The organism is Pseudomonas sp. IT-P12, from assembly GCF_949767465.1.
Lineage (GTDB): Bacteria > Pseudomonadota > Gammaproteobacteria > Pseudomonadales > Pseudomonadaceae > Aquipseudomonas.
In genome coordinates this window covers 513,629-744,314 of sequence record NZ_CATKPY010000011.1, presented here as the reverse complement: position 1 = coordinate 744,314, position 230,686 = coordinate 513,629, and the positions used below count along the sequence as shown (strand labels likewise).

The window sequence follows — 230,686 nt, the reverse complement described above, 5'->3', positions numbered from 1 at the left end:
CACGCGGTCCGGGCCCGAGGTGTCACTGACCTTGATGAAGGTCGCCAGCGGGATCATCTCGCCCTTGTTGTTGCGCACTTTCAGTTGGCCGATCTGGTCGGACTCAAGGCGGAACTGTTGCTCGGCCTGAACGTTGACCTGATAGGTGCGACCGAAGCGGTTGAAGTCGTTGGCATACAGCGAACCCAGGTAGATCTGCAGGGTGTCGAAGATGTCGCTGACGGCCACGCCGTGGGTCTTGGCTTTTTCCCGGTCGATGGCGGCATCGACCTGCGGCACGTTCACGGTGTAGCTGGTGAACAGGTTGGCCAGTTCCGGAACCGTGTGACTCTTGGCAATGATGTTCATGGTCTGCTTGTACAGCTCGTCGTAGCCCAGGTTGCCCCGGTCTTCGATTTGCAGGCGGAAACCACCGATGGTGCCCAGGCCTTGTACCGGCGGCGGCGGGAAGATCGCCATGTAGGCTTCCTGGATCCCGGCGTACTGGCCGTTCAGGGCACCGGCGATGGCGCCGGCCGACATGCTCGGGTCTTTACGCTCGTCGAACGGTTTGAGGGTCACGAATACGATGCCGGCGTTCGGGCTGTTGGTGAACCCGTTGATCGACAGGCCCGGGAACGCCACGGCGCTTTCCACGCCTGGCTGTTTGAGTGCCAGGTCGGACATGCGCTTGATCACGTCTTCGGTGCGGTCCAGGCTCGCGGCGTCCGGCAGTTGCGCGAAGGCCACCAGGTATTGCTTGTCCTGGCCGGGTACAAAACCGGTCGGTGTGCTGGAGAAACCGAAGAAGGTCAGCACCATCAGGCCTGCGTACAACAGCAGCGCGATGCCACTGCTGCGAATCACGCGGGCCACTGTGCCAACGTAACCATGGCTGGCTTTTTCGAAGAAGCGGTTGAAGGGGCGGAACAACCAGCCACCGAACAACTTGTCCAGAATCCGGGAGAAGCGGTCCTTGGGTGCGTCATGCCCCTTGAGCAGCACGGCGGCCAGCGCTGGCGACAGGGTCAGCGAGTTGAAGGCCGAAATCACGGTGGAGATCGCGATGGTCAAGGCGAACTGCTTGTAGAACTGCCCGGTGAGGCCGGAGATGAACGCGGCAGGGACGAACACGGCGCACAGCACCAGTGCCGTGGCAATGATCGGACCGGTCACTTCGCTCATGGCTTTTTTGGTGGCCTCGAACGGTTCCAGGCCCAGCTCGATATTACGTTCGACGTTCTCCACCACCACGATGGCGTCGTCCACCACGATACCGATGGCCAGTACCAAACCGAAGAGCGACAGGGCATTGAGCGAGAAGCCGAACAGGTGCATCACCGCAAACGTACCGATCAACGAGACCGGCACCGCCACCAGCGGAATGATCGAGGCGCGCCAGGTTTGCAGGAACAGGATCACCACCAGTACCACGAGGATCAGCGCTTCGAAGAGGGTGTGAACCACTGCTTCGATGGAGCCGCGCACGAAGATCGTCGGGTCATAGACGATGCTGTAGTCCATGCCTTGCGGGAAGTTCTTCTTCAACTCGTCCATTTTTCCGCGGACCTGGTTCGAAATATCGATCGCGTTCGAACCTGGGCGCTGGAAGATCGGGATGGCCACGGCCGGCTGGTTGTTCAGCAACGAACGCAGGGCGTATTGGCTGGAGCCGAGCTCGACCCGGGCGATGTCCCGCAGGCGTGTGATTTCACCGTCGTCGCCAGCGCGGATGATGATGTTCTCGAACTCTTCCTCAGTGACCAGTCGGCCCTGGGTGTTGATCGACAGCTGAAAGCTCTGGGCATTCGGGGCAGGGGGCGAACCCAGTTGGCCGGCGGCCACCTGACGGTTCTGCTCGCGGATCGCGGCCACCACGTCAGTGGCGGTCAGGTTGCGCGAAGCGGTCTTGTTAGGATCGAGCCAGACCCGCAGCGAGTAATCACCCATGCCGAACAGCTGCACGTCACCGACACCACCCAGGCGCGCCAACTCGTCCTTGATGTTGAGGAGCGCGTAGTTGGACAGGTAAAGCATGTCGTAGCGTTTGTCCGGCGAGGTCAAGTGCACCACCATGGTCAGGTCGGGCGACGCCTTGTCCACGGTGATACCGATGCGCGTCACTTCCTCTGGCAGCTTCGGCTCGGTCCGGGTCACGCGGTTCTGCACCTGCACCTGCGCGTTGTCCAGGTCGGTGCCCAGGGCGAAGGTGATGGTCAGGGTGATCTTGCCGTCAGCGGTGGATTGCGAGGACATGTACAGCATGTTCTCGACGCCGGTGATGGCTTGCTCCAGGGGAGCGGCCACGGTTTCACCGATGACTTTCGGGTTGGCGCCCGGGAAGTTGGCACGCACCACCACAGTCGGTGGCACCACTTCCGGGTATTCGCTGATGGGTAACTGGAACAGCGAGATGGAACCGGCGATCAGGATCAGCAGCGACAGCACCGCAGCGAAGATCGGCCGGGAAATGAAGAACTGGGAAAAATTCATCGGAGTCGTTATCCCTTAACCGCGTGGAGACGCAGCAGCCAGTTTCACAGCCGGACCCGGTGCAGCCTTGGAGGGCGCGACGCGGGGCAGGTTGCTGGCTTCCAGCGCTTGTCGTTGTTGAGCCAGGGCCGCGAGGGTTTGCTCGCTGGCCATCGGGATCACTTCAGGGGTGACCGGCGAGCCCGGACGGACGCGCTGCAAGCCCTTGACGATGATGGTGTCATCCTTGTTCAGGCCGCTGCGCACGATGCGCAAGCCTTCGATTTTCGGACCCAGCTCAACCGAGCGATAAACCGTCTTGTTCTCGGCGTCCATCACCAGCACGAACTTCTTGCCCAGGTCGGTGCCGACGGCTTCGTCGTTGATCAGCATGGCGTTGTAGGTGCCGCTGCCCACCAGTTTCAGGCGTGCATAGAGGCCCGGGGTGTAGTTGCCATCGCTGTTGTCGAACACCGCGCGACCACGGATGGTGCCGGTTTTCGGGTTGACCTGGTTATCGACGAAGTTCATCTGGCCCAGGTGCGGGTTGCCTTCTTCGTTGGACAAGCCGAGGTAAACCGGAGTGGTCGCCCCGCGTTTGCCCTGGCGAGCGAGCTGGGTGTACTTGAGGAACACACGCTCGTCGGCGTCGAAGTAGGCGTAGACCTTGTCGGTGGAGACCACGCTGGTCAGGGCAGTGGTATCGGCGGTCACCAGGTTGCCCGCGGTGATTTCGGCACGGCTGACGCGGCCGCTGATCGGGGCGGTGACGCGGGTGAAGCTCAGGTTCAGTTTTGCCAGGTCCAGTTGTGCCTGAAGCGCGCCGACGGCGGCACGGGCTTCCTGGGCTGCGCTGGTGCGCGAGTCGGCCAGCTCGGCGGAGATCGCGTTGCTGGTGCGCAGGCGCTCACCGCGCTGGGCTTCATTCTCGCTGCGGGTGGCGCTGGCGCGGGCTTGGGCAACCAGGGATTCGAGGCGGCGGACCTCAGCCTGGAACGGGCGAGGGTCGATCTGGAACAGCAGGTCGCCTTTCTTGACCAGTGCGCCTTCGGTGAACGCGACGTCGTCGATCTGGCCGGAAACCCGTGGACGGATTTCTACGGTTTCCGGCGCTTCGAGGCGCCCGGTGAATTCATCCCACTCGTTGACCGGTTGTTCCAGCACCTTGGCGACGCTGACTTTCGCTGCGGGCATGCTCGCCGCAGTTTCGGGGGCCTTGCCGCAGGCGCTCATCACCAGCACGGCCAACACGGCCAGGGGGAAGCGCAAATGTTTGAGTGATTGTTCCATGGATGCATCCGCCAATGTATTGAGAATGGGCGGATGATGAGTGGCGGGGGGCTATCGCACGAATCGAACGAAGCGAAGGTAACTATCATTCGGAATGATATAAGAATGCACCTAGCCCTCTAGCATGCACCTCGCATCGGTAGGCATCAATGCGCTCGATGTAAATTCTGTATTGCGTGAAGTGCAAAGGTCGGCCCTGACCGCGCCGTGCAGTCTAGCGAAGTGGACCAGTGCGATATCGGCGTAATGGATCAATACTTTGGTCCAGTCAGCGGGGATCATCCGGATTCTTCCAACGTTCAAGGATTATTCGATGTCTCAGTCCCCGAGAGACCTGCCAGCACACACACTGGAGCGATCCTCAGTGACCGCCCGCACCGATTGGTATGTGGGGCCCATGATCGCGCTTGTGTACCCTTACCTGTTGATGGGCTACGACGCCATGCGTGTCTCGATTTCCCAGGGGGGCGGCTTTTGGAGCTGGCTGGGTGCCGGACTGATGTTGCTGATCGCCATTGGATTACCCCTGTGGGGGCTGCTGACGGCGACGCGATTGGGCAAGCTGCACCAGCCAAGCGCAGCCGATGTACTGGCTCGCCGGGTCGCCTTTGTTTCCGTGGCCGTTGCGCCCATGTTCACCCTGACGGGGGTGCTGTTTCTTTTGTTGGGCAAACCCGCCTGGGATGTCGGCTTCCTGACGTTCATGTGGGCCGCGTTGATGGTCATGATCTCGTTCGCCGATCGCACGCCCTTGCCGCGTCAGCCCGAACCGCAATCGTCCCATGCCAACATGCGACGCTGGCATGGCGTGGCGGCCGCCCTGGCGGTGGTCTACCTGTGCTTCCACTTCAGCAACCATCTGGTGGGGCTGATTGGCGCCGATGCTCATCTGGCCGTCATGAAGGTGCTGCGGGTCGTTTACCGCTCTCCCTTGATCGAGCCACTGCTGATTGCCACTTTTCTGTTCCTGGTGGGTAGCGGGGCTTACATGGCCTGGCGCATGACCCGGCGGCCGGCGGACGCTATCCGGTCCTTTCAGATTGCCGGCGGCGTGTTCCTGATCTTTGCGGTGATCAGCCATGTCAATGCCGTGCTTTACCTGGCGCGCAGCTACTTCAACATCGAAACCGATTGGGGCTTCGCGGTGGGTGCGCCGGCCGGCTTGTTGCACGACGCCTGGAACATTCGCCTGCTGCCGTACTACCTGCTGGCGGTGTTCTTTGTCATCGCCCATGCATTCTGCGGGTTGCGCGGGGTCATGATTGCTCACCGGGTGAATGAAACAACCGCCACTCGCGTATTGGTCGCGGGTATCGTGTTCTCGGCATTGGTGGCGGTGACGATCATCCTTGCCATGGCGGGGCTGCGCATCCATTTCGAGTGACCCACAGGACAGCGATGGCGGCAGCAAATCCGCCGTCGCCAGCAGGCTGGCTCCCTCCAATGGATTGTCGCGACCGCAAATTCTTTGGTCGCCGAAGCCCACAGAGGGGTTGGGTTTCAGCGATCAATGATTCAGCCGCTGGGCAATCGCGCTCATTTGTTGGGTGATCTGGTCTTCGGTGTAGGCCGCGAACCCCATCACCAGCCCTGGCGGTACGTGTGGGCCTCGGCCGTAGCGGCTCAGTGCGAACGCGCTGACGTTGGCGGCATCGAGTACTGCGAGTGCCTGCGCTTCGGGCATGGATTTCAACCGGGCAGTGACATCCAGCCCGGCGAGAATCGGCGGGACCTCGATGAAGTCATGCAGGTGTTGCCTGGCCGCGTCCTCGAACACCCGGGCGCGGGTGGCGTAGACCTTGCGCATCCGGCGGATATGCCGACCGAAGTGCCCCTGCGCCATGAAGTCCGCCAGCACCGCCTGCGCCAGGCCGTTCGCACTGCGTGAGGTCAACGACAATGCCCGCGTAAAGGGCTCTACCAGTTGCGGCGGCAGGACCACGTACGCCAGGCCCATGGCGGGGAACAGCAACTTGCTGAAGGTGCCGGTCATGATGACGTGACTGTCTGCCTGGGGCATGCCCCTGAGCGCGGGGATTGGCTTGGCGATAAACCGATACTCGCTGTCGTAGTCATCTTCAAACAGGTAAGCGCCGTGTTCCCTGGCCCAGCTCAATAACATGAGACGCCGTTCCGCCGACAGGGCAACGCCCGTGGGCGCCTGGCGGCAGGGTGTCACGTAGGCCAGCCGCGCATCTGGCGCCAGGCGCATTCCTGCGCTCACATCCATTCCCGCCGCATCGACCGCCACGTCGATGATGTCCGCACCGACGCCTTGCATGATCTGTCGGGCTCCGGGGTAACCGGGGTTTTCCATCCACACGGACTGCCCAGGGTTGATGATCAGGCGCAGGCAAATATCCAGCGCCTGCTGGACGCTGCTGACGATGACCACCGTGTCCGCCGAAGTGGCGACGCCCCGGGCAATCGCCAGGTGCTCGACGATGGCCTGGCGCAGCGCGGGCAACCCTTGTGCCGGTCGAGCCGACAGGACCGGTGGCAGCACGGATCCCAGGTGCCTCATGTGCAGGCGCCGCCAGGTGTCGACAGGAAATTGCGCAACATCACAGGTGTGGGGCGCGAAGGGCAGTTTTTTCGGTGATGAAAGGGGAAACGCCGGGTCCTGTTCGATGAGTTGCGCAGCCCACCGGGTCAGCGGTATCGGGGATGCGGCAGGGGGCGGGGGAGTGTCTGGCGCAACGGGCCCGGCCTTGACCAACTGATCGTCGGGCAGGCTCAGGCTGACCTTGGTGCCGCTGCCCTGAGCGGTGACCAGATAACCCTCGCTGAGCAACTGGGCGTAGGCGGCCTGCACCGTGCCCCGGGCCAGGCCATATTGCGCGGCGAGAAAACGCGTGCTGGGAAGGACAAAGTTGCGTGCCAGGCGGCCGTCGAGAATGTCCTGCCTCAGGGTTCTGTAAAGCCAGTCCTGCAGTGTTTCGTCAGGTTTTCGGGCGGCGAGCGTCAGTGACCAGGTGACCTGAGCGGAGGACGTTTTATTCACGGTTGGCACTCGAAGGTGGATCAGTCAGATAGTGCAAGAATGGATCAATACTTTGGTCCAGTTCAAGGCAAGAATACAGCCTCTTCCACGTATCGAGGCTTGAAAGATGACACGGACCATGACGGGTTTTGCTGGAATCGAGGGTGTCAGGGAGTTTTCCAACGACGCCGCAATACGGGCGGCGTTCGACTTGATCCGGCAACTGCGGCCGCGCCTGACCAGCGCCGAGCAATGGCTGAGCGCGTACAAGCGCCAGGCCGCGAGTGGATACCGCGTGCTGCTGGTCGTCAATGACGACATCCCCCGGGCCCTGGCCGGGTTTCGCCTTCAGGAAAACCTGATCCACGGCAAGTTTCTCTACGTGGACGACCTGGTGACGGATGCAACGCTGCGCGGTGCCGGGTTGGGCAAACAATTGCTGGAGGCATTGATGGGCGTGGCGCGGGATTCGCAGTGCGACCACCTGGTGCTCGACACCGCCCTGGTCAATCACGATGCACAACGGTTCTACACGCGCTGTGGAATGACCAACCTGGCCACACGCTTTGTCAAACCGGTAGGGGATCACTCATGAAGGCGTCCGCCTACCTGTTGCACGTCACGGCGAGCCCGCGGGCCGAGTTGTCCACCAGCACTGCCATGGGTCGTGCCCTGACCGAACAGATCACCCACAAATTCAGCCATCTCTCGGTGGTCGAGCGGGACATCGCAAGCCATGCGCCACCGATGCCCAGTCCTCAGTTTGCAGCGGACAATCTGCTGCCCCTCGACTCGCGCTCGGCCAGTGCCGAGTCGGACGCCTACATCGAGGAGCTGGAGGCGGCAAAAGCGCTCGTCATCTCGACACCGATGCACAACTTCGGCGTGCCGGCCGTACTCAAGGCCTGGATCGACCAGATCCTGCGACCGCAGCGCACCTTTGCGCGATCCAGCACTGGCAAGCAGGGGCTGTTGGCGGACCGGCCGGTGTTCATCATCGTCACGAGCGGAGGACCGGTGACCGGACCCTACGCCCAGCAGGATTTCCTGACGCCTTACCTGGAATATGTCTTGCCCACCATCGGCCTGACCAATATCCAGGTCATCCGGCTGGACAGCATGTTGCGCAACCCGGAACACACCGCCTTGCAGATTGAACAATGCAAGGCGTGGATCGCCACTCAAGTGGCCAACTTGAGCGAACTGCCCTAAACGTGGCTGACAACTTTCGAGACACTCGGCAATGATCTGTCAATAAAGCGAAAGTGCCCTGTTTAATGGCTCTGGTAAGGTAAGTTTTTTATCCCTCCAGAGAAACCCTATGAGTTGTTTGATACTGCCGAAAGCCCTTGAGCGTGGAAGTAAGATAGCCATCGTATCGCCAGCGGGTTATTTGACCAATCCAGCGTTTCTGGATCACGTTATTCCAATGATCAAAGGGCAGGGCTACGTACCCGTCTTATCCAGAAATTGTCTGGAGAAGTATGACAATCATTATGCCTATGCAGGGACGCCAGCCCAAAGACTGGAAGACTTGCAATGGGCGTGCGATGAACCGGATATCGACGCGATCTGGGTGACCCGTGGCGGTTATGGAAGTGTGCAGTTGTTGGGTGGTTTGAATATGAATGCCATTTGCAATAACCCCAAGTGGCTGATCGGTTATTCCGATATCACTTATCTGCACAGCTTTTTCAATGGTCACGCTATCGCCACGATCCATGGGCCCAATGTCGTGCGGACCCTGAGCATGGGCGTTGCGCCGCCACCATCGAGCTACGACAAAGTGTTTGATATTTTGAAGGGCGCGATGCCGCAATATTCGGTCACTTCGCATGCCTTGAATAAAAGGGGCAAGGCCAAGGGGCGATTGGTCGGCGGTAATCAAACCATTGTCGGGGCCGTTTCAGGAACGCGCTACGACTACGATTATGAAGGCGCCATATTGTTTATCGAGGACATTGGCGAAAATGCTTACTACAGAATCGATCGACAGATGCAAACGTTGGAAACGGCAGGGGCCCTGGCAAAAATAAAGGGCGTCATCGTGGGTTCAATGCGTGATATAGGCGGGGTCAAGTCAAATTTTGACGAGACGGCTTATCGTGTGATCAGTCAGGTGTTATCAAAATATCAAATCCCCCGAATATTCGCTTTTCCTGCTGGGCATATTCCCGATCATTACCCATTGATTATGGGCGCTGAAGTTGAAATCGACGTTCAGGCGGATCAAAGTCATGTGAGGTATTCCTAAGTCAGCAAGTGCGCGTCATCAGTGGCATACCAACGATTGCGTCCGCTTTGTTTCGCTGCGTACAGGCAGGCGTCTGCCGATTTGAGCAGGCTGGCCGGCGTGACATCCTCGATGCCCGGCAGCTGGGTGGCGATGCCGGCGCTGGCCGTGACCTTGCCCAACGGATGCTCGGAATGTTCGATGTTCAGGGATCGAATTGCACGCAGTATGTCTTCCGCGACCTGGGCGGCACCGGCGCTGTCGGTGTTGGGGAGCAGCACCGTGAATTCTTCCCCGCCGTACCTGACCGCGAGGTCACCGGGTCGTTTGACCGCCTGCTGGATGGCGCCGCCGACCGCGCTCAGGCAGTCGTCGCCGCCCGCATGTCCGTACCGGTCGTTGTAGCGCTTGAAGTAATCGACATCGATCATGATCAGCGAGAGCGGCGAACCTTGCCGTTGCGCCAGGCGTATTTCATGCGGCAGCGCATTGTCCAGGCGTCGCCGGTTGCCCAATCCCGTGAGGCTGTCGGTCAATGCCATCTCGCGCATGGACTGGTGGGCGCGACGCAGCTCCCTGGACATGACCATCCGTTGCCGCAGCTGACTCAGGACGATCAGGCCAAAAACGGTGAACACCGCCATCAGGAAAAACAGCACCAACCCGGTTTTGATCAGGTCCCGGCGCCAGGGGGCGATGATGGACTCCCTGGACAGCCCGGCCTCCACCACCAGCGGGTAGGTGGTCAATGCCCGGTAGCCGTAAAGGCGTTCGGTGTCGTCCACGACGGCCTTCACTTCGGCGATGCCTTCATCGGAATTTGGCAAATAGCGTTTGTAGATCTCGCTGTTCGCCAGGCTCTGACCCACCACCGAGGCAATGAAAGGGCGGCGTACCAGGATGGTGCCGTCGCGCGTCGCCAGAACCAGCGCGCCCTTGTCGTCGATCTTGAAGTCGCCGTAGTAGTCGACGAAGTAGCTGACCTTGATCGTGCCCAGCAGGACGCCGGCAAAAGAGCCGTCGGGGTTATTCAGCCGCCGGGATATGGGAATGATCAAGTCCTGGGTGGACCGGCTTCTGACCACATCGCCGATGCGCACGTTACGATCGGTGTGCGTGCGGTGATACTGGAAATAATCGCGGTCGGCGTTGTTCGCCGGGTCTGGCGTGACCTCCTTGTCCGTGACGATCCATTGGCCATCCGGGCCGTAAATGAACAGGCCGTGCAACTGCGGCATGATCTTCGATTGCTGGACCAGCAACTTGTGGATGCGCGCCGCATCGAGACTCTGCAGACCGTCGCCTTCCACTCGTTCAGCCAGCGCTGTGGTCAGCACGTCGACCTGGCGTATGGCGTCCTCGGCATGCTGCGCCGTTGCTCGCGCCAGGTTGGTCACAGAGTCGCGGGCGGAGGCAAACGCCGAGCGATAGTCACGCCATGTCCGCCAGCCCTCAACGGTCAAAAACGCCAGGATGACCGCGAGCATGAAACTGACGATGAGGCGGAAAGTCGCTCCGGCGCTCACGGATTTCATCGAAGAGCCTTCAGTGAACACATCCGCCTTGGGCTCTGGTTTGCTGCGTCCGAGCATTTGGGTTTCCCTTTGCACTGACCGCACACGCCTGTGAACGGGCCATTGTTGGCAGTACTGAAGCATCGTGCGGGTGAAAAACTGATTCTAGATCACCGACCGATGCGCCTGGGCAAAACACCGTAAAGGTAAGACACGAGGGTCCGGGGATAGTGCTCCGGGGTTTTGCCCTGTACTCGATGCTTCGAATGCCATCCCTGCGTTCCCTCACACCGCTAGAAACGGTAATCCTGCGGCACCTCCCGGGCGATGAAGTCCTGCATGTGCTCCAGAAAAGCCACCTGTAGCTTCGACGCCGGCCCCTGGACGGGCAGCAGCATGCTGAAATCCATTTCAATCGCCGGCTCGAACGCCCTGAACACCACGCCACTGCCCCGGTACTCGACAGCGCTGATGGCGTCGACCAGCGCCACTCCCAGGCCTTGTTCGACAAAGGCGCACATCGGTAAGGAGAGCTGGGTTTCCAGGCGCAGTTCGCGCTCCACGCCGTAAGCGGCGAAGATCGAGTCGATGTGCTGGCGCGAGCCGATGGATTGCGGGTAGGAAATGAACGCTTCGCCCTCAAGGTCTTCCGGGCGGATCGTGGTCTTTTCCCGCAGGCGATGGTTGGCCGGCAGGGCGCAGAGCATGCGTGTGGCCAGGAGTTTCTCCGCTCGCGGGCTGGGGTAGGTGTTGGGCAGGACGATGATGCCCAGGTCGCAGCGCTGGCCGACCACCAGGTCCACCACTTCGCGGGATGCCAGCACCAGCAGCGATATCTGCACCTGTTCATGTTCGGCCATGAAGGCCGCGATGGCCCGGGGCAGGAACGAAAGACCCATGGCCGGCGCGCAGGCGATGAGCAATGAGCCGCGCTTGAGGCTGCGGATTTCCTGGGCCGTTCGCGCGATGCGTTCGACGCCGAGCAGTGAGCGCTGCACTTCCTGATACAGCGTCATGGCCTCGGCGGTGGGTTGCAGCCGGCCCTTGGCGCGGACGAACAGGTTGAAGCCGATGTCCTCCTCGAGGCTGGCGATCAAGCGCGTCGCCGCCGGTTGGGAAATGTGCAGCATTTCGGCGGCGCGGGTGACGGTCTGGCCAAGAATGACGGCGCGGAAGGCCTCCAGCTGGCGAAGATTCATGGTGATGTCCTTCGGGAAAAGCCATAACAAAAAGACATGGCCTTGCCAAAATAAAGCATTTTTCAAGCACCTGTCAGCTCTTTAGCATCGACTGCATCAAGATCATCCAGGCGAAATGCCTGCGCCGTGGCGGAATGCTTGGCGTTGAAAGGGCGACAGTGGAGTTCATGCAAAAAACTGATGTCATGATCGTTGGCGGTGGCCTGGTGGGCTTGTCCATCGCGTATGGGCTGGCCTTGCAGGGTCGCCAAGTCAGCGTCCTGGACGAAGGCGACGATGCCTTGCGCGCGGCCCGTGGCAACTTCGGTCTGCTGTGGGTTCAGGGCAAGGGCTACGGCATGAGTCCCTATGCGCAATGGACACGTGAAGCGGTGGCGCTGTGGCCACGCTTTGCCGCTTCGTTGCAGGCCGACACCGGCATCGACCTTCATCTGCGTCAGCCAGGTGGTTTCCAACTGTGCCTGAGTGACGAGGAAATGGCCGAGGAAAGCCGTCGGCTGCTCTGGTTGCGCGACGCGTTGCACGGTGACTATCCCTTCGAGTTGCTGGATGGCGAACAACTGCGGGCTCGTCTGCCGGGTGTCGGGCCGACCGTCGTGGGCGGTTGCTATTCGCCCATGGACGGGCACGTCAATCCGCTCAAGCTGCTGCGTTCGCTGTACGCCGCCTGCCGGGCCCGCGGGGTCAGGATCATCAATGGTCATCGGGTCAGCGCCATCGGCCAGCATGCATCGGGCTTCGAGCTGCAGGCTGGCGACCAACGCTGGTACGCCGCACGGTTAGTCCTGGCCGCCGGCCTTGGCAATCGCGAGCTGGGCGCGCAGTTGGGGATCGAGGTGCCCGTGAGCCCCAATCGCGGGCAGATACTGGTCACCGAGCGGCTCAAGCCTTTTCTGCATTACCCCACTACCTATGTACGCCAGACCGACGAGGGCACGGTGCAACTGGGGGATTCCCATGAGTCCACCGGGTTGGATGACGGCACCGGCAGTGAAGTCATGGCAACCATCGCCGCGCGCGCGGTGCGCTGTTTTCCCCGGTTGGGGCAGGTGCGGCTGGTGCGCGCCTGGGGCGCACTGCGGGTGATGAGCGCTGACGGCTATCCCATTTATGAAGCCTCGCCAACCTGCCCCGGGGCCGTGGTGGTCAGTTGCCACAGCGGCGTGACCCTGGCGGCGATCCACGCCTTGCGCCTGGCGCCGTGGATTGACGGTGAGTTCGACGACCCGGCGGTGGCGGCTTTCAGCCTTGCGCGTTTCAACGGCAAAAACGAGGTGCGCCATGTCGGCTGACCGTTTGTTCCGGGCCTTGGGCCCTGCACAGAACACCGTGCAAATCGAATTCGAAGGCGCGTCGTTGTCAGTGCCGGCCGGTGTGTCACTGGCGGCGGCATTGCTGGGCAGCGGCGTCACCCATACCCGCGAAAGCGCGGTCAACGGCCGGCCCGGCGCCCCTTTTTGCATGATGGGCGTGTGCTTCGAGTGCCTGGTCGAGGTCGATGGGCAAGCCAACTGCCAGGCCTGCCTGCTGCCGGTGCGAGCGGGCATGCGGGTGCAGCGCCAGCGCGGGGCTCGCGATGTGCTGGGCACAGATGAGGAAGTGGCTGATGAATGAGCAAGCGGTCGATCTCATCGTGATCGGCGCCGGACCGGCGGGACTGAGTGCGGCCATCGAGGCTGCGGAGCGCGGTCTGTCGGTGGTGGTGCTGGATGAACAGGGCAGCCCGGGTGGGCAGATCTATCGCAACATCCAGGAAGCCGACGCACGCAGCCGCCAGGTATTGGGTGGCGACTATGAAGCGGGCGCCCCTCTGGTCGCGAAGTTCCTGCAATGCGCGGCCCGATACCTGCCCGGCGCGGCGATCTGGCAAGTGACACCGCAGCGTCAGGTGCATTTCCTGCTCGAGGGCCGTGCTCACATCCTCCAGGGCCGGCAGGTATTGATCGCTACCGGGGCGTTCGAGCGCCCGATGCCGATTCCAGGCTGGACCTTGCCGGGCGTGATGACGGCTGGCGCCGGACAGATCCTGCTGAAAAATGCTGCACTGGTGCCGCAAGGTCCGGTGGTGCTGGCCGGTTGCGGACCGCTGCTGTACCTGCTGGCGGTGCAATACCTGCGCGCCGGCGTCGCGATCGAAGCGCTGGTGGACACCAGTGGCCGCGGCGATCTGCTGCGGGCCTGGCGCACGATTCCGGGCGCCTTGCGCGGCTGGCGCGACTTGCTCAAGGGCCTGCAGCTGTTGGCCGAACTGAAGCGTGCCGGCGTCAGGCATTTTCGTGCCGCGCGGGATTTGCGTATCGAGGGGCAGGCGCGAGCCAGCGCTTTGAGTTTCGTCACGGGCGGGCGGGACTGGACCGTGCCTGCATCGCTGATCCTGCTGCATCAAGGCGTGGTGCCCAACACGCAGATCAGTTGGTCGCTGCGCCTGGAGCATGACTGGAGCGAACAGCAATTGTGCTGGATCGCCCGCCGTGACCACCTGGGGGAAACCCGCCTGCCGGGCATTTACATCGCCGGTGACGGTGGCGCTATCGGCGGGGCGCAGGTGGCGCGGCTGGAAGGCCGACTGGTCGGGCTGGCAATTGCCGAGCGCTCGGGAAAACTCGACGCGCAACAGGCGCAGCGACTCGCCGCACCTTATCGCCAGGCGTTGCGTCGCCAACGCGCCGCGCGGCCACTGATCGATGCCTTGTACCGCCCGCAGCGGCAAAACCGCATTCCCGCCGACGAGGTGATTGTCTGTCGCTGCGAAGAAGTCAGCGCCGGTTCGATTCGCCAATACGTCGAGCTGGGGTGCCTGGGCCCCAATCAGGCCAAAGCCTTCGGGCGCTGCGGCATGGGGCCTTGCCAGGGCCGCCAGTGTGGTTTGAGCGTCACCGAAATCATTGCCGCGCAGCGCCAGGTGCCGGCCGCAGACGTCGGCTACTACCGCATTCGATCCCCCCTCAAACCCATCACCCTTGCCGAACTGTCAACCGAGACACCTTTGAACCAGGAGCCTGTATGAGCCTTATCCAACGCATCGAAAGCAACCCACGCCTGAGCCGTAGCGTCGTGCACAACGGGGTCGCCTGGCTGAGCGGCATCGTCGCCGCCGATTGCAGCCAGGACATCCGTGGCCAGACGCGCCAAGTGCTGCAGCGGGTGGACGAACTGCTGGCGCTGTCCGGCAGTGACAAGAGCCGATTGCTCAGTGTGCAGATCTGGATGAAAGACATGAGCGCCGATTTTGCCGGTATGAATGAAACCTGGAGTGCCTGGGTCGATGCCGCGCAGACGCCGGCCCGCGCCACCGCCCAGGTGATGTTCGATGACCCGCAGATCCTCTTGGAGTTGATCGTCACCGCCGCCGTCTGATTGTGCTCGACCCCGTTGCACCGGGCCCTGCCTGGCGCAACGACGGAGCAGGGGGCCATCAGAGTCGCCATCTCCGCCTGTTCACATTGCCGCTGCCATAACGGGTGTCTTCCTTTGCGGAGCGCCCGACAGAAACAACATCGCATCTGGAGCCATGAATGAACGTGAAAAATGCTGTATTGAAGGCTGGTCTCATCTCGCTGCTGGCCCTGGCCGGCAACCTGCACGCGGCAGAACAGCCGCTGCGCCTGGGCATCGAAGCGGCTTATCCGCCGTTCGCTTCGAAAACCCCCGATAACCAGATCGTCGGTTTCGACTACGACATCGGCCAGGCCTTGTGCGCGCAAATGAAAGTCCAGTGCGAGTGGAAGGAGCAAGAGTTCGACGGCCTGATTCCCGCGCTCAAGGTGAAGAAAGTCGACGCGGTGATCTCTTCGATGTCCATGACCCCGGAACGCCTGAAATCGGTGGACTTCAGCAATCGCTACTACCGCATTCCGGCACGTCTGGTGTTCAAGAAGGGCAGCGGCATCAGCGACATTCCGGCGCAGCTCAAGGGCAAGCGCATTGGCGTTCAGCGCGCCACCAACTTCGATCGCTACGTCACCGATAAATTCGCCCCGGCGGGTGCCGAAGTGGTGCGCTACGGCTCGCAGAATGAAATCTTCCTCGACCTGCTGGGCGGGCGCCTCGACGCGACCATGGCCAGTTCGGTGGTGATCGATGAAAGCCTGCTGAAGCGGCCGGAAGGCAAGGATTACGAGTTCGTCGGTCCGAACTTCACCGAAGAGCAATTCTTTGGTACCGGCATTGGCATTGCCGTGCGCAAGAACGATCCGCTGGCGGGCCGTTTCAATCAGGCCCTGGCAGCGATTCGGGCCGATGGCACCTACGACAGGATTCGCCAGAAGTACTTTGACTTCGACATCTACGGCGATTAAGCCGCGACGTTCTCTCGGCACGCCGGCTTGAGCGGGCGTGCCGTTCTTTTTTGATCAGGAGGCTGGATGCACACCAAGGCTTTTCTCAGTGAACACGAGGTTTCACACCTGTTGGCGACGGCCAGGGAGCTGGCACAGGCGAACCACTGGGCTGTAGCGATTGCGGTCGTCGACGACGGCGGCCATCCGCTGGGGCTGTTGCGCCTGGACGGGGCCGCGCCGATCGCCGGCTACATCGCCAGCGAAAAGGCCCGCACCGCAGCGCTGGGGCGTCGCGACAGCAAGGCCTATGAAGACATGATCAACGCGGGGCGCCAGGCGTTTCTCAGCGCGCCGAACCTGCAGGGCATGCTTGAGGGCGGCGTGGCCATCTGGCACGAAGGCCACTGCATCGGCGCTGTCGGTGTGTCGGGTGTGAAGGCGGAGCAGGATGCGCAAGTGGCGCGACTGGCGATCGAGGCCTTGCTGCGCGCGGGCAACAACGAAGGTTCGGCGCCTTAGGCCTGCGCGTCTGCTGTGTTGGTCAAACCGGCGATTGCTCTTCAACACTCTGGCCACCTTGTTCGCCAGTTCGGGACCCAGATCGCTTTCGACGATCCCCGGCGCCAGGTCCATGGCCGCCGTGAGGCCCGCGGAGGTCCAGGCGCCTCGGTCATCAATGAAGATCCTGTCCATGTCCACCCGAGCCGGGGGAAAGCGCTCGCGTGTCATGCGCGATTCCGCACGTGCCAGCCGCCGCTGCTGGCGTGGACTCACGCGCGGGCGAACAACAGCTTTATCCCCGCAGCCCCGAAGACGAACGCCAAGGTGCCTTCGATCCAGCGGCGTGCCCGACGATACCCCCTTACCATCGGTGCGGTAGAGAAGACGATGGCGTAGCCGCAGAAGATCGTCACGCTCAGGACGGCGCAGCCCGCCAGGATGATCACCACTGTTTCAGACGTTGCTTGCGGCCCCAGCCCAAGGGTCATCGTCGCGACCCAGCCCAACAGTGCCTTCGGATTGGTGAGGTGCATCAGCAAGCCACGCCGGTAGAGGTCGAAGCCCGAGACGACCGACGCTGCAGCCAGTTCCTTTTTCAGGCGTTCATCAGAAACGAGGGCCGAACGGCCCGCCTTGACGGCGAGAAAAATCAGGTAGAGGCCGCCGATGATCTTGAGGGCGACGAGTGCCTGAGCGAATTCGGCCAGCACCGCGGATACCCCCGTGGCAGCCATCGATCCCCAGAAGAAAGAACCGCTGATGACACCGGCTGCCAGCATCAACGCCGGCTTTCTGCCCTGGTGCATGGCCACGCCCATGATGCGCATGTTACTGGGACCCGGACTGGCCGCACCCACGATGTAGGCGGTGAATACAAGCAGGAGGTGGTGAAGATCAAATGCCATTTGTCGTTCCTTGACGATACGTCCGGCTAACTCGGTTTGAAGGCAATGCTGCAGTCCTTTACAAAGACTGTCAGGATCCCCGAACAACATTCTGACTGGGCGCGAGCCAGGCTCTTCAGGTCGATGGAGCACGTTTCAGCCCAGATTTTTACCCCCATTCGCACCGTGCGAGTGATCGCGAATGGCGATCTCGGACGGACTCGGTGACGGGTATTCAGTGCGCCTCCGTATATTGGATGAGCAGCTCCCTATCAGGCAATCCCGGCTCTTTCGGAAGAAGACATGGGGCGGTGAGTCGATGAAATTGACTGCTGTCGTGATCGCTGTGACGTCGCTCGGCCTGTTGAAGAGTGTTTTTAACTGAAGTCGCCTTTCTGCGTTATTTGAGAGTCTTGTTAGTTCTAGATAGCTGAATCGTCCTCGGTTTCTGACACTCTCCAGGCTTGCTGTGGAACGCTTTTCAAACGCTACCGGTGACAGCTGATTATTGTTCTTGGGTTGTCGCACAGACAACTATCGGATTTCAACGGGCATTGAACATCTCGCGGATCAGGTTGGGCGTGCTGCCGGTCCAGCGCTTGAACGAGCGCCGAAAGTTCGCCGCGTCGTTGAATCTCAAGTAGTCCGCCACGGCTTCGTTACTGAATCCCTTGATCTGATACAGGTAAAGCGCCACGTGCTTGCGCACCAAATCCACCTGTTGTTGGAATCCGGTGTCGTGTTTTTGCAATTTGCGCTTGAACGTGGCGGGGCTCATGGCGAAGGCCTGGGCCGCCTGTTCGAGGTTGGGGGCTTGGCGCACATGGGTTTGCAGGTAGCGGTAAACACAGTCGATGAAGCTTGAGGCAAAACCCAGTTGTTCGATTTGTCGATGGGCTTCCTGGCGGGCGACCTGGCCAGCGGTGGCCGAGGCGTCGGGCCAGGATTGGGCGAGAAATTCCCGGGGGAGGCGCATGAGGTCCAGCGGCCGTTCGAACTGCGTGTGCTCGCCCAGATGCACCCAGTATTGCTCGATATAACGCGGTTCGGCATGGCTGAAACTGCATTCCCACGGCAGGCGCTGGCCACTCTGCGATCGGCTCATGGCCACGATCGAGGTCATGCTGGCCTCCAGCAAAAAACGCCAATGCTCGCCGGCGCCACAGCTGTCCAGCCAATAGATGTAGGCGTGTTTTTCATCCAGCACCAGACGCGGCGCGGCCAGCGGGCTGAGCAACGCCTGTTGTTGCACCAGCGTGTCGAGGGCCTGATGCAGGTTCTGCGCGTGGCGCAGGGCATGGCTGGCGGGACCGTAATGCCCGGGGAGCAGGCGCTGGCCGAACAGAAAACTGCTGTCGTCGGTATCCAGCAAGCGCCGGCTGTTGCCAATCAATCCGAGGAACTGCTGTGGGCTGAGACGAGTCTCGCCGGCCAGGATGTCGTCATGAAACAGCCCAGTTCCGCGCAGCAGACGGTGGCTGTCAATGTCTCGGGAAAGCGCCAGGTCAATCAGGGTCGCGGGTTGGTAATGCCCGGGAATGAAACGGCTGTCGGTTTCGAACCAGGTGTTTTTCAGGGTCATGGACAGGCCTCAAGCAGTTTTGGCCAAGGGCTGTTTGGCCCGGGCCAGTGCCAGGTTGAGGCGTTTGAGCAGGGCATCCGGCGCCTCTTCCATGGCCATGACCACCGCAGTGCTGGCCGACAGGTGGATGCGTTCGCCGTGTTGCCGGCTTTTGTGGGCTAGGCCCTGAACGGCCTGTTGCAGTTCCAGCGCCAACAGGCGTGCCTGGCTTTCACCGGTGTTGGGCAGCAACACCACGAAGCGGTCGCCGGCCAGTCGGCAGAGCAGGTCTTGCCGGCGCAGGTTGAGCAGCAGCAAATGACTGAGCGCCTGCAACACGGCATCGCCCTCGGCATGCCCGAAGGCCTGATTGATCGCCGCGAAGTTATCGACGTCCAGCGCCAGCAATGACAAGGGTTGCGCTTGAGCTCGACTGTCCTCAAGGCTGCCGATCAACTGGCGCTTGAGGTAATCGGCGCCCCCCAAAGGCGTGAGTTTGTCGAACAACCGATGTTCGCGAAAAAGCTTTTCGCGTTTCTCCATTTGCACGCTGATCGCCAGTTGTTCGCGGTGCCAGTGATAGATGCCGAGGGTCAGCAGAATCATGCCCACCGGCATCGGCCCGGACTCCAGCCAGTGGTCCCAGGTGATGCTGTCGGGCAGGCGGATGAACTCGTCGAGGCTGTCGATCCACCACGAGAAAAAGATGCAGCTCAAGCCCAGCACCAGGTAATGGGTGACGCGCCCGGCCGGGCGACTCTTGAGTACTAGCCCCAGCCAGACCAACGCGAGCAACGCGGAACCGCCTTCACCGGCGATGTCCAGCCAGACCCATTCGCTGACACTTTTCAGCTCACCGCACGCCAGGTGCAGCAGCAATCCCATGTTCGCCGCCAACAGCAGCAAAGCGAGTTTCCAACGATGGGGTTTGAGCACTGAAAACATGGCCGTGGTCCTTTGGCAAAGAGGTCATGCGCGTCAGCACAGCAGATGTTTGTGACAGTGGGGTGACGGGGCTGTGAGGTCGAATCAGCTCACCCGGTTATGCGGATTTTCTGGCGCAACTGCGTATGAGCGGGCTTGCTGGCGATCAGTCTTCAGCGTTGCGCGGGTGCCGGGACGCCTTCGCTGGCAAGCCAGCGCCTGCAGGGCGCGTTGACGACAGGTCAAATCAGCTCAGTTTGCGTCGCAATCGCGGCAAAACCCCGGTTTGAAGCGCGTTCCGCCAATCGATGTCACAGGACTGTCATCCCCCGACCCTAGCGTGCCCTCCCAGTTGCCGGGCCACTTGCCTGGCGTTATCGGACTCTTGGGGAGGACCACCATGTACCAGCGCAGCCGCACTGCCGGGCTCGTCAGCTTCACGCTCACCGCTTTGGCCATGGCGATGGCCAGCGAGCGCTTGAGCGCCGCCCAAACCACCCCCGACACTGAACACGTCGAAGTGGTCGGGCAGGCAGCGAGTATCGACCAGGCGCTGAAGGAACAGCGCAACGCCGACAGCATCAAGAGCGTGGTGCATGCCGACGGCGTGGCGCAACTGCCGGACGAAAACGTCGCCGAGGCGGTGCAGCGATTGCCGGGGATCAGCGTCGAGCGTGATCAGGGCGAAGGGCGGTTTGTCAGCGTGCGTGGCCTGGGGCCGGACCTCAACAGCGTGACCATCAACGGCACGCTGGTGCCATCGCCGGAAAGCGAACGCCGCGCCGTGGCCCTCGACGTGTTGCCTTCGGAACTGGTGCAGTCGTTGTCGGTGATCAAGACCCTGACCCCGGACATGGACGCCAACTCGCTGGGCGGCACCGTGGATGTGAAAAGCCTCTCGGCCTTCGATCACGCCGGCCTGTTCTACACCGGCAGCAGCGAGGCCAGCTATGACAAGAACACCCACCAGACCAGCCCGAAGTTTTCCGGCGCGGTCAGTGACCGTTTCAGCCTCGGCGATGGCATCGACAACTTTGGTGTCGCCGCCGCGCTGAGCTGGCAGAAGCGCGACTTCGGTTCGGACAACGTCGAAACCGGTGGTGCGTGGGATTTTGAGCAAGGCGCCAGACTCGAGGAGTTCGAGCAACGCGACTACGACATCAGCCGCGAACGCGCCGGCGGGGGGCTGAACTTCGATTACAAGCCCGATGACTTCAGCAGCTATTACCTGCGCACCCTTTACAGCCGCTACAAGGACAGCGAAACACGCAACTCGACCAGCCTCGAATTCGCCGACCCGCTGGCCGCAGGCGAACTGGGTAACGCCGAAGGTTCGCGTAAACTCAAGCAGCGCGAAGAGACCCAGGAAATCCAGTCTTACGTTTTCGGCGGCGAGCGCATGTTTGGCCTCTGGACCCTCAGCGGCCAGGCCGGTTACAGCCGTTCCAGCGAGGACAGTCCGGGCCACATCGCCAATGCCGAATTCGCCGGCATCGATGACTTTGCCGACAGCGGTTTCTACGACAACGACAAGCCAAGACCGATCATTGGCCAGGCGTTCTACGACCCGAGCAACTTCAGCCTCGACAAAGTCGACTGGGAACAACAGAAAACCACCGACACCGAGAAAAACCTGCGCCTGGACCTCGCTCGCGACTACGACTTCAACGGCTATGCGTCCCAGGTCAAGTTCGGCGGCAAGGTCAGCCGGCGCAACAAGGACAACGACCTCGACGCCTGGGTCTATGAAGACTTCGACGACCTGGGTTTCAGTGATGAGCAACTCAATCTGACGCAATTCAAGAAGGGCACGGTCGACTACCGTCTCGGCCAGTTCGGGCCGGGTATCAGTGGCAGTGCGGTCAAGCAGTTGATCGGCGGCCTGAACAAGGCGGACTTCTATGACGAGACCGAATCGCGGGTCAACGACTTCAAGATCAGCGAGGACATCAACGCCGGTTACCTGATGAACACCCTCGACATCGACGACTGGCGGTTCATCGCCGGCCTGCGCTACGAGGGCACCGAATTCGAAGCCAAGGGCACCGGCGTGACCGATGGCGAATTCCAGTCCACCGAGACCAAGCGCCGTTATCACCATTGGTTGCCGGGGCTGCATGCGCGCTATCAACTGGACAGGAACACTCAGGTTCGCGCGGCCTGGACCAAGTCCGTGGTGCGCCCGACCTTCGGTCAACTGGCGCCGGGTTTTGTCATCGACGATGACGAGGCGACCTTCGGCAACCCGGAGCTCAAGCCGCTGGAATCGAGCAACCTCGACCTCGGTATCGAACACTACATGGGCCGCGCCGGCACCGTCTCGGCGTTCGTGTTCTACAAGGACATCAAGAACTTCGTCTACAACACCGACCTCGCCGGCACCGGTGCCTGGGTCGATTTCACCGAGGCCCACTCGTTCGCCAACGGCGACAGCGCCAAGCTGTATGGCCTGGAACTGGCCTACTCGCAGAAATTCGACTGGCTGCCCGCGCCCTGGAACGGCCTGCTGATCGGCGCCAACACGACGTTCAGCCGCTCGGATGCCGAGATCGAGGGCTTCGACGCTGCCAGTGGCACCCACCGCAAACGCGGCATCGATTTGCCCAATCAGTCCGACACGGTCGGCAACCTGATGCTCGGTTGGGAAGACGACAAGCTGAGCCTGCGCCTGTCGGCCAACTACAAATCGGATTATCTCTACGAGTTGGCCTCGATCAACGACAAGGCCCACGACCTGCACGTCGACGCCCAGACCTTTGTCGACTTCAGCGCGCGCTACTCGCTGACCAAGAACCTGCAGGTCAGTTTCGAGGCGCAGAACCTCACCGATGAGCCGTATTTCGTCTACACCGGCCACCGCGCCTACAACGGTCAGTACGAAGAATACGGCCCGACCTACAAAGTCGGCCTGACCTTCACCCACTTCTAAGCCCCGATGCCGCTGCCCTACGACAAGGACTTTGCCTGTTCATGAGTATTTCGTTTCTACCCACGCGCCCTATGCTGGCTGCACTGATTTGCCTGGCCGCCGGCCAGGTGTTGGCGGCCGCACCGGCCCTGACTCTCAAGCCCTGGGCCCCGAACCTGTCGGTCGATGCCGTGACGTTTCTGCCCGCCAGCCCTGAAGGCGAGCGCCTCGCCGCGAGCGAGCGTGATGGTTTACTTTTGCTGGATGCGCAAGGCAAGGAGCTGGCGCGCTTAAAGGGATCGTTCAACGCCGTGGACAGCCGCGCCGCCGGCCAACGGGTATGGGTCGCGAGCCTCGACAGCAGTCGCCAGCAAGCGCTGCTCGTCAGCCTCGATCCGCGCAAGCGCACGTGGGGTCAACCGGTGTATCTGCCGACGCGGGATTACCCGGTCAACGGCCTGTGCCTGTACCGCGACGAAGCGAGCAACCTGTTCCTGTTTCTGGTGGGCGAGGAGGGCAAGGGCGAGCAATGGCTGGTGGGCGATGGCGCGACGCTCAGCGTGCAGCCGCAACGTGTGCGCGGTTTGCCGCTGCCGCCTTCGGCCAAGGATTGTCAGGTCGACGATGGCGCCAACCAGTTGGTGGTCAACGAGGAGAACGTCGGTTGGTGGGCCTACCCGGCGCACCCGGAAGCCGATGTCACGCGCAGTCCAGTGGCCATGCGTGAACCGTTCGGCGAGATCGAAAAAACCGCCGGTGCCATGGCGTTGGTGTCGGGTGGCATCGTCGCGCTCGACCCGAAAGCCGCGCACTTGCACCTCTATCAGCAGCAGGGCGAACGCTGGTCCGCACAGGCAACCCTGACACTGCCAGGCTTGAAGGAACCGGAAAACCTCGCACTGCGCCCAACCGATAAAGGCCTGCAGATACTCCTGCGTGACGATGACGACGGCCGACTGTATCAAGGCGAACTCGACTGGCAGCCCATGCCGGTGCCGGTGCCCTCCGTGCTGCCGAACGTAAAGGCGCTGAGCCAAAGTGATCCGGTCGGGCGTCAGGGCGATGCGGCGGACGATCCGGCGATCTGGATTCACCCGCAGCAACCGTCGCTGAGCCGCGTGTTGGGCACCAATAAAAAGCAGGGGCTGCTGGCGTACGACCTGCAAGGCAAGTTGCTGCAGGACTTGCCGGTCGGCCGTCTGAACAACGTCGACGTGCGACCGAATTTCAAACTCGGCCAGCAGACAGTGGACCTCGCCGTGGCGAGCAATCGCGATCACAACAGCCTCAGCCTGTTCAGCATCGACCGCCGTAGCGGCGAGCTGCGCGAAGCCGGCGAGATCGCCACGCCACTCAAGGACATTTACGGCATCTGCCTGTTTCAGCCAGCCAGTGGCGAGCTCTACGCCATTGCCAACGATAAGGACGGCACCTTCCTGCAATACCGACTGAGCGCGCCGAACGGCACGGTGCACGGTGAGTTGGTGCGCCAGTTCAACGTCGATAGCCAACCCGAAGGGTGCGTGGCCGATGACCAGCGCCAACGACTGTTTCTCGGCGAAGAGGATGTCGGCGTCTGGGCGGTGGATGCCCGCGCCGATCAACCGGCGACATTGAGCAGCGTGATCAAGGTCGGGCCGCAACTGCATGCGGATGTGGAAGGGTTGGCGCTCTATCAAAGTGCGGGGCACGACTACCTGGTGATCTCCAGCCAAGGCAACGACAGCTACCTGGTGCTGGACGCCGAGCCACCGTTTGCTTCGCGCGGCGCCTTTCGAGTCGGTCTGAACGCCGGGCTCGGCATCGACGGCGCGTCGGAAACCGACGGCCTGGAAGTCACCTCGGTGAACCTCGGCGGCCCCTGGAGCCAAGGTCTGCTGGTGGTGCAGGACGGCCGCAAGCGCATGCCCGAACAGACACAGAACTTCAAATTTGTGCCGTGGGCCGAAGTCAGCCAGGCCCTGAAGTTGCCTTGACCGGGCCTGTCATCAACGCGTCATCGGATTTTCATCGAATAGCTCAACGGCCGTCGCTCATCGGCGGTCCGCGAGCATCAGACAAGGAGTTTCACCATGCAGGCCACGCTCGAACACATGACGATCTGGGGACTGATCAGCGACGCCAGTCTGTTGGTCAAGGCGGTCATGCTGACCCTGTTGCTGGCTTCGTTGCTCAGCTGGTTCCTGATCATCCAGCGCAGTTGCGTGCTGCGACAGCGCGAACGGCAGATGAACTCGTTTGTGCAGCGCTTTCGCGGCGCCTCGGACCTGCTGCCCCTGTACCGGGAAACGACTGACAGCGAGAAGGGCATCGAGCCGATTTTTCACGCCGGGCTCCACGCGTTCAATCATCTGCACCCGCACACCGGCAGTGCCGCCGACGTGGTGCTCGAAGGTGTGGAGCGGGCGTTGTACGTCGCCATCAGCGAGCAGGAAGTGCAGCTGGAGAAAGGCTTGCAGTTCCTCGCGACCGTCGGTTCGGTGAGCCCTTACATCGGCCTGTTCGGCACCGTCTGGGGGATCATGAATTCGTTTATCGGCCTGTCTCAGGTGCAGCAGGCCACGTTGTCGACCGTGGCGCCAGGCATCGCCGAAGCGCTGATCGCCACGGCCATTGGTCTGTTCGCGGCGATTCCGGCAGTGATTGCCTACAACCGCTTTTCCTCGCGCAGCCAGACCTTGCTGACCCGTTACTACGCCTTCGGCAATGAGCTTCAAATGCGTCTGCATCGCACCTTGCACGGCAAGCCGTTGAACCTGGCCGCTGCAGCCTGAGAGGAGAATCGAGATGCTGGTCAGACTGCAACGCAAGCACGGGCCCAAGGCCGAAATGAACGTGGTGCCGTACATCGACGTGATGCTGGTGCTGCTGGTGATTTTCATGGTCACCGCGCCGATGCTGACTCAGGGTGTAAAGATCGAGCTGCCCAAGGTGGCCAGTGAAGCCCTGGCCACGGACACGCGCCAGCAGATACTGACCCTGTCGGTGAAGGCCGAGGGCGGTTACTACTGGAACCTCGGCGGTGAACTCGATACCCGGCACCAGACTGACAGCGCGGTGACGCTCGACGACATGCGAGCGAAAGTCACGCAGATCGTGACCGAGCGGCATGACACACAGGTCTTCATCCGCGCCGACAAGGACGCCGGTTATGGGCGTGTGGTCGCGGCGATGGCGGCGTTGCAGCAGGGCGGGGTCAGCAACCTCGGGCTGGTGACCGAGGCCCCGCAATGACGGCGATGATCACGCACACTCCGACCCTGACGTTGCAGCGCAGTGTTCGCAGCGGGTTCTGGCAGAACAGTCTGGCGGCGGGCCTGGCCGTGGCGCTGCATGTCATCGTCCTGGCCTTGTTGGTACACGGCTGGTCGCCGCAAACAACGCCCGCCACGCAACCGACGGTGTTGCGAACCCAGTTGGTGATGCTGCCACCCGCCGCTCAGCCGCAGGCTCCTGAGCCGGTACCGGCATCAACGCCACCAGCACCTCCCGAGCCCGTTGCTGCCGCCCCCGTCGAGCCGGTCAAACCGACTGTCGACCCTCAGCTCCAGGTCCAAAAGAAGCTCGAACAGGCAGTCCTGGCGCGCAAACGGGTCGAAGAAAAAAAACGCGAGCAGCAAGCCGAGCAACAACGCGAGCGACTGGAGACGCAACGGCTCAACCGTGAGGCCGAGCAGCAGCAACTCGCCCAGCAACAAGCACAGCAAGCACAACGCGCCGAACAGGCCCGGTTGGCCGGCGAACGCGCACGCCAACTGGCCGCCCAGATGGCTGCCGACAGCCGTCAGTACTTGCCCCTGAGCAAGCAGGCACCGGACTATCCGCAGCGGGCGCTGGACAAAAACATCGAGGGTGATTGCACGGTGGAATACACCGTCAACCCACAAGGCAAAGTCGAAAACCCAAGCGTGCTCGAGGGTTGCCATCCGCTGTTCATTCGGCCATCGCTGGCCGCCGCCAACACCTTCCGTTACCAACCGCGAATCGTCGACGGCCAAGCCGTTGCGGTGCCGGCCGTGCGCAATACGTTCCATTATCGGATCAAGTGAGGAGGGCACCACGTGAGCGCCAAGTCGCGTACGTCTTTATTCGGGGGTTGCTGGCCCGGATTAGCCAGCGCAGGGCCAAGGTTGAAGATACCTGGACCCAGGATTTGAGCCGATTCCAGGCGGAGCTGGAAGAGTGGAAGCCGCTGACGCTGATGTGAGGGCTCCCTGAGTGACGTTTTCAGTGAGTTTAGCTCTATCATGAGCTAGCGTTCATGCATGCACTTTTCCGATAACTCGCTGGATACCGTCCCTATGAGAGACCTGCCGCCCACCGCGACCTTGCGCGCTTTTGAAGTTGCGACCCGCCATCCGACGTTTACAGCCGCGGCACAGGAGCTACATGTTACTCAAAGCGCGGTCAGTCACCAGCTCAAGCATCTTGAGGCGCTTTGGGGCGTGCAGTTGTTCGAGCGTGGCAAGGCGTTACGCCTCACGGCAGCGGGGGCAACGCTGGCGCCTATCGTGCGGGAGTTTTTCATCAGCCTGGAGGCGACTTTGGGTGACCTGCGCGAGCAAAAGGGCAGGGTTCGACTCAGCGTCAGCACCACCTACTCCTTCGCGCTCAAATGGCTGCTGCCACGCTTGCCGCGTCTTTCTCGCCAGCACCCCGAGCTGCTGGTCTCGCTGGACACTACGGATAAAATCATTCACTTCTCTCACGGCCAGGCTGATGTCGCGATCAGGCTCGGCAAGGGCAATTACCCAGGTCTGCATTCGGAGTTCTTGTTTGGAGAGCAGGTATTTCCGGTGGCCAGCCCCGAACTGCTGCGGCGCGTAGGGACGCCGCAGAGCCCCGCAGAATTGTTGCATTTCCCGCTGTTGACGCGCGATGGTGCCGAAATGGTGCCAAAGTGGGAAGTGTGGTTTCAGGCCGTTGGGCTGGCCTATTTGCCGCTCAAGGAAAGCGTCAGATTTGGCGATACCAACATGACGGTGGAGGCAGCCTTGCTCGGCCAGGGCGTTGCATTGGTGCGCAGCGGGCATGTCGAGAACGAAATCAGCGATGGCCGTTTGGTGCGGCTGTTTGATGTGCCGCTTCCATCGCCGCTGGCTTACTACTTCGTCTGCCCCAAGGGCATCGAATCGCAACCGCACATCGCCAGCTTTCGCCAATGGTTAGCCGGTGAGGCGCTGAAAGTGCAAGGCATAGAACAGTGAGTTATGAGTATCCGTTCATGCTGCGATGAGGAGACTTCGCTTTAGTCCCGGCGCCGGCTTGCCTAAAGTGGCGCATGCCTATTCATCTTATCTTCCTCGTGCTTTTCGCCGCGCTCCTGCATGCCAGCTGGAACGCGCTGCTGCGTAGCGGCGCCGACCGGCTGTGGTCCATGACGGTGATGTGCATTGCCATCGCCATCACCAGTGTCGTTGCCGCAGCCTTCATGGTGCCCCCCGCGATTGAAAGCTGGGGCTACGCGGTGCTTTCGGCGTTGCTGCATGTGGGCTACAACCTGTTTCTGGTGCGCAGTTACCGGGTCGGCGACCTGGGGCAGGTCTATCCGATTTCACGTGGATCGTCGCCGGTGCTGATCACCTTGGGAGCCGCCGTGTTTGCCGGAGAACGCATCACGCCGGGCGAGTTGCTGGGTATCGCGCTGGTGTCAGGTGGGATTATTTCGCTGGCCTTCAGAGGGCGCAGTCTGTCGATTCCCAGCCTGCCCTATGCGCTGGGAACAGGCGGCTTTATCGCCGCCTACAGCGTGGTCGACGGCATCGGTGCGAGGCTCTCCGGCGCGCCGCTGGCCTACACGGTCTGGATGTGCGCCCTGTGGGGCGTGCTGATGCCGCTGGTCTACATCCGCCTGCGTGACGCCCGCAGCTTGTTCTGCGTCCGGCCCGGAACAGTGACTGCGTTGGCCGGCGGGCTGGTCTCTTTGCTCGCCTATGGAATGGTCATCTACGCCATGAACGAAGCGCCTTTGGGCGCGGTATCCGCATTGCGCGAAACCAGCGTGCTGTTTGCGGTGTTGATCGGCTATGTGTTCCTCGGCGAGACGCTCACCGCACGCCGAATACTGGCGTGCGTGGTGATCGCCAGCGGCACCCTCATCATCGGCTGATACAGCCAACGGCTAAGGAGTTTTGTTCAATGGTCAACGTCTCGCAGGCACCGCTGATTCTGATCACGGGTGGAAGTCGTGGAGTGGGGGCCGCAACCGCCCGGCTGGCCGCCGAAAGAGGTTATGACGTCGCTATCAGCTACGTTGCCAACGAGTCCGCAGCGCTGGCCGTGGTTGCGGACGTGCAAGCATTGGGGCGCAGGGCGTTAGCGATGCGGGCCGACAGTGCGGACCCGCAACAGGTGGCCGATCTGTTCGCTGCGATCGACCGGTCGTTCGGACGCATCGACGTACTGGTCAATAACGCCGCAATGCTGGCGCCTCAGTCTCGCCTGGAAGACCTCGGCTTCGAGCGGATGCAGCGCATCTTTGCGGTCAATGCCATTGGGCCAATGCTCTGCGCCCAACAGGCGGTGAAGCGCATGGCTTACCGTCACAACGGCCCGGGCGGAGTGGTGATCAACGTCTCATCAGCCTCAGCGCGCCTCGGCAGCCCCAATGAGTATGTCGACTATGCGGCGTCGAAGGGCGCGTTGGAGACTTTCACCATTGGGTTTGCCAAGGAGGTGGCTCGGGAAGGGATACGCGTCAACTGTATTCGCCCCGGACATATCTATACCGACATGCATGCCAGTGGCGGAGAGCCAGGGCGGGTCGATCGCGTCAAGGATTCGATCCCCATGGGGCGCGGCGGCCAGCCCGAGGAAGTGGCACGGGCGATTCTATGGCTGGCGAGCGCGGAGGCATCCTTCGTTACCGGTACATTCCTCGACGTCACGGGCGGTAAATGAGCCAGAGGCACGAATCATCGAAAGCTTGCGCTCGGTTTCAAGTAACAGCGGGCTGCCTCACCTTGCGACTCAATCCCGGTGTCTGGCCGGTAATGCGCTTGAATGCACGACTGAAAGCGGCCTGGGATGTATAGCCCAAGCGCTGCGCCACCTCTTCAATCGGCAGCCTTTCGAGGGTCAGCCACTGGCTTGCAAGCCGCATTCGCAGTTCGGTGACGTAGCGCAGCGGGGTCATGCCAATCGTCACCTGGAAGCGCTCCGCGAACACCGAGCGCGAGGTATTGCAGTGCTCTGCCAGCTGCGCAACAGTCCAGTCGCGGCCCGGTTGTTGATGGAGCGCAAGCAGTGCACCGGCCAAGCGTGGATCGCGCAAGGCAGCGACCAGCCCGGAAGCGTTGCCGCAGGCGCACTCCACCCAGCCGCGAACGACCATGGCGGCCACCACGTCGGCCAACCGCGCGAGGATACCGGCGAAACCCACTCGGGCGGCGCTGACTTCGCGCTCCATGGTGGTCAGGATCGGCACCAGCCCGGGGTAACGCTGGCCGCCGGCATCAATCAGCATCAGGCCCGGCATCAGCCGGCCAAGGCCATGGATACTGCCCAGTTCGAACTCCATGCAACCACTGAACAAAATAGTGCTCGGCGTGGCGCTGGCATCGGTTCCGGTATGCACCGCGCTGACGGTGTCACCTAAAGGCGCGCCGTCCAGTCGGTCGATGTCTTGAACGGGCGCCTCCGGATCAGAAAACAGTTGATGGGCCGCGCCATGGGAGATGAACACGGCGTTGCCGGCGGACAGCGCGTAGGTGCTGCCGTCCTGCATTTTCAGCACCGCATGACCGACCGCCATGAAGTGGAACCAGGCATGCCCGGGTTTTTCCGCGAAGCCCAAGCCGAAGGTTGGACCCGCCTGAATACGCCGGTATTCGACGCCACGCAGGCGCATGCCGCGCAACAGCTCGTTGATGAGGTCCGAGGAGAGGGCAAACTGATCATCAGGCATCGTTCAGGTGTTTTGATCAAAAAGTAGAGATTTTCGATCATAGATCATCCAGCTTCCGGCGCCTAGACTTCGGCTCGCCATGAAGATTGGGAGATCCGTGCAATGACTGATTGTGTATGTAACGCCGTGTCCGACCGCCATCCCGGCGTCGGCGCGGACGTAGAACCTGCGACGCCCGCGTGGATGGCCGTCTTCTCGTTGGCAATGGGGGTGTTCGGATTACTGACCGCTGAATACCTTCCGGCCAGCTTGTTGACGCTGATGTCTGCCGACCTGGGCGTGTCCGAAGCGCTGGCTGGCCAGGCGGTAACGGTGACCGCAGTGGTCGCGCTGTTCGCTGGCTTGTTGGTGCCAGGCCTGACCCGCGGGATCGACCGACGTTGGGTGTTGTTGGGTTTTTCCACGTTGATGGTCGCCTCCAATCTGTTGGTCGCCGTTTCCTCCAGCTTCGCGGTGCTGTTGTTGATGCGCATCTTGCTGGGCATTGCACTTGGCGGGTTCTGGAGCATGGCGGCGGCGGTGGCGATGCGCTTGGTACCGAGTGCTCTGTTGCCCCGGGCGCTGTCGATCATTTTCAGCGGCATTGCCATCGGCACGGTGGTGGCAGTGCCGCTGGGCAGTTATCTGGGCGGGCTGTATGGCTGGCGCAGCGCGTTCTTTGCAGCGGCGGCGGTCGGTATGGTGACCCTGGCTTTCCAGTCGTTCACTCTGCCGCGCCTGGCGCCGCGTCGGCCGGCACGTCTGCGCACCGTTCTCGAGGTGTTGCAGCGTCCGGGCATCGCCATGGGAATGTTCGGTTGTGTGCTGGTGCACAGCGGCCACTTCGCGATGTTCACCTATGTTCGACCGTTCCTCGAAGGAACGACCGGCATCGGCCCGCAAGGGCTGTCACTGATGCTGCTGGGTTTTGGTGTGGCGAACTTCGTCGGCACGCTGTTGGCCGGCAGGCTGCTGGAGCGTCACCCGCTGGCCACGCTGGTGCTGATGCCCGCGCTGGTCGGCGTTGCAGCACTGGCGTTGGTGCTGTTGCCGGCCTCGGTGCCGGGGCAGGCGGTACTGCTGGCGGTCTGGGGCTTGGCCTTTGGTGGTGTGCCGGTGGCGTGGTCGAACTGGGTCGCCAGCGCGGTACCTGATCAGGCGGAAAGCGCCGGAGGCATGGTAGTGGCGTCTGTGCAGTCAGCCATTGCCACCGGCGCCGCCGCTGGCGGTGCGATGTTCAGCCTCAGTGGCAGCGCAGGCGTATTCATAGCCGCGGCGGTGCTGATGCTGCTCGCCGCGTTGCTGATTGCGTTGCGTGTCCGCGTCCCTTCTGCCCATGGCGTTCGCCAGCCCGCGTTGCACCTTTGATCCGGTTTGCCACAGCGCCTCGATCCGTCCGTAATCAGGAGATACCCCATGAACAATACGACGTCTCACCAAGGACGCCTCAAATCGTTGCGCGCAGCAAGTATCGGCAATGCGCTTGAATGGTTTGACTGGACCCTGTACGCAACCTTTTCGGTGTACCTGGCAAGCAACCTGTTCGACAAGACCGATGCGCGCTCGGCGATGCTCGCGACGCTTGCTGTGTTTGCGGTTGGCTTTGTCGCACGCCCTGTGGGCGGCTGGTTGTTTGGCCGACTGAGCGACCGACTGGGGCGCCGGACCATCATGGTGCTCACCATGCTGCTGCTTGCGCTCAGCAGTCTGGGCATTGCGCTGATCCCTGATTACCAGAGCATCGGCCTGTATGCCTCGGTCGCGCTGCTGTTTTTCCGCCTGATGCAGGGGCTCGCCCATGGTGGCGAGACAGGGGTTTCCTACACCTATGTCGCCGAGATAGCCCCAAGCGAGCACCGTGGCTTATGGTCCAGTTCCGTGTATGTGGGGGTGACGCTGGGGGTGATGGCGGCAACGGCCGTGGCGGCACTGCTGACCTGGCTGCTGGGCGCGCAGGCCATGGCCGACTACGGCTGGAGGATCGGCTTCGCCATGGGTGGAGTGCTCGGCATTTACGCGCTGGTTTTGCGCCGCGGTGCGCAGGAATCTCATGTGTTCGTGGAACAGCAGGGGCAAGCGCGACCGCCGCGCAAGCTGTCGACGGGGGAGATCCTGCGAGTGGCGCGTAACATCGTCATGCTTGCAGCGGCCGCCAATGTCACTTACTACGCCTGGGTCACGTTCGGCGCTTCGACGGCGATTGCCCAGGGCATGGACGCCAATGGTGCCTATGTGGCGAGTCTTTTGGCGCAGATCCTCTGCGTGTGCTGGTTGCCGGTCTGCGGAATGTTGTCCGATCGGGTAGGGCGCCGGCCCATGGTCATCGCCTGGGGCCTGGGTGTGATCCTGCTGACCTATCCCATTTCGATCATGGTGACCACTGAGCCCTACACGCTGTTTCTGGCCCAGGTGCTGGGGCTCGGCGCCTGGTCGTTGATCGCGGCGATTTTCCCCGCTGTGCTCTCCGAGCAGGTGCCGACTCAGGCACGGGCACAGGGCGTCGGATTGGTCTCGTCGGTTTCAGTGGCGATCTTTGGCGGCACCGCCCCTTATCTGCACAACTATCTCAGCGGCGCCGACCTTGGCTATCTGTACGTCAGCTATGTCATCGGGTTGGGCGTAGTCACTGTCCTGGCAGGGTTTCTTATCGACGAAACGGCGGGCATCGACCTTGCGCACATCGAGGCGCCGGGCGCTCGAGTCAGCGGAAATGCATTGGCGGGTCGAGCCACAGAATCAGCCGATCAAAGGAGTACGAGTCAATGAATTCCCCAGACCTGAAAACCCCTGCTGCGCGAGGCGAACGACCGGGCGCCAACGTGACCGTGAGCCAGACTTCGGGCCCGCGTCAGGCCGCACGCGAGACTTGGGTCGAAGTCCCTTCCGAGTCTGGCCCGGCGGCCGCCTGGTGCTACTCGGACCGTCGTGCCTATAACCCGGGTGATTCGGTTTGCCTGTATCTGTCGTCAAACCGTCCGCAAGTGAGACTCAGGATCTATCGTGATGGCGCCATCGCCCGCACGTTGCATACCACCGACAGCCTTGACGCGCGGTTCCACCCCATACCCGAACGTGCCTATGAGCAGGGCTGCCAATGGCCCGTTTTCATGCAATGGTCAATCCCGGCGGATGCCGAGCCGGGTGGCTACATAGTGGAAGTGCGCGATGGTGCCGACTGCGTCCTCGGGCATCATCTGTTCATCGTCAAGGCGCTGCGCAAGCGTGCCGATGCCTTGGTGCTCGTCGCGGCCACATCGACATGGGCCGCTTATAACGACTGGGGGGGTGCCAATCATTACTTTGGTATCCACCCCGGCACGCCGCGTGGCCGCTCACCGTTGCTGTCAGCGCAGCGCCCCTGGGCGCGAGGGCAGGTGTGGCTGCCGGAAGGTGCACCACGTTGCATCAACGCGACCCGGCCCCGCACGCCAGGCCCGGCGCGCTATGAGTTCATCGAATGGGCCAGCCTTAACGGCTACTCCAAGTACTACGCGCTGGCGGGGTGGGCCTCTTACGAGAGACCTTTTGTGGTTTGGGCCGAGCAGCAAGGTTATACGGTGCATATCCTGACTCAGGACGATTTGCATCACGACCCGCACGCACTCGAGGGCTACGCCTGCGCCGTCTTCATCGGCCACGACGAGTACTGGACGCGGGAAATGCGTGACCATGTCGACGCCTTTGTCGAGGAGGGCGGCAAGGTCGCGCGCTTCGCCGGCAACTTCATGTGGCAGATTCGCCTGGAGGATGAGGGCCGGCGGCAGGTGGCCTACAAGTACGATGCCGGTGCGCTCGATCCTGTGGCGGCTACCGAGCCTCACCGGCTAACGGGAGCCTGGGAAGACCCGAGGGTGAATCACCCAGGGGCAAGGACGTTCGGGGTGAATGCTCTGCGCGGGATCTATGCCAGCTTTGGGGGAATGGCTCCGCGTGGCCCTCGCGGGTATACCGTCTTCAGGCCTGAGCACTGGGCGTTCATGGGGACCGGCCTGGGTTACGCGGACATGTTCGCAGACGAAGCCAACATCTTCGGCTATGAGGTGGACGGCCTGGAATACACGTTCGTCGACGGCCTCCCGGAACCGCTCGGCACCGACGGTGCGCCCTACGGATTGCAAATCCTCGCAATGGGCTTTGCAACCAATGCCGAGCACGGCCGCGCCGAGGATGCCTATTCATTCATGCTCGGCGATGGCGATGCGCGGTTTCGTGCTTCCATCCTGGCGCCCGAGCTTAGCGACGCCAACATAGAGTTGCATAGCCGCGGGGCCGGCATGGTGGTGCACTTCCACAAAGGTCAAGGTGAGGTCTTTACCGCCGCCACGTGCGAATGGGTACATGGGCTGATGCAGGCAGACATTTACACCGTGATGATCACAAAAAATGTGCTTGAGCGTTTCTTGCGCAATACGCAGGAGGATCGCTGATTTTATGGAGCGCTATTACAGGCTATCTGGATCTCCGAAAAACATTTTGACTGGGCCCTAGAACGGCAGTTTCAGGCAGAGAAAATTGAAATTTGCCCCCATTATTGCCCCCAACCGCACTGGATATGCGAGCGACCGCGAATGGCGATTCCTGACAATTTCCAGTATGGCTCCGGGTGGCTTTCGGTGTACGCCCAAAATGGGGAAGGGCAGGAACTGGAACGCCCAGACGTTCTCCCTCGGTGACCTAGAACCAAAGCAGGTTATACGTAGCCCAGTTCTTGTTCGGCCCCGCTAACGCAAAGTGGCCGGTGCGGTTTGGACATGTGTCGGATAGCTAGGCGCAGCACGCGGGCGGTCGAATGTGAGTGCCCGCGTGCTGTAGAGTCGATTCATCCAAGTCTGCAAATTAATCAAACCTTGCTCATCCAGCTAAGGTGTAAGCGTTTGAGTATCCGATCGAACGTTCTGTGGGTTCGCCAGCCCCAGAACCGTTGATACACTGTTGACCATGGGCCGAAGCGGTCTGGCATATCTCGCCAAGCAGCGCCGGTGCATAGCACCCAGAGCAAGCCATCGAGCACAGGGCATCTTGGCTTGAAAAATACCCTACTCGACGACGGCGCCGGCCTTGACAGTGATAGTGGCAAAATGCAATTTTTCGGGCCGTGTTGGATCCAGCCAGCTTCTACGGCGGATACAAAGGGATTGTCCGTTTTAGAGGTATCCGGGTGTGTTGCTAGATGCTTTTCTGACCGAGTACGACGAAAGCCTCGGTAATGAACTGAATATCGACCCCTTGGGGTTGCAGGTGATCTGGTCTGGGTTTGGCCAGCAGATTTTCCAGAACCGGATCAGTTCCATTTCCAACGATATCCGCAATTTCACCCTGAACCTGTTCAATCACTTCTTGATCAAGAGCCTGGTCGAGGACGACTCGATTGCGCTAGGCATCGGGTTGAGGAAGATCTACAACGGCAAACACGACCTCAAGTTCAAGCATGCCTGTTTGGTGTACTTGGAAAACCTCAACGTCTACAGCGTCATCTCCCATGAAAATACCGCGGGTCTCGAAACCACTGGCGTGCTGGGGATCAGCAAGGCGCGAAGAGGCTGGTTCGACAGTACAGGGAACCCTTCGCTCACCTTCAGCCATGTCCCTGAAGCGCAGGTGCTGGTTCGGCAAACCCTGCTGGGCGTGAGCGGCCGCTACAAGACGCCGTTGGTGGAAATGGGCTTCTTCGACCGTCACTATCGCTACAACCTGCCCACGGCCACGCTGCTGTGGAAAGACGTAGATGCGTTGATCAGCAACACTCCAACGCTTTTTCGTCTCTACAACCTCCTGCATCCTCACTTGAAAGACCTGCTGGCAAGCAGTCGCAGCCAGCCTAAGACTGACTTCCAGGACATACCAGCAACGCTTCCCAAGGCTATGGTCGAGGCCTTTACGTCATCGGCGGCGGTAGGTGCCAGAACATGCGATTTCTGGTTGTCCATCACAGGCCTAGATCGGGGGGCCCCGGGAGCCTTGTATAACGTGTTGAGTTCGCCCAAGCAGGGCGACGGGTCTGCTGCGAATGTCTTCGAGGAGGCGATGAAGCAGCCGCTGGCGAAAGACGCACAGCGAAAGCTCGCGCATGTACGCTTGCTGGAACCGCTGCTCAGCGAGGTGGACCTGTTGTTCCACCTGATGCTGGCCGAGAAGTCTCAGCCCGTCAGAAGGGTCTGGCAGCGCTGGAAAGCCTTGGGGCGTAATACCTCGACCCTCGCCACCTGTGCGGCTGCCATCAATGCAGACACGTCCATGACGACGGTGCTTTCCACTACCGGGCAAGCACGTCTGCAAAGTTTGTTGAACGTGGCAGGGCAGGGCGGTGCCGACGCACAGATGGATGCATTGTTGAGCTATCACGCGTTCATTATGGAAAGTCGTGGCCAGTCGCCGTGGGTGACCCGGGCAGATGGTAACCAGCTAAAGATTCATGTGCGGCCCCGCAGTGAGCCGACCCCTGCCGAGCGACCGTTGGGTGGCTGGGTGCACCAGTACTACATTCCCCAGTTTCGGCACTTGCTTGCGGGCTTGCACGGGGTGGCCGCATGAAACTGATCGAGGCCTTCAAGCAGCAACTGAAGGAAATGGGCGAGCTCAAACGAGTCTGGCTGACCACCTTCAACCTCAATCTGGGTTTTGTCGAATCCCATCTGCTGCCGGCAGTGCTGAATATGGACCCGCCGCGCAACCGCCTGGACTTCGAAGGCTTCCAGGCACACCTGGTTGAGAAAGACATTGACTTCCGGGTGTTCTGCGACAAGCGAATGATGGGGGCCGACCAGTACAAGCGCACGGCCATCAACGTTCACTGTGTATCTGCTCGCGCCCTGAACACTCACCCTGTTTTTACCGAGCACACGTTGTTTCATCCCAAGCTCATCTTTCTGGAGAGTAAGAAAGGGGACATGGTGTTGGGTGCGGGCAGCGCGAACCTGAGCGTCGGAGGCTGGGGGCGCAATCAGGAGGTGTTCACCTTCCAGCGCGTCTGCAATAACGAGCAATACAGGCAGATTCAGAAGTTCTTCGATGCCTTGGCCGAGCCTCTGGAACTTGAGCTCCGCTGGCGCACCCAGCCTCGTCTGGCCGAGGGGCCTGATTGGCAATTCGTGCACAGTTTCGACAAACGCACCTTCCTTGAGCATCTCATGGAGCAGGACCGCATCACCTCGCTGCAGGTCTGGTCCCCCTATCTGGCGGCCGACATGCCCGACTTGCTGGAGCGACTCCGGGCGCAATCAGGTAATCCTGATCTGAAGGTGGCTCTGGTCGCAGACCGCTTGGAGGGCCGGTACTTCCGGACGCCCTGGAGCGAGGCGTTGGCGGCCTGCATCGAGACGGACGCGCTCGCGTTCCACAAAAGCCCGTCTGCGCCTGATCCGCTCACCGAAATCACCCATGCCAAGGCCTGGCTCTCTCACTCCCCTCAGGGGGGGCGCCTGGCGATCGGCTCGTGGAACTTCACCCATGCCGGGACCAGCAGTTTTGATCAGCGCAATATCGAAGCCGGTATCGTGCTGAACGTCAAACGCAACGCAGACATGCTGGGGGCGCGCATTGACGTCACCGAGGCCGATTTTGCCAGCGACCAGTTGTTGGCGGAGGATCGCCTGGATGTGCCGCAAGAGCTGCCCTTCGACCTGCAAGTGCACTACGACTGGAAGCGTGCCTGTTTTTCGGTATCAGGCAACTGGTGGGTAGACAAACCCGGCAATGTTTATTGGCTGAAGTTGCCGGGTGTAAGCGAACCGATATCCCTGCAGTGGCGCACATGGCGCCAGCAGGGCAAGTGGTTGCTGATACCGATCGAGCAGGTGACGCCGGATAACGAGGCCATGCTCGCCGACCATAGCTACGCCATTCTTCTGCGCAAGAAGGGCCCAGCGGTGTTTAGAGGCATCATTGTCGAGCGCGACCAGTCGTTCCGGCGCGTACAAGGTTTCGAATCGCTGAAGGACCTGCTCGACAGCCTGGTGGCTGGGGTCGATCCGAACAGCGATACCAACACCGTGTTGCGTGCCTGCCTGCGCAATGGTGCCGGGCCGGATGAGGACCCAACCGCGCCTTCACCTGTCATCGAACAGGATGCGTTGTCTTACTTCCGGTTGTTCCAGGCGATCGAGCAGTATCGCGAGCGTTTGCGCGCAGCTTCCGATATCGAACAATGGGCATTCGTTCATCCGGGCTGCCTTCAGGAACTGGCGGCCAAGGCACGCCAGCAGATTAGCGGCAGCCAGCCCAGCGTGTTCAACTGGTTCCTAGCCCAGGAGGTCAATTCGCTTCACCAACTGGCCGCCGGGCTGTACCGCAAGGCCGGGCACCGTAAGCCTGGGGACGAACTGTGGTCGACACTGAGGGTGCAGACGCCGCGCTTGCCAAAGGAGCTGCAAAGAAAGCTGGCCTATGTTCGCCACGTGCAGAAGGAGTGTGGCTATGCGTGAAATCGACTGGGGTGGTTTGAAGCCGGAACAGGTCGCGAACTGGATCAACTTCGACGCAGGCAATGACGCGTGGCAGTACTCGGGCGAGGACATCTCCATGCCCGCCCGGCAAATCGAAGGTGTTGCCGGTTTGTGGAACAAGTTGTCCATGCACAATGTGGCATTGCTGGCCGATGAGGTCGGCATGGGCAAGACGTTCCAGGCATTGGGCATCATCGCGTTGCTGTGGAAGCTGAAGCCCAATGCCAAGGTGCTGGTCATGGCTCCCAGGGAAGACATCTGCCACCAGTGGGCGCGTGAGTATGCCGCGTTCCTGCGCGATCACTATAAAGGCGGTTCGCACCTGACCTGCAATGGGCCTGAGAAAAAGCCGTTGCACGAGGCGCAGATTTACAAGCGGCTTCGTGAACTGAGTGATGCGGTGAAGGAGGGCAGCGGGCAGTTTTACTTCACCACTATCCATTCCCTCAGCAACCTGGTTGAGTGGCAGGACAAGCAGTCGGGTGATGTGGCCGGCAAAGCCCAGGTTGAGGCTGCCAGGATTCACCGTGAGCTCAAGTCATCGCTGGGAAACAAGGGTTTCGACCTAGTCGTGGTGGATGAGGCTCATTATTTCCGTAATGCCGATGGCGGTTCTCAACGTGCCAAGGCCGCACGCAAGTTCTTCGGGGAAGTGGGGGGGCGGCTCGGGCAGAAAGCTTTGTTGCTTACCGCGACGCCCAGCCATTCCTCGCTTCGGGACATAGCCTCCATTCTCGGCTACTTCATCGACCCACCGGCTGACGGGTCGCAACCCGCTCCGGATAAGCTGCTGACCCAGTATGCATTGCGTCGTTTGCGCCTGATGCAGGGGGCTGAGGGTTACCGTAACAAATATAACTACCGTCATGAAAAAACGCTGCCAGCCAGTTTCCATAACAACCCCGAGGCCGAGATGTTTTTCGCGTTGTACCAGAAGAAGCTGGTGCAGCAACAAGGCCATAAGAGTGGCGGCCGCAGGTTCCTGTACGGCTATCTCGAAGGCTTCGAGTCCGTTGGTACCCAGCCAGGTAGCGCGGCCAGCGCGACCGCACCGCTGGAACAGGAACACTCCGCTCAGGCATTTTCCGGTGCCCCGGATACCGGGATCCTGACTCAGCTTACCCAGCTGCACCGTGAGTACTTCCAGAGCCACCCTGATCATCCCAAGTACGACACGTTGATGCTTGAATGCCAGCCCGAGGATGTCTTCGACACTCGAATACCGTTGCATGAGCACAAGCACCTGGTATTTGTGCGGCGGATCGCTTCGGTGCGGGAGATTACCCAGCGCATGAACGCGGACAGTGACCTGAAGCTGGCGCGGCGTATCGTCCAGGCCTGGCGTCCGGAAGACTCGGAAAGGCTGTTGAAGGGGTGGCAGAAGAAGAACTGGTCGCGGGCGTTTTTCAGCCGGTATGTCTGCCAGCAGACGGCCGAAGAATCGGACGACCAGGATTTTCTTCACGATGACGACCAGGCGCAAGCCATTGATGGCTTGGAGGGTGATGAAAAACTGGCCTCGCACATTGCTGACCTGTTCGTGGTCAAGAAACAGGGAAAGGATCGCAGTACGGATTGCTCGAACTTCAGCTTGCGCTTGCGCAAGCCGGACAGTCTGTTTTCGTTGTTGCTGGAGCCGGCAAGTGACTACCGCAAGGGCGGATACACCGGGTATGACCGCAAGCGTGTGGGCGAGCGTAATCGGGACGACTATGGCGGTGCGGCGCTGCGAGCGCGTCTTGTGCTGCACGGGGAACACGCGTCGCCAGCGGGTGAACAATACGAAGAAATGATTCCGACCTTGTGGGGCCTGATGTATGGAGGGTTGCCTGATGCCACACGCCGGCGGCTGGAGGCGTGGTTGGCGCTTGGGCCACACGGCCGAGCGATTGCAGAAAATTTCGCCAATTATGTAAAAGCGGGCTTTCTGTTTGCCAGCCCGGTCATCATTGAGCTCTACAGTTGGTTCACGGAGTTTCGTCGCCAGCATGCGGGGGGCGATGCTCAACGTCGTTATCTGGATTTCATCGATTGGCTGAGCCCGCGCCTTCACGACTCGTTGATTCGGCAGTACTTCATTGCGGCCTTGGATTGCTTCGAGCAGATCTGTGGAAAGATCACGGCCCACGGGCTGGCCGACTGGAAAAAAGACTGGCGTATCCTTACCAGCCTGCAAAGCCCTGCCTGGTACGCCAGTAGTCATTCTGGCGATCGCCGGCGCTTGATTCTCGGTTTTAACAGCCCGTTCTACCCCAACGTGCTGGTTGCGACTTCGGTCTTTCAGGAGGGTGTGAACCTGCATCTTCAATGCAGCAAGGTGCACCACTACGGAATTGCCTGGACACCCGGTGACAACGAGCAGCGTGTCGGGCGTGTGGACAGGTTGTTCGGCCGGGTGAACCGGCAATTGCAGGAGAAGGGCGAGGCTGAGCTGGCGATCCACTATCCCTATCTCGCGCAGTCGTTCGACCAGGAACAACTGGCTTCATTCGTGCTTCTCAAATACGCGGTCGAGGCGCGCATGGATGCCTGCCGACATACGTCGTTCGATGATGAAATCGACTTGCGCCATGTTGCCGATGACTGGAAGCGATACCTGCGAACGCCAGTGAAGGGGATGAATTCGGCAGACCCGTTCCCTGCGTGTTTTGGCACGGGGTCAGTTCCATTGGAGGCCTATAATCCAAGTGAGTGAGGTTGGGAAGGTAGTTGCTGAGCTGGGCATACGGACACAGCATGCCCAGCAAGCGCGGCCTTCCCGTTACTCCCGCGTACGAAGCCTTACAACGCCCATCGTCGACCACAACCTCACCAAACCCAGGCACCTTCGCCTGGGTTTGCGCTGATCATGCGTCCTGACTGTCGGAAATTCTGGTTATGTGGATCGCGTTCGCGCCATCGTCGCCGGTCAGATAAAGGCGCAGGGCAAAAAGCAGGTCCGGGGTATGATCACCTTCGGTTTTTTCGATATTGATCTGTACCCGGCAAGACAAAGCGACAGTCGATTGTGCAACGAGTTCGCTCACCCGCTCGACGCTGCGGGTCAAGGCCTTGGTGATCTGCTGATGAGGCTGGAGCAACATCCTCAGTTGCATATCCGCTGCATCTCGCGTTCGAAGCACACCCAGCAGGAGTTCAAGTAACTCGGTGGTTGTGCGCATCCAGTTGACAGCAGCTCTGTTGTCATCGGCACCTTTTATCCCCGGGCATGGATTGATCTGCCCCAACGCCAGGTTGAGAGACTTCAGCACCATTGTCATTTGGGTCGCTTCGAATTGTTCAACGAAGTGCCGGTCTCGCCAGATCGCACAAGCGAAGGTGCGCAGAACGCTTTCCGTGATGTTGCGCATGAGGCCCGAGAAAAGCGCCCGCTGCCAGGGTTGATCCAGGCGTCCCAGGGCGAAGCCAATGGCTTGTGGGTTGCGAATGCTGCCGTTCTCGAGCTGCCCGGACAGATGCTGGATGAAGCCACTTGGGACGTCCTTGTGCATGCAACACATCAGCACGAGAATTACGCTTTTCACCGACGTTGGAAAATCGTTTTCCTGCAGCAGAGAAACGAGGTAGTCGATATTGCTGCGGGCTGCTTTGGCAAAAACACCGGGGCAGTCGATATCGTCGATGGAGCGACCATCGCGCCATATCTGGATGATGGGGTAATAGACAGATTTGCGGATCTGCATAACGAGATTCTTGCTGGTTGTTTCGTCGAACCGCTTGAGTCGTTCCACCTCCTCGTGATACTCGCCGGCAACCCGACGGCCAGAGCATTTGCCGCCCTGCTCATGGCGTTCGTATGAAATGGTGTCGCCAACGCCGAAGTCCGTGTACACATGTCCGTCCAAGATATTTTTCTGATGGATGAACACTCGTTCCTGAGTGGCGCTGGTGGTAGCGAACGTGAAATAGCCTCCGTTCTTGTCAGGGCGCCACTCCTTGTTGATCACGGCCTTGGCCCTGGCCTTGGGACGGATGTAGATATCCTGGTCCAGTCGTGCGATCGCGCGGGTTATCCAGTTGAGCAAGTCAGTGGTTTCACTGCTGCCGGGTTTTGGCAAATGACGCAGATCGGCCCAGGCCATCGGAGCGGGGTACTCCGGAGCGGGGGCATCGCTGACGACCAGGTCCCTGGTACGCCGCCAGGTAGCCTGCACCTGTGCAAACGCGCCATTGCGCGGCATGAAGGTCAGCTGATAGGGGGCGTCCGCACCGTATTCGAACGTCAGGTGGAGCGCACAGTCGACATTTTCCTTGAGTGGAAACGCGCAGGAGTCCAGGCGGGCCGAGTAGCCCAAGTCTTCGCGGCTGTCGCCCAGGAAGAGGGGGAACTGGTAGAACGGCCTGTCCGCCGGGAGGGTGAAATCTTCCTTTACCTCTATGCTGACTGGCCTGCCACGGATCGGCGTGACCGTCGTGCCACGGGACACCAGTTGGAAGCGCTGAGGACGTCCGTCCTTGAACACCTTGATCGTCAGTTCAGGTATCTCGTCGCGCCACAGGGGGATATCTCCCGCACGTTGTTGCAGCGTATGAAAATGAAGGCCTCCGGATACCGGGCTTTGCGTCACGGTGATGGCGAAGGCGAAGCCGCCGATGCGCGGGTCCTGTTTCAGCACCGAGTTGTCGAGGACGGGAGGCCTGGCGGCGATAGCTGGCGGTTGCCATTGGTTCTGGCCATCGATGGACGTAATGGCGCAGCCGGGTTCCGACTCATCCGCTGGGGTGTCCGAAATGATCACCGAAGGATGCCGCTCCCAGTAGAAACCTCTCGTTTCCGGGAGTTTGTCCTTGAGGGCCGGTTCGAGCCTGGCGACCAGTTTCGTGACGCAGGTTTTGCCGCCGACATTGTCGATCACGACTATCGGATAGCCAGCGCTCACTTTCGAGTAGTCCACGTGTTGAATCGTAGCGGCAATACTGCGCGGCAGGGGCACTGCGCCCTGGAAGCGAGCATTGAGATTGCGTCGGGTGACGTCGAGTTCGAAATCATTGAGGACATCGGGCACGAGCCAGATCAGCGTGTCGTGCCTGAACATTTCCTGCAGCCTGCCGGTGAAAGCGCGTGCGGCGCGCTCCAAGTGCTCGTGCGCGGCTTGGGAGAAGAACAGGTCCGTCGGGAATAGGGTCGTCACCTGCGGGTGCCGATAGATCGCGTCGGAGGTAAACAGGCCGAGTGCTACCTCGGAATCCTCGCCTTGCCATAGTTGCCATGCAAAAGAACCAGGTAGGTGCCTGGCCATTTTGCCCGCAGCATAGCGTGGGAGTGAGGTCGCCAGATCGACGCACACCGGTGTATGGATTTCGATCCTGGCGCCGCGCTTGATCTTTTCCTGTACCGACTGCATCGCGACGCTGTTGAACCAGGGACGGATCTCGAAGGTATCGAAGTCGAAGAAAACCGGCATGTCCGCCAGGCAGTGGCGGCCCTCGCTCCATATACGGCTGTAGGTGATCCAGCGATGCCGGGTCTGGCGACGTGCGTGGACCTCGGACAGGTCGCGAGCAGTGTCATCCTCCAGGGACTGCAGCCAACGCCAGGCGTCCCATACCTGTCGGTAATCGCGATGTGACAAAAGCGTGTTGTTGGGCGGCAGGTTCTCCCAGCGGCCAATGTCCCGCGCTTCGCCGGAGCGCAGCCAGGACAGAATCGTCAACAACAGGTCGTTCTGGTGTTCATGGCGCTCTACGCACAGCTCCAGGTATTGCGCCAGACTCACCATGCATGCCTTGAACAGGCGGTTCTCCGGCAGGTCGACGGACTGGGAGCGCCGAACGCCTTGCAGATAGGGGTTGCCTGCCAGCTTTTCCCTCAGTGTGCGTCCCGGGCGATTGCTCAGCTTGATGAAGCTGTTGGCATCGAGTTCGCGTACCGCATGGGCGGGCAGTAAAGCGTGTTCCCGGCGAGGAGCCTCGTTGAGGCAGTGGACAAGCCTATCCACCGCCGCGCTGCAATGTTCGGTGATGCGCCACAGGCGGTCGCGGTACGGGGACCCGGTCTCGGGCGGTGAATAACCTTCGATCCTGGCCAGAAACACCGACAGCGATTGCGGCAGTGCCTGCCCGCTCCTGGGGTCGAAGTCGACGGCATGGCAGAACCAGTCCGACTGCTCGAGCACCTCGCTGATGGCGGTGCTGTCGTGGGCCTTGTTGCGGGGCACGGAGTCAAGGCTCGACAGGTGCTCACTGGTCATGGCCGTTTATTCCCCCTTTTCCTGGGTGTTCGAGGCTGTGGGGGCAGGGTGGTCGACCTGTGTCGGCGCTGTTGACGAACCAGGCGCGTTGAGATAGTTCGCCGATTGCCAGATGAACTGGCCGTAGCCCAGTTCGCAGGCAATATCGAAGTCCTCGGTGAGGTGGAAAGGACGGCCAGCGATGCCCCTGTCCAACTGGTGGCGGATCTTGTCGAGGCAGTCGGTCTTGCTCTTGCCGCGGGTGTCGATGCCGCGGAGCTTGGGCATGACCTTCTGTACCAGCTGGTCTTCGAACGCAGTATGCATCGCCTCGGCAAGTCGGGATGGGGAGTTGTCATTCTTCGCCGCCCGGACCTCCGGGTAGTTGGCCATGTAGTACTCGATGGATTGCCATACCCGATGGCCAAGTGCCCGGCCAGCCACGCAGAGTGCTCCATTCAACGCCTCTATGAAGGCCATGTACGGCTTGACTTCGTCTTCCGAGAAGCTACTGCCCTCTGCCAACCAGCTTTGCCAGACGGATTTGTGCAGCGCCGGGCCGCGATTGCGCTCATCGAGCGGCAGCAATCTCAGGCGGCGTTTCAATTCAGTCGGCCGCGGGAAATTGACGATGATGGAGCGGTCCAGCACCTTGTCGGAAAGAGACTTGGTGGTTTCATCCTGGTTCATCGTTCCAGTCCACAACACATTCCGGCCCAGCGGTAGTTTGTAGGCTGGCATGCCTGCGCCGACCTTCACCGGCAGCCAGGGCACGTCGCTGCCTTTCCTGCCACGGCGCAGTTCGAGCTTGCTCAGGAATTCGGCAAAGTACAGCTCCGGATGGGCAAGGTTCATCTCGTCGAGCAGGACCAGGCACATGGCCTCGGACAGGCCGGGGTAGTCCTCGCTCCAGGGCTTCTGGCTCTGTGCGAGGAAGTTCAGCACCGGTTGGGCGTCGAATTTGTTGTCGATTGAGTTAAAGAAGCCGAGCATGGACTCCTGCGAGTCCCAGTTTGGCTGCACCGACAGCGGCTCGAAGAAAATGCCGCCGAAGTGGGCGTACAGGCGCGGCAGTTCGGACTTGCCGGTACCGGAGACGCCCGAGAGCACGGTCAGGGGCGACCACTCTGCGGTCTTCAGGGCCGTGTGGAAGGCGTTGAGGATCCGTGGGTTGAAACTCAGGCCGTAGTGGCTGCACGCATTGCCGATACCTCTGAGCCAGGTCAGCTCGTCGATCTGCGCCTTCACCGGTAGCCTGGCTCGGTCCACGGCGAAATGTGGCCGTTCGATTTCCTTGTGCCGCGCCTCGACCTCGGCAGGGCGTTCATAAGCGGACCGCAGCCGGTCGAGCTCGACTTGCGCTTCGTTTGCCGCGCCTTCGAAGATCGAAGCCTTTTGCATCAATGACTGGTTTTCCGCAGTGAGCTCGGAGTTCTTCCGGCGTAGCTGACCGACCTGTTCATACTCCGCTTCCCTGATCGCGATCTGTCGCTCAAGCTCATCCGCCCGGGCCTTGTGGGCCTTGGTATCGCTTTCAAGCGCGCGGGCTCTGTCGCGCATCTCCTCGGTGGGCCGGTTGGCGAGCTCTTCGCGCAGGCGCTTCAGTTCATCGGTCTGGCTGTTCAGGTTTCGCAGGATCTCGGACGGGTCCGTGTCCCCGAGCTGGCGTTTCAGGAGCTCGAATAGGCCCAGCAGGTCGGCCTGTTTGGCAACGGTTTCACGTAGGCGCCGGTTGTCCTCGATGCAGGACTGCTTCTGCATTTCCAGCGACCGGCGCTCTTCCTCCAGGTTGCTCTCGAGTTCGTCCGCGAATTTTTCACTACGCCGCCTGGCGTGCTCCTCGAGCCGCTGCTCCTTGCGTTCCAGGTTGCGCTCGGCGGCTTCCAGTTCCATCGCTCGCCCGTGCACTTCGCCTTGCAGGGCGGTCAATGCACCCTTCTGCCTTGCCAGTTCGGACACTTCTGCATCCAGTCGCGCGCGGGCCTCGTCCTGTTGCCTGGTCCAGGCCTCACGCTGCCTGCTGAGCTCTTCGCGGATGCGCTCGCGCTCGGCGTCGGCGGCGGCCGACACTTCCGACAGGCGTTTGCCCCGGAGATTGGCAAGTTCCTCTTCCAGCGCCGATAGCTGCTGCTCGCGGATTTCCGACATCTGGCGCTCGCCCTCGGCGCGCTTCTGGCGCAATTCCGTATTCAAGGCTACGCGCTCTTCGTCATGGCTCGCTGCGCGTTGCTGTTCGACGACCTTGAGCTGTTCTACCCGCTTGCTGAGTTCGGCGGCTTTTCTGGCGAGGGCCTCTTGCTGGGAAGTCAGCCGCTGCTCTTTTTCCTCCAGGGTTTGCTGGCCCTTGGCAATAGCTGCTTCGCGGAGCGCGATTTCGGCGTCACGCAGCAGGTGCGCGGCAGCATCCTGCTTCGCGACGTCTTCCCTCTTGTCGGAGTGCTCCATTTCCTATACCTCGATCAGTGTTTTGATGATTTTGTACGATGCCTCGCGCAGCTTCGCGACATCCGTACTTGCCAGTGGCAGTGGTTCATTACCGTGCCCGCGTCTGGAGATGAGCGCGGCTACATCGTCGACAAAGGTCGGTTGGGTCGCCGCGATCGACTTTAGGGTCTGCTCGTCGGCCATCAGCAGGAAGGCGATCATGCAGGCCCCGAGCGACTGGCCGCTGCCTTGCAGCGTCTGGCGTACAACCGAAGCCCTCACGGTGTGCAGACTTGACGGCAGTCGATGGCACAGGCCGGCCGCGATGGCCTTGTCTTGCGCTACCTCGATCAGCAGCGCATCTGCCATGTCCGGTGGCAGCCAATGGTTCAACGACAGCTCGAGGACGGACTGCACAGCCGCATAGAGGTCGCGGGCGAACGCCAGGGCGTCTTCTCCCTCCTGCCAAGAGAGAAAGCCCCGTTCCGCATGGACGAGCCGCTCTTTCACGTTCGTCCCGAGGCGATTGAATACGCCGAAGCCAAACTCGTCCTGGATGCCAGCACGGGCATCCAGCAACACGTCCGCATAGGCGTCAGGGTTGCTGCTGGCGGTCGGCTCGCGGGAAAAGGCCACCTCCGGCACCATGGTCTCGATGATCTCGCGCACCAGCGGTTCTGCCAGCAACTCCGATTCCGGGGCGTCGGCACTGCCTTTCCCATGCCCCTTCTCGTCACGTGCCTTCTTGATTTCGAACAGGTGGCTGATCAGTGCGGGATCGCGCGCGGCCAGATGTCGCAAAGGATGAGAGTCATCGTCCTGCGCGCGAAGGATGCTCAGGGCGAGCAGCGTTTCCAGCTCTGCCTTTCCCTCCTGGAAGTCCCGTAGCTTGCCCTCCCGGACAGGCCTGAAACCGGCTCCCGGTGGTAGCAGCCCAACCTTGCTGGCCGCGAGGCCAAGCAGTTGTGCGTGCTCCGCCTGCGGGGTGAATTTCAAGCGCTGAATATCACCTTCGAAGGGGCGCCTGGCACACGCATGGAACAACGACCACTCCACGGCGGCATAGAGCTGGGCGATCGAGCGGAACGCGGCGTTCGGCAGCAGCCGCAAGTTGCTGAGGAGCTTGGGGTAGCGCAACTGGTTGGAAGGTGTGTCGAAGGGTTCTTTTGCACGCTGTTCGGGGGATGGCGAGCGTGGCTGACGCAGCGCTGCCTTCCACTTGCCCAGCCAGTCCGCCGTACGCTCGTCCTGCTCTAGCAACTGTTCGAATGCCCGTTCAAGTATCAGTGAAAAACCGTTGCCGAAGGGGTCTGCGATGCGGAACTCGCCGTCGCGTCTCTGAATGGCGATAGGGCAGTCCAGGTAGTACTGTTCCGGCTTGTCCATGATCACGATCTTGTGCAGTGCGGGCAATTGCTGCCCCTTCCCGAAAACTGCGGATCTGCGCTGCATCGCTCGCGCCACCTTGATCACATCGCGCTGGGTGAGCGGTGCGGATCCTGTACTGATGGATCGGATCCTGTAGGCGGCCTGCTTCTGTTCCTGCTTGCACAACGGCTGGTTCTCCAGCAGTTGCATGAAGGGCAGGACCTGCCCGCTGACCCGTTCGCGAAACAGCAGCGCGGTCACGAATGCCGGGTTGTTGGCCTCGCTTGCCGTGTTGCTGTCGGACGCTTCGAGGACGCTGTTGAGATCGTCTATCAACCCTCTGTCCCGAAGGCGCAACAGAATGCTTTGGACCAGGTCGCGCGGAATGCACGTGTCCTCGGCCAGTGCCTGTGAGGTCATCCTCCCAAGGGAGAGCAGACTGAGGATGACCTGCTCGAACGGGTTGAGGCTCAGGCCGTCTTCGTCAGGCCTGGGCAGGGTGATCCGGTAGGCATCGACGGGCCAGGACAGATTGCGGCGTCGGCCGACAATTGCCCCGAAGGGATCAGGGGTGCCGTAATCCAGAAGTTTCAACATTCCAGCACGACTCCTTGTTCGCGGCAGAGCTTATGGAAATCAACGAGCCCGGGAATGAACTCGGTTGCAAGATCGCCATCCAGCAGGCTCGGGTCGCCGACCACCACCAGCAGTTTCTTCTGGCGGCTCATCGAGACATTCAGGCGGTTGTAGAGGCAAAGGTGACCGAACAGTGATTGCGCCTGTTTTTCGCGGTCATCGGTAGCGGGTTTCCACGACTGCGACACGGTCCTCACCGTCGATAGGAACACCACGTCGAACTCCATGCCCTGGAACGAGTCAACCGTGCCGATACGCAGTCGCTTGTCATTGTCGCCGAGCGTGCCGAGCTGCTGCCTGATGTACTCGGCCTGCGCCTTGTAGAAGGAAATCACCCCGAAAGTCAGGTCTTTGCCTGCCTCGCAATTCATCCATGCGAGCAGTTGGTGCACGATCACCGTGGCCTCGATCGGGCGAATCCAGCTGGTCCCGCTGCGTCGGTGCTTGCCTTTTTCCACGGGTACCTCCAACCACGCGGCGGGTTTTCCGCCGGTATCGGGGAGGGCGTGGGCAAAATTGACTGCTGGCCTTCCTGAGCCGAACTTCTCGGAGGGGTCGAAGCGCTCGTAGAAGTTGCGGCTGATGAAGTCGCCCAGCAGCTCATGCATGCGGTACTGCCTGTCCAGCGTGACCCGGCGAGTGATGTTGTCGCCTTCCTCCAGGGTTTTCAGGCGTTCCGAGAACAGGTAGTGGAACATCGATTTCTTCAGCCAGTCGGTTTCCGACGGGCCGTTTTCGCCGTCTTCCATCCGGCGTGCGACCTCGTCATCGATAATATGCGGCAGCTGGCGGTGGTCGCCGACCAGGATGATGCGCCTGCCCTGTGCCATCGGCACCATCAGGTCACGTGGCGAGACGCGAGCGGCTTCGTCGACGATCACGTACTCGTATTCCAGGCGCTGCTGGTTCAGGTTGGTGTCGCCCCCCTTGATGCCTTTCTGGAATTGCATCCTGCGGTTGACACTTTGCTGACACGTCGCGGCGAAGGCGAAGCTGTAGTCGGATACAGCCTCCAGCATGGCGCGCGGATTGTTGTCGAGCTGGGCGAGAAACTCCGCCAGCGCGGCGGACTTCCTGTCCCGGCCCGAGTGTCCCTTGAGTTTGATCTGCTCGATTGCTACGTCTGCCAGGACGACGATCTCGTCGTTGGCTTTCTCGATGCGGAAAACCGGGGGGGCGCTGAAGCGGGTGAGCAGCGTCCTCTTCAGTGCCGCCAACCGCTGCAGGAACGGCGGAAGGCCATTTTCGTTACGCCACAGGCTGGCATCGTCGAGCAACGCAAGATCCTCGCTGTCCAGCACCTCGCCGAGATCGACCAGCGCATCGGCGGCGCGCTCGGGACCGTCGTCGGCAAAGCTTTCCGGCCGGCAGCGAAGGCGACGCACAACGTCGAGCCATTGGTGGCTGGTGTCATTGAGCTTTTCTTCCAGGCCCATTTTCTTCTGCAGGTTCTCGGCCTGACGTACCCGCTCCTCGCCCAGGACCGCAATGCCGAGCGCTGCGATCCGGGAGGCAAGGCGGGCACCGAGTACCCGTGTCGGCGTCTGGAGGTATTGCAGGTACAGGTGCCTGATCTCCGTTTCCTGTTCGATTTCGGCGATCTGCGGGTTGCGGTCACGCAATTCGGCGGCGAGCTTCCCACACCACTCATCGAGCCGCTCCTCGAATAGGCTGGCGTCATCCGTGGCTGCATTGGAGCGCTTGCCGAATTTCGGAACGGGAAGGCTATTGAGCGACAGCCGCTCGATCATGTTCTCGACCGCGTCGTGCTGAAACCCCGTCAGCAGCACCTGGCCCTTGATGGCGATGCCACGCTTGTCCGCCATTTCGTTCAAACGCTCGAGAATGGCCGCGATGACCGTAGTCTTGCCGGTTCCGGGAGGTCCCTGGATAAGGGCGATGTCTGGGGTTTCCAAGGCACAGCTGATGGCATCCAGCTGTTTTGGCGTGGGCGTGTTCTTGAAGACCTTGTCCAGGACGAACGCCGTCAGCGGCTTGACAGGTGACGGCCTGCGGGTCTGCGTAATGACGCCTTTTTCCTCGATCAGCAGGCCGAGCTGGGGATTGGCGGCCCGGCCTTCGAGAATCATCCGGCGCGCCACCAGGCGGCGCTTGATCTGGGCAACCTCGCCTGCCAGGGAGAGGATGAGCATGCCCGAATTTTCCGGTAGCCTTTCAGTCTTGAACTTGAGAGTGTTCGATGCCTTGTCGAACTCGCTCACCCCGTAATGCCTATTTCTGACCTGTGTCTCTTCCTGGGGGGGCGTGGGTTCCCGTTCCTCCGTGTGCTCGATGCTGCTGGCGAAATCCTTGAAGCGCAGGGCGGGATCCAGCAGATAGTCCGGGAGTTCCTCTACCCACCGGAGTTCGCCGACCTGGCCCTTTTCCAGGGCCTTGAGTGCGGCCTCGGAGGCTTGGGTCACGCGTACGGCCACGGTTCCGTCCCTGTTCTCGACGCTGTCGGCGACGTGCAATACCCCCACCAGGCGCGCCTTGTCCAGCAGCAGTTCACCTTCGAGATCGCCGAACTCATCCCATTTCCTCAAGTAACTGACGTGGTCCTGAGTCAAGGCTGTCATCTGCGCTTTGGCGAGGAGACGGATATGTCCGGTCCGGCTCCAGTCTGCGAAGTGAAGCTTGCCCTTGACCAGGCGTAGTGCACGGTCCGGATGCTTGCGGGCCTTGGTCAAGCGTGTGGTGAGGAAAATCGATTTGCCCTGGGGTAACGGCGTCTCTGTCGCTACGAAGCGCAATCCATTCCCGCTGATGCAGAACGAGTTGCTGCGGTTTGGTTGCTGGCTTCGAGCGGGCTGTACGGCACTGGGCGCAGCGTCCTGGCTAGCTTGCGATTCCGGATCCGGCACCAGGTCGTTAGCGTCTACTGCTTCCTCTTCCTGGACGGGGTCGGGCTTGAGCATCTCGTCGATGGCCGGACCTGCGGTCAGGAAAAAGAAGTCGATGTCGCCTTGCCGAAAGCAAAAATGGCGCTCCAGCAGCTTGTAGAGTTGTTCACCCTTAGGACCGTTTCTGCGGCGCTCGAGGTCTGCAATTGCTCGTTCGACATAGTCGTCCACGCCGATTTCCAGTTCACCCATCTCCAGGCACGGGCCGGAAAAAAAGGCGATCTGCAGTTCCATGCTGCCGTCGGCAGCACGATTGGCCAGTTGCGCGAGCAGTGCGCGGCCAATGGCGAGTTCGGCGTTCAGCCGCCGGTTATCGATAGATGTGACGGTCTGCACCGCGATCATTGCGTCCTTGAGACGCAGGTCGAACTCATTGGGGCGCGAGAGATCGTTCTCGATCGAATAGACGGCCTGGTCGCGCCACTCTACCGAGCCGTGACCAACCGGTAGGATGCGGATGGTAAGGATATCGGCTGGTATGTCCTGGAACTTCATTGCACGCCCGCCTCGAAGGTGAAGGTCAAGCTATCGGGGAAAGCAGGGGTGCCTCGGACAGGACGTGCCGTCCTGGCGGCGAAGTCAAGGTCGACTTCGTACGCCTGCGTCTCGTTATGCTCGAATGAAAAAGGATGGAAAAGTCGGTGCGGCAGGGCGAAATGCCGGGTGGTGGAGGGAATCACGATCTCGCCCCGCGATGTCTGGGCGCAGGCAAACGGCGCACGGGGTGCATCGCAATAAGGGCAGTTTGTGTGCTCGTCGAACAAGTAGCTCATCGTGCAGGCATTGCAGTGCAGCGAGCGGTCGAACGCCTTTTTCAGCTCCATCGCCCAGAGCGCCATGGTGGGGCGGCGATGCGGCTGTAGTCGCCCGGCCCCGAATGTTTCCTGGAAGAGCCGGCGAAGCTCATGCGTAGCCACCAGCGCACGCGGCAGCCCGCCAACCCCAGAGTTGGAATCATCCTTCGCGTCATCGATGAAGGGCAGACTCCCCGCGTACGCCTGTTCATCCAGGTCGGCGGTCTGGCCGTCTTCATCTGGCTCGGAGTCCCAGCCACCGTCATCTTCCTCGGGCTCGAGCACTGCCTTGCCGATGAACGGATGGCAGAGTGCAAGGGTCTTGAAGGCCATGACGGCAAATGCCCAGCAATCCGAGCGTGGGCGCGCGGTATCGATGCCCCGCACCATTTCCGGTGCACCGTAAGCCGGCGTGTAGACCGAGATACCTCCGCTGGCCAATTCAAATCGCAGGTTGTCGGCATCGATGAGCCAGACATCGTTCGATTGCGCACCGATGAAGGCGTTGTTGCTGGAGATGTCGCCATAGACGATGCCCGCACAATGCAGGCGGGCGAGGATGGCGGCGCATTCCGACAGCGCGAACAAGCGGCGGCGGGTCGAGCCCGTGCGAGCGTAATGGACGAGATGCAATGCCAAGTCCCTGTCAGGGACCTTCGCCAGCCATTCAGGAAGAATGAGCTGCTGTTCTTCGAGGACCTTTTTCGTCTTGCCGTCGAGATCGAAGACGCTGAAGGGCGTCATGTCGTTTAGCAGGCGCATCACGTACCCTGGCTGATCCCGCAGGATGGCCAGGGGTAACGACAGTGGAATGCGCGGTGGCAGGGGCAGCAGGCGGATATTCTTGAAGCGTTGAAGCAGGTCGCTGCTGGTGTCCGGCTCACCTTGGGGATTGAGCGGTTGCTTGATGGCCAGGTCCGCGTCCTTGGTGCGGAACACGACGCCTTGACCACCCCTGGCGAGCTCATCGGCAAGCGTATGGTGATTACCGTATTCGTCGCACAGCGGCGGTGTTCCTTCAGTCTTGTCCATGGTGAATCTCCTCGCGACAGAGACAGGCGATGGTCTTGTCGTCGCTGTGCTTTGGGGTGGGCCATTTCTCGAGCATCGCTTGAAGACGCCGGCTGGCGGTGACCGCAGCCAGCGAACGGTGCGCATCGATCAAGCCGGTCACGAAGCCGGGGATGTCCTCCAGGTCGTCCGCCACGCCGTCGGAGCAGAGCAGGATGGCCAGGCAATCCCGCTCCGGCAGCGAGGCGACATGCCAATCCCGCTCGGATACACGCTGGGAAAGTGCTGCCGTGATGTTGGAAAAGCCTTGCGACTTGTCGTCCGCCAGGGACATCACCGAACCATCCGACCTGATTGCGGCGACCAGGCCATCGCCCAGCATTCCCAGGTGGATCACGCCGTTTCCCGCCCGGAAGGCGAACAGGCACGTGGCGGCGCAATCACGGGGTTCGAGTGGTGCGACGAGAGACAGCCAGTTCGACGTAATGCGTTGTAGCAGGGGCGCCGGGTCGGCTTCGGTGCGGGAGCGGAAAGCCTGTGCTACAGCCTGGCAGGCTGCATTGCTGCCGAAACTGGAAAGCGGCTTCGAACCGAGGCCGTCGGAAACCACGATGCCGTCTCCTCCGTCGCGGTGGAAGGCTGCCCATGCGTCCTGGTTGGGGAGGCCGGCAGCCAGGTGCGCGGGGCCTGGAACGCTGGCACCGAAGCTCTTCCACAGCGTCATGCCGAGGGCGCTTCCAGCCATTCGTCCAGCGCAGCGAACAGGTCCTCGGCAAGGAAAACGTCCGGACCCTTGAGCTGCGGATTGGCGTCCGCACCGATCTTGATGACGCGTACCGAGTCGTCGGGAAGCCGCGACCGCCACTGTTTCAGGTGTCGGGCATCGGTGCTGGACCAGAAACCGTCGGTCAGCAGCAGTATTTTTCTGTTCGGTGAATCACCCAGCAGACGGGTCAGGGCGGTCGCGCTGGAGTTGCCGCGGCACACCAGCATGTGTCCCGGGTAGTCGTCGGTCATGGTCCAGTCGTCGAAGACCGCTTCGGTACCCCAGGCACACAACCTGATCTGTTCCTTTCTACCCGCCAGAAGCATCCACTGGGCGATAGTCGTGACCACCGTCCTCGTGATGAATGGCTTGCCTCCTTCGCTCATACTGCCGGAGGTGTCGCACACCAGAAAGAGCGTCATGCCGGCTCCCTGGCCAGCCTGGCGCGTGCGGCAATCCCGCTCATCAAGCTATCGAGCTGTTCCAGGAAGGAGCCGCCGCAACAAAGTGCCAGCTTCGCGTCGCTGATTTTCTTGCGCACTGAGTCCGACCTTGGAGGGAAGCAGCAGGCGACGATGCCGCGACCTTCGACACCACCATAAAAGCGGACGAGGTTCTGCAGTTTCATCACTTGCTCCTGCGTGACCTTGCCCGCCTTGCACTCGACGATGTAGAGCGAATGCCCGTCGGTAAAGGTAACGTCGAGCTCGTTGTGTTGCACGTCGCGATGGAATGAACCGTCCTGGTTGAGTTGCAGGGTGAGGTTGATTCGCAGGTCCCGGATGACGCCGCGCTCCTCGTAGGTTTTACACTGCAGATAGACGAACTCTTCGAACCAGCCACCGGACATGTATTTGGCGAAGCCCGCCCAATGCTTGAAGTGCAGGTTCAGGCCGTTGCCGACAACCGATGCCTCGGCTCCCCGAGTGAAGGCGAATACGAACCCGTGGCATTCGATGCGAAACGGTATCAGTGTCTCACCTCTTTGCAGGCTTCTTTCGTGTTCGTTGTTGTACCTGCACAATTCGGGGTAGGCGTCAGCGACTTTGCTCCGGTATTTCCACAGTGTCTTGGTCAGGCGGCGTCGGTCCGGCGATAACTCGTCCCGGGGCTCGACGGTCGACACTTTCAACCCATCGCCATTGAGCAGCAGGAAGGTTTCGATCGAGTCGATGGGCCGGATGGTCTCCCGACGCAGGCTATCGACATAGGTCACGCGCTGGTTGCGGCTGTCGAAGTAGAAGGGCACTGCACCCAGTGCGCGGGCTGCGGAGAGCGCGCCGGCGAACATCAGCTTGGTGCCGCCGGTAAGGTTCATGCCGATATGCGAGCCAGGCGGCAAGGTCCTGGCGTGGGCGATGATCCTTTCCTGCACGTCCATGGCGTCCCACGGGTTGACCGGGAGTTCGTCGAAGTCCGCTTCCTGGACGAACGCGCTCATGCAGGCCGCCGGGAAGTCCAGGGAGTTCACGAACACATGCCGGTCGGAGGCGAACTGGCGGATACCCAGCAGCGCTGGCATGCGTTGCTCGCCGAAGAGGTGATAGGTCACGGCGAACCCTTTGTGGGCATTGCCGATCGCGACCTGGCTGGCACCGTGGCGCTCCAGCCATTCGGCGGGCAGGGCAATGGCTTCCGGCGGTTTGCCGACAACGGGCGAGACGATGAGGCGTTTCTTCAGGTGAGGATGAGCCAGGGCCGCCAGTGCCCACATGAACGCCATGACCGGCGTGCCAGGGCTCAGGTACAGCGTTACGAGTTTCTCGCCAGCGGCCTTGGCGACAAAATCCAGGGCGCGCATGGCACAGGCGTAGATGCCTTCGGAGTCGTTCAGCTCGCGGAGTGTTTCGCTCTTCAGCGAAATGCGTGCCTGCCTGGCAAACCGTGGCAGTTGCGTCTCCAGCCAGCGGGCGAAGTGCGCGTGGGCGGCAGGCGTATTGGCGAAATTGGAGACGAAATCGTTGGTAACGCCGCGGTCCTGTTGCTGGTTGGCAGCATGGATCGCCGCCAGCCGTGTCGCCAGGTCCGCGCAGGAGGGTGTCGACACGTGATCCTGGAGGTCGTTTCGCGTGTAGCCAAGAATGACGATTTCGCTATAGTCCTCTGCCGCCAGCGCTGCGGCGATCGGACCTTCCGTGCTTTCGAATCCCAGCGACGCGCGAAAGTCCGTGATGCCATACCAGGTGAGCAAAAACTTCTTCATAGGGAACTCTTGGCGACGTAGGGGCGGAACCAGGTCGTTTCGCTGGTCATTCGGTTTACCAGAACGGCCCGGTTGGGCTTTTCGAGACCTTTGAACTTGCCGATGCCGGTGGAGACCAGCGAGCCGGCGTCATCTTCACTCATGCAATACCCCAGGCGCAGTTCGAAGTACGAAAGAAGCTCCTTGCAGGTCGATGCGCAGCGCTGCCAGCGCTCGACGAAGGCGAATACGAACACCCCCTGACGCGGGCCATCCTCGGCAATGCGCTTGAGCAGATCGCCAGGGCCGAGTGGTTCACCCGGCTTGGGGGGCCTGAACGCGGTCGGTGGGTGCAGCAGTCTTTCCGAATCGAGACCGTCGATGATCAAGGCGACGCGGCGACTACCGATGGCATCGGCTATCGCTTGCAACGGGAGTGCCGCGATGTCGTCGAACACTTGCACGGGACCGCCGGGCGCGCGCGTCCCTGAGGTGAATTCGCCTTTCGCGGCGACGCCGCGGGCGTTGAAGAAGATGATCTCGTCGAAACGGCTGGATGCCACCAGGCTGGACAGCGTTGCGTTGAGCAAACCGTCGTGGATGGCATCGTTATAGCCGCTGAACAGGACATTGAAGGCCGTGCGCTGGATGAGCGGGACCGTGAGCATGTCGGCGTCAAACGTCAGCTGTTGCCCGAGGAGCAGGGCACCGTCCCCTGAACAGACGTTCTGGTAGGTAGTGGCGCAAGGCGGCTCAGGCAGGTGGGCGCCATTGAAGATCCGGGTCTTGTCCGCCATGCCCTGACGCGAGGCATGCTGCGCCAGCGTGCTGATGTTTTCGCGGCAAGTGTCGCCGTCTGCTAGGGGTATCAGGAACTTGACGTTGCCGGACCTTGCCCCGTTGTCATTGTTGATGATGCCCTCGGGCGGGCTCTGCAGCTCCGCCGCGGCCCAGTTGTTCGCGCCCAGGATCATCGCCGAATCTTCCTGGCCGCAGGCCAGGGCGATGCGGCAGCCCAACTGGGTGATGATGCTCCCCAGGGACATGGCATTGATGCCCTTGAGAGTCTGCGTCGCGAGCAGGACATGAATGCCGAATGAGCGCCCCTGCTTCAACAGTTGCGACAGGAATTGTTCTGCCGCCTCTGCCACTGAGCGTGTGCCGGCGAAGAGCACCTGGAACTCGTCGATGACCAGGAGGACTCTGGGTAGCTGCTCACCTGTGCTGGCGCGAAAACTAGCGAAGTCAGAGACCTTGTTCTCCTTGAACATGCGCCCGCGCCTCTGCAATTCACCCACCAGGTGGTGAAGGACTGTGATGCCATATTCGGGATCGCTTTCCGTGGCGACCAACCGGGCATGGGGAAGGGGCGGGTCGGCATAGACACTGAATTCCGTCGATTCCTTGTAATCCAGCAGATAAAGGTCGACTTCCGCCGGTGAGTAGCGCTGACACAGGGAGTGGATCAGGACGTGCAGCAGGTTCGACTTGCCTGACCCTGTCTTGCCAGCGAGCAGTGCATGGTGTTCGGACGTTGTGGCACCGAGGACGAAGGAAGCGGGCGTGCCCGCGGTTGACCAGCCGATCGGGATGTCGAAGCCTATGCAGGTCGTGGCGCCCTTGGAGAAACCGGACCAGAGATCCTTCATCGACCGGCTGAAGCGCGCCTGCCGGGTACACTCTTCGGCGAGCGCCGAAAGGTAGGGGCCTAGCTGTTCTTGCCTGGGCCATTGTTCGGTCTTGCAGCTCGATGAAAGGCCGTTGCGCGCGACGGACGAGGTCGCGAACAGGGCGTCGAACGCTGCGACAGCCTGTGCTGCGGTTGCGCGGAATTTCTCGTAGCGCTGGTCCTGCAGGCGGTGCTCGTTGATCGCGATGATCGGCAGGACGCCGCAGCGCGGGCCGTTCTCGCACAATCGCTGGAGGAACCACAGACTTTTTTCGGACAGTTGCTCTGGCGCATCGAACAGCACCAGCACTTTGTACGCAAGACGGCAGTCGGGGTTCTTCGCGTTGTATGCCGACCAGTTCGCGGACTCGTCATTGAAGCGATGCTGGAGCAGTTCCTCGATGTCATCCGTCAGCCGGCCGAGCGCAGTCTCGATCTCGTCCGCGCGCGTCAGCACCCGTTGTGCCGGTACCAGTTGCTCGACCTTGAGCAGGGGCAGGAACGGCTCGACTGATTGTCCCAGTCGCAGCGGATCGATGAACGTCAACTCCAGCTGCGCCGGGGGCAGGGCAGAAAGCAAGCGCAGCAGCAGGCCGGATATCCACTGAGCATGGCCCGTGTGGCCTTGGGAAAACGCCAAGGCGCTGGAGAACGGGAAGGGGATGGCGTTTGGCGTCGAACAGCAGAGGTCCTCGAAGCCCAGTTGCAGGGAACCGAGGTACAGACGCGCAGGCATTTTTGTGACCGCCCATGATGCCGTAGGGACCAGCTCCGTCAACGCTGGCTGTTCGCGGCGAAGCCGCTCACCCGAACGCATCGCGTCCGTGGCGATACCTTCCCATTGCCGCACGAACGCCGATCGCCAGGCCGTTGTCCGCTGCGCGCGGCTGGCGTTCGTCTGTCGTTCTTCATCTGCCAGCCGCCGCAAGGCCTCTTCCGTCGAGGCAGCCAGGGGCGTTTGCAAGTCTTTGCGCAGCCCCTGAAGGGTTTGCTCTCTTCTGCTCGCGGCGGCATTGAACTCACGGTCGATGCGGGCCAGGCCTTCCTGATAGTCGGCGATGGCTTGCATGACCCTGGAGACGATTTGGTCCGGATGCTCGGGCGATCCCTTCATACATCACGCTCCCCTCGGGAAGTTCCGACGTCTTGCGCTTCCTCGAGGATGCCGTCGATGGCCGTGACCTGACGCTGGTAGTCTTCGTTGAAATTCCGCAGGCAGGCGATGTTCTCCTGGATCGGGGAGAGCACTTCGTTGGCGATGGAGATGCCGAATCCATCCCGCACCCCAGTGTTGAACCTGTTTGCGCAGGCTGCCATCAGACCCATGACATCGTCAAACATCGACATCTCCCGACTCATCGTCCATGGGGATTTCCAGGACATGCGCATCGGTGGAGATGCCTGGAAACAACGACGTACAACGCTTGCCCGGCAGCAGGTAACGGGATTCAAAGTCCGGATCCTCGCGCCTGATCTCGCTCAGGAACCTCTGCCACCGCTCCTCGGACAGTTCGATCGAGCGGCAGCCTGCGGTCAAGTTCAGCAAGTGCGCCGTGGCCTCGTCCACGTCATCCATGTCGCCGGTATCGACCGCGCGTTGCAACTGTTCCACTCCTGCCCGGACCTGTTCAAGGATGGCAGGCTCCACTATGGCGAATCGCACTTTCATGGCTGTTCCTCCTGGCTCTGGCGGATGAAATCAAGGCAGGACCGGTCTATCTCGTTCTTGCTCGGCAGCATGCCTATCAGAGGCGAGCCCGCCTCGCGCAAGGCATCGCGCAATTCTTTTTCTTTCTCGGGCGAAAGGTCCTTGATGTCCCGCGAGCAGAGCGTGCATTGCGCATCCGCTCGCTTGTGTCCTTCGGCCTGGAACACCATGTGGTCCTTCTGCGCGAAGAGGTACTGGGCCTTGCCGCATTTCACCTCCAACGCCAGCGAGCCGCCCACCGGTGCCCCCATGCCCGGCCCACGCCCCAGTACGACTGGGACACGCAGGTCGGTTATCAGCAGGTCGGTCTTGGTGTAGCGGCCGTTGTCGCCAACGAACGTCCGCCCTTGTGTCTCGATGCGACCACCCAGTGGCGCCAGGGCGTGGCGAGCCAGTTGCTCACCGAATTCGCCGCACAGCTCGATGCGGACCTTGCGCACGACCCCGTTGCGCTCGACATCGCCTTTCGCGGCAACCCATTGCTCGCGGAACCTGTCGACCTTCGCCCGATACTCGGGATTTCGTTCGTACAGGTACTCCTGGAGCATCTGCCGATGCTCCGCCGACAGGTTCATTCGATCCCGCAGTACATCTGGTGTGACGACGCCACCCTGTTTTACCGGGTCCCACTTCAGCCAGGAATGGAAGTCCGCAGCGACGGGATGGGTCGCCAGGTAGGCCTCCAGCGCTTGTTGGGCAGCAGAAAGGCGTGCAACACCTAGAGCGATGGCCTGGCCGACGCCGAGAAGCCGTGCATTGCACTCTTGCTGCGCTTGCGCCAGTGCCTGCGCGGCCATCGAGGCCGCTTGCCTGGTCATTTCCAGGCGACGTTCCATGGCCATGCGGTTCTCCATGGCCCGTTCGTGATCGACCCGTGCCTGCTCCAGTGCGTTGCAGGCCTGGTCCACTTCGGCTCTGGCCTGCTCAGCGCAGTCGTGCTCCCAGGAGCAATCAGGATTCGACCCGTCTTCGGCGAGCGGTTGGGCGATGCAACTGGACAGCGAGCTCTCGGCAGCGTCGAGACTGGCGTATGCAGTGTCCACGGCCTGTCGGGCATCCACGGAGGCCTGGCTGGCGTCCAGCTCCAGCTGCATGGCGATGTCCAGCAAGCCCTCGCTTTGCTGTGAGGCGTTTCGAGCGTCTTCGTACTTGTGCTCTGCCAAGGCAACCTGTGCTCGGCAGGATAACTCCAGGGCCTCATGGATGGCCTGCAGATCGCGTACGAGGTCTTCGAGATTTTCCACTTGCCCTATGGATACGAGTGCCATTGCCCTTGCGACGTCCTCAGCTCTGAAGGTAATCGCGCAGGCGTGACGCCAGGGCGATCAAGTAGGGCACCTGCTCAGTCGCATTCGCGTTGAACTGATGGAGTTGCTGGACGAGCATGTTGAACTCGTCTTCGAACTGCGAGCGCTTCTCGTCCTGCCAGGTGTCACCGAGCGACAGGAATGCGCCATCCAGGGTGCCAACACTGTCGTTCAGCGCGTCGGTGAATCTTTGCAGTGCATACGCAAAGCGCTCTAGTTCTTCCGGATCGCCAATTGCCTGTGCCATTACCAGTAGCCTCCATCATCTGCATCGGGTGCCGTCGGCACCGCTGACTCCTGTCGGGCGCCAATGGTCGTTGGCTGGACATCGATCGAGCTCGCTGGCGGTATGGCGTTAGGTGTCTGCGATTTGGTGCGGAGGGTCACCGACATGGTCACAAACTTGAAGAAGTCTTTCATTTGCCTGGCATTTTCTGCGTAGAAAAGCGGGTTTTGCGTGCCCTCGATGAATGCTCCAAGAACCGCCTCGTCGGCATCGGCACCGATGGCCATGGCCATACGATCGCATTTCGCGGAGCGTCCTTCGTTTACGAAGTCACGCAACGCGCCTTTCCAGCCATCGTTCGGTTGTCCGTCCGAGACCAGCACCACGGTCGGGCGATAAGCGCGCGATGGCACAACGTCCTTGTCTTCAATCATCGCCTTGGCCATTTCAAGCGCGACACCCAGCGGGGTCATGCCGCTGGCTGCAAGTGGCTGCCACTGAATGTTGTTGGCACTGGCCAGGGGTTGATGCAGCGTGACCTCTGAGCCGAACGTGATGATCGAGACCCAGATTTCGGTCTCGCTGGTCTCGTTGCCACGGAACACGTCGAGCATGTCGCGCACCGCTTCATTCATGTTGTCGATCTTTTCTCCGCCCATGCTGCCGCTGACATCAAGCAAAAGGATAACGGGCAGTGGCTTGGCTTTTGGAGCCGTAAATTTCGATGGGTCAAAGGGAGTGTTCATGCGCGATACTCCTTGGAAATGATGATGAATAGGCCGGTGTGCAGGCCGAGCTGGTCGCACGAGTTCATTGAAAAACGGAAAGTGCTAACGAAGAGTGGAAAGGACGCATAGGGGCTGATGGCCGCCAGTGATGTCGGGAAGGCTTAGAGAAAGGAGTAAGGGGGCTAAAGGAGGAGAAACAGCCCGGGCAGCGTGTGACCATCTGGCGCATAAGACTTCCTTGTTCTTAACCGTCGTCTATCGACATCAGGTTGCGAGAGATTAGGCCATGCTACCCATATAGATAGCAAAGCGCCACTTCTCTGCGGGACACAAGCACGTGGTAGATAACGAGTCCTAGGCACTGTACGAAAAGAGGTGTCGCAAGCACCGCCGGCAGCAGGCCAATGTGACCATTGCTGCATAACTTGTTGCGAGTTCGCAGTAGCGATTTGCCAGGCGGCGGTGCTCCTTCGTAAGGTGTGTTCGCCGGCTCCTTACGGTTGAACATGGTGGCATGGTCCATTGAAGGAGTGACGCCATGGTCAGTGGAGTTGATTTGACCCGAGCCTGTCTCAGTTTATTGTAAATGGCCGGCGTAAGCCGGCCCTACACTACGGGGCTATCAGGTAACGGAAAGGAAAACCTGGGTGTTCTCATCGCTGGCAGCTACAACTCTGCACCGGATATGTTCCAGAATTTCCTCTCCAAGTTGACTCGTTGCGAAGTCGAACTTGAGCATATAGGACTTCTCGCTACGGTCGGCCTCCCAATACGAAAGTCCCTGATCAAGCTGGACCGTCAGTTTTTTGCCGGAGCGGAGTTGCAGGTGCAACTGGCGGAAGTGCGGCAAGGACGGAAGGCTGAGCACCTCGCCACTAAGGCCGCAGTATTCCAATGCTTGGCAGATGGCATCGTCGCGCTCGCGAGATGAGTGCCAGTCATGCCGGCATTGCCATCGCGCCCGGTTGTCATCCTTTTGGTACTGGCGACCCTGGATGCGGATGGCGAAGTTGGTAGCACTGACTCGTCCAAGCTCATGAATCACGTTGACCAACTGATTCACGACCAGCGGGCTGCATACATATCGATCACTGTAGACCAGCTCTGTAATAGGGTCATCGCCTGATAGTGCCTCATCTAGGATGCTACCTGCCTCATTTCTGAGATGTTCCCAGAAGCGCTTGGCAAAGCCGCTGAGCGAACCATCCAACTGACCTCCGATCTCAACCTTGATCAGGCCGGGGGTTGTGGTCGGCATCAGGTCAGATGCATTCAGTATTCGATCTGATGGCAGCGCGGGTGGTGCTCCCCGAACAATCCGCGCACCAGCCGCAGCCAGATCCCAAGTATGGCCCGGGATAGTCAGGTGCACATTGTCGCAGGCCCAAGCGGTGTTGCATCGCGGCCCCTGCAGGGTGATGTTCAGCGCTAGAGCACCAAGATCCGGCATGACCTCATGGAGGCAGATCTGGATGCCGCTGAAAGTGAGTCTTACAAGCCATTCCTTCTGGTCAGCTGGCAGGGCTGCATAGGTGCTATCCAGTATGTGCAATTGCACCTGATGCCCGGCTGCTTCCCAGCTTTGCAGTTGATGTCGCAGGCGGCGTGCGACGGCCAGATCCCAGTCTTCGGCTGGAGCCGAGAGATAAACAGCAAGGGTCTTCGCAGTGTCGTCCTGGGTGAGAGCCTGCTCGACGGCTTCCTGTAGGGTGGAAATTTCCGCCCGGCTTTGCGGGCCGAAGACCGCGAGCTCGGTTGGTAGTGCCAGCCCGGCAAGCCAGGCCTGATTGATCCATGCCAGTGCGGCATGGCGATCGAGGCGATCAGCCTCAAAGCGAGTGTCGAAGCTGAGTAAGCAACGCTGGCAGGCATGCGTGCAGTTGCAGCTGTCGAGACGGCTGATAACCCGCTGCCACAGGCTGGACTCATTCAGTCGCTCTGCTGCCTGTGTGGTGTACCCACCGCTACGCAGGTCGAAGACTCGGATGGCACTGGTAGGATAGCCATCAACCCTGATCGGGCGGCAGTCACAACCCAACTCCTCAGTTTGCACGCCCAGTTCCGCTGCGATCGCTTCCCGAAGTGCTACCGCAATCGAATAGCCAGAGACATCATCGTACAAGAGCTCACCGCTGGAGGGATTGCGTAGTACCAACTCAAGCGCATCGGTGAGACTGTCATGGCCTAGGTGGATACCTTGCTTGATTTTCCAGTTGTTGTGGCTGCCGGGGCAGATATTCTCCCCATCGTCACTCTTCCCGCCGCGCAGGCGTTTGTGTTCCGCCTTCTGCCGGAAGATGGCTGGCAGATGTTGTTCGTTGGCTGGAGCAGCCGTATCGGGATGGCTTAGCATGGGCTCTGCTTTCCCGCATTCAAGACAGATGGCGAAACCCTTCTGGCTGGCTCCTGAGGTGTAGTGGAACAGGTGGGCCTGCTGACTGAAGCGGAACTGACCGAATGCCGGGTTGGCCAGGCAGATCCAGTTAGCAGGTACATTCAGCCACGGAGCCTGGACAGGCACATATTGCAGCTGGCTAATGTCATTGTGCGGTTCGTCGAAGAAGTCCACGGCAAAGCCTGCAGGCACCAGATACTCCCGGATATCCTCCCGTCCGATAGGGGCACCGCATTCCTGGCAGTTGATTTCCAGTCCTGGGTTGATTGCGGTGTCGCTGGCCCCACAATGACGGCAGAACCAAGCTTTTTTGAAGAGCTGCAGCTCCTTAACGTTTTCGGCAGATGCCGGGGCGTGCCAGTTCAGTGTGATGCCGGATGATTTGTAGACCAGACCGTCCATGACCAGTTCGGCTCCTGGTGCATATTCGCGTAGCCCGGTAATACGGTCTCGAGATGCCAGCGAGCGATAGCGGGCGCGGTTGTCCTCGCGTTTGTCAGTTTCTTCCTGCTTCAGGGTCTGCATACAGCGATTGTCGAAGCTGACGATGTCCGTCGGGAAGCCATACCCGGGCAGGAAGCGCCGGTTAGCCAGCTCGCTGAGTAAGTATTCCTTCTCGATGCGACTGAGCTGGGCTTCCATGGCGCGGGAGGCTGCGGCTTTCTTGTCGTCAATCTGCTGCAGTTGCGCGTAGCTGGACGAGTGCTCCTGTTGCCATGCCTGCGTGATTCCGCTCAGGTTGGTGCTGGTGCGCTTAAGCAATGCAGGCTGCGGAGTTGAATCAAGTATGCTGCGACAAGTGATGTCTTTGAGGGCCTGAGCCACCAGTGGCTCCACTTTGCTTGCCTGATTGTTGCACCACAGACAGAAACGAGTCGCCAGCGACATGGGCATTTCGCCTTCGAGGAAGAACGTACCAGCAGTCATCGACTTGATTTCCTGGGCTGTGACAACGTGCTTCAGCCAGTGCGAGAGCAACCAGGCATTGACGTGACGCTGGACCAGATCGGGGCTTTGCAGAGACACCTTGGGCATGCGCATGGGGGTGTTGAAGGGCCAGAGTGGGCTATTGAAAACGCTCTGGTCATGCGGGGTATTCTTGCAGACGGCCAAGGCCAGAGAGCGTCCTTCGCGGCGGCGGCCTGCACGGCCAGCCCGCTGCAGGTAGTTGGCTGGGTGCGGTGGGACGTTATTCATGGCCACCACGCTAATGCCGCCGATGTCTACCCCCATCTCCATTGTGGTCGAACAGCTAAGCAGGTTCAGCTTGCCTGTCTTGAACAGGGCTTCGTAAACATCCAGTTTGCTTTTGGATTGTTGGGCCGAGTGCTCGGCTGCACGGAAATAGTTTCCGCCCTCAATGACCAGATCCATAACGTCCGACCAGAGAGCAGCTTTACGAAGCTGCTGAATATCAGGATGCTGATTTAGCCATTCGCGGATCGCCAGCAGTCCATCATCGCCGGAAATATGCAGAAGGGCTTCCGGCGGGCGGGGCAAGGTGTAGGGCAACACATTTACGACCATGTTACGGTCGGTACGGGGGGTGTAAGGGCTGAGCTGCTCAAACGGCGTGTCGATGAAGCGCCGAGATACAGGGCAGAGATAGACCTCGTTGGGCAGACGAAAGCTCACGTCCTTGAGATCAAGCTGATAGCCGTCGCCGGACGAAATCAGCAGCTTCGTCTGCTGGGTAAGTGCATGCCATGCCTCCCTCAGGATCGAGTCAATTTGATCCCTGTGTGTAGACGTGGAGTAGTTGAAAGCCTTGCAGAGCATCAGGATTGCGCGTGATTGAATGCCATTGACGGTATTGACTGCCGGCCAGCGCGTGTAACGCCGGGAAAGCTTGTCCGCCTTACCATCGTAAATAGGCTCTACCACCCACTTGGGACTGATTTTGGCGCCGATCAGCGATTGCCACCGCTTGTCGATATTCAGAGCGGTGTTTTCACGAACGAAGAAGTCCAACAGCACCTTCAGATAAGAGCGCCAGGACTCGACCGTCTGGTGCGCAGGCCAGGCCATGGGCTTGCTGCCGATGCTTGCCAGCTTGGGATAGCAAACCTGCACCAGTCCCAGTGTTTCCAGGCTATTGGCACGTTTTGGTCGGCGATAGAACTCGCGTGCGAGAAGCATACTGGCTAGGGCGATGCTGTCTTGCTTGCCAAAAGTCTTCGGGGCGAGGCTGTGATAATAGTCCAGCATGGCCATCTGCAGCTCCGGCGTGCCGGCCAGATGGTTGACCATATCGGTCCAGCTGATTTCTGCACCTTTGGCGTACTCAGCCTGCTTTTCCAGCAACTGTTGTAAGTACTTTTGCTCGAAGCGCCCCAATTTCTCCGCTGCCTCAAGTTCCAGCAACTCAAGGAGTTCGTGCTGTTCCTCCCCTGATAGAGTGCAGGCGGGCTGCGCTTGCAAAAGGTGGTGATAAACCAGTCCTCGAACTCTGTTGCGCTCGGAGTCCTGCTGCAGCTTGACCGCAATACGAGCGGTACCTTGGCGGCTATCAGTGAAGGAGATTAGCTTGCGGCCCTGGAACGGCTTGCCTGTCGGTATCGAGTCTGGCGTGCAGAACTCCAGCAGGGTTCCAATCACTGTGCTCAGGGTGAAGGGGGTGCCAATACGTGCGGGGCGCAATAGGCTGCGCCCTTGAATGGTTGCACCACAGCATGGGCATTCATTTTTGTTGCTGCTGAACAGCTGCAGCCCAATGTATCCGTCCTTGGGGCCGTCGAACATCAGCTTCTGGCTGGTAGGATCCAGAAACTCCGGGTAGCTGTAGTTGACTGGTCGGTTGGTTATCAGGGTTTGGGTTAGTGAGATGCGGTCTTCAGTCGGATCATTTGTATCGGCAGTTTCCTCGTCCAAGGAGAATTCATCGACCTGCTGTTGTGATGGATCGATCAGTTTCCCATGGCTGGTAGCAACAGCCTGCAAGAAACTCTCGTTGCACTCTTCACAGGAAACTAGCGGCATGAGCGGCGCGCCGCAGTTGCAATGGGTTCGCTCCTCCGTATACACCACGCCAAATGGCCAGTCGGCATGGTTGAGTGCGGTGCTGGCCTTGTGTGTACAGTTACGGTCCACGCATGCTCGGATCGCTGGGATCACGTTATGGAAGAGATGGGCACGTAATGGCAGGAAGGAAATGCCAGCGGCATTCTTGGTGCCTGACATCAAATCCAGCCAGGCCAGCAGTTGGACAGGACTTAGATCGGACTCCCGGGTCATCCCTTTTAGGCTTTGTGGTTTCACTTGTCCCGCAGGAATGAACAAGGAACGTAGACGCCTGGCTGTCGGGCTGGACTCGAGGCGCTGGTAGCGCGGAGCGGATTGTTCCTGCTCGGCATCGATGGCTGCAATGGCGGCAGGCTGGTCGTGCTTGGCATCGGGCGTCACATCCAACAGGCCGGGGATATCCCTATGGCCCTGCACTACCTCTACCTGTTCCGGAGCAACTCCGCCTATGTCAGCGAGGAATTTGCGCAGGCTTTCGATGGTCTTTTCATCCGAGCCAAAGGTGGCCGAAGTCGCAACAAAACGCACATCCTTCGCTTCAACCTTGAAGGCAAGCATCACACGCCGTAGCAATAGTGCCATCTCGGCAGCTTGGGACCCGATATGGGTGTGCGCCTCGTCAAGAATGATCCACCGCAGTTTGCCCGCAGATTTCTTCAGGATGGGCTCATCGTCTTTGCGTATGAGCATATATTCCAGCATGGTGGCATTGGTTACGAGCATCTGTGGCGGACGTTCGCGCAGGCTCTTACGGTCGATTACCTGACCTTTGTACTGCTGGTCCGAAGCCTTACGTTCATTTTCCAAGGCGCCGGTGTACAGACAGTGTCGAATCTGGCCGCCAAAACCATCGGTCCAGGCATCCAAGCGGTTTTGCTGCGAGTTGATCAGCGCGTTCAGCGGGTAGATAAACAGGGCGCGAACACCTTCTATGTCTTCACCAGCCTCGATCTCTTTTGCCAAATGGTTGAGGACGGGCACCAGAAAGCATTCGGTCTTTCCCGAACCGGTGCCGCTGGTCACCACCAGAGATTTCCGCTCCGGACTGTTGAGGATTTTCCAGGCCGCCAATTGATGGGTGAATAGATGGCGGTCTCCGGGGAAGGAGTACTCCTGGGCAAGATCCTTGGGCGGGGAAGCCATGGCCTCGGCAAGTCGTCGGTGCAGCAAGCTGCCTCCTGCCAGAGAACTCATGGTTTCATCGCTTTCATCCCAGCCAAAGGTCGGCTCGAAAACCGGATCCGCAAGCCAGGCACCCGGAGTTCCGGGAGATGCGGTCAGCTGATCATGTAGGAACTGACGCAGATGGGGATTGCCAAGGCTGAGCAGGCCCTGAGCCGCACGTTCACTGCGGGTGCTGAGGTTGGTGGTCAGGGCGGAAAAATAATTCTTTTGATAGAGCATGGGATTCATCACTTCTGGATCGAGTCGACTTGTGCCATGACTAGGCCTAGCTGATAGGCCAAATCAAACCAGACCGTATCGAACTGGCGAGCGTTTCTGAGACTAAACAGGCGCGTCGGGTCGGCTTGCCATTGTTGGCCATGACCGGCATGGGTATCGAAGGCAGCCATGAAAGGCAGCATCACTACGGCCAACTTGAAGTCGTTGGCAGGAAGCTTGCTGCGGCGGAGTAGTATTTGGCCGTGAGTAGTTTTCAAGAATGCCCCGATATCTGTATTCCCTGCGCCAGGATATTGATGGGTTTCAGCAGGATTACGGTGGAACATCTGCTGCATGGCAGATTTCTCTCCATCGTCAAAAAGTCGATCTAACCAAATTCCCGTGAGCATTAAGGGATTTCTCAGGAAGAACCCAACATCCGGACTTTCGAGATCGAAGTAGCGGTGAAAGCCCTGCTCGAAAATGAATCGCAGTGCGGGTTGCCAGCGGGACAGGTACTGGCTCTTGCTCTGGATGTCGTTGTGAATGACCGACAAGAGGCGGGCATCGCTGGCGGCAAACTGCTTGCGAATTTTCGCGAAGGTGTCGAACCAGTGGTTTGGTGCGATAAGCAACCACTCGAAGGGCAACTCGGAGGGTAGGCGTTCAGCCAGGCGGGTGGAGAAACCGTCCAGCAGCAGTGTTGCCATGGCAAGAGCCTGCGGCTCACGTATCAGCGCCTGGCAAATATCCAAGCTGGCCAGCGGCAGGTGGTGCAGTCGGTCCAACAGCAGCTCCAACCTTTGCCAATCCGCGGCCTGCGGATCAGCGGTCATCGAGTGTAGGGCCGATCTGAGCAGGAGCATGCGCTCTTTATCATCCGCCTCGCAGAGCGCCTGGGTCAGCGGGGTAAATGCCTTCGAAAGGTCGCTTGTGGTCGGAGGGACAACGGTCGGGCGACTGTGCAACAGTGAGTCGTCGGGGGTGTACAGCAGCCAGGGGCCTACTACATCTGTCGGCAGTCTAACTAGCCAGCTGCCGGTGAACACTTGCTCGGAGAAATGTAGTGGCAGTTTGACCGGCTCATGGTCTGGCTTCGCCAGTGGCAAACCCAGCATCAGGCCTTCGGCCTGGGTCTGTTCAAGCAGAAGATCGCGACCACCATCGCTCAGGGACGCCATCTCTCTTTGGCTGTGTAGGCGGATACGTGTCGAATAGCGTCCTACTTGCAGGCGAGCACGTGTCTGGTGAGCATGCATAAGCTCCAACTGGACAGCATGATCGAGTCCTGGGCGACAGGAAAGCATCTGCTGGATCGCCGGGATCAGCTCGAACAGGCGAATTTCGCGAATCCCGGTGTAGCGAATTTCCTGGGACAGAGTGGAGCGGGCGTCGATTCCACTGGACGTTAGGCGAACCTGCCAGTGTTCAGCGCCCTGTGACGAAATCAGTACAGCGCGACAACCAATCAACTCCTCAATGGTCAAGGCCTGATTCGGCTTGAGAGGGGTACTGTTGCGCAGCAGAGTGATCCCATTGCCAGGGAATGGCAGCGTGATCCTTTGCTCGCCATCGGGCCATTGCAGGCATAGCGGCACCGAGGTTTTGGGCCGGGCGCTCGAACTTTTTAGTATGAGAATCAGGTCTTTGCCATCATGGCGGCTTTTCAGCTCAATCTCTACGTTCTCGCAGCGTACGGGCAAGTCAGGCCAGTTGGTGAGACGAATACTTCCTTCAAGGGCGCAGGCACCTGGCACGTAGGTGATGGACGCGCCCTCTGGGAGGAGCACGGCACGGGTGTTTAGCAGGCGCTGGCCATTCCTGCGCCAAATTAGCCGACATAGCCCCGGTGACTGGGCCTGGGCGAGCGGTAATTCCTTGCCTTGCGTGCGAACAAACAGCTCATGGGCAGGTGCGAAGTTGGATAAGCCTGCACCTTGTTCTACTCGAAGGCGCGGTGTGCCGTGGTACAGCAGGCCCGGTATGGAGAGTGCCTCCAAGCTGTTGCCTTGCCAGTAGGCTTCAGGGTGGTGGGGAGCGTTGGCGCTTATGGTGACAATGAAAGGTTGTTTGCGGTAAGTGAGCCGGGTTGTGCCGGCCGGAAGTTCCATCAGCATTTGCCCATCGGAAAGGCAATCGTGAAGCTCGCGAACCTCGCCATCCTCTGTAAACACTATGGTTTTTGCCGGCATGACTGCCAGCGCCGATTCTCCCTTGACCAGCGCATCGCCTTGAGCGAGCAATCGAGCAAAGGGATAGGCATTCTCGAATATCAACGGCTCGTCTGGGCTCAGCGCTTCGCCTCCAGGCAGGTCGGCGATGTGCAGTGTCGCGCCCCAGCGGCTGACGATCAATTGCGCGGCCTCATGTAGGTTGTGAATGGCCGGCAGTTGCCTGGCTATCAGCTGATACTCGTCATCCCTGAGCAGGGCTTCGCCGACCAGGTATTCCCGCTCGCCGATGCGTAGCAGCATCTGGAAGTGTGGTGGCAGTCGATCAGAAGCCAGCCCCAGTGATGCGGCAACCTGATCTCGTTTGGCTTGTGCCTGCATTGCAAAGGTAAGCTCGTAGACGGGTTTGGAGCCGTCGGAGCTGAAGCGTAGGCCACGCTGAATCTGGAAAGGGGGACGTCTGGAATTGGGCGTGATGGTGACAATGCCCCGGACCAGACCCTTGATGAGGCTGGCTGCGGCCTGACTGTCGAGCGCGATGGGAAAGAGCTCTTCCCACTGAGGGCATTCCTCCTGCAGCTTTGCAATCGGATCATCGGCACCTTGCAGGGCATAGGTCCTGCGGATATGAAGCACCGCCTTAACCAGATTGTCCAGCAACTCATAAACCGGCGCCTGCTGGTAGCAGGCGGGCAAAAGCGCTGCCTGAGCCTCGATCGCCTGACGTAGTTGCTCATCGTGCAGGCCGTAGCCCAGCGCCTGCTCGGTGACCATGCGCAGCAGGCCGGATAGCGCGCCCTGCGCCGATTCGACCAGGCGCATGGGCAAACCGCCATTCACCGCGACCAGGCCAATGAAACGCTTACCTTCATCCTTTATGTCGGTCTGCAGGCGCCACAAGCAGCGCCCATCAATGACCAGCTTGCGAGTCTTATCGTGGGTCATTACCCGCTGGCCGGCGGCCTCGCACAGCGGCCCCCAGCGCCATGCGCCACCGGGATATTCTCGTTTCCACCACTCAGCGGCGAACAGCAGCCAAGCTTGAGGGTAGCAAGGATTGATGTTTTGCCCTGCGGGAAGCTTCTGCAGGAGTTGGCGTAGTACCTCAAACTCTTCAAAAGAAGTTTTGTAAGCGAAAAGGGGGCGTCCATCTGGCTCTTTCAGCCCACGACCGGACAGAAAGTCCGAGATCCATTGATCAAGTGGCACGTAGAATTCCCTTTTTCGTGAGCAATGCACCACGGGTGCTTGCGCTGACAGGATTTTGATCAAGATTGATGATTGTGACTGTCCCATGAATCAGCGCCCACGCGCGTTCCTTAGATAGCACTTCACTATCCTCTTCCATGTCTGCAACTGATCCTTAGATCATGAACCATTCTGATGGCTAAGGGCTGCCATCAAGCATAATCCGGGATCCAATCTGAAGGGAAGGTCGAGAGCCAGAAACGGTCGTGGACGCTGCACGAACTGGCTGTTCGCTGGCACGCTACGCAGGGCAAACGAGCAACAGCAATCGTGAGTCTGATCTAGCGTGCGTAGAAAAGGGCCATGATCCATATGACTGCCTGAAGGATATGCTGCAGTGGCTGCCGACGTAGCCGGCGAGTGAGATCGGCCAACTGCTGCGGCATCAGGGGGCTTGGCACCAGCAGCGCCCCAGGTGCTCCAGGCTACTATGGGGCTGATCGCCGATCGAGTGTGCGGTGACCATGCAGAAGGGATACTGGACGCATTGAATATTAGAGACCTGCTTTATGGTGCTTCGCGCGATGAGCTGATCCGCGATGATGTTATCGGCAACGCACGAATCGCCCCTAGTTTCCTAGGAACTCTCACATTTATAGTCTCGACGTGCGGATCATAAGCTCTCAGGCAAGCCGAAGAACATTTTGACTTGGCTCAAGGACGGTAGTTTCAGGATGGATTCTTAAAACTGTGCCCCCAATTTTGCCCCCAGTCCCAACCGGTACGCGGGCGATCGTGATTGGCGATTTCTGACACGGATCAGGATAGTCGTCGGCGGCTTTTAGTGTACGTCACTCCCGGCTTGCTCAGAGGTTGCCGGGATAATTGGTTGTCAGGACCGGCTTTTTTCAGATTTCCCAATCAAGAGGGATCATCGAAAATCAGCGCGGTTTTGACAAAGCCTGGGTCCGAAGCTGGCGGTCGTGGAGGGCAGCAAACGCACTGGTTTCTCCAACGCCGAAACTGTTGATACACCGTTGACCCAGGGCCGAATCACTCCAGCATATCTCCCCATGCAGCGCCCGAGCAGAGCACCCTCAGCACGCCGTCGAGCATCAGGCGATATCGTTCATGCGGTCGCCCCTCTGCATGGATTTCGGTGATGAGGTAGGTAACCACAGTCCAGGCTTCGCCAGTAGTCTGCTACTGACGAGGCGTGCGGCAATCGCTCAAGTACGTGGCGCAGCCACGTATAGGGATCTTGGCCGTTGATCTTGTGATTGACAAATGACCAGCTCCACGTCCAATTTCGACAGGTTGCACCATGCGACTCAATGAACGCTTTCGGCTAACTCCACGACCCATGATGCACCTTGTTCAATAAGAAGTTAAAAAATCAGAACCTATAGGTTGTCCGGGGCTGGTAGAGGCTCGGGTATGCCGAAAATTTTCACTTCACCCGCTTGCAACCATTGTGTCTGCAAAATGCTTTTTCTTGCTGCCTCAGGATCGGCTGAATAGTAAACGATGGCCAGGCTTTTTTGTGCACGGCTGCATGTCACATACAACAACCTGCGCGTACGCGTCAGCGGATTATCATCTCCGTCAGCTTGCTTTTGCAGGTCACTTGCCGATGGAGGCGTTACGCCCAAGGCCTTGTCATAGCTCCACATAAAACCGGCTGCTTCCTTGTCACTGAGAATTACCATCACACGTGGGAACTCAAGCCCTTTGACGCCTTGATGGGTTCCATATGGAGAGAGCTCGCTACAGTAGTCCGCATAGGCCCTTAATTCAGAAAATCGGTTTCCCAGCATCTGACGGTACGCATGAGTTTCTAGAACGCCTCGTTCACCAGATTCGGGAGCAGGTTCAGAGGTAGCGCCCAGACGGAAAGCGGCCTCAAGACGCTCGGGAACAGGCAGAAGGTGGGTAGCCAGCAATACATCAACTACGTCGCAAATCAGCGGATCTGCATCATTGAAAATCGCGAGCAATGCCTGAGTAGCACTGCCGACACGCTCGACAGCTGCGTACTGGTCTGTAAGCGTTTGGAGGTACGCCCGATCAAGCAGCGGAGAGCGAAGCCTTACGGCCTCCATAAGCCTGAATGAGTCGATAGCGGCAGCATCAAGAATAGGGATTACTCCTTCAACAAAGAGTTTCAGTACCGACAATGTGCCGTCCAACAGACCTGTTCTGATGTGCTCCACGGCGTAGAGAGGGGAGAAAACGCCTTCGAACCCCATTCTCCTGCCGGCCATCTTGTGCTCCAGGATCAAGGTTTTTCGATTTGAAGGGCCCTTGGCCCATTCATCGTCACCCGTTAAGTCCGCCATGAGGGTGGCGATCTCATTCTCGACTTGAAAGTCTTTTGCCTGATCATGAGAAACGCAGTACATGCGTACTGCTCCCTCAGGCGCGCCTTCTATAGGATCCTGACGATGAGTGTCTACTTGAGCGCGAATGTCGTTGATCAACGTCACGACGCGTTTTGGGCACCTCCGATTGAAGATCTTTGCTGGCTTGGCCCAGCGTTCGGGAATGGCACTCTCCAATCGCTGTTTGCCATGCCCGTAGATGCTCTGCATAGTGTCACCGATTAGCCCCAGGCAGAATCGATCTGAGGCCTGCGCTTCTGCCACGAGGAATGCATCGAGGAGTACCTCCATCGTGTCCTGACTTTCATCAATCAGCAGGACGGGATACTTGTCGACCAAGACATCCAGCAGAGGAGGGCGCTGTAGAAATGCAGCTGCCATGCCGATGACCTCGGAATGGTTCAGGGCTTGGTGGCCGCGATTGTCTCCAGTCGGGCTATAGGTGAAAGCCGGAACGAGCTCGATGTTTTCAAGCCGGCGGGTCTTGCTCTGCAGTTCTGCGCGGTTGCGCCTTAACGTCTTGTTCTCTCCGCGAGCTTTAGCAATATCGGCTTCCAGCCTGCGGATGTCCTGGGCCAGCTTTATCCGTAGCCAGGCTCGGATTTCGTCGTTAAATCCTTTGATCATCAACCAGGAAAACGCATGAATCGTAGACACCTCAACCAAAGGGTCATATTCAAGACGTCGGATAACCTCCTCGGCTGCAGCATTGGTGTAGGTGATGATGGCAATTTTCCTGCCCTCGACGAACAGTTTCTCGTTGAATCTGCTCTTGCAACTTCTGACGGCTTCAACCAACGAGTAGGTTTTTCCTGACCCTGCACCGGCATACAAGAAAAAGCTTTTGGGGTTGTTCAGGTCGAGACACTCCTGTATCACCTCATCAGCATCACGATTGAGGGGGGCGGTCGTTGTCATGATGCCACCTCCTCATCAGCAGCCGTCACAAGCAGCAGTTCAGATCGCTTCTTCATGAGGTTCAACTCAAGCCAAACCAGCCCCTCACTGATGTATTCAGGAAGCTTCAAACTTTTGAACGCTGGATCCCCAAGCACCTGCAAGGCAAATTGGGCTTTGTCACCGGTGCGCAGGGCTTCAAATAGGTCATTGCTCAGGGCATCAGTCGTTTTGGCTGAACGAAGTGCTTTATGGAAGGTACCTAGCAGGCCTCGGCCAGCGCGATTGGTGAAGTACTCGGTATTGCTCAACACCAAACTGTCTTCAAATGTGTTCGCAAGCACTTCCACATCACCGATCTCGGGCAGACTGACGGCTATCGGCGTCTGGTAAGCAATGCGTATGGCAAAGAGATCATCAATCACCTGCCACTTAGCCTCAGGCGGCATGAGCATCAGGTCATCAACCTGGGCAGACTCCCCCTTCATTCTGATCCAATGGCGCAAGGTTGGGTTGTTTGTGGTGAGACCGGCACCTAGCTTGGCAGGCTGGGCGCTCCGCTTTTTTCCGGCATCCAGATCCGTGATGACGAGTGTCAGGATCCCCAGCGCATCAATCAAAGGCCTTAAGCGGTGCGCATGACTACCACCAATATCAAGAATGGTGATGTAACACTGATCAAGGAACTCATATTTTGATCGCAAGAAATGCGGCAGTAGCATCCTTTCTGCCGCACCCTCCACCAAGATCACGGCGTCTGCAAAAAAGAGGTCTGCGTGTTGCGCTCGCAGGTAACGCGTGACGAATTCCTGAGTGTAGGTTTTATCGCCGAAGACATTGGACAGGTTGGACACGGTGGAGACGGGCACCGGGATGTTATCCATGCCGGCTGGCAGGCGCCTGAAGTAGCGCAAGTGCTGGTATTCGACCTCATGAGCAACGTGACTCGAATGAGTACTGACAACCAGCTGTGTATTGAGGTTGGGGTACTGCTTGGTCAACTCATCCCGGCACAACACTTCGTAAGCATGCTTTACGAAGACCTGCTGCACCTGGACGTGCAAGTGCGCTTCTGGCTCCTCGACCAAGACGAGATGGATGGGCTCGATCCCTGTAGCCGTTTGGACGTCGGGGTTCCGAGACCGTTTCAACCAGTCATCCCTGAAACTCATCAGGCGGAAAATCATCCAGATCAAGTTCTGATAACCCAAACCGTTCGAGGTTTCGGGCAGCTTCAGCACAGGGGTGCCTACCTGGCGTGCAAATGAGTCAACTTCGAAAAGCACCGCTGCTTCGTGATTCAATCCATCTGTAGCGGCTAGCTTCGCCTGAAGTGTGATCATTGGATCGCTGCGTCCCGGGTAACCGAGCGTCTGCACTTGCTTCAGCGCAGGCCCAAAGCTGTCACTTAAACGGGTGTTGAACGCAGATTGAGCTACCTCAATTGCTCGCAAGGCCTTGAGGTCAGCTACCAGAGGTGTATCGCCCGGGTCGAGATGCTTCTGATAGTAAGCCCTGAGTTGGTCGGAGAGCTTTTTTCCACCTTTTACGGTTTCTTCATAGCCTTCATCGCCGTGGTCACCGAACCCCCTCTGAGCATTGATTTCGTGAATTTTGATTAGACCCTCTAGCGGGTTTTTCTCCAGGGGCAAAGCTGTCGGGTTGAGTCGCTGGGGCAGGGCTCGGCGAGTATTTGTACAAGTGGTTTGCAGCTTGGCGGGGTCTAGGCGGTACGCGCGAATTTTGAAGAGGCGTCCCATCCTGCGGCTCAAGTAGTCGGTCAGCCCCTGAGGCCAAAGTGACAATTTCGCCGGCACTTCTTCGACATCGTCTTCCTGGTCGGCGGATTCATCAGCAGCGTCGAGCATTGCCTTGGCCACCTTCGGATCGGCAGCCAATGCGGCTTCGAGCAACCCAACGCGTTCACGCTGCTTTCTGTAGTCGGCATAGAGTTCTGCCATGTCATCTGGTTCCAATCGGAACCGCATGCCCACCAATCCCCCGCGCCATTCGAAGTTGGGTATCAAGTCTCGAATGAAGTGAAGCTCACCTGATTCAGCTGAGATCCAAATATCCAGATGCGGTAGCCAGTCGTCCCAATCGTTGACGTTCGGCAGAGCGTCATCGCTCCCGTCGACTTCCCATTCCTGACCAATTTCTTCGATCTTGGTGAAGTGAGCCAAGGTCAAATCTTGGAGCTTGAAGCCGGAAGCCTTACCACTGAAAAACTTGCGAAGAGCGAGCATTGCTGATGACTTACCGCTGTTGTTCGCACCTACGAGCAGTGTGGTTTCGGCGGAAAGGTCGATTCGAACGGAGAGAAGCTTACGGAAATTCGCAACTTCCAGATGTTGGATTTGCATGCGTCATCCTTGAGCTGGCGATGTCAGAGTGACATCGAATGTACAACGGATACCTTTGGAATCCAATCCATGCTCAGGTCGACTCGACCTTGAGTATGGCCATTCATGGCTTTGACCATCTCCTCTGGAGCAACGCCCCTGAGGATGCAGTCGTCGACGACCGAGGCACCAATGCAGGAAGCTAACTGTGAAGAGCCAGACGAGCTGATGCTCTCGAAAAACTCGTCTGTCTGATGACCCTAAAGTCCGTGTATACCCCACACGTATGGTGAGATATTGACTAGATATTTCCAGTTGCTTCTTGTCCCTGCCTAGTAGATCTGGGGCTCGAAGCTTATCCATCCACGCTCTCAACCTCTATCGATCCACCTGAAGCCGCTTGATCAGGGTAGCTTCCCGCTGAGAGCGTTTTCTCCGCGGCCTGCATCATCCAACCCGGGTAAACACCGGTCTTCCCACGAGCGCTGTCAGTGCCGGCAGCCTCTTGCTGCGGATGTACTCGATGCTTTCCACCAGGTACGCTTTTAAAAATGGAGGAGTTGTCATGGCCGAGTCATTTTCTCGCGGTGAAATCGAAGGCAGACTCGCTGAACTGCAGGCTCGCGTCGGCACGACGCTGGCCTCCTTTGACGAGAGATCGGCCACGCGCTGTCTGCTGGACACGCTGCGGGCTGTGGAGGAACTGATTAACCTGCACATGGTTGATTGGGGTGACGATGAATTCGAGCGGCAACTTTTTGGGTTTCCGGTCATGCGCAGCGCTGAGGACTTGCTCCTACTCACGCGGATCCGCAAGCGTCTGGGTACGCGATTGGAGCAAGCCCTCGTCGAGAGACTTACTTTGTTGATCGTCCAGGGATCGGACATCGGTGTGGCTTTTAAGCGTCATGGCGTTACTGAGGCGGCAAGTGGCTTTCGGACTTTGGCGGCAATGATTGGCTACCTACAGTCCCGGCGGCGACATCTGGTTGGATTGCTGCACTTCATTCCTAAGGCGTGCCGAGGAACGAAGCCCATCAGGCATGAGGATGCGCTCAACGTTTTCCTGCCTATTGTGGAGTTCAGCGGAGCTCCGATGATGGGGGCTCAATATGCTCTGATGGTGAAGCTTGCACAGGGGCGACTGGGCATCCCGGATGATGCCAACGCCGAGACGGCTATGTTGAATGGACTATTCCTAGAGCCAGAGCGTGCTCCAATTTTCGAGATGCCCAACTCGCCAGAGGGTAGGCAGATACTGGAGGCCATGGAGCAGGTCCGGGCCGATCGACTATTTTCGGCCGCGGAGCTGAGAAACGACATTCTCCTATGTGAAGCGGTCTACACCGAGTTTGACCTAACAAGTACCGAGTTCGCCGTCGCCGCGTCATTAATACGTCGCCTATCCAAGGAATTTATAGAGGACGACTACTGGATTCGCATCTCCCCCGAGGATCTGACCTTGATCACCCTGCAGGAAGGAGCTTCGCCGCTGCTCGCGGCGGCGTTAACCTGCGGTGCCGACACTTATATGAAATGCTTGTCGACCTACGCGCCGCTGGTGCTGTCTGGCGACCACTATTTATCTACCGTTACGCTGCTCAGCCGCTTTGCCTACAACTGGCGGGCACAAGTACTTGATCGCCAGAAACGGTATCAGATTAGGGCAGGCTTCATCTTTGAGGATGCGGTCAAGGCAGTGCTGGAGGCCCAAGGCTTCATCGTCCAGGATATTGTGCGCGTCAGTCGGCAGGAGTTTGACGTCGTGTCGCTACGCGATGGCATTATCTGGAATGTCCAGTGCAAGAACAACTTCGTCGATCTCAAGCGCGTCGACTCGGATGCGGTTGCCTTTGCCCGTTACAACCGCGGACTAGTGCGAGCATATGAGAGGGCCTTGATGAAGGAGCGAAATCGCGAGCACCTTTTGAAGATGAAACTGGACGTCGAGCTCGTGGAGCACATGCTGGTTTCGCGCTTTCCTGTAGTGACGGACAACCCGCGTATCGTGGTATTCAGCCGCATCGCCGAGTTCGCATTGCGGGCCGATGGGGTCTTGGCAGCCTCAAAGGTGAGTCAGCCCATGTCTGAGGACTGTTGGCGTTGATGCAGAATTGTCCTCCCTGCTGGGGCAAGACTGCCCCAACATGGATCGGTAGATGTCCAGCGCATGCGGCCGTAGCCTTGAAGGTTGCTTGGGTCAGCGTTTTTTCGGCAGATGGGTCAATTCCTCATCAGCGCCTACGGTTCTAGGCCTATCAGCTTTTCCTGCGGTAGTGCCTTGCCCGCCTTGCGGACGAGCTGATAAACCCTGACAAGCTCAGGGTCAGTCAAGCTATCGAGAAAGGCCAGCTTACCTGCGACCTGCTTCTGGTAACGATGCTCGGTGCTGATCTCGCCCATGAGTGCCTCAAGGCACTCGTCTGAAGGTGCAAGATACCGAGAGAAGCCGGGGAGGGTGGCAGCAATACAGATACCCTCAGGATCATAATCAGTGAAGGCTACTACTGGCAGCTTCAGCTCTGCCAACAACGCCTGGCTGCTATCCGTTTTGTAGCTTCCTGGCGCACCTCGAAATACCACTAGCGGATTGCCAGGCACCTGCTGGAGAAAGGGTGTTTCATGGGTAAGTTCAAAGTTTTCCCAGTTCTCGATAAGCAACACGCTGTCGTGCTCGCAGTGCTCAACCACCCAATGGCGATCGAGATCCAAGCTTGCACCTGGAGGGAGATTGATTGGGGTAGGGCCTAGCAGTAATGGCCGACCGGGTAGGGCCTTCACTGCTACACGCTTACCACGCAGGCGTTTGGTGGTTAGCTTCTCATCACCGCCTTTTTTTAGCGCGCCGTGTCGTGACTCCCCCTCCCACGCATTTAGCGATTGGTTTGGGTCGACCTTGGCCTCGTTCTGAAGGTAGATCGCGATCTTCGCCTTGTGGCTTGGGCTGAATCGCCAAACAGATCCGACGCGGTGGCCGACGCTGTAATCCTCACAGAACTCGTTCAGCATTTTGCTTGGGCGAAAGTCTTGCTCCTCTGACTGGAAGATAGACAGGAGCTTCTTGGTGAGGGTTAGCGTTGGCATAGCAGCACATCCTCAATGATCACGTTCCCGCTGAGCGTATCGTCCTCATTCTTGGCAACGTTTTGTATGGACAGCCGCCTGATGATCTTGGCGTTGGCATTGATCTGTTTCTCGACAAGCGTGAGGAAGCACATCATGCACGACTCCTGATCCAACACCATGGTTTCCTCGGCCTGTATGAAGTAGCCAGCAGCCGAAATCGGGGTGGGGGATTTGGCAGCTTCATTGAGAAGGCGCTGACTGACCACTACAAGTGGCGAGCCTTTGATGAGCGCCGCTTTTGGTGGCGCTTCATCGACCGGCGTGCCGGGCTTTCTGGTTTTGACGGGAACAGCCACCGCCTTTTCAATGCTCTTGGCGATATCGACCAATGAGTCTCTGATGTTTTGTGCTCCCAAGTCAGGCACCAGCTGAATCTTCAGAGGCTCGTGATGGTAGGCCCACTCCGGAATCTCAGGATACTCATCTGGAGATCGCACCTCGTACTCAGGATGCTTCTGAAGATAGAGCTGCAGCGCACGAATGCGCCGCGCGCGAGGGGCGACTGTCCTGATTTTGTAGAGATAGGTCTTAAGCACATGGATGATATCGACTGTCCTGGAGCGCCACTCTGAAAGCTTGTCCAAAATGTGGCTCTGATACAGAACCTCCAGTGTCTCGCGCTCCGGTGGCGTCAGCTCGTCTAGGATTGCTTCGCCATCGAACATACTCAGGGCCTTGAGGATCCGCTCAAGCTGGTTGAGATAGTGCTCGGTCTGCTTTTCCTTCTCCTTATAGGTCGTAACGTTGCCGAAATTGTTCTCTGCCGCTGTGCGGACATGGAGGAGGAAATCATTCATGGCCTCCGCCATCTCGTACAGGGTCGCATCGATATCACCCTGAATGAGCAGTGAGTCATCGATACGATTCTGTAGGCAGGCGTCGGTGTAGTCGTCCATCAGTTTGATGAGACGGGCCATCTGCTCACCGAAATCGGCCGAGATATCGTAATTCCGAGCACGATGGGTTGCTTCGTTCAGCAGACGATTGAGGGTAGGCGAGAGACGGTAGGTGTTCTCAACTGCGGCGTTGATACGCACTGCTCTGATCTGCTGAAGCTTCGTCAGCGCTCGAGCATTCTCATCATCCCGGGTGACATACCCGGTCGAGTACATCTGTGAGATCAGCCTGCGATATTTATGTAAGAGCTCAAGATGACTGGCCACCGACTCTTCGAGCGTGCTCATGACTCGGCTCTCTTGTCATACTCGCTATCTTCTTCAGAGATCTCGTCGTGCAGCATGAGGTACTCGATAGCTTCCATCAGCCACTCGATGCGGCCAGTGAACATGAAGATCTCGGACTCAGGATTGACGAGGAGCAGGTACCCCTCATTCTGGAAGCGCTTGACGATCTTGTTCAGGCGCTCCCGATCGGAGCCATCCTTCGTGTTGATGTCGATCGTCGTCTGCCGCAGCTGTAGGTATAGACTGGGATTTTCAGAGATCCTGGCCATCATTTGATTGAGGTTCAAAACCTGGCCGGCAGCTACAGACTCATCATCCCCAGTGATGCGCATCACCAGTTCAAGGAAAGACACCATGGGACGCAGGACATTTTTTACCTCTGTGAAGCGCTTTTTCGCATCTTTTTTCCCCTCCACGCCGATGTCAGCGTGTGCGGCAAAGAATGCACCGCCGTCTCGCGTTGTCGTCAACCTGAGATCTATGCGCCTGAGGTACTGATCAACGTCGCCTTGGTTGACCGAGTTGGCCAGGAACTGATGGCCTTCGTAGTCGGTAATCTGGCAGATGAAGCCGCCCTCCATGAGCGCAGTCGCTACCCGCGCAAAAGTGCTCATTCGCCGTCCTCCCAGGCAAGCTCAAGCTCACCGTCATCGGTTGCGTCGTTTTCCAGGGCGAGTTCGCAATGCACCAAGCGTCGTTCAGCATCCAATTTGTACTTGTGTTCAAACAGCATCAGCGTCTCAGCGTCAGGATCGGGGAAAGCGGTGCACAGAGTGATTCTGTTTTGGCCTAGGTAGTTGCAGAGCGACACGATGTTCTCGGCATCAATCGCCTTGAGCTCATCGACACACCAGGTCAGCTGTACAGGAGCGTTGCCCCGAACCTTACCAATGAACCCCAGGAACAGGATGATGAGCACCAGGTAACTGAGACCGTTCGACGAGATGTTTTCGAGTTCAGTACGATTGCGGAACTGCCGGAAGTTGCCCTGTTCCCGCACGGAGCCGCGGATACTGACCAACGATTTGAATTGAGCATTGATGCCACGATTGCCATCCCAGATCGCGAGCAACGCGTTCAGATGGGCAACGGCATCCACGCTAGGCAGGCTGTCCTCCTGCGTCCATTCCTCCCGGTCATTGGTGATTTTGTTGATCACAGACCAATAGTCGAGCTCTTCAACACCCGAGTAGATGGAGATCTTCAGTTCGGAGAGGTTGTCGAAGACCGTCGAGCTGTGCTCCAGATGCTCTTGCAGGGACGTATTGAAGCTGGAGAGTTTCTTGTTGAAGGTCTGCAGCTCACGGTGAAGGCCTTGGATTTCGCCGAAAATGGTTTTGGCATCTGCGACCAAAAGACGCCGGCTCTTATCATGCTCAGTGGCGAACCAGTCCTCGACAACTCGAAGGGTCACGCGGGCATCGACATCCTCACCAGTTTCAGTGCGGATGTTGTGGAGGCGATCTTGGAAGTAAGTCGACGGAGCAGCGTTCGGCACGTCGAGGAAAGCGTGGCGCATTTTGAAAGTAAGCTTCCGCAGCTGTGTCTCAGCTTCAGTGATCTGCTGCTGAAATGCGACCATCGCAGCCCTCAAGGGTAGGGCTTCCCATGCGGTGTCGTACGAATTATGGCGACCGGTGGATTCGTAGGCTTTGAGTCGTTCCTCAAGACAGGTAGCGACAATCATCAATTGCCCATCGATGCTTATGATAGCTGATCGACACTCTTTGATAGCGTCGAGTACCTGCTGCCGTTTTCGTAGCCAGGCCGCTGTAGTCTCTTCTAAACGAGTGGTGTCTCGTGCGAAGTCTGCCTGGCTTTGCTCCATCTTAGCCTGGAGCACCGGGATCTGCGGGAAGATCTGGTTTTTCCAGATTTGCCACATGGACAAGAGCTCGCTCCATGAGCTGATCTCATCAAGCGTCTTCCTTAGGTCATCACGCTCGCCCTCGAGGGCGGTGATCACGTTCACGTCGGCGCCTTCGCCAGCAAGTTCTTTATTCTGTTGATCCAAATAGAACTTGATGCTGGTGTCGCGGGTACTCTTGTGAGCATCAACGCCAGCTTGAATATCACGAACTCCAGAACCAAGCCGAGTGTTGACGGCCGAGATGTCCTGTTTACATTGGTGGGTGATGGCAGCCTTCTTACTTGCGATACGCTGGATCAGATCATCGTGAGCTTTCTGAGCATGACCGAGGAGGCGCTCGTATTCTGCCAATTGCGCCTGAGCAAGCTGGCGAGCTTCGTCCAGTGACTCACGAAGCTGCTTTTTAAGCTCGTCGACTTGTCTCTCCAAACCTTGGGCCGTTGATCTAGCCTTCGTCAGGCCTGAGTGCGCCAGCGATAGATCTTCGGATGCTGTCTTAACTTCTTTGCGTAGCTCGACCTGCTGATTAACGGCGCGTTCTAACTGAGCTTCAAACGCCATCAAGGCTTGGTTGGCATCCTCAAGCTTTTCACGAAGCTTCGACTCATCTGCCTCGTCAGCTGCATCGACATATTCCAGCTCAAGTGCGATCCCGTAGAGGCTTTCAGATATGGCTGTCAGCTGGGGGTGAAGATCGTTACGGTGGAGGAGATCGGGGTTTATGACTTTGGCGATGTCTTGTGACCAATCTGGACGATTGGTTCGTAGAAACGCGAGAAGGCTATCCTGTTCAGGTTCATGAGCTTGTCGGATCTGGGCAATCAGGTCATTTTGTTTGCCGATTGAGTATTTCACAGCCTCGATCGTCAGATCGTATTTGGAAGACTGGGCCTGCAGATCGTTGACGACACGCTGCTTCGCCGCGACACCTGCGTGGGCGGCACCGATGGCTTTGTTTGCGTCCCTGAGCTCGATGTCTCTCTTATCGATTTCATGCTGAATTGAGGGGTCTACGGAAGGATTGGCGACGTACGCCTGAGCTCGTCCCATGTCGCCATGGCGTTGTTGTAGCTCTAGCACAAGCCTGGCAAGCTCATCGGCTGATGAGTCGTCCAGCACTTTCAGGGCGTCTTCACATGCTTCTTCGAGCTTGGCCACGGCGTCCCGGGCCTGTTCGCGAAGAGTGTTGGTTTTCTCGATGGCAGCAGCGTGGAAATCGTTGTGTAGCTTGGTTTCCTCGTTGATCTGCTTCTCGTATTTGGCCTTGACCTCTCTCGCTGCGCCGAGGGCCAGATCCAGTTTGGTATTTACACTTCTGAGCGCGTCCTCAAAAACTGCTTTCTGAGCCGCCCGTGCGCGCTTTTCCTCGACCCCCTTGCTTTCGTAATCTTGGCGGGTACTTTCGATTTCAGTGAGATTACGATCGTAAGATTCGATATCAGCCTTGGCGCTATGAATGGCCCTGGTGATTTCCAGGGCATTCGCTTCATGGGCAACAGCTTCTTGCTCAAGATACGTTTGCTTGAGGGACTCTTCGCTCTCTCGCTGGGCTTTTGAGAAGCGAAGATGGTCTTGAAGGAAGATGAACTTTTCCTTGACCTCTCGAATGGCATCCTCAGCGGCTTCGAGTTTCGCTCGGTGCTCCCTGGCCTCATCAACCAGCGGGGTAATGTTCTTGATGCTTTGGTAGGCGTTGTAGTCTCGCGGCCAGTTTTCTACACGCTTGCGCTCTGTTTGGATGCCGGCGGAAGGTTTGCCTTCGAAAACCCAGTCGGCAACCACCTGCTGGAGATCATCAAAATTGGCCTTTCGAGAGAACATACCCTTGGTGAGCTTCTCAAGATGCCGCAAAGGACGGTTGTAGGTAGTGAATCCGTACATGTCCGACATCCCAAGCAAATAGCGCCTATGCGTAGGGTCTACGTGCGGCGGCTGCCATCCCTGAATGATGGCCCTGTAATCGATGTACGTATCCACCAGTCTGTCAGCATGGGGGATTTTCAGGTAGATCAGGCGCTGGCGGAACTCCTTATTGAGTACAAACTGGCCGTCATCGGTGACGAACATGTCACGTCGGAAATGGCTGTTCACGAACCTAAAACGGATCTTGTCGGCGGTAGAGTTGCTGAGCACGACCACGAGCCGGCGGGTACTATCGGGACGTTCATACTCATACACGAGGTAGGAAGTCTGGTTCGGTAGGTAGTAGTCGATGAACGAATCCTTACCTTGCGAAACCACGTCGCGGGGTTCAACGCCGGCGAAGAGCAGCGCCAAAGAGAGGAGGGAGGTCTTGCCTCGGCCGTTGCGCCCGGTCAGCGCCATGCCACCATCAATACCCATCGTCTGAACACGCCCGCGGGAGAGCGAATCGATGAGATGGATGTTCATCAGTCGGAAGAGCGCCTCCGGCGCGCTCTGCGGCGGTTCAATTTGCTCCCAGGCCGGCAGTGGCGGCTCCTCGGCCATTACGTCCTCTGGTACCAGGAGGTCGAGATCAGCGTTATGTGTTTCAATATTCATCGCAACTCCTTTGCCGTACCCAAGTCCTGCTAGCACCAGGCGAGTCCACACAAGTGGATGGTCGTTTGGATGGCGACCAGGTTAGGGAATGTATAAACGTGAACGAGCAGTGAGTGGGTCGTTCTATCTGAAGGGAAGCGGTGCCCACCAGCGAGCTCATTGAGGGTTTCAAGGCGCTTTGGAGGGCTTCGCGGCGCCTGCCTTAGTAGCGGTCTTTGCTTTTTTCGTCTTGATTGACGCACCTGATGTAGGTGAAATTTTCTCGATCAGCTCTTTGCCGATCTTCATACCCGTGCGTCGCAGTCGATCACAGGCTGCCATGAAGCTAACTTTGCTGAAGAACGGGATTCCCAAAGAGCCGCCTTTATAGGGTGGCCGCATGATTCCGTACACCACGGTGTAGTCACTACGATTGAAGTCAGATTTTCGCCCATCCGGGAGTGACTTCAAAAATGCGCTTCCACCCTTGGTCTTCGAGACGGTGTCCTTCAGCTTCGTGCGGAATTTGCTATCTGCCACGAAGGCCTCAGCACTGACCACACCTTGCATCCACAGGTGGCTGATGGGTCCTGATGAACCGCCATCCTTCAAATGGATGAATATCTTGTCGTTTGAGTAGAAGTCACAAGGCTCAAGGTTGCCCGCAATGACGCCCTCGGGATTGATTTTGGTACGGTCTAGCTTGATCAAGTCGGGACGCTTAGCAGTGATGTCCGCAATCAGCTCTTCTTCGTTCAGGCATGAGGTTCGACCGATGATGCTGAAATCCGGAATGCTATCGAAATGTTTTTCGACCAGATCTTTGAAGGTTGCGGAAATTTCGTACCATTTTCCTGCAAATAGCACGTAGTGCGTCCGCGTCGGCTTGGTTAGCGTGCACTCCCAGTTCAGGCAGTCATAAACCTTCCAGCCAATCGGTTCGCCAGACTTTTGGCTCACGGAACGAACCCGGTGTGAGGACTTCATGACCTCCATCGTTTGAGTGCAGGTCAGCCGATTTAGCTCGTCCACGTAATCGGTGATGGATAGCTTGGTGAACTCGCACTTGCGGCTACCAAAACCGGTGTACCCCAGTTCTGCGCCCTCTTGGTAATCAAGGATCTCTGGAGGGGACATGTGCAATAGGCTGTTGGCGCCTCCGCGGATCGCACGAATCTCGCTATAGAGCTGCCGATCCAGGATCTTCAGCCGCTCAGAACTGGTCTCCTCCCTGACGTTGTCAAACCAAGCGTAATCGCGCTTGTAAGCGATTGACTTATAAGCCTTCAGAATTTCTGCGCACTTGTCGTGAAACTCGGAAGGAGCCAGCGGTGCGTCCAGGCTTAGTGCGTCTTTGCCGGCAACAAACTTGGCAAATCCATCGTCACTGGGCTGACCGCCCGCCACCCTGGCCAAGTCTCGCAGTGTATCCATACCAAACTGGCTGAAATCTGAAAGTTTGCTAGCTTGTATCCGCTTCTGAAATGTCACAGCGTCGGGCGTGGCGAGATCGAGGCTAAGCAAGCTACCCCGCGGCACAGTGTTGAGCGCCACCTTCAGTCCAAATTGGTGAACGAAGGCATCTTCCTCCAGCGCGAGGTGGGCATAGCCAAAACAAAGGGCCATCCAGCGTTTTTGTACGTACAAAAAGAGGATGGCTGCGGAACCACTAGAGTGCAGGCTTCCGAAAGGGTCGGAGATGTGAGGCTCGAGCAGGGCCAGCCATTCAGGGGTTCGGTCATACACCTGGCCGTAGTAGAGGATGCCTTCTCCGCTACCCTCCCAGTCCTGCCCCTTCAACTCCTTAGCGCCGCTTGGCCCATATTTCGGGCTGAGGCCATCCTCTGGATCTAGGTTCGGCTTCAGTAGCCGCACCGTGATTGAGTTGACGCCAATCCTGCTCATTACCACCCCTAGCAAATGACCAATTCAGACATATTTGGATCCGATTCTTGCTTACAGTGATGTCAAATTGCAATGAGTGCCGATATTCTGGTGGCTAGACCGCAGTGACTAGGAACTGTACGAAAAGAGATGTCGTAAACACCGCCGGCAGCAGGCCAATGTGAGCATTTCCGCATAATTTGTTGCGAGCTTGCAGTCGCGAGTCGCCAGACGGCGGTACTCCTTCAGCCAGCTAATCAGGCGCTCGATGACATTCCGCTCTCGGTACTTGGGCTTGTCGAAGAGGGCGTGGGATAAGGCATAAAGTGTTATGCATCTACTGGTGATGGCGCCGTGTCACAACAAGCTGTCCCTAGGCACTTGGTCTAGGACCTGGATGCAGTAGGCAGGTACAGGGCAGGAAGGTGACCTGGTGTGGGCAGCTATTACCTGAGCGGGATAGCGAAGGCGCTGGTGGAGGATGTGGGCGCATTCGATTTCTGTTTGTAAGCGTTCGGCAAAGTCACCTTCCGAACTCCAGCATTAAGGGCGATGGTGCCCGCGTATTAAGTGAACACCATGGCCTTCGGCGGTGGAGTCGGGAAGGTGTGGTCGCCGACCCCTTACAGTTGGACCTTAGACTGGGGGCATCCTTTTCAAACCATCCAAAGCATGCCCTCAGATGTGCCCCCCCATGTAGCAATCCACTGAAAGTGAATGGAGCTCCATGGTGTGTGGAAGGGCAGAAATGATCAGCTGAACAGCCTGCCCGACGACGCCTAGAGACTCTCAGGATCTCCAAAAAACATCTGAATCCGCGACCTCAACCAGCGCTCCCCCGGATCGTTGTCCTGGGAACCCCGCCATGCCATGTGCAATTCAAAGCTGCGCGTCGGCAATGGCGGGTCTTCGGCGCGCAAGCCGCCTGCGGCGGTCAAGGCTTCGGCGGTGTAATCCGGCACGGTTGCGACGATATCGGTGCCGCTCAGCAGCGTGCCCAGGCCGTTGAACTGCGGCACGGCCAGCACGACGTGCCGTTTGCGCCCGAGTTTTTCCAGTTCTTCATCGATGAAGCCGCTGAGGTCGCCGGCGAACGACACCAGCGCGTGGGGGCGGGCGCAGAAGTCGTCCAGGCTCAAGGGGCCCGGAACGCTGTCGGCGCGCAACAACTTGGGCATACTGCGGCGCAACACTTTGCGCTTGGCATTGGCCGGCAGGTCGGTGGTGTAGCTGACACCGATGGAAATCTCGCCGGAGGCCAGCAAGCCCGGTATCAGGATGTAGTTGACCCGCCGGATCACCAGCACGATGCCGGGTGATTCGGCGCGCAGGCGTTTGAGCAGCATCGGCAGCAAGGCGAACTCGACGTCGTCCGACAGGCCGATGCGGAACACCGTGGTGCTGGTCGCCGGATCGAAATCCGCGGCACGGCTGACGGCCGTGGAGATCGAGTCCAGGGCGGGCGAGAGCAGGGCGAAGATCTCAACCGCCCGGGCCGACGGCTCCATGCTGCGGCCGGTACGCACGAACAGCGGGTCATCGAACAGCCCGCGCAGGCGCGAGAGAGCAGCGCTGATGGCCGGCTGGCCGAGGAACAGCTTCTCCGCCGCGCGGGTCACGCTGCGTTCATGCATCAGTGTTTCGAATACGATTAACAGGTTCAGGTCGACACGACGCAGGTCATTACGATTCATCTGGAGTCCTGGCAGAGTCATCAAGCTTGACGAGAGCGGCCATATGAGAACAATGGCCGGCATGAATATTACGGGGAAAGGCTGCTACTCTGCACCGAGTAATTGAGTTTTCCTACGTAGGTTTTTTCGATTTCTTACGACATTTGACGAAGTCGCCGCTGCTGCGGAATTAATGACAGGCATGTCGACTATTAATAGCCACTGATGGTCTTGGGCCCAAAGCCCGGATAGAGTTCAGGGCATTAGAGGTTCATTTGGCGAGGTTTGCGATGTCCCGCACGATCCGTTTTCACAAGTTTGGTCCAGCCGAGGTGCTCAAATGCGAAGAGCATGCGGCCGCTCTCCCTGCACCGGGCGAAGTGCAGGTGCGCGTCGAGGCGATTGGCATCAGCTGGTACGACATTCTCTGGCGTCAGAACCTGGCGTCCTCCCATGCCCGCCTGCCTTCAGGCCTGGGCCATGAAATGTCCGGCGTGGTGACCGCCGTCGGCGAGGGCGTCGATGACCTGGCGGTGGGTGACAAGGTCGCCAGCTTCCCAGCCGAGAGCCCGAACGACTACCCGGTCTACGGCGAGCAGATTGTACTGCCCCGCACGGCCCTGACTCGTTACCCGGACGTGCTCAGCCCGATCGAGGCGTCGGTGCATTACACGCCGTTGCTGATTGCCTATTTTGCCTATGCCGACCTGGCTCGGGTCAAACCCGGGCAATTTGCCCTGGTGACCGACGCCAGCCACTGTGCCGGGCCTTCTTTCGTACAACTGGGCAAGGCCCTGGGTGTACGGGTGATTGCCGCCACAAAAACCGCTGAAGAGCGTGAGTACCTGTTGTCGCTGGGTGCCGAGAAAGTGATCGTCACCGAGGAAGAAGATCTGCTCATGCGGATCAACAAAATTACCGAGAACCGTGGCGTCGATGTGGTGTTCGATGGCCTGGGCGGTCCGCAGATGTCACTGCTCGGCGACGTCCTGGCACCGCGCGGCAGCCTGGTGTTGTACGGCCTGCAAGGCGGCAACCAGACGCCATTCCCGGCCTGTGCGGCGTTCCAGAAGAACATTCAGTTTTTCGTGCACTGCATCGGCAACTTCACCGGCAAGCCGGAACTGGGCATTGTCCAGGACCAGGTCGCACTGCAACGGGCCTTGCGTGACATCAACCAGCTGACGGCCGATCGTGTCCTGGTGCCGCTCAAGACTCGGGTCTTCCCGTTTTCCGAGTTCGTCGAAGCCCACCGCTACATGGACGAATGCCCATGCCGCGAGCGGGTCGCCCTTCAGGTCGAGCCGGCGTAACATCCCACTGGAAAAGTCCGTGCCTGCACGGACTTTTTGTTGCCGGTACGGCGCCGGAATCTGGTGTCGATAAGGCCTGCTCAGCAACTGAGCTGGTTTTTGCCCTTGATCTGTATCTTCTAATCGTCCTTTAAGCCCTGATAATTGAATGATTACTTTCATCTCAAGGAAAGAGTCATGTCTGGGTATCGGGTTGATACTTCTCAATGCACTTCGTTAATACTTTTCCGACAAACCGTTGATCGTTGCGCAGCCCCCCAAACAGTCTGCGCGACTTCTTTCCTTATTTCCTGTGCTAAATGTCTGTGGGGCGCTGTAAGACATTTCCTAGGATATCTCCTTAAGTCTGAAGATCCCTCTATGACGGGGCTTTCCGGCCTGTCGCCCGTTGACGAAACAGGCACGCTGTCCCTTTACAAAAAATAATGACTCAAGGCTAAAGTGCTAGCCTTTGAATGACCTCCGACACTTCATGGGTGGCAGACAATTCGTTTGCGCACTGCTTGTCGTTGTTTGTGCATGACTGAACTTACGAGCATCAGGTAAATAAACATGACCCTTATCCATGATCAGGCGATGAACTATGTCTATCAGCAGATGCTGCAACGTTTGCTGAGCTTCTTTTCCCGGGCGGAACGCACGGCCTTGCAGTTGTTGATTCAGCGATTGGTCGTCACCGCCGGCGGCATGGAGCACATCGGCGACTACAAGGTGCTGGCGGTCCAGTCCGGGTCCCGGGACAGTTGCTACACCTTGGCGCTGCTGCGTGCCGCGCAGTTGAGCATTGCCGGCCGGGCGCCCGCCACGTTCCAGTTGCGCGTGGCGTCATTGCGCATGAACGGCGTCAGCGCGATAGCCCTGGACAATATCCACCGCAGCAACAGTGCCTTGTTCTTCTACGACGACCCCAGGGTGGAGGTGGTGACGGCCGATCATCGTGAGGTGTTACCGTTCACTCACCCGTCGCCGATTTCCGAAGCAGGCCGAGAAGCCAGCCGACTCAATCTGTTGATGGTCGGGCATCGCCGAGCCCTCGGCGCGCCGCTGGACCTGTGGGACGACGGGTACTTGGCCATGGGCGAGTTCTATGGGCAAATTGCCCGATGGGACAGGGGAGTCGATGCGTTCATCAGCAGTGACACACCGCGTCAGCAGAAACAGTTTCTCGATGGCCTGAGACGAGCAGCGGCGAAGGCGGGTCTGCCACCTCCGCGCCCTGCGGGCAGTGGCTTCGATGAGCTGTACGCAGTACTCGACGACCTGGGCAACGATTTTTACCGCTCGCTATTCGGTACGCAGGGGCAGGCGCAGTGGCGTCCGGCCGAGCAGTTCGAGGCTTGTCGCCGTACTTCCTTCATCGACATTCACGACATGCTGGTCAGCAATCGCGAGGAGCGATGGCCGTTGCTCACCGAGTTTCTGGGGTTTCAGCCTGACGAACTTTCGGCGCAGCTCGGCGAGAACGAGTTTGTCAGCCCAACGATTTCCGCTCATGTCCGGGGCCTGCAGGCGTGCTACGTACATGGCGGCAGCTATGAGTCGGGTGTCGCCGAGTACCTGCAACGAGCATTGGTGATGATGCGCCGCAAGCACCTGCCAGAGCGTCTGTGCGAACAGGCCGTTGAGGTCTTTGGCAACCCGGCGCGCCTGGCCGATCAACGGGCGCTGGCCACAGCCGAAGCGCAGAAGAGCCTGGGTTTGAGCGAGGCGCAACTGGTTTGCCTGCTGTTCGCACCTTTCGTTGAAAACGGCGCCGGTCTTGAGCGTTTCCTGCGCCAGTGCCACCCCGGCATGCTGGTGGCCATGCCCGACTTGCACCGGGCGATGCAGGGCAATCCGGTGTCGGAACAGATAACGCAGTGGATGGTCGACGTCAGCGGGCTGCCGGTCAACCTGATCGGCAAGCTGTATCGCATGGGGCCGGTGCCCAAGGCCGTGGACGGGCCGAATGATGAACTGTTCGACGGTGCGGACGGACTATCCACCGACTACGACGCAGCGGTGGCGGGTGAATGGTCAGCGGGACGTTGAAAGGCACTCGCGAGACCGATTTCGCCTATCAGGCGGTGTATCGTTACCTGACCCACCTGATCAATGAACCGACCCACGATGCAAGTGTGCGCTTGCCTTCGTTGCGCCAACTGGCCAATCGACTGAGCGTGTCGATCTCGACCATCCAGTACGCCTATTCGCTGCTGGAGAAGGAAGGGCGGGTCTATTCGGTGGCGAAGTCCGGCTACTACGCGATGCCAGTGTCTTCCCTCGGCCTGCCTGGCACCGACGGCGATTTGCTCGAAACCCTGTATGTCAGCGCCCGGCGGCCGGGCATGCTGGTGTTCAGCGCCGATGAGCCTGCCCTGTTGCAGCCGCTCGACAGCCCGCTGCTGTTGCTCGAGCGCGAGTTGCTGCGTCAGTATCCGCGTCTGCCGCAACCGCCGTCCCAGCCCTGCGGCGAACTGGAGTTGCGCACGGCCCTGGCGGCGCGCTACACCACCTCGCCGGTGCGCTGCTGGCATGCCGATGATGTCTACATCGGCGCCGACCTGCGTGGCGTCCTGGAAATACTGATCGCGGTCCTGGGCCTCAAGGAGGCTGCGGTGGTGGTGGAGGCTCCGTGCGACTGGACGATCCTGCGCCTGTTGCAGGAGGCGGATGTCCAGGTGGTCGAGTGGCCAGTGCAAACCGATGGCAGCCTGGACGCCGGGCAACTCGAGGAGCTGCTGGAAACCCGGCGGATACGGCTGGTGATGCTGTCGTCGGGGTTGAGCGTGCCGCGCGGCAGTCTGGCGCCGGACGAGAACCGGCAGGCCATTGCCCGGTTGCTGGAGCGATATGGCGTCTGGGTGCTGGAGAACGACTGTTACGCAGAGCTGGAATTCGAAACGGGTGGTTCGCGATTTCGCGATCTGCTCGACCCGCAGCGGTTGATCGTGTTTTCCACCTTCGAAAAAATCATCGGTCCGGAAGCCCCTTACGGTTATCTGCTCTCGCGGCATTTCAGCGAGCAATTGCAGCGGCATTTCCTGCTGCGTGCCTTTCGCCTGTCGCCGATTCGCCAGAAAGCGATTGCCCGCTTGTACGCAAATGGCCGGATCGACCAGCACCTGCAGGTGCTGCGCAGGTTGCTCAGGGATCGCAAGGTGCAAATGACACAGCTGTTGCACGAGCGCCTGGGCGATGCCCTGCATGTCGTCGAGCCCCGTGGCGGGGCCACGATCTGGGTCCGCTCACTGCGCCAGGTCGATATGCGGCGGGTGTTTCAGCGACTGCTCAAGCAGCACGTGGTGATTGCGCCGGGGGAATTGTTCAGCTTGCAGGGCCTGCACGCGCAGCATATGCGCCTGAATCATGCCTTCAGCGGTGATCATGACCTTGCAGCGGCGTTGAGCCTGCTCGGGGATGCCCTGCGCCTGGAGGCGATCGACTGAGTGGCGGCGAAAACATCCTTGCAGGCCGGTGGATCGATCCCATCGCGTTACGGTCAAACTGCCAGTAAACTGCGATCCATCCCCGAACCACTCTATTCCAGAGGTTTTGCATGACACTCAGTCCTTTTGCGGGCAAACCGGCACCGGCGCAACTGTTGGTCGACATCCCGCGACTGGTCACGGCCTATTACACCGGCCAGCCCGACGCCGCCATCTCCACCCAGCGCGTCGCCTTTGGCACGTCCGGGCATCGGGGCAGCTCGTTCGATCTGAGTTTCAACGAGTGGCACGTACTGGCGATCAGCCAGGCAATCTGTCTGTACCGCGAAGCCCAGGGCATCGACGGCCCGTTGTTCGTCGGCATCGACACCCATGCGCTGTCCACTCCGGCTGGCGCCAGCGCCCTCGAGGTACTGGCAGCCAACGGCGTCACGGTAATGATCGCCGAGGGTGACGAATACACCCCGACACCCGCCATCTCCCATGCCATTCTCTGCTACAACCGCGGCCGGACCACCGGGCTGGCGGACGGCATCGTCATCACGCCGTCGCACAACCCGCCGCAAAGCGGTGGCTACAAATACAACCCGACCAACGGCGGCCCGGCCGATACCCATATCACCAAGTGGATCGAAGCCAAGGCCAACGAGCTGCTGGGCAACAAGCTCGCCGGGGTCAAGCGCATCAGCTACGAGCAGGCGCTGAAGGCCAGCACAACCCACCGTCACGATTACCTCAATACCTACGTCGCCGACCTGATCAACGTGATCGACTTCGACGCCATTCGCGATGCAAAGCTGCGTCTGGGCGTCGATCCGCTGGGCGGAGCAGGGGTGCGCTACTGGTCGGCGATTGCCGAGCATTACAAGCTGGACCTCGAGGTGGTCAACAAGGAAGTCGATGCGACTTTCCGCTTCATGACCGTGGATTGGGACGGCCAGATCCGTATGGACCCATCGTCCAGCCACGCCATGCAAGGCCTGATCGGCTTGAAGGAGCGCTTCGACGTGGCGTTCGCCTGTGACCCCGATCACGACCGTCATGGCATCGTGACCCCGTCGGGTGGTTTGCTCGCGCCAAACAATTACCTGGCCGTCTCGATCGACTACCTGTTCCAGAATCGTCCACAATGGCGCGCCGACGCGGCCGTGGGCAAAACCGTGGTCAGCAGCGGCCTGATTGACCGGGTGGCCAAGCGGCTTGGGCGTCGTCTGTATGAAGTGCCGGTCGGCTTCAAGTGGTTTGCCGATGGTCTGTTTGATGGCTCGCTGGGCTTTGGTGGCGAGGAGAGCGCCGGGGCTTCGTTCCTGCGCAAGGACGGGGGTGTTTGGAGCACCGACAAGGATGGCTTGATTCCTGCGCTGCTGGCGGCGGAAATGACCGCCCGCACCGGTCGCGACCCGAGCCAGGCCTACCGCGCGCTGACCGACGAACTCGGCGAGCCGTTCTCGGTGCGGGTCGATGCCAAGGCCAATCCGCAGCAGAAAGCGCTGCTGAGCAAGTTGTCGCCGGAGCAGGTCACCTCGACCCAACTGGCGGGCGAGCCGATCCAGAGCATCCTCAGCCACGCGCCGGGTAACGACCAGGCCATTGGCGGCCTGAAAGTCATGACCGAGAACGGTTGGTTCGCGGCGCGCCCGTCGGGTACCGAAGACATCTACAAGATCTATGCCGAGAGCTTCGTCAGTGACGACCACCTCAAGCAGTTGGTCGCCGAAGCGCAGACGCTGGTGGATGGGGCGATTTCCGCCACGTAATCTCCAACCCCTTCAGGAGCGCGCTTGCTCGCGATGGAGTGCCGGTCAACGCGGGGTGTCAGACAGCCCGCGTTACCGACGCCGACCCTCTCGAGCAAGCGCGCTCCTGCAGGTGGACGCTGCATCAAGCCAGATCGACCAACACGATCTCGCTGTCCTCGATGGCCGTGACGCGCAGTACCTGCTCATCGGCCACCGCAACACCGTCTCGAGCTTGTGCGCGTAAGCCATTGACTTCAATGACGCCCGTGGCGGGAACCAGATAAGCACGACGACCATTGTCCAACCGATACTCGGCAGACTCGCCGGCCTTCAGGTTCGCGGCGACCAGGCGCGCATCGGCACGAATCCGCAGGCTCTGATCGTCACCTGACTTGCCACTGGCCAATGTCACAAAACCCTCACGATCGCCTTTGGGGAAGGGCTTGGCGCCCCAGGACGGTGCCAGTCCGGTTTCATTGGGAATGATCCAGATCTGGAAGATCTTGGTATCAGTGGCTTCCAGGTTGTACTCGCTGTGAGCGATCCCCGTGCCGGCACTCATGACCTGGACGTCGCCGGCTTCGGTACGACCCTTGTTGCCCAGGTTGTCCTGGTGGGTAATCGCGCCTTCGCGAACGTAGGTGATGATCTCCATGTCCCGGTGCGGGTGAGTCGGGAAACCGGTGCCAGCGGCGATCACGTCATCGTTCCAGACGCGCAGGTTGCCCCAGTTCATGCGTTTGGGGTCATAGTACTCGGCGAACGAAAAGTGGTGGTGGGCATCCAACCAGCCATGATGGGCGCCGCCCAAGGATTTGAAAGGTCTGAGTTCAAGCATGATCGTCTCCTGAATAGGCTTTTGATGGCGAGCATCATCCATCAGGAACCAATCGCTAAAAAGCGTAAAAAATGCCGCATTAGCATCGAATAAATCGATTTAAAATAACCTCGAAACATTCTCATCCGACCTTCACTTCATCGCATAAGCCAATGACCTATAAGCATTTCACTAGAATTGAACGGCGAATGCAGACACCATAGTCCCAACAGCCTCACACCCTGGAGTCAGCGCGTGCCGCAACACACCTCCGATCTTCCTCCTGAACTTCGTCCTCTGGCCGAGATGCCCTTGCTCAAGCGTCTGGCCGCCCGATTCTTTGGCCATGGCCTGACTCGGCTGCGCGCACAACACCGCGCCTCGTGGCTGCACGGCCAGGCCGATGGTTTTCGCAGCGGGCACAGCGCCGGTGTCGACTACGGCTATAAGGAAGGCAAGCTCGAAGGCCTGGAGGAAGGTCGGCAGGTGTTGCTGATCCGTGACTCGCGCTCGACTGAACACCGTCCGCCGAATGTCGACGACAAGCTGTTCGACGACTGGCGCCTGCCGCTGAGCGCCGACCTGAAGAAACGCATGAAGGCCGATGTGGCGCGCCTGTTGCCAGCCCATGCGCAGCCCAGCGCCGCGCAGTGGAAGATGATCTTCAGTGACACGCCGTCGACCTCGGTCATCGCCGGCGCCGGTGCAGGAAAGTCGACGACCCTGGCGCTGCGTATCGTGCTGCTGACCCAGTACCTGGGGTTTGAACTCGATTCGATGACCGTGGTGACCTTCACCCGCGAGTCGCGCAAGGACTTCATCAACAAGCTGATCGAGTTGTTGGCGCTTTGGGGGCGTGCGTTGAGCTTGAAGGAGGCGCGGGAACTGGTGCGCACCTTTCACTCGCGAATTCTGCCGATGGTGCGCAGCCTGCCTGGCTTCGAGCGTCTGCAGGCGTTCGAAAACCTCAGCAATCGCCCGCAGGGTGGCGAAGAGGATATCGACAGCAATCCTTTCGATCTGCGCATCAACGACGCTCAGCGCCAGTTGCTCAACGCCTGCTACCAGCAATTGCACGACCGCGACGAGCGATTCCGCGAGCTGATCAAGCCATTGTCCCGCCACGCCTTGCAGCTCAAGGAACTGGAACGCGATCACCCGGATGTACAGAAGCGTGTTGCCGTCACCGAGTTGGCGGCAAAGCGTGACGAAGAGCTGTGTGATTTCATCGAGGACCTGTGGTTCGGCGCCGGTGCCTGGCCGATCAAGGGTATCGAACCCATGCGGCAAACCTTCGATATCAATGGCTCGACGTTTCACTGCCATGGCTACATTCCAGCCCTGGATGCATGGGTGGTGCTGGGTTTCGATCCACGGGAAAACCCTCAGGTCAGTCGCCCGAATGCCAAGCTCAGCGTACGCGCAGAGTGGGCTGTCAAGCGCACCCTGTTTCAAGCTTTTTGCCGTAAGCCACTGATTTGGCTGGATAGTTATGATTCATCTCGACGGGTCCTGGCATCGCTGGCCGGCGATGCCAGTGCCGGGCCTGGGTTCGATTACAAGGTCAAGGGCGAGCTGAGCTCGGCACCCTTGCTCGACTGTTTCGTCGCGGCAGCCGGGTTCATCGAAAACCTGGGTCTGGACGTGCCGAACGCTGTCGGCCAGATGAGTTTCGCCAAGGACGATCCGGATCGGTTCTTCTTCGAGGCCCTGAGCCTGTACTGGCGTGCCCTGGAGGACCATCTGCTGGATCAGAAGCCGCCGGTGATGACTTACAACCGGATGTTTGCCCTGTTCAGCGAGCATTCCCTGGAAAACCAGAAGCTATTGAGCGATGAGCTTCTGCGTCCTCTGTCCCACCTGATGATCGACGAATTCCAGGACGTGTCACCGCAGATCGTTTCCTGGATTCGCGCCAGCCTGGCGGAAATCCGCAGCCGTGGGCCGTCGATGCACGTGGGGCGTGGCGCACAGCATTCGTCGTTGCTTTGCGTGGGGGATGACTGGCAATCGATTTACGGATGGCGCGGCAGTTCGCCGACCTATTTCATGGAGTTCAACAAAGAATTCCCGTCGCCAAGCACCACCAAGGTCATGCTCAGCGATAACTACCGCAGCCACCAGTACATCATCGACGCGGCCGAGCACATCGTTCGTGCGGCACCGGCCATCGCCGGCAAAAAGGCCCGGGCGAGCGGTGAGGCCGGGCCGCTGCTGCCGGTCAGCGTGCTGGATCGCGACGATCAGGCCATGGCCCAGCGCTTGATGGATCACTATGAAAAGGGTGATTCGATCTTGATGCTTTATCGAAAAAGCAGCGATAAGCTATTGATAGAAAAGCATATTCAGTCCGTAATTAATGTGGATTCTAGCTTGCCCTACGCATCGCGAAGGCTCAAGCAACTGACCTATCACAGTGCCAAGGGCCTGCAAGCCGATGCGGTGTTCCTGCTGGGCGACTGCCAACACCTGACCCGTTCGCCTTACAAGAATCAGGTGTATCGCATGGCGGGGCTTGGCAAGCCAAATGACAATGAGGCCTACGATAACGCCCAGAAGGACGAGATACTGCGCCTGGCCTATGTCGGCATCACCCGGGCGGTGAGTCATTGCTACTGGTACGTCGACGGGCAAGATACCCAAGCGGCCAATATGCCCAAGGCGTCCGACCGGATTGGCAAGGGCAAGCCGTTCTTTGCCGATCAGCGGGTGGGAAAGGTGGTGTAACCACAGAAGGCAAAAAGCCCGCATGACGCGGGCTTTCTGTTTGGAATCAGTGTGGGAGCGAGCCTCAAGCATAGCTCCTGAGGGCTACCGGTGGAATGAATGACTCAAGCTCATCTTCCACCGCTTCGATGATGCGTTCGACATCCGCCGCATTCATGACGGTTGCGCACGGAATACCGGCAATGGCGATCATGGTCTCGCCACTGGCGCGGTCAAACAGACGGGCGATCATGCTGCCCGGTGCGTCCATGCTCGCCTCGAAACCCATGGGATGAAAATGCCAGCGCATCAACTGGCAGGCGTTTGGAAATGTGACCTTGCTGAAGCCTTTATTCATAGATAGCCCGCCTTCATTCCGAGCGCTTCCTTTAGCTCATGTTAGGGGGGAGAGCCTTCATTGGCTCAACCGGTGACTGGTTAAAAGTAGCATCTGGATGTGAAAATAATGTGGAATTTTCAGGCCGATTGGCGATTGGTTCAGTTTTTTTTGATTCAGGTCACAGCACGCCGATGATTAGGCGAAGTGCCATTACCGAATCAACGTTGATGCGCTGGGTCAATTTCGGCAAGCTCACTGTTTTACCATCGAGATCTCCAATGCCCGCCGACGAAGAGGGTGCGCTGCAAACCCAGGTTACAAGCGAGACGGTCCTGCGTTATCACCTGCGCTGGAAACACCGCGACCTGGACGGCGTCATGGCGCTCTATCACCCGGATGTCCAGTACAACGACTTTTTCCAGAACCGTGTATTGGGCCTGGACGAGTTGCGTGAGTACGTGCGCAGCAGCATGCCGCGTGATCCGGATGAGGCGCTGGAGCACTCGGATCGCATTCGCCTGGATGGCGACACGGCGTTCATTCAGTACCGGATTACCTTGCGCGGCGGTGAAGGCCTGGTGTCATTCCGTGCCAGTGAAGCGATCACCGTCCGTGATGGCCTGATCTGGCGGGTCAACGAATACGCATCGCTGGTGCGTGAACAACCTTGTGGCTCATCGGGCAATGCGCCGCGACCGGCCGCCAGCCGGCTCGGGCTGTCGCCACGTCAGTTGAGTTTCATGGCGGAAGACCTGCAGCACTATTTCGAGCGCCAGCAACCCTATCTGGATCCCGAACTCGACCTGCAACGGGTGGCGAAAGAGTGCGGTTACAGTCGTAATCAAATGTCTTATCTCCTGAATCAGGTGCTGGGCCAGAGCTTCTATCGCTACGTCAACCAGGCACGGTTGCGGCATCTGCTGGCCGCGCTGGACGCCGCCACGCCACCGCTGCGCATCGACGATCTGGCATTCGCTGCCGGTTTCAATTCGCTGTCGGCGTTCTATAGCTGTTTTCGCCAGCACACCGGCCTGTCGCCCAAAGCGTACGTCAAACAAATTTCTTTGCGTGCACGCGCGCAAGACAGTCCCTGAGCCCACGCACTAGGATCAACGCCATCGAAGTTTGAGTGGCGGAGTTCTGCATGTCGGCGTGGCGCGGTATCAGTTTGTGGATGGATCAGCTCGACGAGCCTTTGGTGGCGCGCCCGGCGCTGGAGCAGGACCTGGACGTCGACGTCGCGATTATCGGCGCCGGTTACACCGGCCTCTGGACGGCGTATTACCTCAAGCGCCAGGCGCCAACGTTGAACATTGCCATTGTCGAGGCGCAGACCGCGGGTTTTGGCGCCTCAGGGCGCAACGGCGGCTGGCTGATGGGCAATATGCTCGGAGAAGACCGCTTGTTGGCCCCTCTGTCGGTCGAACAGCGCCGCGCCTCCTACGACCTGCTGCACAGCATTGCCGATGAGGTGGAGATTGTCCTTGAGCGTGAGGGCATCGACTGCGATTACCGCAAGGGTGGGGCCCTGTATTGCGCCGCGCGCTATCCCGAACAGCAAGCCAGCTTGCGCCAGTATCTGGACAACCTCTACCGGCAAGGCCTGACCGAGCGCGACTATCGCTGGCTCAGTCCCGAGCAACTGGCGCAACAGATCAGAATCGCCAAGTCCTATGGCGGCATTTATGCGCCGCACGTCGCCACCCTTCACCCGGCGAAACTGGTGCGTGGCCTGGCCAGGACCGTGGAGCGCCTGGGCGTGCGTATTTACGAGAACAGCCCGGTCACCCACTGGCAGCCCGGCAGCCTGCGCACGGCGAAAGCCTCGGTGCGTAGCCGCTGGGTCGTGCCGGCGGTGGAGGGGTACGCCGCGACCTTGCCAGAGTTGGGCCGTTACCAGCTCCCGGTGCAAAGCCTGATTGTCGCGACCGAACCGTTGTCCGCCGCGACCTGGGATGAAATCGGCCTGAGCGGCGGGCAGGCTTTCGGCGAAAGCAGTCGCCAGGTCACTTACGGCCAGCGCACAGCGGATAACCGCCTGGTGTTCGGTGCGCGGGGCGGTTATCAGTTTGCCGGCAAGCTGCGCAATAACTTCGACTTGACCCGCGATGAAGTGGAGCTGCGCCGTTATCTGTTCGGTGAGCTTTTCCCGCAGTTGAAGAATGTGCGCATCACCCATGGCTGGGGCGGCAACCTGGGCATGTCCCGGCGCTTCCAGCCGCACATGCTGTGTGATCCGGCCAGCGGCATCGCCTTGTCCGGCGGTTATGGCGGGGAGGGTGTGGGCGCCAGCAACCTGGGTGGTCGAACCCTGGCCGACTTGATCCTGCAACGCGATACCGAGTTGACTCGCCAGCCCTGGGTGATCCCGCAGGGCGGTCTCCACGCGCTGAAGGCCTGGGAGCCGGAACCCTGCCGCTGGCTCGGGTACAACGCCATCATCCGCAGCTTCGTCCACGAAGACCAGGTGCTCGCCAACCCGGCGACCGCGCCCTGGCGGCGCAAGCTGGCCAGCGCTATCGCCGGCTTCATGGAAGGCTTCATGCACTGACTTTTACATCGACAGGTATCCCCATGAGCATCACGCAATTCAAGCACACCGCAACCCTGCAACTGGACGAATCGAACCCGGTGGCCGTGCCGCTGGGCACCCCCGTAGCGGTGGCTTCCACCACCAGCGTCGAGCGCGACGATGGCGTCGAGACCGGCGTCTGGGAGTGCACGCCCGGCCGCTGGCGTCGGCAGATCGTGGCGCAGGAGTTCTGTCATTTCATCCAGGGCCGCTGCACCTTCACCCCGGATGACGGTGAAACCCTTCACATAGAAGCCGGCGATGCACTGATGTTGCCAGCCAACACGCTCGGTATCTGGGACATCCAGGAAACCGTGCGCAAGACCTACGTCTTGATTTTTTGAATGTTGATTTTTTGATTGCCTGCCAATAACAAAAGCCCATACACAGGAATCGACTCATGCTCCGAAAGACACTGACACTGGCGCCCCTGGCACTCGTTGCGACACTCAGCCAGGCGGCTGAAACCGTCAAGATTTTCAACTGGTCGGATTACATCGCGCCGGACACCACGAAAAACTTCCAGGCCGAAACCGGCATCGGCTTCACCTATGACGTCTACGACAGCAACGAAACCCTGGACGGCAAGCTGATGACCGGCAAATCCGGTTACGACGTGGTGTTTCCGTCCAACCACTTCATGGCCCGGCAGATCCAGGGCGGGGCCCTGAAAAAGCTCGACAAGAGCCAGCTGCCGAATTGGAAGAACCTCAATCCGGTGCTGCTCAAGGCCCTGCAAACCAATGATCCGGGCAACGAGCACGGTTTCCCGTACCTGTGGGGCAGCACCGGCATTGGCTACAACATTGCCAAGGTCAAAGCGGTGCTGGGCGACAATGCGCCCGTGGACTCCTGGGACCTGATCTTCAAGCCGGAAAACATGGCCAAGTTGCAGAAGTGCGGCGTGGCAATCCTCGACAACGGTCCGGAACTGCTTCCGGCCGCCTTGAACTACCTGGGCCTGCCGCATCACAGCAAGAATCCGGAAGACTATAAAAAGGCCGAAGCGCTGCTGATGAAGGTGCGCCCGTATGTCAGTTACTTCCACTCGTCCAAGTACACCAGCGACCTGGCCAATGGCGATATCTGTGTGGCGGTGGGCTTCTCCGGCGACATCCTGCAGGCGGAAACCCGCGCCAGGGAAGCGAAAAACGGCATCGAAATCGGCTACGCGATTCCCAGGGAAGGCGCCGCGATCTGGTTCGACATGGTGGCGATGCCGGCCGATGCCCCGGACGAGAAGGCCGGTTATGCGTTCATGAACTACCTGCTGCGCCCGGACGTCATGGCCAGCATCAGCAACTACGTGCACTACGCCAACGGCAACGAACAGGCCGACAGCCTGATTGATCCGGCGATCAAGAACGACACCAAGGTGTACCCGAGCCCGGAAATGATGGGGAAACTGTTTGCGCTGGAAGCGATGCCGCTGAACATCGACCGCATTCGCACGCGGGTGTGGAACAAGATCCGCACCGGCAGTTGAAGGTGTTTGGCCTGTAAGGGCCTCTTCGCGAGCAGGCTTGCTCCCACAGGGATAACGCCGGATCTGTGGGAACGAGCCTGCTCGCGAAGGTCATCAACGATGACGCAGGGTGACTGATGCCCGGCGGCGGCCTAGGGTTCACGCGAGCAGGTTCGCTACCACAGGGTTTCAGTCTTCTTTGCGAACGGTCGCCACCTCATCCGCCTTGACCCGTACCTTGGCGCCGGAAATATCCTCGAATTCGTAGAAACCGTCCGCGGTGTCGGTGTCCGGCATGTCCTTGGTCAAATACTGGGTGCCGTTCTGCAGTGTCACCACGGTCGGCGTCGAGCAACCGGCCAGGGCCAGGAAAGCGGCGACGGCCAAGGGTAAACCCAGGTTCTTGATGTTCATGAGCACCTCTCTATATTTTCTGCGATGACACAGTGACCACGGTGAGACCGGCCACCGCCGTCAATCCTCTAACGCGGTTGGTTCGGTGGATCGGCAGAAAGTTCGACCGAACCGAAAAAAAACGGCCAGGCCGTCGCCGCTGATCCTTTTCCATTTGCACCGCACCGGTCGTTGCTGGTATCTGTACGCATAACCAGTATTTCCAGCCATGGCCGTGTTTTCCCGTGACCCAGAATCCCTTAGACGATCCGTTCTATTACCTGAACAACTTCACGCAAGTGCTTGATTGGCTGGATCAACGCTATGCCGATGTACTCAGTGTCGACGAACAGGCGTTCATTCGCGACTTCAATCGATTGCCCCGTGAATCCCGCGCGCTGCTCGTGCGGATGGTGATGCGCAAGGGCATTCATTTCCGGGCGAACAAACTGCATTACCTCGAGATCGGCGATATCGCCAACGCTGCAGGCCCGTTGCTGGCACTGGGCTGGATCGACGATCAGGCGCCGCTGACCCTGGAAACCCTGTTCGAGATGCTGCTCAAGGCGGAAATCGTGCAGTGTTTCGGCGCCTTCATCGATCAGCCCAAAGGCAGGAAGACCGATTGGCTGCCGGTATTGGCCGAACAGTTCCCCCAGGCCCAGGCGTTCAACCATTGGTGCGGGGCCCTGCAGGACCGCGTGTTCAGCCTGACCATCATGGGCCTGTGCGACCGCCTGCGCTTGATGTTTTTCGGCAATCTGTATCAGGACTGGTCGGAGTTCGTGTTGGCCGACCTCGGCATCTTTACCTACGAAAAGGTCGAGTTCTGCGCCGAATCCCGTGGTTTGCGCACTCGCGACGACGTGGATACCTGCCTGTTGCTTCATCAGTATCAGGAGGATTTCGCAGCCGGTGAAGCGCTGGCCACCGTCGTAGAGCGGATCAACGCCCTGACATTGACCAATCCGTGGCTGCACAAGCGCCGCGCCAAGCTGTTGTTCCAGATCGGCCAGCACTGTGAACGCGTGGCCGATTTCGCCAATGCGCTGGGCATTTACCGTGACTGCGACTGGCCCGGTGCGCGGGGGCGGATGATTCGAGTGCTGGAGCGTTGCGGTGAGTACCAACTGGCGTTGGACCTGGCCACGGTTGCCGAGCAAGCGCCGCAAAGCGCTGCCGAGCAACAGCAGTTGCTGCGTGTCCTGCCAAGGTTGCGCCGCAAGCTGGGCGGCCCGCCGAACAAAAGGCCGGTGCCCAGGGCTATGCAGCGCCTGGACCTGCAATTGCCCAGAATAGATCCCGAACTGCCGGTGGAGTATTACGTTCAGGCCCATCTGGCGCAGGAATCGGCGCCGGTGCACTACGTGGAAAACAGCCTGATCAACTCGCTGTTCGGCCTGCTGTGCTGGCCAGCGATCTTCGCGCCGTTGCCGGGCGCATTTTTCCACCCGTTCCAGCGCGGACCGGTGGATCTGCACAACGAGGATTTCCATGCGCGCCGGGCGGATCTGTTCCAGGCCTGCCTTGCCGAACTCGATGACGGGCGCTACCGGCAGACGATCCGCGAACGTTATGCCAGCAAGTGGAACGTTCAATCGCCTTTCGTCTTCTGGGGTGCATTGAGCGGCGAACTGCTGGACCAGGCGCTGGATTGCCTGCCGGCCGCGCACCTCAAGCACTGGTTCAGCCGGTTGTTGCTGGACATCAAGGCCAACCGTGCCGGCATGCCGGACCTGATCCAGTTCTGGCCGCAGGACAGGACCTATCGCATGATCGAAGTCAAAGGCCCCGGCGATCGCCTGCAGGACAACCAGTTGCGCTGGCTCGAGTTCTGCCATGAACACCAGATGCCCATCGCCGTGTGCTATGTGCAATGGGCGGAGCAGAGCGCTTGAGCTACAGCATAGCGGTGCGGGCATTGTGTGAGTTCACCGCCAAGGTCGGCGACCTCGACCTGCGTTTCACGCCATCGCCGACAGCCCTGGAAGGCATCGTCGGTCACCGCACGGTCGCGTCCCGGCGCGGTGACGGTTATCAGAGCGAAGTCGCGCTGGAAGGCCTGTACCGGACGTTGAAGGTCAGGGGCAGGGCGGACGGCTACGACCCGACGCAAAACTGTCTCGAAGAAGTCAAAACCTACCGCGGCGACCTGAGCAGGCAGCCGGCCAACCATCGGCAACTGCACTGGGCACAGGCCAAGGTCTACGGCTGGCTGATGTGCCGGAAACTCGACCTGGCGCAGATCAATGTGGCGCTGGTGTACTTCGACATCGCCAGCGAAAGGGAAACCTGCCTGGTCGAAACTTTCAGCGCCGAAACGCTGAAAGGGTTCTTCGAGCACCATTGCCAGTTGTTCCTGCGCTGGGCCGAACAGGAAATGGCCCATCGCCAGGCGCGCAACGACGCGGCGCAACGACTGGCGTTTCCCCATGCCGGGTTTCGCCCGGGCCAACGGCATCTGGCGGAGTCGGTGTTCAAGGCCGTCAGCACTGGCCGGTGCCTGATGGCCCAGGCGCCGACCGGCATTGGCAAGACCGTTGGCACGCTGTTCCCGATGCTCAAGGCCCTGGCGCCGCAGCAACTGGACAAGGTGTTGTTCCTGACGGCGAAGACCCCGGGACGCAAGCTGGCGCTCGATGCGGCGCAGGTCATTCTCGACAGCGCCACCGCTCCACCGCTGCGGGTGCTGGAAATGATCGCCCGGGACAAGGCCTGCGAGCATCCGGACAAGGCTTGCCACGGCGAATCCTGTCCGTTGGCCCAGGGGTTCTACGACCGCTTGCCCGCCGCACGCCAGGCGGCCAGTGAGCGGCGGCTGCTCGACCAGGCTGCCCTGCGTGAGGTGGCCCTGGAGCACGAGGTCTGCCCCTATTACCTGAGCCAGGAAATGGCGCGCTGGGCCGACGTGGTGGTCGCCGACTACAACTACTATTTCGATTTCAGCGCGCTGCTGTTCGGGCTGGCCCAGACCAACCAATGGAAAGTCGCGGTGCTGGTGGACGAAGCGCACAACCTGGTGGAGCGCGGGCGGCAGATGTACAGCGCCAGCCTCGACCAGTCGACCCTCGATGGCGTGCGCAAAACCGCACCGCAACCGTTGAAGAAATCCCTGCAGCGGGTCAATCGTGAATGGAATGCCTTGCATAACCCGCAACTGGCGCCGTACCAGGCCTACGACAAGCCTCCGGAAAAACTGCTCCAGGCCCTGTTTTCCTGTGGCGCCAGCATCGGCGATTACCTCAACGATCACCCGCAGGGCCTGGACAGCGCCCTGCAGAACTTCTACTTCGACCTGCTGCAGTTCTGCCGGGTGGCTGAGCTTTTCGACGAGCAGTACCTGTTCGACATCAGCAAGCGCGACCTCGATCGCAAGCGCCCGTTGTCGCAGCTGTGCCTGCGCAACGTGGTACCCGCCGGTTTCATCGGCCCGCGTCTGACGGCGGCGCGCAGCACCGTGCTGTTTTCCGCGACCTTGAGTCCCCGGCATTACTACGCCGATCTGCTCGGTACGCCGGCCAATACGGTATGGATCGATGTCGAGTCGCCGTTCCATGCGGATCAGTTGCAAGTGCGGATCGTCAGCCAGATCTCCACCCGCTTCGTGCATCGACAGTCTTCCCTGGCGCCTATCGTGGCGCTGATCGCCCGGCAGTTCAGCGAGCGCCCGGGCAACTACCTGGCGTTTTTCAGCAGCTTCGATTACTTGCAGCAGGTGGCGCAATTGCTGGCCGAAACCCATCCGCACATCCACCTCTGGTCACAATCGCGGGGCATGGCCGAAGGGCAACGCCAGGCTTTTCTCGATCAGTTCAGTGCTGAGGGCCAGGGCATCGGCTTCGCCGTACTGGGCGGGGCCTTTGGCGAAGGCATCGATCTGCCGGGAGCGCGGTTGATCGGCGCCTTTATCGCCACCCTGGGACTTGCACAGCTGAACCCGGTCAATGAACAACTGAAACACCGGATGGCCGCGATTTTCGGTGCCGGTTACGACTACACCTATTTGTTTCCCGGCGTGCAGAAGGTGGTGCAGGCGGCGGGACGGGTGATTCGCACCCAGCAGGACCGCGGGGTGGTGATGTTGATCGATGACCGGTTTGGCGAAAACAAGGTCAGGCAATTGCTGCCGCGCTGGTGGTCGGTGGGTGACGCCTCGGGTGCAATGCCGACCGCTTGAACCTGAAACAAACTGATCAGGATTGGTTTTCCTGCTGTCCAATTTTTACGTTTGTCCCATACTTCAGCAAAACCCTCTTGCCGTGAGCGCTTAATGAACGAAGATCGACCCCAGACCAGCGTCATCGAGGACGGGCGTTTTCGCCTGTTGATCGATGCGGTGATTGACTATGCGATCTACATGATTGATCCCGACGGCGTCATCACCAGCTGGAACGCTGGCGCCAGACGCTTCAAAGGCTACGAAGAGGCCGAAATTCTCGGTCAGCACTTTTCTGATTTCTACACCGAAGAGGACCGCGCCAAAGGGCTACCCCAGCGAGCGCTGGACACGGCCATTCGTGAAGGGCGTTTTGAAGGCGAAGGCTGGCGGGTCCGCAAGGACGGTTCGCGGTTCTGGTGTCACGTGGTGATCGACCCGATCTACGAGCCGAGCGGCCGGCTGCTGGGCTTTGCCAAGATCACCCGCGACCTGACCGAACGCAAGATGGCCGAGGAAGTCCTCAAGCAAAGCGAGCAGCAATTTCGGCTGCTGGTGCAGAGCGTCACGGACTACGCGATCTACATGCTCGACCCACAGGGGCGTGTGACCAACTGGAATGCCGGCGCCCAGCGCATCAAGGGTTACTCGCCCCTTGAAGTGATCGGCGAGCATTTTTCGATGTTCTACACCCCGGAAGATCGCGATGCCGGTGAACCGCAACGCACGCTGAGCGTTGCCATCAATGAAGGGCGCTTCGAGAACAAGGGATGGCGATTGCGCAAGGACGGTACGCGCTTCATGGCTCACGTGGTGGTCGACCCGATCTGGGGTGACACCGGCACGTTACTCGGGTTTGCCAAGATCACCCGGGACATCACCGAAGCGACACTGGCCCAGCAAACCCTCGAGCAAACCCGCGAAGCGCTGTTCCAGGCGCAGAAAATGCAGGCCATCGGCCAACTCAGCGGCGGGATCGCCCATGACTTCAATAACCTGTTGACGGTGATCCTGGGCAATCTGGAAATCGTGCGCAAACGGGTGGACGGTGATTCGAAACTCACCCGCTTGCTGGATAACGCCACCCAGGGCGCCATGCGCGGGGTGTCGCTGACCCAGCGCATGCTGGCATTCGCCAGGCGCCAGGAGCTCAAGACCGAGCCTGTCGACATACCCGCCCTGGTGGAAGGCATCAGCAGCCTGCTGCGCAGTTCCCTCGGGCCTTCGGTGTTGCTCGAAACCCGTTTTCCCCCGGAGATCGAGGCGGTGCTGGCCGACGTCAACCAGTTGGAGCTGGCCATCCTCAACCTGGTGACCAACGCCCGAGATGCCATGCCCCATGGGGGCAAGATCCTGGTCAGCGCGAGATCGGAAGACGCGGCGGAACAGGTCACGCTGACGCCGATGTCCGGCCGTTTTGTCTGCCTGAGTATCAGTGACACCGGGGAGGGCATGGATGACGAGACCCTTGCCATGGCAATGGACCCGTTCTTCACCACCAAGGGGGTCGGTAAAGGCACGGGGCTGGGGTTGTCGATGGTCCACGGCTACATTGAGCAACTCGGTGGACGCTTCATTCTCAAAAGCCGCAAGGACCACGGCACCACGGCCGAATTGTGGATTCCGGTGGCGACTCAGGGCTCGGTGGCCCTGTCCGTTCAGGAGGAAGCGATACCGGGGGTGTCCCGTCTGTGCGTACTGGTGGTGGACGACGACAGTCTGGTCCTGACCAGTACCTGTCTGTTGCTTGAGGACCTGGGGCATCGGGTGCTCAGCGCGGTGTCCGGGGCCCAGGCGCTGGAGGTATTCGACAACGAGAAGGGCATTGACCTGGTCATTACCGACATGGCCATGCCGCAAATGAATGGTGCACAGCTTGCGCACGCCATCCGTTCGATCAGACCGAACCTGCCGATCATCCTCGCCACCGGCTACGCCGAACGGCTGGAAGGTTTTGCGCTCAAGCTGCCGCGCCTGTCCAAGCCGTTCACTCAACTCAACCTGATCGAGATCATTGCCGCCACCCTGAAATGATCACCCGGGATCCAGCTGAACTTGTGGGAGGGCGCATCTTCTAAACGGTTTGCCTCCTGCGCGTGACACCCTATGCCGAGAATACTGACGCAACCCACTGCTGAAGAAGCGTTGACCGAACACAATGCGAAGATGTTCGGCTCGCCCAAGGAACGGCTGGATTTCTATCGCCGGGAAATCCAGTACGAAACCAGCATCCTGGCCAATCGCACCGATGCCTACCTGGCGGCGCAGTCGTTTCTGGTGATTGCGTTTGCTTCGTGCATGGCCAATCTCAATCCCGAGTGGGGCAAGCTGTTCACCCTGGTGGTTCCGCCGTTCCTGGCGCTGTTGGGTGGGCTGAGTTCACTCAATGCCTGGCCAGGCATTCGCGCGGCCTATGACATCATCGATCACTGGCATTACAAACAGAGTGAGTTGCTGCGCAGCGAGCCGCTGATGGGCCTGGCTTATGATGAGTCGCCGCTGTTCAGCGAGATGGAGTCGTCCCACAAGGGGTACCGCAAGTCGTTGCTGTTCTCGGTGCGTACACCCTGGATTTTCGCCACATTCTGGGTGCTGCTGGGGAGTTACGCGGTATACATCCAAGTCACCAACCCCGGCGCCTGATCCCGAAAATACCCGTCCTCTGCAGGCGCCAGCTTGCTCCTGCAGGTGTTCGGGGATTCAGGCGATGGATTCGTGCCGGATCACTTCGCGAGGTACGCTGGCCGCCTGGTGGATCGGTGGGAAGTTCTCGTTGAGCACGCGCAAATGTTCGATGGCTTCGGCGAACTTCAGGTCGGCTTTCCTGCGCAGCGCCTGATAGCGATCGAACAGCTCCCCATCCAGATCGCCGGCTTCCAGCAAGTCGAAGGCGTTGCGACTCAGCGCCTGGGCTTCTTCGAACATCTGGTGGTTGCGCTCCAGGGCAAAGGCCCGGCAGGCCTTGATTTCATCGCGGGTGGAATACTGGATCATGACCGGCACCTTGATTGTGTGGGTTAAGCTTGTGACCCCTCACGCCGCGCCAGGATTTCAATTTTATGAACATGAAAATTGGATAATTCCTGACAGAAAGTTGCAGGCATCCAATCAAGGAATTTGCTCTTTGCGCCGTTCGTACCACGCCAGCAGCGGTTGCGTGCTGAAACCATGGATCAGAATACTCAGCGCGACCACCGACAAGGTCAGGTCGGTGCAAAGCGCGGCAATCGAAGGCGCCAAGCCATGGTTCAAGGCATAAAACAGGTAGTACAGGCTGCCGATGCCGCGAATGCCGAACCAGCCGATCAACAGGCGCTGACGACCGTTCAGCAGGCGGCGCCAGGGCAGGGCGGCGACGCTCAGCGGCCTGATCAGGCAAAACAGTGCGGCGCCGATCCACAGTGCGCGCCAATCCCAGTGCGCAATCAGCACGACACCGAGCAAGGTGACCAGGAACACCTCCATGGCCCGCTCCACCAGACCGCCGAAAGCGAGCATGTCACCCATCATGATGCCTGCGGCCACCTGACTGTCTTCCATGCGCCGGGTGTCACCGTGCACGGCATGTTGCGGTTCCACGTTCTGGTGGCCGACCACCGGCTGGACCAGATGCTCGGCGGGCAGCTCATCGTCGCCAGTGGAGTTGACCTCCTCATGGCGCAGGCCAAGGCCGGCGGCAAACACCGAGAGAAAGCCGTAGCCATGCAGCGCCTCGGCGCCGACGTACGCCAGGGCGATCAAGGCGAGGGCCAGGTAGTCGTTGGGTGAGAGGGTGCTGTCCTCGTTCCTGATCCGTAGCGCCAGGGTCAGGCGACCGATCCCGCGCCCCATGCCGTAACCGATCAGCAGACCGGCGGGAACGGCCCACAGTACGCTTTGCAGCGCCCAGTCGCCAAGAAAGCCGGGGTTTTCGTCCTGGCGCATCAGCAATAGACCGAGGATCACGAACGGGAATGCGATGCCGTCATTGAGACCGGCTTCTCCGGAGAGCCCGAAGCGCACGCTGTCGTCATCCCGCGCGTCGTTGACCTGCACCAGCGCGGCGAGCACCGGGTCGGTGGGCGCCAGGATCGAGCCAATCAGCACCGCGACGCCCCAGGGCAGTTCAAAGCCGTAATGCAGCAGCAACCCTGTGCCGGCGATGGTCAACAGCATCACTGGACCGGCCAGGCTCACAGCAATGCGCCAGTTCTTGTTCCTGAAGGGGGAACGCAGCTTCAAACCGCAGACAAACAAAGAAAAGAGCACCGCGACTTCCGTCAGGTGCTCCATCCAGGTGCTGGCGTCGTCCAGGTTCAATTGCAAAAACCCGAGCGCCGCAGGTCCGATGGCGACGCCCAGCACCAGGCACACTGCCGATGTGGTCACCGGCATCCAGCGCAAGTACGACGAGGTCAACGCCAGCGTCAACAGCACCGCCCCGAGCACCGCCACCCAGTGAATGAAGCTCATGCGCTGTACTCGCCCGAGGCCGGGATCGGAGGCTTAACCCACTGTCGCGCGCAGATACTCCGGCGACAGGACGTTGAACCACACCAGGATCATTTCGACCAGGATAGTCACCAGCACCAGCAGGCCGACACCCCAGACATAGGCAGCGTTCAACAGCCCCTGTTCCTTGCGCTCATGCATGAAGGTCGGCAGCCCGACGAACAACAGAAAGGTCGAGTACACCGAGGCGGCGCCCAGCACGATGATCGCCAGCCAGCGGCTCGGGTAAAGGGCGGCAAAACCTGCGATGAAGAACGGGGTCACGGTGTAGGCGGCAAATCCGATGCACTGGTTGAGTGTGGGACGTGCCTCGAACGTACGCGACATCCAGCGGATGAACAGCCCCATCAGCGCCACGCCGGCGACGATGGTCACGTACAGCAGCACGCATAATTGCAGCGCGCTGGCGCTGCTGAGTTTCACCGTTTCATTCTCGGCCAGGCTCCAGCCGACGTAGGTTGTGCCAATGAACAGACACACGGCGGGGATCAGGGCGAGCAACAGCAAATGAGCGAGGTAGTGGCGCGGATGCGCTTCCTCCTCCTTGCGGATATCCGTCCAGGCGAAATTCGGCTGGGTGAACAGTTTGACGAGGGGGGCGGACATGACAACCTCCTGAAGGGGAGCGGCCCGCGTTGGGGCCCTTAAAGCTATTGAGGGGCAGGATTTGTCAGGGGTTCAGTTTTTCTCGGCGACGGTGCCGCTGCCGGAAACCCGCAGCGGCACGGTGGGTTACAGCATCGGCTTGCCGCCCGTGATGCCGTAGCGTTGACCGGTGATGTAGCTGGCCTCATCCGACGCCAGCAGCACGTAGATCGGTGCCACCTCCACCGGTTGCCCCGGTCGCCCCAACGGGGTTTGCCCGCCAAAGTTCTGCACTTCCTCATCCGGCATGGTCGAGACGATCAGCGGCGTCCAGATCGGCCCCGGCGCCACGCAGTTCACCCGTATGTTTTTCTCGCCGAGCATCTGTCCCAGCCCGGCGGTGAAGTTGGCTATCGCCCCCTTGGTGGTGGCGTAGGGCAGCAGGGTCGGCTTGGGCATGTCCGAATTCACCGAGCTGGTGTTGATGATCGAGCTGCCGGGCTTCATGTGTTTCAATGCGGCCTGGCAGATGCGGAAAATGGCGGTGATATTGACGTCGAAGGTCATCACCCATTCTTCGTCGGGAATGTCCTCGAAGTTTTCATGGGTCATCTGGTAAGCGGCGTTGTTGACGAGGACGTCGATGCGGCCAAAACGCTCGACGGTCTTGTCGACGAGGGCCTGGCACTGGGCCTTTTGCGCGATGTCCCCGGGCAGCAGCAGGCTCTGGCGCCCGGCCTGTTCGACCCAGCGTGCGGTTTCCTGCGCGTCTTCGTGTTCATTGAGGTAGGCAATCGCGACGTCCGCGCCTTCACGGGCGAAGGCGATGGCGACGGCGCGACCGATACCACTGTCGGCACCGGTGATCAGTGCGATCTTGCCCTGCAGGCGCCCCGAGCCTTTATAGCTTTGTTCGCCGCAATCGGGGTACGGGTCCATCTTCTTCTGGCTGCCGGGGACCGGCTGGGCCTGTTTCCTGAAGGGCGGTTTGGGATAGTCGGTCATCGGAAATCTCCGTTCTCAAGGTGGAAGAGTCAAAGGGTGGACCCGGCTCTTTTGCGTTGAGTTCGGTTGGATTGATGACGGGTCGGCATTGACCAATGCACGGTGGGCGCGAGACTGGCTTGCCGGCGATGGCGGGCGTGTCGGCCTCTATTGAGTCGACTGACACGCCGCCATCGCGAGCGGGCTCGCTCCCACAGGAGGAAGGGGAATTCGGCCGTCCTGTCAGCGCTGGCGTTCGATCAGGCTGCGTTCCATCCGCGCAATGCCTTCTTCGAGCAATGCGCGCGGGCAGCCGAAGTTGAGGCGCACGAACTGTTGATGGTCATCGCCGAAGTCCAGGCCAGGGCTCAAGCCGACCTTGGCCTGTTCGAGGAAGAACCGTTGCGGGTTCTCCAGCCCCAGCGCCGTGCAATCGAGCCAGGCCAGGTAGGTGCTTTGCGGCACGTGCATGCTGACGCCCGGCAGGCGCGTGCGAACGGCGTCGACCAGGTAATCACGGTTGGCTTGCAGGTAGCCCCGCAACTCGGTCAGCCACGGCGCGCCCTCGGCATAAGCCACCCGGGTGGCTTCCATGCCCAGCGGGTTGACGCTGTCGACCATGCCACAACGGGCATGGTTGACCCGTTCGCGCAGGGCGCGGTCCTGGATGATCATGAACGAGGTCTTCAGGCCTGCGATGTTGTAGGCCTTGCTCGCCGACATCAGGGTGATGGTGCGTCGGGCGACATCCGGACCCAGGGATGCGGTCGGAATGTGCCGGCGCCCGTCGAAGCACAACTCGGCGTGGATTTCGTCGGAGATGATCCAGGCGTCCTGCGCCAGGCAGATATCGGCCACCGCTTGCAGCTCCTCCCGGGGGAAGGCCTTGCCCAGCGGGTTGTGCGGGTTGCTCAGCAGCAAGGCACCGCCACCGGCCAATGACTGACGCAGGGTCTCGAGCGGCGTGCTGTAAGTGCCATCGGCCTGGGTGTCGAAACTCAGTTCGACCTTGTTCAGCCCCCAATGGGTCGGCGCGTGGCGCAGCGGCGGATAGTTGGGGACCTGCACGACAACGTTCTGTTGCGCCTGCACCAGGGCGTGCAGCGCCATGTTGAACCCGGACTCCACGCCCGGCAGGAAAATCAGTTCCTGCGGCTCGACCCGCCATTGGTACTTGTTCCACAGGTCGGCGACGATGGCGTCGCGCAAGTCATCCTGGGCCACGCTGTAGCCGAGCAACGGGTGTTGCAGGCGTTTTTGCAGGGCCTGGATGATCACCGGCGGTGCGGCGAAATCCATGTCGGCGACCCACATCGGCAACACATCGGCCGGGTAGCGACTCCACTTGGTGCTGCCGGTGTGGTGGCGATCGAACACCTGATCAAAATCGAAAGTCATGCTTATCTCATAAAGGGCCGGGATGGATTCGGCAGACATGATAAGCGCCAATGTTTGCGGGGGCGAGGGCGGTGTCGAGGGAGCAGGGCGAAGCCTGCGCAAAACGGCCCGGGCGTCTATGCTGGGCTAACCACTGCGCAACGCTGCCGTGACCGACAAGGAGACATCCATGGAGCCGACGTCCTTCAACGAAAAAACGCTGACGCGCACGTTGCTCGATGTCTTCATCCGGGCCGGGCTGATCGCGGTGCTGGTGTTGTTCTGCTTCGATATCTTCAGTCCGTTCCGCGACCTGATGCTGTGGGCGCTGATCCTGGCAATCACCCTTTACCCGCTGCAAAAACGCCTGCGAGGGCCCCTGGGGCACAATGACGGACGGATTGCGACGCTGATCATCCTGATCGCCATTGTCATCCTGATGGTGCCGGTCTACCTGTTGGGTACCTCGATTGCCGACTCGGTCGAGCGCGCCATGGCGGTGATCAAGGCTGACAATCTGCACATTCCGCCACCTGCCGAGGCTGTAGCCAGTTGGCCGGTGATTGGTCAGAAGCTGTCTGCCGTCTGGCTGGATGCCTCGACCAACCTTCCGGACCTGGCCGCCAGATACCTTCCACAGATCAAGGTCGCCAGCCTGACGGTACTGAGCAAACTGGCCGGGATTGGCATGGGGTTCCTGATCTTCATTTTTGCCTTGATCATCGCCGGGATCATCATGGCCCATGGCGAAGCAGGCAGCCGCAGCGCGGTGCTGATTACCTCGCGGGTCAGCGGACCGGCCAGAGGTCCGAAAATCGCTGCGCTGTGCACGGCGACTATCCGTGCCGTGGCGTTGGGCGTGGTGGGCATTGCGTTCATCCAGATGCTGCTGGTGGGCCTCGGGTTTGTCTTCAAGGGCATTCCCGGTGCCGGTTTGCTGGCTTTGGCCGTGCTGTTGCTGGGCATCATGCAATTGCCGGTGACGTTGATCACTATCCCGGTGATTGCCTTTGTGTTCGCCACCGAAGGCGCCAGCAGTGCCACGATCATCTTCGCCATCTATGTCTTCGTCGCCGGTCTGGTGGACAACGTGCTCAAACCCCTGTTGTTGGGGCGCGGTGTCGATGTGCCAATGCCCGTGGTGCTGATCGGCGCACTCGGTGGCATGGTGACCAGCGGCATCATCGGGCTGTTCATCGGGCCGGTGGTGTTGGCGGTGGGTTATCAGTTGTTCTGGCAGTGGGTGCAAGATCAGCCGGACCCTGCACCGCCTGAGATTTGAAGCACGTCGATTCAACGTTCGCCGTCGCGCAACCTCGCCAGAGCGACGAGATCCATGCCTGCCTGGCCAGGCGACATCGCGTCTTGCAGGTGGTTGGTGGCCAGCTTCATGGCGTTGGCGCTCGAGGCTTTTTTGCCCATGCGCCAGGTGTTGCGTGCAATCAGATCGAGCAGCGACTGGACACGATCGATGGCGGTTTCCGGCCCGGCGACCAGTATGTTGAGCTGGCGCGCCATCGCGACGTCGGGACCACCCAACACCGGCGCGGCGATGTAATCGATGCCTTGCGCCGCATGCAAGACCGCCAGCTCGTCGGCGAAGGTGACGGCGATGGTGGACAGGTTGACGTGAATCAGCGGACCGTTGAGCCGTGCCAGCAACCCGGAGTCGAGCAGCACTGCGCGCAGGGCCTTGTCGTCGGCGAGCATGCTGAACACCACATCGGCGTCGAATGCCTGTGCTGCAGTCGCGGCAGCCTTCGCGCCAAGCCCAAGCATTTTTTGTGTCGGGTGCGGGGAGCGATTCCACACCCATAGGTCGTGGCCGCTTTTAAAAAGGTTGGTTGCAATCGCCTGCCCCATGTTGCCCAAACCGAGAAAACCGATTTTCATGAGCTGTGTTCCCTTGTCTGCGCGCTAAAGCGCTAAAACAAAGCCCGGAATATCCGGGCTTGAGGTGTCGCGGGTCAGGCCGCCATTAATAGCGCTGATATTTCGAACCGAATTCCGCCCGGTTTTCCGCGACAATCACTCCCTTTTGCACGGCATTGCCCGGGGCGGCCTGTGCGACCCGTTCACGCAGCTCTTGCAGACGATCCGCACCCCCTTCGGCCACGCGGCGTTCGATCAGGCGATCGGAACCGCCTTCAGCCACACGCTCACGCAGTTCCTGCAGACGATCCGCACCTCCTTCGGCCACACGGCGTTCGATCAGGCGATCGGAGCCGCCTTCAGCCACGCGCTCACGCAGTTCCTGCAGACGATCCGCGCCACCTTCCACCAAAAGTGGTTGGGCCAGGCTGTGTGAGGCGAAGCTTGCGGTGTTGGCCGAGGCCAGGTTCGACAGGCTCAAGCCGCCGACCAGTGCCAGGCCGAGAACGAGGGAGGAAACTTTCGAGAAATTGATCATGGTGATGCTCCGTGCGTTTGGTTTGAGTGAGTCGGTAGCTGTTGCTATCCGGTGAACACAGTTAAACGCTCGGGTGTATCGCCGATGTGTGCTTGAACACTTTGAAATCGAGGTCTGCGTATCTGTCCAAGGTTCATATACAAACAGATACAAAGACTCGGGAAACCGCCGTCGCCGGGACGGCGGTTTCGGGCCGAAAAGACGCGTGGAGCGCGTCCGTTTACTGGGCGTCGTTGAACTGGTCGGTGTAGCTGCCTTCGTCCATGAGCGCGGAGGCGACCCGATCCGAACCTATGCCGTTGCGGGAGTACGCGAGACGAGCCGCGCCAACGTGATCGGCGCCATCAGCCGCCAGCCTGTTGGCCCCGACTTTGTCCGCACCGTCAGCCGCCAGCCTGTTGGCACCGACCTTGTCCGCGCCATCAGCCGCAAGCCTGTTGGCGCCGACCTTGTCCGCGCCGTCAGCCGCCAGCTTGTTGGCGCCGACCTTGTCGGAACCGTCAGCCGCAAGCCTGTTGGCGCCGACCTTGTCCGCACCGTCAGCTGCAAGTTTGTTGGCCCCGACCTTGTCCGCACCGTCCGCCGCCAGCTTGTTGGCCCCGACCTTGTCCGCGCCGTCCGCCGCGAGCTTATTGGCGCCGACCTTGTCCGCACCGTCAGACGCCAGCCTGTTGGCCCCGACCTTATTCGCGCCGTCCGCCGCGAGTTTATTGGCACCGACTTTGTCCGCGCCATCCGCCGCAAGCTTATTGGCGCCGACCTTGTCCGCACCGTCAGACGCCAGCCTGTTGGCCCCGACCTTATCCGCGCCGTCCGCCGCGAGTTTATTGGCACCGACCTTGTCCGCGCCATCCGCCGCAAGCTTATTGGCGCCGACCTTGTCCGCACCGTCCGCCGCGAGCTTATTGGCCCCGACCTTGTCCGCACCGTCCGCCGCGAGTTTATTGGCACCGACCTTGTCCGCGCCATCCGCCGCAAGCTTATTGGCGCCGACCTTGTCCGCGCCGTCCGCCGCGAGTTTATTGGCACCGACTTTGTCTGCGCCGTCCGCCGCGAGTTTATTGGCACCGACTTTGTCCGCGCCATCCGCCGCAAGCTTGTTGGCGCCGACTTTGTCCGCACCGTCCGCCGCGAGCTTATTGGCGCCGACCTTGTCAGCGCCGTCCGCCGCGAGTTTATTGGCACCGACCTTGTCCGCGCCGTCCGCCGCGAGTTTGTTGGCACCGACCTTGTCCGCACCATCCGCCGCAACGGCCCCTGCGCCCACATGATCCGCGCCATCTGATGCCAGCGCCCGTACTTCCGCAGCCCAACCCGGTATTGCCACCGTTGCCGAGACGACCAAAACAACGCCTGAAAGAAGTTTGTATTTCATTGGTGTTCTCCACGACCCATCAGCCACAAAGCGATCGAGCATGTCCGAAAAAGACGCAGACTCTTGGCTGTTAACGTTGGCGATTGGCACGGGTGCCGAAGGGCACGCGTGTCGATGTGTTGCATGAAACCGGAAAGAAAACCTGATCAGTATAGATCGTCAGGGAAAAGGCGGGAGGGGATTGCGAACTGTTTGCAGTTCAGGGGCCGTTCGGGGTGTTCGCTGCAGGTTTATCGAGGCGGGGAGCGGTGGCTGGGCACCACTCCCTTCCAGCAACGGATCAATGCATCTTGCTGTGGTCCATCATGTTCAGCGCGCGCACCGGCGCCTCGATGTTGATCACTTCTTTTTTGCCGTCATCGTGCTCGACGGTCAGCACCATCGGCACTTTGTCGCCTTCCTTTACCTGAGCGACCAGGTCGATCAGCATCACGTGATAGCTGTCGGAGTTGAACGCGACCGCTTTGCCGGCGGGCAAGGGGACAAACTCCACGGCTTGCATGCTCATCACGTCGTTTTTCATGGTCGACTGATGGATCTGCACGGTTTTGGCCGCTGGCGATTGAGCGCTGATCAGCTTGCCGTCGCTGCTCGACGTGACGGTCATGAATGCGCCGGTGGATTGTTGTCCCGCGACGGTGGCGCGAACCCAGGCGTCTTCGACCTGGGTCTGGGCGCAAGCGTGAGCCGCCAGGCTGAGCATGGACAGGCCCAGCACCAGTTGTCCCACCCGCGCATTGAAGCGGGATTTAAGGGTGATCGAGTTCATCAGCAGACCTCCATGACGGTCAGTAAGTCTTCCGTACACTCTTGTGCCGAAAGCGAGTGAGACAACCCAAGGCGCAGCGTGCCCCGCGTGTCATAAACGTAGCTGGTCGCCGTGTGGGAAATGGTATAGGTGGAGCCGCTCGGGACTTTTTCGTAGAACACGTCGAACTCTTTGGCCGTCGCTGCGGTTTCTTCCAGTGTCCCGTGAAGCGCGACAAAGGTGGGGTCAAAGGTCTTGACGTAGGCGTCCAGCATTGACGGGGTATCCCGTTCGGGGTCCAGGGTGATGAAGACGACTTGCAGCAGGTCACCGTCCTTGCCCATCAATTTCTTGATCTGAGCCGCGCGGGCGAGGGTGGTCGGGCACACCGCCGGGCATTGGGTGAAGCCGAAGAACACCATCGGCATCATGCCGCGGAAGCTCGAAAGCGTCGTCAGGTTGCCTTCCGAGTCTTTCAACTTGAATGTGCGCCCCAGAATCTTGTCGCTCAGGTCCTTGCCGTACTTGTACGACAGGCGGACGCTGTTGTCGCAGCCTGTCAGCAGGCCCAGACCGAGTAAACCGATACCTGCAACCACCTTGCGGCGGGTCAACAAAACAGTCATTTCTACAGCCTTTCTGATCAGCCCGGTCCCGGGGCTCATAGCGGATGATTGACGCCGGCAGGGGCGCAATCCTTCGTGCGGGTCATACAGGCGCAATTCTACCGTTTTCCGGGGGCTTCCAAAGCTTGCGACAGGCTGCCACAGGCAAGGCAATCTCCCTGAGGGCGGGTGTTTCGGAGTGTTTGTGCGACGTACTGTCGCAGGTCTTTTTGGCGTGAAGCACTTTCGTGCCAAAAACCTGGGTATATGGCCTCGCAAGCGCTTGCCTGAATCGAATCAGCTGAACTAGAGTCGGCACATTGATTTCACAGTGCCACCAGCGTGGATAGCACGGCATAAAAACAGAAATCTCGCAAAAACAGACCAGGGCACACTGGCTGAATAACTAGAAAATCATTGAGTCTGCCGTGCATCTCATTGCATGGGTACGGCTCATCCAAAGCTTCAACTTGATAAGGCTGCCGCCGACCAACACCTCTTTGAAGCACAAAGAAAATGATCGAACCAGAACGAATTGTCACGTTGTCGCGGGAAGTCGAAGCGTTGGCAAACCGTGGCATCAGCGACATCCAGATGATCACTCGCCAGACCCGCCTGCTTGCAATCAATGCCTTGATCGAGGCCGCCCACGCAGGCAAGGCCGGCCAGGGGTTTGCCGTGGTGGCTGAAGAGGTCAAGGTGATCTCCGAGCGTATCTCGAGGATCGCCGGCACCATGACCGAAGACCTCCAGGCATCCGTCAATGAGTTGACCGCACTGGGGGAGGGCATGTGCTTTGACGTGCGCGGACAGCGCTTGGCCGACCTGTCGCTGAACATGATCGAAATCATGGATCGCAATCTCTACGAGCGGACCTGCGATGTCCGCTGGTGGGCGACCGATGCCTCGCTGGTCGATGCCCTCAAGTCTGCCGACGAACAGGCCTGCGCCTACGCCTGTGAACGCCTGGGCATCATTCTCGACAGCTATACGGTTTATCTGGATATCTGGCTTGCGGACACCCGTGGCCGTGTCATTGCCACCGGCCGTTCCAGTGTTTATGGCAAGACCGTCGGCGCCGATGTCAGCGACGCGCCCTGGTTCCGGATGGCGCTGCAACACACCCGCAGCGACCAGTATCATGCCGGCAATGTCTGCGTCGAACCGTTGCTCAATGGTGCACAAACCTGCGCCTTCAGCGCGGCAGTGCGCAGCAATGCCCAAGGCCCGGTGATGGGTGTGATCGGCATTTTCTTCGACTGGGAGAACCAGGCCAGGTCCATCATCAACGGCGTGCGATTGACCGAGGAAGAACGTTCGCGCAGTTGCGTCATGATGGTCGATGCCAGCAATAACATCCTGGCCAGCTCCAATCCTCAGGCCTCGCTCGGGCAACGCATCGCCCTGACGACCAAAGCGGGCCAGGCCTCTGGCTACAGCGTACAACCCAATAACGCCCTGCAGGGCTATTCACTCACGCCCGGCTTTGAGACCTATCCCGGCATGGGCTGGTACGGGGTGATCGAGCAGCAATTGCCCGAATGACCTGACCGCCCCTCTGCAGGCGCGAGCTTGTTCGCTCCTGCAGATCCAGCGCAGCCTCTCATGGGAGCGTGCCTGCTCACGACCCCCCCCCCGGCAGCCAACGCTTTCGTGGGCGCCCATCGCGAGCGAGCCCGCTCCCGCGGGATGTCAGCGGACGGTATAGCCTTTGTCGACGACCCAATCCTGGCCATACACACTTCTGGCGCCGTTGCTCAGCTGGAACAGGACGACGTCGGCCACCGCACCGGCTTCGAGGAACTCACCGCCAATAAGGCGCTTGTTCACCTGAGTGGCGACATTGGCCAGGTCCTGATGATTGAGGCCCAGAGTCGACCAGATCGGTGTAGCGGTCGGGCCCGGGGACACCATGTTGATGCGGATTCCCTGGGGCGCCAACTCGACGGCCAGTGTGCGGGCATGCGCCTGCAGGGCGGCCTTGGACGCAATGTAGGCGGCCAGGCCTGGGAAGGTCACACCGGTCAGGAACGTGGTGATGAACACCACCGATGCCGGGTTGGCCAGGTTCCCGCGCAGGTGGGCCAAGGTATTCAGCGCGCCGGCGCCGTTGACGGCCCACTGCCGATCGAAGGCTTGCAGGTCGAGGCAGTCGGCCAGCTCGGCGATGCCGGCATTCGGCACCAGATAATGCACCGGGCCCAGGCGCAAAGCGTGTTGTGCCAGTTGTTCCAGGTCTTGTGCCTTCGTGACATCGCCAGACACCCAGGTCAATTGCCCGGCAAAGTGTCGAGCCAGTTCTTCCAGCCCACCCATTTTCCGCGACATGGCCAGAACCCTGGCACCCTGTGCAAGAAGTCGGGCCGTGACGGCCAGACCGATACCGGAGCTGGCACCGGTGACAACCGCCAGGCGTCCTTCGAAATCGTTACTCATCGCTATTTATCCTGAATGAACATGAGTTGGTGTTAAGTCCGAACCCGACTATTCAAGATGTGGGCCAGATGCCAGGGCCCCGTAAGACAAGGGCTTCAGCCCGGATGCAGTCTTTATGACAGCAGGAATGCGGGGTTATAAAGACCCTTTGCAGTCAATAAGACGCGCCCTGTCGAGCGATGCGCCTGATCGTTTGGATTTGAATTGCGCCGCGATGCCCGACAGAATCGCGGCCCTGCCTGGCCGAGGGAGCCAGTCATTCGTCGTGAAGAGGGTAGTCGTTGAAGCAACAGACTTTATCCAGGCGCCTGGAGCGGGTGGCAGCACATGTGCCGGCGGGTGCACGCCTGGCCGATATCGGCTCGGATCACGGTTACCTGCCGGTGGCACTGATACGCCGTGGCGCCATCACGGCGGCGGTGGCCGGCGAAGTGGCCGTGACGCCGTTTCGTGCCGCCGAACGCACCGTGCGCGAGAACGATCTGGAGCCGTGGATCAGCGTGCGCCTGGCCAATGGCCTGGCGGCGATCGAGCCGGCGGATGCCATCACCGTCATCACCCTCTGCGGCATGGGCGGTGAAACGATCCGCGACATCCTCGACAGCGGCAAGGCCTGTCTCAGTGGCCTGGAGCGTCTGATCCTGCAGCCCAATGGCGGGGAGCAACCTCTGCGCCAATGGCTGATGAACCATGGCTACCGCATCCTGTTCGAGGAAGTGCTGCGGGAAAACCGCTTCGACTACGAAATCATCGTGGCCGAACGCGGCGAGGCGGTGCACTACACCGCCGAGCAACTGTACTTCGGCCCAGTGCAGCTGCAGGCTCGCAGCCCGGCGTTCCTTGACAAGTGGCAACGACTGTTGCGCGAGAAACAGCGGACGCTGGCGCAATTTCAGCGCGCGCGGCAAGTCGTGCCTGAGGAAAAAGTGCAGGAGATACGCCAGCAGACCCGGTGGATCGACGACCTGCTGGCTTGATCCTGCTTCGCATGCGGCTGACACCATTTCATTTCCTGAAATAGTGGATTGCAATTCATGCCCATTCCGCCGCAGACACTTCAAGGTGAAGATGAGCGCTCACCCAGTCCCCTCCGCCCAGGAGGGGGCACTCATCACCCTGGCCGCTGACGTGATGGTTGACGCTGCGGGCGCGAGGAGAGCCGCTATGGACGAAGTCTCGAAAGCACCATCCTCCCCCTGGCACGAGGGTGAGCTGACCTTGCAACGCACAGTGGGCGCTGTCGACATGATGGTGGGGGTCGGCGAGCGGCAACTGTCCCGTACCTGGATGCCGGATCAACACCGCGAGTTCTACCACCAGTTGCCTTTCGTGGTGCTGGGCGCCGTGGATCGGCAGGGCGATGTCTGGGCCACCCTTCGCACCGGCGAGCCCGGCTTCATGCGTTCCCCGACGCCGCAAATCCTGCACATCGATCTGCAGCCACAACCCAACGACCCGGCCGAGGCGGGGATGAAGGCCGGCGATGCCATTGGCATGCTCGGTATCGAGTTGCACACCCGCCGGCGCAACCGCATGAATGGCAACGTGCTGCGCGAGCGGAGTGAAGGCATCGAAATCGAGGTTACCCAGGCCTACGGCAATTGCCCGCGCTACATCAACCTGCGTCAGTATGGTTTCGTCGACGACGTCGCCGACACCTTGCTTGAACTGACCCTGGCGGATTCGCAGGTGCAGCGCATGATCACCGGCGCCGATTCGTTTTATGTCGCCACCTACGTCGAGCGCGATGGCCACAATCAGGTCGATGCCTCCCATCGCGGCGGCAAGCCCGGTTTTGTGCGAATGGACGCGGACGGCACACTGACCATCCCGGATTTCTCCGGCAACCTGTTTTTCAACACCTTGGGCAACATCCTGCTCAACCCCCGCGCCGGGCTGCTGTTCATCGATTTCCAGAGCGGTGACCTGCTGCAAATGAGCGGTAGCGCCGAGGTGCTGCTGGACGATCCCGAGATTGCCGCGTTCCAGGGCGCCGAACGCCTGTGGCGTTTCAAGCCGCAACGCATTGTTTACCGCCAGGCGGCAATCCCGCTGCGTTGGGTGGACGAGGATGAAGGCGAGTCGCCCAATTCGTTGATGACCGGCAGCTGGGAGCAGGCGGCCGAGCGCTTGCGCGCTGAATCCCTGCGCAACCACTGGCGGCCCCTGCGGGTGGCGCGCGTCGTCGATGAAAGCCGCAGCATTCGCTCGTTCTACCTGGAACCCAATGACGGGCTTGGCCTGCCAGGGTTCGAGCCGGGGCAACACTTGCCGATACGGCTCTCGCTGGACGGGCAGCCGGCGCCGTCCATTCGTACCTACAGCGTTTCCAGCGCCTCCTCGGATGAATTCCTGCGCATCAGCGTCAAGCGCGATGGCCTGATCTCTTCGCACCTGCATGATCGCATCCAGGTCGGCGACTGGATCGAGGCGAGGGCGCCCCAGGGGCATTTCACCGTCCAGGCTGCCGAGCGCCGGCCCCTGGTGCTGCTGGCGGCGGGTGTGGGGATCACGCCGCTGTTGTCGATGCTGCGTGAGGTGGTTTACCAGGGCAAACGTATCAGCCGCATGCGCCCGACATGGCTGGTGCAAAGCAGCCGCTCGGTGGCCGACCTGGCGTTCCGTGCTGAAATCGATGAGCTGGTGGCGCGGGCGGGGGGCCAGGTCCAGGTCCTGCGCGTGGTCAGCCAGCCGCCCACTTCCGGTGCCGAGGACAGTTATGACGTGGCGGGCCGGATCGATATCGACCTGCTCAAGGCCCTGCTGCCGCTCGATGACTATGACTTCTACCTGTGCGGCCCGGGCAGTTTCACCCAGGCGCTGTACGACGGCCTGCGCAGGTTGCGCATCCCCGACGATCGTATTCATGCGGAAACCTTTGGCCCGTCCACGCTGGTTCGTGATGCCGAAGTCAGTGTCCCCGCGACGCCGCAGGTGCCCATGGCCACCGAAGCGGTGAAAGTGCTGTTCGCCACCTCGGGCAAGGAAGCCCGCTGGGAACCCGGCAACGGGACCCTGCTCGAACTGGCGGAGGCACGTGGCCTGAGTCCGGAGTTCAGTTGTCGGGGGGGCTCTTGCGGCACCTGCAAGACGAAGTTGAGCAGCGGCCAGGTGCATTATCTGAATACGCCGGAGCAAGGGTTGGCGGCGGATGAAGTGTTGATCTGCTGTTCGGTGCCGGCAGAGGGTAGCGAAACGCTGATCCTGGATATTTGAAGCGCATCCATTGGCTGCCCTGTGGGAGCGAGGCTGCTCGCGATGGCGTGATTTCAGTCGCCTGTGTATCGACTGATCTACCGCCATTGCGAGCAGGCTCGCTCCCACATCTGTTTAGTGTCATTTCAAGATCTGCCCACTCACCATTCCAGAAAATGAAATGCTGGATTGTAAATGCTGGTGATTCCGCTGTTTGTTACGGGAGCGGAGGATAGCCCCATCGTCACGACCGTGCCGAGCCATCAGAAAGCCAACAAGGAGTCCGTCATGTCCCAGAAAGCGATCATGCTGTACCGTCATCCATTGTCCGGCCACTCTCACCGTGTCGAATTGATGCTGTCCCTGCTTGGGTTGCCCACCGAACTGATCGACGTGGACCTGATGAAGGGTGCGCACAAAACCCCTGAATTCCTGGCGCTCAACCGCTTTGGTCAGGTGCCGGTCATTGATGACGATGGCGTCGTGCTGGCGGATTCGAACGCCATCCTGATCTACCTCGCCGAAAAATATGACAACGACCAGTGGTTGCCCAGCGATCCGCTCGCCAGGGCCAAGGTCCAGCGCTGGCTTTCCGTGGCCGCCGGCCAGATCAACTCGGGGCCAGCCGCCGCGCGCTTGATCACCGTGTTTGGTGCCGGTTACAACGCCGTAGACGTCATTGGCCGCTCTCACGGCTTGCTCAAAGTGATGGAAGAGGAGCTGGGCCAAAGCCAATTCCTGGCCGGTGACCAACCGACCATTGCCGATGTGGCCGCTTACACCTACGTGGCCCACGCGCCGGAGGGCAATGTCTCGTTGAGCGATTACCCGAATGTCCGTGCCTGGCTGGCACGTGTCGAAGCGTTGCCACGTTTTGTCGGCATGCAGCGCACGGCGGTGGGCTTGCAACACGCCTGAGTCTGGTCGCGGGGCTGGTCGCAAGGTTTTCCGGCCAGCCCCATCCCCGTTCAAGTCGCTACCCCAGCGCACTTCTTTCATCCCCAAGCGTGCGAAAGTCGCCATCGACGACAATACTGGCAGATTGCTCAGTACGCGCCGCAGAACCTCAATCACAATCGGGTTGCCCATGGATCGCTTCCAGGAAATGCAGATTTTTATGGCCGTTGCAGAGGAAGAGGGGTTTGCTGCCGCTGCACGTTCGCTGAGGATTTCGCCACCGAGCGTGACCCGCGCCATTGCCGCAATGGAAGAACGGATCGGCACTCAGTTGTTGTCTCGAACCACTCGCAGCCTGCACCTGACCGAAGCCGGGCAACGTTACCTGGAAGACTGCCGGCGCATCCTGGGAGAACTCGACGAAGCCGAAGAGGCAGCCGCCGGCAGCTACTCGGTGCCTTGCGGGCTGCTGACCGTGACGGCATCGGTATTGTTCGGCGAGTTGTACATTGCCCCGCTGATGGCCGATTACCTGGACCAGTACCCCTCGGTGCACCTTAACGCGATGTTCGTCGATCGCGTGGTCAGCATGGCCGATGAAGGCATCGACGTGGCGATCCGCATCGGTCATTTGCGAGAGAACAACCTGAATGCGATCAAGGTCGGTGAGGTGCGCCAGGTGATCTGCGCCGCGCCCGCCTATTTCGAGCGCTATGGCCGCCCGAAGCACCCTGAGGACTTGAGTTCGGCCAACATCGTGATGTCTTCTGCCAGCCATTTGCTCAGCGATTGGGTGTTCATGAAGGATTCCAACCCCCTGAGTTTTCGTTTCAACCCGCGCCTGGTCGTCACCGCCAATCAGGCCGCGATCAATATTGCCAGCCGCGGCTGGGGCCTGACACGGGTGCTGTCCTACCAGGTGGCCAGCCGTGTCGGCGCCGGTGAACTGGAGCTGGTCCTCGAGGACTACGAACCGCCGGCGTTGCCGATTCATGTGGTGTATCAGAAGAGCAACCGGGTGGCCGCGAAAGTTCGGACCTTCGTCGACTTCCTCGTTGAACGGCTGGAGCGTGATGAAGCCCTGATCCCCAGTGCACAAGGCCCAACCTGATGGATCGCTACCATGAGATGCTGATGTTCACTGCGCTGTCCGAACGCCCCAGCCTCGCGTCGGCGGCACGGCGTCTCAACGTGTCCGGGCCGACGGTCATGCGCGCGGTCGCCCGACTGGAGGCGCGACTGGGCGTCACGTTACTGCTGCGAAGCACCCGAGGCATCACCCTGACCGAAGCCGGGGCGGCGTTCATGGCCGATGCTTCACGCATCCTCAAGGCGGTCGACGAGGCCGAGGCGTCTGCCAAAGGCCTGCATGTCCAGGCCCAGGGCAACCTGACGGTGTTGTTGCCCTTGCTGTTCAGCCGTTACGTGATGACGCCGGTGCTGACCGGCTACATGGATCTGTACCCCGAGGTCGGTATTTTCGCGCGCTACCACGACCGCTCCGCCAACCTGTACGAGGAAGGAGTGGACGTGGCGGTGCTGGTGGGGAACCTGCCCAATTCATCGTTGATTGCCCGGCCCGTGGGGCATGTCCAGTCGATCGTCTGCGCCAGCCCCGATTACTTTGCGCTGCATGGTGAGCCCGACGTTCCCGAAGACCTTTGCAACCATCGGTTGATCGCCACGCAGCCCAACCAGAACAGCGTGCAATGGCCGTTTCAGAATCGGGGCGAGCCTTTCATCGTCAAGGCACGCACGCGCCTGAGTTGCGCCACGTTACAAACAGCCATCGATGCGGCGGCCAATGGCGCCGGGGTCACCCGTTGCCTGAGCTATCCGTTGTACGACTATTTGAAGGCAGGCCGATTACGCAGGGTGCTGCACGCCTATGACCCGCCGTCGATGCCGGTGCACGTGGTCTACCGGGAAAGACGCAACGCCTCGATGCGTGTGCGCAGTTTTGTCAACTATGTCGTCGATCGGTTACGCGAGCATCCGGCGATGCGGCTCGACGGGTAATCCAACACGCTCCATTGGCGGACGCAGACGGCGCAGATCGCGGGTTCTGCACCAGTGGTCTGAAGCGGCGGTTATCGACATCGAGCGCGCTGGCCGAGCCGGGCGACGGTGGATCATTCGAGGGCATTGACCGACATGGAGCAATCAGAAAGGCTGCTGCTGGTGCCCGGTGGTTATCCGCTCTGGATCGACGTGCCTGAAGCCAGCATCGACGGGGCGGCAACAGCCATGCGCTTTGAACTGCCTTTGCACGGGCATAACCTGCCATTGATGCACCGACGAGAGAGCAAATGGGTGGTGGCCCTCAAGGGCGAGCTGGAGCTGCGCACGGGTCGCCAGCGGCAGGTCCTGCTCAGGGAGGGCGAGGCGGTGAAACTGCAGGCGGGCACTGCGCACCGAATTCACCAGCACGGTGCGCACCCGAGCACGGTGGGCATCGTGCTGTGGCCCGGCGCCGTAGAGCAGGCCTTCCGTGAGCTGGCAGCGCTGGCAGCCTCTCCCGGTTTTGCGCGGGAGGCCATGGTCGACATCCTCGACCGCTATGCCGTGGTGTGGACGAATCGTGCGCACGAGGCGGGCTCGCAACACTTTGACGTTCGTACCCTGGGGGAATGCCTGGAGACGCTTTCGCCGCAGATCGCGCAGCCCTTGATGTTGAAATGGACGACGCCGGCGCTGCTCAATCCGACAGCTTGATCTTCAGCCGCTTGAACCTCGACGCCAGGGTCGTGGGTTTTAGCCCCAGCAGCTCAGCCGCACCGCCCTTGCCGAACAGCTTGCCATCCGCTGCTTTCAACGCAGCCTGCATGTTGTTGCGTTCGAGGTCGCGAATCTGCGCATCCGTCATGATCGTGGGCGAGGGTGGCTGCGCAACGGGCGAGCCGGTTTTCGGTTCATCGGGCAGGTCCAGGTTCAGGTCCGCGCCGATCGAGGTGATCAGCGCGCGCTCGATGACATTTTGCAATTCGCGGATATTGCCCGGCCACGAGTAGCGTTGCAGGCGTTCGATGTCGCTGTTGCGCAAGCGTCTTCCCGGCATGTTCAAGCGTTTTCCGGTCTGCTTGAGGAAGTGCGCCGCCAGGGCGCCGATGTCCATCAGGCGCTCACGCAGCGCCGGCGACTGGATGGGAAAAACGTTCAGGCGAAAATACAGGTCTTCGCGAAAATGCCGGGCGGCGACCTCTTCGCGCAGATCGCGATTGGTCGCGGCAATGATCCTCACGTCGACCTTGCGCGTGCGCTCTTCGCCAACGCGCTCGAACTGTCCTTCCTGCAACACCCTCAGCAGCTTGCTCTGAAGTTCCAGGGGGATCTCGCCGATCTCATCGAGAAACAGCGTGCCGCCGTCTGCCAGTTCGAAGCGCCCGACCCGGTCGCGTACCGCGCCGGTAAAGGCGCCACGGATGTGGCCGAAGAACTCGCTTTCGAACAGCTCGGCCGGGATCGCCGCGCAGTTGACCCGGATCAGCGGGTGGGCGTTGCGTCGACTGGCCTGATGAATCGCCCGGGCGATCAATTCCTTGCCGGTGCCGGACTCGCCGTTGATCAGCACACTGGCATCCGTAGGGGCGACCACATCGATCTGGCGGATGATCTTCTTGATCGGTTCGCTGTGGCCCACGATTTCGCGGAAGTTGTGCTCGATGTGGATCTCTTCCTGCAGATAGGCGTTCTGTTCTTCAAGGCGCTGCTTGAGCACCTGGAGTTCTTCCAGGGCGCTTTGCAGCTGGTTCTCCGTACTGCGCCGCTCGGTGATGTCACGGAAGACCACCACGGCACCGACGATGCGGCCATCGGAAATCACCGGCGTACTGGTGAACTCCACCGGGAACGATGTGCCGTCACGGCGCCAGAAGATTTCCTGACGCCCCTCGTGGATGACGCCGTCGCGCACGGCTTTGTAGATCGGACACTCTTCAACCGGGTAAGGGCTGCCATCGGTGTGGGTGTGGTGATGAATGCGGTGGATGTTCTTGCCGATCATGTCCTGTGGTTCCCAGCCGAGCATGCGCGCGCAGGCGGGGTTGACGAAGGTGGCCAGGCCTTCGCTGTTGATGCTGTAGATGCCATCGCCCACGGAACTGAGCAACAGCTGATTGTCGCGCTCGTTTTCCTGGAACAGGTTGAGGATGTTGCGCCACTCGATCAGTCCGCCGCGCATGGTGCGTTCGGTTTCGGCCTGATCGCGCTGGTACTTCTCGCGACTGAGCTCGCGCATCACCAGAATCAGCTGCTGCTCGCCCCTGATCTGCAAGGTGGTGGCGGATATCTCCAGCTCGATACGTTCGCCGCTCTTGCAGTTGCAACTCAACTCGTCGCTCCAGCCGCGCCCCTTGTCCATCACCGCCTGGGTGAAAACGATCAGGTCGGCCAATTGATGACCGAACAGCCTGCTGACCGGCAGTTCGAGCAATTCCTGGCGGGGATAACCGAGCAGCTTGCAGGCGGCGACGTTGAGGTCGCCCAGGCGGTCGGCGAATGGATTGAGCAGCGCGATGGCTTCGGCGCAATGCTCGAACACCATGTGCCGCGACGAGTAGGCCAGGTCGGCCCAGCCGCTGAGAGAGTCTGCTTCATTCATGGCTACGAAATCTCGTGCTGTGGCACTACGAATATTCGTATTTCTACGGGAATGCGTGACTACGCGAAAGCATCAGTTGCCCGTCGAAAAACCGGATCAGAAGGGTATTGCTTTAAGTTTCAACAAGTTGCCTGCAAGTAAAAAACTGTTTTATTTCCTGGCACGGCGTTCGCTCTATCTCCTGCAACACGGCGGCCAGACAGGCTGGCGTTCCACTACCCAGAAACCGGAGAGCGACACTATGCCAAGCGTGGATATCCCCCATTACAAAGACGGCGACTTCCTGGTCAATTACGAAGAGAAAGTCTTCGAGGACGTCAAAGCCGAACCGGGCGAGAAAGTCCTGATCACCTTCCACACCATCGCCTTCGAAGGCTCCATCGGGCTGGTCAACATGCTTCAGGCCAAGCGCCTGCTGCGCAAGGGCTTTGAAACCAAAGTGCTGCTGTACGGGCCAGGCGTGCAACTGGGCGTGCAACGTGGTTTTCCAACCCTGGGCGCGGAAGCCTTCCCCGGACACCTGGCGGTCAACAAGCAACTGGTGCAGTTCATGGAGGAGGGCGGTGAGGTCTACGCCTGCCGTTTCGCCCTGCAAGCGCTGTACGGCCAGACCGAAAAAGCCCTGATCGAAGGCATCCGTCCGATCAACCCGCTGGACGTGATGGACCTGCGCCTGCTGATGCGCCGTGAAGGCGCAATGATCATCGACACCTGGACGGCCTGACGGCACAGCTTCTGTGGGAGGGAACACATCCGCTCCCACAGGACCGCGTCAATCTTTCGAACACTTCTGACTTCAGGACCCCATCATGGCCATCATTCGCGCAGCCGCCGTACAGATCAGCCCGGTGCTTTACAGCCGCGAAGGCACCGTGGACAAGGTCTGCCAGCAGATCATCGCCCTGGGCCGGCAAGGCGTGCAGTTTGCCGTGTTCCCGGAAACGGTGGTGCCTTACTACCCCTACTTTTCCTTCGTGCAGCCAGCGTTTGCCATGGGCGCGCAGCATCTCAAGCTGCTCGATCAATCCGTCAGCGTGCCATCGGCCGCGACCCTGGCCATCGGCGAGGCCTGCAAACAGGCGGGGATGGTCGTGTCGATCGGCGTCAATGAGCGCGACGGCGGCACGATCTACAACGCCCAGTTGCTTTTCGATGCCGACGGCAGCCTGATCCAGCATCGACGCAAGATCACCCCGACGTACCACGAACGCATGGTCTGGGGGCAAGGCGACGGCTCCGGCCTGCGGGCCATTGACAGCAGCGTCGGCCGGATCGGCTCGCTGGCGTGCTGGGAACACTACAACCCGTTGGCCCGCTACGCCCTGATGGCTGACGGTGAACAAATCCATGCAGCCATGTTCCCTGGCTCGCTGGTGGGAGACATTTTTGCCGAGCAGATCGAAGTCACCATCCGTCATCACGCGCTGGAGTCGGGTTGCTTCGTGGTCAACGCCACGGCCTGGCTGGATGCCGACCAGCAAGGGCAGATCATGCAGGACACCGGTTGCGGGCCCGGTCCGATCTCGGGCGGCTGCTTCACGGCCATTGTGTCGCCGGAGGGCAAGCTGCTCGCCGAGCCACTGCGGTGCGGTGAAGGCGTGGTGATTGCCGACCTGGATCTGTCACTGATCGACAAACGCAAGCGGATGATGGATTCGGTCGGCCATTACAGCCGCCCCGAGCTGCTCAGCCTGTTGATCGACCGCACGCCCACCGCGCATGTCCATGAGCGCACCCCGCACCCGGCGGTGGCTGTCAGCGAGGAGTTCGATCATGCAGGCCAATGAACTGCTGGCGGAGCTGCAATGCCATGGCGTGCGCTGGCCCGCCGCGCACAACGGTCTGTCGCGCCAGGGCGGCGCGGGACCATCGGATCACAAGGCGCTGAGTCTGGGTGCGCGGACGATGATGGTGCCGATCCTCAACCAAGCGTCCCAGGACTCACCTTATCAAGCACAGCCGACTGACGATGGCCGCCAGGCGCTGATTTTTCGCGAAGGGCTGCAGGTCGGGCAGGTGCAGATGCCCGGTGTGCCGAAGTTTTACGGCTTGAGTACGGCAGACGGCATTCCCTACTGGAAAATCGCCACCCTGCACAGCAGCGACGTATTGGCCACCACCGTATTGCAGCATTGCATCCGCTTCAACGATCGCGGCAGCTCCTGTCAGTTCTGTGCGATTGGCCAGTCGTTGGCGGCGGGCAAGACCATCGCGCGCAAACGTCCGCAGCAACTGGCGCAAGTGGCAAAAGCCGCAGTGGAACTCGACGGGGTCAAGCACATGGTGATGACCACCGGCACGCCACAAACCTCCGACCGTGGCGCGGCGATCCTGTGTGAGTCGGCCGCGGCAGTGACGGCAGCGGTCGATCTGCCGATTCAGGCGCAATGCGAGCCACCGGACGACGACCGCTGGTTCCGGCGCCTGGCCGACAGCGGCGTGGTGTCACTGGGCATGCACCTCGAAGCGGTCACCGACGACGTTCGCCAGCGCATCATGCCAGGCAAGGCCCAGGTGCCGCTCAGTCGCTATTTCGAAGCGTTCAGCGCTGCGGTCGAGGTGTTCGGTCGTGGCCAGGTCAGCACCTACATCCTCGCCGGGCTGGGCGACAGCGAAGCGGCGATCAGTGAGATGAGCGAGCGTTTGTGTGCGCTGGGGGTGTATCCGTTCGTGGTGCCATTCGTGCCCATCGACGGCACGCCGCTGGCCCATCACCCCAAACCCGACAGCGCGATGATGGCCCGCCTGTATCCGCAGATCGGCGCGAGCCTGCGCCGCCACGGCCTGCACTCTGATCGGATCAACGCCGGTTGCGCCAAGTGCGGCGCGTGCTCGGCCCTGAAAAGCTACGAATAAGCCGGAGAACGTCCATGCCAAATCTCGCCTATGCGTTGGTCGACAGTACGTTTGAACCGTTTCGCGCCGGTGAACTGCTGGTCAAGCCGGCCAGCGAACACTGGGAGAAACAGGCCTATTACGCGCTGCGTCGCTCGGTATTTTCCGATGAGCAACAGCTCCTGGCGCAGGACAAGGACCGCCACGATTTCCAGGCGATTGCCATCGTCGCCCTGGCCGGCAACTGCGGCATGGCCGATCAGGTGGTGGGCGCGGTGCGCATCTATCAATCGGAGCCGGGTCTCTGGTATGGCGGCCGGCTCTGTGTGGCCCCGGCGTATCGACGGCACAGCCTGATTGGCACCGCGTTGGTCAATGAAGCGGTGTCGCGCGCCAAGGACCTGGGAAGCGAGGTGTTCCGGGCCACGGTGCAGGCGCAAAACGAACGGTATTTCCATGGCCTGGGCTGGCAAACCCTAGAAACCCTGGAACTGGTCGGCCAGCCCCATTGCCTGATGCAGGCGGATCTGCCGAGCTATCCGTTGATGCCGCGCCAGGTGTCGCTGCGGGCATTGAAGGTGGCCCGACATGACTGAGTTCGTGGATCTGTCGACGCTGCTCGAGACGTTGCGCAATACCCCGGCGATGCGCGCCAAGCAGGCGATCCAGCAGCCCGCCGCCGCCATCGGAGCTGCCGGGCACTCGCTGAGCCGAGAGCAGCTCTACGCGCTGCCGGGCGATGACACGGCCGCCATCGCCTGTGGCGAGCATTTTCAGCTACTGGCCATTGAAGGCATGTTGCCGGCGTTCGTCGAGGTGGCGCCGTGGTTTGCCGGGTGGTCGGCGGTCATGGCCAATGTCAGCGATATCACCGCCATGGGCGGGCGGGCGACGGCGGTGGTCAATGCCTACTGGCATCACGACGACGCAGCGGCGCAGCAGATGCTGGCAGGTATTCGCGCTGCCTGCGCCGCCTATGGTCTGTTGCTGGCCGGTGGGCACACCAGCCTCGCCTCCGGCCATCCGGGCGCGCTGGCCGTGGCCATTACCGGCATTGCGCACACCTTGCTGTCGACCCTGCATGTCGCCCCCGGCCAGGTCATCGCCATGGCGGTGGACCTCGAAGGCGTCTGGCATGCCGACAGCCCCTATTGGAAAGCCTTCGAAGGCGTACCGGCCGAACGCCTGCGCAGCAAGCTCGACGTCCTGCCACGCCTGGCCGAGGCCCGACTGCTGCACGCCGCCAAAGACATCAGCAATGCCGGGGTGCTCGGCAGCCTGTTGATGCTGCTGGAAGCCACCGGCTGCGGTGCGACCATCGACCTGTCCGCGCTGCCGCGTCCGCCGGGTGCCGAATGGCTTCGCTGGCTGCAGGTGTTTCCCAGCTACGGGTTCCTGATGACCCTCGATGAGCGGGACTGGCCTCAGGTGCAGAGCGCATTCGCCTTCGAAGGCGTGTGTTGCGCACGCATTGGCCAGGTCACCGCCGACGGCGCATTGCGCACTCGCCTTGGCCTGCAGCAGGCGCCGTTCTGGAACTTGCGTGAGCAGGCCTTCACCGGCTTCAGCTACTCCCATCTCGACCTCAGCCCTTTAAACCTTGCACAACAGGAGCACTGACATGCCCGCCGTCAATTTCAAGATCCGCTGGCCCAATGGCCGGGAAGCCACCGGCTACTCGCCCTCGACCGTGATTTTCCAGTACCTGGAAGAGGGCGCCAGCTACGCGCTCACGGACTTCCTGCAACGCCTGGACAGTGCGTTGAACAACGCCTCGGAGCGGGTCAGGGAGGTCAAGGGGTTCTATTGCAGTTCGGCCATGGACACCTTGAACTCGCTCAAGGGCCAGGCCAGCTACCTGCCAGATCCTGGCGAAGGGCAGGTGGAGATTCTCAGCATGCGTACCGAAGGCGCCGGCCAGGTGATCGGTGCGGGCTGGGGCTCATTCTGACTGATCGATCTTTCTCTCACCCTTTCATCACCGATGACCGGAGCAGCACATGACCCGCCCACTTACCTCAATCAAACCCCTGCATTACAGCGTGATCGTCGTCGGCGGCGGTCAGGCCGGGTTGTCCGCCAGCTATTACCTGCAACGCGAGAACATCGATCACCTGGTCCTGGAAAAGCACAGCGTGACCCATACCTGGCGTAACCAGCGCTGGGACGCCTTCAGCCTGGTGACTCCGAACTGGCAATGCGCCTTGCCGGGCTACAGCTACAACGACGACTTCAAAGGCACCGACCCGCACGGTTTCATGAAGAAGGATGAAATCAACCAATACCTGGCCGGATTCGTCAAAAAGGTCAATGCGCCAGTACGTGAAGGGGTTGCCGTGCAACGGGTGATTCCTCGCGCCGAGGGCGGCTTCCAGGTACACACCTCACAGGGCGAGTTCAGCGCCGACCAGGTGATCGTGGCGTCCGGCGGTTACCACACACCGATCATTCCACGCCTGGCGGAGCGTTTGCCGGCAGAGCTCAACCAGATCCATTCCGAGCAGTACCGCAATCCCCAGGCGTTGCCCGCCGGGAATGTGCTGGTGGTCGGCTCCGGGCAATCCGGTGCGCAAATTGCCGAGGACTTGCACCTGGCCGGGCGCAAGGTCTATCTGGCGGTGGGCGATGCACCGCGTTGCGCGCGTTTCTACCGGGGCAAGGACGTGGTCGACTGGTTGGCGCAGATGGGCTACTACGATATCGGCGTCGACACCCACCCCCTGCGTGAAGGCGTGCGCGACAACACCAACCACTACGTCACGGGCCGCGACGGCGGGCGAGACATTGATCTGCGCCACTTCGCCCGCGAAGGCATGCGGCTGTTCGGTCGCCTGGACGGGTTGCAGGGTACGCGCCTGCAATTCGCCAACAACCTGGCGCAGAGCCTGGACAGCGCCGATGCCGTGTACAACCGCATCAACGCTTCGATTGACCAGTACATCGAGCAGCACGCGATCGATGCGCCACCCGGTGAGCGTTACCAGCCGGTCTGGACCCCGGAGCAGGCGTGCGACGAGCTGGATCTTGAGCAGGAAGGCATCACCAGCATCATCTGGTGCATCGGCTTCAGCCCGGATTTCACCTGGCTGGAAGCCCCGGTCTTCAACGGTCGTGGTCATCCCGCTCATCAGCGCGGTGTCACGGCCCAGCCCGGCCTGTACTTTCTGGGGTTGCCGTGGCTGTACACCTGGGGTTCCGGGCGTTTTTCCGGGGTGGCCAAGGATGCGCAGTTCCTGGTGGATCGCATCAGCGCATCGCGCGCCGAACCTGCCGAGACGAGGCGAGCGATTGCAAAGTGATCGTCTGCGCCAGCCCCGGACAGTCCGCCAACCCCCTCAAAACATGCCATGGACCATGGCGGCCAAACGGTTTGGATCTACACTGATTCCGGGGGCGACATCGGGGTTTGCATCGATAACCCGTCACTTCAATCTCGTGAGGCCCGGTCATGGCAAAAGCAAAGAACAAGCGTTCGCTCAACGCCGACTCCGCTGACAGCCCCAAGCTGAAAAACAAGGACTATCTCGGCGAACTGCGCCGCCTGCATGTGGAACTGGTCAAGTTGCAGGAATGGGTGAAGCAGGAGGGCCTCAAGGTCTGTGTCATCTTTGAAGGCCGTGACGGTGCAGGCAAGGGTGGGACGATCAAGGCGATCACCGAGCGGGTCAGTCCGCGGGTGTTTCGCGTGGTGGCGCTGCCTGCGCCAACCGACCGTGAAAAGAGCCAGATGTATTTACAGCGTTACCTGCCACACCTGCCGGCGGCGGGTGAAATCGTGATCTTCGACCGCAGCTGGTACAACCGCGCCGGGGTCGAGCGGGTCATGGGTTTCTGCACCGAAAAGCAGGCGGACAAATTCCTCAAGTCCTTGCCCCTGGTCGAGCGCGCGATTGTCGATTCGGGCGTCATCCTGCTCAAGTACTGGCTGGAGGTCAGCCCGCAGGAGCAGACCCGGCGACTCGAAGCCCGCATCGAGGACGGCCGGAAAATCTGGAAGCTGTCGCCGATGGACCTCAAATCCTACAGCCGCTGGTATGACTATTCCCGGGCGCGTGACCAGATGTTCAAGGCCACCGACACCGAGTACGCGCCCTGGCTGGTGGCCAATTCCAACGACAAGCGGCGCACGCGCCTGAACATCATTTCCGACCTGCTGAGTCGCATTCCCTACAAGGACGTGCCACGGGAGAAGGTCAAACTGCCCAAACGACAGAAACCCGGTGGCTATCGCGAACCGGATTACCCGTTCCGGCACATCCCTGAACCCTTTTGACAGGGCAATCAGCGACTGCCCGCTTGCGACCTGTCCCGTGCAATGGGCGGCTGGAGAACAGGAGGATTTCGATCAGTCGGTCGCTGCCTTTTCATGGCTGCGCGGCGCGGGTGTCAGCGGCGGTCAGTTGGTCCGCCTCGGTCACCCAGCCGCCGCCGGTGGCCTTGTACAGATCGATCATCGAGGTGAACACCGAGCCGCGGGTGCGGGTGTAGTTCAGTTCGGCGTCAAACAGGCTGCGCTCGGCGTCCAGCACTTCGATGTAGCTGGTATAGCCGTTGTCATAGCGCAGTCGCGCATAGTGGGCGTAGGTGCGCAATGCCTCGACCTGGCTGGCCTGGAAGGCCATTTGCTCGCGGGATTTGCTGGAGGCGACCAGCGCGTTCTCCACGTCGCCGAACGCCGATTGAATGGCTTTCTGATAGCTCAGCAGCGCTTCCTGCTGGAACGCTTCGGCCTGTTGGACCTGCCCGGCGATGGCGCCGCCGGTAAAGATCGGCATGTCCGCTGCGACGCCGTAGGACCAGGTCGCGGCGGGGCCGGTGAACAGGTTCGACAACTGGTTGCTCACCGAACCCAACAGCCCGGTCAGGGAAATGGTCGGGAAATACTGCGCCTTAGCGGCGCCGATCTGCGCATTTGCCGAGATCAGGTTCAGTTCGGCCTGACGCAGATCGGGCCGGCGCTCCAGCAAGTCCGAGGGCAGGCCGGCCGGTACCGCCGGCAGCGTCAGGTGTGCCAGGTCGCGACCGCGCAGGATCGGGCCGGGATTGCGTCCGAGCAGCACCGCAAGCAGGTTTTCCTGTTGCGCAACCAGGGGCTCGAACTGCGCCACCGACGCCAGGGTCCGTTGGTACTCGGATTGATTCTGCGCCAACTCCATCTCGGAGATGGTTCCGGCGCCGAAGCGCAGCTTGAAGATTTCGAAGGAATCACCGCGCACCTTGGCGGTGGTGCGGGCGATCTCCAGTTCCCGGTCCAGGTCGCGCAGCGTCACGTAACTGGTGGCCACGGAGGCCACCAGGCTGAGGATCACGCTGCGCCGGCCTTCCTCGGACGCCAGCAGATCGGCGCGGGCAGATTCGTTGAGGCGGCGCAGGCGCCCCCAGATGTCCAGTTCCCAATTGACGCTGAGCAGGGCCTGGTAATTGTTGTAGACGGGGTCGACGGTCGAACTCAGGGGAACCGGACCGTTGTCCCGCGGCGCCCGGTTGCGCTGACCCTGTGCACCCAGCCCGATCTGGGGAAAGTACAGCGAACGGGTTTCACCGTAGCGTCCCTGGAATTGCTCCACGCGTGCGGCGGCAATCTTGACGTCCTTGTTCTCGAGCAAGGCGCTTCTTATCAGCTCGTTGAGCACCGGGTCCTGAAACTGCTCCCACCACAAGGTGTTGGACAGGTTCTTCGCCTCCTTGTCCGCGTAGCGGTAGGCCGCAGGGGTTTCGATCTCGGGTGCCTGATAATCCGGGCCGACCATGCAACCGACCAGTCCCAGGCACAGCAGCAGTGCAAACGAGGGATTGGGCATGTCAATCCTCCTCGTGGCGGCGCTGTGCCGCTCCGTGGGGAACCGGGCCGGCCTCCGTGGTCTTGTGCTCGGCGTCCTTGCCCCCGAACATGCGCTCGGCCAAGTAATAGAACAGGGGGATGAAGAACACCGCGATGACCGTCGCCGCCAGCATGCCGCCGATCACCCCGGTGCCGATGGAGTGGCGGCTGTTCTCGGACGCGCCGACCGCAATCGCCAGCGGCACGCAGCCCAGGATGAAGGCCAGAGAGGTCATTACGATCGGGCGCAAACGCTCCCGGGCCGCGGTCATCGCCGCGTCGTAGGCCGACATGCCGGCTTCCCGGTTGAGCACCGCGAACTCGAAAATCAGGATGGCGTTCTTGGCGGCCAGCGCCACCAGCATGGTCAGGCCGATCTGGAAGTACACGTCGTTGCTCAGGCCGCGAATCAGCACGGCAAGCAGGGCGCCGAACAAGGCGAAGGGCACCGCCAGCAACACACCGACCGGCAACGACCATTTTTCGTACTGCGCCGCCAGGATCAGGAACACCATCACCAACCCGAAGATGAACACCTGGGAGGAGGCGCCGCCACTTTTCTTCTCTTCGAACGCTTCGCCGCTCAGGGCCAGCGCGTAGTCATTGCTCATGATCGCGGCGCTGATCTGTTCCAGCGCGGCCAGCGCCTGGCCGGAACTGTAGCCGGGGGCGGCGTTGGCGGTGAGCTTGACCGCCGGGAAATTGTTGAAGCGGGTCAGCAGGTCGGGGCCGGTGACGTAACGGGTGGACAGCACCGCCTTGAGCGGCACCATGTCCAGATTCTTGTTGCGCACGTAGATCTGCTGCAGGTCTTCGGCCTTGAGACGATAGGACGGCTCGGCCTGCAGAATCACCTGCCACAAGCGGCTGAATTTGTTGAACTGGGAAACGTACAGCGAACCGAACATGGTCTGCATGGCGCTGTAGACGTCTTCGACGGGCACCCCCAGCGACTCTGCCTTTTCCCTGTCGACATCGACCATCAGTTGCCGGGAGTGAACGTTGAAGGTCGAGGTAATGGCGCCCAGTTCCGGGCGTTCCTTGGCTTTTGCGATCAGGGTGCCGACCACCTCCGCCAGTTGATCGACGCCACCATCGCCCTTGCTTTGCACCCACACCTCCATGCCGCCCGTGGTGCCCAGGCCAGGAATGGACGGAGGATTGACCGGCAGGATGATGCCTTCCTGGACGGTGGAAAAGGCATGGGCGGCTTTCTGGATCACCGCCGGGGCGCTTTGCTGCCTGATGGTGTCCGAGTCCTTGTAACGCGCCTCGAAATCCTTGAAACCGACAAAAAATGCTGCCGCGTTGTTCTTGTTCTGGCCGTCCAGCAGGCTGTAGCCGTTGACGATGGCGACGCCTTCGACGGACGCATCGTTCATGAAGAAATCACTGGCCACCTGACCGACCGCGCCGGTGCGATCCAGGCTGGCGGCGTCGGGCATGATCACCGCGCCCAGCAGATAGCCCTGGTCCTCCGGCGGCAGGAAGGCACTGGGTATGCGCTGGGCCATCAGCAGGATCAGCACGATCATGCCGGCGAACAGCAACAGCGCAACCACGAAACGCTTGATCATGAACGCCACCGCGCGCGAATAGCCCTCGGTCATGCGCTCGAAGTTGCGTTCGAACCAGCGGAAGAACGCATTTTTTTCTCCGTGCTGCGGCTTGAGCAGCAATGCCGCGAGAGCCGGTGACAGGGTCAGGGCGACGAGGCCGGATATCACCACGGAAATGGCGATGGTGATCGCGAACTGTTTATACAGCTGGCCGGTGATACCGCCCATGAAGGCCACCGGGATAAACACCGCGCACAACACCAGCACGATGGCGACCACGGGGCCGGCCACTTCGTCCATCGCCCGTTTGGCCGCATCCTTGGGCGTCATCTTGTGCACCTGCATGTTGCGCTCGACGTTCTCGATCACCACGATCGCGTCATCGACCACAATGCCGATGGCCAGCACCATCCCGAACAGCGTCAGCATGTTCACCGAGAAGCCCAGGGCCAGCATGCCGATGAAGGTGCCGACAATCGACACCGGCACCGCTATCACCGGTATCAGGGTGGCACGCAGGCTCTGCAGGAAGATGAACACCACGATCACCACCAGCACCAGCGCCTCGAAGAAGGTGTGGATGACCTCGGAAATCGAGGCGCGGGTGAAGGCGGTGGTGTCCATCACGATCTTGTATTCGATGCCCTCGGGAAAGGTCGCTTTCATGTCGGCCAGGGTCTTGGTCACCGCAGCCGAGACGTCCAGCGCATTGGCGCCGGGTTGCTGGTAGACGGCGATCAGGGTCGCGGGTTTGCCCTGGTAGGTGCTGCGCAGCGAATAGTCCTTTTGCCCCAGCTCGGCACGGCCGACGTCCTTGAGGCGAACGATGGCCGCGCCCTGATTGCTGGCGCGCAGGATGATGTTCTCGAACTCGGCCGGTTCGGTCAGGCGGCCCTTGGTGGTCACGGCAAACGACTGTTCCACGGGGGCGCCCGTGGGTGACTGGCCGACACGGCCCACCGCGAACTGCTGGTTCTGGTTGGCCACGGCCCTTTGCACATCGGCGGCGGTAATGCCCAACTGGGCCATGCGATCGGGCTTGAGCCAGATGCGCATGGCGTAGTCCGGCGTGCCGAAGATACTGGCCTGGTTGGCGCCGGGAATGCGCTTGAGCGCGTCCAGCACATAGAGGTTGGCGTAGTTGGCGACGTAGGTGCTGTCGTAACGGTCACCGGCGGAGTACACCGCCAGCACCATCATGAACGCCGATGATTTCTTCTGTACCTGAATACCCTGGCTCTGCACGGCGGAGGGCAGTTGCGGCAACGCCAGGTTGACCCGGTTCTGCACATCCACCTGGGCCAGCGACGGGTCGGTGCCGATCTCGAAGAACACGTTGAGCGTCATGTTGCCCGTCGCCGAGCTCGACGAGTTCATGTAGATCATGTTGTCGGCGCCGTTGACCTGCTGCTCGATGGGGGCGGCGACGTTATTGGCCACCACCTGCGCATCCGCGCCGGGGTAGGTCGCCGCCACGGTGATCTGCGGCGGCGTGATGTCGGGGTATTGGGCGACGGGCAGCGCCAGCATGGCCACGGCACCGGCCAGGGTGATGACGATGGAAATCACCGAGGCGAAGATCGGCCGGTCGATGCAATAGTGGGAGAGGCTCATGGGCTTTTACCGCCCGTTGCCGCCCCGGCTTTTATCGTCTGCCCGGCTTCAGCGGGGACCGGCGCAGTCACGGGTGCGTCGTTGATTTTCAGCGACCCTCCGGGTGTCACCCGCAGTGCACCATCGACCACGATGCGTTCGCCGGCGCGCAGGCCTTTGCTGATAAACCAGTTATCACCTTGCCATTCGCCCACCTCGACCACCCGCTGCTCGGGTTTGCCTTCGCCGTTGATGACCCAGACGAAGTGACTCCTGGCGCCTTCCAGCACGGCTTTTTGCGGAACCAGAATCGCATCGGGCCGGGACGCGCCCTTGGCCAGCGCGCGCACGAACTGTCCGGGACGCAGCAGCCCGTCGGGATTGGCGAGCACGGCGCGGACCAGAAAGGTGCCCGTGTCCTGGCTGTAGGAGGGCGCGAGGAAATTCACTTTGCCGCGTTCAGGCACCACCGTGCCGTCGGCCAATACCACCTCGACGACAAAGTCGCTGCGTGACGGGAACTTCAGGCGTCCGGCGGCGATTTCATCGCGGTACTTGAGGTTTTCGTTTTCCGAAAGACTGAAGTTGACGTACATCGGATCCATCTGCGAAACGGACGTCAGCAGCCCCGATTCGCCGGGCGTTACGTAGCTGCCTTCCTGTTTTTTCGCATCACTGGAAAGACCGTTGAGCGGCGAGGTGATGGTGGTGTAGCTCAAGTTCAACTGCGCGGTGCGCACGGCGCCTTCCGCCGCGAGCACCGCGGCTTTGGTCTCGCGTTCGGCGCCGACGGCGTTATCCAGGTCCATCTTGCTCACGGCATTCTGCGCCGCCAGTGGACGGACGCGGGCGAGGGTGGCCTTGGCCACTTCCCAGCGCGCCTGTTGCTGGGCCATCTGCCCCTGGGCCGACGCCAGTGCCGCCTCGAACGGCTTGCGGTCCATCTGGAACAGGACCTGGCCGGTTTTCACCAGGTCGCCTTCCGTGTATTGGCGTTTGTCGAGGAAGCCGGCGACCCGCGCGCGTATTTCCACTTCGCGGGAACTCTGGGTCTGGGCGACGAATTCGAAGGTCACCGGGGTGTCGCGGGCCGTCACGGTCATGACGGTCACCTCGGGTGCCTGGCGGGCAGGGGCGACAGGTTCTTTTCCGCAGCCGCCCAACAAGGTCGAGAGGCCCGTGAGAAGGACAATCGGCACGCTCAAGCGCTGCCTGACAACGAATGAATCCACACTCATGTCCTGCTCCCTCAAGGTCTCCCGCACAGAGAGCGTAGCTACTAATGTGGCGCAGCGCTAACGGCTGGAAACCCACCTCGTCATGGTGGTCCGGTGCGGCGAGCGCACTTGGAGAATGCACGCTATTTCGGATCGGCGCTCACCACCGTCCAGCTGTCATCCGGATCAAAGCGCTTCATGGACTGGGCCACTTTGGCGCCATCAGGGCCCAGGTCTTTTTCGAACACCTGGCCGTCATGGCTGATCATGAAACTCATCACCCCGGTGTCGTTGTATTTGACAGGCCAGGCGATCATGGCGAAACCGCGGCTCATCTTGTCGCCGATCAGGTAGCTGTAGGCACCACCGGGCGCCGATGGGCCCTGGCCCTCGAGGATGCGGAAGTGGTAGCCGTGCCAGCCTTCGCCTGCGGTGTTCTTGCCGAACAAGGGGCCCAGCGGACTGATCTGTCCGCTGTCATCGTCGGCCCAGTAGAGGCCATCGTGCTTGCCCGGGGTGCTGAAGATCTTCTGCGCGTACTCCAGCGCGCCGTCGCCGTCGCGATCCACCGATGCATAGTCCATCTGCGCATCGTGGTAAGTCAGCACGGCCTGCTGTGCATCCAGCTCGTTGCGGCCAATCCGGCGGGCGCGAAGCTCGGCATTGCCCGCCTTGATGTCGAACCGCCAACCGTTGTCGCCCTTGATCAAAGGGATCGGCAACGTCCAATTGTCCTTGCCAACGGCCAGGGTCGCCTGGCGCTCACCGGTTTTCTCGATGTGATGCTGCTCGCGGTACTGCTTGAGAAACGCTTCCACGTCGGCGCGCTGCGAACCTTTGCGCGGGATATAGCTTTGCCATTCCTGCCCCAGCAGCTCGGTCAGGCGGGCCTGATCGGCGCGTTCCGTCCCGAGTGCCTCGACAAAGGCCTCGGCCGCTTTGTCCGGGGTCGGGAATGCTTGCTGGGCCATGACGAAGCACGAGCATGCCATGCCGGCCATGATCGCCAGGGCCCGAGGGAGCGCTTTCAGCCTGGGATGCTGGTTCATCGACGACCCCCTCTGGAACGTGCCGGCGCGCTGGATGGACGACTGATCGGATGGCCGACGGCACGCGCGCCGCCGGGGCGCTGGGCAGAAGCCTGGCTGGCCCGGCCACGCAGGGCCTGCGCATTGGATTGCGACGGCGAGCGCACACCCGCGAAAGCGTTGTCGCGGGCAGCTCCACGTTGCTGCGCGCCTTGACGGTTTGGCGAGACTTCCTGTCGGCGCTGGCTGGTCTGGGCAGGCTCCCGGCGAGGCTGTGGGTTTTCCCGAGCGTTGCGGTTCTGGCCCTGGCTTCGGTCGGATGCCCGCGAAGTGTCCCTGCCAGGCTGCATCCGGTTGCCGATCGAGCCTTCGGACTGTGCCATGCGCGCCTGGTCACGTGCCTGGCGATTGCTGGTGGCCGGGCGTTCAATGCCAAACTTGTCCATGGAGTTGCGCGCTTTTTCACGGGCCTGGGCACGCTGGGCATTGTCCCCGCGAAACGCCTCACGCTGCCGGGCGCCGTCCAGTTGCCGGCCGTATTGTTCACGACTGCGGGCGTCCCGATAGGGCACACCGTCGCGATTGGCCGGGTTGTGCTGCCATTTGTTGCTGGTGATCCGGTTGTTGGCATTGATGTTGTTGTAGCGGTTGACGTCAATGTCGATGTCGTTATGGCCCCAATCACAATCACCCCACAGCGAGGCAACGATCGCCACACCCGTGCCGAACGCCAGCCCGGCCACCAACGCCGAGCCGGGATAATAGGCGGGCGGCGGCGGATAATACGTGGGCGGCGACGCCGGATAAGGCCAGGTGCCATAAGTGGTGGTCGGGTTGTACGTGGGGACGTACACCACCTGCGGATCAGCGGGCTGGATGATGATGGTCGAGGGGCTGCTGGCGGCTGGCGCAGCCTCCTGGGCGGGCGTCGGCGCTGGAGCGGGAGTTGCCACTTCCACTTTCACGTTCTGATATTGGTTGCTCTGCAGGTTGCCCGCTGCCTGCGCCTGGCGACGCAGGTTTTGCACGCTGGCCATGACATCATCGGGTTGTGCGAGAAAGGCATCGCCCAGGCGCTGAACCCAGACGGGATCCTGGCCTAGGGTGGCCAACACCTGAGGGAAGGCGACCAGCGCCTGCACGCTCGGGTCCCAGGGCTCGCTGGCCACCTGCTTGACGGCGTCGTCACCCTTGGCTTGTGGATGGGCCTTGGACCAGGTGACCGCCTCGGCGATTTCCCCCGGATAGGTGCTGGCCATCAACACCTGAGCCAGCAACGGGTCAGGGTAGAGCGCGATGGGGGCGAGCATTTGCTCCAGCTGTTCCTGGGAAAACACCGGGTCTTTGGCCGATGCCGTGACAGGCGCCGTGTCGGTGGCGTTTGCCGGCGCATCCGCTGTTTGCGCCTGAACCAGAGGTCCACTCAGACACACAACGACCGACATGGCATAAAAGAATGATCCACGCATCGCCTTACCCCTGCATGACCCATGGCGCCAACAGAAGAGAAGGGCTGAAAAGGCGGCGTAATGCGCCCCTTCAACCCGCGACAATCAAAATCCCGCCAGTGCTGAGGCTGGCTAGCGTGAGGTTTTGACGTTCAGGACTTCGGTGAAGATAGCGTCGACCGTCTGCCCGACCTTGAGTTTGCTCATCCGCGCCTGAAGCTCGGGGTCTTCGACTTTCACGACCCGCACGGGGCCTTCGGGTGGGAGCAAGGTCACTTCATGCTTTTTCAGATCGATCGCGGTGATCTTCGACGTGACCTTGACCTGGCGAACCGCCTCGCCGCCGGGGTTGGGGTTGTCCTTGGTGGCGCGCACCACCATCGATTCATTAGTGACGCCCGGTTGGTCGCCGACGTTGGTTTCGAGCACATAGGCGACCGAACGAACCACCTGGATATCGACTTTGTCACCGACTTTCAAATTGTGCAGATTCTTGGCCTGGTCGGTGAGCTGGAGGGTCACCGGTTTGCCTTGGACGTCTTCGATGGTCACCTGATAGTTGGCCGGGTCAACGGCCAATACCTGGGTGGTGATTTGACCTTCCAGTGTCTTGGATCCCAACGGGATTTCGGCGGCATGGACAGATTGGCCGGCAGCGGTCATGAAGGAGGCGAGCGCACCAGCGTAGGCAAGAAAACGGATGGGTTTCATAGACCTGCATTTCCATATGATGTTGGACAAGGCTGCGCGATGGAAGGCAGGACGCATGACGCAGTCGCCAAAGCATAGTCCCTGATTGCCAACGTGCCCGGTCACGACGTCGCATTTGTGGAGGCGGTCTTTTCGCGAGCTGGCTCGCTCCTGCAGGTTCAGTGGTGCCCTTGTGGGAGCGAGGGTGGTTAACGATAGCGCGGAGAGCCTGATACCCTTCGCTGCTTTCAGGTTTCTCGCGAGCAGAAGGCTCGCTCTCACAGGCCGACTATTTATGAGCAAAATTGAAGCGGGCGCCCAACTCCCGCTGGAAATCATCCAACAACTCGACGAATCCTACCGGCGCTGGACCGGGCACCGACTGCCTTGCCCGGCCTCCATCGATGCTTCGCGCGAAGCGTGGATACACCATCACGCGCCCTACAGCCTGGTGGCCCATAACGATGACGCTGACCCGCATTTCATTTATGCCAATGAGTGCGCGCTGAGTTGCTTCAAATACAGTCGTGAAGTTTTTTGCGCCATGCCTTCGCGGTTCAGCGCTTCAAGCCTGGACAGGGCCGCGCGCCAGGCGTTGCTGGAAGTGGTAACGGCCAAAGGCATTGCGTCTGGGTACACAGGTTATCGTGTCGACCGCCATGGCCAGCCGTTCATGATCTACGACGGGATCGTCTGGGAAGTGCTGGACGCAGAAGGGCTGCGAAAGGGCCAGGCGGCGTTGTTCTGGCCTCAACCTGCACCCGTTGGCAGGTTTTGATTTACAAGGATAGATAAGTGGCAAAAGAGAAATGCCCGATGTACGGCCTGGGGTACCTACGCATCCTTCCAGATATGTTTATAAGTTTGGTAGGGGTAGGAAAACCCGACAATAGCGAAAAGGCATAGGCCTGTGACAATTGCATCTGTCGTGGTACTACGCAGGGCAACCAGCGGGAAGTGCTGGATAGTAAGGTGATAGATGTCACCTGTGTAATTCAAGGCAAGCATTATAAGTGGCCACACAATCAGTATTATTAAACCTGCGCGAGTTTTGATCTTCTTAATGAAATACAGACATAGCGCCGTCCAGTAAAACGCTCCAAAAATAGAACTGGCTATGGCCCCCCATATGCTCAGTAATGAAGCAATGGGCTGGCTCGATACGTCCGTGTCGGCAAGCCAGGTGTAAATAATGATATTAAGGAATACCACCAGGATGGATAGGAATGCTCCCCCGTAATATGTCTGGGCAGAAATGACCTGGTTCGCGGTTTTTTTAGGACCGGCTGGACACACGACTAACAAAATGAAAAGCGCGACTACTAACCCAATACAGGCTTCCCATGAAAATCCGAACATACTGGGTTCCTTACGATGCGAAGACGAGCCAGTCGATGGCTTGGTCTCAGCGTAACGGCAGGAGGGCTGCGTTCTTGAATTGAGCTCTGAAATCCCAGACTGGATGCGGCGATACAGTGCCTTTGCAGGGAGCGCACTTTGAAACGCGCTTGATCAGATTTCTCGGCTTATAGAGTGTTGAACAGCCAACCTCCCGAATGAACCTTCCGCATCGACGTACCGCAACGCGGACTTCACATCCTTCCAGCCCACATAGCTCATCAAGCCCTTGATGTCCCAGCCATTCGCTGATGCCCAGGTCGCAAAGCCGCGACGCATCGAGTGGCTGCTGTAGAGGTCGGCCGAGACGCCCGCCTGCTTGAAAATGCGCCGAAGCAGGGGAATCAGGCTGTTGGCGTTGATAGCGTCCTCGGCGAGATTGCCCCAGCGATCAATTTTTCTGAACACCGGCCCCCGTGCAATGCCGGCGGCGGTGATCCAGTTGATATAGGCCTGAACGGGGCATAGCGTCTTCAATGCCGGGGTCTGGTAAGTCGCCCCCAGGTGTTGTCGATCGCCCTTGGAGTGCGGCAGGTAGAAGGTAATGCCGGCCCCGGCCTGCGCCTGGGTGTGTTCGACCTGCAGGCGTGCCAGTTCGTCACCCCGGAAGCCGCGCCAGAATCCGATCAGCACCAGCGCGATGTCGCGACGATGACGCATCACGCTGGGCCACTGCCCGCGCTCAGCCGCCAGTGCCGCCTCTCGCTCCAGCCACGCCACGGCTTGTTCCAGGTGAATCAGCAGCAGTGGGGCGGCCTGTTTTTCCTGGGCGGGGTGCAATGCCCGGATGCCCTTGATCATCTGTTTGACGGTGGGCGTCTTCGTCGGATCCGGAAAGCCCTGGGTGATATGCCACTGGGCCAGCGCCGCCAGGCGCTGCTTCAACGTGCTGATAGCCAACTTGTCCGCGTACTCGGCGAGGTAGCGCACGATGCCATCGCCGGTGGCCGGCAGGAACCCGCCCCACGTCACCTCGAAGTGCTCCACCGCGGCATGGTAGCTGCGCCGAGTGTTCTCCCGGGTGCCGGCGTGGAGGTAGCGATCAATCTTGTTCATTTCGACCTGCCTGCGCTGAGCCTGCCTTTTGGTGGATGTTGAAAGGCGGAAAACGCCTCTTTGATGCGATAACGCTCAATTATTTTATCAAAGTCACAGGGAATCTTTGTGCTAATTTCATACGTATTGTAGTATGTTTATACATGTTACGTAATACAGTACGAAATCGTAGGGGTGATCGATGGCGCGTGGCGGCGTGAATAAGGCAATCGTCCAAAAGGCGCGGGAATCGTTGCTTGCGCGCGGCGAGAACCCGAGCATCGACGCCGTACGCATCGAGCTGGGTAATACCGGCTCAAAAACCACCATTCATCGCTACCTGAAGGAAATCGAGGATGCCGATCCTCGACCTTCTACCTCCGAGGCGCGCTTGAGCGAGGAACTGACCGCGCTGGTCGCCCGCTTGCTGGAACGCCTGACGGAGGAAGGGCGGGAAGCGATCGCCCGGGCCCAGGCGGGTTTTGATGAGCAACGCGCCGCGCTGGAGCAGCAACTCGACGCCTCAGCGTCCCAACTGACTGCACTGCAACGCCAATTCGATATCCAGCACAGCGCACTGGAGTCTCAGTCCCAGGAGCTGCAGCTCTGCCAGGCCAGCCTCCAGGCTGAAATCACGCGCAATGCTGGCCTGAGTCAACACGGCATCGACCTGGAGTTGCGAGTGCAGGAGAAGGACGAGCAGATCCGTTCCCTGGAAGAAAAGCACCTGCACTCCCGGGAGGCGCTGGAGCATTACCGCACTGCGGTGAGGGAGCAGCGTGATCAGGAACAGCGCCGGCACGAAGGGCAATTGCAGCAGGTGCAGGTCGAATTGCGCCAATTGCAGCAGAGCCAGATCCTCAAGCAGGAGGAGCTCACCCGACTGAACCGGGACAACGAGCGCCTGCTGAGCGAAGCCAGGCAGCAGGCAAAGGCCATGGCCACTCAGGCAGATTCATTGCAGCGCCTGGCGGACGACAATGCCGACTTGAAAACCACGGCCGCGAGGGCGCAAGGCGCCAGGGACCTGCTGCAAGAGCAAATCGGTGTATCGCGGGACGAAATCAAACGGCTCGAAGGCGCGGTGGCGCAGGCCAGTCAACAGCTGTCGGAGGCCGAGCGAGCGCTGGAGCAATCCTGTGCCGAGGTCGACGCACTGCAGCAGCTCATGAATCAATCTCAAACAGGTGAAGCCAATGACGGATAAAAGTGTGCAACGTGGCGGTGTGTCGGTGGAGCGATCGAGTCTGAAATCCGCTCATGAGCGCATCGTTGAAATGCTCTCGAGCGGCGCCATGATCAACCCTCTCTCGTCATCGCGGCCAGCGCTACCGAAGTTGCAGCCGTCCGTGTCTCCACACCCAGCTTGATGTAGATATGCTCAAGGTGTTTGTTCACGTGACGTGGGCCACCCGTCAGGACTAAGAGCAAAGTGTCGGGCAGGCCCTGTTTGAACAGGCATTGAGGCTGTTGCTGTTTCAGCAGGTCGTAACCTCAACCTCTCGGCAGCATCCGGCGCAAGGTGTTGTCGCCAACAAAATAATGGTGAAACAACCCAGCCGCCGCGTGCAGACCGATCAGCCAGTATCCGGTACTGCCGAGCAGTTCGTGCCAATACTTGAGCTGCTTGGCCAAATCCGGGTCAAGCGCTATCGGTGCCGGCAGGCTGAAGCCGAAGTAGGGCACCGGTTTGCCCCCGGCGGCCAGCATCAACCAGGCCAGCACCGGTGTGCCGATCATCAGACCATAGAGCGCCAGGTGCATCAGGTGCGAAACACCGGTCTGCCAGGCGGGTGGCTTCGGCGTGATGGGGGGACGCGGCGTCAGGCGCCCGAGCAAACGCAGCCACACCAGGGCAAAAATGCCCAGGCCGAACACACCGTGCAGCCCAAGGAAAAGGCTCCTCGTGCTATCGCCTCGCGGCAGCAGTCCTTTTATTTCAATACAGCCATACACACCGACAAACAGTGCCAGCATCAGCCAGTGCAGGGTTATCGAGAGTTTCCCGTAGTGCTGCGGGGTGTTGTCGCGGGTCATTGGGGGCCTCTTGCGGTCGTTGGCTGCCGACTCATTCGGACAGCCGGGTCCGGTTGTCTCTGAACCGGCGCCGGCCACATTGCCCGCCGAGCCTTAAGCGAATCTGAAGATCAGCGATGCCCCTGTTTTTCCCCACCTTCAGACTTCGTTAAGAAATCCCTTTGATACTTCTCCCCAATTGATCCGGGGAGGTGTTTTCCAATGTCCGACTACAACTGGAACGTGCAGCTGCCGCTGCAGTTTGGCCAGGCCGAAGCACCGCAGCTGCAGCTTGTCAGAGCATTGCCGGGCGACGCCGAGCGCGGCGTCTTCGAATCCTTTATCCAGCAACGGTTTCGGACGGCTCACGGTGCGGACATTCGCCATTTCATGCCGCAGCTGTTCGGCATGAGCGATGCGTCCGGGGCGCTGAGCGCCGTGGTGGGCGTACGCCTGGCCAGTTCCGGGCCCTTGTTTCTGGAAGGTTACCTGGACGAGGCGATCGATCCGCTGATCAGTGCGGCCGCCGGCCAGTCCGTGGCGCGGTCTGCCGTCGTGGAGGTCGGCAATCTGGCGGCCAGCGATACCGGGAGTGCACGGATGAGCATCATTGCCATGACGTACCTGCTGGCCATGGGCGGGCTGGAGTGGGTGGCCTTTACCGGGAACCTGGGATTGGTGAACAGCTTTCATCGCCTGGGGTTGAAGCCGGTTTCCCTGTGCGCCGCCGACCCCGCGCGCCTGGGCGAGGATCGCCATGCCTGGGGCAGCTATTACGAAAGCAAGCCTTGGGTGCACGTGGGCAATATCCGCGCTGGATTCCTCCATCTGGGCAACATCGGCCTGTTCGGCCGCCTGGGCCTGGCGACGTCCATCGAGGGGACCTGCCATGTCGCCTGAACTGGAAGGATTCAAGCAGGCACTGCGCAACCACGCTGAGCGCAAAACCAATGCCGTGGCGTTGTGGGGCGATCGACTCAAGGTGGATTACGCAGCGCTGCATGCCGAAGTGAGCTATCGCCAACAACGCCTGCGCGATGAGCAGGTCAGGGTGGTTGCGCTGGCGTTGGACAATGGTGTCGAAGCCATGCTCTGGGACCTGGCCGCCTTGTTCGAAGGCCTGGCCTGTGTGACCTTGCCGCCGTTTTTCAGTCCGGCGCAACGTCAGCACTGCCTGGAACAGAGCCAGGCCGAGCGGGTGATCGCCGAGCCAGCGTTGCACGATGAGTTGCAAACGGCGGGTTATGAGTGGAACGGCGGGTTCTGGTGCCGCACCTTCAGTGGCACGAGCCGGATGCCGGAGGGCACCGCCAAGTTGACCTTCACCTCGGGCACCACGGGGACGCCCAAGGGGGTCTGCCTGAGTGCCGACAGCCTCTTGCGTGTCACCCGCGAGTTGTTTCTGGCCAGTGAGCCCACCCAGCCGCAACACCATCTGGCGCTGCTGCCCCTGGCAATCCTGCTGGAGAACATTGGGTGTTATGCCGCGCTGTATGCCGGCGCTACCCTGAGCCTGCCCAGTCAGAACACCTTGGGGATTCAAGGTGCCAGCAGCGTGAATGTGCCGCAATTGCTGGGCTGTCTGGCCAGTCGGGCACCCCAGAGCCTGATCCTGGTGCCGCAGTTATTGCTGATGCTGGTCAGCGCGGCCGAACACCAGGCCTTCGATCCACGGAGCCTGCGCTTTGCCGCTGTGGGCGGCGCCCGGGTGTCCGAAGACTTGCTGCATCGCGCAGAACGGGTCGGGCTGCCGGTTTTCGAGGGGTACGGCCTGTCGGAGTGCGCCTCGGTGGTGTGCCTCAATCGTCCGCAGGCGCAGCGCCCCGGCAGTGTCGGACGGCCGTTGCCCCATCTTGAGGTGCGCCTGGCGCCGGACGGTGAAGTGCTGATCAAGGGCTCGATCCTGCTGGGCTACCTGGGTGAGCCGCCAACCGCCGATCCATGGTGGCCCAGCGGTGACATCGGTGAGTTCGATGCCGAGGGTTTTCTCTACCTCAAGGGGCGCAAGAAACATCAGTTCGTGACCAGTTTCGGGCGCAACGTGAACCCGGAGTGGGTGGAGGCCGAACTGACCCAGCGCGACCACATCGCTCAGGCTTTCGTTTACGGCGAGGCGATGCCACACAACCATGCGCTGCTCTGGCCGCACCGCGCGGACTGCACGGACCAACAGTTGGCCGACGCCATCCGCCAGGCCAACAAGGCGTTGCCAGACTATGCCCAGGTCCATCACTGGACCCGGCTCGATCAACCCTTCACCTCCGCCAACGGTTTGCTGACCGCCAATGGGCGACCGCGCCGTGACGCCATTATCGAGCGCTATCGGGCGCCACTGACCGCCTCCCCACTTCCCGAGGAAACCGCACCATGAGTTTTTTTGACAGGCTGCAAGCGGCTACGCAACAGGAACGCATCGAGTTGTTCAACTTGCCGGTCATCCGCGATGCGCTGGCAGGCGATGTCAGCCTGGACAGCTATCGCGCATTCCTGGCGCAGGCCTATTACCACGTCCGCCATACCGTGCCGTTGATGATGGCCTGCGGTGCTCGCCTGCCATCGCGCCTGGAATGGTTGCGCAAGGCGGTGTGCGAATACATCGAAGACGAATATGGCCACGAACAATGGATCCTCAACGACATCGAGGCCTGCGGCGGTGAGCGGGCGAGTGTGCGCGACGGTCAGCCGTGCCTGCCCATCGAGTTGATGGTCAGCTACCTCTATGACCTGATTGCCAGGGGCAACCCGGTGGGCCTGTTCGGCATGGTCAACGTGCTGGAAGGCACCAGCATTGCCCTGGCGACCCACGCCGCTGGCAGCATTCGCGAGCGTCTGGCACTGCCGGAAACCGCCTTCAGTTACCTCAGCTCCCATGGTTCGCTGGATATCGAGCACATGCAGACCTACCGCGCCCTGATGGACAAGCTCGACAACCCGGACGATCAAGCTGCGGTCATCCATGCGTCCAAGGTGGTGTACCGGCTATACAGCGACATGTTCCGCGAGCTGCCGCGCAGCGGGGGGATCGCGCATGCGCCTGTCTGACGCGCGTGTGGTGTTGACCGGCGCCAGCGGAGGCATCGGTCTGGCCATCGCCACCGCCCTGTGCGCCAGTGGTGCCCGGGTGCTGGCTGTGGCCCGGCATCGAGAGCCGTTGACGCCGCTGCTCGAGCGCTATCCACAGCACCTGAGCTGGATTGGCGCCGACTTGACGGTGGCCGCCGAGCGTCGCGCAGTGTTCGCTCAGGCCAACACCCTCGGCGGCATCAACCTGCTGATCAATGCCGCCGGGGTCAATCATTTCGCCATGCTCGAACAGCTGGACGACAGTGAGATCAACGCTTTGCTGGCCGTGAACATCGGTGCGCCAATCTGCCTGACCCGGTTGCTGCTGCCCCTGCTCAAACAGGCGGACAGTGCCATGGTGGTCAATGTCGGCTCGACGTATGGCTCGATTGGCTACCCCGGCTATGCCAGTTATTGCGCCAGCAAATTCGCCCTGCGCGGGTTTTCCGAGGCCCTGCGCCGCGAGTTGGCGGACACCCGGGTCAGTGTGCTCTATGTCGCCCCGCGTGCCACCCGCACCACCATGAACAGCGCGGCGGCCCAGGCCCTGAACGACGCATTGAAGGCGAATGTCGACGATCCGCACACCGTGGCCAGCGCTGTGATTCACGCGATTGCCGGCGATCGACGCGATGTGTACCTGGGCTGGCCGGAGCGCTTTTTCGTGCGCCTCAACAGCCTGCTGCCCCATCTGGTGGACCGTGGCTTGCGTAAACAACTGCCACTGATCCGCCGCCTGAGCCAGAAAACCGACCCGGAGAAACCCAAGCCATGAAGAAGATCGCCGCTTTCCTGTTGTTGGGGGCCCTGGGGCAGGGCGCCTGGGCACTGGACGCCGCTGACCAGCAACGCCTCAGTGCCATCCAGCAGAGCTGGGCACACATCCAGTACGAATTGCCTGAGGGGCAACGCACCGCAGCCTTCGAAAAACTGGCCGCCCAGGCCTCAAGTTTCACCCAGGAACGCCAGAACGTGGCGGAGGCCTGGATCTGGGCCGGTATCGTCAACAGCAGCTGGGCCGGTGCACAGGGCGGCCTCGGTGCGCTGGGCAAGGTCAAGGCGGCCCGGGCTGACCTGGAAAAAGCCCTGGCCCTGGACCCCAGGGCCCTGCAAGGTTCTGCCTACACCAGTCTCGCCGCGTTGTATGATCGCGTGCCCGGCTGGCCTATCGGCTTCGGTGACTCGGACAAGGCCGAGCAGTTGCTCAAGGAGGCCTTGCAAATAAACCCCGACGGCATCGACAGCCTGTACTTCTGGGGCGATCACCTCTACCGCCAGAAGCGCTACGCTGAAGCCAGGACGGCGCTGCAAAAAGCCCTGACGGCCGCCCCTCGTCCCGGTCGCGAAACGGCCGATGCCGGTCGCCGCAAGGAGATCGAGACGTTGCTGGTGGATGTGAACAAAAAACTCGGCTGACAGGAGTCCGTGTGCGCTTACTACTGATAGAGGATGACACGGCACTGGGCGAGGGCATTCATCAGGCCCTCAACCGTGAAGGCTATACCGTCGACTGGTTGCTGGACGGCAGCAGCGCCCTGCATTCGTTGCTCAGTGAAATATTTGATCTGGCGGTCCTCGATCTGGGCCTGCCGCGCATGGACGGCCTTGACGTGCTGAGGCGCCTGCGCAGCAGCGGCTCCACTCTGCCGGTGCTGATCCTGACCGCGCGCGATGCCACCGAAGACCGCATTGCCGGCCTGGACGCCGGGGCCGATGACTACCTGATCAAACCGTTCGACCTGGCCGAGCTGAAGGCCCGCATCCGCGCGCTCCTGCGGCGCAGCGCCGGGCGCGCCCAGGCGCTGATCGAACACGCCGGGATCCGCCTCAACCCCGGCACACAGCAGGTCAGCTACAACGGCGAACCGGTGGCGCTGACGCCCAAGGAGTACCAGTTGCTGCACGAGCTGCTGTCGCCACCGGGCAGGATCATGACCCGCGATCATCTGATGCAATTGCTGTACGGCTGGAGCGAGGAGGCCGAGAGCAACACCCTGGAGGTGCACATCCACCACCTGCGCAAGAAATTTTCCGCTGACCTCATCCGTACCGTTCGCGGGGTCGGATACCTGGTGGAGGAGCGCCATTGACCTCGATCAGACGCCGCACGCTGACCCTGATCATCGGCCTGATGCTGGTCGGACTGACCCTCATCAGTGTCCTTAACCTGCACGACAGCAACCACGAAATCGCCGAAGTCTATGACGCGCAACTGGCGCAGAACGCGCGCCTGTTGCAAGGCATCATGCGCATGCCCCTGACCGGCAAGGAACACGCCGACCTGTATCAGGCCTTCAACCAGGCCCTGAGCGAAGCGGAGCCCAAGGTTGACGGGCATCCCTATGAAACGAAGATCGCGTTCCAGGTCTGGGATCCCAAGGATGAAGTGCTGGTGCACACCGCGAGTGCGCCTTCGTTCAAGACCCCGCCGCGAACGGCAGGTTTCAGCGACCTCGTCGACCTGAACAATCGTCATTGGCGGGCCTTCCTCCTCGAAGACCGGCACAACGGCCTGCGCATCTGGGTAGGGGAGCGCGACGATGTGCGCGCCGACCTGGTGGACCGGATCGTGCGTCACACCCTGTGGCCCAACATTCTGGGCAGCTTGCTGCTGGCGGCAATGATCTGGCTGGCCATCGGCCTGGGGTTGAAACCCTTGGTCAATATGGCCGCTACGTTGCGGGCCAGGCCTCCCGGCTCCCTCGAACCCCTGCAGTTGACGCCACTGCCTACCGAGCTTGAACCCATGCAGGCAGCGCTCAACCGGATGCTGGCGCAAATCCAGGAGGTGATGGGTCGTGAGCGGCGCTTCATCGCCGATGCCGCCCATGAAATGCGAACGCCCCTGGCCGTGCTCCGGGTGCATGCCCAGAACCTGTTGGAGCAGGGCAGTGAACAGGACCGTCGGGCATCGCTTGAACACTTGATTGCCGGCGTGGACCGGACCACCCGGCTGGTCAACCAGTTGCTCACCATGGCGCGCATCGAACCCCGGGCGGACAGCAAGCCGCCTGAGCCCATTGACCTGGCCGCGACGGTTCGCGGCAGCCTGATTCAGCTGACGCCCTGGTTGTTGAGCAAGGACATCGAGCCGGTGCTCGATGTCGCTGACGACATCGGCCTTGTCAGGGTCGACCCGGCAGCCATCGATATTGCGTTGAACAACCTTGTCACCAACGCGGCCAACTTCTCTCCCGCCCACGGGGTCATCACCATCAGGCTGGCCCGCACAGAAAGAGGCTACGAGCTGATCGTCGAGGACGAGGGGCCGGGCATCGATGAGCAGGACCGCGACCGGCTGTTCGAGCGCTTCTACAGCCGAGGCAATGACCACGGCGCGGGACTGGGCCTGACCATCGTGCAGACCATCGCCGAGCGTTTCGGTGGGCAGGTCAGGCTGGAAAACCGTTCGCCTCGCGGGTTGCGTGCGTCGTTGGAAATCGGTCGCTCATGATGCCTTGAGCGACCGCCGTGGCGGCTCAGGACGGCTCCGGGGAAACCACCCACACGCTGCAGGGCAGCTTGTACAACAAATGTTCCACCGTGCTGCCCACCAGCCGTTCCACGCCACGGTGGCCAACGCGGCCCATGACAATCACATCGGTGTCATGGGCTGCGGCGTAGCTGGACAGTACCCTCGCCGGACTGCCCATGATCATGTGCCGGCGTTCCGACGGGATGCCGTTGCGCTCGGCCAGTTCGTGAAAGGCCTCGGCCTGCGCGTCGTACAGGGTGCTGGCGGCCGTCGAGGTGAAAAATGCCGAGCCATTGCCGAAGCCGATTTCATCCGCACTGATGCTGGAAAGATCGTGGGCGTGGATCACATCCAGTTCTGCATCACAGGTGCTCGCCAGTTTGCAGGCTTCGCGCAGGATCCTGTCGTTGAGGTCCTCGTATTGGCCATAGGCATGGAACGGATCGACTGCGGCAACGACCTTGCGTGGCAGGGCGTTGTGCAGGTGGCTGACAAAATGCACGGGCACCGGGCATTCGCGCAGCAGGTGGATATCCAGGGGCGTGAAAAACAGGCGGGAGAGCCTTGATTCGTGCTCCAGCGCCTTGATCAGGGCCGCCATCGGCTGTTCCTGGAGGTGGATGAGTATTTCCTGCAACGGCGCTTCCACCCACACCACTTCCGTGGTGACCATGACACCGATCTTGCGCAACGGCCTGGCCTGGTCTTCGAGCCATCGGCGATGACGCTCGACGTATCCCAGCCGCATCTGTTCCAGCGCCTGCTCGTTGACCAGTGCGGCCGTTGCCAGGCCTTCCAGATAATCAAACGCCACGATGTGCAGGGCAGCACCCGCCGCCTTGGCCAGGGCGGCCGCCCGATCGAAGGCGGGGCTGTTTTCCATCAGGGGTGAGACGACCAACATGAAACGTGGTTGAACAGACATGATTCATCTCCGCTAGGTGACCGTGCAATCACAGGCTCAAATGGTCCCGGCATTCCCGGGTCTTGAAGCCTCGTCTTCAGCCTGTCCCTGTGGGCGTCGCCGGGCTTGATCCGTGTCAAGCCGGTGAGGGAATCACCTGGCTGTCCGACGTGCGGTTGTTCGCAGGCCAGCCAGTCACGCATTTGTTGACCATTATCAATCCTTCGTCCGGGTCCACGGCGCAGTCTGCGGATTCGTGCCGAACGCTGGTTTACGCACGCTAAAAGGAGTGAGCACCATGGCAACCATGAGAGCGGCTGTTTTTGTCGAAAAGAACCGGATCGTGCTGGAAGACAAACCCATTCCTGAAGTCGGACCGCTGGATGCACTGGTCCGGATCACCACCACGACCATTTGCGGCACCGATGTGCATATCCTGCGTGGCGAGTACCCGGTGGCCAAGGGGCTGACCGTGGGCCACGAGCCGGTGGGGGTGATAGAACGCCTGGGCTCGCAGGTGCGGGGGGTTGTCGAGGGGCAGCGGGTGATTGCCGGGGCCATCACGCCCAGCGGGCAAAGCTATGCCTGCCTGTGTGGCTGTGGTTCCCAGGACGGGCCCGACACGCGCCATGGCTTTCGTGCCACCGGTGGCTGGAAGTTCGGCAACATCATTGACGGCTGCCAGGCCGAGTACGTGCTGGTGCCGGACGCCCTGGCCAATTTGTGCCCGATACCCGACGGGCTCAGTGACGAGCAGGTGCTGATGTGCCCGGACATCATGTCCACCGGGTTCTCCGGGGCCGAGCGCGGCGAGGTGAACATCGGCGATACCGTGGTCGTGTTCGCCCTGGGCCCCATCGGACTGTGCGCGGTCGCTGGGGCGCGACTCAAGGGCGCGACCATGATCATCGGCGTGGATGCCGTGGCCGAGCGCATGAACGTGGCTCGCCGGCTGGGTGCGACCCATGTCGTCAACTTCAAGGACGGCGACGTGGTGGAGCAGATCATGGCGCTCACCGATGGCCGTGGCGTCGATGTGTCCATCGAGGCACTGGGCACCCAGGGTACGTTCGAATCTGCGCTGCGGGTGCTGCGCCCGGGCGGTCGCCTGTCCAGCCTTGGCGTCTACTCCAGCGACCTGCGCATTCCCCTGGATGCCTTCGCCGCCGGCCTGGGCGACTACAGCATCGTTTCCACCCTGTGCCCGGGTGGCAAGGAGCGCATGCGGCGCCTGATGGCGGTGGTCCAGAGTGGAGGCGTGGACCTGTCGCCACTGGTGACCCACCGTTTCAAACTCGACGATATTGAAGCGGCCTACGAGTTGTTCGCGCATCAACGCGATGGCGTGATGAAGATCGCGATTACACCGTGAGGCGATAAGCCAGGGCCTACAGCGTCAACTTCCGGCTGAATTTGGTTTCCATCACGATGTGCGAGGCGGTGTGCGCCACGCCCTTGATCATGTTGATCCGGGTCAGCTCGGCGTTGAGTTCGCTCAGGGTCGCCGTGACCAGGTGGATGATGAAATCCGACTCGCCCGAGACCGCGTACACGGCCTGCACCGCCTCCATCTTGCGCAGCGAGGTCATGACATCGGTGTAGCTCTTGTTGGTGCAGGACGTCATGGTGAAGCAGTTGATGGTCTGCTGCAGCCGGTCCTGATCGATGCGTACGCTGTAGCCGGTGATGACGCCGGCTTTTTCCAGACGCGTGATTCGCTCCTGCACCGCCGAGCGCGACACCCCGAGCTTGCGCGCCAGCGAAGCGGTGGGCTCCCGGGCGTTGGCGTGCAAGAGGCCGAGCAATTGCCTGTCCTTGTCGGTCAGATTGAACAGGGGACCGGAACGCTGCACATCCATGGACACTGGCTTGACCTCGCGGGGCTTCAGTTTTTAACGGCCGCTCGGCGTTGCGAACGGGTTTCCTGGAACATATCCATCATCTTCAGGCCGGCGTAAACCGTTTGTGCGGCTGCCGGGCCGAGCGGGCCACCGTTCCATTGCAGGCCATAGGCATCGAACAGGCGGTAGCGATCGGTCTCGCCGCAGATGGCTTCGGCAATGACGCGTGCGCCAATCGGCGCGGTGTTCATACCATGGCCGCCAAACGATGTACATGACCACAGGCCCTTGCCCAGGGGGCCGATGTGCGGCATTTTGTGCCGCGCATAGCCCATCAGCCCGGACCAGGCCTTATCGATCCGGATGCCGCGCAACTGCGGATAGACATCGAGAATGTCGTCGGTCAGCAACTGGCCCAGGCGCTTTTCATCCTGCAGGTTGCGGGTGGTGATCCGGCCGCCCCAGAGCAGGCGGTCACCGTCGACAATCCGGTAATAGTCCGAGGCCCGGCGATTGTCACCCACCGCGTCGGTGGTCGCGACTGTGTCCGCCAGGCGCTCGCCCAGGCGTTCGGTGAGAACGGCGTAGGTCGCAATCGGCAGGAAGGCGCGGCGCAGCTTGCCGAACTCGGGGCCACCGTAGCCACCGCAGCAATACACGACATGGGCGCAATCGACGCTGCCTTGATCGGTGATCACCCGGTGTCGTCCGCGCTCGCTCTGCACCCGGACCATGGCTGAATGCTCATGGATCCTGCCGCCGTTGCGCGCAATTAGCTGGGCCAGGCCCAGGCAATAATTCAACGGGTGGAAATGAAAGCCGTGGACATCGCGCAGCGCCTGGAAATAGCGGTCGGTCTTCAAGCGCTCGCGCACGGCCTGGCGATCCAGGTACTCGAGGTGGAAATCGAAGTCGGTGGCCATTTTGTCGCGCAGTCGCTGCAGGTTGTCGCCATCCTCATAGCGCACGACGCTGAGTTTTCCAGGCGTTGGCGCGCAGCCCGGGAATTGATGCCGGGCGATCATGTCGCGAACCGTGTCGACCCCTTCCAGGGACAGTTTGAACAGCGCTGCGGCGGTCGCCTTGCCGCACCGACGCTCGATCGACGATAGGCCCTCGGACCAACCCTGCAGGACGAAACCGCCGTTGCGCCCGGAAGCCCCCCAGGCCACGCGACCGGCGTCGAGCAGCACCACGGATTTGCCACGCGAGAGCAGTTCCCAGGCGGTGCTGAGACCGGCCAGTCCGGCGCCGACGATGCACACGTCGGCTTGCGCAGCACCTGTCAGCGCCGCGTGCTCGGTCGCGTATTGCATGGTGGCGGTGTAATAGTTGTTGATGTACATGAAGTGCGTTGTCCTTATCTTCACGGCACAGGCAAGCCGCGCGCCGCGTTCAAGACGGGCGCCCGGCAACGCATGGAGGGTTATTGCACCTGGGTGAGGTCGGCGCCGTACCATTTTTCCGACAGTTGCTTGAGGGTGCCGTCGGTTTTCATGTCCGCGACGATCTTGGTCAGCGCACTATTGAAGGCGTCGTCACCCTTGTCGACGGCGATGGCCAGCGGTTCGTAGTAGGCGGGCTTGCCCTCGACCTGCACGATCGGATAGCCATTCTTGACGGCGGCGACGATGGTCGGCAGCGCGGACAAGGTGGCATTCAGGCGAACCCCGTTACCCATGCGCAGGTCATCCAGCGGGCCCATGCTGTCGCCGTAGGTCTGGATTTCACCGGGCGTGACGTCGTAGGTAAAGGCCGGCACATCGGCCGCGTCGATTTTCAGGCGACGGTTGATGTAATCCTCCGACGTCGTCCCGGCTTCGACGCCGATCACCTTGCCGTTCAGGTCCGCCGGTTTGGCCCCGGCGGCATCCTTGTGCACCGCGAAGACATAAGGCGTGTAGTAATAGATCGCCGGGAAATCGAGGACCCGACTGCGCTCGGTCGTGGGGGTCATGGAGCCGACCGACAGGTCCCAGCGATTCGACCAGCGTCCGGCGGTGATGATGCCGTATTCGGGCGTGACGAAGGTGACCTTGCTTCCCAGGCGCTTGCCGATTTCGGTGGCGACATCTATATCGAAGCCCTGCAGCTTGTTGTCCGGACCGAGGAACGACTGCGGTGGCCAGTTCGCCGCAGTGGCGACTTTTATCACTTTGGTGTCATGCACGCGGTCGAGGGTCGCGCCGGCCCAGGCGGCGCCTGCGGTAGTCGTGACGGCGGTGGCGACAGCAGCGGCTGCGAAGAAACGGGTAAGCGAGATCATGGGTAAGCCTCCAGGGGCGCGGGTTTTGTTGTTGTTTTTGTCGATGACTTGGGGCGGTACGGCTGATGCTTCTCAGTGGCTGAGAATCTGCGATAGAAACTCCCGGGCGCGTTCGTGCTGCGGGTTGTCGAAAAACTCCTTGGGTTTGGCCTGTTCGATGATGCAGCCCTGGTCCATGAAGATGATCCGGTCGGCGACGCGCCGGGCGAATCCCATCTCGTGGGTGACGCACACCATCGTGATGCCGTCCTGGGCGAGCTCGCCCATCACATCCAGCACTTCCTTGACCATTTCCGGGTCCAGCGCCGAGGTCGGTTCGTCGAACAGCATGATGCGCGGGCGCATGCACAGGGCGCGGGCGATGGCCACACGTTGCTGCTGGCCCCCGGAGAGTTGGCCGGGATACTTGTCTGCCTGGTTGCCGATGCGGACCCGGGCGAGGTATTCGCAGGCCAGTTCACGGGCCTGGGCCTCACTGAGCTTGCTCACCAGGCGCGGCCCGAGCATAAGGTTTTCCAGCACGGTCATGTGCGGAAACAGGTTGAACTGCTGGAACACCATGCCGACCTGACGCCTGACGTCGGCCACGCGGGTGGCTTCCCGGGTCAACTCGACGCCCTCGATGAACACGCTGCCTTTCTGGAAGTCTTCCAGCAGGTTCAGGCAGCGAATCAAGGTGGACTTGCCGGAACCGGACGGCCCGCAGACCACCACGATTTCGCCGCTGGCAATGTGCAGGTCAATGCCCTTGAGCACATGAAATTCCCCATACCACTTGTGCATGTCGTTGATCGAAACGGCAGGGCAGAGCGCGGTTGCAAGCTGATTCATCCTAAGGCTCCTGACTCAGCGGTGGGCACGATTGAAGTGCTTTTCCAGGCGCGCCTGGACGGTTTCCAACACGATCGACAGCAGCCAATAAAGCACGGCGGCGGTGATGAGCATTTCCAGGTGACGAAACTCGGCGCGGCCTTGTGTCCGTGCCAGAAACATCAGCTCCCAGACCCCGATCACCGACACCAGCGAACTGTCCTTGAGCATCGAGATGAACTGGTTGCCCGTCGGCGGAATGATCAGGCGCATGGATTGCGGGAGAATCACCCGGGTCATGGCCTGGAACGGGTTGAGTCCGATCGCCCGTGAGGCTTCCCACTGGCCGCGCGGAATACTGCTGATGCCGGCACGGAAAATCTCCGTCATGTAGGCGCCATAGCACAGCGAGAGCGCGAGGATCCCGGCGGGCACTGCCCCGACCACATAGCCGAGCTGAGGAATGCCCAGGTAGATCAGGTAGATCTGGATCAGCAATGGAACACCACGGAAGAACGAGGTGTAGAAGCTGGCGATGGCAATGGCGAAACCGTTGGAAGACAACCGCGCCGTCGCCCCCAGCAACGCCAGGACAAACGCGATGGCAATCGAGATCGCAGACACGTAGACCGTGGTGAATACCCCTTGGGTAATCATGAAGCCGACTTTGGTGGCGATGAAGCTGTAGGAGAGGTTGAAGGTGTCGAAGAACAACAGGAACAGTGCCAGCAATTCGCACCAGACCGTGATGATCTGCGTGCGCAACGGCAGCCGGCCGAGAATGAACAGGTTCAACACCACCGTGAGGGTGAAGGTGAAGCCAACGGCGATGTCACGCGCCAGCGGGGCCTGCAGATCCAGCACGATGGGCCCCATCAACTGGGACAGGCGACCCTCGCCCAAACCGCAGGCCAGCGTGATGACGAAAATCACGACAGCGACCGATCCCATGAATACTGCGCTATCGGTCCTGCGTGGTTTGACGACAAGGTCTTTGTACATGGCTAACACGCCTTAGGGAGATCCCCTTTATTGTTGTAAGTCCATTATGTGCGCGCAGAATGCCGGGCGGGACCCGGCGAAATGGTGGGGTAGCGGGTTAATTGATACAGATGTAGGGGTCAAGCCTCTACAAATGGGGGAAAGAGTCGACAGCCTGCACTTTGCGTGTTGCTCGCCATGCGTTGCCGCGTGACGTCCAGCGCGGGCAGGTATTGACCCTGTGGGCCGCGAGCCTGCCCCCGATGGAAGCCCAGACACCCTACGAAGCGTTGATCCAGATGGTCTTCAGCTCGGTGTACTGATCGTGGGCCCAGATCGATTTGTCACGTCCACCAAAGCCCGATTCCTTGTAGCCTCCGAACGGTGTCGAGGCATCGCCTTCGCCGAAGCAGTTGACCGTGACCACGCCGGCGCGGATCTCCCGCGACAGACGCAGGGCATTGCGCAGGCTGCCGGTGTAGGCGGAGGCGGCCAGGCCATAGACCGTGTCGTTGGCCAGTTCGATGGCTTCATCGAGGGTCGAGAACGTTGTCACGCTCAGCACCGGACCGAAGATCTCCTCGATGAACAGCCGATCATCGCGGCCCACACCGTCGATGATGGTCGGTTGCACGAACACCCCCGCTTCGGTCGCGCCCCCCTGGACCACCTTGAGTTTGCCATCGACAGCGTGCTGCAGGTACGAAGTCACCTTATCGAAATGCGCCTTGCTGACCATGGCCCCCAGGCGATTGTCCGGGTCCAGCGGGTCACCCAGTTTCCAGTCCTTGAGGTGCTTGGCAATCAGCCCGAGCAGGTCGTCCTTCACATCCTTGTGAACGATCAGGCGCGAGGAGGCCGAGCAGTTTTCGCCCATGTTCCAGAAGGCGCCGGCGGTGACGAACTGGGCCACTTCGTCCAGGTCCTCACAGTCGTTCATGACCACGGCCGGGTTCTTGCCACCCAGCTCCAGCACCACGCGCTTGAGGTTGGAGTCGGCGGCATACCGGAGGAACAGACGCCCGGTCTCGGTAGACCCGGTGAAGCTGACCATGGACACGTCCATGTGCCGGCCAATGGCTTCGCCGGCCTCGCGACCGCCACCAGGCACGATGTTGAACACGCCCGGCGGGATCCCGGCCTGGTGCGCCAGTTCGACCACGCGCAGGGCGCTGAGGGTGGTTTCCCTGGCCGGTTTGACCACGATGGAGCAACCGGCGGCCAGCGACGGCGCAATCTTCCACGCCAGCATCAACAGGGGGAAGTTCCACGGCAGCACCAGGCCCACCACGCCAATGGCTTCGCGTACCACCAGGGTCACCGCCGCTGAACCCGTAGGCGCGGTGCTGTCGTAGATCTTGTCGATCAGCTCGGCATGCCAGCGCAGGGTGTGGATGGTTTCCGGTACATCGACGTTCTGGCATTCACTGACCGGTTTGCCGCTGTCCAGGCTTTCCAGCACGGCCAGTTCATGGGCGTTCTCTTCCAGCAGGCGGGCGAAGTCCAGCAGGATATGTTTGCGCTCGCCCGGCGACAGTTTTGCCCAGCGGCCATCTTCGAAAGCCTGTTTTGCCGCCGCCACGGCGACATCGACATCCTGGACGTCGCAGGCGGCGACGTCGGCCAGCTTCTGGCCGGTGGCCGGGTTGGTGGTGACGAAGGTGTTGCCCGAGATCGCATCGCGAAACTCACCGTCAATGAAGGCCTGGGTACGGAATTTCAGTTGGTAGGCCAACGCCGCGTATTGTTCCTTGCTCAACAATTCAGCCATTTCATGCACCTCCGGTGATCTGGGCGATATTGCGCTTGAGGGTGGTGATCACGTCCTTGAGTTCGGCTTTTTCACGGTCGTTCAGGCCCTGCAGCGGGGCGCGTACGCCACCGCTGCGCAGGCCCTGAAGCTCACTGCCGTACTTGATCGACTGCACGAACTTGCCGCCTTCGAGGTAGTCCATCAGCGGCATCAGCTCGGCCATGATCCGACGGCCCTTGGCAAAGTCCTGCTCGATCACGCAGGCCTCGTACAGGGCGATGTGTTCCCGTGGAATGAAGTTGGAGCCGGCACAGGTCCAGCTCGTGGCACCCCAGGCGAAGAATTCCAGGGCCTGGTCGTCCCAGCCGCAGGACAGGGCGATGTTCGGGCGCTGGATGGCCAGGCGGTGCAACTGGGCCATGTCACCGGAGCTTTCCTTGATGGCCGCAATGTTCTTCACGTCGGCGACCGCATCGAAGAACGCTTCGCCCATGCTCACGCTCATGCGGCCCGGGTAGTTGTAGAGCATGATCGGCAGGCCGCCGGCGCGATCCACGGCTTTGACGTGGAGGGCGATTTCCTCCTGGGTCGGCAGCGCGTACGGCGGGGTGCCGACCAGCAGGGCATCGGCCTTGATCTCCCGGGCGGCAGCGGCATAGGCCACGGAGTCCTCGGTGCGGATGGCACCGGTGCCGACGATCAGCGGCAGGCGGCCGTTGAGCACATCTTTGGCCTGGGCGGCCAGTTCGAAGCGCTCCTGGGCGGTGTGGGCGTAGTACTCGCCGGTGGAGCCGCCGATGATCACGCCGTGGACCCTGGACTCGACCAGGTACTCCAGAACGTTGGCGAACGCGGCCTTGTCGATGCTGCCATCGGCCGCCAAGGGGGTGATGGCCGGGGTGTAGATACCTTCGAATTTCATGGGTGAGCCTCAGTGCAGTGATTGTGGTTCCGCGACGTGCAATCAACCTTCCTTGCCGGCGCGCATTTGCCCCCAGGCCAGGTTCAGGTTGACGCCTATCGAGAGCAGGGGTTGCGGTGGATTGGCATTGGGGCCTGGCGAGTTCAACAGAAACTCGATCAGCTCGTTGCGCTCGCCGGCCAGCCAGTCGGCCAGCAACTGGCCGGTGGCGGTGCCGCGCGTCACGCCCAGGCCGTTGCAGCACAGCGCGCCGTAGACGTTTGGGCCGAGCTCGCCGAAATAGCCTTCATGGTTGCGCGACAGCGCCAGGGCACCGCCCCAGGTGTATTCGAAGGCCAGGTCGGCAAGCATCGGAAAGCGCCGGTCGAACGAGGCGCGATGACGCGTGGCGAAGCGTTCCAGGTACTTGGGGTTGCTGCGTCCATCCGGGTTGAAACTGAAACTGTTGCGGATCAGCAGCCGATTGTCCGGCGTGCGCCGCACCGTGGTGCCGAACGGATCGGCCGGGATCACTCCCCAGTACGGCTTGCCACCCAGGCGTGCCTGCTCCTGCGCGGTCATCGGCCGGGTCAGGCTGGCGTAGGTGAACACCGGCAGCATGCGGCCCTTGAGGAAGCCGAAGTGTTGGCCGAAGGCGTTGTTGGTCAGCAGCAACTTGTCGGCGGTGATCGAACCGCCGGCGTGGCGCAGCACGGTGCGGTTGCCGTATTCGACATCGGTGATGACGGTGTTTTCGTGCAGCGTCACATTGGCCGGCAGGCTGTCGGCCAGCCCCTTGACCAGCGCGGCGGGCTGCAACAGCGAAGTGCCCGGCGTGAACAATGCCTTGCGGTAGAACGAAGTGCCGATGTGCTCCGGCAGATCGCCGCCGTCGATCATTTCGTAAGGTTGGTCGAGCTTGTCCAGGCCACGGCGGTAAGCATCGAGCACGGCAATGCCACGGGGCTCGATGGCCGCCTGGTACTTGCCGCAGTGCATCATCTGGCAGTCGATGGCGAAGCGCTGGACCAGCGCTTTGAGGGCGTTCTTGCCACTCAGGTTGAGCTTCATGGTCTTGCGCGCCAGAGTGATGTCGCCGATGTAATCCTCGGCGCCGATGTCATGGGGCAGGTCGATGGCGAAGCCGGCGTTGCGTCCCGAGGTGCCGAAACCGACCTGCTGCGCATCCAGCAGGATGATCTGCTCGTCGGGAAAATGGCTGGCCAGTTGACGCGCGGCGGCCAGACCCGTGAAGCCGGCGCCGACGATGACCCAGCGCGCCGCCGTGTGGCCCTGATGGGCAGGGGCAGGGGTGCGCGGCCTGCTGGTGAGAAACCAGCCACAGCTGTCATCATCGGCAGGCAATGAAGTTATTTTTGTCATGGTTCGAATCCTGATTGGCAATGCAAGCGTGCAAGCGGTCGTCGCGCATCGCGGACAACTGCGCAGGGTTGGGGCCGAGAGGGATCGTCTGAGCGGGTGGACAACCCGGTCCAGGGCTTGAGCCCCAACCCTCCACAGGTGCCCGCCGTGCTTTACCAGCGATGCGGGCGCCTGCGGGTGATCAGGAAACAGCGCGAGTGGCTGCCATCAATTGCTGGCCTGCACCGCTGCCGCCCGCGAAGCCTTCAGCCACTCGTCAAACTGTGCACGGTGCGCCTGCACCCATTCCTTGGCATGGCGGGTGATGTCCTTGGGTTTCTTCTCGCCTTCCTGCATCTTCAGGTTTTGCTGACTCTCGTCGTCCGAGGTGATCTGCACCAGCGAGAGGAACTTCAAGGCCGCCGGGTTCTTCTGGGCGAAGTCCCTGTTGAGCACCGCCTCGACCTTGTCCACGGCAAAGCCCAGGTTCTTGCCCTTGTACATCGTGTTGACGTCGTTCTTACCGCCCGGCAGGTCGGTCTTCGGTACCTCCAGCCAGACCACGTCCTTGTCCTCGACCAACACGCTGGCGATCCATTGCGGCACCCAGGTGAAGTAGAAGATCGGCTTGCCTTCCTTGTAGCGGGCGATGGTGTCGGCCATCAGCGCGAAGTACGAGCCCTGGTTGACGTTGATGGCATTTCCCAGGTCATAGGCTTTCATGTGGTGGGCGATCACCAGTTCGCAGCCCCAGCCCGGGTTGCAACCGGTCATGTCGGCCTTGCCGTCGCCATCGGTGTCGAACAGCTTGGCGATCTCCGGCTTTTTCATGTCGGTGATGTACTTGATGTTGTATTTTTCGGCGGTTTTCTTGTCGATCAGGTAGCCCTGCAGCACGCCCGGCAGGATGTCGCCGGCCTTGACCATGGTCTTGTCGCCACCGGCCTTCTGATAGAACTCGTCATGCAACTGGTCCCACAGGTGAACGGTGAAGTCTGCATCGCCACCGGACAGCGCCATCATCATCACGCCGTATTCGGTTTCTTTCGGCTCCTGGACCTTGTAGCCCAGCTCGCGCAGGCCCTCCATCGCCACCTCGCCACGGAAACGTTCCTCAGCGATCGAAGGAAAAATCGGCGTCACCTTGATACCTTCGCCGGGCTTGTCGGGCGAGGCGAGGGCGGCCAGCGAGGCCAGGGTGAAAGTGACGGCGCCAGCGCACTGGAGCAGGTTGCGGGTGAAATTGCTGTTCAACATCATCACGTACCTTTAATGGTTGTTATGGGTGTACGGCAGATTCAAAAGTGGACATTCAAGCGGTCTTGCCGGGCACGCTGGCCGGCTTGTTGCCGAACACGCGCATCAGCACGCCTACGGGACCGGTCTGGTACCAGCGCCGGCTCGGGTCGGCATTGGTGCGGGCGCCCATGGCCTGGGTCAGGCGGTCGAGGAAGATGGCCAGCAGCACCAGGCCGACACCGCCCACGGTGGCCAGGCCCATGTCCAGACGGCCAATGCCGCGCAGGACCATCTGGCCCAGGCCGCCCACGGAAATCATCGAAGCGATCACCACCATCGACAGCGACAGCATCAGGGTCTGGTTGAGGCCGGCCATGATGGTCGAGGTGGCCAGCGGCAGTTGCACGCGGGTCAGCATCTGCCGAGGGGTGCAGCCAAACGCACGGGCGGCCTCGATCTTGTCTTCGGGCACCTGGCGGATCCCCAGGTTGGTCAGGCGCACCAGCGGCGGCAGGGCGAACACGATGGTCACCAGCACGCCGGGAACGTTGCCGATGCCAAACAGCATCACCACCGGGACCAGGTAGACGAATGCCGGCAAGGTTTGCATGGCGTCGAGCACCGGCCGGATCACCCGCTCGAGGCGGTCGCTGCGGGCGCAGACGATGCCCAGCGGAATGCCGATCACCGCGCAGAAGAACACCGAGGTCAGCACCAGGGCCAGGGTGGTCATGGATTCGGACCAGACCCCGATCAAACCGAGCAAGGTCAGGGTCACGAAGCACAGCAGCGCCATGCGCTTGCCGGCCAGCTGCCAGCCGAGCAGCGAGGACAACAGGATGCCGATGCTCGGCGGGATGCTCTGCAAGGTGAACTCGATGCCATTGAGCACCTGGTCGATCGGCCAGCGGATCGCGCGGAACACCTCGCGAAAGTTCTGCACCATGTAGTTGAGCACCACTTCCACCCAATCCCCCAAGGGGATGGTGAGGGTCTGGAAGGGGTCGAGGAAGCTGAAATCGGACATTGCGAGTACCTCTTCAAAGGAACGCTGGCGCTCAGTGGCGGCTCAGGGTCTGCAGCAACTGGTTCTTCGACACGGTGCCCTTGAACGAACCATCACGGCCGAGCACCGGCACCGGGTACGGCAGTGTGGCGGCGATATCGAGCACCTCATGCAGCGGGGTGTCGACGTACACCGGTTGCTGTTCGTGCTGGCAATAGCGGTCACTGGCCGAAGCGCCGCTTTCGTCGGTATCGACCACGCCCAGCAACCGCCCCTTGTCGTCGATCAGGTAGCCGAAGGCGGTGCACGCCTTGAACTGCGGCGCCTTGCCGTTGACCCGGCACACCGTCTGCGGATCGAGCTGCGCGACATCACCCGCCTTGAGCACCCGTGAGCTATCGAAGCCCTTGAAGAACGTCCTCACGTACTCGTTCGCCGGCTGGTTGATCAATTCCTGCGGCGTACCGATCTGCACCACGCGCCCGCCCTCCATGATCGCGATGCGATGGCCGATGCGGATGGCTTCCTCGATGTCGTGGGAAATGAAGATGATGGTGCGCTGCTGCTCGGCCTGCAGGCGGATCAGCTCGCCTTGCATCTCGCTGCGGATCAGCGGGTCAAGGGCGGAAAACGCTTCGTCCATCAGCAGGATGGTCGGGTCGTTGGCCAGCGCACGAGCCAGGCCGACACGTTGCTGCATGCCGCCGGAGAGCTGGTGCGGATAGCTGTGTTCATGGCCGGCCAGGCCAACCTGGGCCAACGCTTCCTTCGCCCGGCAGTGCCGCTCGCTTTCATTGACGCCGGAGATTTCCAGGCCAAAGGCGGCGTTCTCCAGCACGCTCATGTGTGGCATCAGGGCGAAGGACTGGAACACCATGCCCATTTCCTTGCGCCGCACATCCAGCAACGCCTTGTCGCTCAGGCCGGTGATTTCCTTGCCATTGAGGTGGATGGTGCCCGAGGTGGGTTCGATCAGGCGGTTGAACAGTCGCACCATGGTCGATTTGCCCGAGCCGGACAGGCCCATGATCACGAAGATCTCGCCGCGCTTGACCGAGAAACTGGCGTCGAACACGCCGACCACATGGCCGGTCTTCTTGAAGATCTCGTTCTTGTCGGCACCGTTGTTCAACATTTTCATGGCCAGGTCCGGATTCGGACCAAAGACCTTGAAGATGTTCTTTACCGAAAGAATCTCTTCGGAATGGCTCATACGACCCTCTTCTTATGGTTTTATCCAACTGTTAACCCTGACCGCCAGGCGCTGGCGTTCAGGGTGTGCATTGGCAGTCCGTTCGAAATCCGAACGCGAGTCAGTCCTTGAAGCGTGCCACCTGTTTCTGACGATGCGCTGTGTGGCGGCCTAGTTCAATGGGTGGGCCTGCCGGCATTCGCGCCGAACAGGTGGGCTCATGCATTTTCTTGTGTGCGCCCGGAGAAAAGGCGGTTGTTGCATTTGCTTTGGCTTGCGGACAGTCTAGAGCCGGGCCTCCCGCCCAGAAATCGACATTTTTTGCGGGCTATTGATTACCTGGTGTTATGGTTAAACATACTGAACCCGATCAGACGCTGATCAAGATGCCCTCCCTGCGCGCCGTGAAAGCCTTCGTCGCGGCGGCGCGCTACCAGAATTTCACTCGTGCGGCCGAGGCACTGTGCGTCACCCAGCCGCCATCAGCCGGCAGATCCGCGAGCTGGAGGAGCACCTCGGCGCAGAATTGTTCAACCGCGCCGGGCGGGCAGTCGAGCTGACGTCCGCGGGGTCGATTTTCTACGATGCGGTGCAGTTATCCTTCACCAACATCGCCCAGGCGGCGGAGCGCATCAGCAGCAACAGCAACTCAAAACACGTGGTGACCCTGTGTTGCTCGCAGGCGTTCGCCAACCTGTTGCTGATGCCCAAGCTGCCAACGTTCTTCGAAGCACACCCCGAGATCGACCTGAACCTGGTGGTGACCCAGAACTTCCTGACCATGGAGAACGGTGTGCACCCGGACTTCATCATCTGCAAGATGATGAAAAGCCACGACGGCTACCACAGCCAGGCGTTGATGCATGACCAGATCTACCCGGTGTGCTCGCCGCTGTACCTTGAACGCCATCCGCAACTGCGCAAGGTCCAGGACCTGCGCGACGGCGCCTTGCTCAATCTCAGCCCGTTCGGGCGCTCGCAGGTCGCCGAGCACGTCGATTGGAGCGTGTGGTTCGCGTACCACGACATTGACCTCAAGACCCGACCGACCGACACCCCGCACTTTTTCAATGCCAATGACTACAACCTGTTGATCCAGCTGGCCTTGAATCATCAAGGCGTGGTGCTGGGCTGGCACCATCTGGTGGGGCCGATGGTGGAAGAGGGGGTGCTGGTCAGGCCGGTCAGGGAAGTGCTGGTACTGCAGGATTCCAAGCACTACCTGAGCTTCAATGAGGACAAGCAGAACGACGCCAGTTGCCGCCGCCTGTACCAATGGTTGCTTGCCGAATTCGGCCCTGATGGCGCTGCCGCGCAAGACTGATAACGGCAGATCATCGTGCACATGCAACGGTGGGAACGAGCCTGCTCGCGATGGTCGCCAACGATGACGCACGCCACCTCATGCCCCCCGCACGCTCCCACACAGGGGGTTACGCCGTACGGATCTTCCTGGTCGCGTCCTGGCGGGCAACGAAAGCATTGATGTTGTCCACTGCACTGTCCATCAACTGCTGCATGGCGTCCTCGCTGCTCCAGGCGATGTGCGGGTTGAGCAGGAAATCATCGCGGTCGATCAGGGTGAACAGCGGGTTGTCCGGATGCAGCGGCTCATGTTCGACCACATCCAGTGCCACTCCGCCAAGTCGACCATTCTCCAGCGCAGCGATCAGTGCGGCCTCGTTGACCACGCCACCTCGACCGGTATTGACCACCACCGCATCGGGCTTCATCAAGGCCAGCCGCTCGGCATCGATCAGGTTGTAGGTCTCGGGCGTCAGCGGGCAGTTGATCGACAGCACGTCACAGTTGCCGAGCAGTTCATTCAGCGGGCGGCAGTCCGGCCCCCGACGCTTGCCGCCACGATCCTCGAACAACACCTGCATGCCAAAGGCTCTGGCCAGATGCGCCAGGCGCAGGGCAATCGGCCCGCTGCCGATGATCGCCAGGTGTTTGTCGCGCACATCGCGGATGCGGTGATTGAAGTAGATGTTCTGGTACGCCGCCTCACCGGCATGCACCTGGCGCATCAGCCGGGTGAACGCCGCCGGACGGCGGAACAGCTCCAGGATCATCGCCAGGCTGTGCTCCGCCACGGTGTTGGCGGCGTAGCCCGGGACGCTGGTGACCTGGATGCCATGGGCATCGCAATAGTCGACATCGACGATGTCGCGCCCGGTCAGGGCCAGGGAAATCATCTTCAGCTTCGGCAATTGGCGCAGGTGCTCCTCTCGCAGCGGCACACTGCAGGTCATGGCAATCGTCGCCTCTTGCAGATGCTCGATGACCTGCTCGGGGCGGGTATAGGCATACTGTTTCCAGCTGTGCTTGCAGTCCGGGCGTTTCAGACGGGTCGACGGCGCCAGGCCATCGTCGTCGAGAAAAACGATCTGTTCAGTCACGATCAAATCCTTATTTCTTCTGCGCCGGCACGTAGCCGGCCGGGGCCATGGCAACCAGCTGGCGGGTGACGAAACCCGCATCCTGGTCGTGATCTTCGAGGGATTCCTTGCGCACCAGGGCATCGCGCACCAGGTGTGCGCCAAAGAAGCGCAACGGTTCCGGCGGCAACAGTTTCATGCGTTGGTTGACCAGGCCGCAGTTGGCCCACTCGTCATTGGCATGCTCGACCAGCGACTTGATGATGCGGCTGGCAAACACCGTGGTCGCCACGCCATTGCCGGAGAAGCCGATGCCGTAGGCGATGTTCTGGTGATGGTCGAGGTAGCCGAAGTTCGGCAGGCCCTTCATCGCGCGGTCGATGGGGCCGGTCCAACTGCTGACGATCGGCACGCCGGACAGTTGCGGGTAGAGGCGACGCAACTCGGCGGTGACCTTGTCGGCCGCCGGCGAGGGTTTCTCGTACAGATTGCCGATGCGCCCGGCAAAGGCGAACTGGCCCAGCGGCTTGCCGAACACCACACGACCGTCCGGGGTGTTGCGCCAGTAGTTGAGCACGGTACGCGAGTCGGTCATGCATTCGCCGCCACTGAAACCGATGGCGTCCAGCCTGGCCTTGACCGGTGCGGTGGCGACCATGTCGCTGGACATGATCGCGATCATCCGGCGCAGCTCCGGGAACCGCGCCCCCCAGGCGTTCATCGCCAGCACCACGCGATCGGCACGCACGGCGCCGCGCTCGGTATGCACCACCGGATGCTTGCCTTGCTCCAGGCGCGTGAGCGGGCTCTTTTCGTAGATGTTCACCCCCAGCTTCAGCGCCACACGGCGCAGGCCTCGGGCGAGCATGGCCGGCTGCACAGTGGCGGCGTTCGGGTCGTAGATGCCGCCGAGCACCAGCGGCGAACCGACACGGTTCTGCATGGTATGGCGATCCATCTCCTGAAACGGGTTGACGCCCAGGTTCTGCAGGCCTTCGGTAAGCACGCGCCAGGAATTCATCTGCCGTTGATTGGTGGCGGTCCACAGCCAGCCGTGCTTGCGGTATTGGGCGTCGATGCCGTGTTCCTGGCAGAAGCTGCCGATTTCGTCGATGGCCGATTCCGCCGCTTCGCAAATACGCCGGGCCTCGACGTCGCCGCAGATAGTGCGCAACGACAGGTACTTGCCCCACCAGTTGGTGGCAACGCCGCCGTTGCGGCCGCTGGCCCCCGCACCGCAGCGGTCGCGTTCGACGATGACAATGGTCTTTTCCGGGTTGGCCTGTTTCAGCCGGATGGCCGACCACAGGCCAAGGTAGCCACCGCCGACGATACACACGTCGGCTTGAATCGAATCCTGCAGGGCAGGGGCCAGGTCGTTATCCAGGTCAAGCGCCTGGGCATACCAGAATCCACGGTACATAAGGGTGCCTTCAGCCAATGTTGTCTTGTGGTCACATGATGCGGAGGGCGGGCAGTGGCGCACTATGATGCGGGGGACAATTGATAGAAGAACGCTGCGCGAATCGGCTAAATCCAATGGCGTCGCGTTGCCTTCTGTGGGAGCGAGCCTGCTCGCGATGGCGGAGTGTCAGACGCCGCAGAGGGTGGCTGTGCGGGCGAATCGCGAGCAGGCTCGCTCCCACAGATGCACAGTTCCGTATCAGGGCGGGGTTCAGAGCTGCCCGAAGGCCTGGATCTCTATGCGGTATTCGGGGGCTGCCAGCGCGGCTCCGACGCAGGCGCGCACGGGAGGCTGGTCACCGACCCAGGCGTCGTACACCTCGTTCATGGCGGAAAATTCGCCCATGTCCGCCAACCAGATCTGCAGGCGGGTCAGATGGTTCTTGCCGGCGCCGACCTGTGCCAGCCACTGCTCCAGTTGCGCCAGGACGCAGCGGGTCTGCGTGGCGATATCGCCCGGCGCCAGCGCGACGATGCCGGAGGTCTCGATGCGGCCGTCCACCAGCACCAATTGACTGGCACGCGGGCCGGGGTTGATTCGTTCGATCATGTTCCGGCTCCTTAGAACAGCACGTAGGTTTTGCGCAGGGTTTCGCGGACGTCCCATACGCCTTCGCAGTTCTCGGGAAACAGCACCGCGTCACCCGCGCGCAGTTCCACCGGTTCGCCACCGTCCGGGGTGAAGGTGCACCAGCCGCTGACGATATGGCTGAACTCGCGGTTCTTCAGGTGACGGCGGAACAGCCCCGGGCTGCTTTCCCAGACGCCGATGCTGGCGCCGACAGCATCATCGGTCTGGGCCTGGCCTGTGGCGGCGACGGCAATGGGGGCGCCGATCGGCAGGCGTGCCGGCGAGTGCTCTCCCAGGGGGGAGGCGGCGGCGTTGCGAACGACGGTCAGGACTTGGCTCATGAATGTTTCCTTTGTTTAGGGGCCTTTCGGCAAGCGGTCGGTACTTTTGCACCGCCCCGGTCGAGGCGCATATAACAGAACGGACCAGTCATCGAACGCCACGCAGCGGCCTGCCGTTTTCGGTGCCGCGATAATACAAATTGACCGGCTCATACAATTCAGGGGCAGGCCAGCGGGATAGAGTTCAGCCTGTTCGATCAATAAATATAAAAAGAGGGTCGTATGAGCCAGACCGATGAAATTCTCTCGGTGAAGAACATCTTCAAGGTGTTCGGTCCCCACCCGGACCAGGCCATGAAGATGTTGGACAACGGTGCCGACAAGAATGAAATCTTCAAGAAGACCGGTCATGTGGTCGGCGTGTTCGACGCCAGTTTTTCCGTCAAGCGCGGTGAGATCTTCGTGATCATGGGCCTGTCCGGCTCGGGCAAGTCGACCATGGTGCGACTGTTCAATCGCCTGATCGAGCCGACCTCGGGCAGCATCCACCTCAACGGCAAGGAAATCACCGGTCTGAGCGACAAGGCGTTGCTGGACGTGCGGCGCAAGGAAATGGGCATGGTGTTCCAGTCCTTCGCCCTGATGCCGCACATGAGCGTGCTGGAAAACACCGCCTTCGGCCTGGAAATCTCCGGCGTCAAGGAAAGCGAGCGGCACTGTCGGGCGAAGGAAGCCCTGGCTCAAGTGGGCCTCGCGGGCCAGGAATACAGCTACCCCCATCAACTGTCCGGCGGTATGCAGCAGCGCGTCGGCCTGGCTCGTGCATTGGCCAACGACCCGACCATCCTGCTGATGGACGAAGCGTTTTCCGCCCTCGACCCGCTGATCCGCAGCGAGATGCAAGGCGAGTTGATCCGTCTGCAGGCCGAACAGCAGCGCACCATCATCTTCATTTCCCACGACATCGAGGAAGCCGTTCGCATCGGCCATCGCATCGCGATCATGGAAGGCGGGCGGGTGGTGCAGATCGGCACGCCACTGGAACTGATCGAGCAACCGGCCAACGACTACGTGCGGGCCTTCTTCAAGGGGTTCGACGTGTCCCGGATGTTGAAGGCCGGCGATATCGCGGCGCTGGACCCGGCGACCGTCTGTCGGGTCTGCCGCAAAGAGCTGGAACACGCCCACGCCCACCACTGAGCGCCCCGATCAAAAGAGGTAAGCCACGATGTCCGATTTCAGCTTTCTTGATCCCTTCCAGTCCATCACCATCCCCTTGGGCGACTGGGTGGAAGTGGTACTCAACTACATGGTGCAGAATTTTCGCGAGGTGTTCCGCGCGATCCGCTGGCCGATCGATCAGGTGCTCAATGGCATCGAGTTCACCTTGCAGAGCATTCCGCCGAGCATCGGCATCCTGCTGTCCTCGCTGCTCGGCTGGCAGCTGGCCGGCAAACGCATGGCGCTGCTGTGCTTCGTGACCCTGACCTTGCTCGGTTTGATCGGGGTCTGGTCCGAATCCATGACCACCCTGGCCTTGGTGCTGACCTCGGTGTTCTTCTGCGCGGTGATCGGCATTCCGCTGGGCATCGTCTGCGCCCGCAGCGACCGCCTCGAACGGGTGATCCGGCCGGTGCTCGACGCCATGCAGACCTTGCCGGCATTCGTCTACCTGGTCCCGGTGGTGATGCTGTTTGGCATCGGCAACGTTCCCGGCGTGTTGGTGACCATCGTGTTCGCCCTGCCGCCGCTGGTGCGCCTGACCAACCTGGGGATCCGCCAGGTGCCCGAAGACAAGATCGAGGCCGCCCGTGCCTTTGGCTGCACCCCTCGGCAGATGCTGACCCGCGTGCAATTGCCGCTGGCCACCTCGACCATCATGGCCGGTCTCAACCAGACCCTGATGCTGTCGCTGTCGATGGTGGTGATCGCCTCGATGATTTCCGTGGGTGGCCTGGGCCAGATGGTCCTGCGCGGCATTGGCCGCCTGGACATGGGCCTGGCCACCGTGGGCGGAGTCGGTCTGGTGCTGCTGGCGATTTTCCTCGACCGCCTGACCCAGGCCATGGGCGCCCGCACCAATGCCGACCCGAGCCGGCGCTGGTATCAGACCGGTCCCGTGGGCGTGCTGATGCGCCTGTTCGGCGCCGCGCAGCCTGCCGGACGGCGCGAGACTGCCTGAGATTCACCGTTCTATCTGCCGCAATCCACACAACAATCACAAAAGGTAAGCGAAGATGTACGAGTCCACATTCACCCGCCGTTTTCTGCAATGCGCCTCAGCCGTGGCGTTCAGCGTGGCCTGCCTGGGCGCCAGCGCTTCCGTGGATAAACCGGGGGAGGGGGTGAAGATCACCCCGGCGTTCCCGACCGTCGATGAAGAGCGATTCCGTGGCGAAGTGGCGTTGGCCGGTCTGCGCGAGCTGGGCTACAAGGTGCAGAAACCCAAGGAGACCGAATACGCCACCATGGTCGTGGCGGTGGGTTTCGGCGATGCGGATTTCACCGTCAACGCCTGGGACAAGCTGCACGCCGCGTTCTACCAGAAGGCCGGCGGCGACGAGAACATGATCAAGGTCGGCAATATCCTGCCCGGCGTGTTGCAGGGCTATCTGATCGACAAGAAAACCGCCGACCAGTACAACATCAAGTACATCACCGACCTGAAGAAACCGGAAATCGCCAAGCTGTTCGACACCGATGGCGACGGCAAGGCCGACATGACCGGCTGCAACCCGGGCTGGGGCTGCGAACTGGTGATTGCGCACCAGATGAAAGCCTACGACCTGGAAAAATCCATCCATGTGAACCAGGGGTCGTACTTCGCGTTGATGGCCGACACCATCACCCGTGCCAAGGAAGGCAAGCCCGTGTTCTATTACACCTGGATTCCGCAATGGGTCGCCGGGGTGCTGGTGGAAGGGCGCGACGTGGTCTGGCTGCAGGTGCCCAAGACCGATCTGCCAGGCGGCGACAACAGCCTCGATACCACCTATGAGGGCAAGAACCTGGGCTTCGCGCTGGACAAGGTTCAGGCACTGGTGAATCGCAAGTTCGCCGAGAAGAACCCGGCGGCGGTCAAGTTCCTGTCGGTGATGCAGATCCCGGCAGCGGACGAGAGCGCGCAGAACCTGAAAATGCAGCAGGGCGAGAAATCCATGGCCGATATCCAGCGTCATACCCGCGAGTGGATCGCCGCGCACCAGGCGCAGTTCGACGGCTGGGTGAAGGCTGCTCGTGAGGCGGGCGCCCAGGCCACTCAAGCCAGCAACTGATATGAGGGCCTGCCCCTGATCGCGGCGCCACGCCGCGATCAGGGTTACAAGAACAATACCGTGAGGACCGCCTGACCATGATGACCTCGCCATTCTCGATTCCTGCCGACGCCCGCCGTATCGACCCCGCCCGACGTCGCGCCGATGGATCACTGGATGACAACGACCGCACCGAAATCGGCCCGACGCCGCTGGCGTTTGCCGAATGGGCGCAACTGGGCCTGCAAGCGCCGCAGTTGGCAACGATGCGCGAATACCGCCTGCAACGACTCACGCAACAACTGGTTGCCCGTGACCTGGCGGGCATTCTGCTGTTCGACCCGCTGAACATTCGCTACGCTACCGACACCACCAACATGCAGCTGTGGACCACCCACAACCCGGCCCGGGCCTGCTTCGTCGCCGCCAGCGGGCATGTGGTGCTGTGGGACTTCCATGGCTGCGATCACCTCTCGGCACACCTGCCTTTGATCAGCGAACTGCGCAGTGGCGCGTCGTTTTTCTACTTCGAAACCGGCGACCGCACCGAGCAGCACGCCAAGCGCTTTGCCGCCCAGGTTGACGACCTGCTGCGCACCCACGGCGGCGGCAATCGGCGGCTGGCGGTGGACCGCATCGAAGTTGCCGGGTTACGGGCACTCGAAGCCCAGGGGGTACAGGTCAGCAGCGGCCAGGAAGTCACCGAACACGCCCGGGTGATCAAGGGCCCGGACGAGATCAAGGCCATGCGCTGCGCCGTGGCCTCCTGCGAAGCCTCAATTGGCGAAATGCGCCAGGCCATGCGCGCCGGTGCCACCGAAAACGACGTGTGGTCCGCGCTGCACGCCGGCAATATCCGCCGGGGTGGCGAATGGATCGAAACGCGCATCCTCAGCTCCGGCCCACGCACCAATCCCTGGTATCAGGAGTCCGGACCACGGGTGCTCAGCGACGGTGACCTGCTGTCCTTCGACACCGACCTGATCGGTGTCTACGGCAACTGCGTAGACATGTCGCGCAGCTGGATCTGCGGCGATCTGGAACCCAGCGCCGAGCAGAAACGCCTGTACCGCATCGCCCATGAGCACATCAGCTACAACACCGAACTGGTTCGTCCGGGCGTGGGCTTCACCGAGTTGACTCGCCTGGCCCACCGTCTGCCCGAATCCTGCCGCGCGCAGCGATACGGCGTGATGTTCCATGGTGTCGGCTTGTGCGACGAATACCCGTGCATCCGCTACCCGGAAGATGTCGAATCGTATGGCTACGAGGGTGTGCTGGAACCGGGCATGGCGCTGTGCGTCGAGGCGTACATCGGCGAAGTCGGCGGGCGTGACGGGATCAAGCTGGAGAATCAGTTGCTGGTGACGGAGGACGGCTGCGAGGTGCTGACCCGTTATCCGTTCGAGCAGAGCTTCCTGCTGGACTGAGTGTTGGTTTGTTGCCAAGGTCGCAGAGGGTTGTGACCGCGTCGCAGTCAATCCCGGGCAAGCCCGCTCTCACAGGTACGCTGTTGAATACAAATTTTGTGTTCACGACAAACCCTGTGGGAGCGGGCTTGCCCGCGATGGCGTCGGCACAAAAATCCGCAGGATGAGTGATCGAGCATGAGCACAGTGGCTGAGTCGATGAGTGAAGCGGGGCGCCTGAAGAGTACGCGGTTGGGCATTGTGTTGTGCCTGATGTCGATGTTCGTGTTTGCCGCCCAGGACGGGATCACCAAAATCCTGGTCAAGGACCTGCCGGTGTCGCAGCTGATCATGGTGCGCTACTGGTTTTTCCTGCTGTTTGCCCTGTGTTTCGTGCACCTGAAGGGCGGGGTGCGTCCGGCGCTGAAAAGCGCCCATCCCTGGCTGCAACTGAGCCGTTCGCTGATCGCCGTGTTCGACATCATGGTGTTCGGCCTGGCGCTGCGCTTTCTCGGCCTGGCCGAGACCCACGCCATCTACGCGATCTTTCCGTTGCTGACCATGGGGTTGGCGGCGCTGATGCTCGGTGAACGCATCACGCCACGGCAATGCGTGGCGGGTGTGATCGGTTTCGCCGGCACGCTGATCATTCTTCAGCCGGGCATGGGCGTGTTCAGCCTGACGTCGCTTATCCCCCTGGCGGGCGCCGTGATGTTTGCGTTTTTCAGTGTACTGACGCGCAAGATCAGCGCAGTCGACAGCTTTGGCACCAACATGCTGTACATGGCGTTCTGGGGCGCGTTGGCGTCGACCCTGATGGCTGCGCCGCAATGGGTGACACCGTCATCGACCGAGTGGGGGTTGCTGCTGGTGCTGTCGATCAGCGGGGTGATCGCCCAATTGTTGCTGCTGCAATCGTTGAAATATGCGGCGGCCGTGACCCTGCAACCATTCAACTACTCACTGCTGTTGTTTGCGTCGGTGTTCGGCGTGACGTGGTTTGGCGAGACCTTGCAGACGTCCCTGGTGGTGGGCGCGCTGTTGGTGGTGCTGGGCGGGATCTACGCGTTCCGGCGCTAGAGTGCAAAGGCCGGAGAAACCCCCTCCATAGGGTTTCTCCGATGGCCGTCAGGTCGGTTCGACGATGCGCGGTTGTGCGGCCAGTGGTTCGGGGGCGGGGATCAGGGCGGCGTTCGAGTTCAGGGCGCGGATCAGCCCGTAGCTGGTCACCAGCATGTACACGGCGATCGGAAGGCCGATCACGATACTGGCCATCTGTATCGCCACCAGTCCCCCCGCGATGATCAGGCTGGCGGCAATTGCGCCTTCCAGCACGCACCACAACACCCTCAGCCAGTTCGGCGGGTTGAGGCTGCCGAGCGAGTTGAGCATGCACAGCACCTGGGTCCCGGCATCGGCGGCGGTGACGAAATGCACCGCCAGCAAAAGGCAGACGATGACGCTGAGGATGGCGCCCAGGGTTTTGCCGTCCAGGCGTTCGAGCAAGGTGAACATCGCGGTGGTGGTCTCCGTGCGGGTGGCCTCGAGGATCGGGCCGCCGGTGAACGGGCCGGCTTCAACCTGTTGCGCCACGGGCAGGCTGTTGTAGGCCTGACGGGTTTTCTGCTCGTCCTTGAGCGCCGTGCCGCCGAACACGGCCATCCACAGAATGGTCACCAGCGTCGGCACCAGCAGGGCGCCGACCACCAGTTCGCGGACGGTGCGCCCACGGGAAATTCGGGCAATGAACAGCCCCACGAACGGCCCCCAGGTCATCCACCAGGGCAGGTAGAACGCGGTCCAGCTTTTCTGCCAACTGGTGTCGTTCTGGGTGTCGGTCCACAGGCTCAGGCCGATGATGTTCTGCAGGTAGTCGCCGGTCGATTCGAACAACAGGTTCATGATGTAGTGGGTCGGACCGAGGGCCAATACCACCAGCATCAGCCCCAGGGAGATGAACATGTTGAGGGTGGACAGGCGTTTCATGCCCCGGGAGACCCCGGCCACCAGGGAAATCGAAGCGATCACCGTCACCACCGCGATCAATCCCAGTTTGAACGACAGGCTCACCGGCACGCCGAACACCTGGTTGAGGCCGGTGTTGATCTGCTCTACGCCCATGCCCAGCGACTGCGACACGCCAAACGCGGTCACCGCCGCGCCGATGATGTCGACGGTGTGGCCGATCGGGCCATAGATGCGCTGGCCGATCAGCGGGTAGAGCACCGAACGCAGCGCCAGCGGCAGGCCTTCGCGGTAGGCGAAATAGGCCAGGCCCAGGCCGATGATGGTGAAGATCGCCCAGGGGTGCAGGCCCCAGTGGAACAGGGTAATGCGCATCGCCATCGACGCCGCCTGATCGGTCAGGCCGGGGCTGAAGGGGTTGCTGGCGTAATGCAAAACGGGTTCGGCCACCGACCAGAAGATCAGCCCAACGCCCATGCCGGCACTGAACAACATGGAAATCCACGCGGCGAAGCTGAACTCGGGTTTTTCATCGGGGCGGCCCAATTTGAGGGTGCCGTGACGGCTGAAGGCGACGAACAACAGCACGCAGAGCACGCCGCTGACCAAGGCGATGTAGAACCATTTGAGGTTATCGAGAATAGCGTCCGAAGCACGCTTGAACACGCCCGCAGCCTGGTCGCCCTGGGAGGCGCACAGGATCACGAAGGCGATCACGATCAGCAGCGACCCGACGGTCACCACGGGATTCAGGCCCTTGAACAGGCCAGTTTTTGCACGCATCGGCTTTCCTTATTATTTTTACAAGGCCGTATGGCGGGGGGGAGTTGGCTGGTTAGCCAGATGTCGAGAACACATACGGCCCCTGTGGGAGCGGGCTTGCTCGCGAAAGCAATGTGTCGGCCAGCACTGTTCTGACTGACACACCGCTTTCGCGAGCAAGCCCGCTCCCACAGGGGGGCGAGGTGTTCTCAGATTTCACTCAGAGGTCAATCACCAGATCCGAAGTGGGCCGGCTGCAGCACAGCAGTCGCAGGCCCTTGTCGATTTCGCGCTGACGAATGCCGCCGTTGTGTTTCATGTCCACGCTGCCTTCGAGCAAGGCGGTCTTGCAGGTGCCGCACACGCCTTGGCTGCAGGAGGAGGGGACCACGGCGCCGGCTTTTTTCGCCGCCGACAGTACCGTCTGATCGGCGTTCATGGTGAACACCTTGCCCGAGCGGGCCAGGCGTACGGTGAAGGTGTCCTGAGCCTGGCCGGGTTCGACGCTCGGCGCGGGCTCCACCACCACTTCGGCATTGATGTCGAAACTTTCCTGGTGGTAGCGCGCCAGGTCGAAACCGGCGGTTTCCAGCAGGCCCCGGGCCGCATCCATGTAGCCTTTCGGGCCGCAGGTAAACACGGAGCGCTCGAGGAAATCGGGGATGCGCTGTTGCAGTTCGGCAATCGACAGGCGTCCGATCGGCCCGCTCCAGTCCGGCTCGTCCCCCAGTCCTTCGCAAAAGAACAGGGTGCGCAGGCGCGGCATCTGGCGTTCGAGGCGGGCCAGCTCCTCGCGGAAAATGATGTCCTTGGGTGTACGGGCGCTGTGCACGAACACGATGTCGAGGTCGGCATGCAGGTCGGCCGCCGCGCGAGTCATCGCCATCAAGGGCGTGATTCCAGAACCGGCGGACAGGTACAACAGCTTGCGCGAAGGACCTGCCACGGGGGTGAAGACGCCGGCCGGCCCCGAGGCGCTCATGGCATCGCCGGCCTTGAGGTTATCGTGCAACCAGTTGGAGACCGCACCGCCCGGCACCCGCTTGACGGTGATCGAGAAGGTGAACGGCCGGGTCGGGGTCGACGACAGGGTGTAGCAGCGTGACACGCTCTGCTGGCCGATCACTGGCGAAATGGTGAGGAACTGGCCCGGTTCATAGGCCAGGGCAGGGTAGTCCGGGCTGTGAAATGTGAAGGTCTTGACGTCGTGGGTTTCGGCCACGACGCTCAGGCATTCGATGCGTTTGGTGTCGCCACTGGCCCATTGGGCGCCGTGGGCGGCCCAGTGGTCGGTGTCGGCGAAACGCTGGTCGGCCCGCAGGCTGGCGATATTTTCAAAGACGGTCATCACCTTAAACCCCATGAACGGCGAGGCGATCGCTGTACCAGCGCAGGAACTGGTCAACGTAGGGCTCGGTGAATTCGGAGTACGGACCGGGAATGTAAGCCGGATCCTGGGTACCGCTATGGGTGATGGCCACCAGGTCTGCATCCTGCCGGGTGGTGGCGACCCAGACTTCGGTCAGGCGCTGCAAGTCGTAGTCGACGCCTTCCACGGCATCCGCGTGCACCAGCCACTTGGTGCGCACCAGGGTCCGGTCCGGCGACAACGGGATGATCCAGCTGATCATCGCATGGTCGCTCATGACGTGGGCCCATGAATTGTTGCCCCACAGGTGGGTGTCGCCCAGGTCCTTGCGCGTCAGGTTGCCCAGCAGCCGGGTGCAGGCGACCTTGCTGTCCAGGGTCTGGGATTCGCCACTGCCGGCAATGATCATGCGCTGGGTGCGAAACTGGGTGGCGGCATCGCCGTCCAGGTACTCGAACGTCTCATACAAATGACCTTCACGGGCCCAATCGGCTTCGATGCCGGCCTTGCGAATCTGATAGGCGTCAAAGGAGGCGCGCGACTCTTCGCTCATTTCTTCGAAACTTACGCCCAGGTCTTCGGCATGGTAGGAAACCATCAGTTCCGGGTGAGTTCCCGCGCAGTGATAACACTCGCGGTTATTTTCCATCACCAACTTCCAATTACCGTTCTCGATATAGTCAAGTTCATAGGCGATGCGGGTATTGGCCAGGTCATACGGTGCGAAGCGCGCGCCCATGACTTCTTCCTGGATGGCAATGTCCTGGGGCGCCTCGTCACTCAGGCAAACGAATACATGGGCGCCGATGACCTTGCAATGAACCGGAATCAGGCTGCGGCACTTGGGGTCGAACCCCTTGCCCATGTTGGCCGCGTGCTTGAGGCTGCCATCCAGGTCGTAGGTCCATTGGTGATAGGGGCAAACCAGCATGCCAACCGTTGATTTTCCGGGCTCCTTGAGGCGGGCGCCGCGGTGACGGCAGACATTGCGATAGGCACGAATCTGTTCGTCGTCATCGCGCAGCACCATGATCGACGACTTGCCGATATCGGTGGTGAACACATCGCCAGGCTCGGCGACATCCGCCGTCACGGCCACCAATATCCAATGCCGGGTGAAAAATACATCGACATCGGTTTCGAAAATGTCCTGGCGACTGAATACTTCGCCTGGCATGCCAAAACCAGGTTGCCGGGAAGTTATAACTTCGCGGTGAGACTTGATAGACGCAATGCTCATTATTATTCCTCAGGCACTATTATTGTAATCTGTGTATTAACTAATACACGTGCTGTAAGGATTATCTGAGTGGGTCAAAATACCGTCAATGCGCCTATTTTTACACTTCGCATTACATCAAGTTATAAGTTCACTTTCGACAAGGCCGACAGTGGCGCACGGTCCTGCAACCAGCGAATGATTGCCCAGGACTCCGGCGTTGCAGCACGCCCGTAGGGGATGATTGCGTAATAGGCATCGGTGGGGCGCACGGTAAACGGTTCGAGTCTGACCAGTTCACCGCTGGCCAGCAGATGCTCCACCACCCGACCCCAGCCCAGCCCGATACCGTGGCCGTGCAGCGCTGCATGGACGACGTCGGCGTGCAGGTTCCCGCGCAAGGTGAAGTGAAACTTCTGTGTGCTCAACCCCAATTGCTTGAACCAGCCCTGCCAGTTCATCCAGCCTTCGGAGGTCGAGTCGGAGTCCAGCAAGCCGGCCGCCGCCAGTTGCTCCAGGGTCGTGGGCGCAGGATTGCGCGCGAGCCAGGCGGGGGAGCACACCGGGAAGATCTCTTCTTCGAACAGCAGGATCGCCTCGCCATCCTCCCAATGGCCATTGCCATAGCGGATGGACAGGTCGGATTCCTGGGTGCGCAGGTCACCGGTGAACATCTGCGTTGCCAGACGCAACTGGATGTCGGGCAGGGTTTCGCGCAGCGCCGCCAGCCGGGGCATGATCTGGAACTGGGAGAACGAGGCGGTGACCCCCAGGGTCAATTCCCGGTGGCCGCCCGCCTGGTTGATCTGGTCGAACACCGTGGCGATTTTCTGCAAGGATTCGGAAATGATCGCGAACAGCGCCTGGCCTTCGTGGGTCAGGTCGATGCTGCGGTGCAGGCGATGAAACAGCTGGGCGCCGACGTTCTCCTCGAGCATCTTGACCTGCTTGCTGACCGCCGCCTGGGTGACGCCCAATTCGCTCGCGGCCTGGGTGAAGCTTTTCAGGCGCGCCACGGATTCGAACTGCAGCAGGGCAGTCATCGAGGGGATGATGCGTCGGTAACCCTTGTGGCGGGTGCCGGCTTCCGGGGTTTTCATTGTTGTTCTCGAAGGGTACGAACTGAAAACGACACCACCCCTGTAGGAGCAAGCTCGCTCCTACAGGGAATGTGGGGTGGGATTACACCGCCAAACTCCGCTCACGCAACTCGGTATTGAGGATGCGATCATTCTCGCTGTAGTCCACCGGGCAGTCGATGACATGCACGCCGGGTGTCTTGATGCAGTGTTCGAGCAGCGACAGGAAGCTGTCGGCGCTGTCCACGCGATGGCCGTTGGCACCGTAGGCCTGGGCATACTTGACGAAATCCGGGTTGCCGTAGTCCAGGCCGAAATCGGTGAAGCCCATGTTGGCCTGCTTCCAGCGGATCATGCCGTAGCCGTCATCGCGAAGGATCACCACCGTCAGGTGCATGCCCAGCCTCACCGCCGTTTCCAGCTCCTGGCTGTTCATCATGAAACCGCCATCGCCACACACCGCGACCACCGGACGGTCCGGGTAGACCAGGTGCGCCGCCATCGCCGACGGCAGGCCTGCGCCCATGGTCGCCAGGGCGTTGTCCAGCAGCACGGTATTGGGTTTGTGCGCCTTGTAGTTGCGGGCGAACCAGATCTTGTAGATGCCGTTGTCCAGGGCCACGATGCCTTCGGACGGCAGGGCACGGCGGACGTCGGCGACCAGGCGTTGCGGGTAGACCGGGAATCGGTCGTCGTCGGCCCCTTCGGCGATCTGCGTTTCGTTGGCTTCGCGGATCGCCAGCAGACGCGTGAAATCCCAGTGCGAGGTGTCGCTCAGGGCTTCGCCGATCTGCCACACCGCGTTGGCGATGTCGCCGATCACCTCGATCTGCGGGAAATACACCGCATCCACCTCGGCGGAACGGAAGTTGATGTGGATGACCTCCGTGCCACCGCGCACCATGAAGAAGGGCGGTTTCTCGATGACGTCGTGGCCGATGTTGACGATCAGGTCGGCGGCCTCGATGGCCCGGTGCACGAAATCACCGGCCGACAGCGCGGCGTTGCCGAGGAAACACGGATGACGCTCATCGACCACACCCTTGCCCATCTGAGTGGTGATGAACGGGATGCCGGTCTTGTCGATCAGTTGCTTGAGCACCTTGGCGGTCATCTTGCGGTTGGCGCCGGCGCCGATCACCAGGATCGGGCTGCGTGCGGTGCGCAGCTTGTCGACGGCGGCCTGCACCGCCTTGTGCTCGGCCAGCGGACGACGGTGCAGGCTCGGCGGGATCGGCGTGCTGTCGGTCTGCTCGGCGGCGATGTCTTCCGGCAACTCCAGGTGCACGGCACCGGGTTTTTCCTCTTCGGCGAGACGGAAGGCTTCGCGCATGCGCGCCGGGATGTTATCGGCGGAAGCGAACTGGTGCGTGTACTTGGTGATGGGGGCCATCATGCCGCACACGTCGATGATCTGGAATCGACCCTGCTTGGACTTCTTGATCGGCTTCTGCCCGGTGATCATCATCATGGGCATTCCGCCCAGGTAGGCATAGGCGCTGGCTGTCACCAGGTTGGTGGCACCGGGGCCGAGGGTGGAGAGGCTGACGCCGGTCTTGCCGGTCAGGCGGCCGTAGGTGGCCGCCATGAATCCCGCGGACTGCTCGTGACGGGTCAGCACCAGCCTGATCTTCGACTTGCGCAGCGACTCCAGCAGGTCGAGGTTTTCCTCACCGGGAATGCCGAATACATACTCGACACCTTCGTTTTCCAGGCATTGCACAACGACATCGGCGGCCTTGGCCATTTCGTCACCTTCATCGGGTTATTCGGGGGAGGATCGCTGCCCGGCAGCTTATCGCGACGCGAGCGTTCGCGGGCATCAAAAAACGACACCCGGAATGAGCGCAACGGCGTTGCGACCCGCCTCAGGCCAACTGGTAAGTGGTCTTCACCCGGGTGAAGAACTGCCGCGCATGGGTCCCTTGCTCCCGCGAACCCAGGCTGGAAGCGCCGTTGCCGCCAAACGGCACGTGATAGTCGACCCCGGCCGTCGGCAGGTTGACCATGACCATGCCCGCCGAACTGTTGCGCTTGAAGTGTTCGGCATGGCGCAGCGAGGTGGTGACGATGCCGGCCGACAAGCCAAACGCGGTGTCTTCGGCGGCGGCAAAGGCCTGCTCGTAATCACGCACCTTGAGCACGCTCAACACCGGGCCGAAGATCTCTTCGCGGTAGATGCGCATGTCGGGCTGTACGTTGCTGAACAAGGCCGGGGTGAACAAGTACGCCCCCGCCGGGTTGTCGATCCGTTCGCCGCCGCAGACCAGGGTCGCGCCTTGCTCGACACCACTGGCGACGTAGGACAGGTTCTGCTCCAACTGTCGGGCATCAACCACCGGCCCGATATCGGTCGAGGCCTGGAGCGCATCGCCAACCTTCAGTGCACGGGTCCGTTCGGCCAGGCGCGCCACGAACGCGTCATGGATGCCCTCGGTGACGATCACCCTGGAACTGGCGGTGCAACGCTGGCCGGTGCTGTAGAACGAACCATTGAGCGCCACCTCGACCGCCTGTTCCAGATTGGCATCATCGAGCACGATCAGGGGATTCTTGCCGCCCATTTCCAGCTGCACCTTTTTCATGCCCTCGGCGGCGAGGCGGGCAATCTGCCGACCGGTCTGCTCGGAGCCGGTGAAGCTGATGCCATCGACCTGTGGCGAGCGAATCAGCGTATCGCCGACGCTGCGGCCGGGACCGATCAGCAGGTTGAACACGCCCGCCGGCAAGCCAGCGCGGGAGATGATCTCCGCCAGTGCCCACGCCGAAGACGGCACCAGTTCGGCCGGTTTGAAGACCACACAGTTGCCGAAACACAACGCCGGGGCGATCTTCCAGGCCGGAATGGCCATCGGGAAGTTCCACGGTGCGATGATGCCTATCACCCCCAGTGGCTGGGTGAACACGTCGATGCCGACGTCCTGGCGCACCGACGCGTATTTCTCGCCTTCGGCGCGCAAGGCTTCCTGGGCGTAGAACTTGAACGAACGCCCGGCACGCTCGACCTCACCCAAGGCTTCGCGCACGACTTTGCCTTCTTCGCGAGCGAGCAGGACGGCCAGCGTTTCGCGACGGGCCAGGATCTCGCTGCCAATGAAGTCCAGTGCATCGGCACGTTGCTGCGGATTGCTCCGCGCCCAGCCCGGCTGAGCACGGCGCGCAGCGGCGATCGCCTGTTCGGTCAGCGCCTGATCGGCACGCACGAAGCGCTCGATCACGTCCTGCGGGTTGGAGGGGTTGCGGTTGTCCAGCAGGTCAGTGCCGTCTGCAGGAAGGAAGGCGCCATCGACGTAGCTGCTCTTGGTGACGGGGGTCATGCGCTGCGAATCCTTTAGGGTGGGGTTTGCCGGCCATGATGCTCAGCGCCGCAACGCGCCTGCTATTACGGGGATGACAATTGATAGGACGCCGGGGCCGGGAAACGCCGGGTTTGTCCGGGAAATACGATATAGCGGTCTTTATATGATAGGCCGGACGCCCGGCGAGGCTTAGAATGACCCCGTGCCGGATTTCCCGGCGGCCCTGGAGAGCGACCTTGAACGCACTGCCCGCAGAGGTAAAACCGGACCTTCGAGTCGGTTTCGTGCTGATGAACCAGTTCACCCTGGTGCCGGTCGCAGGGCTGGTCGACTCCCTGCGTTTTGCCGCCGACAAGTCGTTCCGCAGCCAGCAGGTGTACTGCCAATGGGACTGGATGACCTGCAATGACCAACCCATCAGCGCCAGTTGCGGCATGCCGATTTCCCCCACGCGGCCATTGAACCTGTGGGCCCAGTACGACTACATCGTGATTGCCGGCGGCCTGCTGGGCGAAACGCGCAATCCCCCCGAATGGCTGCTCGACGCGCTGCGCGATGTGCACGCGGCGAACATCCCGATCATCGCCCTGTGTTCGGCGTCCTTCGTGCTGGGCAAGGCCGGGCTGCTCGACGGACGCCGGTGCGCCGTGCATTTCACCATCCGCGAGGAATTCGAGGAACTGTTCCCCAACGCGACGGCGGTGATCGACAAGAGCTACGTCGATGATCGCGGCATCATCACCTGCCCGGGCGGTACGGCCATCGACCTCGCCGCCAGCCTGATCCGCCGCCACTGTGGCGAAGTTAGGGCGCAGAAAGGGCTGGAATACCTGCTGGTGGAAGAGCGGGCGGATGACAAGGAACAGGCGGGCAAGGTCTACCAGAATGATCGGGTGGAGCGCGCCATTGCTTTCATGCGCGACAACCTGGACGTGTCGCTGTCACTCAAGGCGGTGGCTGAAGCGGTCGGCACGCACCCGCGCCAACTGCACCGCGAGTTTGTCGCCAATACCCAGGAACCACCCGCCAACTACTGGCGCAAACTGCGCCTGGACCATGCCCGGCGGCTGTTGGTGAACACCAGCCAGAACATCACCACCATCGCCCTGGCCAGCGGCTTTTCCGACGCGTCGCACTTCATCCTGTGGTTCCGCAAGCAGTTCGGCGAGACCCCGTACAGCTTCCGCAAGCGCCGCCATGAAGTGGAACGCTTCAATGGCGAACGTCTGGCGGAACGGGTGGGGCTGGACCCCGAGCTTTAACGCGGGGCGCGGTTGAGCAGGGCGTCGAACACCACTTCACAGGCGGCCGCCCAGGTTGCGCTGCCCGGTTGGTGGTGAAGCACGTCGAGGCCGGTGGCCGTGAAGGTGCCCGGTGTGGCAATGGCTTCGCCCAGGGCTTTGAGGGTTTGATCGGGCCGGGCGCGGGCACTGGCGACACAATCCTGCAGATTGCCCAGCACCAGGGTCCGCGCCTGCTCGGCGGGCAGGCCCTTGTCCACCAGCCAGTGCTGCAGATCGTGCAGCAGGAAATAGAACCAGCCGTTCATGCACGCGGCCACGGTCGCCAGTTCGAACGCCGCTTCGTCGTCCATCACCACCAGTGAACCGAGCGGGCCAAGCAGCGACTGGGTGGTTGGGTCAGGCGGATAGACGACCACGGTGGTCTGGTTGAATTGCGCGGCGCAGGACAGCATGACCCGCACGCAACGGGCGCCGGGGAAGGTTTCCTGCAACGTACGCAAATGCAGGCCGGCGACCAGTGACAGCAGGCGCTGGTCGTCTTTCAAACGGATTTCGCGCGCCAGCTCCGGCACTTTGTCGGGGCGCACCCCCAGCAGCAGCATGTCGGCGTTGTCGACCACCGCCTGATTGTCCGGCATCACTTCGCAGGCCAGCTCGGCCGCCAGCGCCCGGGCTTTGGCGGCGTTGCGCGGTGACAGCAAGATCGGCCCATCGAAGCCACTACGGCGCAAACCACGGACGATGCCCTCGGTCAGTTCGCCAACGCCCAGAATGCCCAGACTTTGCATGTCGCTACCTCAGGCTTCGAGCCCAGCACGACGCTGGCCCCAGTTCAGATTCAGGTTCACACCGACGCTCAGCAGCGGCTCCGGCGGGTTGCGGTTGGGGCCGGGCGAGGAGAGGAGGAAGTCGCTCAGTTCGTGACGCTCGCCCGTGAGCCAGTTGGCCAGCAAAGTACCGGTGGCAGTGCCCCGGGTGATGCCCAGGCCGTTGCAGCACAACGCGGCGTGGACCCGGGGTGCCAGGCTGCCAAAGTAGGATAGGTGGTTGCGCGACAGGCACATTGCGCCTCCCCAGGTGTAGTCGAACGGCATGTCCGGGAGCATCGGAAACCGTCGTTCGAACGAGGTGCGATGCTGGCGTGCCGCGCGATCCAGGTACTTTTGCTGCGCCTGGCCGCTGGCGTTGAAGCTGAAACTGTTGCGCACCAGCAGGCGCTGATCCGGCGTGCGACGCAAGGTGGTGCCGAACGGGTCGGCGGGGATGATGCCCCAGGTTGACTTGCCACCCAGGCGCGCCTGTTCCGCCTCGGTCAATGGCCGGGTCATGCTGGCGTAGGTGAAGATCGGCAGCAGGCGCCCCGGCAGGAAGCCGAAATGCGAGGCGAAGGCGTTGTTGCACAGCAGCAGTTCGTCGGCAACGATTTCGCCGTTGGCGTGGTGCAGGGTGATCTTGTCACCCTGTTCCAGGCGGGTGATGACGGTGTGCTCGTAGAGGCTGACGTTGGCCGGCAGGCTGTCGGCCAGGCCGCGGGCCAGGGCGGCCGGTTGCAGCAGCAAGGTGCCCGGGGTGTAAAGTGCCTGACGATAGAACGAGGTGCCCAGATGCCCGGGCAGGTCACGGGCGTCGATCATTTCATAGGGTTGATCGAGCTTGTCCAGGCCGCTTCGGTAGGCGGCCAGCACGGCCAGGCCCTTGTCTTCGACCGCCGCCTGGTATTTGCCGTCCGGGCGAATCTGGCAGTCGATGCCATGCTCGGCCACCAGGGCGCGGATCTGCGCCTGGGCGAAGTGGTTCATCTTCAGGTTCATGCGCGCCGTCGCCAGATCGCCGATGTAGTCCGGCGCACCGATGTCGTGGGGCAGGTCGATGGCAAAGCCCGAGTTGCGCCCTGAAGCGCCGAAGCCGACTTCCTGGCCCTCGATCAGCACGACTTCATCGTCGGGGAATTTCAATGCCAGCTGACGCGCGGCGGCCAGGCCGGTAAACCCGGCACCGAGCACTGCCCAGCGCGCCTGAGTGCGGCCGCTGTGAGCAGGGCGCGGTGTGCGCGCCGGGCTCAAGTGGAACCAGGCACAACCGTTGTCGTCTGCTGGGGTGGATGTGTTTCTGTACATGCGGCCGGTTCCCTGTTTTTTCAGCACTATCGCATCGGCGCAGGGCCGGCAATATAACGATCGGGACAACTCATGGAAGGTTTGGACGCCAGCGCAAGATAGCGCGGGACAGCGGCAATTTTCGCGTCTAGGCTGCGCTTGCCTACCCACTCGGTTGCTCTGCTGAACCGACCCCGCATGAGGTTTGAAGCGATGTCCGATTTCCCGTTTGCCGGCCTGAACCTTGCCATCACTACGCCGTTCGACCACCAGGGCAAAATTGATCTCGTGCGTTTTGGTCAATTGATCGAGCGCTATCTGGAGGCCGGTGTCGACGGCTTCGTGCTGAGCTCGGGGACGGGCATGCATGTGTACCTGTCGAAGGAGGAATCAAGTGAACTGATTGCCTACGGCGCGAACATCATTCGCGGTCGGGCGCGGATCATTGCACAGACTTCGGCGCTGCTGGTCGACGACGTGATCGAGCGCACCCAACGCGCTGCGGATGCAGGCGCCGATGGGGTGATGGTCTTGCCGCCGTTTTTCGAGGGGCCGACCGATGATCAGGGCATCCTCGATTTCTATACCGCCGTAGCGGGTGCAGGCCTGCCGGTGATCGGCTACAACGTGCCGCAGGCCGTGGGGGTGGAAATCACGCCGGCGTTGCTGCAACAGCTGTGCGAGATCGAGCATGTCGTGGCGGTCAAGGACAGCAGCGGTGACCTCTGCGCGCAGGCGTCGTTGATTCGTACCGGGTTACCGGTGATCAATGGGGCTGATCCACTGGTGCCGTATGCGTTGTTTGCCGGTTGCGCGGGCCTGATCTGGGGCGGTGCCAACCTGGCACCAAAAACCTGCGTGGCGCTAGTCCGCGCCGCCCGTGAGAAGCGCTGGGACCAAACGCGGGAAATCTGGAAGCAGCTGGAACCGGTGATGTCATTGATCTGGCAGGGCGATTACGTGCAGTCGGTTTACGCCGGCGCCCAATTGACCGGTTACGACGCCGGGCAGCCCCGTCGTCCGCTGGCGCGTTTGTCTGAGGAGAAAACCCGGGCACTGCGAACGGCCCTCGGCTCGCTCGTTGACGCCGAAGCCCTGTAACGCTGATGACAGGGGCCGTCCGAAGGTCAGCGGTGGCTGCAAGCTCGCTCCAACGGTATTTGGGGCGTTCACATCATTCGTGGAACACCTCGATACCTCTAGGAGCGGGCTTGCCCGCGATGGTCGTCAACGATGACGCGGCCGTCAGACGAACCGCCACGCGTCAAAACGTATAGGCAATCCCCATCTGCACGGTCCGTGGTTCGCCGGGATAGGCGTAGGTATTGAACGCACCTTCGTCATAACCCTTGTTGAAGACATTCTTCACGTCCAGGTTCAGACGCACGTGCTCGTTGACCTTATAGAAGCTGAGCAGGTCGACGACGCTGTAGCGGTCCATGGTGTAGGTCTGGGTTTCAGTCTGTCCGTTGCGGTCGTCCACGTACTTGAGCCCGGCACCCAGCCCCAGACCTTTGGCCAGGCCATCCTGGAACTCATAGGTGTTGAGCAGGCTGAAACTGTTGCGGGGGATATTGGCCAGGCGCGTGCCGTTGGGCAGGCGGTTGTCCTCGATCACTTCGGCATCGACATAGGCATAACCACCGATCACGCGCCATTCGGGTGTGATATTGCCCGCGACGTTGATGTCCAGGCCACGGCTGCGCATCTTTCCGGCGGCCAGGCTGTAGTTGGTGTTCACCGGATCGAGGGTCAGCACGTTTTCCTTGACGATGTGGTACACCGCCGCATCGACGCTCAGCTGACGCTCAAGGGCTTCCCACTTCACGCCCAGCTCGTAGGACTTGCCTTTTTCCGGGTCGAAGCCGCCACCGGCAAACGGCGTGCCGCTGTTGGGCTTGAACGAGCGCGCGGTATTGGCGTACACGGCGACAGTGTCCGTGAGGTCGTACAGCAGGCCGAAGCGCGGGGTGGCGGCATTCTGGCCCTTGGTGAAGTCACGCGAGTCGGCGAGCTTGTCGTCGTAGTCATGCTCGAAACGCTCCAGGCGCACACCCGCCAACGCTTTCAGACGCTCGGTCAGCGCCACCTGGTCCTGGATGAAAAATGCCCAGGTCTTGAGGTTTTCCTTGTCCCAGGTGGTGGTACGGGTGAGGGCAGGGCGGGGCTGGCCAAGCACCGGGTTGTAGAGGTCGATCGGATAGGTGCCGGCGGCCGCCGACGAGCGCCGGATGATCGAGTTGTAGTCGTAGTTTTCGTACTCGATCCCGGTCAGCAGGGTATGGGCGAAACCGGCGGTGTCGAAGTGGCCGGTGAGGTTGAGCTGGAAGTCCCGATCGGTCCACTCCAGCTTGCGGTAGTTGAAGTTGCGCTGCAGCGTGCGACCGTCGGCGGGCGCGCTGTTGGCTTCGACCGCGTTGCCCTTGAGCGAGCCGTCCAGGAACTGGAAACCGCCGCCCAGGGTCCAGTCGTCGTTGAGCAGGTGCTCGAAACGCACCTGGGTCATGTTGTTGTCGTTATGCAACAGGTTGTCGCTGCCTTTTTCCCAGATGTAGGTATCGCGCGAGGCGCTGCCGGTCTGGGTGGTGTAGCGGGTCAGGCCACGGTCGAGGGGGTGGTTGTTGCGCATGTAGTCCCCCTCGAAAACGATCTTCGTGGTGTCGTTGACCTGCCAACTGATCACCGGGGCGACGTCATAGCGTTCGCTTTCGACATCGTCACGGAAACTCTCGCCGCCTTCGCCCAGAAGGTTCAGGCGATAAGCCAGGCTGCCGTCCTGATTGAGCGGACCGGTCGCATCGAGGGTGGCGCGGTGCATGCCCTGGTCATCGAACTGGCTGCCCAGGGTCACCTTGGACTCAGGCAGCGGTTGTTTGCTGACGACATTGAAGGTGCCACCGGGATCGCCACGACCATACAGGCTGGTGGCCGGGCCGCGCAGCACTTCCAGGCGCTCGATGGTATTGGCGTCCGGGGCATTCGGGTAGCCACGGTTGATCGGGAAACCGTTGCGATAGAACTCACCCGTGGTGAAGCCGCGAACGGTGAAGGTGGTCAAACCCTGGCCACCAAAGTTATTGGCACGCCCCACGCCACCGGCGTAGTCGAGCGCATCCTGCAGGCGCGTGGCACCGGTGTCTTCGATCACGTCCCGAGGCACCACGCTGACCGATTGCGGGGTTTCATGCAGGGCGGTATCGGTGCGCGTAGCGCTGGCCGAACGAGTAGCCTTGTAGCCCTCGACCGGACCGTCGGCGCGCTCATAATCGAGGGCGTCGGCGTTGATGCTCAGGGTTTCGAGCTCGATCCTGGCGGGATCGTGGGCGGTTTGTTCTGCCCAGGCTAATGTTGGGACAGCATGAAGCAGACACAGGGAAACAAGCGTGCGGCGCATCGGTAGGGTGATCCTTGCGGGGCAGGGGAGAAAAAGCGCGCCGATACTATCTGCGAATAGTTCCTATTAGCAATGTATTTTTGAGCTGATGGTATGCCGGATTGGGGCGTCGTGATTTTTCCTCGTGTTTGATCAGGGCTGGCCGATAACGGAGAACACCCATTGTTCATTTCCAGCCGTTGGTATCCCGTTGAAGACATCCATTCTGATCTGTTGCATAGCCCTGTTGACCGGCTGCGTGGGTCACTACCAGCAACCGGCATCGAGCGCACCTCACGCCACCCTCGAAGGCCAATGGGGCACGAATAATTTGATGTCCGGAGGCAGCCAGGGTTACTGGGCCTACTATGACGCGCGCTGCCAGGACACAGCCGAGACCGGCGTCCTGGGCAGCCTGTCAGTGTCCGACCCGGCGAAGAATCGATTTCTGATCCAGCCTGATCGACGGGTTTACCTGACGGCACTCAGCTCGGGTGTGATCGAGCGTCAGAGCACCGATCAAGCGCTGATTCACAGGAGTTGTTTGAGCCGCAGCAGTTTCATCCCCGAAGCTGGCGCCACGTACCAGATGACCCACTCAGCACCTGAGTCCGGCTGTGCGCTGCAGGTCATCGACAAACAGACAGGCAAAGCACCTTCGACACTGGTGGTCGAGCCCGTGGTCGAAGGGTGTGGGTTGTGACTGAGGGCCGGGGGGCTTTGGCTCGCATGCACCGGGGGCTCGAAAGCGCCTGAGCGTTGCGTTTGGCGAAAAGCACCGTTGCGCAGCCGATGGATTCTCTGGCAGGGAATGAATGCCTACCTTGGTGAGCAGACACTCAACCACGGAAATCATCATGACCCATCACTTGTTCAGCCCCATCAAACTCGGCCCATTCAGCCTCGGTCATCGCGTCGCCATGGCCCCCCTGACTCGCTCACGGGCAGGTCAGCCGGGCAACGTTCCGACCTCGATGAACGTCGAGTACTACCGTCAGCGTGCCAGCGCTGCATTGATCATTACCGAAGCGACGCAGATTTCCCAGCAGGGCCAGGGTTACGCCTGGACCCCCGGCATCCACAGCGACGAGCAGATACAGGGCTGGAAAGCGGTCAGCGAGGCCGTGCACGCAGAGGGCGGACGCATTTTCCTGCAACTGTGGCATGTGGGAAGGGTGTCGCACCCGGTGTTCCAACCCAACGGCGGGTTACCCGTGGCGCCAACGGCGCAGGCAGTGCCTGGCAAGACCTTCATCCTGAACGAGAAAGGAGAGGGCGTCTGGGGGGATGTGCCTGTTCCTCAAGAACTGGACATTCCGGGGATCGAAGCGATCGTCGCCGACTTCCGCAAGGCCGCTCGCAATGCGCTTCTGGCCGGTATGGACGGTGTGGAAATTCACGCCGGCAATGGCTATCTGCTCGACCAGTTCATCAACAGCGCGAGCAATCAGCGCAGTGATCGCTACGGTGGCAGTATCGAAAACCGTGCGCGGCTATTGCTCGAAGTCGTGGAAGCGGTGACCGCAGAAGTGGGTGCCGAACGCGTTGCTGTGCGCCTGACACCCATGGGGCGCTTCATGGGGATGGGCGACGACACCCCGGAACAGACCTTTGGCTACATTGCCTCCCGGCTCAATGACTGGAATCTCGCGTACCTGCACCTGGTCGAACCGATGATGGTCGGCACCGTACTCGACGAGACCAACGACCCACGCTGGGATGCCATCATCCAGCAGCTGCGTGCGGATTTCCGGGGTGTCCTGATGCTGGCCGGTGGCTACACCGGAGAAACCGCCGAACAGGCCATCGCCCAGGGCCGCGCCGACCTCATCGCTTTTGGTCGCCCGTTCATTGCCAACCCCGATTTGCCGGCGCGCCTGCGTGGACGCCACGCACTCAACGTGGCCGACAGCGACAGCTTTTTTGGCGGTGATGCCAAGGGGTACATCGACTATCCGCTGTTGGCTTGACGCAAGGATGTTCGTAGTCCCGACCATGGTCGAGACTTCGCCTTGACTTTTCCTCATCTCGGGAAAGAGGACTACTGCGACAGAGGCCGTCATTATCCGGGTGTGGCGCTGCTGTTGAGCTGACTCACAAAAGGCTGTCCAGGTACGTATCTCCATCATCGATACCGAACTCGATCCACATCGGCAGGTGATCGCTCATGCGGTATGTGCGCCACTCCTTGAAACTTTGTCCAGGCTTCTCAGCGCGATCCTGGGCATAGGACACCTCATCATCCGACTTGTAGACCGTGTCATAGAAATCAAAGACACCGGCCTTCCCGGTCGGTTTCAGACGGGCGAGTTGCTTGTGGTAGGCCACTTGATCGTAATGCTTGTTCTGTTCGACGTTAGAGCCCGGGATGGACTGTAACTGCGGTGGGACGATGAAGCCGGCTTTCTCGATTGCCTTCATCGTCGCGTCCGTTGTACTGAAGATATTGAAATCACCGAGCATGATCAGGTTATCCGGAGCCGGTTCGCCCCCAGGCTCATACTGGGGGGAGGCTGAGAGTTTCCTGGCATTTTTCGCAAGGGTGTTTGCAAAGGCTGTTATCTCTGCAAGTCGCCTGGTATCGACCGGTTTGCTGTCTCCATAGTAGATATGGACCGTGGCCAGGGTAATGTAGGCCCATCCCGCGCGGAATCCGGCGAGGTAGGGGGAGCGTGCCATCTGCACCGGCTCCTCTTTTTCACCCGACGCCTTCGACAGCACAAGCTCAGCCGCCAAGCCGGTAAATCTGACCTTTCGTGTGTCGTACAGATAGGCCATGCGCTCGGAGTTGCCGGCTGTGCCGAGCGTTACGTCGGTGACCAGAAAATCCCACCAGCTGCCCATCAGGCTTTTCAGGTGCTGCAGCGGATACAGGCCCGCTCGAATTTCCTGGACAGCGATCAGATCGAAACGGCTGAGAATCTCAGCGATGTAGTAGTAAGACTCATCATCGCGATAACCATACTTTCCGGAATCAAACTCGCGAATATTCCACGTAGCCAGGAGCAACGTGTCTGTCGCGGTACGCGCGGGAATCTGTTCCTTGAGCGCTGCGCGCAATCCTTTGAGGCCCTTGACGGTACGGCGACGCTTTTGATCGTCGAGCTTTTTCAGATTCGGGTAGTAAGGCATGGAAGTTCTCCGGTTGAGGGGCAATCCAGTGGCGGCCTTTGTTCACCGGTAATCCGATCGGCTACTGCACAGTCAAAGCACCTCATCCGGTGTTGAGAGGATAGGAGAGTAGGGGGGCTTTGCAACAGACGCTTCAGGCATGGATGGGCAGGGCGACGCCAAAAAGAACAAAAAAACCACCACAGACTTTATTGAAGCGCCGACCGGTTCGAGCCAACCAGGGCCTGACCCGGTGCGCAGCGCTGGCCACCAGATACTCGACAACGAACTCCACGACCGCGTAAGTCAGTGCGATGACGGCCGTCTGCGCGAGGATATTTCTGTGGGGATCGAGGAAGGGAGGGATAAACGCCGTGAACAGCAGTATTGCCTTGGGGTTTGAAAGGGCCGACACCAGCCCTTGCCGGAACAGCGACCAGGTTCGCTGGCTTGTCGTACCGACCGTATCCAGGCTGACAGGGGCAGCCCGCCACAACTCGAAGCCCAACCAGATCAGATAGAGCCCTCCGACAACCTTCAAGACCGTGAACCCGGTGGCCGAGGCCTGGATCAGCGCACCCAACCCCAATGCACACAGCGAAAGCACGAGTGCAAAACCGAGTACGCCGCCAGTAATGGTAAACAGTGTTTTCCGACGCCCGTGAAGAGCGCCATGGGTCAGCACCAATAACGCATTGGGACCTGGTACTACCGCGATGCCGCAACAGGTAAACAGATAGAGCAACCAAGTCTCAAAGGGCATGATCCAATCCACTTTTTGTTGATTCAGACCCGCATGCTGCGGATGATCAGCAATCATGAAAAGCGCATAATTCACGTATTAGCCATTCGATTAACGAATAGAGGTAAACGCGATGCCTGCCAGTGATTTGCAGATCGATTGGCTCAAATGCTTCGTGGCCGTCGTGGATGCAGGCTCGTTATCCGGCGCAGCCCATGAGATAAACCGATCACAGTCTGCCGTCAGCATGCAGATGAAAAAGCTGGAAACCGCGCTTGGACGGCAGTTGCTCAGTCGCGGTCCGAGGCACCTTCAACTGACCGATGACGGCCAGACATTGCTGGGCTACGCACGTCGCATGCTCGCACTGCACGCTGAAACCCAGGCGGCTTTTCACGGTGAAGCGTTGACCGGACGAATCCGCCTGGGTGTCGCGGAGGACTACGCGGCAGCGTATCTCACGCCGGTGCTGAAGCGCTTTTCACCGCGCTACGCCGGCGTGGAAATAGAACTGACCTGTGAACAATCGACCAGGCTGATTCCGCGGGTGCGAAGTGGCGATCTTGATCTTGCCCTGGTGTCCAGAGATTCACCTCAATGCGGCACATTTCTGTTCAAGGAACCGATGGTTTGGGTGGGCTCGGCCCAATTCGAATTGTGGAGACGAGACCCGGTGCCCATTGCCGTCTACGAAAGTGAAAGCCTGGCCCGGCATTTTGCGGTGAACTCACTGACCCAACAGGGGCGCGAATTCAAGGTGGTCTACAACAGCTCCAGCCTGGCTGGCCAGGTGGCTGCCGTCGAAGGTGGGCTCGCCATTGCGGCCATCACGCAGTGCACCGTACAAGCATCGCTTCAGGTCTTGGGCAGCGAACACGGTTTGGGGAGCATCAAGCCCATGGAAGTTTCGATTTTACGCAGCCGAGCGTCCCGCCGGTCGAAAGCGGTCAATAGCCTTCATGCGTTCATCATCAACGCGTTGAGAAGCCAGACATAGTCATGCGGTTTTTGGGATCGGTGATGTAACGGGGATGAGGTGGGGGCGGCGAAGGGCTGAATGCGCTGGAAGACTTAAACACCTCGTTTAACATAATATACATTACACGTAACAACGTATTTCAATATCCCCCCGGTTACCCACGGCTTTTCACACAGCAAATTGTCCCCTCAGCCTTGGTAGTCCGCCGAAGCAATCTTGACCCCAAACCTGGAAGTAATCGCGTTTTCTTGAGGTCTCCACTCCATAGGGTTCACATTACTTCTCGCTTCATACCTTTTTCTCGGGATCACTTTGGCAAGTTTGTCAATCGTCCAAAGCCTCTGCGTCCTCGTCCTAGATTTAAATCATCCTGTGAAAGCGCTTGGAGACGTTGAGAAAGTCATTAAGGAATCGGCGCTTGTAAATTTGATTCCATGTACCATGAAACCACGCTCCACTAAACATGCCGAAGAAATCGGACAAGTGGTTACAAAAGTTTGCTGGAAGCGAACTTAGATGCTTGGCATCAAGGAAGTAATCTGAGGTGCATGGCATCAAATCTGAAGCAAGGCGCCTTTGATGTTTAATGCATCAAGCTCCAATATATCCCGCGACACCATTAATATTTAATGCGTAAAACTTCAATATAGTCCTTAATTACCACACATTGAGTTCAGGTGGGTGATCAGGTCATCGAGGCTACATTTTTGGCCATCGCACCAAGCGGATCGACACCATTCGTTAGGCTGGACACCCTCGTACTTTTCGATTTAGCTTGCCGATATCGCCGCCGCTGCGGTCTAGACGTCATTCGCCACGTCCCGCGCCCTAGATTCTGAGAAGACCCCACGCCAACATCGATTACAGCAGCCATTTGGAGATTTCTATCGCTATTAAATGACTGCTTAGAGAATTCATAACCCAGATTTCCGTTAATCTTCGCCGCTGCTTCGCACTATCGTGGGATCCGTAGCACAGCCACCATATAACTCAACTAAATAGTCATTTAGTTGAGTTAGGCGATAATTCTTTATTGAAATAGATCTCAAGGTTTCATCTGAGGCTCAGCCCCCTCTGGCTCTGATCTTATTATCGCGCCCTCTTTGTCCTCCGCATTCAGCAGCGCAATGATTTCGCTCGGACTAAACCCGTACTGAAGCGCTAAGTGATCAAGCTCCCCTAGAAATCTTAAGCAATCCGATACTCCCGGATCCTCCATCAGCTCGCAGGACAAGCGATAACGCAGCCCGATGTCCTGATTCAGCTCGATCAGCCGGCCCAGCTTCTGATGGATCGTTTTGCCTTGGCCCTCACCCATCTTCATGCACCCCTCTCTACCCGGGCCTCACCCTCGATCAGGCTGAAGATGTACCTCAAACGCGATACGGTTAGGTTCGGTGCAAGCTCTAGATCTCCCCTCAACATCAGCAGCTCCACCACATCCTGAGAGGTAAACCCAAATTTTTGCATCAGCCCCTGAAGCTTTCCGTAGAATTCCACATCCTGCGCATAGCCTGGATCCTGCTGGAGCGAATCAATCCGCTGCCTGAGCGTTTCGATCTGCTTTTCTGCGAGGCGGATGCCGACTAAACCGTGTGGTGAGGGGCTCATAAGGACTCCGATGCTTGACCTTCGTGATCCGAATAGGGAGAGTGTACTGCACCACCCTCCCCCCTAGTACCGCCCGTCTGATTCAAAATCCAGATTGTTGCAACCTTGGTAACTCAGACCTGGCGTTAAAACGGGGCTCAATAGATTTTTACAGATCTAGGTACAATGCCAAAAATCCGTAGGCGCCTTGCAATATTTGTGGCTCCAACCAAGGACTGTTTTAAGCATATATTGAAAGAGAAAAAATGCTCAAAAATTGGCCCCCATGCAGTCGGGCCGAAAAATCAGTTCCCTCAGTGCTGACACCCCACCACACCTGAGCCGCATGTTTTGATCGCTTGCAGACCCGTGCGGTTGCGAGAGATCGACTATTTCAATAATTGACCTTTGACATCCCTGGTTGCTATGCCGAGCCGTCGTTGCACCGGCCAAACGCGACAGCGTTGGGTGTCTACCGCCCGTCCTGCACAGATTCAAATGCCCAGTCAGCCAGGCCTTCACAGCCGAGAGCCAGCAGGACGTTAAGGCAGCGGCGCTTCACAGCCTGATTTTGCAGGGGGCAAGTGCGCTGCGCCAAGCGATCATCAACCCGAATGGGAGAATGGGAGTAAATGGGTCGCGGCCCCTGCTACTCAGCCTTGATCCTCTTACTCACCGACGTAAGCCTGCGCTTAACGCCAATTTTTGGATTCAAAGCCAGCGCCTGCTCGTAGACTTGGACTGCTTCGGGGTACTGGCCCAGCTGCTCGTGTGCAAGCCCCTGGACTTTGAGCACTGTTGGCTTCCAGGCAGGGTTTTCATCTGCACCGAGCGAGCGGGCACGCTGTACAGCGGTCAGGACTTCCTGGGTGCGCTCGTCTGTCAGGTAGCCCTCCCCCAAAATCTTTTCTGCAGCGAGGATGATTCGGTCGTAACGGGAGGAGTTGAGGTTGGCATCGCCGAGCTGATCGGCATCCACGAATTGGCCATAAATGTCGTACCGGAAGCTGCCCATGTCCTTGAACAGCGCCACGAGTTCGCCCGTGCTCTCGTCCACTTCGTAGCTATCAGGCCATCCGGCCTTCGGGGTGGCACTGTACATTTCGACCCGATTGACCAGGTCAAACAGGAACACCTTGTTGCCATGATCGGTTGGGCTGTTGGCGGTAGCGCAGAATGCGTATTTCCCATGCCTAGAAATGCCGCTGGTGAGAATATTGGCCGTGAGCTCTCTGGTGAAGACCACAGAGCCACTGGGATCGTAAACGCTGAATGTCCCAGACAGGGTGCTGCCAAAATGCCAATCTTCCAGGCAGAACACGCCGGTGTCACACACGTGGCCATTGTTTGGCCTAGGCATACTCCCATGACAGGCAACGGTACCGCTGCTCGCATCTGCAAGCACGTAGGCCCCTAAACCGGATTCTCTGTGACCTCCCCGACCCGCTGACGGATCGGAGTCTCTCCAGGCGATCGCCCACTTCTTGGACTTAGACAGTTGATAGACGCCTGAGAAACTGAGCGAATCGACTCTGAGGAAATGCTTGTCACGTCGGATCTGAGGGATAGCTTGGAGATCTGGCTGAGCGACCTGGGATTGAGCCTGAGCGGGCTGGTGCTTTGCTGCGGTATTGGATTTGACGGCCTTGGGCCTGTTGAACAGCCAGCTGAAAATGCCCATCTCCTACTCCTTTGGAAATTTGAGCGTGCTGGAATGCGGACGCACATTCCGAATAGTGTACCCGATGCTCAGCAGCTAGCCACACACGACCACTGCGGGAGCTTAGGGCCTAGAGCCATAAGGCTCGCTCACTCTCCAGACGTCTCACTCAGCGCCTGCTGCAATTGCTCAGCAAGCAGAGGCTGAAAAAGCTCAGACTCCGCTATTTGCCACCAAACGTTTGTACCCTCCTCCTCGGTGACAGCCAGCAGATCGTGGGCCAGAAAAACCTCAAATCCCGCCCGGGCGACCTTGTTCTCGGCGCTGAGTTTATAAATCCCCGCTTGAGCGAGCAGCTTCTTGACGATTAGGGGCAGCAACCAGGCGGAAAAAATGAGGTGATTATGGCGGGGCCAGATACTCCCTTTTTCACCATTTGCGGGGCCATGAGCTGCGGCGTTACGAGCGGCACAGAAATCGTGAACCCAAGCGTCGACTGGGCGATTGACGTGTTTGTCCCAGTGCTCGCGCCACCGCGATTCGTCTAGGCTCCCTTTATGCCAAATGGGCGGGTTCGGTAGCTCATCGAAGTGTTCGTTAATAGCCCTGCGGAAGGCGGCTTTGTCATGTGGGACGTTGAGTAACGTGTCTATGGCAATCCTCATCAGGATCAGCTCAGATCGCTCATCCATGGATGTGGCATCGGTGTTTGCTCTGAGGAAGGAAACCACCGCCTCGTCGATGCGTTCCTTAAGCTCCCCATTAGGTAGCTTGAGTAATGCTTCGAGCAGTGGCGTGTCGAGCGAGATCTGCGTGCGATTGTCGACGTGGTAAGGCCGAATGAACTTGAGCCCCCCACTCCCCGCCAACATGTTTTGTGTTCCACCGTCACGCCGGCGCGTGGTCATACAGGAATGACCCGGTGAGGCGACATCGAACCGCTGCGCCACGACTTGGAGAGTGTCGGCGTTGTAGTACCCGAACATTGAACATAGCGAGCGGGCTGCCATGGCGGAGAATGCGAGGTAGGAGCTCTCTAGCAATCGCTGTTGGATCTGAGCGTCTGAAACCTCCAGTCCAGGTGTGTCATCATCCCAGATGATGAGTGCCGCCTGATGTATCGGTTGAGAGGGGTGAGATCCGAATCCCCGGTCGCCGTAATTGCCAAGGACACCGTCGAAAGCTATTTGCGGGATGCCCAAGACCTCACCAGGCAAACGGCCCCTTTCGTACGGGATCAGGCGCATATCTGCGATTCGCAGCTCTTCGGCAGCAGCCACCCAGGGTAGAAAGAACACTACTGCCATAGTTGCGCCTCTTAATTTTTCACACGTTGAATGATCTTAGCCCGCCGATCGGTGCTCAACGGGGCTGGTAACTGTGGAAGCAGTGAGCGCCTCAGGATCAATGTTGCGGGTCGTCCTGCTTGATGAGCGATGCTCGTGCATGAGCCATCCAATTAATGCTGACATGGCAACCTTTTGACTACGCGGTTGTAGGCGCTGAATGTTTTCAAGGCAGCTAAGATAGTCAGCTTCTCATCGCGGTGATTACCCATGGACGATTTCGCCCGTCGTTTTGCTGAGCAGGGTTATGAACCCCATGCAGACGACCGCTCTCACCTTCTGAAGGCATTGAATGAACAGCTTCGCAACCCAGGCGACTCTCCTCGTCTTCTACGCTTCTATGACTCATTGATCGATGCTGCAGATGACGGCGCCGATGAAGGTATCTTGCGGCGTGCGACGGAGCTAGCGGAATTAGTGGCTTCGCGCATCGAGCCGGAGAACGGATGCCTCGTTTTCTACTCATGTTCCAATGCATGGGCCGCGCTGAGGAAGCTGGAGGTGCAGTCATGGGAGGACGATACCCTTGACCACCCTGCTCTGCTCAAACAGCTTTATTTCTTGCGCGCATCTATACAGCACACAGGTTTTAAAGAGCTGTCACCAATCCTTCGCTCCAGAATCCACTGCAACTTAGGCAATGCGCTCAAGGTGTGTGGACGATGGATCGAGGCGCTTGGGGAATGGCGCAAGGCCTTGGAGGATAATCCGATCCTGGGTATGGCCCTGGGCAACCTTGGCCTTGGCTTGGCTCAATATGGCAAGGCGCTATACGACCCTGGTCATACGTATTGGCTCCTTGTGCATGCACGGCGCAAGCTGGGGTTCGCCATCGCGGGTGGAGTGGGCCGTGATGGCGCTACCTATCCTGAAGCGATAGAGTTTTTCAAATGGCATCACGCCAGGCTAACCGAATCCGTCGACGACGATGATGATGCAGAGCTGTTAGAGCACAGCCTCGGTTTCTCGAAGGAGGAGCGGCATTACCGGCGATGGTGCCTTGAGGAAGAGTTATTCCTCAATCCCATGAACGACCTGGGAGCGTTTCCCGCCGCCGCTCAAGACGTACTGAGGTTACCCGATCATGACGCCGACGCTGGAATCACGTACCTAGGCTTTTACAACCAGCTGAAGCAGGAGTACGGGTTCGCCCGTCATTGTCTTTACCTAGGAGAACACGCCAAACCCGGTCATGTAGCAGACAGGGGCATGGCACTTGCCTTCAATTGCGACTACGCGCTCTATGGCATGGGTCTGGAGCAGATCAAGACTGCCTATCGCAGCGCCTATTCGTTGCTGGATAAGGTTGCCTACTTTATCAATGCCTATTGGAAGCTGGGCATACCCGAAAAGGCGGTAGGCTTTCGGACTGTATGGTTCAAATCGGACAAAAATGGTCGTCTACTCCAGCCGCGGGTTGTGCGTGATGAATTCATGTTCACCCGGAATCTTCCGCTTCGCGCGCTCTATTGGGTATCCCAAGACATCTACTCCAAGGAGCTGAAGGATGTAGCTCGACCTGATGCTCAGGCGCTTGATGAATTGAGAAACCACCTTGAGCACAAGTACGCCAAAATCGTGGATTCTTGCCATTGGATTGGCGAGTCCTCAGAACTCTGGACTGATCACGTGGCATTTGTGCTCGACAGGGATGACCTCGCCGCGAAGAGCCTGTTGATGCTGAAGCTGTCCAGGGCTGCGCTGATCTATCTGTGCCTGGCAATGCACTTTGAGGAATCGCAGCATAAGCCTGACGGCCCGGTTGGCCATTTACCAGTTGAAGACTATCCGGACGACCTCAAAACCTGAGACCGGCGCCCATACGATGAAGAACCGTCTTGAGCCGCGCGCGGCCACACCAGAAAACCTAGCGAGCGGCACACCAGCTGAAGGGTTCAGCAAGCCTACGATGAGCTTTACCGCAGCCCAAAGCCCATCCGCGCCAGCTCACCCAGAAGCTCCTCACGCCCATGCAGACTCGAAACATTCCGCAGTCTGCTGACCACTTGCTCCGATCAGCCCGAGGCCTTCATGCCTTCACGCTGATAGAACGCACCCAGGCGCGCATCGTATTCCGAGAGGACGCCCTCCTCGCCGGCGATCGTATAGGTTTCATGATGCAGTACGGCTTGCTGCGGCAGCCGCGGCTTTACCTTTGCAGGACGGTCAGGTGATGGATAGCCGACGCACAGGCCGAAGACGGGATAGACCTGTGGCGGCAGCCCCAACTCTTTGGCGACACCTTCGATGTCATTACGGATGCCGCCGATGTATACGCTGCCAAGCCCCAACGACTCCAGAGCAACCACAGCGTTCTGAGCTGCCAAAGCTGCGTCGATCGTGCCGAGCAGCAAGCTTTCCAGGTACGGCAGCGCCTCCAGCTCTACCCCTGCCTGCTCCGCGATGCGCGAGACCCGAGATAGGTCTGCAAGCCATACTAGGAACAGTGGGGCTTGATGGATATAGGCCTGATTGCCGGCCAGGTCTGACAGTCGCTTCTTACGATCGACATCTTGAACGGCGACGACACTCCAGACCTGGAGATTGGAAGATGTCGATGCGGACTGGGCGGCTGCGACCAGTGTCTCGATCGTGCCTTCGGGCAGAGGTTGATCAGTGAATGCCCGGACGCTCCGGTGATCCAGCAGTTGCTCAATGACCTCATTCCATTGCGTTACCGGCGGAATGTCAGGGGCGCCGTACCGGGCGTTGAGCTTGGACTGGGCATTGGCTGTCATGAGTAGGCTCCAAAGGGCCGAAGGCTACCAAATCGATGTCCGCGCGACACGCTCAACACGCAAGGTTTCATTTACCATTCGGTCAGCCCAGGTCGGACACGGATAGACCGACAACACCCAGATACAGGTACCGTTCTTTTGGAAGCAAAACCACTGACAGCCCGCGAGGCTTACCAGATCCTGCGGGACATCGCTCTCGGGGTTCGTAGCATGCGCCGTCTAGTTCAGCAGTCGTGGACTGAGATCTACTGCGGTCTGATGACAGTGGAGGCCGATGGCTGGGTGCTCACGTTCTATAACGACTGTGACACGCTCGACTATTGCGACAGCTGCTACAGCCCAGAGGGACGTGCCTACATTTTCGACTCGCTGCAGTCGTACAGCACCGACCCTGTAGAGCTGCTGAGCACCTGGGAGCATGCGCAACTGGAAAAGCTGTTGGGCGTCGCGTAGTCCGCCATGGGAGACCGGCTGAGGCTGCGCTAGGAGGTGTTGTAGCAGCGCCGACCTGAGTTTGAACATCGGTGTTTACCATTCGCCGGCACGAGCCGTGCAAGATCGCTTCTTCCTGGCTGTATCTCAGCTCGTGGCATGAGGTGGTGCCTAGCATTGATTGTCGTCGACTGCTTTGCGACCAGATGCTGCGGATTGCGATGAGTCGGTATTGGAGCTCTTTCGCAGATAGGCGATGCTAGCAGACCGGCCAAGGCACCCGTGAACCGAAGCCAATCGTAGACCTGTAAACCTGCTTTCTATACTGTTAACCAGCTTGGTTTACAGTGTGAAAAAGTGGTTTACAGTCAATCTGACTTGCCATTCCGACAATTATCCTAGCCAGGCGCGGAGCAAGCTCGGCCGCCTGAGGGCGCCACCTATGAGCGCTCTTTCAAAAGAGCAGCGGCCCTCTGGGTTTGCTCAGTCAAGCGAGGTGGTGGCGTCTTTGCCCAGAGGGTCGAGTACATCGACATGCTCCCTCGCCCACTCCACCCACGCCTTCACATGACTCCCCTCCTTCTCGCTGACCTCGCCAATGCCAGCTGCTACGGCATCAATGAACCTTCTCAGGCGTACCGCTTGCTCCCACTTCTCCATGTTCTCCACTAAGCGCAGCTGCAGCGCTCGCTGGTGCTCTGCTTTCATGATGGCTTGGCGTCGAATGGTTTCTTCACTCTCACGCTGACGGCGCCACTCCTCCATGCTCGCCCGATACGCCCTCATCCGCTCTATTACTTTGGCGAGACCTGTGCAGAACTGATGAAGTTTGTCTTCTAGGTGGCCCGTCTTACTGTCTGTCCAGCTCCTCTGCGACCCTACGTCTGGCTTTTCTTGAGCAATCAGCGTCAATTCGGCAGTCGAGCTATAGACGTAGATTTCCCGTCGCACCAACCACATCACCCGCTCACGCATCCGGCGCCGCTTGGGCTGGGGCTCTGGGGGTGGCGGAGGTTTCACTGCTTTTGCAATACGCTCTCGCAGGGTCACATAAACCATCTCCCCGTCGAACGTTACCGTGGTTCGGTTGTGATCATCCACCTCCCAAATGCATCCGCGTTTTGAGCTGTCTTTTATCAAGGTGTCCAGAAGCAATGCAGCGCGATCAACCATGTCACGCGAAATACGGGTATACAACACCCGCTCGCGCCGTAGCTCCACCCGTCCATCAACATCCTTCGCAGCCCTGACAGCCTGGAGCCATTTACGCACCAGCGGGTGGGGGTCTATTAACTTGTCCGGCACTCTGACTTTCTCTAGCTTGGGAATGCTGGGCGGTTTGGGCGGCGCTGGAGGTAGCATCGTCCTGTCCAATACGCGAAACGTAATCAGCTCGGTAGAGTTGGGCGGAGCGGGTTTGCTGGGGCGGTTCTCGGCGGGCTTGGCCCAATGTCCACGAGGCGGCAGTGAAATGCTAGCCTTCCTGCATGCCTTGCTCAGCGCGACATCTGAAACACCAATCTCCCGCGCCAGCCTCAGAACCGGTGTAGACCAGGCTCGATCGAATAGCTCGCGGGCCGTAAAACTCACGTTCTTATACATGCGGTCTCCTGGAACGACCTGACGAGAAGGAAAGTTTCTAAGCTGGACTCGCACCAAGGTACATTCGTACCTGGCTCCTATGTCGGCTACGCTCGCGGCCGCCCTGGAGGAAGCTGCTCACTCGGATACTTCCGAACGCCAAGAATGACCTCGGTGTGCATGGGGTACATTTGTACTCCTCCGTACTCAACATTAGCTGAAGGGCTCTCTGCGTCATCCTCTGCCCAGAGGCAAAGCCTCACGGCTTTTGTACGGCCCCCATGGCCCAGTTGCCCCAGACCGATAGGCAGGTAAATCCTGGGAAAGCAGATTTTGTTCGACCAGTCCGCCGCCATCGCCCACTGCAGCTGTCGTGTTGTTGGAGCCAGCGGTAGCTTTACGCACGTGTGTGAAGCCAAGTGTCGACTGCATGCTTGGCATGGCGTTTTGCTATATTTCGCCCTCACACGATTTTGAAGCTCAGAATGAAGAGACTCATCGCTACCGCTGCTGCAGCTTTTTTGCTGACAGGGTGCGCTGGCCAGGTCTGGAAGGCCACGGGCTCAACAGACGAGTTCACTGATCAAACCACCATGATGGTTACGGTCGGTGATTACACCAATGTCCCTCTCATCGTCACCAAACCGTTTAACTACTATCCGGTCGTGCGAAAGGTGGGCAACGAGGTCTACGTAGGCCTCATGTCTGGCGGTCGCTTCAAAGTCCCAGTCGGGACAGTTCAGTTGCGTATCGACCAGCATGCGGCCTGGACTATCAGCCCTCAAGAGACGCCCGTTAGCTTGCTGCCTGAGGTGCCGCAATATGCCCTTAACCTTCCACCGGAGCAGGCAGCGCTTGTAAAAAGCGCCCAGGCGCAGGCAATGACTAGCGCGGCTCAAACCATGAGTCCTTATACGGTCACGGGCGGTGAAAAGGCTAAGTCCATCATCAAGCAGATGGCTAATGGTCACGTGTTGAAGTTCCGGACTGTAAGGCTCAATCAAGCGGCCTCTACAACCGGCGAGGTAGCGATAGACCCATCATTTGTTCAGTCGCTCAAGCAGGCTGGGATTGATCCTTCAACCTGGTGATCGCGCCAGGTTGCAACGGACACTGCAATGACCTCAAATCTCCGCTCGGGTAACCTAGATCGCAAAGCGACTCTGTAGGAATTACACCATGGTCATTAACTCTGTTGCAGAGCGGCTGCGCCAGGCGCGTCACGTGACAGTCTTCACCGGCGCCGGCGTTTCCGCTGAGAGCGGCATTCCTACCTTTCGCGATGCGTTAACAGGGCTGTGGGAGCGATTCGACCCCGCCCAATTGGCGACAGCGGAGGCGTACCGAGCAGACCCTAGCCTGTGCTGGGGCTGGTATGAATGGCGTAGATCAAAGGTGCTTCAGGCCACACCAAATGCGGCACACCTGGCTATCGCGAAGCTTGCGGATTACGTTCCAAAGCTGACCGTCGTGACTCAGAACGTCGACGACCTTCATGAGCGAGCCGGAAGTGAGGGTGTCATTCACCTTCATGGAAGTCTGCACGCACCGCGATGTCTCGACTGCGGTGCTGCATACGAGTTGACTCTGGCCGTCCAAGAGCTGTCCGAGAATGGCCAGCGCCTCGATCCTCCAAGCTGCGAAGGGTGTAACGGCCTCATTCGCCCTGGTGTTGTGTGGTTTGGCGAGATGCTTCCTGAGCGTGCTTGGAATGCTGGGCTTGCAGCAGCAGAGGACTGTGATCTGTTCTTATCGATAGGGACTTCCGGCATGGTCTTCCCCGCGGCAGAGCTGCCGCTCCGCGCATTGGGTAAGGGGGCGACGGTGGTGCACATCAATCCAGTACCGTTCGAGATCAGCGCGGATGAGCATTTCCTGCAAGGGCCGGCCACCCAGATGATGCAGCCTTTGATTTCTGCGGCTTTCGGCTGATCTAAGCTGTGCATGTGTGTTACTTGGTAGGAACCAAAAGGTGAGGACGCGGCGCGGGCTACTCTGCGCACTGCCGTATGTAGGCCTCGCTCAACCTGTGAGTTAGCTCCGCCAGGCGATTCAGTTTTTGCTCAAGCTCCTCGGTCAACCAGGGAGAGACCAAGTTGCCGTGCATCACGCTATTTCGTACGCGGCGCCAAGCCTCAAGGTGTTCTTTGTCAATGGTGCCACTGTCCACTAGCGGTTTAAGCCGCTGAACCACACCCTTTGCCCGTACGAGCCGAAGTGAGTCCATAAGCCTTTCGCGCAGCTTTCTTTCCCCTTCCCAGCTCAAAACATGGGCCTCTAAGCTTCTGATGGAGGTTTCCCATGCATCGGCTTCATCATCAGGAACCCGTACCTGTTTCGGCGCTGGGAACATCAAGTTCGTCACGCCCTCGATCGCGCTGGCCAAGGTCATACACAAAACCCAGTGCGAGCCAGTCGTCGCCTGCGCAATTTCCTGGTAGAAGTGAGTCAACGGGTGCATCTCTAGATTCGGTTCGGTCTTTTCCTGGCCGGCCCTGATGATCATCGACATAAGCAGTCGGTACATCTCCCAGAACGCTTCGCTGTGTCGTCGCTTGGATTGGCAAAGTAACGATGAAATTCTTGTGTCAGCAGCGTGCTCTGAAACATTTCTCAACGCCACCAGCGCAGTACCATCGCCCATATTTCGCGCAATCAGACGTGGGTAGACCAGCTGGCCGAGGAGAATGTTGAGGGGCTCTCCGATCCAATTTTCCAGGAAGACGCCGGGCAATGGCTCGAATCCGGAGGCGCTCACCCACAGCCGATGATCATTCCAAGTCTGACTGAAAGCTATCCTCCCGCCTTCGACTTCAACGATGTGCTGCTGACCTACGCCATCACCTGAGGAGAACATTGAGTCAGCGCGTTCACGCACTGCCTTACGCGTCAGCAACGGGATTGGCACGTCCAACCAGGCGTCGTAGACGACCTCTACACTTGCCTCGCGCCTCACCCTCGTACCTGAGGCCATTGTCATCATTGCCTGTAAGCTTCCAGAAAGACGCCAGATGCCCTGCGCCGTATCTCCCATCCGAACGTCTGCCCATCCGCAGTTCCATTCAACGCCTTCGTAGTCGATGGCAAGAACCCTAAGTTGATCCAAGTTGACGAACGGATTTTCATTGGCGTGCATGAGGCGCTTGTAAGCCTTTTGCGCGTCGGTAGGTTTCCCATGCATCACAAACTCCATCTCCGTGCGGGACGTGATGGAAATGTGGCCTGGCCCGATGAACAGTGGTTCCTCATGGTCATAGCCAATGACTTGCATAGAGGGGCATTCGATGAGCAGCGGAACCTGTAACAGCCGATGGGCCCAGTGATCGAGGCTTCGCATTCGCTTCCTTGCGCTGCAGCGCTGTAGAAAAGTTTGGCAATGGTAGCTGCAGACAATGGTTATCGCGTCCTTAGGCCACTCCACAGACAAGAACAGTTACAAATAAGATGAAGCGCGCATCATCGCGGAGGCTATGCGTGAGGCATTGCCTATCAGGCACAATCAGGTTAGCGAGTGACCAAGTTCTAATACTTTGGTCGCAGAGCGATTATCAGCACAAATGATTGTCCGGCCGCTAAGCCGCGAAGTATGCGGCGTTCCCTTTCGCGTAGTTTCAAATCAATGCTTAACCAAGGGCTGCCCCACCCACTACGCATGCTTGAGGCGACTCCCGAAAGCTGGCATTTTGCCCGCCAACTGCAAGGAAAGCCTTATGCCGATTCGCCAGTCAGATTTGCGCAACACAAGCTTTAGTCGCTCCGCCCAGGCCTACTCCAGCCGTCGTCCTGGGCAACCTACTGCCTTCTTGAGTCACAGCCATCAGGACGCACAGCTTGCCTTGGGACTGCAGGAAATGCTCAAGAAAGCGGGATGGGACGTTTACATCGATTGGCAGGACAACACGATGCCTGCGATACCGGACGGTGAAACCGCGTTCAACATCAAGGTAGCAATCGTTCAGGCTGACTGGTTTCTCTTCCTCGCGACCCAGAATTCCATGGCGTCGAGATGGTGCCCTTGGGAGATCGGTTTCGCTGATGGGAAAAAAGCTCATGAACGCATCGCAATCATTCCTACCTCGGACAACCAGGGCCACTTTCATGGCAACGAGTATCTGAGCCTTTACAACAAAATTGACGTCGACAAACACGGCTCTGGCCTTGCCCTCTTTGATACCAAGGGCAAGGGCACGTGGGTGCGAAACCTCTAACTCCAATCTGTTCGGTAGCGCAAAAGAATGAAAAGGGAACATTTGCGGCTGGTTGATACCCTCTCCAAGGAAATGGCCGAGGGTAATCTGGCCATTTTCGCTGGCGCAGGCTTCTCCCAAGGGGCCGGGTTCGTGAACTGGAAAACGCTGCTCAAACCAATTGCCGATGAGCTGGATCTGGATATCGATAGGGAAACAGATCTGGTGGCGCTGGCGCAGTACCACGCCAACGCGAATGGCGCCAACCGTTCAAAGCTAGACCAGATGCTCGTGACCGAGTTCTCGACCAAGGTGAAAGTCACAGTTAACCACGAGATCCTGGCCAGGCTGCCTATCCAGACCTACTGGACGACCAATTACGATAAGTTGATTGAAACTGCGCTTGGGGAGAACGAAAAGGTCGCTGACGTCAAACACACGGTCAAGCAGTTGGCCACGACTAAGCCCAAGCGTGACGCGGTCGTGTACAAAATGCATGGTGATGTGGAGCATGCTTCAGAAGCGGTGCTGATTCGCGATGACTATGAGCGTTATCACGTCAAGATGCAGCCTTATATCACCGCGCTCAGTGGCGATCTCATTGCCAAGACATTCTTGTTCTTGGGCTTTAGCTTCACCGACCCAAACCTCGACTACATCCTTAGCCGGGTGCGCATCCAGTATGCGAAGCACCAGCGACAGCACTACTGCATTCTGCGAAAGGTCAGCCAGGAAAAAGACGAACCCCAAGCTGATTTCGAGTATCGGGTGCGCAAGGAAGAATTGTTCAAGCAGGAGTTGCTTCGCTTCGGCATCAAGGCAGTTTACGTCGATGATTTCAAAGAAATTACAGCGATTCTGCAGGAAATTGAGCATCGCCATAAGCGCAAGACCATCTTCATTTCCGGCGCGGCCCATGACTACCGCCCATGGACAGAGAGTGAGTCCACGCACTTCGTTTACAAGCTGAGCAAGGCCATCAGCAAAGGGCAATACCGGGTGATCTCCGGATTTGGGTTGGGTATCGGCAGCGCTGTGATCTCAGGTGTTATTGAGCAGACCCTCATGAACGGCCATCGCCTGGATAGCGACCAGCTGATTCTACGGCCATTCCCGCAGAGCCAATCAGGGGAGCGGCCTCTGAAGGAGCTGTGGACAGAGTACCGGCGCGACATGCTCGCCCATACCGGCATTGCCCTCTTCCTCTTTGGGAACAAGCTGAACCCGAACGGTGACGTCGTGCTGTCGAATGGCATGCGTGAAGAGTTTGATCTGGCGGTAGCCGGCGGCGTTTTCGTCATCCCTGTAGGCATCACCGGCTCGATATCGGCAGACCTCTGGAAAGAGGTGATGGCTGCCTATGACGAGACGAAGTACGAACACGGCAAGAAAATCACCCCCCTGCTGCAGGAGTTGGGCGCGGAAGGTACCGACCTTGCGCGTGCTCACGACGTCATCCTGACCCTGCTGCCCCTCATCTAAGGACGATAACCATGGCAAGAAAAGTATTCTTCAGCTTTCAGTACGAGGATGTACACCGCGCGATGAACGTGCGTAACAGCAACGTCATCGCTTCGGATCAAAAGGTTGGCTTTATCGACAAGGCTGACTTCGAAGAAGTGGAGCGCCAGGGCGATGCCGCCATCAAGAAATGGATCAATGATCAGCTGCATGGCACCAGCGTAACCGTCCTTCTCGTTGGGGCAACCACGGACAAGAGCAAGTGGGTGAAATACGAGATCGAGCAGAGCATTGCGCGTGGCAATGGCATCCTGACCATCGACATCAGCAAGATAGCCGATCTCAAAGGCAACACGACAGCTTGCTGTGGGCTTCGCGTTCCCGGAGCGCCGCACTACCAGTGGAACAACCATGATGGCCGGGAAAACCTAGGCAAGTGGGTGGAAGCAGCTGCTAAGGCGGCCGGTAAACCGTAACACCGACGAGGCGCCGAATGGCGCCTCTCTCTTTAGAATAGGGATTGTCTGATGTACGTAGGCTTCGAGATCGAGAATTACCAGACCACCAATCCGTTATCGGGCTTGGGCGTCAGCCGCTACATTCAGGGCGCTAGAAGTCGTATCGACGACCTCGCACTGTTCATAATTGGCTCCTACAACCAGCGCATCGTCCTGGATGCTGAAGCCTTGTCGAAGAAGATCTTTCCGGAGGCGGATTACGACGTATTCCTCTCTCACTCCCATGCTGATCAGCGCCATGCCGTCGACTTGGCGTTGGCGCTAGGTGAGCATGGGTTGAAAGTATTTGTCGACTCGACGGTGTGGGGTTTCTTTGGCGATCTGGTCAACAAGATCATCGCTCAGACCCGGCCATCGGATGGAGAATCGAAGGATGATCACATCCACCGAGTTCATGCTGATGTTCACATGATGCTGGCTGGCGCCCTTCATCGCACGATCGCACGGGCTGAAATGTTCGTATTTGTGCGGTCAGAGAAATCTGTGCCATTGGTCTTTAACAACAAAGCGAGGACATTTTCACCTTGGCTCTACTCAGAGCTGCAATTCAGCTTTCAGGTGCAACATGTCATACCCAAGCGAATCTTGGAGAGGCGTGAAGGCGCCACGCTAGATAGCGTGAAAGGGGTCAATAGCTTTGGTCTTGAAAGCAGGCAGCATGTCACCGCTTTCAAGGTGTTTAATGAACATCTCCCCGAAGTTGGCGGTGAAACGTTACGCGATTGGCTTGTTAAGCAGCCGACATCAACCCAAGGTGACGCAATGCTGGATGCGCTTTACAGCCGCTTCGACCTGCCTGGCAAGTATCAACGTAAGCGTGAACTCCTGAAGATGTAGCATCTGGAGCGCTTTGTGCTCCCCTGCTCGACCTGCCTGCACATGGATTCATGTCCGTGCTGGTAGGTCGAGTTTCATTGATCCTCAATCCCAGGGTGTCGCCAGCTGGCACAGCCATAGTGCATGCCTGAGCTGGAGGCTTAGCACATTCTGACTAGGTGCAATCGGCCATTGAGCGGAGGTGTGAGGCCGGTCTGATCAACAGCCTCACCTACGAGCGAGTTCTGTAATCGCAACCTAGTCAGCTCCCCTGCGGGATGGTACTCAACTATGGTTTGTGCTCTGTCTTTCATAGCGAGCCGAGATATGCTCAGTTATCAGTCTGTCCCCCTGATGGATCCGCCAACAATGAAGTCCTTCATAGATCGAAACCCGAAGGAAAAAGCCGTGGAGGAGGCATTCGCGGTTTTGGCGCGCAACGGCTATGAAAGCGAGCGTCCGGATCCGGCAGACAATGTGTTCGTGGTCGCCGAGCAATTGAAGCGCCAGCTGGATCAAGTCAAGGCTTCACCCTCCGCTCCTGAATCACCTTGAGGTCGATCGGGGCGGGGGCTACGACAAATACTTCGGCACCATTCCAGTGATCGTTATTCGCTAGGCGTGTCTGGTCGCTGACTGCGGCAAATCTCCAGGGCCTTATTTGCAGCAGACAATTCCTCGCCAAGTGCCGCGGCTTTGGCTCGTAGCTCGGTGGCCTCGGCCGACAGCATTTCGTTGCTACTTCTCACGGCCGTGAACTGCTCCTGAAGCATTTCTTTCGCACCCTCCGCCCTGGCTGTAGCCATATTCGCCAGCCCCAGATCCCCTTCCAGCTGCTTGACCGCATCCTGGCTTTGCAGTGCCAGCTTGCTCTGCTGACGCGCCTCACCCAGCAGGCGTTCATTGTCACGATTGAGCCGAGTGAGCTCGTCCTGGCGAACCATCAGGGTCTGCTGGAGTTGCAGGGTCTCCTGCTGCATCTGCTGCAGCTGTGTTTCATGACGGCGCTGATCCTGTTCACGCTGCTCCTTGATCGCGGAGCGGTAATGCTCCATGGCATCACGGGCATGTGCGTGCTTTTCCTCCAGTGACCGCACCTGCTCATCCTTCTCTTGTATCCGTAACTCCAAATCGGCGCAGCTTTGGCTGATGCGAGCGTTTCGTGTGATCTCCGCTTGGAGGGAAGACTGGGACGTTCTCAACTCCTCAGCCTGCGCCGCCAATGCAACGTCTCGACTAGCTACGACCTGCTTGCTCTTCTTGAGCTCAGCTTCCAATTCGCTAACACGCTGATCCCTCGCCGCGATGCTTTGCTCATGAGTCAGTCTCTCCTGCGCCAGGGCCGCATTGCCCTCCTCCAGCACGCGCTTTAGAAGCTGGCTGACCATTGCAGTTAGCTCGTCACTTAGACGAGCTGGATCAGCCTGGGGGCGCACATCTGCGGACTCCAGCTCCTGCATGTACCGCGAAATAGTGGTTTTTGACCCCGTATTTCCGAGCTCGACGCGCAACGCATCGATGCTCGGATTGACGCCGCGGGCAAGCAGCGCAGCGCGTGCCTTCTGCACCAAAGCCTTGTTAATGCCCCCGCGAGCCATGTCCTCTCCTACTATTTCGTAATGTGTTACATAACACGTTTATACATGACATCTTAGCTCATTTTATGATCAATAAAAATACAAAAACCAAGAGTAAATAATGGAGAGTTATGTACTCTTATCAGCGAAAATGCTTCAGAATCGTGTTCGATAGGGGTATGAATGGTAGGTTAAGGTGATGGATAAGGCGAAGCGGTATCTGGAGGCAGGTACGCGGGACAACACCCGCAAAAGCTACAGAGCAGCCGTGGAGCACTACGAGTTGACGTGGGGCGGTTTCCTGCCCGCGACAGCGGAGGGGATCGTTCGCTACTTGGCCGAGTATGCTGAAACTCTCGCCCTCAGCACGCTCAGGCAACGGCTTGCTGCGCTGGCGCAATGGCACATCAGCCAGGGCTTCCCTGATCCGACGAAGGCTCCTCAGGTGCGGCAGATACTTAAAGGCATTCGCGCCGTTCACCCTGCACAGCAGAAGCAAGCTGCGCCACTTCAGTTGCGTCATCTGCAGAAGGTGGTGGCCTGGCTGGACAATAAAGCCGCACAGGCCATTGAGGCCGGTGATTACCAGAGCTTGATGCGGTACCGCCGCGATTCCGCCCTGTTGCTAATTGGCTTCTGGCGCGGATTTCGAAGCGATGAACTGGCGCGCCTTCGTGTTGAGACGACTCAGGCGGAAGCCGGTGTTGGCATCACCTTCTATCTGCCCTACTCCAAGACCGACCGCGACTACCAGGGCAGCACCTTCTACACCCCCGCCCTCAAGCAACTTTGCCCGGTCGAGGCCTATATCAACTGGATCACCGTGTCAGGTATCGTGGACGGGCCGATATTCCGCAAGCTCGATCGCTGGGGGAATCTTTCCGACAGTGGCTTCAGGGCCAGCAGCTTGATTCCCCTGCTGCGCCGGATTCTAGAGGCTGCGGGCATCCCTGCCGCGGCGTACAGCAGTCACTCGATGCGAAGAGGCTTTGCAACGTGGGCTTCGGCTAATGGATGGGACATCAAGGGTTTGATGACCTATGTGGGGTGGCGAGACATGAAATCTGCGTTGAAGTATGTAGACGCCAGTAACTCCTTCGGCAACTTGGCAGCTCAATCTCAATCGATCGACGTTCTTGAGAAAACCTGAATCGTCGTGGTTTCTCTATGGCGATCCAGGATGCCATCTGGATGGAAACTGTCGTAGTAGACTCCCAAACGACAGTAGGAACCTTCACGATAAGCTCGCGCGCGAGGACGCAAGGGCTACTTCACAGCGCCTCACCCGACGCGCAACCGCACTCAGCAATACTGACCACTGGTTCGGCGCCGCGTGAAGTTTCAATTCGTGCTGGATGTGGTGCAAGTTGCGTAACTGTACCAATATGATCCCCTGCTTGCTTCTATTTGATCTTTGTTTACATGGGATTAATCAATACTGTGCGGGCTCTGATTGGCAGAAATTGGCCGCTATCAGCCGATGGTGACAGTTGACTGCTTACAACCCGATGTCACACAGCAGTTTGCCAAACGCCTCAATTTTTTGCTAATTGGGAAAATTTTGCGATAGTACAACTTAATCGGGAAATGATTTGACTATGTAATCCAACCCCAGCTCATCAAGAAAAACCTCGCCAGCAGCTTCACACCCCATCATGCTCAGATACATACTTTGCCCAACAAGGCTCCTGTCATTTACTTCGATAATGTAACCGTCACCAGCGCTTGCCTTCGCGATTTTTTCACTGACAAGCGCCTGAACAAATTCGCTATGCGAGTCCCGGAGTACCAGTTCGGCCCGACCGCAGAAATCGAAATTATCCTCCGGTTCACGACAAGTTATTTGACGCACAGCCTCGTGGGCAGCAAGCCTGGAAATCTCATATACCTCCTTTGCTCTAGCAATATGTTCGTGGCTGTAAAAAACTTCACGGATGCGACTTTCAAGAGGAAATCTCAGCTCCTCAATATGCCTAACCCCTTCTCTAGCCACTCTAGAGAATGAAGTAACCTTGGTTGATCGTAATCTTTGCTTATCGAACAATATACCAAATTCATTCCTTCCGGAATCATAAAGAGATAAAAGCTTGTTCGCGACGATGGGTACTTGATGATCCGTCTCTGTCATTATGATTATTTCTGAAAATGAGTTCTCTCTTCTAGGGTCGCACTCTCGCTGCTCCAGCCATAGTTCAAGGCCTGGCGTAAAGCTGTCTGCGTGGTAATCTTTAGTCCATCGCCACTCCCGTTCGTGTGACCAGTCAACATATTTCCCACTTCCTATGTTCATTGCCACATACCGATATTGCTCATGCTCACCTAACCCGCACTCAGGTGATAGGTTCCGGCAAAAATAATAATCGTCTAAATGGCGATGCAGCTCTCTATGCTGTGCCGACAAACCTGAAATTACCTTTCGCCCGCCAGCCGCGAAAAACTCGCGTTTTTTGACGACTATCGCATATTTTTCTACATAGCCACTCCCCTCACGCTTCGACTGATAATCGATTAGCGCGTGAAGGGGCATTTCGGTAAAGCAAAGTGCTGAGCGCCGACCATAAATTGTTGGCTCCACATCACCATTAGCCTTTTCGCGAAGCGACCAAGACGTCTGTAGATAGCCATCATCAATAATTCTGAGCAACACCTCGAATGCTGATAACTCAAAATCTAGCAATGGATGTCGATATTTTTGATATTCCAGTATTATGCCGTTGCCGTGAGCATCAAAGGCCACTGGCATAGGCTCCGTATCGCCTGCCTCGTTAATCCAAGCCAACTCAGGTTTCATTCCGTGCACAAAATGCACGACCCAGTCCGACAGGTCATCTCTAGTTCGCACCACTGGTACCTTCCTACACATCAACCTACTGACTGACCATTGTTTAACTAGAGCTGCCAAGTAACGTGAGGCTCGGACAGGCCTTTTCATTAGGCATGTTGCATCTCCGTTCGAAACAGCGAGGCCTCTGGTTCTGGCTGCTACATTGGTTCTACTTATGCCTGAAGTGCCCGCCCTAGTTGCTGGTCAAAACGCCCGGACAAGTAGAACGCAAATGAATGGCCTGAGCAGCTTCCTACCGAGTCAACTCTGCTCGTCAGTAGCTCCGAACCATGGCGGTACGAGTTTCTTGTCACGCCACTCCTCGGTGAGAACGACACCAGGGATTTTCCCCCAAACCCCCTCGTCCGCGTGGTCAAGGACGATGATCTGCAGGCGTCCTTCCGAGGCGCTCACCGCAGCTGCCAAAGCCAGGAATACTTTGCGCACAGCTATACGGTCTTCATCCTTCAGTTCGTGTTCTTCATCGGCTTTCGCTGCGCGTTTTACAGGGAAATAGACCTGGCTTGGCTGGTCGAAGATGAGGAAATGCGGAACAGGGTGCTCGACTGATTTTTTGGCCATGAATAGCTTTTGCAGAGCGAGCAGCATTGCTACATGGTAAGCCAGCCAGTTGGCACCGCTTCCAATCTCCCACAAGTAATCATCTCGACCGTCATGGCGCACTTTGATGGTGAGGTCGGTGATGGACAATCCGATCCGGGCGCTTTTCCATTCTGCGTCCAGGTTCGGGGTGATTTTGGCGCACTGATCACTTAGCGCATTGAGAATTTTGCGGGTTCGCTCCCGGATCTGATCGGTAGAGACTGAGGGCGCAAGCTGGCCCAGTTTCTCTTCAACATCGGCTAGACGCTTAGCCAGGCTATCGTCCTGCTGGGCCTTTTGGTAGTTGTGTACTGCTTCCTGAAGCCTACCCAGGTACCGGTCAATGTCCGACTGACGCAGTGCTTGCCCCTTGGCTTCAGCGTCTAGCGCTTCAAGTGCTTTGATCTCTGCCCTGATCGCCTCTAGCTCTTCGGCGTCAACACGAACAGCATTTCGCAAACGAACGAGCTCATTCTCCACAGAAGCGGAGATTACCGGCGTTTCTTGAGCCTGGGCTTCAATCCCTGTCAGTGCTGTACACAGAGCATCAAGTTGCTGGGAGGCCGAGAGCTGACTGGATCTCAACGCATTGGGATTGGTGCCCTGGTCGTCTTTGATCAGGCCACGTAACCAGCTCGAAAGCGACAGACGCTCTTTCATTGTCTCTAGCGCGGTAAGGTACTCATCAGCGTCACCTTGAATGCGCGTCAGCTCTTTTAAATTCTGACGACCTGCATAGAGGTTTGCGGCGATGACATCCTCTCGCCTTTTGAGCTCCCCGATCTTGATGATGGATGCCTTGATGGCATCGTAGTTGGGCGATGCGTCACGTGAGCTCTTTTGTAGAATCGCACTAAGCTGCTGGACGGCGACAGGCCAATCATCTGACAGCATCGAATCTATCGGTACCAGCCCATATTCGCGGGCCTGGTAGTAACGACTACGAGCCTCTGAACGCAGACGAGCAGATGCATCGGCCAACGTTTTGAGTTCTGATTCCAGTTGCTTCTTCTGACGCTCAAGATCCTTGACCTCCCAGGAAGCGATCAGGGTCTGGGAGGTCACTGCACCGAGGATAAAGGGGAAGATGTCTTTGAGCTTTTCGCGATGGCCAGTGGTGTCAGCCTTGTAGAAGAGGACGTCCGGGTTAGCCACGATATTCTGCGGCTGAAACGTGAAGGCCATGAGATCTCGGAAACTGGGACGGCTTTTGAAGCCGTAGCGAATGTCCTCATCAAAGCCCATGTTAGGAAGGCCCGACAGCCTGTTGAGCATATTCTTTACGCTGTCGCGGTTTGTATTCTTACCTTGGATTTGAGTGGGAATGCTGAGCTCATCACCTTCAAGAAGGAACATGTCATCTGTCGACTTTTGCCTTCCAGGCTCTGGTCTGGCAAGCAGTTTAAGACCCTCATCGGTGTCGACGAGTAGTCCAAACCATGCACACGTGTTGCGTATAGTGCCGACAGGAATCGCACATTTCTCGGATCCTAGGCAGTAATCGATAATGGGAATAACGGCTGATTTACCTGCTTTGGACGAGCCACTGATCACGTTGACCGCGCCGGGAGTGAAAGTTACATCCCGGTAACGCCTGCCATTTTTTGGCCACAAAATCAGCTTTCTGATCTGAAGTTTCATTAAAAACCTATCCGTAGAGCAGCCTGGACTTCCTGAATAGTGAGTGCGCCACACCAGCCGCCGAGCTTATCCGCAAGCTTGCCCAGTTCTCTGATCTTCTCGCGTGTCTTATGGGGGTAACGCTTGATGGTGCAGTCGACCAAAGCACTGGCATAATCGAGCTGAAGCAACCCGCAATCAATGGCGATCGTCAGGCTAGACAGCGAAGTTGGACGCAGCATCAGCATGCGGCGCTGCAGCGTCAGGATCGCTTCCTGCTTCTTGGAAAACTTACCGATGAAGAGCCTGAGACCTGATGACGGGTTAGTGGTGCCGATGGTCGTTCTCAGCACCTCACTGAATAGGATGGGCAAGACGATAAAGAGCAGCGGGAGTGCAGGTGGTTTGCTTAGGCTCTGACGCTTGTAGCCCTTGACGAACTCCCACATGAGGATCGCCCCGAGCGCGGGGTTTTGTACCAAGTATATCTCATCAACGGAATGTTGATGTTTAATGAGCTCTGCGGTTTCCATCCTTGCCAACCTATGATTTTTTTAGCTTTCAAGCCTGTCGTGCAAGGCGACAACGCGACACGCTTTTATTCGTCCAGAAGATCGCGGTAGCGGGGATGCCAGCCTATTTCTTTGGCATTCGAAAAATCGTGATATGTCCCGCGGACAAAAAAACCAGGGGAGTCGACATCGTTGAGTTTGGCGGTCGCTGCCATGCATTTCAGATGCAATAGCTGGCCCTTATCGACCTCACTGGCTGAAGCTGATTGCAGGCGTACCTCTTTGTTGAACAATTTCCACTGGGTGAGCAGGCTTTGCTTGAACTCATCGAACTCAGGCTCATACACCAAGCCTTTCGCCCCCCAGTTCACTTTGTTGGTCTTCGAGTGCAGGAAATCAGTCATGGCCTGCAAGCCCTCCCCCTGCTCCTCGATCAGCTCCAACTGGCGGATCAGGATGTGTGCGCTGGAGCGACTCTTTTCGACCTCATCTGCTGGCGGCGCTGGCAGGGCGTACTTGAGAAGATGATTGTAGGAGAATCGAGTATTAAACGTCGACATGCGATCGCTGAATTCATCACGAGAGATCGCAGGGTATTTTCGCTGACTGATTAATCCGTCGGAGGTGTTTTTCACCCACCCCACAGCTGTGTCGCAAGCGTCATCCAAGAACTCGTTGGGTACAGTCAGGGCGAGATGATCCTTGATCCTTTCGACCAATTGATCATTGCCCGTTTCGAGCTCAAAGGCCATTACGAGTGCTGCCAATTTTTCCCTATCGTATGCAAGAAAGCGCTCAATGTAGGGCTTGCAGCCTTCATGCTGCTCGGTTTCGTAATCCTCTTTAATGCTTTGCACCACCATGTCGACTTGCGCCGGGGTGTGGGCATAGTGAAGCGCGCTGGCGTACTCCCCTTTCTTCTCTTGAAGGACGTAGATCCGGAAAAGCGTCTTGGCGGGGTCGACTACCCCAACCTCGATAGCCTCAATCCAGTTCGAGAAAGTCTTCCACAGATCGACAGAGAAATTCGCAATCGGGTTCGTGGCTAGGCCGCTTTTGGATTGTTCAAGCAGCCGCGTACCGTCGGGCAGAACTACATCGACATCATCGAGCACTTCAAGCGCCACAAATGAACCGCGGGGCGCTTCGCAGAGATGCAGGCACATCCGAGTGGCCTGCAACGAATAGCCGAGGTACGAGCCTGGCCTGCTGGACTTCAGTAGCGGACTTTGCATCTCTGCCGGAGTGGTTGGTGAACCCATTGAGTGTTTCTCATCCCTGCCTTGACGTAAGGCTCACCCTCGCGATGCTTACACCGCTTCTGGATTTGAAGCGAGACCTCCAAGCAAAGCAAGGCGCCGTGCGATTTCAAATCGCCAGCATAGTAGCGCAACTGGGAGAGAATTTGAAACCAGAACCCTTCCCCCATCATTTGCTAACAAGCGGCCAAGCCTGCATTTGCCAGATCATCTGGCATCGTATAACGATATCTAACTGTCGACCTAACACCCCACCTCAGGCAGATTACGGGTTTAGACACCTACCGTTTGCGGAACTCGACTCACACTCACTCTTTCCTGAATTAGCTGAAGACC

At 60.0% G+C, this 230,686-nt stretch carries 179 protein-coding genes and 10 pseudogenes (1 of these 189 only partly in view); 85 read left to right on the top strand and 104 right to left on the bottom strand.

The features are described 5' to 3' along the window. Positions 1-2,472, bottom strand: partial view of an efflux RND transporter permease subunit gene (locus ACM6IM_RS06480; protein WP_414864573.1) — the 5' portion only. It extends 708 nt beyond the left edge of the window; only the first 2,472 of its 3,180 coding nucleotides appear in the window; its start codon is at positions 2,470-2,472; its stop codon lies off the left edge, out of view. A 15-nt stretch (positions 2,473-2,487) separates the two neighbouring features. Continuing rightward, positions 2,488-3,741: a multidrug efflux RND transporter periplasmic adaptor subunit MexE gene (mexE, locus tag ACM6IM_RS06475; RefSeq protein ID WP_414864572.1), complete on the bottom strand. Its 1,254-nt coding sequence runs from the start codon at positions 3,739-3,741 to the stop codon at positions 2,488-2,490. A gap of 397 nt (positions 3,742-4,138) precedes the next feature. Here mexE and ACM6IM_RS06470 point away from each other — a divergent pair, with 397 nt between their 5' ends. Further along, positions 4,139-5,125, top strand: coding sequence for a hypothetical protein (locus ACM6IM_RS06470; RefSeq protein WP_414864571.1), 987 nt, complete (start codon positions 4,139-4,141; stop codon positions 5,123-5,125). 123 nt (positions 5,126-5,248) lie between these two features. Here the strand turns inward: ACM6IM_RS06470 and ACM6IM_RS06465 are convergent, their stop codons facing one another. Further along, the gene (locus ACM6IM_RS06465) at positions 5,249-6,745 is read right to left on the bottom strand and encodes a PLP-dependent aminotransferase family protein (protein ID WP_414864570.1); all 1,497 of its coding nucleotides are present in this window, start codon (positions 6,743-6,745) and stop codon (positions 5,249-5,251) included. 118 nt (positions 6,746-6,863) lie between these two features. Here ACM6IM_RS06465 and ACM6IM_RS06460 point away from each other — a divergent pair, with 118 nt between their 5' ends. From ACM6IM_RS06460 to ACM6IM_RS06450, 3 genes are all read left to right on the top strand, one after another. After that, positions 6,864-7,319 (top strand): GNAT family N-acetyltransferase, encoded by a 456-nt coding sequence (locus ACM6IM_RS06460; protein ID WP_414864569.1) that lies wholly within the window; start codon positions 6,864-6,866, stop codon positions 7,317-7,319. Beyond that, positions 7,316-7,936 carry an FMN-dependent NADH-azoreductase gene (locus tag ACM6IM_RS06455; RefSeq protein WP_414864568.1) on the top strand — a complete coding sequence of 207 codons (621 nt, stop codon included), beginning with the start codon at positions 7,316-7,318 and terminating at the stop codon, positions 7,934-7,936. Before ACM6IM_RS06460 ends, ACM6IM_RS06455 begins: the two co-directional genes overlap by 4 nt. Positions 7,937-8,045: 109 nt before the next feature. Beyond that, positions 8,046-8,978 carry a S66 peptidase family protein gene (locus tag ACM6IM_RS06450; protein WP_414864567.1) on the top strand — a complete coding sequence of 311 codons (933 nt, stop codon included), beginning with the start codon at positions 8,046-8,048 and terminating at the stop codon, positions 8,976-8,978. On the opposite strand, the gene ACM6IM_RS06445 is transcribed toward ACM6IM_RS06450, so the two are convergent. Together ACM6IM_RS06445 and ACM6IM_RS06440 are read right to left on the bottom strand one after the other, a co-directional pair. Continuing rightward, positions 8,975-10,549: a diguanylate cyclase gene (locus tag ACM6IM_RS06445; RefSeq protein WP_414864566.1), complete on the bottom strand. Its 1,575-nt coding sequence runs from the start codon at positions 10,547-10,549 to the stop codon at positions 8,975-8,977. The genes ACM6IM_RS06450 and ACM6IM_RS06445 overlap by 4 nt on opposite strands. A gap of 215 nt (positions 10,550-10,764) precedes the next feature. Next, positions 10,765-11,670 carry a LysR substrate-binding domain-containing protein gene (locus ACM6IM_RS06440; RefSeq protein ID WP_414864565.1) on the bottom strand — a complete coding sequence of 302 codons (906 nt, stop codon included), beginning with the start codon at positions 11,668-11,670 and terminating at the stop codon, positions 10,765-10,767. A gap of 167 nt (positions 11,671-11,837) precedes the next feature. Here ACM6IM_RS06440 and ACM6IM_RS06435 point away from each other — a divergent pair, with 167 nt between their 5' ends. The 6 genes from ACM6IM_RS06435 (at position 11,838) to ACM6IM_RS06410 (ending at position 16,469) form a co-directional block, all read left to right on the top strand. Continuing rightward, positions 11,838-12,962, top strand: coding sequence for an NAD(P)/FAD-dependent oxidoreductase (locus ACM6IM_RS06435; RefSeq protein WP_414864564.1), 1,125 nt, complete (start codon positions 11,838-11,840; stop codon positions 12,960-12,962). After that, the gene (locus tag ACM6IM_RS06430; RefSeq protein ID WP_414864563.1) at positions 12,952-13,284 is read left to right on the top strand and encodes a (2Fe-2S)-binding protein; all 333 of its coding nucleotides are present in this window, start codon (positions 12,952-12,954) and stop codon (positions 13,282-13,284) included. Before ACM6IM_RS06435 ends, ACM6IM_RS06430 begins: the two co-directional genes overlap by 11 nt. Next, positions 13,277-14,677, top strand: a complete 1,401-nt coding sequence (locus ACM6IM_RS06425; protein ID WP_414864562.1) for an FAD-dependent oxidoreductase — start codon at positions 13,277-13,279, stop codon at positions 14,675-14,677. The genes ACM6IM_RS06430 and ACM6IM_RS06425 overlap by 8 nt, the downstream gene beginning before the upstream one ends. Continuing rightward, a complete protein-coding gene (locus ACM6IM_RS06420) occupies positions 14,674-15,027 on the top strand; it encodes a RidA family protein (protein ID WP_192308103.1) in 354 nt (117 codons plus the stop codon). Before ACM6IM_RS06425 ends, ACM6IM_RS06420 begins: the two co-directional genes overlap by 4 nt. A 158-nt stretch (positions 15,028-15,185) precedes the next feature. Beyond that, the gene (locus ACM6IM_RS06415; RefSeq protein ID WP_414864561.1) at positions 15,186-15,968 is read left to right on the top strand and encodes an ABC transporter substrate-binding protein; all 783 of its coding nucleotides are present in this window, start codon (positions 15,186-15,188) and stop codon (positions 15,966-15,968) included. Positions 15,969-16,034: 66 nt separating this feature from the next. After that, positions 16,035-16,469: a heme-binding protein gene (locus ACM6IM_RS06410; protein WP_192308101.1), complete on the top strand. Its 435-nt coding sequence runs from the start codon at positions 16,035-16,037 to the stop codon at positions 16,467-16,469. A gap of 251 nt (positions 16,470-16,720) precedes the next feature. On the opposite strand, the gene ACM6IM_RS06405 is transcribed toward ACM6IM_RS06410, so the two are convergent. The 3 genes from ACM6IM_RS06405 to ACM6IM_RS06395 all read right to left on the bottom strand — a co-directional run bounded on the left by ACM6IM_RS06405 (position 16,721) and on the right by ACM6IM_RS06395 (position 19,841). Continuing rightward, the gene (locus tag ACM6IM_RS06405; protein ID WP_414864560.1) at positions 16,721-17,356 is read right to left on the bottom strand and encodes a LysE family translocator; all 636 of its coding nucleotides are present in this window, start codon (positions 17,354-17,356) and stop codon (positions 16,721-16,723) included. Positions 17,357-17,879: 523 nt separating this feature from the next. Further along, positions 17,880-18,917 carry an AraC family transcriptional regulator ligand-binding domain-containing protein gene (locus ACM6IM_RS06400; protein WP_414864559.1) on the bottom strand — a complete coding sequence of 346 codons (1,038 nt, stop codon included), beginning with the start codon at positions 18,915-18,917 and terminating at the stop codon, positions 17,880-17,882. Positions 18,918-18,926: 9 nt separating this feature from the next. Beyond that, on the bottom strand, positions 18,927-19,841 hold the full coding sequence (locus ACM6IM_RS06395; protein WP_414864558.1) for a GGDEF domain-containing protein: 915 nt from the start codon (positions 19,839-19,841) through the stop codon (positions 18,927-18,929). A gap of 379 nt (positions 19,842-20,220) precedes the next feature. Here ACM6IM_RS06395 and ACM6IM_RS06390 point away from each other — a divergent pair, with 379 nt between their 5' ends. The 8 genes from ACM6IM_RS06390 (at position 20,221) to ACM6IM_RS06355 (ending at position 29,628) form a co-directional block, all read left to right on the top strand. Continuing rightward, a complete protein-coding gene (locus tag ACM6IM_RS06390; RefSeq protein WP_414864557.1) occupies positions 20,221-22,749 on the top strand; it encodes a TonB-dependent receptor in 2,529 nt (842 codons plus the stop codon). A gap of 41 nt (positions 22,750-22,790) precedes the next feature. Further along, complete coding sequence (locus ACM6IM_RS06385; RefSeq protein ID WP_414864556.1) at positions 22,791-24,704, top strand: phytase; 1,914 nt, start codon at positions 22,791-22,793, stop codon at positions 24,702-24,704. 96 nt (positions 24,705-24,800) lie between these two features. After that, entirely contained in the window at positions 24,801-25,502 is a 702-nt protein-coding gene (tolQ, locus tag ACM6IM_RS06380) for a protein TolQ (protein ID WP_414864555.1), read from the top strand. 13 nt (positions 25,503-25,515) lie between these two features. Next, positions 25,516-25,962, top strand: a complete 447-nt coding sequence (gene tolR / locus ACM6IM_RS06375; protein ID WP_414864554.1) for a protein TolR — start codon at positions 25,516-25,518, stop codon at positions 25,960-25,962. After that, the gene (locus tag ACM6IM_RS06370) at positions 25,959-26,777 is read left to right on the top strand and encodes a TonB family protein (RefSeq protein WP_414864553.1); all 819 of its coding nucleotides are present in this window, start codon (positions 25,959-25,961) and stop codon (positions 26,775-26,777) included. Before tolR ends, ACM6IM_RS06370 begins: the two co-directional genes overlap by 4 nt. A gap of 252 nt (positions 26,778-27,029) precedes the next feature. After that, positions 27,030-27,935, top strand: coding sequence for a transcriptional regulator GcvA (gene gcvA / locus ACM6IM_RS06365; RefSeq protein WP_414864838.1), 906 nt, complete (start codon positions 27,030-27,032; stop codon positions 27,933-27,935). A 74-nt stretch (positions 27,936-28,009) separates the two neighbouring features. Next, positions 28,010-28,837: an EamA family transporter gene (locus ACM6IM_RS06360; protein WP_414864552.1), complete on the top strand. Its 828-nt coding sequence runs from the start codon at positions 28,010-28,012 to the stop codon at positions 28,835-28,837. Positions 28,838-28,866: 29 nt separating this feature from the next. Then, complete coding sequence (locus tag ACM6IM_RS06355; RefSeq protein WP_414864551.1) at positions 28,867-29,628, top strand: SDR family oxidoreductase; 762 nt, start codon at positions 28,867-28,869, stop codon at positions 29,626-29,628. A 37-nt stretch (positions 29,629-29,665) separates the two neighbouring features. Here ACM6IM_RS06355 and ACM6IM_RS06350 read toward each other — a convergent pair whose 3' ends face one another. Then, complete coding sequence (locus ACM6IM_RS06350; protein ID WP_414864550.1) at positions 29,666-30,634, bottom strand: AraC family transcriptional regulator; 969 nt, start codon at positions 30,632-30,634, stop codon at positions 29,666-29,668. Positions 30,635-30,736: 102 nt separating this feature from the next. Here ACM6IM_RS06350 and ACM6IM_RS06345 point away from each other — a divergent pair, with 102 nt between their 5' ends. Genes ACM6IM_RS06345 through ACM6IM_RS06335 form a run of 3 tightly spaced genes read left to right on the top strand, consistent with a single transcriptional unit; the run spans position 30,737 to position 35,040 of the window. Beyond that, positions 30,737-31,981, top strand: a complete 1,245-nt coding sequence (locus ACM6IM_RS06345; RefSeq protein ID WP_414864549.1) for an MFS transporter — start codon at positions 30,737-30,739, stop codon at positions 31,979-31,981. Between the two features lie 48 nt (positions 31,982-32,029). Then, complete coding sequence (locus tag ACM6IM_RS06340; protein ID WP_414864548.1) at positions 32,030-33,379, top strand: MFS transporter; 1,350 nt, start codon at positions 32,030-32,032, stop codon at positions 33,377-33,379. Further along, the gene (locus ACM6IM_RS06335; RefSeq protein WP_414864547.1) at positions 33,376-35,040 is read left to right on the top strand and encodes a N,N-dimethylformamidase beta subunit family domain-containing protein; all 1,665 of its coding nucleotides are present in this window, start codon (positions 33,376-33,378) and stop codon (positions 35,038-35,040) included. Before ACM6IM_RS06340 ends, ACM6IM_RS06335 begins: the two co-directional genes overlap by 4 nt. A gap of 396 nt (positions 35,041-35,436) precedes the next feature. On the opposite strand, the pseudogene ACM6IM_RS06330 reads toward ACM6IM_RS06335, so the two are convergent. Continuing rightward, positions 35,437-35,624 (bottom strand): annotated as a pseudogene (locus ACM6IM_RS06330) (transposase); the annotation flags it as partial. A gap of 149 nt (positions 35,625-35,773) precedes the next feature. Between ACM6IM_RS06330 and ACM6IM_RS06325 the strand changes: the two are divergent. Genes ACM6IM_RS06325 through ACM6IM_RS06315 form a run of 3 tightly spaced genes read left to right on the top strand, consistent with a single transcriptional unit; the run spans position 35,774 to position 41,749 of the window. After that, entirely contained in the window at positions 35,774-37,144 is a 1,371-nt protein-coding gene (locus tag ACM6IM_RS06325) for a hypothetical protein (protein ID WP_414864546.1), read from the top strand. Continuing rightward, a complete protein-coding gene (locus ACM6IM_RS06320) occupies positions 37,141-39,033 on the top strand; it encodes a hypothetical protein (protein ID WP_414864545.1) in 1,893 nt (630 codons plus the stop codon). The genes ACM6IM_RS06325 and ACM6IM_RS06320 overlap by 4 nt, the downstream gene beginning before the upstream one ends. Then, positions 39,026-41,749 carry a DEAD/DEAH box helicase gene (locus ACM6IM_RS06315; RefSeq protein ID WP_414864544.1) on the top strand — a complete coding sequence of 908 codons (2,724 nt, stop codon included), beginning with the start codon at positions 39,026-39,028 and terminating at the stop codon, positions 41,747-41,749. The genes ACM6IM_RS06320 and ACM6IM_RS06315 overlap by 8 nt, the downstream gene beginning before the upstream one ends. A 151-nt stretch (positions 41,750-41,900) precedes the next feature. Here the strand turns inward: ACM6IM_RS06315 and ACM6IM_RS06310 are convergent, their stop codons facing one another. The 21 genes and pseudogenes from ACM6IM_RS06310 to ACM6IM_RS06210 form a co-directional block, all read right to left on the bottom strand. Next, the gene (locus ACM6IM_RS06310; protein ID WP_414864543.1) at positions 41,901-45,245 is read right to left on the bottom strand and encodes a DNA-binding protein; all 3,345 of its coding nucleotides are present in this window, start codon (positions 45,243-45,245) and stop codon (positions 41,901-41,903) included. A gap of 6 nt (positions 45,246-45,251) precedes the next feature. Next, the gene (locus tag ACM6IM_RS06305; protein WP_414864542.1) at positions 45,252-47,669 is read right to left on the bottom strand and encodes a chromosome partitioning protein ParA; all 2,418 of its coding nucleotides are present in this window, start codon (positions 47,667-47,669) and stop codon (positions 45,252-45,254) included. A gap of 3 nt (positions 47,670-47,672) precedes the next feature. Then, positions 47,673-49,613: a hypothetical protein gene (locus ACM6IM_RS06300; RefSeq protein WP_414864541.1), complete on the bottom strand. Its 1,941-nt coding sequence runs from the start codon at positions 49,611-49,613 to the stop codon at positions 47,673-47,675. Next, positions 49,607-53,050 (bottom strand): DEAD/DEAH box helicase, encoded by a 3,444-nt coding sequence (locus tag ACM6IM_RS06295; RefSeq protein ID WP_414864540.1) that lies wholly within the window; start codon positions 53,048-53,050, stop codon positions 49,607-49,609. The genes ACM6IM_RS06300 and ACM6IM_RS06295 overlap by 7 nt, the downstream gene beginning before the upstream one ends. Next, positions 53,047-54,381: a serine/threonine protein kinase gene (locus ACM6IM_RS06290; protein ID WP_414864539.1), complete on the bottom strand. Its 1,335-nt coding sequence runs from the start codon at positions 54,379-54,381 to the stop codon at positions 53,047-53,049. Before ACM6IM_RS06290 ends, ACM6IM_RS06295 begins: the two co-directional genes overlap by 4 nt. Continuing rightward, positions 54,368-55,084 (bottom strand): PP2C family serine/threonine-protein phosphatase, encoded by a 717-nt coding sequence (locus ACM6IM_RS06285; RefSeq protein WP_414864538.1) that lies wholly within the window; start codon positions 55,082-55,084, stop codon positions 54,368-54,370. The genes ACM6IM_RS06290 and ACM6IM_RS06285 overlap by 14 nt, the downstream gene beginning before the upstream one ends. Then, on the bottom strand, positions 55,081-55,548 hold the full coding sequence (locus tag ACM6IM_RS06280; RefSeq protein ID WP_414864537.1) for a VWA domain-containing protein: 468 nt from the start codon (positions 55,546-55,548) through the stop codon (positions 55,081-55,083). The genes ACM6IM_RS06285 and ACM6IM_RS06280 overlap by 4 nt, the downstream gene beginning before the upstream one ends. Beyond that, on the bottom strand, positions 55,545-57,329 hold the full coding sequence (locus ACM6IM_RS06275; RefSeq protein WP_414864536.1) for a Card1-like endonuclease domain-containing protein: 1,785 nt from the start codon (positions 57,327-57,329) through the stop codon (positions 55,545-55,547). Before ACM6IM_RS06275 ends, ACM6IM_RS06280 begins: the two co-directional genes overlap by 4 nt. Further along, on the bottom strand, positions 57,326-60,091 hold the full coding sequence (locus ACM6IM_RS06270; RefSeq protein ID WP_414864535.1) for an FtsK/SpoIIIE domain-containing protein: 2,766 nt from the start codon (positions 60,089-60,091) through the stop codon (positions 57,326-57,328). Before ACM6IM_RS06270 ends, ACM6IM_RS06275 begins: the two co-directional genes overlap by 4 nt. After that, positions 60,088-60,318 carry a hypothetical protein gene (locus tag ACM6IM_RS06265; protein WP_414864534.1) on the bottom strand — a complete coding sequence of 77 codons (231 nt, stop codon included), beginning with the start codon at positions 60,316-60,318 and terminating at the stop codon, positions 60,088-60,090. Before ACM6IM_RS06265 ends, ACM6IM_RS06270 begins: the two co-directional genes overlap by 4 nt. Continuing rightward, a complete protein-coding gene (locus tag ACM6IM_RS06260; RefSeq protein ID WP_414864533.1) occupies positions 60,311-60,646 on the bottom strand; it encodes a hypothetical protein in 336 nt (111 codons plus the stop codon). Before ACM6IM_RS06260 ends, ACM6IM_RS06265 begins: the two co-directional genes overlap by 8 nt. Then, positions 60,643-61,953, bottom strand: a complete 1,311-nt coding sequence (locus ACM6IM_RS06255) for a hypothetical protein (RefSeq protein ID WP_414864532.1) — start codon at positions 61,951-61,953, stop codon at positions 60,643-60,645. The genes ACM6IM_RS06260 and ACM6IM_RS06255 overlap by 4 nt, the downstream gene beginning before the upstream one ends. Positions 61,954-61,969: 16 nt before the next feature. Continuing rightward, positions 61,970-62,239 carry a WXG100 family type VII secretion target gene (locus tag ACM6IM_RS06250; RefSeq protein WP_414864531.1) on the bottom strand — a complete coding sequence of 90 codons (270 nt, stop codon included), beginning with the start codon at positions 62,237-62,239 and terminating at the stop codon, positions 61,970-61,972. Next, positions 62,239-62,964, bottom strand: coding sequence for a vWA domain-containing protein (locus tag ACM6IM_RS06245; protein WP_414864530.1), 726 nt, complete (start codon positions 62,962-62,964; stop codon positions 62,239-62,241). The genes ACM6IM_RS06250 and ACM6IM_RS06245 overlap by 1 nt, the downstream gene beginning before the upstream one ends. 336 nt (positions 62,965-63,300) lie before the next feature. Then, positions 63,301-63,417: pseudogene (locus ACM6IM_RS06240) on the bottom strand (IS5/IS1182 family transposase); the annotation flags it as partial. Between the two features lie 151 nt (positions 63,418-63,568). Beyond that, positions 63,569-69,766, bottom strand: a complete 6,198-nt coding sequence (locus ACM6IM_RS06235) for a DEAD/DEAH box helicase (protein WP_414864529.1) — start codon at positions 69,764-69,766, stop codon at positions 63,569-63,571. A gap of 8 nt (positions 69,767-69,774) precedes the next feature. Beyond that, positions 69,775-73,125, bottom strand: coding sequence for an STY4851/ECs_5259 family protein (locus tag ACM6IM_RS06230; RefSeq protein ID WP_414864528.1), 3,351 nt, complete (start codon positions 73,123-73,125; stop codon positions 69,775-69,777). A 1,035-nt stretch (positions 73,126-74,160) separates the two neighbouring features. Continuing rightward, positions 74,161-74,250 (bottom strand): annotated as a pseudogene (locus tag ACM6IM_RS06225) (IS5/IS1182 family transposase); the annotation flags it as partial. Continuing rightward, positions 74,234-74,380 (bottom strand): annotated as a pseudogene (locus ACM6IM_RS06220) (transposase domain-containing protein); the annotation flags it as partial. The pseudogenes ACM6IM_RS06225 and ACM6IM_RS06220, both read right to left, overlap by 17 nt. A gap of 127 nt (positions 74,381-74,507) precedes the next feature. Continuing rightward, positions 74,508-76,403 carry a UvrD-helicase domain-containing protein gene (locus ACM6IM_RS06215; protein ID WP_414864527.1) on the bottom strand — a complete coding sequence of 632 codons (1,896 nt, stop codon included), beginning with the start codon at positions 76,401-76,403 and terminating at the stop codon, positions 74,508-74,510. After that, positions 76,400-78,745, bottom strand: a complete 2,346-nt coding sequence (locus tag ACM6IM_RS06210) for an AAA family ATPase (RefSeq protein ID WP_414864526.1) — start codon at positions 78,743-78,745, stop codon at positions 76,400-76,402. The genes ACM6IM_RS06215 and ACM6IM_RS06210 overlap by 4 nt, the downstream gene beginning before the upstream one ends. A 544-nt stretch (positions 78,746-79,289) precedes the next feature. Here ACM6IM_RS06210 and ACM6IM_RS06205 point away from each other — a divergent pair. After that, positions 79,290-80,831, top strand: a complete 1,542-nt coding sequence (locus ACM6IM_RS06205) for a hypothetical protein (protein ID WP_414864525.1) — start codon at positions 79,290-79,292, stop codon at positions 80,829-80,831. A gap of 134 nt (positions 80,832-80,965) precedes the next feature. On the opposite strand, the gene ACM6IM_RS06200 is transcribed toward ACM6IM_RS06205, so the two are convergent. From ACM6IM_RS06200 to ACM6IM_RS06170, 7 genes and pseudogenes are all read right to left on the bottom strand, one after another. Then, positions 80,966-81,808 carry a hypothetical protein gene (locus ACM6IM_RS06200; RefSeq protein WP_122260008.1) on the bottom strand — a complete coding sequence of 281 codons (843 nt, stop codon included), beginning with the start codon at positions 81,806-81,808 and terminating at the stop codon, positions 80,966-80,968. Beyond that, complete coding sequence (locus tag ACM6IM_RS06195; RefSeq protein WP_122260007.1) at positions 81,796-83,034, bottom strand: hypothetical protein; 1,239 nt, start codon at positions 83,032-83,034, stop codon at positions 81,796-81,798. Before ACM6IM_RS06195 ends, ACM6IM_RS06200 begins: the two co-directional genes overlap by 13 nt. Beyond that, complete coding sequence (locus tag ACM6IM_RS06190; RefSeq protein ID WP_122260006.1) at positions 83,031-83,648, bottom strand: condensin complex protein MksE; 618 nt, start codon at positions 83,646-83,648, stop codon at positions 83,031-83,033. Before ACM6IM_RS06190 ends, ACM6IM_RS06195 begins: the two co-directional genes overlap by 4 nt. Then, complete coding sequence (locus ACM6IM_RS06185; protein ID WP_414864524.1) at positions 83,645-87,427, bottom strand: ATP-binding protein; 3,783 nt, start codon at positions 87,425-87,427, stop codon at positions 83,645-83,647. Before ACM6IM_RS06185 ends, ACM6IM_RS06190 begins: the two co-directional genes overlap by 4 nt. Positions 87,428-87,595: 168 nt before the next feature. Further along, positions 87,596-89,311 carry a DUF6119 family protein gene (locus ACM6IM_RS06180; RefSeq protein WP_414864523.1) on the bottom strand — a complete coding sequence of 572 codons (1,716 nt, stop codon included), beginning with the start codon at positions 89,309-89,311 and terminating at the stop codon, positions 87,596-87,598. Between the two features lie 108 nt (positions 89,312-89,419). Then, a pseudogene (locus ACM6IM_RS06175) lies at positions 89,420-89,596 on the bottom strand (transposase); the annotation flags it as partial. Between the two features lie 473 nt (positions 89,597-90,069). After that, positions 90,070-90,984 (bottom strand): LysR family transcriptional regulator, encoded by a 915-nt coding sequence (locus ACM6IM_RS06170; RefSeq protein WP_414864522.1) that lies wholly within the window; start codon positions 90,982-90,984, stop codon positions 90,070-90,072. A 269-nt stretch (positions 90,985-91,253) separates the two neighbouring features. On the opposite strand from ACM6IM_RS06170, the gene ACM6IM_RS06165 reads away from it, so the two are divergent. The 4 genes from ACM6IM_RS06165 to pgm all read left to right on the top strand — a co-directional run bounded on the left by ACM6IM_RS06165 (position 91,254) and on the right by pgm (position 97,461). Next, complete coding sequence (locus ACM6IM_RS06165; protein WP_192308071.1) at positions 91,254-92,276, top strand: zinc-dependent alcohol dehydrogenase family protein; 1,023 nt, start codon at positions 91,254-91,256, stop codon at positions 92,274-92,276. A gap of 552 nt (positions 92,277-92,828) precedes the next feature. Continuing rightward, positions 92,829-94,307: a hypothetical protein gene (locus ACM6IM_RS06160; protein ID WP_414864521.1), complete on the top strand. Its 1,479-nt coding sequence runs from the start codon at positions 92,829-92,831 to the stop codon at positions 94,305-94,307. Next, entirely contained in the window at positions 94,304-95,704 is a 1,401-nt protein-coding gene (locus ACM6IM_RS06155) for a PLP-dependent aminotransferase family protein (protein WP_414864837.1), read from the top strand. Before ACM6IM_RS06160 ends, ACM6IM_RS06155 begins: the two co-directional genes overlap by 4 nt. A 110-nt stretch (positions 95,705-95,814) precedes the next feature. Continuing rightward, positions 95,815-97,461 (top strand): phosphoglucomutase (alpha-D-glucose-1,6-bisphosphate-dependent), encoded by a 1,647-nt coding sequence (pgm, locus tag ACM6IM_RS06150; protein ID WP_414864520.1) that lies wholly within the window; start codon positions 95,815-95,817, stop codon positions 97,459-97,461. A gap of 124 nt (positions 97,462-97,585) precedes the next feature. On the opposite strand, the gene ACM6IM_RS06145 is transcribed toward pgm, so the two are convergent. After that, the gene (locus ACM6IM_RS06145; protein ID WP_192308068.1) at positions 97,586-98,281 is read right to left on the bottom strand and encodes a pirin family protein; all 696 of its coding nucleotides are present in this window, start codon (positions 98,279-98,281) and stop codon (positions 97,586-97,588) included. Between the two features lie 234 nt (positions 98,282-98,515). Here ACM6IM_RS06145 and ACM6IM_RS06140 point away from each other — a divergent pair, with 234 nt between their 5' ends. Further along, positions 98,516-100,987: a UvrD-helicase domain-containing protein gene (locus ACM6IM_RS06140; RefSeq protein ID WP_414864519.1), complete on the top strand. Its 2,472-nt coding sequence runs from the start codon at positions 98,516-98,518 to the stop codon at positions 100,985-100,987. Positions 100,988-101,051: 64 nt separating this feature from the next. Here ACM6IM_RS06140 and ACM6IM_RS06135 read toward each other — a convergent pair whose 3' ends face one another. Continuing rightward, positions 101,052-101,324 carry a DUF1652 domain-containing protein gene (locus tag ACM6IM_RS06135; RefSeq protein WP_150711725.1) on the bottom strand — a complete coding sequence of 91 codons (273 nt, stop codon included), beginning with the start codon at positions 101,322-101,324 and terminating at the stop codon, positions 101,052-101,054. A 260-nt stretch (positions 101,325-101,584) separates the two neighbouring features. Between ACM6IM_RS06135 and ACM6IM_RS06130 the strand changes: the two genes are divergently transcribed. Genes ACM6IM_RS06130 through ACM6IM_RS06115 form a run of 4 tightly spaced genes read left to right on the top strand, consistent with a single transcriptional unit; the run spans position 101,585 to position 105,364 of the window. Further along, a complete protein-coding gene (locus ACM6IM_RS06130; RefSeq protein ID WP_201192267.1) occupies positions 101,585-102,400 on the top strand; it encodes a helix-turn-helix domain-containing protein in 816 nt (271 codons plus the stop codon). A gap of 50 nt (positions 102,401-102,450) precedes the next feature. Then, a complete protein-coding gene (locus tag ACM6IM_RS06125; protein ID WP_192308065.1) occupies positions 102,451-103,857 on the top strand; it encodes an NAD(P)/FAD-dependent oxidoreductase in 1,407 nt (468 codons plus the stop codon). Positions 103,858-103,880: 23 nt separating this feature from the next. Beyond that, a complete protein-coding gene (locus ACM6IM_RS06120) occupies positions 103,881-104,222 on the top strand; it encodes a cupin domain-containing protein (protein ID WP_192308064.1) in 342 nt (113 codons plus the stop codon). Positions 104,223-104,278: 56 nt separating this feature from the next. Continuing rightward, on the top strand, positions 104,279-105,364 hold the full coding sequence (locus ACM6IM_RS06115) for a polyamine ABC transporter substrate-binding protein (protein WP_192308063.1): 1,086 nt from the start codon (positions 104,279-104,281) through the stop codon (positions 105,362-105,364). Between the two features lie 168 nt (positions 105,365-105,532). Here ACM6IM_RS06115 and ACM6IM_RS06110 read toward each other — a convergent pair whose 3' ends face one another. After that, positions 105,533-105,757: a YgdI/YgdR family lipoprotein gene (locus tag ACM6IM_RS06110; protein ID WP_192308062.1), complete on the bottom strand. Its 225-nt coding sequence runs from the start codon at positions 105,755-105,757 to the stop codon at positions 105,533-105,535. 224 nt (positions 105,758-105,981) lie between these two features. Between ACM6IM_RS06110 and ACM6IM_RS06105 the strand changes: the two genes are divergently transcribed. From ACM6IM_RS06105 to ACM6IM_RS06090, 4 genes are all read left to right on the top strand, one after another. After that, positions 105,982-107,634 carry a VRR-NUC domain-containing protein gene (locus ACM6IM_RS06105; RefSeq protein ID WP_414864518.1) on the top strand — a complete coding sequence of 551 codons (1,653 nt, stop codon included), beginning with the start codon at positions 105,982-105,984 and terminating at the stop codon, positions 107,632-107,634. Continuing rightward, entirely contained in the window at positions 107,631-109,913 is a 2,283-nt protein-coding gene (locus ACM6IM_RS06100; protein ID WP_414864517.1) for an ATP-dependent DNA helicase, read from the top strand. The genes ACM6IM_RS06105 and ACM6IM_RS06100 overlap by 4 nt, the downstream gene beginning before the upstream one ends. Before the next feature lie 93 nt (positions 109,914-110,006). Continuing rightward, the gene (locus ACM6IM_RS06095) at positions 110,007-111,926 is read left to right on the top strand and encodes a PAS domain S-box protein (protein WP_414864516.1); all 1,920 of its coding nucleotides are present in this window, start codon (positions 110,007-110,009) and stop codon (positions 111,924-111,926) included. A gap of 72 nt (positions 111,927-111,998) precedes the next feature. Then, on the top strand, positions 111,999-112,535 hold the full coding sequence (locus ACM6IM_RS06090) for a hypothetical protein (RefSeq protein ID WP_192308058.1): 537 nt from the start codon (positions 111,999-112,001) through the stop codon (positions 112,533-112,535). Positions 112,536-112,592: 57 nt separating this feature from the next. On the opposite strand, the gene ACM6IM_RS06085 is transcribed toward ACM6IM_RS06090, so the two are convergent. The 5 genes from ACM6IM_RS06085 to ACM6IM_RS06065 all read right to left on the bottom strand — a co-directional run bounded on the left by ACM6IM_RS06085 (position 112,593) and on the right by ACM6IM_RS06065 (position 117,350). Next, positions 112,593-112,886, bottom strand: a complete 294-nt coding sequence (locus ACM6IM_RS06085) for a hypothetical protein (protein WP_192308057.1) — start codon at positions 112,884-112,886, stop codon at positions 112,593-112,595. Between the two features lie 114 nt (positions 112,887-113,000). Then, positions 113,001-114,344: a cation:proton antiporter gene (locus ACM6IM_RS06080; RefSeq protein WP_414864515.1), complete on the bottom strand. Its 1,344-nt coding sequence runs from the start codon at positions 114,342-114,344 to the stop codon at positions 113,001-113,003. Positions 114,345-114,377: 33 nt separating this feature from the next. Continuing rightward, positions 114,378-114,989, bottom strand: a complete 612-nt coding sequence (locus ACM6IM_RS06075) for a Yip1 family protein (RefSeq protein ID WP_414864514.1) — start codon at positions 114,987-114,989, stop codon at positions 114,378-114,380. A 126-nt stretch (positions 114,990-115,115) separates the two neighbouring features. Then, positions 115,116-115,973: an SDR family oxidoreductase gene (locus tag ACM6IM_RS06070; RefSeq protein ID WP_414864513.1), complete on the bottom strand. Its 858-nt coding sequence runs from the start codon at positions 115,971-115,973 to the stop codon at positions 115,116-115,118. Positions 115,974-116,195: 222 nt separating this feature from the next. Next, complete coding sequence (locus ACM6IM_RS06065) at positions 116,196-117,350, bottom strand: MalY/PatB family protein (RefSeq protein ID WP_414864512.1); 1,155 nt, start codon at positions 117,348-117,350, stop codon at positions 116,196-116,198. A gap of 169 nt (positions 117,351-117,519) precedes the next feature. Between ACM6IM_RS06065 and ACM6IM_RS06060 the strand changes: the two genes are divergently transcribed. Continuing rightward, entirely contained in the window at positions 117,520-118,611 is a 1,092-nt protein-coding gene (locus ACM6IM_RS06060) for an AI-2E family transporter (protein WP_414864511.1), read from the top strand. An 11-nt stretch (positions 118,612-118,622) separates the two neighbouring features. Here ACM6IM_RS06060 and ACM6IM_RS06055 read toward each other — a convergent pair whose 3' ends face one another. The 7 genes and pseudogenes from ACM6IM_RS06055 to ACM6IM_RS06025 form a co-directional block, all read right to left on the bottom strand. Next, positions 118,623-119,222 carry an NAD(P)-dependent oxidoreductase gene (locus tag ACM6IM_RS06055; RefSeq protein WP_414864510.1) on the bottom strand — a complete coding sequence of 200 codons (600 nt, stop codon included), beginning with the start codon at positions 119,220-119,222 and terminating at the stop codon, positions 118,623-118,625. Positions 119,223-119,307: 85 nt separating this feature from the next. Beyond that, positions 119,308-119,739 (bottom strand): hypothetical protein, encoded by a 432-nt coding sequence (locus ACM6IM_RS06050; RefSeq protein WP_192308050.1) that lies wholly within the window; start codon positions 119,737-119,739, stop codon positions 119,308-119,310. A gap of 220 nt (positions 119,740-119,959) precedes the next feature. After that, entirely contained in the window at positions 119,960-120,406 is a 447-nt protein-coding gene (locus ACM6IM_RS06045) for a phage infection protein (protein ID WP_414864836.1), read from the bottom strand. Positions 120,407-120,598: 192 nt separating this feature from the next. Further along, a pseudogene (locus ACM6IM_RS06040) lies at positions 120,599-120,793 on the bottom strand (hypothetical protein); the annotation flags it as partial. After that, positions 120,794-120,991 (bottom strand): annotated as a pseudogene (locus ACM6IM_RS06035) (hypothetical protein); the annotation flags it as partial. A gap of 403 nt (positions 120,992-121,394) precedes the next feature. Continuing rightward, positions 121,395-121,883: a copper chaperone PCu(A)C gene (locus ACM6IM_RS06030; RefSeq protein ID WP_414864509.1), complete on the bottom strand. Its 489-nt coding sequence runs from the start codon at positions 121,881-121,883 to the stop codon at positions 121,395-121,397. After that, the gene (locus ACM6IM_RS06025) at positions 121,883-122,488 is read right to left on the bottom strand and encodes an SCO family protein (RefSeq protein ID WP_201192295.1); all 606 of its coding nucleotides are present in this window, start codon (positions 122,486-122,488) and stop codon (positions 121,883-121,885) included. Before ACM6IM_RS06025 ends, ACM6IM_RS06030 begins: the two co-directional genes overlap by 1 nt. Positions 122,489-122,983: 495 nt before the next feature. Between ACM6IM_RS06025 and ACM6IM_RS06020 the strand changes: the two genes are divergently transcribed. Then, on the top strand, positions 122,984-124,012 hold the full coding sequence (locus ACM6IM_RS06020) for a methyl-accepting chemotaxis protein (RefSeq protein WP_414864508.1): 1,029 nt from the start codon (positions 122,984-122,986) through the stop codon (positions 124,010-124,012). Positions 124,013-124,159: 147 nt separating this feature from the next. Here ACM6IM_RS06020 and ACM6IM_RS06015 read toward each other — a convergent pair whose 3' ends face one another. Next, the gene (locus ACM6IM_RS06015; RefSeq protein WP_414864507.1) at positions 124,160-124,903 is read right to left on the bottom strand and encodes an SDR family NAD(P)-dependent oxidoreductase; all 744 of its coding nucleotides are present in this window, start codon (positions 124,901-124,903) and stop codon (positions 124,160-124,162) included. A 281-nt stretch (positions 124,904-125,184) separates the two neighbouring features. Between ACM6IM_RS06015 and ACM6IM_RS06010 the strand changes: the two genes are divergently transcribed. The 6 genes from ACM6IM_RS06010 (at position 125,185) to ACM6IM_RS05985 (ending at position 131,710) form a co-directional block, all read left to right on the top strand. Further along, positions 125,185-125,880, top strand: a complete 696-nt coding sequence (locus ACM6IM_RS06010) for a tRNA (adenine(22)-N(1))-methyltransferase (protein ID WP_414864506.1) — start codon at positions 125,185-125,187, stop codon at positions 125,878-125,880. A 187-nt stretch (positions 125,881-126,067) separates the two neighbouring features. Further along, positions 126,068-128,119, top strand: a complete 2,052-nt coding sequence (locus ACM6IM_RS06005) for a pyridoxamine 5'-phosphate oxidase family protein (protein ID WP_414864505.1) — start codon at positions 126,068-126,070, stop codon at positions 128,117-128,119. 267 nt (positions 128,120-128,386) lie between these two features. Further along, entirely contained in the window at positions 128,387-129,016 is a 630-nt protein-coding gene (locus ACM6IM_RS06000) for a glutathione S-transferase family protein (protein ID WP_414864504.1), read from the top strand. A gap of 169 nt (positions 129,017-129,185) precedes the next feature. Then, positions 129,186-130,106, top strand: coding sequence for a LysR substrate-binding domain-containing protein (locus ACM6IM_RS05995; protein WP_414864503.1), 921 nt, complete (start codon positions 129,186-129,188; stop codon positions 130,104-130,106). Beyond that, positions 130,106-131,014, top strand: a complete 909-nt coding sequence (locus ACM6IM_RS05990) for a LysR family transcriptional regulator (protein WP_414864502.1) — start codon at positions 130,106-130,108, stop codon at positions 131,012-131,014. The genes ACM6IM_RS05995 and ACM6IM_RS05990 overlap by 1 nt, the downstream gene beginning before the upstream one ends. A gap of 135 nt (positions 131,015-131,149) precedes the next feature. Then, a complete protein-coding gene (locus ACM6IM_RS05985) occupies positions 131,150-131,710 on the top strand; it encodes a cupin domain-containing protein (RefSeq protein WP_414864501.1) in 561 nt (186 codons plus the stop codon). On the opposite strand, the gene ACM6IM_RS05980 is transcribed toward ACM6IM_RS05985, so the two are convergent. Then, positions 131,694-133,595: a sigma 54-interacting transcriptional regulator gene (locus ACM6IM_RS05980; RefSeq protein WP_414864500.1), complete on the bottom strand. Its 1,902-nt coding sequence runs from the start codon at positions 133,593-133,595 to the stop codon at positions 131,694-131,696. The two genes, ACM6IM_RS05985 and ACM6IM_RS05980, sit on opposite strands and share 17 nt — an antisense overlap. Before the next feature lie 241 nt (positions 133,596-133,836). Here ACM6IM_RS05980 and ACM6IM_RS05975 point away from each other — a divergent pair, with 241 nt between their 5' ends. From ACM6IM_RS05975 to ppk2, 8 genes are all read left to right on the top strand, one after another. Next, positions 133,837-134,319, top strand: a complete 483-nt coding sequence (locus ACM6IM_RS05975) for an MSMEG_0572/Sll0783 family nitrogen starvation response protein (protein ID WP_192308038.1) — start codon at positions 133,837-133,839, stop codon at positions 134,317-134,319. Between the two features lie 85 nt (positions 134,320-134,404). Beyond that, a complete protein-coding gene (locus ACM6IM_RS05970; protein WP_414864499.1) occupies positions 134,405-135,382 on the top strand; it encodes a Nit6803 family nitrilase in 978 nt (325 codons plus the stop codon). Further along, positions 135,369-136,451, top strand: a complete 1,083-nt coding sequence (locus tag ACM6IM_RS05965) for an MSMEG_0568 family radical SAM protein (protein WP_192308036.1) — start codon at positions 135,369-135,371, stop codon at positions 136,449-136,451. Before ACM6IM_RS05970 ends, ACM6IM_RS05965 begins: the two co-directional genes overlap by 14 nt. 14 nt (positions 136,452-136,465) lie before the next feature. Next, the gene (locus ACM6IM_RS05960) at positions 136,466-137,026 is read left to right on the top strand and encodes an MSMEG_0567/Sll0786 family nitrogen starvation N-acetyltransferase (RefSeq protein ID WP_414864498.1); all 561 of its coding nucleotides are present in this window, start codon (positions 136,466-136,468) and stop codon (positions 137,024-137,026) included. Then, a complete protein-coding gene (locus tag ACM6IM_RS05955) occupies positions 137,019-138,050 on the top strand; it encodes a sll0787 family AIR synthase-like protein (RefSeq protein ID WP_414864497.1) in 1,032 nt (343 codons plus the stop codon). The genes ACM6IM_RS05960 and ACM6IM_RS05955 overlap by 8 nt, the downstream gene beginning before the upstream one ends. Before the next feature lies 1 nt (position 138,051). Further along, positions 138,052-138,381 carry an MSMEG_0570 family nitrogen starvation response protein gene (locus ACM6IM_RS05950; RefSeq protein ID WP_414864496.1) on the top strand — a complete coding sequence of 110 codons (330 nt, stop codon included), beginning with the start codon at positions 138,052-138,054 and terminating at the stop codon, positions 138,379-138,381. Positions 138,382-138,430: 49 nt separating this feature from the next. Further along, a complete protein-coding gene (locus tag ACM6IM_RS05945) occupies positions 138,431-139,729 on the top strand; it encodes an MSMEG_0569 family flavin-dependent oxidoreductase (RefSeq protein WP_414864495.1) in 1,299 nt (432 codons plus the stop codon). A 149-nt stretch (positions 139,730-139,878) separates the two neighbouring features. Next, positions 139,879-140,703, top strand: a complete 825-nt coding sequence (gene ppk2 / locus ACM6IM_RS05940; RefSeq protein WP_414864494.1) for a polyphosphate kinase 2 — start codon at positions 139,879-139,881, stop codon at positions 140,701-140,703. A 91-nt stretch (positions 140,704-140,794) separates the two neighbouring features. Here ppk2 and ACM6IM_RS05935 read toward each other — a convergent pair whose 3' ends face one another. The 6 genes from ACM6IM_RS05935 to ACM6IM_RS05910 all read right to left on the bottom strand — a co-directional run bounded on the left by ACM6IM_RS05935 (position 140,795) and on the right by ACM6IM_RS05910 (position 149,807). Further along, the gene (locus tag ACM6IM_RS05935; protein WP_414864493.1) at positions 140,795-142,231 is read right to left on the bottom strand and encodes an efflux transporter outer membrane subunit; all 1,437 of its coding nucleotides are present in this window, start codon (positions 142,229-142,231) and stop codon (positions 140,795-140,797) included. Between the two features lies 1 nt (position 142,232). Next, a complete protein-coding gene (locus tag ACM6IM_RS05930) occupies positions 142,233-145,424 on the bottom strand; it encodes an efflux RND transporter permease subunit (RefSeq protein WP_414864492.1) in 3,192 nt (1,063 codons plus the stop codon). Then, entirely contained in the window at positions 145,421-146,641 is a 1,221-nt protein-coding gene (locus ACM6IM_RS05925) for an efflux RND transporter periplasmic adaptor subunit (RefSeq protein WP_201192333.1), read from the bottom strand. Before ACM6IM_RS05925 ends, ACM6IM_RS05930 begins: the two co-directional genes overlap by 4 nt. Positions 146,642-146,763: 122 nt before the next feature. Next, positions 146,764-147,669 (bottom strand): DUF2950 domain-containing protein, encoded by a 906-nt coding sequence (locus tag ACM6IM_RS05920; RefSeq protein ID WP_414864491.1) that lies wholly within the window; start codon positions 147,667-147,669, stop codon positions 146,764-146,766. Further along, a complete protein-coding gene (locus ACM6IM_RS05915; RefSeq protein ID WP_414864490.1) occupies positions 147,666-149,117 on the bottom strand; it encodes a DUF3300 domain-containing protein in 1,452 nt (483 codons plus the stop codon). Before ACM6IM_RS05915 ends, ACM6IM_RS05920 begins: the two co-directional genes overlap by 4 nt. A 111-nt stretch (positions 149,118-149,228) precedes the next feature. Then, entirely contained in the window at positions 149,229-149,807 is a 579-nt protein-coding gene (locus tag ACM6IM_RS05910; protein WP_201192340.1) for a hypothetical protein, read from the bottom strand. Between the two features lie 274 nt (positions 149,808-150,081). Between ACM6IM_RS05910 and ACM6IM_RS05905 the strand changes: the two genes are divergently transcribed. Then, positions 150,082-150,564 carry an MEKHLA domain-containing protein gene (locus ACM6IM_RS05905; RefSeq protein ID WP_414864489.1) on the top strand — a complete coding sequence of 161 codons (483 nt, stop codon included), beginning with the start codon at positions 150,082-150,084 and terminating at the stop codon, positions 150,562-150,564. 56 nt (positions 150,565-150,620) lie between these two features. Here ACM6IM_RS05905 and ACM6IM_RS05900 read toward each other — a convergent pair whose 3' ends face one another. Together ACM6IM_RS05900 and ACM6IM_RS05895 are read right to left on the bottom strand one after the other, a co-directional pair. Continuing rightward, positions 150,621-151,145 (bottom strand): hypothetical protein, encoded by a 525-nt coding sequence (locus tag ACM6IM_RS05900; protein WP_414864488.1) that lies wholly within the window; start codon positions 151,143-151,145, stop codon positions 150,621-150,623. Between the two features lie 153 nt (positions 151,146-151,298). Continuing rightward, positions 151,299-152,240, bottom strand: coding sequence for a site-specific integrase (locus ACM6IM_RS05895; protein WP_414864487.1), 942 nt, complete (start codon positions 152,238-152,240; stop codon positions 151,299-151,301). A gap of 181 nt (positions 152,241-152,421) precedes the next feature. Between ACM6IM_RS05895 and ACM6IM_RS05890 the strand changes: the two genes are divergently transcribed. Continuing rightward, on the top strand, positions 152,422-153,426 hold the full coding sequence (locus tag ACM6IM_RS05890; protein ID WP_414864486.1) for a DNA-binding protein: 1,005 nt from the start codon (positions 152,422-152,424) through the stop codon (positions 153,424-153,426). 92 nt (positions 153,427-153,518) lie between these two features. On the opposite strand, the pseudogene ACM6IM_RS05885 reads toward ACM6IM_RS05890, so the two are convergent. Next, positions 153,519-153,641, bottom strand: a pseudogene (locus ACM6IM_RS05885) (DNA-binding response regulator); the annotation flags it as partial. 72 nt (positions 153,642-153,713) lie between these two features. Beyond that, entirely contained in the window at positions 153,714-154,256 is a 543-nt protein-coding gene (locus ACM6IM_RS05880; RefSeq protein ID WP_414864485.1) for a cytochrome b, read from the bottom strand. A gap of 201 nt (positions 154,257-154,457) precedes the next feature. On the opposite strand from ACM6IM_RS05880, the gene ACM6IM_RS05875 reads away from it, so the two are divergent. The 7 genes from ACM6IM_RS05875 to ACM6IM_RS05845 are packed head-to-tail and all read left to right on the top strand — an operon-like array spanning position 154,458 to position 160,752. Continuing rightward, positions 154,458-155,135 (top strand): thermostable hemolysin, encoded by a 678-nt coding sequence (locus ACM6IM_RS05875; protein ID WP_414864484.1) that lies wholly within the window; start codon positions 154,458-154,460, stop codon positions 155,133-155,135. Then, positions 155,125-156,606 carry an AMP-binding protein gene (locus tag ACM6IM_RS05870; protein ID WP_414864483.1) on the top strand — a complete coding sequence of 494 codons (1,482 nt, stop codon included), beginning with the start codon at positions 155,125-155,127 and terminating at the stop codon, positions 156,604-156,606. Before ACM6IM_RS05875 ends, ACM6IM_RS05870 begins: the two co-directional genes overlap by 11 nt. Next, on the top strand, positions 156,603-157,277 hold the full coding sequence (locus tag ACM6IM_RS05865; protein ID WP_414864482.1) for a TenA family transcriptional regulator: 675 nt from the start codon (positions 156,603-156,605) through the stop codon (positions 157,275-157,277). Before ACM6IM_RS05870 ends, ACM6IM_RS05865 begins: the two co-directional genes overlap by 4 nt. Further along, complete coding sequence (locus ACM6IM_RS05860) at positions 157,264-158,073, top strand: SDR family oxidoreductase (RefSeq protein ID WP_192307999.1); 810 nt, start codon at positions 157,264-157,266, stop codon at positions 158,071-158,073. Before ACM6IM_RS05865 ends, ACM6IM_RS05860 begins: the two co-directional genes overlap by 14 nt. Beyond that, the gene (locus ACM6IM_RS05855) at positions 158,070-158,714 is read left to right on the top strand and encodes a tetratricopeptide repeat protein (protein WP_414864481.1); all 645 of its coding nucleotides are present in this window, start codon (positions 158,070-158,072) and stop codon (positions 158,712-158,714) included. Before ACM6IM_RS05860 ends, ACM6IM_RS05855 begins: the two co-directional genes overlap by 4 nt. 11 nt (positions 158,715-158,725) lie before the next feature. Beyond that, complete coding sequence (locus tag ACM6IM_RS05850; protein ID WP_414864480.1) at positions 158,726-159,388, top strand: response regulator; 663 nt, start codon at positions 158,726-158,728, stop codon at positions 159,386-159,388. Next, positions 159,385-160,752 carry an ATP-binding protein gene (locus tag ACM6IM_RS05845; protein WP_371051309.1) on the top strand — a complete coding sequence of 456 codons (1,368 nt, stop codon included), beginning with the start codon at positions 159,385-159,387 and terminating at the stop codon, positions 160,750-160,752. Before ACM6IM_RS05850 ends, ACM6IM_RS05845 begins: the two co-directional genes overlap by 4 nt. A gap of 25 nt (positions 160,753-160,777) precedes the next feature. On the opposite strand, the gene ACM6IM_RS05840 is transcribed toward ACM6IM_RS05845, so the two are convergent. Further along, the gene (locus ACM6IM_RS05840; RefSeq protein ID WP_414864479.1) at positions 160,778-161,698 is read right to left on the bottom strand and encodes a universal stress protein; all 921 of its coding nucleotides are present in this window, start codon (positions 161,696-161,698) and stop codon (positions 160,778-160,780) included. Between the two features lie 277 nt (positions 161,699-161,975). On the opposite strand from ACM6IM_RS05840, the gene ACM6IM_RS05835 reads away from it, so the two are divergent. Next, entirely contained in the window at positions 161,976-163,049 is a 1,074-nt protein-coding gene (locus ACM6IM_RS05835) for an NAD(P)-dependent alcohol dehydrogenase (protein WP_414864478.1), read from the top strand. Between the two features lie 16 nt (positions 163,050-163,065). Here ACM6IM_RS05835 and ACM6IM_RS05830 read toward each other — a convergent pair whose 3' ends face one another. The 11 genes from ACM6IM_RS05830 to ACM6IM_RS05780 form a co-directional block, all read right to left on the bottom strand. After that, positions 163,066-163,536 carry an Lrp/AsnC family transcriptional regulator gene (locus ACM6IM_RS05830; RefSeq protein WP_192307989.1) on the bottom strand — a complete coding sequence of 157 codons (471 nt, stop codon included), beginning with the start codon at positions 163,534-163,536 and terminating at the stop codon, positions 163,066-163,068. 26 nt (positions 163,537-163,562) lie between these two features. After that, positions 163,563-164,864 carry an NAD(P)/FAD-dependent oxidoreductase gene (locus ACM6IM_RS05825; RefSeq protein ID WP_414864477.1) on the bottom strand — a complete coding sequence of 434 codons (1,302 nt, stop codon included), beginning with the start codon at positions 164,862-164,864 and terminating at the stop codon, positions 163,563-163,565. 80 nt (positions 164,865-164,944) lie between these two features. Next, positions 164,945-165,784, bottom strand: coding sequence for a transporter substrate-binding domain-containing protein (locus ACM6IM_RS05820; RefSeq protein ID WP_192307986.1), 840 nt, complete (start codon positions 165,782-165,784; stop codon positions 164,945-164,947). Positions 165,785-165,856: 72 nt separating this feature from the next. Next, a complete protein-coding gene (locus ACM6IM_RS05815) occupies positions 165,857-166,615 on the bottom strand; it encodes an amino acid ABC transporter ATP-binding protein (protein WP_192307985.1) in 759 nt (252 codons plus the stop codon). Between the two features lie 15 nt (positions 166,616-166,630). Beyond that, positions 166,631-167,596: an amino acid ABC transporter permease gene (locus ACM6IM_RS05810; RefSeq protein WP_192307984.1), complete on the bottom strand. Its 966-nt coding sequence runs from the start codon at positions 167,594-167,596 to the stop codon at positions 166,631-166,633. Between the two features lie 259 nt (positions 167,597-167,855). Next, positions 167,856-169,346: an aldehyde dehydrogenase gene (locus tag ACM6IM_RS05805; RefSeq protein WP_414864476.1), complete on the bottom strand. Its 1,491-nt coding sequence runs from the start codon at positions 169,344-169,346 to the stop codon at positions 167,856-167,858. A 1-nt stretch (position 169,347) separates the two neighbouring features. Then, positions 169,348-170,250: a dihydrodipicolinate synthase family protein gene (locus ACM6IM_RS05800; protein WP_192307982.1), complete on the bottom strand. Its 903-nt coding sequence runs from the start codon at positions 170,248-170,250 to the stop codon at positions 169,348-169,350. Between the two features lie 42 nt (positions 170,251-170,292). Next, a complete protein-coding gene (locus ACM6IM_RS05795) occupies positions 170,293-171,612 on the bottom strand; it encodes an NAD(P)/FAD-dependent oxidoreductase (RefSeq protein WP_414864475.1) in 1,320 nt (439 codons plus the stop codon). 207 nt (positions 171,613-171,819) lie between these two features. Next, positions 171,820-172,848, bottom strand: coding sequence for a glycine betaine/L-proline ABC transporter substrate-binding protein ProX (gene proX, locus ACM6IM_RS05790; protein ID WP_192307980.1), 1,029 nt, complete (start codon positions 172,846-172,848; stop codon positions 171,820-171,822). Positions 172,849-172,903: 55 nt separating this feature from the next. Continuing rightward, complete coding sequence (proW, locus tag ACM6IM_RS05785; RefSeq protein WP_414864474.1) at positions 172,904-173,857, bottom strand: glycine betaine/L-proline ABC transporter permease ProW; 954 nt, start codon at positions 173,855-173,857, stop codon at positions 172,904-172,906. 31 nt (positions 173,858-173,888) lie between these two features. Next, positions 173,889-175,049 carry a quaternary amine ABC transporter ATP-binding protein gene (locus ACM6IM_RS05780; protein WP_192307978.1) on the bottom strand — a complete coding sequence of 387 codons (1,161 nt, stop codon included), beginning with the start codon at positions 175,047-175,049 and terminating at the stop codon, positions 173,889-173,891. A 326-nt stretch (positions 175,050-175,375) separates the two neighbouring features. Here ACM6IM_RS05780 and ACM6IM_RS05775 point away from each other — a divergent pair. After that, positions 175,376-176,352, top strand: a pseudogene (locus ACM6IM_RS05775) (LysR family transcriptional regulator). A 109-nt stretch (positions 176,353-176,461) separates the two neighbouring features. Here ACM6IM_RS05775 and ACM6IM_RS05770 read toward each other — a convergent pair. From ACM6IM_RS05770 to ACM6IM_RS05755, 4 genes are all read right to left on the bottom strand, one after another. Further along, positions 176,462-177,430 carry an NAD(P)-dependent oxidoreductase gene (locus ACM6IM_RS05770; RefSeq protein ID WP_414864473.1) on the bottom strand — a complete coding sequence of 323 codons (969 nt, stop codon included), beginning with the start codon at positions 177,428-177,430 and terminating at the stop codon, positions 176,462-176,464. 10 nt (positions 177,431-177,440) lie between these two features. Further along, a complete protein-coding gene (locus ACM6IM_RS05765; protein ID WP_414864472.1) occupies positions 177,441-178,832 on the bottom strand; it encodes an NAD(P)/FAD-dependent oxidoreductase in 1,392 nt (463 codons plus the stop codon). Positions 178,833-179,084: 252 nt separating this feature from the next. Beyond that, a complete protein-coding gene (locus ACM6IM_RS05760; RefSeq protein WP_414864471.1) occupies positions 179,085-179,423 on the bottom strand; it encodes a RidA family protein in 339 nt (112 codons plus the stop codon). Between the two features lie 11 nt (positions 179,424-179,434). After that, entirely contained in the window at positions 179,435-179,785 is a 351-nt protein-coding gene (locus tag ACM6IM_RS05755) for a cupin domain-containing protein (protein WP_414864470.1), read from the bottom strand. A 222-nt stretch (positions 179,786-180,007) separates the two neighbouring features. On the opposite strand from ACM6IM_RS05755, the gene ACM6IM_RS05750 reads away from it, so the two are divergent. From ACM6IM_RS05750 to ACM6IM_RS05730, 5 genes are all read left to right on the top strand, one after another. Continuing rightward, positions 180,008-180,925, top strand: a complete 918-nt coding sequence (locus tag ACM6IM_RS05750) for a quaternary amine ABC transporter ATP-binding protein (protein WP_192307972.1) — start codon at positions 180,008-180,010, stop codon at positions 180,923-180,925. 28 nt (positions 180,926-180,953) lie between these two features. Next, positions 180,954-181,907, top strand: a complete 954-nt coding sequence (proW, locus tag ACM6IM_RS05745; RefSeq protein ID WP_414864469.1) for a glycine betaine/L-proline ABC transporter permease ProW — start codon at positions 180,954-180,956, stop codon at positions 181,905-181,907. 55 nt (positions 181,908-181,962) lie between these two features. Further along, positions 181,963-183,000, top strand: a complete 1,038-nt coding sequence (gene proX / locus ACM6IM_RS05740) for a glycine betaine/L-proline ABC transporter substrate-binding protein ProX (RefSeq protein ID WP_201192411.1) — start codon at positions 181,963-181,965, stop codon at positions 182,998-183,000. Between the two features lie 77 nt (positions 183,001-183,077). Then, the gene (dddP, locus tag ACM6IM_RS05735; protein ID WP_414864468.1) at positions 183,078-184,409 is read left to right on the top strand and encodes a dimethylsulfonioproprionate lyase DddP; all 1,332 of its coding nucleotides are present in this window, start codon (positions 183,078-183,080) and stop codon (positions 184,407-184,409) included. Between the two features lie 177 nt (positions 184,410-184,586). Beyond that, positions 184,587-185,468 carry a DMT family transporter gene (locus ACM6IM_RS05730; RefSeq protein ID WP_414864467.1) on the top strand — a complete coding sequence of 294 codons (882 nt, stop codon included), beginning with the start codon at positions 184,587-184,589 and terminating at the stop codon, positions 185,466-185,468. A 48-nt stretch (positions 185,469-185,516) separates the two neighbouring features. Here the strand turns inward: ACM6IM_RS05730 and ACM6IM_RS05725 are convergent, their stop codons facing one another. The 6 genes from ACM6IM_RS05725 to ACM6IM_RS05700 form a co-directional block, all read right to left on the bottom strand. Continuing rightward, the gene (locus tag ACM6IM_RS05725; protein ID WP_414864466.1) at positions 185,517-187,136 is read right to left on the bottom strand and encodes a BCCT family transporter; all 1,620 of its coding nucleotides are present in this window, start codon (positions 187,134-187,136) and stop codon (positions 185,517-185,519) included. Positions 187,137-187,335: 199 nt separating this feature from the next. Then, positions 187,336-188,463 carry an FAD-binding oxidoreductase gene (locus tag ACM6IM_RS05720; protein WP_414864465.1) on the bottom strand — a complete coding sequence of 376 codons (1,128 nt, stop codon included), beginning with the start codon at positions 188,461-188,463 and terminating at the stop codon, positions 187,336-187,338. A gap of 4 nt (positions 188,464-188,467) precedes the next feature. Beyond that, positions 188,468-189,724 (bottom strand): aromatic ring-hydroxylating oxygenase subunit alpha, encoded by a 1,257-nt coding sequence (locus ACM6IM_RS05715; RefSeq protein WP_414864464.1) that lies wholly within the window; start codon positions 189,722-189,724, stop codon positions 188,468-188,470. Positions 189,725-189,846: 122 nt separating this feature from the next. Further along, entirely contained in the window at positions 189,847-190,803 is a 957-nt protein-coding gene (locus ACM6IM_RS05710; RefSeq protein WP_414864463.1) for a LysR substrate-binding domain-containing protein, read from the bottom strand. A gap of 82 nt (positions 190,804-190,885) precedes the next feature. Then, positions 190,886-192,529, bottom strand: a complete 1,644-nt coding sequence (locus tag ACM6IM_RS05705) for an acetolactate synthase large subunit (RefSeq protein WP_192307964.1) — start codon at positions 192,527-192,529, stop codon at positions 190,886-190,888. 121 nt (positions 192,530-192,650) lie between these two features. Then, complete coding sequence (locus ACM6IM_RS05700; protein ID WP_414864462.1) at positions 192,651-194,099, bottom strand: aldehyde dehydrogenase family protein; 1,449 nt, start codon at positions 194,097-194,099, stop codon at positions 192,651-192,653. 218 nt (positions 194,100-194,317) lie between these two features. Between ACM6IM_RS05700 and ACM6IM_RS05695 the strand changes: the two genes are divergently transcribed. Further along, positions 194,318-195,343 carry a GlxA family transcriptional regulator gene (locus ACM6IM_RS05695; protein WP_414864461.1) on the top strand — a complete coding sequence of 342 codons (1,026 nt, stop codon included), beginning with the start codon at positions 194,318-194,320 and terminating at the stop codon, positions 195,341-195,343. Here the strand turns inward: ACM6IM_RS05695 and ACM6IM_RS05690 are convergent. Both ACM6IM_RS05690 and ACM6IM_RS05685 read right to left on the bottom strand, forming a co-directional pair. Beyond that, on the bottom strand, positions 195,340-196,113 hold the full coding sequence (locus ACM6IM_RS05690) for an NAD(P)-binding domain-containing protein (RefSeq protein ID WP_414864460.1): 774 nt from the start codon (positions 196,111-196,113) through the stop codon (positions 195,340-195,342). The two genes, ACM6IM_RS05695 and ACM6IM_RS05690, sit on opposite strands and share 4 nt — an antisense overlap. Positions 196,114-196,122: 9 nt before the next feature. Next, positions 196,123-197,442, bottom strand: coding sequence for an NAD(P)/FAD-dependent oxidoreductase (locus ACM6IM_RS05685; RefSeq protein ID WP_192307961.1), 1,320 nt, complete (start codon positions 197,440-197,442; stop codon positions 196,123-196,125). Between the two features lie 192 nt (positions 197,443-197,634). Between ACM6IM_RS05685 and ACM6IM_RS05680 the strand changes: the two genes are divergently transcribed. After that, positions 197,635-198,522, top strand: a complete 888-nt coding sequence (locus ACM6IM_RS05680; protein WP_192307960.1) for a dihydrodipicolinate synthase family protein — start codon at positions 197,635-197,637, stop codon at positions 198,520-198,522. A gap of 163 nt (positions 198,523-198,685) precedes the next feature. Here the strand turns inward: ACM6IM_RS05680 and ACM6IM_RS05675 are convergent, their stop codons facing one another. Beyond that, entirely contained in the window at positions 198,686-200,815 is a 2,130-nt protein-coding gene (locus ACM6IM_RS05675) for a TonB-dependent siderophore receptor (protein ID WP_414864459.1), read from the bottom strand. Positions 200,816-201,128: 313 nt separating this feature from the next. On the opposite strand from ACM6IM_RS05675, the gene ACM6IM_RS05670 reads away from it, so the two are divergent. Together ACM6IM_RS05670 and ACM6IM_RS05665 are read left to right on the top strand one after the other, a co-directional pair. Continuing rightward, positions 201,129-201,497 (top strand): hypothetical protein, encoded by a 369-nt coding sequence (locus ACM6IM_RS05670; protein ID WP_414864458.1) that lies wholly within the window; start codon positions 201,129-201,131, stop codon positions 201,495-201,497. A gap of 154 nt (positions 201,498-201,651) precedes the next feature. Further along, on the top strand, positions 201,652-202,764 hold the full coding sequence (locus ACM6IM_RS05665; RefSeq protein WP_414864457.1) for an alkene reductase: 1,113 nt from the start codon (positions 201,652-201,654) through the stop codon (positions 202,762-202,764). Between the two features lie 124 nt (positions 202,765-202,888). Here the strand turns inward: ACM6IM_RS05665 and ACM6IM_RS05660 are convergent, their stop codons facing one another. Together ACM6IM_RS05660 and ACM6IM_RS05655 are read right to left on the bottom strand one after the other, a co-directional pair. Further along, on the bottom strand, positions 202,889-203,926 hold the full coding sequence (locus ACM6IM_RS05660; RefSeq protein ID WP_414864456.1) for an endonuclease/exonuclease/phosphatase family protein: 1,038 nt from the start codon (positions 203,924-203,926) through the stop codon (positions 202,889-202,891). A gap of 133 nt (positions 203,927-204,059) precedes the next feature. Next, on the bottom strand, positions 204,060-204,668 hold the full coding sequence (locus tag ACM6IM_RS05655; protein WP_414864835.1) for a LysE family translocator: 609 nt from the start codon (positions 204,666-204,668) through the stop codon (positions 204,060-204,062). A gap of 112 nt (positions 204,669-204,780) precedes the next feature. Between ACM6IM_RS05655 and ACM6IM_RS05650 the strand changes: the two genes are divergently transcribed. Next, positions 204,781-205,644: a LysR family transcriptional regulator gene (locus ACM6IM_RS05650; protein ID WP_414864455.1), complete on the top strand. Its 864-nt coding sequence runs from the start codon at positions 204,781-204,783 to the stop codon at positions 205,642-205,644. 1,027 nt (positions 205,645-206,671) lie between these two features. Here the strand turns inward: ACM6IM_RS05650 and ACM6IM_RS05645 are convergent. The 4 genes from ACM6IM_RS05645 to ACM6IM_RS05630 form a co-directional block, all read right to left on the bottom strand. Further along, entirely contained in the window at positions 206,672-206,950 is a 279-nt protein-coding gene (locus ACM6IM_RS05645) for a hypothetical protein (protein WP_414864454.1), read from the bottom strand. Next, positions 206,947-207,237, bottom strand: a complete 291-nt coding sequence (locus ACM6IM_RS05640; RefSeq protein WP_414864453.1) for a hypothetical protein — start codon at positions 207,235-207,237, stop codon at positions 206,947-206,949. Before ACM6IM_RS05640 ends, ACM6IM_RS05645 begins: the two co-directional genes overlap by 4 nt. A 628-nt stretch (positions 207,238-207,865) precedes the next feature. Then, positions 207,866-208,897: a tetratricopeptide repeat protein gene (locus ACM6IM_RS05635; protein WP_414864452.1), complete on the bottom strand. Its 1,032-nt coding sequence runs from the start codon at positions 208,895-208,897 to the stop codon at positions 207,866-207,868. A 128-nt stretch (positions 208,898-209,025) separates the two neighbouring features. Then, positions 209,026-210,183, bottom strand: a complete 1,158-nt coding sequence (locus ACM6IM_RS05630; protein ID WP_304997376.1) for a hypothetical protein — start codon at positions 210,181-210,183, stop codon at positions 209,026-209,028. Positions 210,184-210,432: 249 nt separating this feature from the next. Between ACM6IM_RS05630 and ACM6IM_RS05625 the strand changes: the two genes are divergently transcribed. After that, complete coding sequence (locus ACM6IM_RS05625) at positions 210,433-212,031, top strand: LA2681 family HEPN domain-containing protein (RefSeq protein ID WP_414864451.1); 1,599 nt, start codon at positions 210,433-210,435, stop codon at positions 212,029-212,031. Positions 212,032-212,138: 107 nt separating this feature from the next. On the opposite strand, the pseudogene ACM6IM_RS05620 reads toward ACM6IM_RS05625, so the two are convergent. Next, positions 212,139-212,960: pseudogene (locus tag ACM6IM_RS05620) on the bottom strand (NADPH-dependent oxidoreductase). A 138-nt stretch (positions 212,961-213,098) separates the two neighbouring features. Here ACM6IM_RS05620 and ACM6IM_RS05615 point away from each other — a divergent pair. Further along, positions 213,099-213,413, top strand: a complete 315-nt coding sequence (locus tag ACM6IM_RS05615; protein WP_373940509.1) for a hypothetical protein — start codon at positions 213,099-213,101, stop codon at positions 213,411-213,413. A 462-nt stretch (positions 213,414-213,875) separates the two neighbouring features. Here ACM6IM_RS05615 and ACM6IM_RS05610 read toward each other — a convergent pair whose 3' ends face one another. Continuing rightward, positions 213,876-214,994 carry a hypothetical protein gene (locus ACM6IM_RS05610; RefSeq protein ID WP_373940508.1) on the bottom strand — a complete coding sequence of 373 codons (1,119 nt, stop codon included), beginning with the start codon at positions 214,992-214,994 and terminating at the stop codon, positions 213,876-213,878. A 464-nt stretch (positions 214,995-215,458) separates the two neighbouring features. On the opposite strand from ACM6IM_RS05610, the gene ACM6IM_RS05605 reads away from it, so the two are divergent. Continuing rightward, positions 215,459-216,064 carry a hypothetical protein gene (locus ACM6IM_RS05605; protein ID WP_134722300.1) on the top strand — a complete coding sequence of 202 codons (606 nt, stop codon included), beginning with the start codon at positions 215,459-215,461 and terminating at the stop codon, positions 216,062-216,064. A gap of 88 nt (positions 216,065-216,152) precedes the next feature. Then, positions 216,153-216,905 carry an SIR2 family NAD-dependent protein deacylase gene (locus tag ACM6IM_RS05600; RefSeq protein WP_373940553.1) on the top strand — a complete coding sequence of 251 codons (753 nt, stop codon included), beginning with the start codon at positions 216,153-216,155 and terminating at the stop codon, positions 216,903-216,905. 58 nt (positions 216,906-216,963) lie between these two features. Here the strand turns inward: ACM6IM_RS05600 and ACM6IM_RS05595 are convergent, their stop codons facing one another. Continuing rightward, a complete protein-coding gene (locus tag ACM6IM_RS05595; protein ID WP_414864450.1) occupies positions 216,964-218,310 on the bottom strand; it encodes a hypothetical protein in 1,347 nt (448 codons plus the stop codon). A 373-nt stretch (positions 218,311-218,683) separates the two neighbouring features. Here ACM6IM_RS05595 and ACM6IM_RS05590 point away from each other — a divergent pair, with 373 nt between their 5' ends. The 5 genes from ACM6IM_RS05590 (at position 218,684) to ACM6IM_RS05570 (ending at position 222,510) form a co-directional block, all read left to right on the top strand. Further along, on the top strand, positions 218,684-219,181 hold the full coding sequence (locus ACM6IM_RS05590) for a toll/interleukin-1 receptor domain-containing protein (protein ID WP_134722303.1): 498 nt from the start codon (positions 218,684-218,686) through the stop codon (positions 219,179-219,181). Between the two features lie 27 nt (positions 219,182-219,208). Further along, positions 219,209-220,642, top strand: coding sequence for an SIR2 family protein (locus ACM6IM_RS05585; RefSeq protein ID WP_414864449.1), 1,434 nt, complete (start codon positions 219,209-219,211; stop codon positions 220,640-220,642). 11 nt (positions 220,643-220,653) lie between these two features. Next, a complete protein-coding gene (locus ACM6IM_RS05580; protein ID WP_414864448.1) occupies positions 220,654-221,097 on the top strand; it encodes a TIR domain-containing protein in 444 nt (147 codons plus the stop codon). 51 nt (positions 221,098-221,148) lie between these two features. Next, complete coding sequence (locus ACM6IM_RS05575; RefSeq protein WP_134722306.1) at positions 221,149-221,976, top strand: toll/interleukin-1 receptor domain-containing protein; 828 nt, start codon at positions 221,149-221,151, stop codon at positions 221,974-221,976. A gap of 306 nt (positions 221,977-222,282) precedes the next feature. Then, the gene (locus ACM6IM_RS05570; RefSeq protein ID WP_134722307.1) at positions 222,283-222,510 is read left to right on the top strand and encodes a hypothetical protein; all 228 of its coding nucleotides are present in this window, start codon (positions 222,283-222,285) and stop codon (positions 222,508-222,510) included. Between the two features lie 53 nt (positions 222,511-222,563). On the opposite strand, the gene ACM6IM_RS05565 is transcribed toward ACM6IM_RS05570, so the two are convergent. Continuing rightward, positions 222,564-223,553 (bottom strand): DNA-binding protein, encoded by a 990-nt coding sequence (locus ACM6IM_RS05565; RefSeq protein ID WP_373940512.1) that lies wholly within the window; start codon positions 223,551-223,553, stop codon positions 222,564-222,566. A gap of 178 nt (positions 223,554-223,731) precedes the next feature. Here ACM6IM_RS05565 and ACM6IM_RS05560 point away from each other — a divergent pair, with 178 nt between their 5' ends. Further along, the gene (locus tag ACM6IM_RS05560) at positions 223,732-224,682 is read left to right on the top strand and encodes a site-specific integrase (RefSeq protein WP_373940511.1); all 951 of its coding nucleotides are present in this window, start codon (positions 223,732-223,734) and stop codon (positions 224,680-224,682) included. A 426-nt stretch (positions 224,683-225,108) separates the two neighbouring features. On the opposite strand, the gene ACM6IM_RS05555 is transcribed toward ACM6IM_RS05560, so the two are convergent. From ACM6IM_RS05555 to ACM6IM_RS05540, 4 genes are all read right to left on the bottom strand, one after another. Continuing rightward, positions 225,109-226,323, bottom strand: a complete 1,215-nt coding sequence (locus ACM6IM_RS05555; RefSeq protein ID WP_414864447.1) for a hypothetical protein — start codon at positions 226,321-226,323, stop codon at positions 225,109-225,111. A gap of 294 nt (positions 226,324-226,617) precedes the next feature. Then, positions 226,618-228,600, bottom strand: a complete 1,983-nt coding sequence (locus ACM6IM_RS05550) for a DUF3732 domain-containing protein (protein WP_134722311.1) — start codon at positions 228,598-228,600, stop codon at positions 226,618-226,620. After that, positions 228,600-229,112, bottom strand: a complete 513-nt coding sequence (locus tag ACM6IM_RS05545) for a three component ABC system middle component (protein ID WP_134722312.1) — start codon at positions 229,110-229,112, stop codon at positions 228,600-228,602. Before ACM6IM_RS05545 ends, ACM6IM_RS05550 begins: the two co-directional genes overlap by 1 nt. 65 nt (positions 229,113-229,177) lie before the next feature. Next, the gene (locus tag ACM6IM_RS05540; protein WP_414864446.1) at positions 229,178-230,353 is read right to left on the bottom strand and encodes an ABC-three component system protein; all 1,176 of its coding nucleotides are present in this window, start codon (positions 230,351-230,353) and stop codon (positions 229,178-229,180) included. Positions 230,354-230,686 lie beyond the last annotated feature (333 nt).

Coding starts and splice junctions, on each gene's coding strand:
- ACM6IM_RS06180 (WP_414864523.1), bottom strand. CDS start 89,311: ATGAGCAGGATTGGCGTCAACTCAATCACGGTGCGGCTACTGAAGCCG.
- ACM6IM_RS05835 (WP_414864478.1), top strand. CDS start 161,976: ATGGCAACCATGAGAGCGGCTGTTTTTGTCGAAAAGAACCGGATCGTG.
- ACM6IM_RS05825 (WP_414864477.1), bottom strand. CDS start 164,864: ATGTACATCAACAACTATTACACCGCCACCATGCAATACGCGACCGAG.
- ACM6IM_RS06160 (WP_414864521.1), top strand. CDS start 92,829: ATGACCCTTATCCATGATCAGGCGATGAACTATGTCTATCAGCAGATG.
- ACM6IM_RS06350 (WP_414864550.1), bottom strand. CDS start 30,634: ATGCCTGATGATCAGTTTGCCCTCTCCTCGGACCTCATCAACGAGCTG.
- proW (WP_414864469.1), top strand. CDS start 180,954: ATGTCCGATTTCAGCTTTCTTGATCCCTTCCAGTCCATCACCATCCCC.
- ACM6IM_RS05965 (WP_192308036.1), top strand. CDS start 135,369: ATGCAGGCCAATGAACTGCTGGCGGAGCTGCAATGCCATGGCGTGCGC.
- ACM6IM_RS06215 (WP_414864527.1), bottom strand. CDS start 76,403: ATGACAACGACCGCCCCCCTCAATCGTGATGCTGATGAGGTGATACAG.
- ACM6IM_RS06120 (WP_192308064.1), top strand. CDS start 103,881: ATGAGCATCACGCAATTCAAGCACACCGCAACCCTGCAACTGGACGAA.
- ACM6IM_RS05755 (WP_414864470.1), bottom strand. CDS start 179,785: ATGAGCCAAGTCCTGACCGTCGTTCGCAACGCCGCCGCCTCCCCCCTG.
- ACM6IM_RS05655 (WP_414864835.1), bottom strand. CDS start 204,668: ATGCCCTTTGAGACTTGGTTGCTCTATCTGTTTACCTGTTGCGGCATC.
- ACM6IM_RS05630 (WP_304997376.1), bottom strand. CDS start 210,183: ATGGCAGTAGTGTTCTTTCTACCCTGGGTGGCTGCTGCCGAAGAGCTG.
- ACM6IM_RS05820 (WP_192307986.1), bottom strand. CDS start 165,784: ATGATCTCGCTTACCCGTTTCTTCGCAGCCGCTGCTGTCGCCACCGCC.
- ACM6IM_RS06310 (WP_414864543.1), bottom strand. CDS start 45,245: ATGACCAGTGAGCACCTGTCGAGCCTTGACTCCGTGCCCCGCAACAAG.
- ACM6IM_RS06265 (WP_414864534.1), bottom strand. CDS start 60,318: ATGTTTGACGATGTCATGGGTCTGATGGCAGCCTGCGCAAACAGGTTC.
- proX (WP_201192411.1), top strand. CDS start 181,963: ATGTACGAGTCCACATTCACCCGCCGTTTTCTGCAATGCGCCTCAGCC.
- ACM6IM_RS05855 (WP_414864481.1), top strand. CDS start 158,070: ATGAAGAAGATCGCCGCTTTCCTGTTGTTGGGGGCCCTGGGGCAGGGC.
- ACM6IM_RS05750 (WP_192307972.1), top strand. CDS start 180,008: ATGAGCCAGACCGATGAAATTCTCTCGGTGAAGAACATCTTCAAGGTG.
- ACM6IM_RS06075 (WP_414864514.1), bottom strand. CDS start 114,989: ATGTCCGCCCCCCTCGTCAAACTGTTCACCCAGCCGAATTTCGCCTGG.
- ACM6IM_RS05565 (WP_373940512.1), bottom strand. CDS start 223,553: ATGGCTCGCGGGGGCATTAACAAGGCTTTGGTGCAGAAGGCACGCGCT.
- ACM6IM_RS05880 (WP_414864485.1), bottom strand. CDS start 154,256: ATGACCCGCGACAACACCCCGCAGCACTACGGGAAACTCTCGATAACC.
- ACM6IM_RS05635 (WP_414864452.1), bottom strand. CDS start 208,897: ATGGGCATTTTCAGCTGGCTGTTCAACAGGCCCAAGGCCGTCAAATCC.
- ACM6IM_RS05585 (WP_414864449.1), top strand. CDS start 219,209: ATGAAAAGGGAACATTTGCGGCTGGTTGATACCCTCTCCAAGGAAATG.
- ACM6IM_RS06290 (WP_414864539.1), bottom strand. CDS start 54,381: ATGGACAAGACTGAAGGAACACCGCCGCTGTGCGACGAATACGGTAAT.
- ACM6IM_RS05690 (WP_414864460.1), bottom strand. CDS start 196,113: ATGCAAAGTCTGGGCATTCTGGGCGTTGGCGAACTGACCGAGGGCATC.
- ACM6IM_RS06095 (WP_414864516.1), top strand. CDS start 110,007: ATGAACGAAGATCGACCCCAGACCAGCGTCATCGAGGACGGGCGTTTT.
- ACM6IM_RS05900 (WP_414864488.1), bottom strand. CDS start 151,145: ATGTTCGGATTTTCATGGGAAGCCTGTATTGGGTTAGTAGTCGCGCTT.
- ACM6IM_RS06435 (WP_414864564.1), top strand. CDS start 11,838: ATGCAAAAAACTGATGTCATGATCGTTGGCGGTGGCCTGGTGGGCTTG.
- ACM6IM_RS06370 (WP_414864553.1), top strand. CDS start 25,959: ATGACGGCGATGATCACGCACACTCCGACCCTGACGTTGCAGCGCAGT.
- ACM6IM_RS06345 (WP_414864549.1), top strand. CDS start 30,737: ATGACTGATTGTGTATGTAACGCCGTGTCCGACCGCCATCCCGGCGTC.
- ACM6IM_RS06405 (WP_414864560.1), bottom strand. CDS start 17,356: ATGGCATTTGATCTTCACCACCTCCTGCTTGTATTCACCGCCTACATC.
- ACM6IM_RS06200 (WP_122260008.1), bottom strand. CDS start 81,808: ATGCCAACGCTAACCCTCACCAAGAAGCTCCTGTCTATCTTCCAGTCA.
- ACM6IM_RS06125 (WP_192308065.1), top strand. CDS start 102,451: ATGTCGGCGTGGCGCGGTATCAGTTTGTGGATGGATCAGCTCGACGAG.
- ACM6IM_RS05685 (WP_192307961.1), bottom strand. CDS start 197,442: ATGTACAGAAACACATCCACCCCAGCAGACGACAACGGTTGTGCCTGG.
- ACM6IM_RS05840 (WP_414864479.1), bottom strand. CDS start 161,698: ATGTCTGTTCAACCACGTTTCATGTTGGTCGTCTCACCCCTGATGGAA.
- ACM6IM_RS05550 (WP_134722311.1), bottom strand. CDS start 228,600: ATGAAACTTCAGATCAGAAAGCTGATTTTGTGGCCAAAAAATGGCAGG.
- ACM6IM_RS05780 (WP_192307978.1), bottom strand. CDS start 175,049: ATGAGCCATTCCGAAGAGATTCTTTCGGTAAAGAACATCTTCAAGGTC.
- ACM6IM_RS05960 (WP_414864498.1), top strand. CDS start 136,466: ATGCCAAATCTCGCCTATGCGTTGGTCGACAGTACGTTTGAACCGTTT.
- ACM6IM_RS06070 (WP_414864513.1), bottom strand. CDS start 115,973: ATGACCGACTATCCCAAACCGCCCTTCAGGAAACAGGCCCAGCCGGTC.
- ACM6IM_RS05610 (WP_373940508.1), bottom strand. CDS start 214,994: ATGTATAAGAACGTGAGTTTTACGGCCCGCGAGCTATTCGATCGAGCC.
- ACM6IM_RS05605 (WP_134722300.1), top strand. CDS start 215,459: ATGAAGAGACTCATCGCTACCGCTGCTGCAGCTTTTTTGCTGACAGGG.
- pgm (WP_414864520.1), top strand. CDS start 95,815: ATGACACTCAGTCCTTTTGCGGGCAAACCGGCACCGGCGCAACTGTTG.
- ACM6IM_RS06275 (WP_414864536.1), bottom strand. CDS start 57,329: ATGAAGAAGTTTTTGCTCACCTGGTATGGCATCACGGACTTTCGCGCG.
- ACM6IM_RS06030 (WP_414864509.1), bottom strand. CDS start 121,883: ATGAACTCGATCACCCTTAAATCCCGCTTCAATGCGCGGGTGGGACAA.
- ACM6IM_RS06015 (WP_414864507.1), bottom strand. CDS start 124,903: ATGAGTAACGATTTCGAAGGACGCCTGGCGGTTGTCACCGGTGCCAGC.
- ACM6IM_RS05660 (WP_414864456.1), bottom strand. CDS start 203,926: ATGCCTTACTACCCGAATCTGAAAAAGCTCGACGATCAAAAGCGTCGC.
- ACM6IM_RS06060 (WP_414864511.1), top strand. CDS start 117,520: ATGGAGCCGACGTCCTTCAACGAAAAAACGCTGACGCGCACGTTGCTC.
- ACM6IM_RS06005 (WP_414864505.1), top strand. CDS start 126,068: ATGGACGAAGTCTCGAAAGCACCATCCTCCCCCTGGCACGAGGGTGAG.
- ACM6IM_RS05730 (WP_414864467.1), top strand. CDS start 184,587: ATGAGCACAGTGGCTGAGTCGATGAGTGAAGCGGGGCGCCTGAAGAGT.
- ACM6IM_RS06250 (WP_414864531.1), bottom strand. CDS start 62,239: ATGGCACAGGCAATTGGCGATCCGGAAGAACTAGAGCGCTTTGCGTAT.
- ACM6IM_RS05980 (WP_414864500.1), bottom strand. CDS start 133,595: ATGAATGAAGCAGACTCTCTCAGCGGCTGGGCCGACCTGGCCTACTCG.
- ACM6IM_RS06445 (WP_414864566.1), bottom strand. CDS start 10,549: ATGCTCGGACGCAGCAAACCAGAGCCCAAGGCGGATGTGTTCACTGAA.
- ACM6IM_RS06025 (WP_201192295.1), bottom strand. CDS start 122,488: ATGACTGTTTTGTTGACCCGCCGCAAGGTGGTTGCAGGTATCGGTTTA.
- ACM6IM_RS06430 (WP_414864563.1), top strand. CDS start 12,952: ATGTCGGCTGACCGTTTGTTCCGGGCCTTGGGCCCTGCACAGAACACC.
- ACM6IM_RS05930 (WP_414864492.1), bottom strand. CDS start 145,424: ATGAGCCTCTCCCACTATTGCATCGACCGGCCGATCTTCGCCTCGGTG.
- ACM6IM_RS05540 (WP_414864446.1), bottom strand. CDS start 230,353: ATGGGTTCACCAACCACTCCGGCAGAGATGCAAAGTCCGCTACTGAAG.
- ACM6IM_RS05670 (WP_414864458.1), top strand. CDS start 201,129: ATGTCCGGAGGCAGCCAGGGTTACTGGGCCTACTATGACGCGCGCTGC.
- ACM6IM_RS05675 (WP_414864459.1), bottom strand. CDS start 200,815: ATGCGCCGCACGCTTGTTTCCCTGTGTCTGCTTCATGCTGTCCCAACA.
- ACM6IM_RS05860 (WP_192307999.1), top strand. CDS start 157,264: ATGCGCCTGTCTGACGCGCGTGTGGTGTTGACCGGCGCCAGCGGAGGC.
- ACM6IM_RS05795 (WP_414864475.1), bottom strand. CDS start 171,612: ATGACAAAAATAACTTCATTGCCTGCCGATGATGACAGCTGTGGCTGG.
- ACM6IM_RS06190 (WP_122260006.1), bottom strand. CDS start 83,648: ATGAGCACTTTTGCGCGGGTAGCGACTGCGCTCATGGAGGGCGGCTTC.
- ACM6IM_RS05915 (WP_414864490.1), bottom strand. CDS start 149,117: ATGCGTGGATCATTCTTTTATGCCATGTCGGTCGTTGTGTGTCTGAGT.
- ACM6IM_RS05710 (WP_414864463.1), bottom strand. CDS start 190,803: ATGAAAACCCCGGAAGCCGGCACCCGCCACAAGGGTTACCGACGCATC.
- ACM6IM_RS06400 (WP_414864559.1), bottom strand. CDS start 18,917: ATGACCCTGAAAAACACCTGGTTCGAAACCGACAGCCGTTTCATTCCC.
- ACM6IM_RS05625 (WP_414864451.1), top strand. CDS start 210,433: ATGGACGATTTCGCCCGTCGTTTTGCTGAGCAGGGTTATGAACCCCAT.
- ACM6IM_RS06420 (WP_192308103.1), top strand. CDS start 14,674: ATGAGCCTTATCCAACGCATCGAAAGCAACCCACGCCTGAGCCGTAGC.
- ACM6IM_RS06340 (WP_414864548.1), top strand. CDS start 32,030: ATGAACAATACGACGTCTCACCAAGGACGCCTCAAATCGTTGCGCGCA.
- ACM6IM_RS06205 (WP_414864525.1), top strand. CDS start 79,290: ATGGCCGAGTCATTTTCTCGCGGTGAAATCGAAGGCAGACTCGCTGAA.
- ACM6IM_RS06085 (WP_192308057.1), bottom strand. CDS start 112,886: ATGATCCAGTATTCCACCCGCGATGAAATCAAGGCCTGCCGGGCCTTT.
- ACM6IM_RS05890 (WP_414864486.1), top strand. CDS start 152,422: ATGGCGCGTGGCGGCGTGAATAAGGCAATCGTCCAAAAGGCGCGGGAA.
- ACM6IM_RS05600 (WP_373940553.1), top strand. CDS start 216,153: ATGGTCATTAACTCTGTTGCAGAGCGGCTGCGCCAGGCGCGTCACGTG.
- ACM6IM_RS05575 (WP_134722306.1), top strand. CDS start 221,149: ATGTACGTAGGCTTCGAGATCGAGAATTACCAGACCACCAATCCGTTA.
- ACM6IM_RS05595 (WP_414864450.1), bottom strand. CDS start 218,310: ATGCGAAGCCTCGATCACTGGGCCCATCGGCTGTTACAGGTTCCGCTG.
- ACM6IM_RS05925 (WP_201192333.1), bottom strand. CDS start 146,641: ATGAGTGTGGATTCATTCGTTGTCAGGCAGCGCTTGAGCGTGCCGATT.
- ACM6IM_RS06170 (WP_414864522.1), bottom strand. CDS start 90,984: ATGAATCGTAATGACCTGCGTCGTGTCGACCTGAACCTGTTAATCGTA.
- ACM6IM_RS06135 (WP_150711725.1), bottom strand. CDS start 101,324: ATGAATAAAGGCTTCAGCAAGGTCACATTTCCAAACGCCTGCCAGTTG.
- ACM6IM_RS05715 (WP_414864464.1), bottom strand. CDS start 189,724: ATGAGCATTGCGTCTATCAAGTCTCACCGCGAAGTTATAACTTCCCGG.
- ACM6IM_RS05810 (WP_192307984.1), bottom strand. CDS start 167,596: ATGTACAAAGACCTTGTCGTCAAACCACGCAGGACCGATAGCGCAGTA.
- ACM6IM_RS05875 (WP_414864484.1), top strand. CDS start 154,458: ATGTCCGACTACAACTGGAACGTGCAGCTGCCGCTGCAGTTTGGCCAG.
- ACM6IM_RS06470 (WP_414864571.1), top strand. CDS start 4,139: ATGATCGCGCTTGTGTACCCTTACCTGTTGATGGGCTACGACGCCATG.
- ACM6IM_RS06050 (WP_192308050.1), bottom strand. CDS start 119,739: ATGATCAATTTCTCGAAAGTTTCCTCCCTCGTTCTCGGCCTGGCACTG.
- ACM6IM_RS06255 (WP_414864532.1), bottom strand. CDS start 61,953: ATGGCACTCGTATCCATAGGGCAAGTGGAAAATCTCGAAGACCTCGTA.
- ACM6IM_RS05905 (WP_414864489.1), top strand. CDS start 150,082: ATGAGCAAAATTGAAGCGGGCGCCCAACTCCCGCTGGAAATCATCCAA.
- ACM6IM_RS05870 (WP_414864483.1), top strand. CDS start 155,125: ATGTCGCCTGAACTGGAAGGATTCAAGCAGGCACTGCGCAACCACGCT.
- ACM6IM_RS05800 (WP_192307982.1), bottom strand. CDS start 170,250: ATGAAATTCGAAGGTATCTACACCCCGGCCATCACCCCCTTGGCGGCC.
- ACM6IM_RS05975 (WP_192308038.1), top strand. CDS start 133,837: ATGCCAAGCGTGGATATCCCCCATTACAAAGACGGCGACTTCCTGGTC.
- ACM6IM_RS06450 (WP_414864567.1), top strand. CDS start 8,046: ATGAGTTGTTTGATACTGCCGAAAGCCCTTGAGCGTGGAAGTAAGATA.
- ACM6IM_RS06210 (WP_414864526.1), bottom strand. CDS start 78,745: ATGCAAATCCAACATCTGGAAGTTGCGAATTTCCGTAAGCTTCTCTCC.
- ACM6IM_RS06360 (WP_414864552.1), top strand. CDS start 28,010: ATGCCTATTCATCTTATCTTCCTCGTGCTTTTCGCCGCGCTCCTGCAT.
- ACM6IM_RS05645 (WP_414864454.1), bottom strand. CDS start 206,950: ATGAAGATGGGTGAGGGCCAAGGCAAAACGATCCATCAGAAGCTGGGC.
- ACM6IM_RS06295 (WP_414864540.1), bottom strand. CDS start 53,050: ATGAAGTTCCAGGACATACCAGCCGATATCCTTACCATCCGCATCCTA.
- ACM6IM_RS06055 (WP_414864510.1), bottom strand. CDS start 119,222: ATGAAAATCGGTTTTCTCGGTTTGGGCAACATGGGGCAGGCGATTGCA.
- ACM6IM_RS05705 (WP_192307964.1), bottom strand. CDS start 192,529: ATGGCCAAGGCCGCCGATGTCGTTGTGCAATGCCTGGAAAACGAAGGT.
- ACM6IM_RS05830 (WP_192307989.1), bottom strand. CDS start 163,536: ATGGATGTGCAGCGTTCCGGTCCCCTGTTCAATCTGACCGACAAGGAC.
- ACM6IM_RS05815 (WP_192307985.1), bottom strand. CDS start 166,615: ATGAATCAGCTTGCAACCGCGCTCTGCCCTGCCGTTTCGATCAACGAC.
- ACM6IM_RS05920 (WP_414864491.1), bottom strand. CDS start 147,669: ATGAACCAGCATCCCAGGCTGAAAGCGCTCCCTCGGGCCCTGGCGATC.
- proX (WP_192307980.1), bottom strand. CDS start 172,848: ATGTTGAACAGCAATTTCACCCGCAACCTGCTCCAGTGCGCTGGCGCC.
- ACM6IM_RS06235 (WP_414864529.1), bottom strand. CDS start 69,766: ATGCTCTATCAAAAGAATTATTTTTCCGCCCTGACCACCAACCTCAGC.
- ACM6IM_RS06000 (WP_414864504.1), top strand. CDS start 128,387: ATGTCCCAGAAAGCGATCATGCTGTACCGTCATCCATTGTCCGGCCAC.
- ACM6IM_RS05945 (WP_414864495.1), top strand. CDS start 138,431: ATGACCCGCCCACTTACCTCAATCAAACCCCTGCATTACAGCGTGATC.
- ACM6IM_RS06260 (WP_414864533.1), bottom strand. CDS start 60,646: ATGAAAGTGCGATTCGCCATAGTGGAGCCTGCCATCCTTGAACAGGTC.
- ACM6IM_RS06320 (WP_414864545.1), top strand. CDS start 37,141: ATGAAACTGATCGAGGCCTTCAAGCAGCAACTGAAGGAAATGGGCGAG.
- ACM6IM_RS06285 (WP_414864538.1), bottom strand. CDS start 55,084: ATGACGCTGTGGAAGAGCTTCGGTGCCAGCGTTCCAGGCCCCGCGCAC.
- ACM6IM_RS05990 (WP_414864502.1), top strand. CDS start 130,106: ATGGATCGCTACCATGAGATGCTGATGTTCACTGCGCTGTCCGAACGC.
- ACM6IM_RS06425 (WP_414864562.1), top strand. CDS start 13,277: ATGAATGAGCAAGCGGTCGATCTCATCGTGATCGGCGCCGGACCGGCG.
- ACM6IM_RS05570 (WP_134722307.1), top strand. CDS start 222,283: ATGCTCAGTTATCAGTCTGTCCCCCTGATGGATCCGCCAACAATGAAG.
- ACM6IM_RS06115 (WP_192308063.1), top strand. CDS start 104,279: ATGCTCCGAAAGACACTGACACTGGCGCCCCTGGCACTCGTTGCGACA.
- ACM6IM_RS05910 (WP_201192340.1), bottom strand. CDS start 149,807: ATGAAACCCATCCGTTTTCTTGCCTACGCTGGTGCGCTCGCCTCCTTC.
- ACM6IM_RS05970 (WP_414864499.1), top strand. CDS start 134,405: ATGGCCATCATTCGCGCAGCCGCCGTACAGATCAGCCCGGTGCTTTAC.
- ACM6IM_RS06020 (WP_414864508.1), top strand. CDS start 122,984: ATGATCGAACCAGAACGAATTGTCACGTTGTCGCGGGAAGTCGAAGCG.
- ACM6IM_RS06145 (WP_192308068.1), bottom strand. CDS start 98,281: ATGCTTGAACTCAGACCTTTCAAATCCTTGGGCGGCGCCCATCATGGC.
- ACM6IM_RS05560 (WP_373940511.1), top strand. CDS start 223,732: ATGGATAAGGCGAAGCGGTATCTGGAGGCAGGTACGCGGGACAACACC.
- ACM6IM_RS05955 (WP_414864497.1), top strand. CDS start 137,019: ATGACTGAGTTCGTGGATCTGTCGACGCTGCTCGAGACGTTGCGCAAT.
- ACM6IM_RS06300 (WP_414864541.1), bottom strand. CDS start 49,613: ATGTTGAAACTTCTGGATTACGGCACCCCTGATCCCTTCGGGGCAATT.
- ACM6IM_RS05995 (WP_414864503.1), top strand. CDS start 129,186: ATGGATCGCTTCCAGGAAATGCAGATTTTTATGGCCGTTGCAGAGGAA.
- ACM6IM_RS06090 (WP_192308058.1), top strand. CDS start 111,999: ATGCCGAGAATACTGACGCAACCCACTGCTGAAGAAGCGTTGACCGAA.
- ACM6IM_RS06185 (WP_414864524.1), bottom strand. CDS start 87,427: ATGAATATTGAAACACATAACGCTGATCTCGACCTCCTGGTACCAGAG.
- ACM6IM_RS06280 (WP_414864537.1), bottom strand. CDS start 55,548: ATGACGCTCTTTCTGGTGTGCGACACCTCCGGCAGTATGAGCGAAGGA.
- ACM6IM_RS06455 (WP_414864568.1), top strand. CDS start 7,316: ATGAAGGCGTCCGCCTACCTGTTGCACGTCACGGCGAGCCCGCGGGCC.
- ACM6IM_RS05680 (WP_192307960.1), top strand. CDS start 197,635: ATGTCCGATTTCCCGTTTGCCGGCCTGAACCTTGCCATCACTACGCCG.
- ACM6IM_RS05985 (WP_414864501.1), top strand. CDS start 131,150: ATGGAGCAATCAGAAAGGCTGCTGCTGGTGCCCGGTGGTTATCCGCTC.
- ACM6IM_RS06335 (WP_414864547.1), top strand. CDS start 33,376: ATGAATTCCCCAGACCTGAAAACCCCTGCTGCGCGAGGCGAACGACCG.
- ACM6IM_RS06355 (WP_414864551.1), top strand. CDS start 28,867: ATGGTCAACGTCTCGCAGGCACCGCTGATTCTGATCACGGGTGGAAGT.
- ppk2 (WP_414864494.1), top strand. CDS start 139,879: ATGGCAAAAGCAAAGAACAAGCGTTCGCTCAACGCCGACTCCGCTGAC.
- ACM6IM_RS06080 (WP_414864515.1), bottom strand. CDS start 114,344: ATGAGCTTCATTCACTGGGTGGCGGTGCTCGGGGCGGTGCTGTTGACG.
- ACM6IM_RS06460 (WP_414864569.1), top strand. CDS start 6,864: ATGACGGGTTTTGCTGGAATCGAGGGTGTCAGGGAGTTTTCCAACGAC.
- ACM6IM_RS06315 (WP_414864544.1), top strand. CDS start 39,026: ATGCGTGAAATCGACTGGGGTGGTTTGAAGCCGGAACAGGTCGCGAAC.
- ACM6IM_RS05935 (WP_414864493.1), bottom strand. CDS start 142,231: ATGCCCAATCCCTCGTTTGCACTGCTGCTGTGCCTGGGACTGGTCGGT.
- ACM6IM_RS05665 (WP_414864457.1), top strand. CDS start 201,652: ATGACCCATCACTTGTTCAGCCCCATCAAACTCGGCCCATTCAGCCTC.
- ACM6IM_RS06130 (WP_201192267.1), top strand. CDS start 101,585: ATGCCCGCCGACGAAGAGGGTGCGCTGCAAACCCAGGTTACAAGCGAG.
- ACM6IM_RS06110 (WP_192308062.1), bottom strand. CDS start 105,757: ATGAACATCAAGAACCTGGGTTTACCCTTGGCCGTCGCCGCTTTCCTG.
- ACM6IM_RS05650 (WP_414864455.1), top strand. CDS start 204,781: ATGCCTGCCAGTGATTTGCAGATCGATTGGCTCAAATGCTTCGTGGCC.
- ACM6IM_RS05895 (WP_414864487.1), bottom strand. CDS start 152,240: ATGAACAAGATTGATCGCTACCTCCACGCCGGCACCCGGGAGAACACT.
- ACM6IM_RS05725 (WP_414864466.1), bottom strand. CDS start 187,136: ATGCGTGCAAAAACTGGCCTGTTCAAGGGCCTGAATCCCGTGGTGACC.
- ACM6IM_RS06195 (WP_122260007.1), bottom strand. CDS start 83,034: ATGAGCACGCTCGAAGAGTCGGTGGCCAGTCATCTTGAGCTCTTACAT.
- ACM6IM_RS05555 (WP_414864447.1), bottom strand. CDS start 226,323: ATGAAACCTGAGTTGGCTTGGATTAACGAGGCAGGCGATACGGAGCCT.
- tolQ (WP_414864555.1), top strand. CDS start 24,801: ATGCAGGCCACGCTCGAACACATGACGATCTGGGGACTGATCAGCGAC.
- dddP (WP_414864468.1), top strand. CDS start 183,078: ATGATGACCTCGCCATTCTCGATTCCTGCCGACGCCCGCCGTATCGAC.
- ACM6IM_RS05580 (WP_414864448.1), top strand. CDS start 220,654: ATGGCAAGAAAAGTATTCTTCAGCTTTCAGTACGAGGATGTACACCGC.
- ACM6IM_RS06440 (WP_414864565.1), bottom strand. CDS start 11,670: ATGAATCTTCGCCAGCTGGAGGCCTTCCGCGCCGTCATTCTTGGCCAG.
- ACM6IM_RS06385 (WP_414864556.1), top strand. CDS start 22,791: ATGAGTATTTCGTTTCTACCCACGCGCCCTATGCTGGCTGCACTGATT.
- ACM6IM_RS05720 (WP_414864465.1), bottom strand. CDS start 188,463: ATGACCGTCTTTGAAAATATCGCCAGCCTGCGGGCCGACCAGCGTTTC.
- ACM6IM_RS06305 (WP_414864542.1), bottom strand. CDS start 47,669: ATGGAGCACTCCGACAAGAGGGAAGACGTCGCGAAGCAGGATGCTGCC.
- ACM6IM_RS05760 (WP_414864471.1), bottom strand. CDS start 179,423: ATGATCGAACGAATCAACCCCGGCCCGCGTGCCAGTCAATTGGTGCTG.
- ACM6IM_RS05765 (WP_414864472.1), bottom strand. CDS start 178,832: ATGTACCGTGGATTCTGGTATGCCCAGGCGCTTGACCTGGATAACGAC.
- gcvA (WP_414864838.1), top strand. CDS start 27,030: ATGAGAGACCTGCCGCCCACCGCGACCTTGCGCGCTTTTGAAGTTGCG.
- tolR (WP_414864554.1), top strand. CDS start 25,516: ATGCTGGTCAGACTGCAACGCAAGCACGGGCCCAAGGCCGAAATGAAC.
- ACM6IM_RS06165 (WP_192308071.1), top strand. CDS start 91,254: ATGTCCCGCACGATCCGTTTTCACAAGTTTGGTCCAGCCGAGGTGCTC.
- proW (WP_414864474.1), bottom strand. CDS start 173,857: ATGTCCGATTTCAGCTTCCTCGACCCCTTCCAGACCCTCACCATCCCC.
- ACM6IM_RS06410 (WP_192308101.1), top strand. CDS start 16,035: ATGCACACCAAGGCTTTTCTCAGTGAACACGAGGTTTCACACCTGTTG.
- mexE (WP_414864572.1), bottom strand. CDS start 3,741: ATGGAACAATCACTCAAACATTTGCGCTTCCCCCTGGCCGTGTTGGCC.
- ACM6IM_RS06245 (WP_414864530.1), bottom strand. CDS start 62,964: ATGAACACTCCCTTTGACCCATCGAAATTTACGGCTCCAAAAGCCAAG.
- ACM6IM_RS05590 (WP_134722303.1), top strand. CDS start 218,684: ATGCCGATTCGCCAGTCAGATTTGCGCAACACAAGCTTTAGTCGCTCC.
- ACM6IM_RS06395 (WP_414864558.1), bottom strand. CDS start 19,841: ATGTTTTCAGTGCTCAAACCCCATCGTTGGAAACTCGCTTTGCTGCTG.
- ACM6IM_RS06270 (WP_414864535.1), bottom strand. CDS start 60,091: ATGAAGGGATCGCCCGAGCATCCGGACCAAATCGTCTCCAGGGTCATG.
- ACM6IM_RS05950 (WP_414864496.1), top strand. CDS start 138,052: ATGCCCGCCGTCAATTTCAAGATCCGCTGGCCCAATGGCCGGGAAGCC.
- ACM6IM_RS05545 (WP_134722312.1), bottom strand. CDS start 229,112: ATGGAAACCGCAGAGCTCATTAAACATCAACATTCCGTTGATGAGATA.
- ACM6IM_RS06390 (WP_414864557.1), top strand. CDS start 20,221: ATGTACCAGCGCAGCCGCACTGCCGGGCTCGTCAGCTTCACGCTCACC.
- ACM6IM_RS05805 (WP_414864476.1), bottom strand. CDS start 169,346: ATGGCTGAATTGTTGAGCAAGGAACAATACGCGGCGTTGGCCTACCAA.
- ACM6IM_RS06065 (WP_414864512.1), bottom strand. CDS start 117,350: ATGACTTTCGATTTTGATCAGGTGTTCGATCGCCACCACACCGGCAGC.
- ACM6IM_RS06415 (WP_414864561.1), top strand. CDS start 15,186: ATGAACGTGAAAAATGCTGTATTGAAGGCTGGTCTCATCTCGCTGCTG.
- ACM6IM_RS05700 (WP_414864462.1), bottom strand. CDS start 194,099: ATGACCCCCGTCACCAAGAGCAGCTACGTCGATGGCGCCTTCCTTCCT.
- ACM6IM_RS05640 (WP_414864453.1), bottom strand. CDS start 207,237: ATGAGCCCCTCACCACACGGTTTAGTCGGCATCCGCCTCGCAGAAAAG.
- ACM6IM_RS05865 (WP_414864482.1), top strand. CDS start 156,603: ATGAGTTTTTTTGACAGGCTGCAAGCGGCTACGCAACAGGAACGCATC.